Here is a 225,184-nt window from a genome sequence, read left to right as displayed (position 1 = left end):
CGCTACTCCGAGGATCACAAGTTCGCGCTTGAGCTGCGCCTGAGCCTGGTGATGCTGTTCGGACTGTCAGCGCTGGCCGTCGCCACCCACGTCTCGATCATGCTGGCCGGGTTCGCCCTCGGCCTGGTGGTGTCGGCTATCGGTGAGCCGCGGCGGCTGGCCAGGCAGTTGTTCGGTATCACCGACGGGTTCTTCGGCCCATTGTTCTTCATCTGGCTCGGAGCCTCGCTGCAAGTCCGCGAACTCGCCGACAAGCCCGAATTCATCGTGCTCGGAGTGACTTTGGGGATCGGTGCGGTGCTCGCCCACAGTGCAGGACGGTTGCTGGGCCAGCCTGTGACGCTGGCCGTGTTCTCCGCCGCTCAGCTCGGCGTGCCGGTTGCCGCCGCGACGCTGGGCACCGAGCAGCACCTGATGGCGCCAGGTGAGCCCGCCGCGCTGATGCTCGGCGCGCTGGTCACCATCGCGACCACCTCAGTCACCGGGGTGCTCGCGGCGCGGGTCAACCAGCCTGCACCCGATGTTCATTCGGGCTGACCCCGTAGGACCGTTTGAACGCGCTGCTCAACGCGAACGGCGTGGAGTAGCCGACCTGCCGGGCGACGGCAGCGATCGTGGCCTCGCTGCCGCGCAGCAGGTCGGCCGCCAGCGCCAGGCGCCAACCGGTGAGGAACGCGATCGGCGGTTCACCGACCTGATCGGTGAACCGGCGCGCAAAGACCGCGCGCGAACACCCCACTGCCGTAGCGAGATTGGAGACCGTCCAGGGGTGGGCCGGATTGTTGTAGATCAGCTTGAGGGCAGGCCCGATGACCGGGTCCCGTTCGGCCTGCCACCATGGTGGTGCCTTGTCGTCCCGGTCGAACCAGGTACGCAGGACCGCGATCAGCAGGAGGTCGAGCAACCGATCCAGATAGGCCTCCTGCCCGGACCCGTCGCGGCCGGCCTCGACCGACAGCAGATCGATCAGCGGCGTGTCCCACTCTTCGGCGTGCAGCACCAGCACAGCAGGCAGCGCGTCGAGCAGGCGGGTACTGACCTCGCTGCGACCCTCGTAGGCACAGACGATCGACTCCGCGCCCCCGTCGGCGCTGTTGCCCCAGCTGCGCAGCCCGAGCGACATCTCGAAATGCAGATCCTCGCCCGACAGCGTGGTGCACTGCTGTCCGGGGTTGATGATGACGCTCGGCGGCGTAGCCGGATCGTCGGCGAAGACGTAGTTCTCGGTGCCGCGGGTCACCGCCACGTCGCCCGGCCCGAGCCGGAAGATGCCGCTGTGCTCGCCGACGATGACGGCCTCGCCGCGCGTCTGGCAGATCAGGGCCAGCGGCGCTTCGTCGCGGATGGCGAGTGACCAGGGCGGCTCCATGCGGAGCCGCAACACGAATGCGCCCCGCGCGCGCACGCCGTCGAGCAGTCCGACCAGGGCGTCCACCTCGGTAGGGTAACGCTCATCCCGGCTTGCGCGCTTCGATCAGATGCCGGGATGAGTGCGCGACGAAGGATCCGTCGGTCGCGATCTGCCGGTGCAGTGCGGCGAGTTCGTCGCGATAGGCCGCGACGGTGAAGCCGGGCACGATCCAGATGACCTTGCGCAGGAAGTACACGACCGCGCCGACGTCGAAGAACTCCATCCGCAGCCGCTCGGCACGCAGGCCGACGATGTCGAGGCCGGCCCTCTGCGCCGCGGCACACTCGATGTCGGGATCTCGGGCCAGCCGGGCCTGTGGCTGCGGGCCGAGGAAGAACTCGGTGAGCTCGAAAACGCTTGCCGGTCCGACATGTTGAGCGAAGTAGGTGCCGCCGGGACACAGCACGCGCGCGATTTCGTCCCACCACACGGAGGCCGGGTGCCGGCTGAGAACCAGTTCGAACGCCGCGTCGGCGAACGGCAACGGCGGCTCATCGGGATCGGCGACCACGACAACCCCACGGGGTCCCAGCAGCCGGGTCGCCCGGTCGAGGTTGGGCGGCCAGGACTCGGTGGCTGCCATGGTCGGCGGGAACACCGTCGCTCCGGCGAGCACTTCGCCACCGCCGGTCTGGATGTCGAGCGCTGACGATGCCGCGGCCAGCCGTTCGCTCATCAGTCGTTGAAACCCCCAAGACGGTCGGGCTTCGGTGGCCCGTCCGTCCAGCCATGAGAAGTCCCAGCCGTCCACCGATGCCGCGTCGGCCTCGGTGATCAGCTCGTCGAATTCGCGGGTCATGGTCTCCATCGTCGCAGTGCCGACCGGCGAGACGATCACGTATGGAATCGGGAGTCTCGACCATGGAACGTCTCGGGTCGGCGCCGTTGACTGAAGCCATGACCATCAGCCCCGTCGCCGTCCTCACCGCAGCCGCCGCCCTAGGCAGTGCCGCGAGCGGTGGAATCTTCTACGCCTTCTCGACATTCGTGATGCGTGGCCTCGACCGGACCGGTCCCGTCGCCGCGATCACCGCGATGCGCGGGATGAACTCAGCGGCCAACACCAACGCGCCGTTCCTGCTGTTCCTGCTCGGCTCTGCGCTGCTCTCGGTGGCCCTCGGCGTGGTCGCACTGACGCAGATCGGCCGGCCGGGCAGTTGGTTCCTGCTGGCCGGCGCGATCTTCGGAGTCCTCGGGTTCCTCGTCACGATGCTGTTCAACGTGCCGCTCAACAACCACATCGATCAGGTCGATCTCACCGATGCAGCGGCCGAATGGCAGGCCTACCTGACCACCTGGACCGCGTGGAACCACGTGCGCGCCGCCTCCGGGTTCATCAGCGCGGTCCTGCTGGTGATCGGGCTGCGTTACCGCTGAGGCCCGGTGTGCGGCCGAGTGGCCAGTTGACACACGCGTTTTCGCGGATCATGTGTCATAACTGGCCACTGGGCGTCAAATCAGCTGAGCCGGCTTGCGGAACGCGTAGGCGACGATCCCGGCCGCGGCCAGCGCGAGTATCGCCGCGATGACCGCTGTCGGTGCGATCCCGGAATCAAACGCGGTGCGGGCCGAGTCGAGCAGTTGCGCCGCCGTGTTCGCCGGCAGGTCGGCGGCCACGGAGGTGGCGCCGCCGATGCTCTCCCCGGCGTCGGCCGCCTGTGTCGGGCTCAAGCCGGCCGGCAGGGCAATGTTGTTGCGGTAGAACGCCGTGAAGATCGTGCCGAGTGTGGCGGTGCCGATCACTGCGCCCAGCTCGTAGGCGGTCTCCGAGACAGCCGACGCCGCACCGGCTTTGGCGGCCGGTACCGAGGCGACGATGGTGTCGTTCGACACCGTCTGGGAGACGCCGACGCCGAGCTCGAGCACGATGAACGACACGATCACCGCGACCACCGACAGGTCGTGGCGGAACAGCAGGATCATGATGAACCCGGCCGCGACCAGCACCAGCCCGGCGACCATCAGGGTCTGCGGCGCAAAGCGTTTCGCCAGCTTGACCACGCTGATCCCGGCGACCATCGACACCACCGCGCCCGGCAGGGTCACCAGGCCGGCCGCCAGCGGAGACAGGCCGAGCACCAGCTGCAGGTGCTGCGAGATGAAGAAGATGAAGCCGATCAAGCCCACGATGGACAGGAAGTTCGCCAGGATCGACGAGCTGAACGGTGCGTAGGAGAACAGCCCGATGTCGAGCATCGGGGTGGCGCTGCGCTTCTGTCGAAGGACGAACAGCACGCCCGAGGCGATGCCCACCACGAAGGCCAGCCCGACCAGGACCGACAGCCCGTCGTGGGCAGCGGTCTTGATCGCCCACACGATGGGCAACATGGCGGTGAAGGACAGCGCCACGCTGGTCAGATCCAGCGGGCCCGGATTCGGGTCACGGGATTCCGGTATCAGCTTGGGACCCAGGACGAGCAGCGGCAGCAGGATCGGGACGGCCACCAAAAAGACCGACCCCCAATGGAAATGCTGCAACAGCGCGCCGCCGACGATCGGCCCGAGGGTCGATCCCGCGGTGAAGCACGAGGCCCAGATCGCGATGGCCAGCCGGCGCGCGGAGGCCTCGGTGAAGATGTTGCGGATCAACGACAGCGTCGAGGGCATCAGCATGGCACCGAACACGCCCAGCACGGCGCGGGCCAGCACCAGGTACTGCGCGCTCGGTGCGAAGGCGGCCGCGACCGACACCACCGCGAAACCGGTGGCGCCGATGAGCAGCATTCGACGCCGGCCCAACCGGTCGCCGAGGCTGCCCATGGCGACCAGAAGTGCGGCCAGCACCAGCGAGTAGACGTCGACGATCCAGAGCTGGGTGGATGCGGCGGGCCGGAAATCCTCGGCGATCGCCGGGAGGGCGAACGCCAGCACGGTGTTGTCGACCGCGATCAGGATGACCGGAAGGGCCAGCACGGCGAGTGCGAGCCAGGCGCGTTTGGGCGTCGGTGTCATCGACGGCGAGCCGTCGCGAGGGTCTGACGGCGAGCCGTCGCGAGGGTTTGACGGCGAGCCGTCGAGGCGGGTGGACATGGGGCTTGGCTCCAAGGACTCAAGAAGAGGGGCTCAGCCGCGCGGGAGATCAATGGTGCCCGCGGTCAGGCTGGTCATGATGGCGTCGACGATTTGGTGGCGGGGTGTGCCGTCCTGCTTGGCGGCTTCGTAGCCGGCGTCAAGCAGGGCCCAGAACACTCGCCGGGCCCATCCTGGGGGATATTCGGGCCTGTCGACAGCGGCGCGGTTGAGCACCTCGACGATCGCCTCGTCCCCGGTGTCGAGGTAGGCGGCCAGCTCGGGATCGGCCAGGATCGTCGGCTCGCTGTACACGAAGATCACGATGGGGCCCAGGTCGAGTTGACTTTCCACCACGCGGCGCAGCGCCGCATCTGCCGGACCGTGGGTGGGATCCGCGCGGTCGATTTCGGCGTTGCTGAGCTCGTGGACGTGGCGGGCGAGGGCCCGCAGGAGATCGGTGCGTTCCGGGTAGTACCGGTGCACGGTGCTGCGGCCGACGTCGGCGGCAGCGGCGATATCGGTCAGTGAGGCCGACGGATTGTCGGCCAGGACCGTCATGGCGGCATCGAGAATCGCCTTGCGGGTGCGCTCCCGCGGTCCGCTGTGCGACGACGCCGAACTGGTCATGCATCAAAATGTAGCATGACCGGGCCAAAATGGGACAGTGATGTCCCACACTTCAGCTGGGCAACGTGAACCCGCTGGTCGGAGGCGGTGGAGGGTAGTTCGGATACGGCGGGGGATAACGCGCTGGGAACGCCGGAGCCGGGGCCTGCGGCATGAGCCTGGCCAACGCGCGACGGTGCCGTTCGGCCAGCACCGCGGCCAGCACGTACTCGACCGGCGCGCCCGGCGGCGGCGGGGGTGAGATGCGGGAGGTCACCTCGCCGAAGATCCTCCCGCCCATCTCCTGGCGTATCCGCGGGTCGAGTTGGGCCGAGCGCGACACGAACTGCCTGGCGAGCTCGGCCTGCTCTGGGCCCAGCCCGGACAGTTCCAGCGAGCCGGCCCACCAGGCCAACGCCGGCGGCATGACCGGTGGCGGGTTCAACTTGGGCCCGCGCTCACTGATCACCACGGTCCCGGCGAAGATGTCACCGAGGCGCTTGCCCTTCGCCGACACCAGGCTGCAGATCACCGCAGGCCCGCCGGTGAGCATCCAGATCTCGATGAAGCCCGCCAGCCCGCGGAACAAGGCCTGCCGGAAGCGTTCCGGGCCGCCGTCCTCGGCCACCACCCGGAGACCCAACGCCATCTTGCCCAGCGACCGGCCGCGGGTCGCGGTCTCCATCACCACCGGATAACCCACCAGGGTCAGCACCGTGAAGATGATCAGAATGGCCGCCGTCAGTGCATCGTCGAGCTGGCTCAACGTGATCGACCACAACACCAGACCGGCCACATAGCCGACGGCGATCACCAGAATGTCGATCAACGCGGCCAGCGTGCGCACCGGCAACTGGGCGATCGCCACGTCGAGGACGACGGCGTCCCCGGTCACCACCGGCGCGGGCTGCCAAACCATACCGACACACGCTACCGACTACGCTTTGCCACGTGGATGTCGATGCGTTCGTCGTGGCCCATCGCCCCACCTGGGACCGGTTGGAGCAGTTGGTAAAACGACGCCGACGGTTGACCGGTGCGGAGGTGGACGAGCTCGTCGACCTCTATCAGCGGGTCTCGACGCACCTGTCGATGGTGCGTTCGGCCTCGCAGGATTCCGTTCTGGTCGGCCGGTTGTCTGGGCTGGTGGCCCGGGCACGCGCCGCGGTGACAGGTGCGCACGCTCCGCTCTGGCGCGAGTTCGTCCGGTTCTGGACCGTGTCCTTCCCCGTGGTGGCCTACCGGGCCTGGCGCTGGTGGCTGGGATCGGCGGTGGCGTTCTTCATCGTGACCGTCGCCCTGGCGCTGTGGGTGTCGGGCAACCCGGATGTGCACGCAGCCATCGGAACCCCCAGCGAGATCGACGAATTGGTGAACCACGACTTCGCGTCGTATTACAGCGAGCATCCCGCCGCGTCATTTGCCCTGCAGGTGTGGGTGAACAACTCCTGGGTGGCGGCGCAGTGCATCGCCTTCGCGATCCTGCTCGGCCTGCCCATCCCGTATGTGCTGTTCCAGAACGCGGCGAACCTCGGTGTGATCGCCGGACTGATGTTCAGCGCAGACAAGGGAGATCTCTTCCTCGGCCTGATCACCCCGCACGGACTGCTCGAGTTGACCGCGGTATTCCTGGCCGCCGCGGTGGGGATGCGGCTGGGTTGGACGGTGATCGCTCCCGGCGACCGACCCCGCGCACAGGTGCTGGCCGAACAGGGGCGGGCTGTTGTTGCGGCCGCGATCGGGCTGGCCGTCGTGCTCTTGATATCCGGTCTGATCGAGGCATTGGTGACACCGTCGCCGTTGCCCACCTGGATGCGGATCGGCATCGGTCTGGCCGCCGAACTCGCCTTTCTCGGCTACGTGTTCCATTTCGGCCGCAAGGCCGCCCGGGCGGGCGAGAGTGGAGACCTCGAGGACGCGCCCGACGTGCTGCCCACGGGCTGAACTTTTCCGGCGAGCAGACGCGCAGGGGGCTAGAGCTTGCCCGCAGCCTTCATCGCCAGATAGTGGTCGGCCAGGGCCGGCGCCAGGTCCTCGGGCCGGGCATCGACCACGTCGACCCCGTGGCCGCGCAGCCGCGACGCGATGGCCCGGCGGTCGTTTCGGGCCCGTTCGGCGGCCGCCGCGTCATAGACCTGCGCGGCGTCGGACCGACCCGCCGCCAACTGGTCCACCCGCGGATCGGAAACCGCAGCCAGCAGGACCTGATGTCGCGACGACAGTAGCGGCAGCACCGTCATCAACCCCTCGTCGAGCGCCGAGGCGTTGAGATCCGTCAGCAGCACCACCAGGGCCCGGCCCCGTACCCGCCGCGACACCGCCGAAACCATCGCCGTCGCATCGGATTCCACCAGCGCGGGCTGCAGGGGCGCCATCGCCGCGACCAGCGCGGCCAATAGTTCGGTGCGCGAGGCGCCCCACACCCCGGCACGTGTCACCCGGTCGATGGCCAGGAAGTCGACGTGATCTCCGGCGCGGGCAGCCAGCGCCGCCAGCAGCAGTGCGGCGTCCATCGACCAGTCCAGTCGCGGCCACCCGCCCGGATCCAGCGCGGTCGGGTCCACCCCGACCCGGCCCGCCGAGGTACGGCCGGTGTCGAGCACGATCACCACGCGCCGGTCGCGCTCCGGACGCCAGGTACGCACCACGACGTCGGCGCGCCGGGCAGTGGCGCGCCAGTCGATCGAGCGGACGTCGTCGCCGACCACATACTCACGCAGCGAGTCGAATTCGGTGCCCTGACCGCGGATCAGCACGGGGATCGCACCGTCCAACTGCCGCAGCCTGGCCAGCCGGGACGGAAGATGCTTGCGCGACAGGAACGGCGGCAGGACCCGTACCTGTCCGGGTAGCCGTTGCGAGCGTTGGCGTCCGGCGAGTCCCAGTGGCCCGATCGACCGCACCGTGACCAGCTCGCAGCGCTGGTCGCCGCGGCGCACTGGGTGCAATCGAGTGGCCAGGGAAATCGTTTGTCCCGCAACGATATTCACCTGGTGGGCGCGCGGTTGTGCCGACGCGCTGGGCGGCCAGGCATCGCGGACGGCGCCGCGGACCGTCCGCCGTCCGGTGTTGTGCACGGTGAGCCCGGCCTCGACGCTCTGGCCCAGCCGTGCGGTGGACTCGCCGCTGCGGGTGACCTGCAGGCTGCCGATGCGACCGGCCAGTGCGACATCTGCGACCACCGCTGCCGCCAGCAACGCCGCCAGTGTAGCGAAAGCCGTTGCCGGCCAAGGGGCCAACGCGATCGGCAGCACGCATACCAGTGCCACCAGACCGGCGCGGCCGGTGAGAACCATCAGCGCGGCACCGGGACGGCGGCCAGGATGCCGTCCAGTACGCCGTCAGAGGTGGCGCCTTCCAACTCGGCCTCGGGACGCAGCGCCACCCGGTGGCGAAGCGTCGAACGGGCCATCGCCTTGACGTCGTCGGGAGTCACGTAGTTCCGGCCGGACAGCCAGGCCCAGGATCGCGACGTGGCCAGCAGCGCGGTCGCGCCGCGCGGTGACACACCGAGCTGCAGGGACGGGGAATGCCGGGTGGCCCCGACGATGTCGACGATGTAACCGAGCACCTCGTCGCCGGCCAGGACCCGACGCACCGCGTCGCGCCCGGCGGCAAGCTCGGCCGCGCCGGCCACCGGCTGGACGGCTGACAGGTCACGCGGGTCGAAGCCCTGCGCATGCCGGCTCAGGATCGCGATCTCCTGATCCCGCGGCGGCAGCGGCACGGTGAGCTTGAGCAGGAAGCGGTCCAACTGAGCCTCGGGCAGCTGATACGTGCCCTCGTACTCGATCGGGTTCTGGGTGGCTGCCACGATGAACGGGTCGGGCAGCGGCCGAGGCATGCCGTCGACGCTGACCTGACGCTCCTCCATGGCTTCCAGAAGGGCCGCCTGGGTTTTCGGTGGCGTCCGGTTGATCTCATCGGCCAGCAGCAGGTTGGTGAACACGGGGCCGGCGCGGAACTCGAACTCGGCGGTGCGCGCGTCGTACACCAGCGAGCCGGTGACGTCGCCGGGCATCAGGTCCGGCGTGAACTGCACGCGCTTGAACTCCAACTGCAGGGCCGCCGCCAGGGTGCGCACCAGCAGGGTCTTGGCCACCCCCGGCACGCCTTCGAGCAGCACGTGCCCGCGACACAGCAGCGCTACCACCAGCCCGCTGATCACCGCATCCTGTCCGACCACCACCTTGGCGATCTCGTTGCGCAGGGCCAGCAGGGCGTCACGGGCCGAATCGGAGCCGGCATTCTCTGGATGGGGCTGAGTCACGACTGCGCGACCTGCCTTTCGATGTCGTCGAGTTGGTGTGCGAGGTGGACGAGTTCGGCGTCGGTCGCAGGCGGTGGGCCGAACAGGATGTGTCCGACCGAGTTCGAGGCGGTGCCGCACCGCGCGGCGACAGCGGCGGCCACCGCCTGTGGTGCCGCCGACGAGTTCAGGCCGAGCCTGGGCAACATCCGGCCCAGTGCGGCCGCGCGCAAGGCGTCGGCGGCCCGGTCGCGAGCCCGGCGGGAGCGGTACAACCGGCCACGCCCCTCGACGGTCTCCGACGCGCGGACCACCACGGGCAGGATTTCGGCGACCAGCGGACCGAGGCGCCGTCCCTGCGCCACCGCGAGCAGGGCCACCACCAGGCACAGCTGCAGGACGATCCACCGGATCTGCGGCGGCATCAGATCCGACAGCGTGCCGTCACCGGTCGACTCGGCCTCGAAATGCTGTGGTGCATACCAGATCACCCGCGGTGCGGCACCGGCCAGATTCATCGCCAGTGCCGCGTTGCCCTGCTTGAGCAGGCGCGCGTTGGTCATGAAGGAGTCGGCGCCGACGACCGTGACGGTGCGCGTCCCGTCGTGGTAGCGGACCAGCGCGCCGTCGTAGCACGACGTCAGCGGCGAACTGTTGGCGGCGACGTAGGTGTCGGTGGTGCCCAGCTGGACGGCACCGGCCCGGTTCGCCTCGGGCAGTTCACAATCCGGCTCGCGGCCGCCGAACTCCGTCGGTTTGCCGAGCCGGACCTGAGGTGCCAGCTTCTCCCGAACGAGTCCGGACGGCGCGACCAACAGGAGGTCGCCGGGGGTATCGGCGAGCCGGTCGACGGTCTTGTCGCCGGACAGATACATCGTCTGAGCCACCACCAGCAGGGTGCCGGGCCGGGCGGCCTGCTGCACCTGGTCGGCATCGGTCGCGGTGATCACCTCGACACCGTGGTCCCGCAGCAGACTGACCAACGCGTGCGTTCCCTCCGGCGACGTCGACTCGGGGTCCAACGCCCCACCCGGGCGCGGTGCGGTCAGATACACCGTCACGACGGAAACCGCGACGATCACGGCGAACCCCAGCAGAACCCAGCGTGCCGTGCGGAAACGGTGTCGGATCGAATCGGCGCTCACGGCACCCCGGCCTCGTCGAGTGCCGCGATCTCCCGGTAGGACGCCTCGGTACCCGGTTGCTCGCCGTAGGTGACGTCGTTGAACGTGTTTGCCGCGCTGAACAGTCCGGCCGAAAGGCCCGGTAGTGCCGCCGCGGCGTCGCGGGCGAGTTCGGTCGCGGTACGGCCCGGGACCGCGTCGAGCACCCCGGTCTCCTCAAGGTGGCGGGCCAGCGCGCGGACCCGGTGACGAATCGCGGCCGACCAATCTCCCTGTGCGGCATATTGTTCAGCGATCGAACGGTGCTGTGCGGCGCTGAGCTCCTGACTGCCGAACAGGGCGTGGTCAGCGCGACGCGCAGTACGCATGGTGCGCCGTGCGATCCGCACCGCTACCACGATGGCCACCACGAGCAGGATGGCCAGCACCGAGATGGTGAACCAGCCACCGGGGATCGTCGAGCCCGCCGCGGTGATCCGGTACAGCAGATCGTTGATCCAGTCGCCGATCTGTTCAGTCGGTGAAGCCCTGGGATAGATCGGTTTGGTCAGCTCGTTCTGCGCGGCGTCGTGCGCAGCGTCACGGTCGATGTCGATGCCCGTCACCTCAGACGTACCGCGGCAGCCATAGTTGGTCGGTAGTTTCCACCGGTGCACCCGCGCCTGTCTGCAGCATCAGGTCGAAAGCCTCGGCGCGGAACCGCCGGTCGGCGTAGAGCAGCACCACCACGCCCGCGCTGAACGGTGCGGTGACGATCTGCCCGATCGCTCCACCGACGGCGGTCAGGATCAGTGCAGGCACCGTGGGGCCCTCGGCGACCATCGTCATGATCTGCCCCGCCACGTTGAACGGCGCACCCACCCCCCAGGCCATCACCGCGGCCACGATGGTGGCCAGCACCCAGATGCCGAACACACGCCAGAAGTCCTTGTTCACCAACGTGAATGACCGCTTGACCGCATCGACGATGCCAAGCTGCTCCAGCACGATCGCCGCGGGGGCGAACAGCAGAACCGTCGACACGTAGAGCACACCGAGCAACGTGAGCAGCACGAGTGGCATACCGACGGCGAACGCGGCCAACCCGCCGCCCAGTGCACCGGCTCCGACGATCACGACCGCGACGATCCCGACGACCACCACCAGGGCAAGGGCCTGCAACACGGTCAACCCGATCAGCGCCGGCAGCCGTCCGCGCAGCCGTCGCCAGGCCTCGCCGATGGTGATGGTGCCGCCGAACACCGAGCGGCCGATCACCACCGTGAGCATGCCGCTGAGCAGAAGCGAGGCCAGAGTCGTGACGACGATGCCGACGAACGCCCCGGTCGCGAACACCGCGATGGTCCCGGATGACGGGGTCTCGCCCTGCAGTGTGGGGTCGAATTCGCCGAGGGCGGACAGCGGCCCGATCTGCAGTGCGAGCGTGACGATCTGCGACGCGAGAACGACCACGGTGGCCAGACCCAGCGTCGCCTTCGGATTGGTGCGGACGTAGGCGAGGGAGCCGTTGAAAATGTCGGTCAGGCTCAACGGGCGAAGCGGGATGGCACTCCCCGCATATGGCCGACCGCTCGTCATCCTCTCACCGTAGTTCCCGTCAGCAACTACGGTGGACCCATGCCGACCGAGATCATCGTGCGTGGGTCTTTTTCCGCGTTTCGGCCGCCGGAACGTGCGACGGTCCATGCCACGCTCGGTTACGAGGGGCCGGCCATCGAACCGGTATACGAGCGCGTGGTCCGCGACCTCGACACGGTGAAATCCTCGATCACCCCGCTGCACAAGCCCGAGGCCGGCCCGGTCACCTGGTGGTCCACCGGCCAGGTCCGCACCTGGGCCAACCGACCCTGGAACAACGAGGGCAAGCAGCTGCCGCTCGTGCACCACGCAAGTGTCGACATCCAGGTCAAGTTCAGCGATTTCACCGCGTTGTCGCGATGGGTCGGCGGTCATGTCACCGAAACCGGCGGCTTTTCGTTGTCGCGGATCGAATGGGCGCTGACCACCGAGCATCGCGACGAGCTGGTCGCCCAGGTCCACACCCAGGCGGTGCAGGACGCCGTCACCCGGGCCCAGCGCTACTCCGATGCCCTGGCACTCGGGCCGGTGCGGCCGGTGGCGATCGGCGACGCCGGGATGGTGTGCCGGCCGCCCGACGATTCGTCGTCCCCGCCGATGATGCGCGCCATGGCAGTGCGCGGCGGCGCGGCGCCCGAAATCGAGTTCGCACCCGCCGATATCGAGGTCTCGGTCGCGGTCGACGCGAAATTCGTGGCGAGCGACGACTGATCGCAGCTAGGTTGGCGCTATGGCCGAGCTCAAGGACAAGCTGCGTGCGGATCTGACCGCCGCGATGAAGTCGCAGGACAAACTGCGCACCGCCACCCTGCGAATGGTGCTGGCCGCCATCCAGAGCGAAGAAGTCTCCGGTAAGCAGGCAAGGGAACTGTCCGACACCGAGGTGATTGCGGTGCTGGCCCGCGAATCGAAGAAGCGTGGCGAGGCGGCCGAGGTCTACACCCAGAACGGGCGCGGCGAATTGGCGGCCAACGAGCACGCCGAGGCCAGGATCATCGACGAGTATCTGCCCACCCCGTTGACCGATGCCGAGTTGGCCGACGTCGCCGACACCGCCATCGCGCAGGTCGCCGAGCAGATCGGGGAACGGCCCGGCATGCGTCAGATGGGCCAGGTGATGAAGGCCGCCACCGCCATTGCCGCGGGCAAGGCCGACGGGGCGCGGTTGTCGGCGGCGGTCAAGGCCCGGCTGTAGCGCTCGCGATGCGTTGAAACCCACGGCGACGGGTATCTCAAGCTCATGCCAACCGGTAAGGGGATCTACGACGAAGAGCACCGCGAGAACAGCGGTGAAGCGACCGACAAGCGTGATCGGGCCAAGAAAGTTCCGGAAGACACCCCGGATGTCGACACCACCGAGAGCACCAGTCAGGAGCCGCCCGACTGAACGCTATTCGGCATCGCGCCCGACGCGGCTGCCGTGGTAGGCGCTGCGCCGGATATCTGCCAGCCACGTGGGCACCAGTCGGACCCCGTCGGCCTCGTGCAGTGCGGGATCGAAGGACACGTCACGACCGTGCGGCAGCTTCTCGCGCAGTGACAGCCGGGCGACGGGCTCGAATTCGCCGGTGGCGGGGGACTGCTCGATGTCGAACTCGACCCCACCGCGTTCCAATTGCTGGTTCACGCTGCCGAGCGAAAGCCCGGCGCCATCGAAGTCGGTGGTCAGGCGGGCTCGCAGCCACCACAGCGCGCCCTCGAATCGCAGCGGCATCACACTCGAGAACGTGATCCCGGCCCAGGAATTGGCCGGCCACAAGACAAATCGATTGCCGGCCAGTGTGGAGGCCAACAGCACATCCCACGGTGTCCCCGACAGCTGCGGTGGCATCCGCCACGCCAGGCCGGCGATGTCCGGCACCGAATCCGGTGTCCCGATCCCTTTCGACAACCTCCCGACCACATCGCACGAGTAGAGCGGCAGGCCTCGGCCGGCGGGTGCGGTGCGCTCCAGATGACCTCGCGCCAGCACACCGTTCGGGTGGAACAGCCGTCGGTGCCGCATCGCGGCACCGAGCTCGACCGGCCAGGACGCAACATCGGAGATCTTCATGCCACCGGTTGCCCGCCGTGCGGCGGTGACAAACGTCGCAGCTAGACCGGAATCCGCCAGAGCGCTTCCTGGCTGACGCTGGCGATCAGTGTGCCGGCGGCGTCGTACAGCGAGCCGCGGGCCAGACCACGGGAATCGTTGTGGTTCGCCGACTGCAACTCATATCGGTGCCAGCCGCGGGGCAGGAACGGGCGATGGAACCAGATCGAGTGGTCCAGGCTGGCGGCGAAGCCGAGATCGGACCGCAGCGGGACCGTCGGCGGGAGCGCTGAGGGGACCGGACCGAGATCCGACATGAAGGTCAGGGTGCAGGCCCGGATCAGCGGATCGTCCTCGATCTCGACCTGGCTGCGGATCCAGAACGGCGACACCGCGAACTCTGAGGTGTCGCTGGGCATGGTGCGTAGGTCGAACTTGTCGCCGAAGTCCATGACGTCGTGCTTTGGGGCGGCCGCGTCGAACTCCAGGGCGGGCACGGCGTCGGGAGACCAATCCAGACCGGGCTCGGGTTGATGGAACGACGCCAGCATCTCCAGGATCACCTTGCCGTCCTGGCTGGCCGTGACGTGCCGGGTCGCGAACGCGCGTCCGTCGCGGGTGCGGTCGACGTGGAACTCGACGTCGGCGTCGTAGCGACCGCCGCGGACGAAGTAGGTGTGCAGCGATTGCGGAAGCTGGCCGCCATCGACCGTGGCCCCCGCCACGCTCAACGATTGGGCGGCGATCAGCCCGCCGAACAGCCGCTCGGTCGCCCCTCTGCGCGGTTCCCGAATGCAGAAGTCATCACCATCGCGATCGAACTGCAACAGTTCGGCGATCCAGCTCAGCGCGGCCATCGGCCGACGCTATCAACTGCTTGGTTGGGACCTTGGTCACACTCGGGCGAAATAGCGCTGGCCGTCAGAGGCCATGCGCCCGAACGCCGCTTTGACCACCGGCGCCAACCCCTTGAACGGGATCGCGAACAACGGCTTCGGCTCGATCGCCACGATCCAGGTGAACTGCGTCTCTCCGTCGCCCGCGGGCTCTACCAGGTAGTCCTCGGCGAACCGGCGCAGCGACGGAATGTTGGCGTGGTCGACGGTGAACGAGTACCGCCGGCCCTCCTCCCACCGGAAGAACGTCTCGTGCACCCGAGCGACCCCGGGTGCCAGCGTGACCTCGCGGGAGGTGCCGACGCCGAACGGCCGCGGCGACAGCCACTCGACCTTGTTGACCGACGGTCCCCAGGCGGCCAGGGACTCATCGGAGACCAGCGACTCCCACACCTTTTCTGGCGGCGCGGCGAACCGCTTCTGATAGGTGAAGATGTGCGGCGCCGTGCTGAAGAAGGCGGCGTCGGCGGGTTCCAGCCTGAACCGGGGCATGGTGCCAGCATGCCGTAGAACGGCACTCCGGGATACTTGGAGCCAAGCGCACGGCGGAGGGGAGATCTATGACGGCGGCGCTCGCTGGCCGCTACGAGCTACGTGGCGTGCTCGGCCGAGGCGGCATGGCCGAGGTGCGCGATGGCTGGGACACCCGGCTGTCGCGTCCGGTCGCGATCAAACTGCTCTACCCGGCCCTGGCCTCCGACGAAGCGACACGTCGGCGGTTCGAGGACGAAGCGCGCGCCGCCGCCGCGCTCAACCACCCCAACATCGTCGCGGTCCACGACAGCGGTGACGACCACGGGACGCCGTTCATCGTGATGGAAAGGCTGCCCGGGCCGACCCTGGCCGAGGAGATCGCGGCCGGACCGCTGTCCGCCGACCGGGTGCGTTGGGTGCTGACCGACCTGCTGGGTGCGCTGACCGCTGCCCACGGCGCGGGCATCCTGCACCGCGACATCAAACCTGGCAACGTCCTGATCACCAGTTCGGGGACCGCCAAGCTTGCCGACTTCGGTATCGCCAAGACCGCCGGAACCGCCCACACCCACGTCGGGACCGTGTTCGGCACGCCGGATTACCTGAGCGCACAACGGATTACGGGCCACCCGGCGACGGTGTCGGATGATCTGTACGCCGTCGGTGTCCTCGGCTACGAGGCGCTGACCGGACGGCGGCCCTTCACTCGGGACCACCCGATCGCCACCATGCGCGCAGTCGTCGACGAAGCTCCGATGCCGATCGGCATGCTGCGCCCCGACGTCGACCCCGCTCTGGTCCACGTGCTGGAGCGCGCGATGGCGCGGGACCCGGCCTATCGCTTCGCCGACGCCGCCGAGATGCGGGCGGCATTGCACGCCGCGCCGACGGCTCCTCCTGCGACCCTGATGCTGCCTTCCCCGCTGCCGGCCCGCCGGTCGCGCGTTCGGATGGTGCTCGCCGGACTGGCCGTGGCGGCGGCCGGCGCCCTCGGGGCCATTCTGTTGATCGCCGATCCGCCGCCGCAGCGCGCGCCGGCCGTGACGCCGGTGACCACCACTGTCGAGCCGACCGTGCCTGCCGCGACGAGCATCCCGACCTTCCGGCCGACGCTCCCGCCTGACGAGGGCGATTGGGGCAACTGGAACGGCCACGGTCAAGACCAGGGCGATGGCAATGGCAATGGGAACGGCAACGGGAACCGCAAGGGCCACGGCAAGAAAGGCCATCCGCATGAGTGACGGCGCCTGACCCGCCTGGCGATCCGTCCGGGGACCGGCCCGAGACTGGGAATAGATGCCGGGGTCGCAACGTTTTCCATTGCATAGAAACTCTATGTTTTCAATGGATTGGTTCGATATGAATAAATTCGGCATCAAACTCTCCACCGCGGTTGGTGGATGCGCGGTTGTTGCACTGAGTGCGTTGGGGGTCGTCGGAGGCCTGCAGAGTCATCCCGTCTCTCTTCTCGGGTCCGAGCCGGCTTCTCCGATGCAGACCGGGGTAACCATCACGCCGTCCAACCCGGCGCAGGCACCCGAGGTCCCCATGGCCACTCCGGGAATCAAGGGACCGGCTCCGCTGCCGCCGGAAGAACAGGGACTACCGGGATAGGCAAGCTTTCGACCGGAAAGACAAAGGCCCAGACCGGATCTCTCTGGTCTGGGCCTTGATCACACGAGTCGGGGTGGCGGGATTCGAACCCACGACCTCTTCGTCCCGAACGAAGCGCGCTACCAAGCTGCGCCACACCCCGTGTGAAGCTCCGACAGCGTATCGCACCGGGTACCTCGGACGCCAAACGGCCACCTCTGCGCCGGTTTCTGCCGCTGGGCGGTGCGCCGGCGCAGATCACAACCTTGGTGTGGAAACCGACCACGGGAAATGACGAAGATCGGCGACGGGAAGCAATGAGGGTGTCGGTGGTGTTCTACCCACTGACGACATCCGAACCGACTGGAGTACTCATGACCGTCCTGGGCGCCACCATTTACCTGGGGTTCTTCGCGCTGGCAGCGTTTTGGCTGTTCCTGACGGCCGAGACGGATCAGGACCAGCTGCCCGAGCGCTCGAACTCCGACAGCACCTCCGCCGAATCCGACAGGTCCAGGCCCTGGGCGCTGAGCCAGTCGGCATCGAAGTAGGTATCCGCGTAGCGGTCACCGCTGTCGGCCAGCAGGGTCACCACCGACCCGCTGCGGCCGTGCGCGATCATCTCCGCCAGCAGCTGGAACGCCCCCCACAGGTTGGTTCCGGTCGACGGGCCGACGCGGCGGCCAAGGACCCGGCTGGCGTGATGCGCCGCGGCCACCGACCCGCAGTCGGGGACGGTGATCATCCGATCCACCACACCCGGCAGGAACGACGGCTCGACTCGCGGCCTGCCGATGCCCTCGATGCGTGACGATGCGCCCGTGACGACGTCGTCGCGGCCCTGCGCGTAGCCGGGGAAGAACGCGGAGTTCTCCGGGTCGACGACACACAACTGCGTGGCATGCCTGCGGTAGCGGATGTAGCGGCCGATGGTCGCACTGGTGCCACCGGTGCCGGCCCCCACCACGATCCACTCCGGAACCGGATGCGGTTCCAGACGCATCTGCTCGTAGATCGACTCGGCGATGTTGTTGTTGCCGCGCCAGTCGGTGGCCCGTTCGGCGTTGGTGAACTGGTCCAGGTAGTGCCCGCCGGTCTCCTCGGCCAACCGCTGCGCCTCGGCATACACCTGCGATGACTCCGCGACGAAATGGCAACGGCCGCCTTGGGCTTCGATGAGCGCGATCTTGGAGCCACTGGTCGAGGCGGGCATCACCGCGATGAACGGCAACCCCAGCAGTGCGGCGAAGTAGGCCTCCGACACCGCTGTCGACCCCGAGGACGCCTCGATGATCGTGGTGCCCTCACCGATCCAGCCGTTGCACAACCCGTAGAGGAACAGGGACCGGGCCAGCCGGTGCTTGAGGCTGCCGGTGATGTGGGTGGACTCGTCCTTGAGATACAACTGCGCGTCGACACCACTGCTCCAGGTCGCCGGCAGCGGATAACGCAACAGATGGGTGTCGGCGCTGCGCTTGGAATCGGCCTCGATCAGCCGCACCGCATTGTCGACCCACCGGCGTGGCCGGGGACGCGACGCGGTGCAGCCCGGTTGGCTCACCGGGCCGAGACGGCCGGGCTGGATTGCCCGGCCCTGATCCCGACGTGGCCGCCGCCGGTCGGCGCTGCGACGAGCGTCAGCAGGGTGGCCTCGGGGCGGCAGCAGAACCGCGCCGGCGCGAACGGCGACGTGCCGATACCCGCGGACACGTGCAGCTGCATGTGGGAACCCCACTTCGAGGCGCCCTTGGCTCGCGACCGGTCCAGTTCGCAGTTGGTCACGATGGCCCCGTAGAACGGTAGGCACAGCTGCCCGCCGTGGGTGTGCCCGGCCAGCACCAGTTGATAGCCGTCGGCGGCGAAGCGGTCCAACACCCGCGGTTCGGGGGAGTGCGTGAGCCCCAAAGTCAGATTCGCCGCGCCGTTGGCTCGGCCGGCGATGGTGTCGTAGCGGTCGCGCTTGAGGTGCGGATCGTCGACGCCGGCCACCGCGATGTGCTGCCCGGCCACCTCGACGTCCCGACGGATGTGGGTCATGTCGAGCCAGCCACGTTCGGTGAACGCTGCCCGCAGGTCCTGCCACGGCAGCGGCTCACCGTGCGTCCGATGATCCGGGTTGGTGAGGTAGTTCAGCGGATTCTTCAGACGCGGCGCGAAATAGTCGTTGCTGCCGAACACGAACAGGCCGGGCGCCGACAGCAGATCGCTCAGTGACTGCACGACGGCGGGCACGGCCTTCGGATGGGCCAGGTTGTCGCCCGTGTTGACCACCAGATCGGGCTCGAGGCGTGCCAGATCACGCAGCCAGGCCTGCTTACGGCGCTGGTTGGGACGCATGTGCAGATCGGACAGGTGAAGCACCCGAAGGGGTGACGAGCCAGGGGCCAGTACCGGCATGGTCGCTTCCCGCAGCACGAACGCATTGCGCTCGATGAGGGTTGCATAGCCGATCCCGGCAACCAGCGAACCGGCGGTGACGGCAGCTGCCTTCTTCACTGACATGCAGGCAAGCCTACTGCGAACCGATGGTCACGGGGGCGGTGGAGGGCCGAGCACCGGGACGGTGATCGGAGGCAACCCCGGGATCTCGACGACCGTCTGGCCGATCTCGGGCGGCGGGCCGCCCGGCAGCGGGAACGGGAACTCGGGCGGCGGTGGGGCCGGCGGGATCCCGTTACTGACCTGGATCGTGATGATCGAGCCCGGAATCGTCTGGCCGCTGGGCGCGGTACCGACGACGGTGCCGGCGCGCGAGCTGCTGTTGACCGAGGCGGAGCCATCGGCCACCTGGAATCCGGATTCCTTGAGCCGCTGGCGCGCGGCCGTCTCATCCAGTCCGGTCACGGTCGGGACCACCGAGCCGGGGCCGCCGTCGACGTAACGCGGATCTGTCGGCGGCAGGGCGACCGGGCCGAAGTTGTTGGCGATCGGCTTCAGCGCCGTGAACCAGGTACGGGCCGGTTCGTTACCGCCGAACAGGTTGCCGTCGCCGCACTGGCGCAGCGGGAACGAGCACAGCTCGCCGGGGCTGGTGGAATCGTCGTAGATGTAGTTGGCCGCGGCGTACTGATTGGTGAAGCCCAGGAAGCCCGACGACCGGTGCGCCTCGGTGGTGCCGGTCTTGCCCGACATCGGCAGGTCCCAGCCGACCGAACCGGCAGACCCGGAGGCGGTGCCGCCGGCCTGGTCGTCCTTGCTCATCGCGTTGGCCAGGGTGTTGGCCAGCCCCTCGGGCACCGCCTGATCGCAGGTCTCGGTCGTCACCGACACCTCCTGGCCGTGGCGATCGAGCACCTGGCCGATCGGATTGGGCGGGCACCAGGTGCCGCCGGAGGCCAGCGTGGCCGCGACATTCGACAATTCGAGTGCGTTGACCTCGATGGGCCCCAGGGTGAACGAGCCGATGTTCTGGCGCTTGACGAAGTCGGCCAGGCTTTCGTTGCTGTCGGGGTCGTAGTCGCGGGCGGTGCCGGGCAGCGCGTAGGACCGCAGCCCCAGCTTGACGGCCATGTCGACCGACCGTTGCACGCCGATCTGCGAGATCAGCTTGGCGAACGCGGTGTTCGGGGAGGTGGCCAGCGCATCGGTGACGCTCATCGAACCTCGGTAGCCGCCGGCGTTCTTCACGCACCAGGTTTCCTTCGGGCAACCCGGGGTGTCACTGCTGCCCAGCCCCTTGGCCTGGAAGAAACCGGGCACCGCCAGTTGGGTGTTGATGCCCATCCCCATGTCCATGGCCGCGGCCGTGGTGAAGATCTTGAAGATCGATCCGGCGCCGTCGCCGACGAGCGAGAACGGCTGCGGCTGCATGGTCTCGCCGGCATCGGTGTTCAGGCCGTAGGTGCGGTTGCTGCCCATCGCCAGCACCGGGTGGGATTCCTTGCCCGGCTTGATCACGCTCATCACGCTGGCGATGCCGGGTGCGTCCGGGCGGGCGATGCTGTCGATCGCCGACTTCACCGAGCCCTGCACATCGGGGTCCAGCGTGGTCTTGATCAGGTAACCGCCCTTGGCCACCTGCTCCTTGGACAGTCCGGCGCGGGCCAGGTACTCCAGCGCGTAATCGCAGAAGAACGCCCGGTCACCGGCTGCGATGCAGCCACGGGGCAGTTCATTGGGCTGCGGCAGGATGCCCAACGGCTGTTGCTTGGCGGCCCGCAGCGCGTCGGCCTCCTGCGGGATGTTGTCGATCATGGTGTCCAGCACCAGGTTCCGTCGGGCCAGGGCGCCGTCGGGGTTGGTGTACGGGTTCAGCGCACTGGTGGACTGCACCATGCCGGCCAACAGCGCGGCCTGCTGCCAGTTCAGCTCGGAGGCGTTGACGCCGAAATAGGTCTGTGCAGCGTCCTGAACACCGAACGCGCCGTTGCCGAACGAGACCAGGTTCAGATAGCGGGTCAGGATCTCGGGCTTGGTGAAGGTCTTGTCCAGCGTGAGGGCCATCCGGATCTCACGCAGTTTGCGGGCCGGTGTGGTCTCGATCGCGGCGCGGCGCTCGGCATCGGTCTGGGCGATGACGAGCAGCTGGTAGTTCTTCACGTACTGCTGCTCGATGGTCGAACCGCCGCGGGTGTCGGAGTCGCCGCGCATGTATCCGGTGAGGCCGGTCAGCGTGCCCTGCCAGTCCACGCCGTTGTGTTCGGCGAACCGCTTGTCCTCGATGGAGACCAGGGCAAGCTTCATGGTGTTGGCGATCTGATCGCTCGGCACCTCGAAGCGTCGCTGTGAATACAGCCACGCGATGGTGTTGCCCTTGGCGTCGACCATGGTCGAGACCTGCGGAACCTCGCCGTCGACCAGGGCGGCCGAGCCGTTGGCCACCACGTCGGAAGCCCGGTTCGACATCAGGCCGAATCCACCCACCAACGGGAACATGAAGGTGGCCGCCAGCACACTCGCGAGCAGGACGCACCAGGCGAGTTTGATGATGGTGACCGCTTGGGGTGGCTGCGCGGGCGGTCGTGTCGGCGGCTCCGGCATGGGTACAGAGTAGCCAGGTCGCCGAGCGGCGCTGCCTGTGAGCGGGCCCCGCGGACATATCGCGCTTGCCTGCAGAAACACCTCGGTGCGCACCGAACCGGGTCAGACGGCACGGCCGTCCCAAAAAAGTGGGCGACAAACTGTTGCGTAAATACCCTCTGACCACCTAGCTTGGACACACAGTGCGATCCAGGTAACACGGGCTGTCGCAATGTGGCGTAGATCGCAATAGCGTTCTACACCGGAAGGTTCAACGCCCGTCATCTGGGGAGATGACAGGAACGAAGGGATCGCTGGTGTCAGGTACAAGAACTGTCGCAGACAAGATGAACGCTTCCGCCCCCGCCACGAATCTGGTCCATCGAGGCGAAGGTGAAGCCCGGATCGCCTGGGTCTCACAGGCGCGATGCCGTCAAGCCGATCCGGACGAGCTGTTCGTCCGCGGTGCCGCGCAACGCAAAGCCGCGGTGATCTGCCGCCACTGCCCGGTGATCCTCGAATGTGGTGCCGATGCACTCGACAACCGTGTGGAGTTCGGCGTCTGGGGCGGGATGACCGAACGTCAGCGTCGTGCCCTGCTCAAGCAGCATCCCGAAGTCATTTCCTGGGCCGAGTTCTTCGCAGCCCAGCGCAAGCACCACCGCAGCGCGGTCTAGCGCCGGTGTCTTCTCGCGGGCTGACCTGGCCCGCGCGCGCCAAAGTCCAGCCGACGGTAGTGTATTCGGTTGTGGCACATGGTAATCAGCGGCAGTGAGTGAGCCTGCCAGCGTTCTTCCGTTGTCGGCGATGGTTTCTGGCGCCGCCGGCATGTTGATGCCGCTACCGACCGCCGAACCCGCCGACGATCCGTTGTTGAATGACGTCGTCCTGCATGAGCCCGGCACCCCGGCGGACTACACCGGCACCATCGTGTTGGTCAGCACCCGCGTAGAGGATCGCTTCGCACTCGGGTCGTTGCTCGACGAGGTGGGAACCGCTGCGGCCATTGTGCTTCCACCCGACGCGGCAACCGACGTATCGATGTTGCCCGTCCACTCCACGAGGTTGTTCCGGCGTTCGCCCTGGGTGGGCTGGAGCGAACTGTTCCGGGTCCTGATCCGGCTGCTCGGTGCGGGCCGCATCGTCAACCCGGCCCCGCAGGTGGACAACCTGCAGGCCCTGGCCCGCTGGATCAGCAGCCAGACCGGCGCCCCGGTGACCATCGAGGATCTGGATTCCCGCGTGCTGGCCTATGCCGTCGTGGGGCCGGATGTCGACCCGATTCGGAACCAGACGATCCTGGGCGGTGCGGTACCCGCCTGGCGGGTCGAACGGCTCATGTCCACCGGATTCCTGCCCGCGGTCTGGCGATCCGATGACGTGGTCGTGCGCAACGCCGAGGATGACGACCCGGCCCGCATGGTGGTGTCGATGAAATCCGGCACCGAAACGCTGGGCACCATCTGGGCGGCGCTGGACGACGCTACCGACCGCGAAGAACTGCGCCAGCTGCTGTTGCAGGTACGCCAGACCGCCGCGGCGATGATGTTGCGGGAAGTTCACCGCGACCAATACGAACGTCGCCTCCAGGAATCGGCCCTGGTCGACCTGCTCTCGCGTGGGGTGGACCCTGGAGTCCCGGCGGCCTTGCTCGGGCTGCAGCCAGACAGCAGACACGCTGTCCTGGCGCTGGGCGCCGACACGTCTGCGTCGCGCGCCCTGATGTTCCATGTCCAGGCGCTCCGCGCCGGCGCCCGCACGGCACGGGTCGGGGACGAACTGCTCATCGTGCTTCCGGTGCTGGACGACGAATCCGCCGAGACGGATCTGGCCGACAGCCTGTCCAGGCACCTGGCCCGGGTTTCGCCTGCCCACGCGGGCGCGGTCGCCGTCGGCCCCGTCGTCGAGGCCATCGCCTACCTGCGCGACTCTGCCATCGTCGCGCGTCAGGTTCTCGACGCTGCCGCGCTCAGAGCCGCACACCCGCCGCAGGTCAGGCAGCCGGTTCTCACGGCTGCCGACGTGCCCGACGCACTGGCCCTGGTGCGGGCGGCCGACCTGCTCGATCCGATGGCCGACGTGATGACAGAACCCCTGTCAGCCCTGCGCCGGCACGACACCGACCACGGCACGGCATTCATCGACACCGTCGCCGCGGTGCTCGACCATCCCGGCAATCTGACCGGAGCCGCCCGCGAATTGGGCATCCACGCCAACTCACTGCGCTACCGGCTGGACCGGATCCGCGTGGTCTCCGATATCGACCTGCAGTCACCGGCGGCCAGGCTCCGCGCGGCCCTGGGCCTGCTGGTGTGGGAACGCCGCGCGGGCCGCTCTCCCGTCGAGATCGACAAGAAACCGGGATCTGGTTAGTGCATTTCGGAGACACCGCCACCCGCGTCGCGGCACTTCCTCTGAATCCGACGAAGATCCGCGCGAAATTCCTCAGCTCGTATGGCTCTCACCACCAACCGCCGCATTCATAGGGTTTATCTGTGATTGATGCACCCCCGCGAACCAGGGATACCCTGCCGACTCCGGACACCCTGCTGCGCCGCCGCGAACAGGTCGTCGGCGATGTTGCCCGGCAGGCGTTCATCGACGACCTGCACCCGCTGTGCGGAGTCGTCGACCTGGACACGCTCGATGAGCTGATGCGGTCGTTGAGCCAGGCTTATCCGGCATCCATGCCGGCACTGCACACCATCGCGGCCAAGGCGATCACGCTGCGTCCGGTGCTCACCCGGTTCGCCCAGGCGGGATTCGGCTGCGAGGTGGCGAGCCCGGGCGAACTCCAACTCGCGCTGGCCGCAGGCTTTCCCGCCGAACACATCGTGTTCGACTCCCCGGCGAAGACCGCGACCGAGATCGAGCAGGCACTGGCGCTCGGGATCTCGTTCAACATCGACAACTTCGAAGAACTGGCGCGGGTGGACCAGTCCGTCGTCCGGGTGGGTGGGCACCGATCGGTCATCGGCATGCGACTGAATCCGCAGACCGGGGCCGGGGCCATCGGCGCCATGAGCACCGCGACGTCGACGTCCAAATTCGGAATCGGTCTGGCCGACCATCGCGAAACTGTCATCGCCGCCTTCGCGGCCCGGCCCTGGCTGACGCAGCTACACGTGCACAGCGGTTCGCAGGGCCTGAGTCTGGAACACGCTGCCGAGGGGGTCCGGCTGATCACCGATCTCGCAGCCGACATCACGGCGCGTACCGGGCATCAGCAGGTTCGCCGCATCGACATCGGTGGCGGGTTGCCGGTCAACTTCAGCTCGGACGACATCGTCCCGACCTTCGCCGATCACCGCGCCGTCCTGGAGCGCATGGTGCCGGAACTCTTCGATGGCACATACGGTTTGGTCACCGAGTTCGGCCGGGCGTTGACGGCCAAGGCGGGCACCATCGTGGCCAGGGTCGAGTACACGAAGGTCACCGGGGGCAGGCAGATCGCCATCACCCATGCCGGTGTGCAGGTGGCGACCCGCACGATTTTCGGGCCGGGGGAATGGCCGTTGCGGATCGAGGTGTACGACGCGCAGGGCCGGCGCCGCGCCGAGCAGTCTCAGCTGCAGGACATCGCAGGTCCGGCGTGCTTCACCGGCGACATGCTGGCCGTCGGCCGAGAACTACCCCTCGTCCACCAAGGGGACCTGGTGGCCGTACCGGACACCGGCGGCTACTACTTCTCAACCCACTTCTCCTACAACGCATTACCGCGGCCCGCGGTCTACGCGGTGGAGACCGACCCGGACGGCGGCCGACGCTGGTCGCTGGTCCGGCGCGCCCAGACGATCGAACAGATCGTGACCGAGGCCGGCGAACCCTCGCTCGTGCCCCTGCCCATCCGCCCCTGCGACTGATTGCGACCGCCACATGCTCGAATCGGAACCCCAGTTGTCCTCCGTCGATGAACCCCGCTCCGGACTGGCCAGATCGCTGAAAACGCGGCACATGACCATGATCGCGATCGGCGGGGCCATCGGTGCGGGGCTGTTCGTCGGTAGCGGCGCAGTCATCAAGACCGCCGGGCCCGCCGCGATCCTGTCCTATGTTCTGGCCGGCGCTCTGGTGCTGTGCACCCTGCGCATGCTGGGCGAGATGGTGGTCGCAAAGCCGAGGACGGGTGCCTTCGCCGACTACGCCAGGATGGGGATCGGCCCGTGGGCCGGCTTCACCCTCGGCTGGTTGTACTGGTACTACTACGTGATCATCATCGCGGTGGAAGCCGTTGCGGGGGCCAAGATCCTGTCAGTCTGGGTCGGCTTGCCACTGTGGATCATGGCCATGCTGCTGATGGCGGTGATGACCGTGACCAACCTGATCTCGGTGCGTTGGTTCGGCGAATTCGAGTTCTGGTTCTCCGGTATCAAGGTCGCCGCCATCGTGTCCTTCATCGTGCTGGGCCTGCTGTGGGTATCGGGAGTGTGGCCGGGCGACACCAGTGGGCTGAGCAATCTGGTGTCCCACGGCGGGTTCGCGCCCAACGGCGTCGGGGCGATCCTGGGCGCTGTCGTGGTGGTGATCTTTGCGTTCGGCGGAGCCGAGATCGTCACCATCGCCGCCGCCGAGAGCGCCGAGCCGGCCAAGTCGGTGGCCAGGGCCACCACCGGGGTCATCTGGCGGATCATCCTGTTCTACGTCGGGTCGATCTTCCTGGTCGTGTGCATCCTGCCGTGGAACGACGCGTCCGTGCTGTCCAGCCCGTACGTGGCCGCCCTGGACAAACTGCAGATTCCCGGCGCCGGCGTGATCATGAACTTCGTCATCCTCACCGCGGTGCTCTCGGTGCTGAACTCGTCGATCTACACGTCCTCGCGCATGCTGCGGGTGCTCGCGTCGCACGGTGACGCACCAGAGTGGTTGGTGCGCACCAACTCCCGCGGTGTTCCGACCAGGGCCGTGCTGGCCAGCACGGTCATCGGCTGGATCTCCGTGGTGCTCGCCTACATCGCCCCCGACTCGCTGTTCCTGTTCCTCGTGAACTCGTGCGGCGTCGTCGCCATCTTCATGTACGTGATGATCGGTCTCTCCGAGCTGCGGGTGCGCCGGGCCATCGAACGTGACGACCCGTCCAAGCTGACGCTGAAGATGTGGTTCTTCCCGTATCTGACCATCGTGGTGATCGCGTGTTTCGTACTGGTCCTGGTTGCCATGCTGTTCGACGTCGATCAGCGCGTCCAACTGTTGGCCAGCGTCCTGAGTCTCGTTGTGGTCGTGGTGGCCTACGTCCTGCGCAAGCGGTTCGGGCGGGTACCCGTCGACGCCGACGTCGCCGAAGTGGCATGAGCGCGTTCTTCTCCCGAGCCTCGTCCTGGCTGGCCGACGCCGCGACCTGGTCGGCCCGCATCACCGACCTGAGCACCGGCCGGACCCTGTGGGAGCACACGCCGGACCGCGTGCTCAAGACGGCCAGTGTGGGGAAGGTCTTCCTACTGGCCGAGGTGGCGCGCCGGTTCGACGACGTGACCCTGGACCCCGGCGAAGTCCTCGCCGCCACCGCTGAGGACCAGGTGGCAGACTCCGGCATCCTCTATCTGTTACGGCAGCAGGACCAACGGATCGATGACCTGTGCCTGCTGATCGGTGCGGTCAGCGACAACATGGCCACCAACATTCTGCTTCGCCGGCTCGGTCTCGACGAGGTGCAACGCGCAACCCGCGACCTCGGGTTCACCGAGAGCGGGTTACGAGACCGGGTGCGGCTGAACAGATCCCAGGACGATCCGCTCACCCTTTCCACGGGGAATGCCGCGGAACTCTGCGAGTTCGTGGCGCGCCTGCAGATGGGTGACATCCACAGCCCGGCGGTGTCCGAGCGGTTGCGGCGCTGGCTCGGCGTCAACACCGATCTGTCCATGGTGGCGCGGGCATTCGGCCTGGACCCGCTGGCACACACCGAGCCCGACGCCGGGTTCGAGCTCTGGAACAAGACCGGGACCATCTCCGACGCGCGGATCGACATCGGATGTGTCGGGAACCCGGACAGCGGATGCCGGGTGGGCTACGCGGTCCTGGCCAATTGGGCCTTGGGTGAAAACCATCGCGATCCGGTGTTGGAAGCGATGGGACTGCTGGGGACCGAGATCCGCCGCTACCTGGAAGGCGCCGATCAGGCGGCGCCGGCCGCCTCCCCGGTGATCTGATCGGCGATCGCGCGCAGCGCGTCGAGATCCGAGACATCGAACGGCAGTGACGGCACCCCGACGATCGCGACATGCGGGTTGGCGCCGGTGAACCGGGACAGCAGCCGGATCTCACGCTTGGCGGTGTGGGCCCGGTCGGCGTGGATCCGCAGCACGGCCTCGGCCAGCGGGTCCGAACCCTCGGCCGCCAACGCGTCGGCGGCTTCCTCTGCCTTGTCGGCATGCAGATCGCACAGCGTGGGGTGGGTGCGGTTGAGGATCAGCCCGGCCAGCGGCATGTGTTCGTTCGACAGCCGGTCGACGAAGAACGAGGCCTCGCGCAGTGCGTCGGGCTCGGCCGCCGACACCACCACAAACTGAGTGCCGCGGCGCTTGAGCAATTCATAGGTCCGGTCGGCCTTCTCGCGGAACCCGCCGAAGGTGGCGTCCAGTGACTGCACGAAACCTGCTGCATCGGAGAGCATTTGCGATCCGAGCACCGTGGACAGGGCCTTCATCGCCAGCCCGACGGCGCCGGTGACCAACCGGCCGATCCCGCGTCCCGGCGCCAGCAGCATCCGCCACAGCCGACTGTCCATGAAGCTGCCCAACCGCTTCGGGGCATCGAGGAAGTCCAGGGCGTTGCGCGACGGCGGGGTGTCCACCACCACCAGATCCCACTTGTCCTCGGCCAGCAGCTGGCCGAGCTTCTCCATGGCCATGTACTCCTGCGTGCCGGCCAGCGAGGTCGCCACGGTTTGGTAGAACTGGTTCTCCAGAATGGAATCGGCACGGTCCGGCCCGGAGTACTGCACCACCATCTCGTCGAACGTGCGGCGCATGTCCAGCATCATCGCGTGCAGCTCCCCGGTGACCTCCGGGGCCAGTGGAACCCGCTGCGGGGTGTTCCCGAGATCCTTGATGCCCAGCGCCTGGGCCAGTCGCTTGGCCGGGTCGATGGTCAGCACCACGACGGTGCGGCCGTACTCGGCGGCCCGCAGTGCCATCGCAGCCGCGGTGGTGGTCTTGCCGACTCCGCCTGCGCCGCAACACACTACGACGCGGTTGGCGGTGTCGGACAGGATGGCGTGCATGTCAAGGGCGGGCGGTTTCGTACTCACTAGCGGACCCCCTGCTGTTCCAGTGCTTCGGCGAGTTCATACAGGCTGCCCAGGTCGACACCATCGGCCAGCGACGGCAGCTCGAGGCGGGGGACGTCGATGGCATCGAGCAGTTCGGCACTCTCGGCGCGTGCCGCGATCCGGGTGGCGTGCTGGATGGACTCGGTCAGCAGGCCCGCGAAATCGTTGTCCGCCAACGTGATTCCAGCCTTATCCAGGCCCGCGCGGACGGCGTCGGCGTCGATGTCACCCTCGGCGGCCTTGGCCAGATCCTCGGTGGGCAGGTAGGCCGGGATGTTGCGGTTGACGATCACGCTGCCGATCGGCAGGCCCATCTCGGTGAGTTCGTCGATGGCTTCCAGCGTTTCCTGGATGGGCAGTGCTTCCAGCAGCGTCACCAGGTGGATCGCGGTCTGCTCGGAGTGCAGCAGCTTGACCACACCGTCGGCCTGCGAGTGCACGGGCCCACCCTTGGCGAGGTCGGAGACCGCCTTGGTGACGTCCAGGAACCGCGGGATGCGGCCGGTGGGAGGGGAATCGACCACCACGGCGTCGTAAACGCCGCGCTTGCCCTTGGCGTCCTTGGGGGTGCGCGTCACGATTTCTTTGATCTTGCCGGTGAGCAGCACGTCACGCAGACCGGGAGCGATCGTGGTCGCGAATTCGATGGCACCGATGCGGCGCATGGCCCGGCCGGCCAGGCCGAGGTTGTAGAACATGTCGAGGTACTCCAGGAACGCGGCCTCGATGTCGATCGCGAGCGCGTTGACCTGTCCGCCGCCATCGGCCGTGGCCACCTTGACTTCCTCGTACGGCAGCGGCGGCACGTCGAACAACTGCGCGATGCCCTGGCGCTCCTCGACCTCCACCAGCAGCACCTTGCGGCCGCCGGCCGCCAGGGCCAGCGCCAGTGCGGCTGCGACGGTGGACTTGCCGGTACCGCCCTTGCCGGAAACGAAATGCAGCCGGGCCTTTGTGAGCCTTGACGGCCAGCCGACGTGTTTGGCGCCGCTCTCTGTGGTTGCCACCAGTGCATGCTAACCAAGCCTGGGTGTCCGACCGATAAGCTCGGGCCATGAGCGAAGGAACTAGGTGGGCGGCGTGAGCGAAGCGACCAAATGGGAATACGCCACGGTGCCGTTGTTGACCCACGCCACGAAACAGATTCTCGATCAGTGGGGACAGGACGGCTGGGAGCTGGTCTCCGTGCTGCCCGGCCCGACGGGCGAGCAGCATGTCGCCTACCTGAAGCGGCCGAAGTGACCAACTCCCAGCGACTGGCCGAGCTCGGCATCGAACTGCCGGACGTCGTCGCCCCGCTGGCCGCGTACGTCCCCGCGGTCCGGACCGGCAACCTCGTCTACACCGCCGGTCAGCTGCCGATCCAGGCCGGCGAGCTGCTGGTCACCGGCAAGGTCGGCGCGGAGATCAGCCCCGAGCAGGGCAACGAGCTGGCCCGGGTCTGCGGCCTCAACGCGCTGGCCGCCGTGCACGCGCTGGTGGGCATCGACTCCGTCGTCCGGATCATCAAGGTGACGGGGTTCGTCGCATCCGCAGCCGGATTCAGCGGACAGCCGGGCGTCGTCAACGGTGCCTCCGAACTGTTCGGCGAGATCTTCGGTGAGGCGGGCGCGCATGCGCGTTCGGCCGTCGGCGTGTCGGAACTGCCGCGCAACGCGCCGGTCGAAGTCGAGATCATCGTCGAAACCGCGTGACCGCGGCGGAGCACCCGGCCTACGGGCTGTTACGGCCGGTGACCGAATCGGCCTCGGTGCTGCTGTGCGACAACCCGGGGCTGATGACCCTGGAGGGCACCAACACGTGGGTGCTGCGCGGCCCGGGCAGTGACGAGATCGTCATCGTCGACCCCGGACCCGACGATGCGGCGCACATCGCCCGCATCGCCGAACTGGGCACCGTCGCGTTGGTGTTGATCAGTCACAAGCACGAGGACCACACCGGCGGCATCGACAAGCTTGTGGACCTGACCGGCGCCACGGTCCGTTCGGTCGGCAGTGGCTTCCTGCGAGGCCTCGGCGGTCCGCTGACCGATGGTGAGGTGATCGACGCGGCCGGGCTGCGGATCAAGGTGATGGCCACCCCCGGCCACACCGTCGACTCATTGTCGTTCGTGCTCGACGACGACAACGGGCAAGGGGCGGTACTGACCGCCGACACCGTGCTGGGCCGCGGCACCACCGTCATCGACACCGAGGACGGCAGCCTGCGTGACTACCTGGAATCCCTGCGACGGCTGCAGGGCCTGGGCGCCCGGACGGTGCTGCCCGGCCACGGACCCGATCTGCCGAATCTGCACGAGGTGACCGCGATGTACCTGGCGCACCGCGACGAGCGGTTGGACCAGGTCCGGGCGGCACTACGGGAACTCGGCGAGGACGCCTCGGTCCGCCAGGTCGTCGAGCACGTCTACACCGACGTCGACCAGAAACTGTGGGACGCCGCCGAGAAGAGCGTGCAGGCCCAGCTGGACTATCTGCGGGCCTGAGCCCGGAAACGCCGAAACGGCATTCCGGCAGCTGGTTACTCGAACAAATGCTGCTGGAATGCCGTTTCGCGGAAAAGGAAAGCTAGCGGGCTCGCCGGGCCAGTCGCTCGCTGTCGCTGATCAGCACGCTCTTGCCCTCCAGGCGGATCCAGCCGCGGTGGGCGAAATCTGCCAGCGCCTTGTTGACCGTCTCGCGGGACGCGCCGACGAGCTGGGCGATCTCTTCCTGCGTGAGGTCGTGCGTGACGCGCAGCGCCCCACCCTCCTGGGTTCCGAACCGCTGAGCCAGCTGCAGCAGCTGCTTGGCCACGCGGCCGGGCACGTCCGTGAAGATCAGGTCGGCGAGGTTGTTGTTGGTGCGGCGCAGACGACGCGCGAGCACCCGCAGCAGCTGCTCGGCGATCTCGGGACGGTCGGCGATCCACGCACGCAGCGCGTCGCGGTCCATCGACACCGCGCGCACCTCGGTGATGGTGGTGGCGCTCGAGGTACGAGGCCCCGGGTCGAAGATCGACAGCTCACCGAACATGTCCGACGGGCCCATGATGGTCAGCAGGTTCTCGCGGCCGTCCGGTGAACGGCGGCCGATCTTCACCTTGCCGGAAATGATGATGTACAGGCGGTCGCCGGGTTCGCCCTCGGCGAAGACGGTATGCCCGCGCGGAAAGTCGACGGGCTGCAACTGCTTCGTCAGCGCCGAAACGGCGGTCGGTTCGACGCCCTGGAAGATTCCGGCCCTGGCCAGGATCTCGTCCACGTTGCCCCTTAAGCTATTGGGTGTGTTGTCCTCTTACTGATATTTCCTGCTCAGTCTAGAGGTACGCGGTTTCGCGACTAGCCCACGCTACACACGATTGACATGTCGAGACGCAGGAAACCCGGTATTTATGGCCTGCGGTTCGTAGTACCGCGTCGGCAAACGTTCACTCTCGACGTCGATGAGGACCGGTTTCACCCGGGGCGCGGGCGCCGCAGACGCGGGCTTTCGTTCCAACCCTGATTCCAGCCGCTCGAGCCCGAACGCCGCCAGCATGAGCAAGCCCGGGATGAGCGCCACCAGCAACCACGACACAAGGCAGTAGTTAACACGGCGTAGGTCTCAGTGGGGTCACGAATCATCACCGGTCCGCGCAGGAAGATGTCCGGCGAGGTCAGTACGCTGATTGACGTGACTGAGGCTGCCGCCCCGACAGGGAAAACGCGCCGGTCCAAGAAGTGGGACAGCGAAACCCACCTGGGCCTGGTTCGTCGGGCTCGACGGATGAACCGTGAACTGGCGCGGGCATTTCCGCATGTCTACTGCGAGCTGGACTTCACCAATCCGCTGGAGCTGGCCGTGGCGACCATCCTGTCGGCGCAGAGCACCGACAAGCGGGTGAACCTGACCACGCCGGCGTTGTTCCTCAAATACCGCACGGCCCTGGACTATGCCCAGGCCGATCGCACCGAGATGGAGGAGCTGATCCGGCCGACCGGCTTCTACCGGAACAAGACCACCTCGCTGATCCGGCTCGGCCAGGAGTTGGTGGCCCGGTTCGACGGCGAGGTACCCGACAACATCGAGGACCTCGTGACGCTGCCCGGGGTGGGGCGCAAGACCGCCAACGTCATCCTGGGTAACGCCTTCGACATCCCCGGGATCACCGTCGACACCCACTTCGGCCGGCTGGTGCGGCGGTGGCGCTGGACCGAGGAAGAGGATCCGGTCAAGGTCGAGTTCGCGATCGGTGAGCTCATCGAACGCAAGGAATGGACCCTGCTGAGCCACCGGGTGATCTTCCATGGCCGCCGGGTCTGCCATGCCCGCAAGCCGGCGTGTGGGGTGTGTGTGCTGGCCAAGGACTGCCCGTCGTTCGGGCTCGGGCCCACCGATCCGCCCACCGCTGCTGCACTGGTCAAAGGTCCCGAGACCGAGCATCTGCTGGCGCTGGCCGGGCTGTGACCGCACCATGAGCAGATCGGCCCGCTGGACCGTGGTGGTCCTCGTGCTGCTGGTGGCGCTGGGTACCGCGTTCTGGATGGAACTGCGCGACGAGCCCGCACCGCAGGCCAAAACGGGGCAACAGTCCACCTCCCGCGATCATCGCGATGCCGACACCCCAGCGGCCCTCGCCGGTCCCCGGGCTCGTGCGCAGTTGCCGCCGTGCCCCGGGCCAGGGCAGGGGCCGGGACCGGAAGCGCTACGTGGGACCACTCTCGAGTGCGTCGGCGACGGGAAGCCCGTGGACGTGGCGCAGGCGCTGGCCGGCCGGACCGTGGTGCTCAACCTCTGGGCGTACTGGTGCGGCCCGTGCGCCGACGAGCTTCCGGCGATGGCCGAATACCAGCGCCGGGTCGGCGACGACGTACTGGTCGTGACCGTGCACCAGGACGAGAACGAGACGGCGGCGCTGGTGCGTCTGGCCGAGCTCGGAGTGCGTCTTCCGACCCTGCAGGACGGCAGACGGCTGGTCGCGGCTGCGTTCAAGGTGCCCAACGTCATGCCTGCGACGGTCGTGCTGCGTGCGGACGGTAGCGTGGCCGGGACCCTACCCCGATCGTTCGTCAGTGCCGACGAGATCGCGGCGGCGGTCGACGAAAAGATCCGCTCTAGCCGATAGGAGCACCCGGGGTGAGATCGACGCGCGACGGGCTGTTCCCGGATGCCGCCCCGCCCTGGCTCAAACCGCTGGTCGACAACCTCGACCGGGTACCGGACGCCTATCGCCGACGGGTTCCCCCGGAAGTGCTGGCGGGCATCGTCGAGGCCAACAATCAGGCCGCCCAGGCCGGCGCCCGGCGCGATGCCGCAGTCCTGGTCCTCTTCTCCGGCCCACCCGAGGGCGCGCCCCCTCACCTTCCCGAGGACGCCGACCTGCTGGTGACGGTCCGCGCCTCGACCCTGCGCCACCACGCAGGCCAGGCTGCGTTTCCCGGCGGCGCCACCGATCCCGGTGACCAAGGCCCGGTGGGTACGGCGTTTCGCGAGGCCTGGGAAGAGACCGGTATCGACACCGACCGGTTGTACCCGCTGGCGACGCTGGAGAGGATGTTCATCCCGCCGTCCGGGTTCCACGTGGTCCCGGTGCTGGCCTACTCGCCCGACCCGGGGCCCGTCGCTGTTGTCAACGAATCCGAGACCGCCGTCGTCGCAAGGGTTCCGGTGCGCGCCTTCACCAACCCCGAGAACCGCCTCATGGTGTACCGGGAGGCCAACACCAGCCGATTCGCCGGCCCGGCGTTCCTCCTCAACGAGATGCTGGTGTGGGGCTTCACCGGCCAGGTCATCTCGGCGATCCTCGACGTCGCAGGCTGGGCCAAACCGTGGAACACCGACGACGTGCGCGGACTCGACGACGCAATGGCCCTCGTCGGGCATGACAACGGTTACGGTGAAGCCCAATGTTGAAGTGGATATAGATGACACCTTCGGTCTGGCTCGATTTCGCCATCCTCGGCATCGGGTTCGTCGCAGCCATATCTGGCTGGCGTTCCGGCGCGCTCGGCTCCCTGCTGTCCTTCATCGGCGTGGTGCTCGGTGCGGTGGCAGGCGTGCTGTTGGCGCCGCACGTGATTCCGCATGTCAGTGGTGACCGCACCAAGCTGTTCGCCACGCTCTTCCTGATCCTCGCGCTCGTGGTGATCGGTGAGATCGCCGGCGTGGTGCTGGGGCGTGCGGTGCGCGGCACCATCCGAAACCCGGTGTTCCGGGTGTTGGACTCGGCGGTCGGGGTGAGCCTGATGCTGGTCGCCGTTCTGGTGGCGTCGTGGCTGCTGGGCAGTCTGCTCACCTCTTCGGACCAGCCGAATCTTGCTGCGGCCGTGAAGAATTCACGGGTACTGACCGAGGTCGACAAGGTGGCGCCGGACTGGCTGCGGTCAGTGCCGAACCGGCTGTCGGCGCTGCTGGACACCTCCGGGCTGCCCGATGTGCTCGAACCGTTCGGGCGGACCCCGATCGTCAACGTCGACGCCCCGGACGCAGCACTGGCGACCGATCCCGTGGTGACGACCTCCCAGCCCAGCGTGGTCAAGATCCGCGGTGTCGCTCCGAGTTGCCAGAAAGTGCTTGAGGGCAGCGGTTTCGTGGTTGCCCCCAACCGGGTCATGTCCAACGCCCATGTGGTCGCCGGTGCGGACAGCGTGACCATCGAGGCGGACGGAAAGACCTACGACGCCGGGGTGGTGTCCTACGACCCCAACGCCGACATCTCCATCCTCGACGTCCCGAACCTGCCGATCACGCCGCTGCAGTTCGCCGAACAACCGGCCCCGAAGGGCACCGACGCTGTGGTGATGGGTTACCCGGGTGGCGGCGACTTCCTGGCCACACCGGCTCGCGTGCGCGAGATCATCGAGCTCAACGGGCCCGACATCTACCGCACCACCACCGTCACCCGCGAGGTCTACACGGTCAGGGGCACGGTGCGGCAAGGAAATTCAGGTGGGCCGATGATCAACCGGTCCGGCAAGGTGCTGGGCGTGGTGTTCGGTGCGGCCGTAGACGACGCCGATACCGGATTCGTGCTGACCGCCAAGGAAGTCGAGCATCAGCTGGCCAAGATCGGCAACACTCAGCGCGTCGCGACCGGAACCTGCATCAATTCCTGATCAGTTGGTGCGCAGCTGGGTCAGGAACCGGCTCAGCTGCGCGTTGACGGACTCCGGCTGTTCCTCGTGGCCGAAATGCCCTGCATCCGTGATGGATACATAACGGCCGTGCGGCGCATATTGCTGGGTTCGGTGCACCGGGTCGGCCAGGACATACGGGTCGGCGTCACCGCGCATGTGCAACACCGGCACGCCGATCGGACGTTTCATCGAGCGCATGAACCGCCGGCCCTCACCGCGCAGTTGGCTGCGCACCGCCCACCGCTGATACTCCAGTGCACAGTGCGCGGCCCCCGGAATCTGGATGGCCTGACGTAGATGGCCCATGGTCTGGGAGAAGTCTTGGCTGGTCTGCCATTTGGTGCCGGCCCGGCTGCGGACCAGGCGCTCCAGCTCCGCACCGTCGTGACGGGTCAGTGTGTGCTCGGGCCAGGCCGGCAACTGGTAGCTCAGCATCGACGGCAACAGCGCGCGGCCCTGGTCGCGCCGGGTCAATGTGGACGTCCGCAACGCCAGCGGGTGCGGTGAGCTGACGAGTGCGATCGCGTTGACCACACGCGGATGTAAGACCGCCGTCGCCCAGCAGACCAGACCGCCATCGGCATGGCCGACCAGCGTCGCGGTCTTGTGCCCCAACGCGCGCACCAGCCCGGCGGTATCTCCGGCCAGGGTCCAGCCGTCGTAGCCGCGCGGTGGTTTGTCACTGTCGCCGTAGCCACGCAGATCGACTGCCACCACCCGCGCGCCGGTCAGCGCAGTGAGTTGATGACGCCAGGACCACCAGAACGAGCCGAACCCGTGCAGGAAGATGACCAGCGGTCGGTCGGTCTCGCCCTCCACGACACGGTCGGGCTGCGAGCTCTCGCCCTCCACCACATGGAAGCGAATCCCATTGGCGTGCACCTGCAGGTGCCGCCACGGCCCCTCGATCCTGGCGATCGACGGAGCAGGTGGAGGCATTACCAGCCTGACGGGTCGGTGGCCGGCTTGGCCGGGACAGCGGGCAGTGCGCCCTTGTCATGGCCGGGCGTGAGAGCCTCGCGGGTCTCCTTGACCGACTCGATCGTCTGCTGCGGACCTCTGATCCGTCGCACCTTCAGGAAGCCGAACAGCGCAAGCGCCCCCGTGGTCAGCACCATCAGGCCGAACACGATCAGGAAGGCCACCCAGCGCCACAGCCAGGTGTCGAGCAACTCGGCCAGGAAGAAGAAGAAAAAGAAGGTCGAGTAGAACAGCACCACCAGCGCGGCGATGAAGAACACGCTGCCGGTCAGGCCCTTCTTCACGTCCCGGGTGATCTCGGCCTTGGCCAACTCCACCTCGGCGCGCAGCAGGGTGGAGACCTGCGCGGTGGCGTCCTTGACGAGGTCACCGATCGAGGGATCCGGCTTGGGGGCATGCGGGTCGACGAGCGGAATCGAGGTCACCGTCGTCGGAACGCCGTCCCTGCGGTCGCCTGTGCTCATGGCGTTCATGTTGCCATGCGACGAAGCCGTTAACGATCCCGGCCGACATCCGCGTCTTAGTAGACTGATCCCATTCTTGAGTTGCGCGGGTCGGGCGCGTCGATCGGAGGACACTTGACGAGCAGACACCGCGTGCAGTTGCTGATTGGCGCACCGCTCATCGCCGCTGTTGCGATGTTGGCCTCGGCCCCGGCTCATGCCGCTCCGCCGGTCGTACTGGGTGGCGGCTCAGGGATCGTCGTCAACGGAGACGCGTTCTGCACGCTGACCACGATCGGGCACGACAACGCAGGCCGGCTCATCGGCTTCACCTCGGCGCACTGTGGCGGGCCGGGTGCAGTGGTGTCGGCTGAGGGGGTGGACAGCGCCGGAGTGGTGGGCAAAATGGTCGCCGGTAACGACCTGCTCGATTACGCGGTGATCGAATTCGATCCCGCGAAAGTCACCCCGACCAGCAACGTCAACGGTTTCCAGATCGATGGGCTCGGACCGGATCCGGCGTTCGGCCAGATCGCCTGCAAACTGGGCCGCACCACCGGGTATTCGTGCGGTGTGACCTGGGGGCCCGGGCAGGACCCAGGCACCATCGTCAACCAGGTGTGCGGTCAGCCGGGCGACTCGGGGGCGCCCGTCACCGTCGACAACAAGCTCGTCGGCATGATTCACGGCGCCTACAGCGAGGAATTGCCGACCTGCGTGGTCAAGTTCGTGCCGCTGCACACGCCGGCGGTGACGATGTCGTTCAACACGCAGTTGGCCGACATCACCGCCAAGAACCGACCGGGGACGGGTTTCGTCCCGATTCCTTGATCCCGAGTGGCCAGTTGCGGCACGCCACCTTCGGAAAGGCGTGCCATAACTGGCCTTTCGACGAGCTGTGCCCTACTTGCCGGCGCGGATCGCCTCGAACACGCTGGGGTCGACCAGCGTCGAAGTGTCACCGAGTTCGCGGCCTTCGGCCACGTCGCGCAGCAGCCGGCGCATGATCTTGCCGCTGCGGGTCTTGGGCAGCTCGGGCACCACGTGGATTTCCCGGGGCTTGGCGATCGGCGAGATCTCGGTGGCCACCTGGGCGCGCAGTTCCTCGATCATGGTGTCGGCCCCGCCGTGTGCGGAGGCCTTGAGGATCACGAACGCGCAGATGGCCTGACCGGTCGTGTCGTCGGATGCGCCGACCACGGCGGCCTCGGCCACCCCGGAATGCCCGACCAGTGCCGACTCCACCTCGGCGGTCGAGATGCGGTGTCCGGAGATGTTCATGACGTCGTCGATGCGGCCCAGCACCCAGATGTTGCCGTCCGCGTCGTAGCGGGCGCCGTCACCGGCGAAGTACCAGCCCTGCTCGGCGAAGCGCGACCAGTAGGTGTCCTTGAATCGCTGCGGGTCGCCCCAGATGCCGCGCAGCATTGACGGCCACGGCTGGTCCAGCACCAGGTAGCCGGTGACATGTTCGGCTTCGTCGGCGCCGGGGACCAGCTCGTTGCCGGCGTCGTCGACGATCTTGGCCGAGATGCCGGGCAGCGGGGTCATGGCCGAGCCGGGCTTGGCCGCGGTGACACCGGGCAGCGGGGAGATCATGATCGCCCCGGTCTCGGTCTGCCACCAGGTGTCGACGATCGGGGTCTTGCCCGCGCCGATGACTTCCCGGTACCAGCGCCAGGCCTCGGGGTTGATCGGCTCGCCCACCGAACCCAGCAGCCGCAGGCTGGTCAGGTTGTGCTCGGCGGGGATCTGGCGGCCCAGCTTCATGAAGGTGCGGATCAGCGTGGGCGCGGTGTAATAGATTGTGACGCCGTACTTTTCGATGATCTCGAAGTGGCGGTGCTCGGTCGGCGAGGTCGGAGTGCCCTCGTAGACCACTTGGGTCGCGCCGTTGGCCAACGGGCCGTAGACGATATAGGTGTGCCCGGTCACCCAGCCGATGTCGGCGGTGCACCAGTACACGTCGGTCTCGGGCTTGAGGTCGAACACGTTGTAGTGGGTGTACGCCGACTGCGTGAGGTAGCCGCCGGAGGTGTGCACGATGCCCTTGGGCTTGCCGGTGGTGCCCGAGGTGTACAGCAGGAACAGCGGCTGCTCGGAGTCGAACGCCTCCGGAGTGTGCTCGGTCGAGGCCGCCTCGACGGTCTCGTGCCACCACAGGTCGCGGCCCTCGGTCCAGTTCACGTCGATGCCGGTGCGGCGGACCACCAGGACGTGCTCGACCGACGGTTGATCCGAGACGGCTTCGTCCACGGCGTCCTTGAGCGAGGCGGCTTTGCCGCGCCGGTACTGGCCGTCGGTGGTGATGACGAGCTTGGCCTCGGCGTCTTCGACGCGGGCCTTGAGTGCCGATGCCGAGAACCCGGCGAACACGACGCTGTGCATGGCGCCCAGGCGCGCGCACGCCAGCATCGCGACGATTGCCTCGGGCACCATCGGCATGTAGATGGCGACCCGGTCGCCTGCGGTCAGGCCGAGTGCGGTCAGCGCATTGGCGGCCTTGCTGACCTCGTCCTTGAGTTGGGCGTAGGTGATGTCGCGGGCGTCGCCGACGGGCTCGCCTTCCCAGTGGATCGCGACCCGGTCGCCGTTGCCTGCCTCGACGTGACGGTCGACGCAGTTGTAGGCCACGTTGAGCTTGCCGCCGACGAACCACTTCGCGAACGGAGCCTCCGACCAGTCCAGCACCTCGCTGAACGGCGTCTGCCAGCTCAGCCGGTCGGCCTGCGCGGCCCAGAAGGCCAGCCGGTCGTTCTCGGCCTCGGCGTACAACTCGCCCGTCGCGTTGGCATTGGCCGCGAAATCGGCAGGCGGCGGATAGGCTGACGGAACTTCGGTCGACGTCGTTGGCGCGTTTGACATGCATGTGAGCCTAGTCACCAAACGTTGCACCGGCGTTGGGACGTCACAAGACGCCGGGCGGGCGGTGGTCGTCATGCGCCCAACGGTCGGCGAGATGGAGTTCAGCGGTCGGCTAGCGTTTCGCGTATGACCGATCCACTCGCACCGCTGATCGACCTGCCCGGTGTTTCTGCGGCCAGCGACGAGGCGCGTGAGGCCCTGGGCCGGGCGCATCGACACAAGTTCAATCTGCGCGGCTGGCCGCAGACGGCAGCCGAGGCCGCCCTGCGTGCAGCGCGGGCCTCCGCGGTGCTCGACGGCGGGGCGCTCCAGCTGTCCGCCGACGGCGAACCCGATCCGGTGACCGCGGGCGCCATCCGCGTCGCCGAAGCGCTGGAAGGTGGCGCCACCTCGCTGGTCGGGGTGTGGCAGCGGGCCCCGATGCAGGCCCTGGCCCGGCTGCACTCCTTGGCCGCGGCCGACCTCACCGACGATGAGCACCTGGGCCGGCCACGCACCGACCCCGATGTAGGTCGCCGCCTTGAGCTGCTGACGGAGATCGTGTCCGGCGGCTCCAAGGTTCCTGCCCCGGTGCTGGCCGCGGTGGCCCACGGCGAACTGCTCAGCTTGGCTCCATTTGGCAGCGCCGACGGGGTCGTGGCCCGCGCGGTGTCGCGCCTGGTGACCATCGCCAGCGGACTCGATCCGCACGGGCTCGGCGTTCCCGAGGTGCACTGGATGCGGAAGACGGGGGAGTACCGGGCTGCTGCACGGGGATTCGCCTCGGGGACCGCCGACGGGCTGACCGCGTGGCTGCTGCTCAGTAGCGAGGCGCTGAAGGGCGGTGCGCGCGAAGCGCTGCAGATTGCCCAGTCGGCGGCCGGCTGAGCCGGCCGCTCAGGGTGCTTCCAGCAAACGAAAGCGGGCGACGGTCCGAAACGATGTTTCGGCTCGTCGCCCGCTAGCACGGATACCGGTTACCAAGCGTGCCAACGTGGGTTGCGTGGGTGGCCTCGGCGTCCTTGCGATGCGCCTCGGCTGCAGCCCTACCCAAAGGGCCGTCGTAGCCGTCCGCTCTTCGCAATCACGCAGGCCCGCAACACTTTTGCCTATTCCGCGGCATGTGCTCCGCGTGGGTGCCGGGACCCGTGCTGGGGAGCCCGGTTCGGGAGATTTAGCCTTCTCTTCCGGCTAAGCCTTGGCCTCATCCAAGCTTCCGTGGTTCCTTTGTACTACGTGACCACGGTCACAGCAAGGGTGAAAGCCACCCGAGTTCTGATCGTTACGCCGTCGTCTCAGCTACTACGTTCGGTAGCTCAGGAAGTGAAGCGGCGCAACAATGAATAGGTCAATGCGCCTGCCGCCAGGGCGCTGATTCCGACGGCCGCAGTGGTGGCGACGGCGGCCGTCGACGGCGCCGGCAGCCGGTCCCGCAGCGACACCGGCTTGGTGAACGTCAGCACCGGCCAGCCGCGCGAAGCGGCCTCCTTGCGCAGTCCCCGGTCGGGGTTGACGGCGGTGGGGTGGCCCACGGATTCCAGCATCGGGATGTCGGTGATCGAGTCCGAGTAGGCGTAGCAGTGATCGAGGACATAGCCCTCGCGTGCGGCCAGGGCGCGGATCGCCTCGACCTTCCCCTCGCCGAAGCAGTAGAACGCGATCTCGCCGGTGTAGCGCCCCTCTTCCACCACCATCCGCGTGGCCATCGCGTGGGTGGCGCCCAGTGCCCTTGCGATCGGCGCGACGATCTCCTCACCCGATGCCGACACCACGACGACGTCACGGCCGCACAGCTTGTGGTCGGCGATCAGCTCGGCGGCCTCGGCGAAGACCAGGGGGTCGACGATGTCGTGCAACGTCTCACCGACGATCGACTTGACCTGCTCGACATCCCAACCGGTGCACATGTTGGTGATGTAGCTGCGCATCCGGTCCATCTGGTCGTGGTCGGCACCCGACATCAGGAACAGAAACTGGGCGTATGTCGACTTGAGAACGGTGCGCCGGTTCAGCAGGCCTTGATTGAAGAAAGGTTTGCTGAAAGCGAGTGTGCTGGACTTGGCGATGACGGTCTTGTCGAGGTCGAAGAAGGCCGCCGTACGTACCGGCCGACCGTTGTGCGGCCCGGATTGCTGTGCGATCAATTCCCCGGCAGCCCGATCGGATGCGGTCACAAGCGTCAGCATAGAGGCACCTGGGGCAGGTATTACGGACGGGAACACAAAATGGCAGTTCAAGACACATTCTTTCGGACGGCGATTCCGGGATCGCCTCGGTAGCCCGCAGCGGTGTCTCTTGCATGTTTTGGCAGTTCCGTGTGTATAGTGAGCATTACTCGGCTTATGCCGAGGGTGTATCAGCCCGACCCCCCGGGGCTGATACACGACGACCTCCGCCTCCTCCCCCCCTGGCGGGGGTCGTCCCTTTTCTGGGGGAAGAATCCTTACCGGCCCTGTCCCGGTGGTTGCGGAACCGTATTTTCAGCGTGTCGCCCGGCGTGTTCTCCGCCCGGGATTGATCCACAGCGCGTAGTTCATCCACAATCCGCGAATTGGTGATGGTGCCGGCCCTGTCGTTGCCCGCAGGGTGGGCACATGGCCATTCCGAGCATCACGATCATCCCGTCCGGCACCGTGCTGGCGCTGATCGGCGATCCGCAGTTGCGTGAGGACGTGTCGCGGGTGGCGGCTGCCGCCGGTGTCGGCCTCGTCGTCGTCGACGACCCCTCCGGGCGCAAGGCGTGGGCGGCGGCCGCCGCCGTGCTGCTCGACGCCGCGGCCGCTCTGAGGTGCGCCACGCGCGGGTTACCGCGCCGCCCCCGGGTGATCCTCGTCGGTCACGTGGAACCGCAGCCGGATGACTGGCAGGCGGCGGTCTCCGTCGGCGCGCAGCATGTGATGACACTGCCCGCCCAGGACGCCGACCTCGTGGCGGTTCTGTCCGAAGCGGACTGTCGCGACGCCGGCGGCCGCGGCCCGGCGGTGGCGGTGGTCAGCGCTCGAGGCGGTGCCGGGGCATCGGTGTTCGCGGTGGCGTTGGCCCAATCGGCGCCGGCTGCGCTGCTGATCGAAGCCGATCCGTGGAGCGGGGGGATCGACCTGGTGGCGGGCAGTGAGGATCTGGCCGGCCTCCGCTGGCCGGACCTGGCCCTGCAGGGTGGCCGGCTGGGATATCCGGCGCTTCGCGACGCGCTGCCGCGGCGGGACGAGGTCAGCGTGCTCTCCAGCGGGCGCTCGGGCGCCGATATCGAGGCCGGGCCGGTGGCGGCTGTCATCGAGGCGGGTTGCCGCGGCGGCGTCACGGTGGTCTGTGACGTGCCCCGGCGCGCCACCGAAGCCGCCGAAACCGCCTTGAATGCAGCCGATCTGGTGGTCCTGGTGGCACCGGCCGACGTGCGGTCGTGTACTGCCGCGACCGCTGCGCGCCCGTGGGTGCTGGCCTGTAACCCCAACGCCGGCGTGGTGGTGCGGGGACCGTCACCGGGCGGGCTGCGGGCGACCGAGGTGGCCCGCATCGTCGACCTGCCGCTGCTGGCGGCGATGCGACCGCAAGCCGGCATCGCCGAGGTGCTGGAGCGCGGCGGACTGAGGGTGCGGCCACGTTCACCGCTGGGTTCAGCCGCGCGTCGGGTGTTGTCGGTCCTGGCCGGGCACCCTGTGCAGGAGTCGGCGTGAGCGCCTCGCTGATCGACCGGGTACGCGAACGGCTGGTGGCCGAAGCCTCTCCGCTCAACCCCGGCGTGGTGGCCGCGGCGATCCGGGCGGAGTCCGGCGGTCTGCTCGGGGACACCGAGGTACTCAGCAATCTGCGGCTGCTGGAGACCGAACTGACCGGTGCCGGCGTTCTGGAACCGTTGCTGTGCGCGCCGACCACCACCGATGTGCTCGTCACCGCCCCCGACGCGGTGTGGGTGGACGACGGCAACGGATTACACCGCAGCACAGTCTGTTTCCCCGACGAGAGCGCGGTCCGGCGGCTGGCGCAGCGGTTGGCGCTGCTGGCCGGTCGCCGCCTCGATGAGGCGCAGCCCTGGGTGGACGGCCAGCTCAACGGCATCGGTCCGTTCACCGTGCGCCTGCACGCGGTGCTGCCCCCGGTCTCGGCTGCGGGAACCTGCCTGTCGCTGCGGGTGTTACGCCCGGCCACCCAGAATCTCGACAGCCTCACCGAATCCGGGGCGATCCCGCAGCAGGCCGCGGACCTGCTGCGCGCGATCATCCGGGCCCGGCTGGCGTTCCTCATCTCCGGGGGCACCGGTTGCGGTAAGACAACGCTGTTGGCCGCCGCGCTCGGTACCGTCCCCGCTCACGAACGCATCGTCTGTGTCGAGGACGCCGCCGAACTCGCCCCGCCGCACCCACATCTGGTCAGGCTGGTGGCTCGGGGCGCCAACGTCGAAGGCGTTGGTGAGGTCACCGTGCGCGACCTGGTCAGGCAGGCGTTGCGGATGCGCCCGGACCGGATCGTCGTCGGTGAGGTTCGCGGGGCCGAAGTGGTGGACCTCCTGGCCGCACTCAACACCGGACATGACGGTGGAGCAGGCACCGTGCATGCCAACAACCCCGCGGAAGTGCCGGCCCGGTTGGAGGCGCTCGGTGCGCTCGGCGGCCTGGACCGTGCCGCGCTGGTCAGCCAGCTGGCGGCAGCCGTGCAGGTGTTGCTTCACGTCGGGCGCGACGGCGCCGGGCGGCGCAGGCTCTCCGAGATCGCGGTGCTGCGCCGCGCGGCCAGGGGTGAGCTCGAGGTCGTGACGGCGTGGGACGCCGACACGGGATTGGGCTGCGGTGCAGAGATTCTCGATACTTTGGTGGACCGGCGGGTATCGCCGTGACGGGGAGTGCACTGGCCTTGGCTGCCGCACTTCTGCTGTGGCCGGTCATGCCCCGGCGCGCTGCGGCGCTGCGGCGGGTGGAGGCTGCTCGCCGGCGTGTTCGGGTGGTGCCCGTCGTGGTGGTCCTGGGAGTTGTTCTGGCCTGGCTGGTTTCGCTGCCGGTCGCGGTGGCCACGGCACTGGTGTCGGGGACGGTCGTCGTACGCCGGCGGCGTCGCCGTGCGCGGCGGCGGCAGCTGGAGGAATCGGCGTCACTGCAGGCCGCCTTGGACGTATTGGTGGGTGAACTGCGTACCGGTGTCCATCCGGTGAGCGCCTTTGGCACTGCGGCCGGCGAGGTGTCCGGGGCGGTACGCGAGGGCATGGGCGCTGTCGCCGCCCGGGCCCGTCTTGGCGCCGATGTCGCGGCCGGTCTGGAAGATGTCGCGTCAACTTCGCAGTTGCCGATGTACTGGCAACGGCTTGCGGTCTGCTGGCGACTGGCTCATGCATACGGCCTGTCGATCGCCACCCTGATGCGCACCGCGCAGCGCGACATCGTCGAGCGCGAACGGTTTTCCTCTCACGTCGAAGCGGCGATGGCCGGCCCACGGGCGACGGCAGCGGTGCTGGCCGGGTTGCCGGTGGCGGGCATTGCACTGGGGCAGTTGATCGGAGCGCAGCCCTTGGTGTTCCTGTGCGGTCCAGGGGTAGGTGGTTGGCTGCTGGTGATCGGCGTACTGCTGGCCTGCGCCGGACTGATGTGGTCGGACCGGATCACCGAAAGGGCACTGGGATGAGTTGGCCAGCAGTGCTTCTCGCTCTGGCACTGCTGGTCGGTGCGGATCCGGCGCGGGTGCGGTCCCGTGCTGCGCCCGCACCGGGGCCGCAGACGGGCCCACGGCGGGTGCACACCGACGATCCGCTCGCTGCGGCCTCGACGTTCGACCTGTTCTCCGCATGTCTGGCCGCCGGGATGGCGGTGTCGACCGCGGCCGCAGCCGCCACCGCGTCGGCGCCACCGTCACTGGCACCGATGTTGCGGCGCGCGGCTGAGCTGCTGGCGCTCGGAGCGGATCCGGCCACGGCCTGGTCCGGTGGCAATGACACAGTGCCGCAAGACAAGAACGCAGACGCCCTGTTGCGGCTGGCCCGCCGCTCGGCGGCATCGGGCAGTGCTCTGGCCGACGGGGTGGCCGAGTTGGCCGCCCAGGCTCGACACGATGCCACTGCCGCGGCCGACGCGGTGGCAGAACGGGCATCGGTACTGGTCGCCGGACCGTTGGGGCTGTGTTACCTGCCGGCGTTCGTGTGCCTCGGAGTGGTTCCTGTGGTCGCCGGCCTGGCCGGTGACGTGCTGGGTTCAGGTTTGTTGTGAGTACACATCGCAGAGGGAGGAAATATCATGGCGGGAAACATGATTCAGCGGGCGAATGCCAGGGCGGCACTGCTGATGCTCGACGAATCAGGGATGAGCACCGTCGAATACGCGATCGGCACGATCGCCGCTGCGGCGTTCGGGGCGATCCTGTACACCGTGGTCACGGGCGATTCGATCGTGAGCGCGCTGACCAACATCATCAGTCGGGCGCTGAACACCAACGTCTAGATGACCGGCTGGATGACCGGGGTGCGGTCACGGTCGAGGCGGCTATTGCCATCGCAGCTCTGGTGGCTGTCCTGGTGTTGTGTGTCGGTGGCCTTGGCGCGATGGGCATGCAGATCCGGTGCATCGACGCAGCGCGCGAAGCCGCCCGCCTGGCGGCCCGGGGTGAGGGCGATACGGCCACGGCGGCCGCTCGGCGTATCGCCCCGTCCGGCGCGGTGGTGCATCTCGCCCGCGACGGCGGTCTGGTGGTCGCCCGGGTCAGCGCCGCGACGGCACTGCCGGGGTTCACGGTGTCCGCCGAGGCGGCCGCGGTGCCCGAACCGGGAATCGGGTGAGCGCGGTTCGGCCACGGTGTTGGCCGCGGCGATGATCGCGATGGTGATCGCGTTCGCGGCCGGTGGTGCCTACCTCGGTGCTGCCGTCACGGCCCGGCACCGGGCCCAGGCCGCAGCGGATCTGGCGGCCTTGGGCGCCGCCGGAGCCGTGGTGTCCGGACCGGACGCGGCGTGCGCGCAGGCCACCCAGATCGCGGTGCGGCTGCGTTCGGACCTGGGCGCCTGCCGGATCGACGGCCTCGACGTGGTGCTCGAGGTATCGGTCCCGGTGCGCCTCGGCCGGTGGGGCGTCGGTCCGGCCCGCGCAGCCGCTCGCGCCGGACCGGTGGACACCGCCGATTAGTCGAGCCGGTCGAGATCCGCCGCGGCGACCTCGTCGTCGGTCGGTAGCCGCAGCGCGATCAGACCGGCGAAGGTGTCGTCGTCGAGTTCGATCCGGTTGATCGTCATGTGCACCGGCTGCCAGCCGCCGTCTTCAGCGCGCATCCGCAGCACCGCGGTGGTGACACCGTCGGTGAAATCCGAGGTCATCCGGGCCATGTGCCGGGCGTCGGCCGGGTGGATGCGGGCGGGCCCGCCGTCGCGGTGACGCCAGTCGAAGAACGGTGCGGGCTCGTCGAGCCACTTCAACAACTTCCAGTCGTCGAGGCCGACCAGGGCCCGGTGCACACCGGGGCAGGCCAGTCCGTTGAGGATGCGCTGCGCCAGGTTGTCGACGGGTGTCACCGGGGAGTCGCGCTCGCTGCGCCAGTTCATCGCCCGGCAGACCATCCGGTCGGCGCCGTCGTCGCGCGGCTCCAGGGTCACCCGGGCCACGAATCCCACCGTGATGGTCTCCCCGCGATGGTCGGTGACATCCCAGGTGGTGCACAAGGTGTTGCCGACCACGGGCTTGACGGTCATGGCCAGCACCTTGGCCTCGCTGCCGTTGAGGTCCCGGGCCGGTAGATCGTCTGCGAACGTCCGGTCGTGGGTGGCTTCGGTTTCGGGGTTCATTCCGCTGTTACGCAGCGATTCAGGGGTATCGGTGGCCACGCCTGCGGTCAGGTCCCAGACCAGCGGGCCGGGAACCGGCCGCTGGGGCGGGTCGACGTCGATCGGCCCGATCCAGACGTGGACGCCGTGGATCTGCCCGTCGGACATCCGCACCACTTCGGTGCGGATTACGCGGTCATTCTTGGGTGTGATGGTGCTGAGGCCCTGGCCGGCCTGGACGGTTTCCCTGATGGCGCTCTGAATTGCCATCAGGTGCGGATTTCGTCGTAGAAACACACTGATCGGGACAAGGTTCTTCGTCTGCAGACCTCGCGCGACCACGGCAGGCTCGCTACCCAGTGTCTCCACGAGCAGCCAGTCGTGGGTCATGCGCGGCATTTTACCGGGGTGTGGGTAGCTGTATTACGCGTGCGACGACGACGTGATCCGCAGGAGAAAACTGCGGATTACGGTCGCAGATACCCGAAGCCGGGTCTGTCGGGTTGCAAACATGAGTGAGTTCACGTAATTTGCCACTGCGCCCGGCCTCCGGGATTGGGAACGGATCGCGTTGTCCGACCGTTCGTCGCACCGTCTGTGTGTTCGGCGTGGCCGAATGCAGCCACGCAGTAGTAGATCCGCGTAGTCGGCCGTCGAGGGGTCGGTCGTCAACGCGGTCGGGGGTCCGCTGAGGACGTACTCAGCGCGCCGAGCACCAGGCGGAGCACTTGTATCGCGCCCGATTTGTCCAGCGGGTCGTTCCCGTTGCCGCATTTCGGTGACTGCACGCACGAGGGGCACCCCTGCGGGCACTCACAAGCCTCGATCGCGTCGGCAGTCGCGCCCCACCACGTACTCAGATTGCGGAATCCGCGGTCGGCGAAACCCGCCCCGCCGGGATAGCCGTCGTAGACGAAGATCGACGGCAAACCGTCGACCGGTCCGACGGCCGTCGAGACTCCGCCGATGTCGCCGCGGTCGCAGCTGGCCACCAGGGGCAGCAGACCGATCGCTGCGTGCTCGGCGGCATGCAGACTTCCCGGCATGGCCAGCAGATCGATGCCGTTGTCCTGTAACGCTTCCGGGGTGATGGTGCACATCACGGCCATGGTGTCCAGGGTGCTCGGCGCCATGTCCAGTTCCACGAAATCGATGACCTCGCCATCGATCCGCCGGCGCAGGTAACCCACCACGGTGTTGGTCACCGACACCGGAACCAGGCCCACGGTGACCGGGCCGAACGTCCTGCGCTCGCCGGGACCGGTGACGGCGATGTCGGTGAGTTCCCTGGCGAACGTGCTGTAGCCCGGATCGGCGGCATGCACGAACGCCACCCCGTCCTCGAAGGACAACGAGTCGACCAGAAAGGTCTCGCCCTGGTGCAGATACACGGCGCCGGGATGCAACGACGACGCCGCCTGCCCGGCGCCGGTGCTGCCCAGCATCCTGCCGGTGTCGACCTCCAGGATCGCGATCTGACCGCCGCTGGAGCCGCGGATGTCCACGGCCGGGTGCGGATCCACACCGGGTGCGGGGAAATAGCCGCTGGGCCGCTTCCGGAGCAGTCCGTCGTCGACCAGGGTTTCGGCCACCGCCTCGGCGTTCCACAACCTGACCTCGGCCGCGGTGAGCGGCAGCTCGGCTGCGGCGCAGAGCAACTGCGGGCCCAGCACGTGTGGATTCGTCGGGTCGATGACCACCCGCTCGATCGGCTTGTCCAGCAGTGCCGCGGGATGGTGCACCAGGTAGGTGTCCAGGGGATCGTCGCGGGCGATCAACACGATCAGCGCGCCCTGTCCGCGCCGGCCGGACCGCCCGGCCTGCTGCCAGAACGAGGTGACGGTGCCGGGAAACCCCGCCATCACCACAGCATCGAGTCCGGCGATGTCGATACCGAGCTCGAGTGCGTTGGTGGTGGCCAGCCCACGCAGCCGGCCGTCGGTCAGGGCGTGCTCCAGTTCGCGGCGGTCCTCGGCGAGAAAACCGGCCCGGTAGGACGCCACCTGATCGGCCAGCTCCGGTGCGGTGTCTTCCAACCGGGCCCGGGTTCCCAGCGCGGTGAGTTCGGCACCGCGCCGGGACCGGACGAAGGTCAACGTGCGTGCGCCCTCGGACATCAGGTCGGCCATGACCCGGGCGGCCTCGGCGCCGGCCGAACGCCGGACCGGCGCGCCGTTCTCGCCGGTGAGATCGTCGAGCAGGGCCGGTTCCCACAACGCGATCGTGCGGGCGCCCTGCGGTGAGCCGTCCTCGGTCACCTCGGCCACCGTCTGCCCGATCAACTCCGCGGCCGTCTCGGCCGGTGACGCCGTGGTGGCACTCGCGAAAATCACCGTCGGTACCGAGCCGTCGGCGGAATATCGCTCGCACAATCGCAACAGGCGCCTCAGTACCATCGCCACGTTGGAACCGAAAATGCCACGGTAGTAATGACATTCGTCGACTACGACGTACTTGAGGTGACGCAGGAACACCGCCCATCGGGCATGGTTGCGCAGCAGCGACAGATGGATCATGTCCGGATTGGAGAAAATCCATCTCGACCGTTCCCGGGCGAACCGACGGACCTCGGTGGCGCTGTCACCGTCATACGGCGCCGGCGCCACGTCCCGCAGAGCGGCGACGGTCTCTGTCAGGTTCTGTGCGGTACGCAGCTGGTCGTGTCCGAGCGCCTTCGTCGGGGACAGGTACAGCACCCGGGTCTGCCGGTCCTCGGCCAACGCCGAGAGGATCGGTAATTGGTAGGCCAGGGACTTACCCGATGCGGTTCCCGTGGACACCACCACATGTCGGCCGGCGCGGGCCAATTCGGCGGCGGCGAGCTGATGCGACCACGGTGCGGTCACGCCGCGGTCCTGCAAAGCCTGAATGACCTCCGGATGGGCCCATTGCGGCCATCGATCTGGTTTGCCGGGCCGCGCCGGTATATCCGCAACATGGCGTAGCGGATCTTCCCCGGAAGGGGTGCCGTCGACAGTGCAAGCCAGCAGCTCACGGCCGAAATCCGCCCCCTGATCCAGCACTGTCCGTCCTCCTACGATCTACCCCGCCGACAACGGCCCGGATTTGTAAACGAATTGTTCACCACGCGCCGCACGACAAGACTGTCGCAGCCGACCCGAACATGGTTGACTGATCACGGTCGCAGCTTCTGTGTTTGTACTCGCACTCGCAGGATCGTCGTTGCGATCGCGGTTCCTGCGAGGGTTGTAGGTCGGGTCAGTTCCGGGCGACTCCACGAAGGATGGCGGTCGGAACGGGCCCGGTGCACCGGAAGTCGGTGGACCGCACCCGGTTGAAAGAGAAGGAAAGAACAAAAGATGCCACAGGGAACTGTGAAGTGGTTCAACGCGGAAAAGGGCTTCGGCTTCATCGCTCCGGAGGACGGCTCTGCCGACGTGTTTGTCCACTACACGGAAATCCAGGGCAGCGGATTCCGCACCCTGGAGGAGAACCAGAAGGTTGAGTTCGAGGTTGGCCAGAGCCCCAAGGGGCCGCAGGCCACGGGTGTTCGGGCCATCTGAGCCAAACAAACCCAAAGAGACACCCCCGTGTGAGTCCAAAATCGGACACCGCGGGGGTGTTCTCGTTTTTGCGGCCTGCGCTGGCCTAGTGTCGGTTTGTGAGCCAGCTGTCCTTCTTCTCGGCTGAGTCGGTGCCGCCTGCGGTGGCCGACCTGACCGGGGTGCTTGCCGGGCCGGGACAGATCGTTCTGGCGAGCAGCGGCGGTCGGCAGGCGGCCCGGATCTCGGTGGTCGTCGCCGAGCTGTGGCGGGCCAAGGGCCTGGCCGAGATGATCACCGAGGTTGGGCTGGTGCCGGAGATCTCCCGGACCGACGAGAACAACCCGCTGGTGCGTACGGCGCTGGATCCGCAGTTGATGCTGATCGCCGGGGAATGGACTAGGGGCGCGGTCAAGACAGTGCCGCCCCGATGGCTGCCCGGTGCCCGCGAGTTGCGGGCCTGGACGCTGGCGGCGGGCACACCCGAGGCCGACGACCGTTACCTGCTGGGGCTGGACCCGCATGCGCCCGATACCCATGCTCCGCTGGCCGCGGCCATGATGCGGGTAGGAATCGCCCCGACTCTGATCGGGACCAGAGGCTCCCATCCGGCCCTGCGGATCAGTGGGCGTCGACGCCTGTCACGCCTGGTGGAGAATGTCGGGGAACCGCCCGGGGAGGCCTCCGCGTTGGCGCAATGGCCACGTATTTAATGGTGCACATGCGGAGAGCCGGTTTGCGTAGGCTCGCGCGTAATGCGAAATTGTCAGTTGCCGGGCGTGGCGCGGCAACTATAGAAGTGGAGCGTAAGCACGTTGGCTGGCGATAGCGGCAGCGGTAGCAAGGGGAATGTCCGGCGACTCGTGATTGTCGAGTCGCCGACCAAGGCGCGCAAGATCGCCGGCTACCTGGGCTCCAATTACGTGGTCGAATCCTCCCGCGGGCACATCCGTGACCTGCCGCGCAATGCCGCTGACGTGCCCGCCAAGTACAAATCCGAGCCGTGGGCGCGCCTCGGGGTCAACGTCGACGACAACTTCGAACCGCTCTACATCGTCAGCCCCGAGAAGAAGAGCACTGTCACCGAGCTCAAAGACCTGCTCAAGGGTGTCGACGAGCTCTACCTCGCAACGGACGGTGACCGCGAGGGTGAGGCGATCGCCTGGCACCTCCTGGAGACGCTGAAGCCCAAGGTGCCGGTCCGGCGGATGGTGTTCCACGAGATCACCGAACCCGCGATCCGGGCCGCCGCGGAAAACCCCCGTGACCTGGACATCGCGCTGGTCGACGCGCAGGAAACCCGCCGCATCCTCGACCGGCTCTACGGCTACGAAGTGTCGCCCGTGCTGTGGAAGAAGGTCGCGCCGAAGCTGTCGGCGGGCCGGGTGCAGTCGGTGGCCACCCGCATCATCGTGCAGCGTGAGCGGGAGCGCATGGCGTTCCGCAGCGCCGGGTACTGGGACGTCAGCGCCGAGTTGGACGCGTCGGTCTCCGACCCGGAGGCCACCCCGCCCAAGTTCACCGCCAAGCTCAACACCGTCGACGGCCGCCGCGTCGCCGCCGGCCGTGATTTCGACTCGCTGGGCCAGTTGAAGAAGCCCGACGAGGTGCTCGTGCTCGACGAAGCGAGCGCCGGGGCCCTGGCCGCCGGTCTGCGCGGCGCCCAGTTGGCCGTCAGCTCCGTCGAGCAGAAGCCGTACACGCGCAAGCCCTACGCGCCGTTCATGACCTCCACGTTGCAGCAGGAGGCCGCCCGCAAGCTGCGGTTCTCCTCGGAGCGGACCATGAGCATCGCGCAGCGGTTGTACGAGAACGGCTACATCACCTACATGCGTACCGACTCGACCACGTTGTCGGAGTCGGCCATCAACGCCGCACGCAATCAGGCGCGGCAGCTCTACGGTGACGAGTACGTGCATCCGTCGCCGCGGCAGTACACCCGCAAGGTCAAGAACGCCCAGGAGGCGCACGAGGCGATCCGCCCAGCCGGTGACGTGTTCCAGACCCCGGGGCAGCTGCACGCGCAGCTGGACACCGACGAGTTCCGGCTCTACGAGCTGATCTGGCAGCGCACCGTGGCCTCCCAGATGGCCGATGCGCGCGGTACGACGCTGTCGCTGCGAATCGCGGGCACTGCCGCCGGCGGTGAGCAGGTTGTCTTCAACGCGTCCGGCCGCACCATCACGTTCGCGGGCTTCCTGAAGGCCTACGTCGAGAGCCTCGACGAGCAGGCCGGCGGTGAGGCCGACGACGCCGAGAGCCGGCTGCCGAACCTGACCCAGGGCCAGCGCGTCGACGCCGCCGATCTGACCGCCGACGGGCACACCACCAGCCCGCCGGCCCGCTACACCGAGGCGTCGCTGATCAAGGCCCTCGAAGAACTCGGTATCGGCCGCCCGTCGACGTACAGCTCGATCATCAAGACCATCCAGGACCGCGGCTACGTGGTCAAAAAGGGCAGTGCGCTGGTCCCGTCGTGGGTCGCCTTTGCCGTCATCGGACTGTTGGAGCAACACTTCGGCCGCCTGGTGGATTACGACTTCACCGCGGCCATGGAAGACGAGCTCGACGAGATCGCCAACGGCCAGGAACAACGCACCAACTGGCTGTCGAACTTCTACTTCGGCGGTGAGCACGGCGTCGAGGGATCCATCGCCCGCGCCGGTGGCCTCAAGCACCTCGTCGGCGGCAACCTCGAAGGCATCGACGCGCGAGAAGTCAACTCCATCAAGCTCTTCGACGACGACGAAGGTCGCGCCGTGGTGGTCCGGGTCGGTCGCAACGGCCCGTACCTGGAGCGGATGATCGCCGACCCGGACAATCCAGGGGAGCTCAAGCCGCAGCGCGCCAACCTCAAGGATGAGCTGACGCCCGACGAGCTGACCCTCGAGTTGGCCGAGAAGGCTTTCGCCACACCGCAAGAGGGCCGCGTGCTGGGTATCGACCCGGTGTCCGGGCACGAGATCGTCGCCAAGGACGGACGATTCGGTCCCTACGTCACCGAGATCCTCCCGGAACCCCCCGAGGATCCGGATGCCGGCACGACGGCCAAGAAGGGCAAGAAGCCGACCGGACCCAAGCCGCGCACCGGATCTCTCTTGCGCACAATGGATCTGGAGACCGTGACGCTGGACGACGCGCTCAAGCTGCTGTCGTTGCCCCGGGTGGTCGGTGTCGACCCGTCGAACAACGAGGAGATCACCGCGCAGAACGGCCGCTACGGTCCGTATCTCAAGCGCGGCACCGACTCTCGTTCGCTGGCCACCGAGGAACAGATGTTCACCATCACCCTCGACGAGGCCCTCAAGATCTACGCCGAGCCGAAACGCCGTGGGCGCCAGGCCGCTGCGGCCCCGCCGCTGCGTGAGCTGGGCACCGACCCGGCCTCGGGTAAGCCGATGGTGATCAAGGACGGGCGGTTCGGTCCGTACGTCACCGACGGTGAGACCAATGCCAGCCTGCGCAAGGGCGACGACGTCGCCTCGATCACCGACGAGCGCGCCTCGGAACTGCTGGCCGATCGTCGGGCCCGTGGTCCGGTGAAGAAGGCCGCGAAGAAGGCTCCGGCGAAGAAGGCTGCCGCCAAGAAAACCGCTGCCAAGAAGGCCCCGGCGAAGAAGGCCGCAGCCAAGAAGGCCTGACCTGCTCGAGCCCCGTGTTGTGCGCCGAGCGGCCAGTTATGTCACGTGCTTCGCGAAAAGGCGTGCAATAACTGGCCATTCGGCGGTGAGGCGCGTCTAGGTCGAGCTCCGCACATCGTCGTCGGTGACATCGCGTTCGGCTTCGCGCTCCAGATCCCGTGGCAGGACCAGGTTCATCGGGCGGGCCAGCTGAGTGGGCACGGTGCGTCCGCGCAGTTCGACGATCTCGCCGACGTCCCAGCTCAGTGCCTCGGCGTCCAGGGCGCCGCTGACCGCGATCGCCGAGGCCAGCACATGGCCCTCTTCCAGCTTGGCGAGCTCGGTGAGGCGGGCGGCCTCGTTCACCGGATCGCCGATCACGGTGTACTCGAACCGGGCCTGAGCACCGATATGGCCGGCGATCGCGCGGCCGGCCGACACCCCGATACCGAACTCGGTGTCGGTGCCCAGCACGCTGAGCAGCTCGTCGTGCAGTTCACGGGAAGCCGCGAGCGCACCGCCGGAGGCGTCGGGATGCTCGATCGGGGCACCGAAGATGGCCAGGGCCGCGTCACCCTGGAACTTGTTGACGAATCCGCCGTGCCGGTTGACCGTGTCGACGATGACCCGGAAGAACTCGTTGAGCAGGTTCACCACGTCGCCGGCCGGGATCGTCGACGCCAGATGCGTCGAACCCACCAGGTCCACGAACAGCACCGCCACATCGCGTTCCTGGCCGCCGAGCTCGGTGCCGCGCTCCAGGGCGCGTCGGGCGACGTCCTCACCCACATAGCGGCCGAACAGGTCACGTAGTCGTTGCCGCTCGGCCAGCTCGCGCACCATGTCGTTGAACCCGGCCTGCAGCAGGCCCAGCTCGCTGGCGTCGTAGATCTGCATGTGCGCGTTGTAGTTACCGCGCTGCACCTCGCCCAACGCCCAGCGCAGCTGGCGCAGCGGGTCGGCGATCGACATCGCCACCAGCACGGTGCCGGACAGCCCGATCACCAGCGCGGCCACGGCCAACAGCAACAGCGGGGTGATCAGCCGGTCCGCCGATGCGGTCAGGATCGAGAACTTGCTGGCCACCAGCGCCAGGACGATGGCAAGGACCGGCACGCCCGTCGACAGCACCCAGGTCAACACCTGGCGCAGGATCACCCCTGGAGCGCGGAAGTTCTCCGGAACCCCGCCGCGCAGCGCGGCCACCGCAACCGGCCGCAGCACCCGCTCGGACTGCAGGTAGCCGATGATCGCCGTGGCCGTCGCGCCGAGTGCGGTGGCGACGAGAACCACGGGGGCCGACTTACTGGCCACCGGCCAGCTGGCCACGATGAACACGATCGAGCCCAGCAGCCAGTTCGTGACGCTGATAAGGGTGCGGTAAAAGGGCATCTTCAGCGCCCGTACGCGGGCCAACTCGGTGATGCCGGGGTCCGACTTCGTCAGCAGGGTGTCGCGGCGCTGCCATCGGATCACCGGGATCAGCAGGCGCAGGGCCAGGTAGGCGCCGACGGTGAACGACACGAACAGATACCCCAGGAAGATCGCCAGGTTGAGCACTGGCAGATCCTGGAGCTGGATGCGGTCCTCGGGAGGCAGACCGAAGCGCAGGAAGCCGAGCACGAACAGCGCGCCGATGATGTCGGCCTGCAGCATGCCCAGCGTGAACACCGGCCACGGGGTACGCGCCACCCATCGGACGAATGCATTGATTCGCCTCATGGGTATTGCCTCCGCGGTCACCCGTTCACCGTATCGGGCCCCAGGGACGTTGAGCGCCTGCTGTGACGTGGTTGTGTCGGCTTGACCACTACTGTTGGGGACGATGAGCGGGGTCTTTTCGCGGCTGGTGGGCCAGCATGCGGTGGAACAGGAGCTGGTGGCGGCCGCGTCGGCGGCCCGAGGTGATTCGCCACACAGTGGCACCACCGTGGGGACCATGACACATGCCTGGCTGATCACCGGCCCGCCCGGATCGGGGCGTTCGGTCGCCGCACTGTGCTTCGCGGCGGCCCTGCAGTGCACGTCAGAGGGGACGCCGGGGTGCGGTGAATGCCGGGCCTGTACGACGACGATGGCCGGGACCCACGCCGATGTGCGCCGCATCGTGCCCGAGGGACTGTCGATTGCGGTCAAGGAGATGCGCGAGATCGTCCAGATCGCCTCGCGTCGGCCCGGGACCGGGCGGTGGCAGGTCGTGGTGATCGAGGATGCCGACCGGCTCACCGAGGGCGCGGCCAACGCGCTGCTCAAGGTGGTGGAGGAGCCACCGGCGTCGACTGTGTTCCTGCTCTGCGCGCCGTCGGTGGACCCCGAGGACATCGCGATCACGCTGCGTTCCCGGTGCCGGCACGTGGCGCTGACCACGCCGTCGGTGGACGCCATCGCCGACGTGCTGATCTCCGGTGACGGGCTGCCCGAGGCGGATGCACGCTGGGCGGCCTCCGTCAGCGGCGGCCATGTGGGGCGGGCCCGGCGGTTGGCGACCGATCCCGAGGCCAGGGACCGCCGGAAACGGGCGCTCGGGCTGGCCCGCGACGCGGCGACGCCGGCGCGGGCGTTCGCGGCGGCCGAGGAGATGGTGGCCGTCGCCGAGTCCGAGGCACTGGCGTTGACCGCGGGGCGCAACGAGACCGAGACCGAGGAGCTCAAGACCGCCCTGGGGGCAGGTGGGACCGGAAAAGGTACCGCCGCCACCACCCGCGGGACTGCCGGTGCGCTCAAAGAGCTGGAGCGACGGCAGAAGTCACGGCAGACCCGAGCCTCCCGCGATGCGCTGGATCGGGCACTGATCGACCTGGCCACCTACTTTCGCGATGCCCTGCTGGTGTCGTCGGGCGCCGGCGGAGTCACGGCGAACCACCCGGACATGGCCGAGAAGGTGGAGGCCATGGCCGCCCACGTGCCACCCGACCGGCTGCTGCGCTGTATTGAGGCGGTGCTGGAATGCCGTGAAGCGCTGGCCGTCAACGTCAAGCCGAAGTTCGCCGTCGACGCCATGGTGGCGACCGTCGGGCAGGCGCTACGTGGGTGAGTTGGGTCCTGGGCAGCGTCTGCCGTAAAGTGGTGCCGCCCGGTTCGCCCGGGTGCGCCACCCTAGCTCAGTCGGTAGAGCAATTCACTCGTAATGAATAGGTCAGGGGTTCGATTCCCCTGGGTGGCTCCACGCGTTTTTTAGTCGGCTCTGGTGGACCGTCCCTTTCTGCTCCGGCAGGCCGACGGCATACTTCACCTGGCTTTTCATCTAGTCGCCGGTCGGCGTTTTCCACACGCGAACGCTGACTATGCTGCGATCTGTTAGGTCGAATTGCTGCGATTTGTTAGATAGATACCCTGCGATTTGTTAGATTCGCTTCGTGGCATATCGACCGAGGTTGGTTGACCAGCTCCTCGACGATCTGTTTCCGTACACCGCCGCCATCGCACTGGAGGGCGCCAAGGGAGTGGGGAAGACGGCCACCGCGGCCCAGCGAGCCACGTCGACCCTGAAACTGGATGAGGATGGCCAGCGATCGGCACTGGCGGCTGACCTCGGACTGATCGATCGGCTGACTCCGCCGATTCTCATCGATGAATGGCAGCTACTCCCGTCGATATGGGACCGAGTCCGCCGTGGCGTCGATCAGTCGCCGGAAGGTGGGAGATTTCTGTTAACGGGATCGGCGCAGTTAGCGGCAGGCACCAGGATCCATTCCGGTGCGGGCCGCATCCTCAGCGTGATCATGCGGCCGATGTCCGTTTCCGAGCGAGGCCTGACCAGCACGGCGGTATCGCTTCGTTCCCTACTGGGCGGCGGCCAGAGGCTGGTTGAAGGGCAGACCGACGTTGCCTTGCCCGATTATGCCGAAGAAATTGTGCGCTCTGGATTCCCGGGGATTCGGGATCTACCTCCGCGGGTCCGGCGTGCGCAGCTCAACGGATACTTGAGCCGAATCGTTGAGCGCGAACTTCCCGAGAACGGGATGGCAGTCCGTCAACCTGCTGCGTTGCGGGCTTGGCTCGCAGCGTACGGGGCGGCAACGTCGACGGATGCGGCTTACAGCGTGATCCTCGATTCCGCTACGCCGGGCGAGTCTGATAAGCCTGCCAGGCAGACCGTCGCCCAATACCGTGAACACCTGCAACGACTGTTCATTCTTGACCCGATCAGTCCATGGATTCCGTCCTTCACCCCGCTCAAGCGGCTGACGAAGACTCCCAAGCATCACCTTGTAGACCCAGCACTTGCGGCAGCGTTGTTCGGCGTCGACGTCGATGCATTGCTCGGTGGGATGACCGCTCCGGGGCCGGCCGGCATGTGGCTCGGAGCGCTGTTCGAATCTCTTGTCGCGCAGTCGATTAGGGTATACGCGGAAGCTGTCGAAGCAACGGTCGGGCACCTTCGCACTCAAAACGGCGACCACGAGATCGATTTGATCGTCGAGGGGCCGGGGATGAGAGTGATCGCGATCGAAGTGAAGCTGGCGCCAACCGTCGACGACAAGGACGTACGCCATCTCAACTGGCTCAAGGGGCAGATCGGTGACCGGTTGGTGGAGCGGATCGTCGTGAACACCGGACAATTCGCGTACCGACGGCCAGATGGCGTGGCGGTGATTCCGTTGGCGCTGCTAGGGCCGTGAGGCGGGGCCTACGCCAGCAGGCCGATGGCCAGAGTCATGCCGATGAACAACGCCAGTTGATACGCGCTGTTGATCACGGTGAGCCGTGCCGGCTTCAACTCGAAAGCGTTGTGCTGCGCCAACGTAGACAGCGACAGCCCGAGCCAGGCCGCAGCTCCGACCGCCAGGGCGAGCCAGAGGGAATCACTGCCGAAGAACCCGAAGGTAATAGAGCAGGCGGCGGTGAGCGCGATCGCCGTCACGAGTAGCGACACCAGTAGAACGACGAAGGGGCGCTTGCCCACTCGCGCCGAGTCCGCCTTGGTCACCCCGGTCAGCTTTCGCCAGGCGCTGCCGACCAGGCCCCAATCGCTGTACCAGACCCACGCGATCGCCATCCCGACCGCGGTGGCCACGACTACCGCCAACCAACTGATGCTCAACGCCATGCGAAATCGCCCCTCCTCGTCCGACATCCCCCCAATGTGATTGATAAAATCAAGTATGGTTGAAAATATCAATCAAACCGGGAAGGTTTCCCGCTCCTACGGGCAGTTCTGCGCTCTCGCTCGGTCGCTGGATGTTGTGGGTGACCGCTGGACGCTGCTGATCGTGCGGGAGTTGCTTCCCGGTGCGATGCGGTACGGCGAGTTGAAGGCCTCGCTCGCAGGGATCGCCACCAACCTCCTGGCGGAGCGGCTTCGCACCATGGAGACGAACGGAATCGTCGAACGACGCCTCGACGACACCGGGGTCGTCTACGGACTCACACCCTGGGGTGCGGCGCTCCGCGAGCCGATGGAGGCGCTCGGAAGGTGGGGCGTTCCGCTGCTGGCGACGGGGCGTGGCGAAGATGAGTTCCGGCCTCGCTGGCTCACGCTCGCTCTGCCTGCCCTGCTTCTCGGCGCCACGGCCACCCCGCCCGTCGAACTCGGGATCGAGACCGACGGCTTTCTGATGACCTTGCGCATCGATGAGACCGGTCCGAGTGCCTTCGTCCCGAAAGATCGGCCCGGTGCGGTCCTCACCGCCTCGCCCGACAGCGTCGTAGGACTTGCGGTCGGAGCGATCACCGTGGACCAGGCCCTCGCCGACGGAGCTTTCCAGGGGGACGTGAAAATGCTGCGTTCGGTGTTCCCGCCGGGCCGATAGGCTCACCGCATGGCACGGATCGTGGTGGGGGCGGCCTTCCTAGCAGTGGTTTCACTGACATCGCCGGTGGCCGGGGCCGATCCGGGGCCGATCCCGGATCTCGGTGGTTACACCGCGGTGGATGTTCACCCCTACAACACGTATTACAACTATCCGACGACGAACGGCGCGCAGTTCGTCACCCCGGGCGGATACCGCTGCCGGATCACCTACACCGGCCGTGCCAATCCACCAATGAAGCAAGCCACCTGCTGGGGTGCGCTGCCCGGTACCACGAGCAACTTCGTCAGCGTTTTCGCGGCCATGCAACTCGATCCGGCAAAATTCTCCACCGGGGATCTGGCCAACATGGAGAAGTACACGGACTACAAAGAGCCGCGTGACCGCACGGTTGACCCCGCTGACTACAAGCTGCTTCCCGCGGGCAGCAAGCTTGTCTACCCCGACACCGGGACGTGCGCCGTCACCGACGTGAGCACGGTGTGCGTGATCGGTGACCACGGCTTCGAGCTGTCGAAGACGGGCAGCCGGGTCTTCTAGCCCTTTGCCAGTGCTTCACGCGCCACGTTGCGGGCGGTATTCGCAGCGGGGAATCCCGCATAACCGCTGGCGTGGTAGATGACTTCGGCGATCTCGTCCTCCGTGAGGCCGTTTCGCAGCCCGATCCTGACGTGCGACTCGAACTCATCGGTGGCCCGCAGGGCGATCAAGATGCCCATGGTGACCAGACTGCGGTCACGCCGGCTCAGGCCCTCGCGACTCCACAACCGGCCGAAGACATTGTCGACGCCGATGCCCATCAGCTCGTCGCCGAAGCTGCCGTCGGGCTCCACAACGTCTGCCGGCAGATGCGGCACCATCTCCTGGAGGACCCGCAGACCCTGTTCGCGTACGTCAGTCATGCCTGCCAGCTTGGCACGCGCTCCGAATCAGTCGTCGACCGATCGCATCACGAGTGTGTTCGATCCGCTGTGGAGATAGGCGGTCGACCGCCAGTCATCGTTGCTGAGTGCGGTATCCAATGCTGGGCCGGTGAGGAAGGGGCCGCCTGGCACATCCTTTTGCAGCTTCTCTGTGAGCTCTGGGGCCTCAGCTGTTGCGGTGGGGACGTACTTCGACCGCAGCGCATCTGCCGTGGCCGGTTCGAGTTCGATGATCGCTTCGATCCAGTAGTCCGATGGCCCGGGAACCGTTGCCCGGCCATCTGGTTGGACACCGAGGGTGCCGCCCATCCAGGTGGCCGAGATGGGGTGGCCGATCGCCGGGAAGCGTTTCGTGAGGGGTTCGAGATCGTGGCGGATCTGGTCGGAAGTTGTGTCGCCGCTAGGAGCGTCACCGGTCGGGTTGCACGCGGAGACAACGAAAGTCAGGCATACGAGGATTGCGGCCACTACTCGTTGTGGCGTCACACTGCAGATCCCTTCTGGGGTCCGATGGAGGTAGCTGGGGATCGCTCGTGTGCGGGCATGCGAGCCTCAGCCACCGGCAGCTTTGATCTCTTCGGGGATGTCGCCGACTGTTTCCGGATAGATGCCGGTCTTGATCCAGGTCCCGTCGGGTTTCCGGTCGACGTGGGCAGTACCGACATCGCTGGAGAGCAACCATAGTTGGTCGCCGGAGGACAGCCAGGTGATGCCGACGCCGTGGCGGCTGCTGTAGGCGTACGAGTCGCGGAACACTTCGGCGCCCGTTGCGTTGTCCCGGATCACTGCCACCCAGGTGTCGACACCGTTCTGATTCGGTCCCATGTCGACCGCCACCGCATATTGCCCGGACGGTGAGTTCTTCGGATGATCGGGCCGCGCGAAGCGGTCGTCATGGCGGGTCGCGCCGCTGCCGAAAAGCCCACAACCAGCGAGCAGGCAGGCGACCAATGCTGAGATGGCTAGTTGGCGGATCACCGTGCCGACCACCTTCTTCGCCGACTGGGCCCCGGTGGCAACCAGACTGTGCAAGGCAGCGGCGCGAAGCAGGTCAGTCTGTCGTGCCGCTCGGTCGGCCAATATCGGTTTGGCCACTGTGGCTTTCGCAAATGCGACCTCGTAGGCATGCGCGCGCTCTGAGGCCGAGTTGATCGAGGCTCGAGTGTCCAGCGGAGCAGCGTTGTCATTGCAGTCTGCTCACAGAACGTCCCCCCAGCAGAATCCCGACAGTCAACCGTCAGTATCTCAGCAGCTGATCTACTTCGGTGCCAGGAATCCCACGGGTCCGGGGGAGATGCAGACCGACAGCGCGGCGGTGTTGGCCTGCACGGAAATGGACTGCCCGGCGCCGGGGAGTCGAACGAACACCCGGTTGAGGCCGGGCCGTACCGGCACCTTCACTTCAGGTCCTTCGGCCAGGGCCATGGTCAGGGAACCGTCGCTGTTGGCCAGGTAGTTGATCTCGGCGGTCCAATCGGCCGGCAGCAGGGGCCCGTCGAGTGGCATGACGACGGGTTCGTCGGGCTGGACCAGGAAGCCGCACTTGGGTGCCGGGCCCTCGACAATGGTGCGTACCCATGTCACTTTCGCGGGCAGCAGCGTTCCGGTCCGGTCGAACATCCGCAGATCGGTTGTCGCTGAGGCGAACTCGGGTCGTGGCGAGGCGAGTGCGAACATGTGGCTGGCCAGGTTCTCCGGAGCGGCGACGCGTTGCAGGATCAGCGGATCGACCTCTTGGTCGAGCAGCGGGGCAGCCGATGAGGTGGACGCCAGCGAAGCGCGCGCATTGTTCAGATAGGCGGGCACGGGGTTGTCTTGCCACACCTTCAAGAAAGTGAAGGTCGAATACAGGCTGCTCGCCACGAAAAGCACAGCGACACTGACACATACGGCTGTGCGCGCCGGTGACGCCGAAAGCACACGAGAGGATTCCCGGTTCGGCGCACAGAATCCCACGGCCGCCAACAGCGCCAGCACCACCACGAGGTCCGGCAGGTAGCGCAGCGTCTGCGCCAACTCCAATGCGGTGAACCGCGACGAGCGCATCAGATAGATCGGGATCTGGCATGCGACGGCGTAACCCAGGGCCACAACCAACACCGGCCAGATGCGGGTCTTGCGCACCAACACCACCGCAAGGGCGACTACGAGCACCACCCAGCCCAGCACCATCACCGAGACGGGCGGGGTGGCCCACGGTGAGGCGGGTGCCCAGCGTTGCCAGGACCACGGCCCGCCCACGATCCCGGGCACGATGCCGTGGGTAAATGAGCGGCTCAGCAGGTCCCACGTCATCCCCACATCGAAGCTCCACCGCTTCTGATCGACGACGACGAGGTAAACCCCGATCCACGCCACGGTCAGGGCCAGGCACCCGACCCACAGCTGAAGACCGCGCCGCCACACGTCGCGCAGGCCGAAGTTCCCCGTGACGTACCCCAAGAGAGCGACGACCGCGAACGCCACGAACGGGATCACCGCGGCCTTCTCGAAGAACAGCAGTCCGCCGAGGAACACCAGAATCCCGGTGACGGCATGGCGGGGATTACCGGTCCGCACGAGCAGCACGGCTTCACCGACCACCCAGGCCAGCGCGGCCTGCATGGGCAGTGTGTTCAGCCCCGCCGCCCACCATGCGAATCCGGGCAACGCCAGCGGCGTGAACAACGCAAAGGTCAGCGGGATGAGCATTACCGGCCGCCAGCCCAGGATCACCCACAGTGCCCGCAGCAATGCCAGCGAGGCCAGCAGCTGCATCACGACCAGGCTCACGGCAGCCAGTACCCAGGAGAACGGCGCGACCCGGGTCACGGCGCCCGACACCAGGAACGCCGCGGGCATGACGTGGCCGTCGTGATCGTCGAAGAGGAAGGACGGCGACAGCAGATTCTGGGTCCCGGCCCGGCCGATCAGGATCAGATCGTCCCAGTAGAAATAGCCCCCGAATGCGAGTATCGCCCGGACCACCAGATGCAGCGCGATCAGCGCAGCGGCGATGCGGGCGACCTTGTTCACTCTTGCCGACTGTACGGACCCAGCGGGGGTACATCTGCCGTCGGTATGGTGAGCCCGTGCGAACACTGGTGACAGGAGCGGCAGGTTTCATCGGATCGACGCTGGTCGACCGACTGCTGGCGGACGGGCACAGCGTCGTCGGGCTCGACGACCTGAGCTCGGGGCGGGCAGAGAACCTGAGCAGTGCCGACAACAGCGACAACTTCGAGTTCGTCAAAGCCGACATCGTCGACGCGGATCTGCTGGGCCTGTTCAAGGACACTCAGCCCGAGGTGATCTTCCACCTGGGCGCCCAGATCTCGGTGAAGCGTTCGGTGGACGATCCCCAGCTGGATTCCACGGTGAATGTGGTGGGCGTGGTGCGGTTGGCCGAGGCGGCCCGGCAGTCCGGGGTGCGCAAGGTGGTGCATACGTCGTCGGGCGGCTCGGTGTACGGCACTCCTCCGTCGTATCCGACGAGCGAGGACACCCCGACGAATCCGGCCTCGCCGTACGCGGCGAGCAAGGTGGCCGGCGAGGTCTACTTCAACATGTTCCGCAATCTGTACAACCTGGACTGCTCACACATCGCCCCGGCCAACGTCTACGGCCCGCGTCAGGACCCGCACGGTGAGGCCGGAGTGGTGGCGATCTTCGCCCAGGCCCTGCTGGCCGGGCGGCCCACCAAGATCTTCGGCGACGGCTCCGACACCCGCGATTACGTGTATGTCGACGACGTGGTCGACGCCTTCGTCAAGGCGTCCGGGGCGGACGGCGGCGGTCAACGGTTCAACGTCGGTACGGGCGTGGAGACCTCGACCCGCGAGATGCACACCGCGATCGCGCTGGCCGTCGGTGCCGCGGACGAACCGGAGATGCACCCGCCGCGGCTCGGTGACCTGCGTCGTTCCCAGCTCGACATCAGCCGGGCCAGGGATGTGCTGGGCTGGCGGCCGCAGGTGGATCTGGCCGCGGGTATCCCCAAGACGGTCGAATACTTCCGGAGTAATTCTCGCTAAAAGATTGTGAGTACTCACTTTCTCGTTTAGCGTTGCGTCATGTCCTACGACGTCATCGTTCGCAACGGCTTGTGGTTCGACGGCACCGGCGCCCCGCCGCAGGTCCGTACGCTGGGGATTCGCGACGGGGTAGTGGGGACGGTGTCCGCCACCCCGCTCGACGAGACCGATTGTCCCGACGTCATCAACGCCGGCGGTAAATGGGTGCTGCCCGGCTTCGTCGACGTGCACACGCACTACGACGCCGAGGTGCTGCTCGATCCGGGTCTGCGGGAATCGGTGCGCCATGGGGTGACCACCGTGCTGCTCGGCATGTGCTCGCTGTCGACGGTGTACGCCGACACCGAGGACGCCGCCGACCTATTCAGTCGCGTCGAGGCGGTTCCGCGTCAGTTCGTGCTGGGTGCGTTGGAGCAGCACAAGACCTGGTCAGGTCCGGCCGAGTATGTGAAGGCCATCGACGAGTTGCCGCTGGGCCCGAATATCGCGTCGCTGCTGGGACATTCGGATCTGCGGGCCTCGGTGCTCGGGCTGGATCGGGCCACCACCCGTGGTGTCACCCCGACCGATGCCGAGCTGGAGACCATGGCGGCCAAGCTCGACGAGGCCCTCGAGGCGGGCATGCTCGGCCTGTCCGGGATGGACGCGGCGATCGACAAGCTCGACGGTGACCGGTTCCGCTCCCGCGCATTGCCGTCGACGTTCGCGACCTGGCGTGAGCGTCGACGCCTGATCAAGGTCCTGCGCAAGCGCGGACGGATGCTGCAGAGCGCGCCGAATGTGGCGAAAGTCCATGAGGCACTGAACTTCTTCCTGGAGAGCAGCGGCCAGTTCGGCCGGCGCCGGGATGTGCGGATGAGCCTGCTGGTGTCCGCCGACGCCAAGTCCTCGCCCGGCGCGGTGCGGGTGCTGGGGCCCGGCGTCCGCCTGCTCAACCGGATCCTGGGCGCCAAGGTGCGGTTCCAGCATCTGCCGGTGCCGTTCGAATTGTATTCGGACGGAATCGATCTGCCGGTGTTCGAGGAATTCGGCGCCGGAACGGCCGCGCTGCATCTCAAAGACCAGTTCGAGCGCAACAAGCTGCTCGCCGACCCCGAATACCGCCGCCGGTTCCGCAAGTCCTTCGACCGGCGTGTGCTCGGACCGACCTTGTGGCACCGCGACTTCCACGACGCCACGATCGTCGAATGCCCCGACCGGTCGCTGATCGGCAAGAGCTTCGGCCAGATCGCCGACGAGCGCGGCATCCACCCGCTCGATGCGTTCCTCGACGTCCTGGTCGACAACGGTGAGCGCAACGTTCGCTGGACGACCATCGTGGCCAACAACCGCCCGAAGTTCCTGGACAAGCTGGCCAAGGAACCGTCGGTGCACATGGGTTTCTCGGATGCCGGTGCGCATCTGCGCAACATGGCGTTCTACAACTACCCGGTGAAGCTGCTCAAGCGGGTACGCGACGCCCACTTGGCGGGCAGGCCGTTCATGACCACCGAGCATGCCGTCCACCGGCTGACCGGCGAGGTGGCCGACTGGTTCGGAGTCCCGGCCGGAACTCTGCGCCAAGGCGACCGGGCCGACTTCGTGGTGATCGACCCGGCCGGCCTCAATGACACGGTCGAGGCGTATCACGAGGAGCCGGTCCCGTTCTACGGCGGGCTGAGCCGCATGGTGAACCGCAGCGACGACGCCGTCATCGCCACCGCCGTCAACGGTGCTGTGGTGTTCCGCAACGGTCAGTTCCGGGACGGCTACGGCGAATCGGTTAAGTCGGGCCGGTATCTGCGGGCCGGTGCCGAGCAACTGGACCGCACGCCCGTATAGAGATGGCCAGAACCCAGCAGCAGCGCCGTGAGGAGACCGTCGCACGGCTACTCGACGCCGCCATCGACACCATCATCGAGGTCGGTTACGCCAAGGCCTCGGCGGCGGTGATCGCCAAGCGGGCCAAGGTTTCCGACGGCGCGCTGTTCCGGCATTTCCCGACGATGAGCGACTTCATGGCGGCCACGGCGCGGGAGGTGGCGCGCCGGCAGGTGGAGTTGGGCAGCAAGCTGGGTGCGGATATCGCCGCCGAGCAGCCGGCGCTGCCGGCGGCGCTGGCGATCCTGCGCGACATCGCCGGCAGTGAAACCAATACCGTGTGGCACGAACTGCTGATGGCGGCGCGCACTGACGAAAAGCTGCGGGGCCCGCTCCAGGCGGTGCTTACCGAGTACATCCACAACATCTACGAAACCGCCAAGCACGGGCCCGGCATGGACCAGATCCCCGAGGATGTCTTCGCCGTACTGCTGACCATCGTGATCAACACGTTCGACGGCGCCGCGATGGTGCGCCGCGTGCTGCCGATGCCGGAACTCGAGGACGCCCGGATCGCCATGTTGGCGGAGTTTGCTCAGTCGCTAACTTCCGGTCAGTTCAGCGGCGTCGCTGCCGTCCCAGAACGGTGAGAGTCCATTCCATGCCTGGGTGTCACTGAAGGACAACAAGATCCGCGCTGCCTCGGTCAATGGATGGTCCTCCCCGACGATGATCGTGCTGTCCTCGACCAGCCGTCGGGCCCGCTGACCGGCCGAAGCGAATTCGTGTCCGGCCCACAGGCACCATGCGAGGTAGTAGCGCCACAGCAACGTCTGGTGTGCATCGTTACCGGCGCCCCGGACGCACTGCGACAACGCCCTTTTCGCCGTCACAACGCATTCGAAGTAGTGTGCTTGCTCGGACTCTTCCTCGTCTGCGGCATCAGCCGCCCTGCTCTCGGCGTCGGGGCAGTGTGGGTCGTCGCTCTGCTCTTGAAGCTCCAGGCTGTAGGCGATATCGCGGGTCGCCTCCAGCAGGTCTTGCCACTCCATGCGTGCTGCGGCCCGCCTGTCCAGAGCCGATAGGGTCAATGGATCCGCATCGCCTCGTCCGCGGGCGAGATCCTCTGCGAGGACCTCCCATTCCGAAATGCGCTCCATCGTGTTGTCAGCTGATTCCGGGATCCACAGCGTTCGGGTATACCGGGCGGTCAACGTGGTGGGATCGTCGTGACCGAGCGCTTTCTCCAGCACCGGGATCAGGTCGTCGAGGTCGGTGAGGGTCTTCGCGGTAACCCCCATCGCCTCACCGTGCCAGCTCACTTGCGCCAGTCGCGCCGCCAACGTTTCGGGGTGGTGCTCACCGAGGAGGCGGACTCGGTGCTGGTGCACTACCAGCGCCTCCATGCTCGCACCGTAGGGATCGCCGAGATCGCGACGAGCCAACGCCGCCCCGTATGCCGCGGCCAGCGTCAGTGGGTGGCGTGCACCGAAAGCGCGAGTGTCGGCACCGCACAGGTGAACCCATCGCAGCAGGCGATCGGCCGGATCTGTTGCGCCGTCGTCGATTGCGGCCAGGGTGTGCCGCGCCCACAACGTATCGCGGTGCTCGGCACCGAGGACGCGCTCCATGGTCGGGAGCAGGTCACGGATGGCTTCGACGGCCCCGGCTTCGCCGAGGTCGTATCGCCAGCTGACCACGAGCCACGCCACAGCGAGCGTGTCCGGATGATCGTTGCCCAGGGTGGTGCGCCGGGCTTCGTGAACCTCGATGGCGCTGCGCAGTGCCCCGCGCAGATCGCCTTCGCTTTGGCGCTCGGCCGCAACAGCCAGCAGTGCATTCAGCGACGCTGGGTCGTCGGTGGTGTCGGATGCCTCGTCACTCATCTTCTGAGGGGGCAGGCACCCGCACGTTCTGCAGCGCTACGGCGCGGGCCAGCCGGGCGTAGCGCAGCTCGAGATCCTTGATGCGCAAATACGTTGACAGCGTGACGAAAACGAACGCGATGATGAGCATGTACTCCATCAGGTCCGTACCGCGGTCCACGCCAAGCCAATTCGCCACCACGGTGGTGTCGTCGGGGCGCAGGATCGCGTAGATGCCGGCTGCCACGAACAACACGAAACCGACCTTCACCCACGCCTTGGACCGTGCGCTGCGCCGTGACCCCAGCAGGTACGCCAACAGCACCAGCACCGCGACGATCAGCAGTGCCTGAATCCAGTTCACCGGGACATCCTCCTGCGTAACAACCCGTCGAAGACGATGTTCACCCCGTTGAGCAGTGGTTGCCCCTTCGACTTCGAGTAGTCGGTGTAGAGGATCTCGACCGGTTCCTCGACTACGCGCCAACGGCTTTCGTAGGCCAGCGAGATGAACTCGCCGGCGTGGCTCATGCCGTTCATCGTGAGGTTGAGTTCGTCGGCGACCAGCTTGTTGAACACCCGCAGTCCGTTGTGCGCGTCGGTGAGCCCGAAGGCGCGGCTCTGTGGGCTCAGGAATGCCGCCGCACGCAGGATGATCCGCTTCAACGGCGGGGTGTGCGTCACCGCATGGGCGTCCGGATTGGCGAACCGGGTGCCCACCACAAGATCGGCGCCGTCGGTGTCGAGCCGGTCGATCATTCGCACCACGTCCTTGACCTGGTGCTGACCATCGGCATCGAACGTGGCGAACACCCGGGCCCCTGGCCGGCTGCGCGCGTATTCGACGCCGGTCTGGATCGCCGCGCCCTGACCGAGGTTCACCGGATGGGGGACGACGTGCGCGCCGGCCCGCACGGCCAGGTCGGCCGTGCCGTCGCGGCTCCCGTCGTCGACACACACCACGTTAGGGAAAACCGAGCGCACGTCCGAGATGACGTCGCCGATGATGCTCGCCTCGTTGAAGGCGGGGATGATGATCCAAATGTCGTGAAAGCGCATGTCGATGGGCACCAAACTACACTCCGGCCTTATGTCGCGGCCGGAGCCGCTCCGTTTCGTGCCAGCGTCGCGCGCGCCAGCGCGCCCAGGTGAACCGCGATGCCCACCAGCGGTCCGCACAGCAGTGCGATGACGGTCCGGGTCTCCAGCCCGACTGGCAGCAGCAGCAGCGCCACGGCCGCGACAGTGGCGATGATCCAGCCCAGTGCGTAGGCCCGGTGCAGGGCGGCTGCGACCGTCGCGGCGCCGGTCAGCGTGAGCATGGCGATGGCGACAGCGGCGGCGGTCAGCCAGGCCAGCAGGGGTCCGCCCGCCCGGTACTCGTCGCCGAATCCCACCCGCAGCAGCCACGGCCCCAGCAGTCCGGCCGCGGTCACACCCACGGCACCCAGCGCGGCCACGGCGGCGGCGGGGGCCAGCAATGCCCGCAGCCGCTTGTCGCGTTGGTCGACGAAGTGCGCGATCAGGTTGCCCTGCATCGCGGTGAGCGGAACCAGCAGCGGTGCGCGTGTCAGCGTCACGGCCAGGATCACCACACCGCCGGCCGCACCCAGGTCACCGGAGGTGGCCTTGAGCAGCACCGGGAATCCCATCACCAGGATCGCGCTGGCGCCGGCCGCAGCGATCGAGTGGGCCGCCCCGCGCAGGAACGTCGCGGGACTGCCCGCGGTGAGCAGGCCGGCGGCCAGGCGCGCCGCCGGTGCCGCGATCAGCATGATCAGCCAGGCCACCGCGCCGGCCACGGTGGCCCACAGGAATCCGGCCAGGCCCCAGCCGAGAACGAACGTGGCGGCCGCGACAGCCACCCGGATTCCCGCGTCGGTGACCATCAGGGCCCCGTACTCGGTCCAGCGGTTCACTCCGGCGAGCATGCCGAGCAGGGTGGCGTGCAGGCAGAATCCGGCCAGTCCGACGCTGAGCAGCACCACACTCAGCGCCCGGGACTCGGCGAATACGTGCGAGCTCCACAGCGGTGAGCTGAGCGCGATCACCATGGCCGCGACGATGCCGACCAGCCCCGCGATCCGCATCGGGTGGGTGCTGGGGCTTCCGGAGAGGTCACGGTGACGTGCAGAGCGGACTTCGCGGGTGGCCTCCTGCAACAGCCCGTTGGCGGCGCCGGTCACCAGGCCGAACGCGCCCCAGAACACACTGAAGATCGAGAAGCCTGCCGGCTCGAGGTCGCGGGCGGCCAGATACAGCACGGCATAGCCGCACAGTGCGCTGATCGCCGTCGCCAGCCCGACGCGGGCGACGCTGCTGCGCGTTATCGGTCCAGTTGCTGGGGCGGCGCCGCCATCGGTCACAGGTCTGGCAGCTCTTTCGAATACAGCCACGCCTGCCACAGCGGCTGCAGCGGCTCGTCGGTGTAGCCGGCGGCCAGCCCGGTGAAATCGTCGGTGAACGCCGTGCTGTGACGGTAGCGGGCTGTCCAATCCCTCAGTAGCGCAAAGAAATTGCGGTCACCGATCAGGGTGCGCAACGCGTGCAGGGTCAGTGCGCCGCGTTTGTAGACCCGGTCGTCGAACATGTCCTCGGGCCCGGGATCGGAAAGCAGCAGATCCTGGGGCTTGTCGCGCAGCCGTTCGTAATAGTGCTCGGCCCACTCCGCGGCGGTATGCCCGCCGCTGTGTTCGGACCACAGCCACTCCGCGTAGCAGGCGAATCCCTCGTGCAGCCAGATGTCGCGCCAGCGTCGCGCCGTCACCGAGTTGCCGAACCACTGGTGGGCCAGTTCGTGGGCGATCAGCCGTTCGGCGCCGCGGTGCCCGTCGCAGTGGTTGGCGCCGAAGATCGAGATGCCCTGGGCCTCCAACGGGATCTCGAGATCGTCCTCGGTGACCACCACGGTGTAGCCGCTGGCCAGCGGATAGGGGCCGAACATCTTGATGAAGAGCTTCATCATCTGCGGCTGGTCTTGGAAGTCGTGCTCGAAATTGCGGCGCAACCGGGCAGGCAGCACTGCGTGCATCGGTACCGGTGTCTTGGTCAGCCGGTGGTTCTCGTACTGGCCGATCTGCAGGGTGATCAGGTAGGTCGATGTGGGTTCGGCCTGCTCGTAGGTCCACACGGTGTGCCCGGCGCGGGCCTTTCGGGAGATCAACTCGCCGTTGGCCAGGGCGTAGTAGGGGCTGTCGGTGCTGATCTGGATCCGGTAGCTGGCCTTCGAACTCGGATGGTCGTCGCACGGGAACCAGGAGGCCGCCCCGTTGGGTTGGCCGGCCACCAGGGCGCCGTTCGACAGTTCCTCGAAACCGACGTCACCCCAGAAGGATTCGATGGGGCGCGGGGTTCCGTTGTAGCGGATGACGACGGTCATCGCGGCGCCGGCCGGCAGTGCCGTGGGCAGCGTGATCGACAGCTTCCCACCCGAACATCGGTACTGGGCGGGGCGGCGGCCGTTCACCGAGACCCGCGACACCGTAAGGGCGTCGGACAGGTCGAGGGTGAAGTTGCGCACCGCGGCCAAGGTCACCGCGGTGATGGTGACGGTCCCGGCCAGCCGGTTGATCGCGACCTTGTATTCCAGGTCGAGTTCGTAGCGCGACACCCGGTACCCGAAGTTGCCGTTGCGCGGCAGATACGGGTCGATCACGGGTTGGGGTACCAACTTCTTTGCGGCTTTCTTCGATCGGGTCACGCGGCCGGGTCTTCTGTCTTCTTCGCAGTCTTGTCCGGGTTTTTGTCGGGGGCCTTGTCGCCCCCGCGTTTCTTACCGAACATGTTCCACGGTGCGATCGGGTTGCCCTGCCAGCGCGTCGACGGTGGTACCTCGTCGCCCCGCATCACCAGCGACCCCGGCCCGACCGTGGCACCGGCGCCCAGGCGGGCCGCGGGCAACGCCACACAGTGCGGTCCCAGCGTCGAACCTTCTTCGAGCACAACGCTGTCCAATCGCATGATGCGATCGTGGAACAGGTGGGTCTGCACCACGCAGCCGCGGTTGACGGTCGACGCCGTCCCCAGCGCCACCAGATCGGCTTCGGGCAGCCAGTAGGTTTCGCACCACACGCCGCGCCCGATCGAGGCGCCCAGTCCGCGCAGCCACAGGTTCATCACCGGGGTGCCGCTGGCGGCCCGGGCGAACCACGGTGCGGCGACGGTTTCGACGAAGGTGTCCGACACCTCGTTGCGCCAGACGAACGACGACCACAAGGGATGCTCGACCGCGCGAATCCGGCCGACCACCAACCACTTTGCGATCACGGCGATGGTCCCGGCCAGCAGGCCGGCGGCGAGCAGGACCAGACCCCCGGTCAGCGCCGTCCACAGGAAACCGAACCGGATCGTCACGGCCTGCATCGCCCCCAGCACCGCGACGCCGATCGCGAAGGTGACGATCACGGGGATCAACCGGCAGGTCTCCACTGCCGAGCGCATGATCTTGAGCCGGGTCGACGGGTGGAACGTGCGGAGCGCGTCGGCGGCGGTGGCGTTGCGGCGCAACCGGACCGGCGGGCTGCCCAGCCACGACGAGCCGGCCTTCGCCTTGTGCGGCGTGGCCGACAGGACGGCCACCAGGCCGTCATTGGGCACCTTGCGGCCCGGCTGCGTGATACCGGAGTTGCCGAGGAAGGCTCGCTTGCCGATCGTCGCCTTTGCGACGTGGATCCAGCCGCCGCCCAGCTCGTAGGACGCCACCATGGTGTCGTCGGCGAGGAACGCGCCGTCCTGCACCTCGGTGAACTTCGGGGTGAACAGGGCGGTCGAGATCTCGGTGTCCTTGCCGACTTTCGCGCCGAGCAGGCGCAGCCACCACGGCGTGAGCAGGCTGGCGTAGATCGGGAAAAGGTAGTTGCGGGCGGCGTCCATCAGGCGTTCGGTGGTCCACAGCTGCCAGCCCACGCGGCTGCGCACGGGATGGTAGCCCTCGGACAGTCGCACCGAGAGGATGCGCACCCCGATCACGGTCAGCGCGGCGTAGGTCAGTAGTGCCACCGCGGCGGCGGCCGGCGTCCATGCCAGTGCGGGCAGCAGCGCGTCGGCCGGTGAGGCGGTGCCGTGTATGCCCCAGACGATCACCGCGAGGCCCGCGGCCAGGGCCAGCAGCGGCAGGCCGGCCAGCAGCAGCGAAGACACCCCGTACACCCCGACCCACAGCGGGGCGCGTCCCGGCCGGTGATCGGGCCACGGGTGGCGGGCCTTGCCCGATTTCACCGCGGGTGAGCCCTTCCAGAACTGCCCGTTCTTGACCTTGCCGGTCACTGCCGAGCCGGGCGCGACATCGGCGTTCTTGCCGATGCTGGCCCCGGGTAACAGCGTGGTGCGGGCGCCGATCGTGGCGTCGTTGCCGATCGTCACGGGCCCGACGTGGAACAGGTCGCCGTCGATCCAGTGCCCGGTGAGGTCCACCTCGGGTTCGACCGAGGCGCGATGACCGATCTTGAGCATGCCGGTGACCGGCGGCGCCGAGTGCATGTCGACGCCCTTGCCGACGGTGTTGCCCAGGGCGCGGGCGTAGTAGACCATCCACGGTGCCCCGGCCAGGTTCTCGGCGCCGCTGGCATCGGCCAGTCGCTCGGCGATCCAGACCCGTAGATGGACCGGGCCGCCGCGGCGGTAGGTGCCGGGCTCAAGCCCGCCGAGCAGCATCCGGGCGAACAGCACCGCGATGCCCATGCGCCCCAGTGGTGTGACGAACAGCAGGAACCCGGCCAGCACCCACCACCAGCTGAGCGGGTGCGCCCACGGCACGATCCCCGAGATGGCGGCGATGTTGTTCAGCAGTGCCAGCCAGACCACCCACTGCATTCCGGTGAGGGTGGCCAACGGCAGCGACAGTGCGACCTGTGCGGCCTGAGTCAGCAGCGGGGTCGGCTTGACCTCGCGGGCTTGGATCGTCGGCGGGGGTTTGAGTTCGTCGAGATAGCCGGCGAGTGAGCCGAGCCGGGGATGGTCGTAGAGGTCGGCGACGGTCACCAGTGGGTAGCGCTGGCGTAGTGCGGCGACCAACTGCGCGGCGGACAGGGAGCCGCCGCCCAGGGCGATGAAGTCGGCCTCCGGTCCTTCGACCGCCGTACCGAGAACGTCGCGCCACAACCCGGCCAGCCAGCCCATGGTGCCGTCGAGTTCGGGGGCGTCCTGATCGGCACCGCCCGGCGGCGGCCACGGCAGTGCATTGCGGTCCACCTTGCCCGACGTGCGGGTCGGGAGTTCGTCGAGCAGCACCAGGCGGGGCACCAGCGCGGCCGGCAGCGACTCGGACAGCGCCACCCGGGCCGCGCCGAGGTCGAAGTCGGGATCGGTACTGGCGATGTAGCCGACGAGCAACGGGGTGCCGCTGGCGGTCTTGCGGACCGCGGCCGCACCGCCGCTCACACCGGGCAGGTGCACCAGCGCGTTGTCGACCTCACCCAGTTCGATGCGGCGGCCGCCGACCTTCACCTGGTCATCGGCCCGGCCCTGGAAGTACAGGCCGTCGTTCTCCAGACGGACCAGGTCGCCACTGCGGTAGGCCCGGTTCCAGCCGAGCGTCGGCATCGGGGCGTACTTTTCGGCGTCCTTCTCCGGATCGAGGTAGCGGGCCAGGCCGACGCCGCCGATCACGAGTTCGCCGACCTCACCGACCGCCACCGGCAAGCTGTCCTTGTCCACCACCGCCAGGTCCCAGCCCGCCAGCGGCAGGCCGATGCTGACCGGTCCCTGGCCGTCGAGTTGCGCGGCGCAGGCCACCACGGTCGCCTCGGTGGGGCCGTAGGTGTTCCACACCTCGCGGCCGTCGACTGCCAAACGGGCGGCCAGCTCAGGTGGGCAGGCCTCGCCACCGAAGATCAACAACCGGACGGCTTCCAGCGCCTCCGCCGGCCACAGCGCCGCCAGCGTCGGCACCGTGGACACCACGGTGATGTCGCGGCTCACCAGCCACGGGCCCAGATCCATGCCGCTGCGCACCAACGACCGCGGGGCGGGCACGAGGCAGGCGCCGTGCCGCCAGGCCAGCCACATCTCCTCGCACGAGGCGTCGAAGGCCACCGACAGCCCGGCCAACACCCGATCGCCAGGGCCAATCGGGTTGTCCTGCAGGAACATTCGCGCTTCGGCATCGACGAATGCGGCGGCGCTGCGGTGGGTGACGGCCACACCTTTCGGGGTACCGGTCGAGCCCGAGGTGAAGATGATCCAGGCGTCGTCGCGCCCGAGTGGCTCGGCGGCGCGCCAGCCGCGCGACGATCCAGGCCCGCGGACCAGGCCGGCCTCGGTGATCACCCCGACCACGTTGGCCTCGCCGAACACCAGCTCGGCCCGTTCGTCGGGGTCGTCGGCGTCCACCGGGACGTAGGCGGCACCGCAGGCCAGCACCGACAGGATTGCCACATACAGCGCATAGCTGCCCGAGGGCATCCGGATTCCGAGCTTGTCGCCGCGGCCGATACCGCGTGCCGCCAACCAGGCCACGCTGTCGGCGACATCGGCGATGAGCTCGGAGTAGGTGAGTTGTACGGAACCGTCATCGAGGGCCGGCGCGTCGGGAAAACGCCTGGCGGTGTCGTTGAGGATGTCGACGAGTGTGCGTGGCTCGGGGGCCAGTGGGGATAGCACGTACTGCGGTGGAATCTCGTGTGCACTGGCGGCAGCTGTCACGAGTACAAACTACTAAGCCCGCGTCGAGACGGCTCGCCGGTCGGTGCGGCGTGCCGGTTCGATTTCGATTCGTGGGGTCCGTCAGGCAGACTGGTCGGCGGAGGGGAGTATTCCTTCGCTGCGATGTCGTCATCACGTCGGTCGTCAAATGATCGATCGGTGTCGCGGGCCGGTGCGGGTAGCCGGTGGAAGAGACCTCCGGCGTTTTGACGACCGGAGGATTCTCGATGCAGGTAACTCAGCTGGAATGGATCATCACCCTGGCGGTGACGATCGCCGTTCTGCTGTTCGATGTCGTCGTGATCGGGCGACGCCCCCACGAACCCACCACGCGGGAGACCGCGACGTACCTGTCGATCTACATCGGCATGGCGGTGGCGTTCGGTGTGTGGGTCTGGTACTTCCACGGCCACCAGTTCGGGCTGGAGTTCTTCGCCGGGTGGCTCACCGAATACAGCCTGTCGGTCGACAACCTGTTCATCTTCTTGATCATCATGGCCAGCTTCAAGGTGCCGAGGATCTACCAGCAGCAGGCCCTGCTGGTCGGCATCATCCTGGCGCTGATCTTCCGCGGCATCTTCATCGCGCTCGGCGCGGTCGCGATCAACGAGTTCTCCTGGGTGTTCTACATCTTCGGCGCGTTCCTGGTGTACACCGCGATCAACCTGGTCCGGGACACCGACCACGACGACGACGGCGACAACGGGGTGGTGCGGTTCGCCCGCAAGCACCTGCGTACCACGGACCAGTGGGACGGCTTGAAGTTGTGGGTGCACGACAATGGCAAGCGGCTGATGACGCCGATGTTCCTCGTGATCGTCGCTCTGGGCACCACCGATCTGCTGTTCGCGCTGGACTCGATCCCGGCGATCTACGGCCTCACCCAGGAGCCCTACCTGGTGTTCACGGCCAACGTGTTCGCCCTGATGGGACTGCGGCAGCTGTACTTCCTGCTCGGTGACCTGCTCAAGCGGCTCGTCTACCTGTCGCAGGGACTGGCGTTCATCCTGGCCTTCATCGGCGTCAAGCTGGTGCTGCACGCGCTGCACGAGAACGAGCTGCCGTTCATCAACGGCGGCGAGCCGGTGCACGTCCCGGAGATCCCGACGCTGGCCAGCCTCGGTGTGATCATCGTGACGCTGGCCATCACCACCGCCGCCAGTCTGTACAAGACTCGGGTGCGTGACGCGCGGTAGTCCCTTGGATTCCGGCTGAACGTAACTCTGTGCAGGTGCGTTATTTGCACTTAGCGTGGCCGGGGTGCGGATATTCGTGGCGGATGCCGAGGCGTGGACCGAACTGACCGACGGTGGGGCGCCGACGGCGCGGATCTCCGCGCCCGACCTGGCGCAGGCGCGCCGGATCCGGTCCGGTCTCAAGTCGGAGGACGAGGACGTCTCGGTGATCCTCGACGTCACGGTCGCGGTGGCCGGAGAGTTCAGCTCCGCCTACCGCTCGGCGCACAGATGGCATGAGCCGGCCGGTCCCGAGGCGCAGGTGCGCTACATCGGGACAGTTGACGGCCTGGCCGGCCTGATCGCGGACATCGAGGCGGCCGAGGTGGCCGACGGGGTCACCCTGATCGCGGCCGGGTCCGATCAGGATCCGCGGGTGCTGGGCGATGACGTGCTGCGCCGGCTGGAGCTGCGCTCGCAGGCGCGAGCCTCCTGATCTCGAGCCCGCAATCGGTCGACTGCCGGGGAATTGACGCGTACGTCTAGGTATTCTCAACAACGTCGTCACTAAAGCAGAGGTCAGCGCGACCGGGTGGCCTCAGTGAGTGAAGGACGTGATCCCATGCGCGCGGAGCAGACCTACCCCTCAGCCACACTCGCCGGTCCCGCTCCAGGGCGGCGATTGTCGCTGTTGCTGGTCGAGGACGACCGGGGCGATGCGTTGTTGGTCGAAGAGCAGATCGCCGACGTGGCCGGCACCGCCGACATCGACCTGGCTTGGGTGCAGTCCATGTCGGCTGCGGAGCGGTCATTGATCGAGTCCCGCCCCGACTGTGTGCTGCTCGACCTGAACCTTCCCGACGCGGACGGCATCGATGCGCTGCACCGGTTGGGCAAGCTTGATCCGGCGATCCCGATCATCGTGCTCACCGGCCTGAACGACGAACACTTCGGCGTCTCGGCGGTCGCTTCGGGAGCGCAGGACTATCTCGTGAAAGGCCGTGTCGACCCGGAGATGCTGCGGCGGGCCGTCGTGTACTCCATCGAGCGCAAACGCGCCGAGTTGACCGCGGTGGACCTGCACGCGAGCCGACTGCGGGAACGGGAGAACGCGCGCCTGGAGCGTGGCCTGTTGCCGTCGCCACTGCTGTTGGAAGAACCGGGTGTCGAGGTCGTCACGCACTCGCTGCCGAGCCGTCGCGACGCCTTGCTGGGTGGTGATTTCTACGACATCGTCCAAACGCCGGACCGGACGGTGCACGTGATGATGGGCGATGTCGCCGGCCATGGACCGGATGAGGCCGCATTGGGGGTGGCGCTGCGCATCGGTTGGCGTGCACTGACATTCGCGGGCCTCCGGGGAAACGAGCGGATGCGTCAACTGGACCGCGTGCTCACCACCGAGCGTCCAGGTCCGGGGATCTTCGCAACGTTGCTCAGCGTGGCGCTCGATCCCGACAGCGGGGAATACGACGTGGTCCGTGCCGGTCACCCCGGCCTGCTCGCGCATGGTCCCGACGCCGTGCAGTGGATCGAACCGGAGGCGGGTTCGGCGCTGGGTCTCGGCGCAAGGGAGTGGCCCGTCAACCGACTGGCACTGCCAGAAGAGCACGGTCTGCTACTGCTCACCGACGGATTGTTCGAGGGACACGCTGGCCCCGGCGGCGCCCGTCTGGGCGAAGAAGGATTGCTCGAGTTGGCCAATTCGCTTGCGGCGCTACCCGGGCGCGACTTCGTCGGTGCACTGGTCGCCGAGGTCGAATCCCGCGCGCGGCCGCACGGCGGTCTCAGCGATGACATCGCGATGATCAGAGTGGAGCGTTCGTCGGTATGAAGCTCACGGTGCAAGGTTGGCAGAACCTGCTGGTGTCGGTGATGTGTGTGATCGTCCTGACCGGTGCGATCGCAGGCATCGCGCTGGTCTCCCGAACCGACGCCGTGTCGCGAGAGCTCATCGACAACATTCAGCCCGCCCGGGTTGCGGCGTATCAACTGCAGGCGGCGCTGCGGGATCAGGAGACGGCTGTGCGTGGATACGCCATTGCCGCGGACCCTCGGTTCCTCGATCCCTACGGCGACGGACAGGGTGCGGAATCGGCTGCGGCAGCGGATATCCGCGGTTACCTGGCCGACCACGACGGCCTGCTGGCCGATCTCGCTTCGATCGAGACTGCGGCGGCGGCCTGGCGGGCCAACTATGCAGAGCCGCTCATCGCCGGCGTCCAGGTGGGTCGGCCCGCGGTTGTCGACCCCCGCACCGCAGATCGCGGCAGGGCTGCATTCGACGGACTGCGCGAACTTTTCGACGTGCAGAACGCCAACCTCAGTCAGGCCAGGCAGGCCAGCGTCGACGAGCTGGACCACGTCCGGACCTGGCGCAACGGCGTGGTGATAGCGATGATCGCGGCGTTCTTCACCATGGCGGTGTTGTTGACGGTGCTGGTGCGCAGTGCGGTCACGCGACCGCTTGCGGCGCTGGCAGCCTCGTGTCGGCGGATCACCGAGGGCAACTTCGCGCAACGCATCGTCCCGCAGGGCCCCAAGGACATTCGGGCGATCGCCGTCGATGTCGAGGACATGCGGCAGCGGGTCGTCGAAGAACTCGACGCGTCGCAGTCCGCCAAGGATGCCCTCGATCAGCAGGCAGATGAACTGCGCCGGTCCAATGCCGAACTGGAGCAGTTCGCGTACGTGGCATCGCATGATCTCCAGGAGCCGTTGCGCAAGGTTGCCTCGTTCTGTCAGCTGCTGGAGAAGCGCTACGGCGACAAACTGGACGAGCGGGGGGCCGAGTACATCGGCTTCGCCGTCGACGGGGCCAAGCGCATGCAGGTACTGATCAACGATCTGCTGACGTTCTCGCGGGTGGGCCGGCTCAACGCCACTCATGCCGAGGTGAACCTCGACGACGCACTCGACAGCGCGCTGAAGAACCTGGCCACCTCCGTCGGGGAGTCGGGTGCCGAGATCGAGCGACCGGACGAGCCGTTACCGCAGATAGACGGTGATCCCACACTCATGACCATGCTGTGGCAGAACCTGATCGGAAACGCGGTGAAGTTCCGTTGCGAGGGGGTGGTGCCCCGGATCGTCATCGACTGTCGGCCGGGTACCGGTGAACTGGCCGAGAACTGGGTATTCAGTGTTTCGGACAATGGAATCGGCATCGGCGAGGAGTTCGTGGACAAGGTGTTCGTCATATTCCAACGCCTGCACGGACGTGACGCCTTCAGCGGCACCGGTATCGGGCTCGCGTTGTGCAAGAAGATCGTCGAGCACCACGGCGGATCCATCTGGATCGACACGTCGTACTCGCCCGGAACCCGGTTCATGTTCACCCTGCCCGTCACGCCCACGACCGTGCCCGACGTCGTGCCGGAAGCCCAGTTGGAAGGAAGTCCCAAGTGACCTCATCCGTCAACCGAGCCATTGACATCCTGTTGGTCGAAGACGATCCCGGTGACGAGCTCATCACCCGGGAAGCCTTCGAGCACAACAAGATCAAGAACAACCTGCACGTTGCCCGCGACGGCGAGGAAGGCCTGGACTTTCTGTATCGGCGCGGCGCCTTCGAAGGTGCGCCGCGCCCGGATCTGATCCTGCTCGACCTGAACCTGCCGAAGTACGACGGCAGACAGTTGTTGGAGAAGATCAAGTCGGACGTCGAACTCTGCCACATCCCGATCGTGGTGCTGACCACGTCGTCAGCCGAGGAGGACATCCTCCGCAGCTACAAGCTGCACGCCAACGCCTACGTCACCAAGCCCGTCGACCTGGACCAGTTCATGAGTGCGGTCCGTCAGATCGACGAGTTCTTCGTTCAGGTGGTGCGGCTTCCGCAGTTCTGATCGATCTGATCCCACTGCAGGCGGACTTCGGTGCCTTCGTGGTTCGTGTCGATGACGGCTCGATCTGTGAGCGCGCGCATCAACGGGATACCGCGACCGCGGGCCGGGTTCTTGTGGTCTGTCTCGGCGATCCGCCACACGCCCTCATCGGCGACGGTGACGGTGAGTACCGCCTTGTCCCCGTCGTAATCGGCCCGGACGTGCATCAACCCGGGCGCCGAGGCATCGACATACGCGAATTCCGCGGCGTTGGCCAGCGCCTCGTTCACGGCCAGGACCACATCGCTGGCCTTGGTGGGATCGAGCATGAGATGCGTGCTCAGCCAACTGGAGAACTCGCGGCGTATCAGCGCCGCATCTTCCGGTGCGGCCCTGACATCCTTCGTGAACTGAGCTGACTGGCCTGCTTCTGTCATGTCGACCTGCTGGCTACCCCGTTGTGGCCGGTGTTATGTCTTCAATGCGGCCAGTGCCTCGTCGAGCGTCGCATACAGATCGACGACCTCGGCGATTCCGACCAGTTTGAGCGGCCGGCTCGTGGCCGGTCCGTCGGCGACGACGGAGAACCGCGCGGTGTCGCCCAGCTGTTCCCTGGCGGCCACCAGCACGCCCATCCCGGCAGATGCCAGGAATTCCACGGCGCTCATGTCGACAACGATGGCCGAGGGTGAGCTCTTGGCGGCAGAGGTGATCGCCTCTTCGAGTTTGGGTGCGGTGAGCATGTCGACAGTTCCGGCCACTGCCACCACAGTCACCTCACCGACACGGCTCTCCTCCACCGAGCAGCCTGCCGGGTCCGGTTGGCTGGTCATCTGGTCACCCTCCGACGTATCTCTTGCATCCATGGCGACGGCATCCAAGGAGGCGTCGCCAAATACTAACGGTGTAGTCGGACCTTCATGCCAGGGCCTCGTAGAACAGGGTGAGATAGCGCGCGGTACGGGGCGATCCTTCGACGCCCGCACCCATCCTGTTCATCACATAGGCGAACGTGGCGCGGTGATCGGGATTGCAGGTCTCCCACGAACCGCCCCAGCCGCCCCAAAAGCAGATCTTGCCGTCCGGGACATAGGGCACGGTCTGTGTCTGCGGCAGGCCGAAGCCGAGGCCCCAGCGCAGCGGGTGGCCGAGCAGCACCAGGTCGGGGCTCTCGAGTTGCAGCTCGAAGATCGACTCGACCGTCTCGGGCCGGAGCAGCTTGACCCCGTCGACCGTGCCGCCCAGCGAGATCGCCGACAGGATCCGGGCCAGCGACCGGGCGTTGCCGTGTCCGTTACCCGCGCCGATGTCGGCGGCGCGCCAGTCCGCGGTGTTCGCGATCTCCGGTGACGGCGTACCCGCGAACGTCTTGAGCGCGATCTCCGATATCTGGTCGAGCGGAATATCGAGGGGTTCGTCTGCCGCGATGATGTCAGCGACGCGGTGATGGTCTTCGGGACGCGCGCCGATCTGGAAGTCGGCGCCCAACGGTGCCGCGATCTCGTCACGGACGAACTCTTTGAGCGACTTACCGGTCACCCGGCGCAGCACCTCGCCGATCAGGTGGCCGTGGGTCAGCGCGTGGTATCCCGACGCGGTGCCCGGCTCCCACCACGGTGCCTGCGCGGCCAGCGCGGCCGTGGACTTCTCCCAGTCATAGCTGTCCTCGATCGCGAACGGCTGGTCCCAGCCGGCCAAACCTGAGCTGTGGGTCAGGAGGTGTCGAAACTCGATGTCCTGCTTGCCGTTTGCGGCGAATTCCGGCCAGTACTCGGCCACCGGTGTGTCGGCGGTGATCAGCCCGCGGTCGATCATCATGAGCCCGGACAGTGCGGTCACCGTCTTGGTGGACGAGAAGACGTTGACGATGGTGTCGGACTCCCACGTGCGGGTCCGGGCGGCGTCGGCGTACCCGCCCCACATGTCGACGACGAGTTCACCGTCGATGTCGATCGCGATGGCCGCCCCGATCTCCTCTCCACTGGTCAGCCCGTCTGCCAACGCATCGCGGATCGAAGAGAAGCGGGCATCGCAGTGGCCGTGTACGAGGTCGTCCATCGCGACATCATCGCCGGGCCAAGCCCATCACGGGCGCGATTCACCGAACGGGCGTGACCAGCTGCCCTGACTCCAGAAACCGGTCCAGATTGGTGATCTCGGCGGCGTGTTCGGCCAGAAATGCCTGCCGCTGGTCCCCGTCGGGCAGGGCATGGCGGTCCTCGGTCGGTGCAGGCCTGGCAGTGAAATCGCCCCGGTTTACCAGTTGTAGTAGCCGCCCTCGGGACCGAGCATGCGTTCCAGCCGGGCCCGGTTGATGCGGGCCAACTCGTTGCGGACCACCTTGCGTTCGGTGTCGCGGTCGTTGTGCAGCCGGTCGATGATCCCGGCCATGGCCCGGTGCGCGCAGCCGGCGCCCGATGTCGCGGCCGGGGCCGCTCCGTCTTCGACGAACATCACGAAGCCGAACCCGAACCGCTCGGCGTAGTGCTGGACCTCGGCGTTGAGCTGTGCCATCACCGCGGGATCGTCGTCCCACACCGAGCACTGTTCGCACACCGACTTCGGGCTGCGGGGACGCCGCCCGATGTGTGGATAGGCCTGCAGTACCCGGTCGATGGAATCCTCGCCGAGACTGAACAGCAGAGCATCGGCCTGCCGGAACAGTGCGGCATGGTCGGCGAACGGACGCCCACCGGCAAGATCGGTCGCCAGCACCACGCTGTAACAGCACTCGTACACGGCGTGCACTGCACGGCGCGTCGGCAACGCGTTGTACGCCTCAAGTCCCAGGCCCTGATGCATCAACACCTGGTCAAGCATGAGCGGCGCAGAGCACAGGGGGGTTACCCCGTGTTACAGCGAGGCTAAATCAGTGGGCTGCTCAGTGACCTTCGGTCTTGAACCGCTCGACCGAACGCTGCAACTCGGCCTCGGCCTCTTCGCGGCCCACCCAGTCGGCGGTCTTGACGAACTTGCCCGGCTCCAGGTCCTTGTAGTGCACGAAGAAGTGCTTGATCGCGTCGAGTTCGAACTGCGGCACGTCGCCGAGGTCCTGGATGTGGTCCCAGCGCGGGTCTCCGGCAGGCACGCACAGCAACTTGTCGTCGCCGCCGGCCTCGTCGGTCATCTTGAACATCGCCACCGGGCGGGCCTCGACGGTGCAGCCGGGGAACACCGACTCGGGCAGCAGCACCAGCGCATCCAGCGGATCGCCGTCCTCGCCGAGGGTGTCTTCGAAGAACCCGTAGTCGGCGGGGTAGCCGAATGCGGTGTAGAGGTAGCGGTCGAGCTTGACCCGGCCGGTTTCGTGGTCAACCTCGTACTTGTTGCGCGAACCCTTCGGGATCTCGATGACGACGTCGAACTTCACCGTCGCGGCTCCTTCGCATCTGCGGTCAGTCTTGGGTCGTCGGGCGACGACGCGGGTCAACCCTAATCGAGCGATAGTCTGGCCTAAACGGGTGGCTCGTTCCCACCACCGGCAGAGCAGGAGAAATATGCGGCCCACTCGGTGGCGGCAGTCCACCCATGTGGCGGTTGGCGTCGTGGTCTTGATGCTGGTCGCCGGTGTCGTCGCGCTTGCTGCCGTGCTCACCGGGCACCGTTCCAGTGATGCCGCGGCGGCCACACCTGCACCTCCGCCTGCGACTGCGAGCCCGGGGATCGTCCCGGTGGACATGTCGGCGCCGAGCCCGACCGTGAGCGGCCTGGCCGCCGCGCTGGCCCCGGCTCTGGCCAATCCCGATCTCGGTCTGGTGACCGGCCGGATCACCGACGCCGAGACCGGCGCCGAACTGTGGGAGCAGAATTCCGGGGTGCCGATGCAGCCGGCGTCGGTCAACAAGGTGCTGACCACAGCCGCAGCTCTGCTCACTCTGGACCGCAACGCCCGGCTGGCCACGACGGTACTGGCCGTCGACTCGCAACCCGGTCTGGTGGTGCTCAAGGGCGGCGGGGACACCACGCTCTCGGCGGCGCCGGACGACACCGATACCTGGTACAAGGGCGCGGCCCGCATCAGCGACCTCGCCGAGCAGGTGCGCGGCAGCGGGATCACGGTCACCGCGGTGCGGGTGGACACCAGCGACTACAGCGGCCCGACGATGGCACCGGGCTGGGATCCCGCCGACATCGAGGGCGGTGACATCGCACCGATGGAGCCGGTGATGCTCGACGGCGGACGCATCCAGCCGACGACGGTGGAATCCAGGCGTTCGACCACACCGGCACTCGACGCGGGCCGGGCCCTGGCCACCGCCCTGCGGGTGGACCCCGCGACGGTGACGGTGCTGCCCGCAGAGGTCTCGGGTGGCAGGCAGATCGCCGCGGTGCAGTCCGCGCCACTGATCGAGCGCCTGCGCCAGATGATGAACGAGTCCGACAACGTGATGGCCGAGTCGATCGCCCGCGAGGTCGCCGCACAACTGCACCGGCCGCAGAGTTTCGACGGTGGTGTCGACGCGGTGACGAGCCAACTCGAAGGCGTTGGCATCGACATGTCGGCCGCCAAGCTGGTCGATTCCAGCGGCCTGTCGACCGATGACCGGCTGACCGCCCGGATCCTCGACGAGGTGGTCAACCTCGCGGCGGGCAACACCGAACCGGCCATGCGGCCGCTGGTAGATCTGCTGCCCATCGCCGGGGGCAGCGGCACGCTGTCCAACCGCTACCTCGACACCGCTTCCGGCCGTGACGCCGCGGGCTGGCTGCGAGCCAAGACCGGATCGCTGACCGGGACCAACGCGCTGGCCGGCATCGTCACCGACGACAACGGCCGGGTGCTGACGTTCGCGCTGATCTCCAACAACGCCGGGCCCACCGGACGCACCGCGATCGACGAGCTGGCTGCCGTGCTGCGGTCGTGCGGATGTGGCACGTGAGCGACCGGGTCGCCGTGACCGCGGGCCGCGCGGTCGACTGGGACTTCGCCGCGACAGTCGGGGCGAAGCTGGCCCGGCCGGCCCCGGCAGCCACGGACTACACCCGCAACCAGGTGATCGAGCAGCTCTCGGAGAGTTCGAAGGCCGCCGAGCTGCCGGTGCGCGAGGTGACGGGTCTGATCGAGGGCGCGGAGGTGCCCGAGGCCCGGGTGGTGGACCGTCCCGAGTGGATCCGGGCGGCCACCCGTTCGATGCGGGTGATGACCACCGGGATCCAACCGGGCGACGAAACTGACGAGCACAAGCCGGGATTCATCACCGGGCGGGTGACCGGGGCGCAGACCGGTGCGGTGCTGGCATTCATCTCCTCGGGCATCCTGGGCCAGTACGACCCGTTCGGCCCCGAGGGCGGCGAGCTGTTGCTGGTGTATCCGAACGTCATCGCGGTGGAACGTCAATTACGGGTCACCCCAGCCGATTTCCGGTTGTGGGTGTGCCTGCACGAGGTCACCCACCGGGTCCAGTTCCGCGCCAACCCCTGGCTGGCCGACCACATGTCACAGGCCCTGGCGGTGCTGACCCAGGATGCCGGCGAGGACGTCACCGAGATGGTGGGACGGCTCGCGGAGTTTGTCCGGAACCAGCGCAATGGTCAAGCGCCGGACCCGAATTCGACCGGTGTGCTGGGCCTCATGCGTGCCGTGCAGGCCGAGCCTCAGCGCCGGGCACTGGATCAGCTGCTGGTGCTGGGCACGCTGCTGGAGGGGCACGCCGATCACGTGATGGATGCCGTCGGCCCGGCGGTGGTGCCCACGGTCTCGACGATCCGGCGTCGCTTCGACGAACGCAGGCAGCGTAAGCAGCCGCCGCTGCAGCGTCTCGTGCGCGCGCTTTTGGGCTTTGACGCCAAGATCAGCCAGTACACGCGGGGTAAGGCCTTCGTCGACCATGTGGTCACGACGGTCGGGATGGCCCGGTTCAACACGATCTGGTCGAACCCCGACACCCTGCCGCTGCCCGACGAGATCGACGAACCGCAGCGATGGATCGATCGGGTGCTGTAGCCGCACTGCGGCGGGCGGTGGCCGCCGCCGGCGAGCGGATCGACGGCGCGAGCTGGTGTGTGGCACTGTCCGGAGGCTCGGATTCCCTGGCGCTGACCGCGGTGGCCGCGGAGTTGCGGCCCACCACTGCGCTGATCGTCGACCACCGGTTGCAAGCCGGATCCGATGCTGTCGCCGACACCGCCCGCCGACAGGCGCTGAAACTGGGTTGTGTTGGGGCGCAGGTGCTTTCGGTCGACGTCGGCCGTGTCGGCGGCCCGGAGGCCGCTGCCCGTCAGGCACGCTATGCGGCCCTGGAAACCGCGCGGGACAACGCACCGGTACTCCTCGGGCACACCCTCGACGATCAGGCCGAGACGGTGCTGCTCGGGCTCGGCCGCGGATCGGGAGCGCGCTCGATCGCCGGTATGCGCCCGCACGACCCGCCGTGGCACCGGCCGCTGCTGGGGGTGCGGCGGGAACTGACCCGTACGGCGTGCGACGAACTCGGCGTCACCCCGTGGCAGGACCCGCACAATGCCGACCGGCGGTTCACCCGGGTGCGGTTGCGGCACGAGGTGCTGCCGCTGCTGGAGGACGTGCTCGGCGGTGGAGTGGCCGAAGCCCTGGCCCGCACCGCCACGGCGCTGCGGGAAGACACCGAGACGCTCGACGCGCTGGCCGGCGACGCGCTGGCGGCGACACGAACGGAGGCAGGCGGTCTGGACACGGCCCGGTTGTCGGCGTTGCCCGACGCGCTCCGGCGCCGGGTGATCCGGGCCTGGTTGCTGGCCGGTGGCGCGTGTGATCTGACCGACACCCAGATCCGCGCGGTGGACCGACTGGTGGCGGCCTGGCGTGGGCAGGGCGGGGTGGCCGTCGGTTCCGGGCTGCGCAAACAGCGGTTGTTCGCGGCGCGGCGGGCCGGCGTGCTGGTGATGCACACCGAACCCGTCTAGCGATCCGCGTTGGAATGCGGCCCCTTCACGTGGCACGCTGTTGCAGTGGCTGTCGACTCTGCCGAGCTGTATGCGGGAGACATCAAATCGGTGCTGTTGTCCGAGGAGCAGATCCGGACGCGCACCGTCGAACTCGCCGAGATGATCGCCGAGCAGTACCGCGACAATTTGGGCAACGACGACCTGCTGTTGGTCACCGTGCTCAAGGGCGCGGTCATGTTCGTCACCGATCTGGCCCGGACCATCCCGCTGCCGACGCAGCTGGAGTTCATGGCGGTCAGCTCGTACGGATCGTCGACCTCGTCCTCCGGCGTCGTCCGGATCCTCAAGGATCTCGACCGTGACATCAACGACCGCGATGTGCTGATCGTCGAGGACATCATCGACTCAGGTCTGACCCTGTCCTGGTTGCTCCGCAACCTCGCCACCCGTCACCCGCGCTCGCTCCGGGTGTGCACGCTGCTGCGCAAGCCCGAGGCCGTCAAGACCGAACTCGACGTCGCCTACGTGGGCTTCGACATCCCCAACGAGTTCGTCGTCGGCTACGGTCTGGACTTCGCCGAGCGCTACCGCGACCTGCCCTACATCGGCACTCTCGAACCGAAGGTGTACGAAGCGCACTAAGCCGGAGGCTTACAAAAGGCCGGGCTGCAGCGCAGAATTCGGTGCATGGCTGATACCTGCACGGCGCTTCGGATCTGCCCCTTCTGCGAGGCCACCTGTGGCCTCACGCTCACGATCTCCGACGGCCGGGTGACCGGTGCCCGCGGTGACCGCGACGACGTGTTCAGCGCGGGATTCATCTGCCCGAAAGGCGCCAGCTTCGGCGAACTCGACAACGACCCGGACCGATTGACTCACCCGCTGGTCCGCCGTGACGGCGTCCTGACCGAGGCCACCTGGGACGAGGCCTACTCCGTCATCACCGAGCGCCTCGGCGCCGTGATCGCCGAGCACGGCGGCGGCTCGGTCGGGGTATATCTCGGCAATCCGAACGCGCACACCGTCGCCGGCAGCCTGTACGCGCCGCTGATCATCAAGGGCCTCGGCACCCGGCAGGTGTTCAGCGCCAGCACGCTGGATCAGATGCCCAAGCACGTCGCACTCGGTCTGATGTTCGGCAGCCCGGTCGCGTTCACCGTGCCCGATCTCGACCGCACGGACTACCTCGTGATCATCGGCGCGAATCCGATGGTGTCCAACGGCAGCCTGGCCACCGCGGCCGATTTCCCCGGCAAGCTGCGGGCCCTGCGCAAGCGCGGCGGCAAGCTCGTCGTCATCGACCCCGCCCGCACCCAGACGGCCAAACTCGCCGACCGGCATCTCGCCCCGCGGCCCGGCACCGATGCGGCGCTGCTGTTCGCGGTGGTGCACGTGCTGTTCGAGGAGGATCTCGTCGATCTCGGTCGACTCGCCGAGCATGTCACCGGCATCGAGGAGGTCCGCGCGCTGGCGGACGAGTTCTCGCCCGAGGCCGTGGAGACAGCCTGCGGTGTGGGCGCCGAGGAGATCCGGGATCTGGCCCGCGAACTCGCGGCGGCGCCGACCGCGGCCGTCTACGGCCGGATCGGCACGTCGACGGTCGAGTTCGGGACCATCGGCAGCTGGCTCGTCGACGTCATCAACATCCTCACCGGCAACCTCGACCGCCCGGGCGGCGCGATGTTCGCGCTCGGGGCCGCCGCCCCCGCGCCGCGGCCACCGAAACCGGGCCGCGGTTTCCGGACCGGGCGGTGGGCCAGTCGGGTCTCGGGCTATCCCGAGGCGCTCTCCGAACTGCCCGCCGCCGCACTCGCCGAGGAGATCGACACCGCGGGCGAGGGCCAGATCAAGGCGATGATCACCATCGCAGGCAACCCGGTGCTGTCGGCGCCGGACGGCGACCGCCTCGACAAGGCCCTCGACAGCGTCGACTTCATGCTGAGCGTCGACCCCTACCTCAACGAGACCACGCGCCATGCCGACGTGATCCTGCCGCCGCCTCCGCCGTCGCAGAGCGCCCACTTCGACGTCGCGCTGAACAATCTCGCGGTACGCAACAACGTGCGGTACTCATCGCCGGCGCTGCCGCTCGACGGCCGGCCGGACGAGCCCGAGATCTTGTCTCGGCTCGCCCTCATCCTCTACGGCATCGGCGCCGACGGTGATCCCGCCCTCGTCGACGCCCAGGTGATCGCGACGACCCTGGCGAAAGAGGTCGCCAACCCCGATTCGCCCGTGGCGGGGCGCGATGTCGCCGAGCTCACCGCCATGCTGTACGAGGGGCCCGGCTACGAACGGCGCCTGGACATGATGCTGCGGATCGGGCCATACGGCGACGCCTTCGGCGCCAAGCCCGACGGGCTCACCATGGAGCGGTTGAAGGCCAACCCACACGGCATCGACCTGGGGCCGCTGCGACCGCGGATTTCCGAGATCCTCCGAACCCCAAGTGGGCGGATCGAACTCGCGCCCGAACCGATCGTCACCGACGTGGCCCGCCTGCGCGACGCCCTCGCCCGCTCCGCCGGCGGTTTCCTGCTGATCGGCCGACGCCACCTGCGGTCCAACAACAGCTGGATGCACAACCTCCCGGCGCTGTCGGGTGGCTCCAACCGGTGCACGCTGCAGATCCACCCCGACGACGCGGCCGATCTGGGGCTCACCGACATCGCCGTGATCAAGGGCCCTGGCGGTGAGCTGCTGGCCCCGATCGAGGTGGACGACGGCATGCGGCGCGGCGTGGTCTCGCTACCGCACGGCTGGGGCCACGACCGCAGTGGCACCGGGCAGCGGCTCGCGGCCAGTCATCCCGGGGCCAACGTCAATCAGCTCAACGACGGCACCCATCTCGATCCGCTGTCGGGCACTGCGGTGCTCAACGGGATTCCGGTCGACATCGCGCCGGCGGGCTGAGCTCCTTTGCGCCGAAACGGCATTCCAGCAGGCTCCTACTCGCACTTTCGCTGCTGGAATGCCGTTTCGGCGGGAACTAGGTCAGCTCCCAGATCACCGTCACCGAGAAGTTCACCGTCTGCTGACCGGGTTCCAGCGGAACCGCTTCCATCGCCGCGCGCGGCATCGGAGTGGGCGTGGGCGGGGTGGAGCCGCCGGACTGCTCGGATATCGAGATCACCTTGCCGAGGTGCATTCCGGACAACCCGGCGTACTGATCGGCGCGGTTCTTGGCGTCGTCGAATGCCCGGGCGCGGGCGTCGCGCACGAGATCCGAGTCGTCCTCGATCGAGTAGTCGACCGAGTTGATGCGGGTGGCGTCGCCGCCGGTGCCGGCGATCAAAGCCAAGGTCTGCGAAGCCTTGGCGGTGTCGCGGATCTTGACCTTGATCGCATTGCTGGCCTGGTAACCCGAGATCTTGCTGTCGGTGAACTGCGGCTGCACGCTGACCTGAGTGGTGCTGATGTCCTTGCGGTCGATGCCCGATCCGACCAGCGCGTCGATCACGGCCTGCTGGCGTTGGCTGGACTGGTTGAGCGCGCCTGACACGTCCGGGGCGGTGAACTCCATCGCCACGTCGGCCGTCAGGGTGTCCGGAACGCCCTGCACCTGACCGGATCCGACGACGGTCACCTGCCTGGCGCCGTCCGGCGCGCCCCCGGCGGGGCCTGAGGTCGTATCGCACGCGCTGGCGCTGACGGCGATCAATCCCGCCGCGGCAACGCCGAGGACCCGTAATTTCGCATTTCCGGCGATCGGCATGACCAAAACCCTACCGGGACGTCACGGCGTGACCAGGACTTTGCAGTGCCGCTCCGGCGAGGCGAGTTCGTCGAATGCGGTTGCGACGCCGTCGAGGCCGACGGTCCCGGTGATCATCGGTGCGACGTCGATCTCGCCCTCGGCGATGGCGCGCAGCGAGTTCGCGAACTCGGCCGGGTCGTAGCCGAACACGAACTGGATGTTGATCTGTTTGGTGATCGCGTAGAAGGGGTGCACGGTGTCGGGCTGCATGCAGACCCCGGCCACCACCAACCGGACGCCCGCGGGTGCGCGACGCAGCACGTCGTCGATGATTCCGGGGGCGCCGACCGCCTCGAACACCACTGCGGGCCGGCACTGATGAAACGGTGAATCCGAGGCCGGATCCAGCGTGGTGTGGGCGCCCATGGTGGCGGCGAGTTCGCGCCGGCCGGGGGAGAAGTCAGACGCCACAATGGTTTCCACGCCCCGGAGTTTCAAGGCGGCGATGATCGCGATGCCGACGGGGCCGCAGCCGACGACGAGTGCCGCCTCGCCCGGTTCGATGCGTGACGCGTTGACCGCATGCAGGCCGACCGCCATCGGTTCGGTGAGCGCGGCGTGCGCGGCGCTCAGACCGTTGGGCACTGGCAGCAGCAGAGGCGCCGACAGCAGCATCTTCTCGGCATAGCCGCCGACGGTGGTGTTGCTGTACACGATCGGTGAGATCCCGGCAGCAGAGATCAGCACCGGCACCGAGGTCACCAGCGTCCCGCTGGCAGGGGCGTCGGCTCCCGGGCCCGCGTCGAGGATCTCGGCACTGAACTCGTGGCCCATGTAGACATCGCCGGCCAGGTCGATGTCCATGTCGGGCATCCCCTCCAGGTCGGCGCTCGCAGCCAGCATGTCGGCGCCGTGGGTGGCGAAATGCAGGTCGGATCCGCAGATCCCGCAGGCCTTCACCTCGACCAGTACCTGCCCCGGGCCGGGCACCGGATCGGGTACGTCGTCGCGGACGATCATCCGCCCGTCACGTAGGACCGCGGCGCGCATCAGTTCTTCTCCTCGGAAGTGTGTTCGGTGATCGCGTTGACGATCGCCTGCCCGGCGCGGCCCAGCAGTTGATCCCGCATGCCCTTGGCCCAGTCATGCGACGCCCGTGCCGCCGTGAGTTGGCCTTTGAAGTGCGGGATCACCTCGCGGGCGAACAGTTCGTAGGAGTGGAACGTCGCCGCCGGCGGTGCCCAGTCGTGGCCGAGGAGCAAGAGGGTGCCGAACCCGCCGGAACGGTCCAGCAGGTCCTGGATGTAGGCGATCGCGTCGGCCGTGGTGCCGATGCAGCAATTGCCGCCTGCCGCATAGTTTTCCACGAACTCGTATGGGGAGCGCGTTCCCTCGACTTTCTCGGACAGCGGCACGAAACCGGCTGCGCCGAAGTAGTTGGCGAAATCCTGCAGGCCGTATGTGCAGTCCTCGATGGCCTGCTCGCGGGTATCGGCGAGATGGATGATGCCGAGCACCCGCCAGTCGGCCCGGTCTGGCTCGGGCCGACCAGATTTGGCGGCCTGATCGCGCACCGTGTCCCAGGTGGTCTCGATGGCCGCGTAGCCGCCGGGCACCGACATCGACAAGGACAGCAGTGACGTGCCCAAGGCGCCGGCCAGTCGTGGTCCGGACGGGGAAACCATTGCCGCGGTGGAGATCTCGGGATACGGCCAGGTGTAGGGACGGATGTGCAGCGCGGCGTCCCGCAGGGTGAACCAGTCGGTCTTGCGGTCGATCCGCTCGTCGGGCGCGGCGCGGAACAACGCCAGGATCGCCTCCAGGGATTCCTGCATCATCGGCCGCTGATCCACCGGGTCGATGCCCATCATGTAGGCATCCGACGGCAGCGCACCCGGTCCGGTTCCGAACATCACCCGGCCGCGGGTGAGGTGGTCGAGCAACACCCAACGGTCGGCCACCATGAGCGGGTGGTGATACGGCAGTGAGACCACGCCGGTGCCCAGCCGGATGTGCTTGGTCCGCTCGGCCGCGGCGGCGATGAACACCTCGGGGCAGGCGATGAGTTCGTAACCGCCGGAATGATGTTCGCCGAACCAGGCCTCGTCATAGCCGAGCCGGTCCAGCGCCTGGACCCGGTCCATGTCGTATTGCAGTGCGGTGGTGGGGGATTGGCCGACTGGGTGAAACGGCGTGATGAAGACGCCGAAGTTCAGCGGGCTCACTTGAGACCTCCCAGGAAATCGAGCAGTATCTCGTTCACCTCGTCGCTCCGTTCCTGCTGCAGCCAGTGCCCGGCACCGTCGATCAACACCTCGCGATAGTCGCCGGTCACCACGTCCCGCACGCGGTCGCGCGGGGTGAAGCTCAACACCGGATCGGCGGTGCCGGCCAGGAACAGGGTCGGCACGGTGATGGTCGACGCGGGCGTGGTCTCGGTCAGCTCCCAGTTCCGGTCGAAGTTGCGGTACCAGTTCAGCGGGCCAGTGAACCCGGTCTCGGTGAACGCCTGCACGTAGCGCTCGAACTCGTCGGCGCTGATCCAGTCCGGCAGCGGGGGCAGGGGCTGGTCGGCCAGGGTTTCGAGCGGTTCGCCGATACCTTGCATCGCCAGCGAGCGACGCAGGGAGTGCCGCGGGTCGGCACCGAGCTGCTCGTCCGCCACCCCGGGCTCCTGGAAGTGCAGGATGTAGAAGTAGTTGTCGCCGACGATCTTGCGCCAGATCTGCGTCGGCGGAGCCGGAGCCCGCGGGACCGGGGGCACACTCAGTGCGGCCACCGCGGTGACCCGGTCCGGGAAGAACAACGGAAAATTGGTGGCGACGGGCGAGCCCCAGTCATGGCCGATCAGCACTGCCTGCTCGGCGCCGACATCATCCAGCAACCCCGCGATGTCGGCGGTCAGCTCGGTGATGTTGTAGGCGTCGATCTCGTCGGGCCGGGACGAGCCACCGTAACCGCGCTGGTCGGGGGCCAGAACGTGATAGCCGGCCGCCGCCAGCACCGGGATCTGATGGCGCCACGAATAGGCCAGTTCGGGAAATCCGTGGGCCAGCACCACCACCGGATTTCCGCGTTCACCCGCCTCGGTCACCTTCAACGTCACGCCATTGGTATCGACTAACCGCTCGGTCGGTGTGAGCACGATCTCACCCAAGCACAGTGGTCCGCCGTCGGCTAGATACCGTCGGGAACTGCCGGACGTTGGTCTAGCGGTAGCCTTGAATGTCTCAACTGCGCACGTTGGAAGGACCGGGCCGAACTCGGCTGAGTGATCGATGAACCGCAAAAATGTGATCCGTACGCTGACCGTGATCGCGGTCGTGCTGTTGCTGGGCTGGTCGTTTTTCTATTTCAGCGACGACACCCGTGGCTACAAACCCGTCGACACCTCGGTGGCGGTGGCCCAGATCGGTGCCGACAACGTCAAGAACGCCCAGATCGACGATCGCGAGCAACAGCTGCGGCTCGACCTGAAGAGCGGCAAAGAAGAGACCGAGAACAGCGACAAGGTCATCACGAAGTACCCGACCGGCTATGCGGTGAAGCTCGTCGACCAACTCGATGCCAAGAACGTCAAGTTCGGCACCACCGTCAACCAGGGCAGCTTCCTCGGCTCGATGCTGATCTACATGCTGCCGCTGCTGTTGCTGGTCGGCCTGTTCGTGATGTTCTCCCGGATGCAGGGCGGCGGCGGCCGGATGGGCTTCGGCTTCGGCAAGTCGAAGGCCAAGCAACTCGGCAAGGACATGCCCAAGACCACGTTCGCCGACGTCGCCGGTGTCGACGAAGCGGTCGAAGAGCTCTACGAGATCAAAGACTTCCTGCAGAACCCGTCTCGCTATCAGGCGCTGGGCGCCAAGATCCCCAAGGGCGTGCTGCTCTACGGTCCGCCCGGAACCGGTAAGACCCTGCTGGCCCGCGCCGTCGCCGGCGAGGCCGGGGTGCCGTTCTTCACGATCTCCGGATCGGACTTCGTCGAGATGTTCGTCGGCGTCGGCGCCTCCCGCGTCCGCGACATGTTCGAGCAGGCCAAGGCCAACAGCCCGTGCATCATCTTCGTCGACGAGATCGACGCCGTCGGCCGCCAGCGCGGCGCAGGCATGGGCGGCGGCCACGACGAGCGTGAGCAGACGCTGAACCAGTTGCTGGTCGAGATGGACGGCTTCGGCGACCGCCAGGGCGTCATCCTGATCGCGGCCACCAACCGGCCCGACATCCTGGACCCGGCCCTGCTGCGCCCGGGCCGGTTCGACCGCCAGATCCCGGTGTCCAACCCCGACCTGGCCGGCCGTCGCGCGGTGCTCAAGGTGCACTCGGCGGGCAAGCCGATCGCCCCCGACGCCGACCTGGACGGGCTGGCCAAGCGGACCGTCGGCATGTCCGGCGCGGATCTGGCCAACGTGATCAACGAGTCCGCGCTGCTGACCGCCCGCGAGAACGGCACCGTCATCACCAGTGCGGCGCTGGAAGAAGCCGTGGACCGCGTCGTGGGCGGCCCGCGCCGCAAGGGCCGCATCATCAGCGAGCAGGAAAAGAAGATCACGGCCTACCACGAGGGCGGGCACACCCTGGCCGCGTGGGCGATGCCCGACATCGAGCCGATCTACAAGGTCACCATCCTGGCCCGCGGACGCACCGGCGGCCACGCCGTCGCGGTGCCCGAGGACGACAAGGGTCTGATGACCCGCTCGGAGATGATCGCCCGCCTGGTGTTCGCCATGGGTGGTCGCGCCGCCGAGGAACTCGTCTTCCGCGAGCCCACCACGGGTGCGGTGTCGGATATCGAGCAGGCCACCAAGATCGCCCGCGCGATGGTCACCGAGTACGGCATGAGCTCCAAGCTGGGCGCGGTGCGCTACGGCACCGAGCACGGAGACCCGTTCCTGGGCCGCACCATGGGCACCCAGGCTGACTTCGGTCACGAGGTGGCCCGCGACATCGACGACGAGGTGCGCAAGCTCATCGAGGCCGCGCACACCGAGGCGTGGGAGATCCTCACCGAGTACCGCGACGTGCTCGACACGTTGGCCGGCGAACTCCTGGAGAAGGAGACACTGCACCGCGCCGAGCTCGAGGCCATCTTCGGCGACGTGAAGAAGCGCCCCCGGCTGACCATGTTCGACGACTTCGGTGGCCGGGTGCCGTCGGACAAGCCGCCGATCAAGACCCCGGGTGAGATCGCCATCGAGCGCGGCGAGCCGTGGCCACCACCGGTGCCCGAGCCTGCGTTCAAGGCGGCCATCGCCGCCACCCGTGAGGCCGAGCGGGCCAAGGAGACCAACGGCGCCGGGGCCAACGGTGCCCCGCCGAACGGCGCGAACCAGAACGGTTCCACGCAACCCGATTACGGTGCACCAGCCGGCTGGCACGCCCCTGGCTGGCCGCCCCCGCCGTCGCAGCCTGGATACCAGCCGCCGCAGCAACAACAGCAACAGCCGGGCTACTGGTACCCGCCGCCGCATCCGTCGGGATGGCAGCAGCCCCATCCGTACCCGTATCAGCCTTATCCTCATCCCGGCCAGCCTGCTCCCAACGAGGAGGCGGGTCAGGATGGCGGTCATGAGCGGGCCGACCGGTCCAACCCGCCGGCCCACGGCTGATCCGAGAACGGAGGCTTCGATGTCGCAGTCGTTGCGCGAGCATCACAACAACACCGATACGGCGACGCGGGTGTTCGATCAACCGCGCGCCGAGGCGGCTGTACGTGAGCTGCTGATCGCCATCGGTGAGGACCCGGATCGTCAGGGTCTGCTGGATACCCCGGCCCGCGTGGCGCGTGCGTACAAAGAGCTGATGGCCGGGCTTTACACCGACCCGGACGCGGTGCTCAACACCACCTTCGACGAGGAGCACGACGAGCTCGTGCTGGTCAAGCAGATCCCGCTGTACTCCACGTGTGAGCATCACCTGGTGTCGTTCCACGGGGTGGCACACGTCGGGTACATCCCCGGGGTGGACGGCCGGGTGACCGGACTGTCGAAGATCGCGCGTCTGGTCGACCTGTACTCCAAGCGTCCGCAGGTGCAGGAGCGCCTGACCGCTCAGATCGCCGATGCGCTGATGCGCAAGCTCGATCCGCGCGGAGCCATCGTGGTGATCGAGGCCGAGCACCTCTGCATGGCCATGCGCGGGGTGCGCAAGCCGGGCGCGGTCACCACCACGTCGGCGGTACGGGGACAGTTCAAGACCGACAAGGCTTCTCGGGCCGAGGCGCTGGAACTGATCCTTCGGAAGTGAACCCACCCGAGCCGATGGACCTTCGCGGGCAGCGCGTGCAGGTCATGGGGGTGGTGAATGTCACCGACGATTCTTTCTCCGACGGTGGCAGGTTCATCGACCGCGACCGCGCGGTCGAACACGGACTGGCGCTGGCCGCGGCCGGGGCGGCGATCATCGACGTAGGTGGGGAATCGACCCGGCCCGGTGCGGTGCGCATCGACCCTGCGGTGGAGGCGTCCAGGGTGGCCCCCGTGATCGAAGCGCTTGCCTCCCAAGGCATCACGGTCAGCATCGACACCATGCACGCCGATGTGGCGAGGGTGGCGCTGGAACACGGCGCGCACATCGTGAACGACGTGTCCGGCGGCCTGGCCGACCCGAACATGGCGCCACTGCTCGCCGAGGCGAAGGTGCCGTGGATCCTGATGCACTGGCGTTCGGTCGGTGCCGAGCAGCCGCACCGTGCTCCGGCCTACGGAGATGTGGTGGCCGAGGTTCGGGCCGAACTGCTGTCCGCGGTCGACGCCGCGGTCGCGGCGGGCGTTGCCCCGGAGCGGTTGATCATCGACCCTGGGCTGGGATTCGCCAAGACCGCGCAGCACAATTGGGCCCTGTTGCATGCCTTGCCCGAATTCATCGCGACCGGGATCCCCGTCTTGGTCGGTGCGTCACGCAAACGCTTCCTCGGCGCCCTACTGTCCGGACCGGACGGAACCCTGCGGCCACCGGACGGTAGGGAGACCGCCACCGCGGCGATCTCGTTGCTGGCGGCCCAGCACGGAGCCTGGGGTGTTCGGGTGCACGATGTGGTGGCTTCCGTCGACGCGCTCGCCGTACTGGAAGCCTGGGAATCTGGAGGTCAGGTTGGCTGATCGGATTGAGTTGCGCGGCTTACGGGTTCGCGGCAACCACGGTGTGTTCGACCATGAACGCCGCGACGGCCAGGAGTTCGTCGTCGACATCACGGCATGGGTGGACCTGCGCCGGGCGGCGGCCACCGACGATCTCGCCGACACGCTCGATTACGGCGCACTGGCCCAGCTGGCCGCCGACATCGTCGCGGGCCCGCCGCGGAACCTGATCGAGACGGTCTCGGCCGAGATCGCCGACGCCGTCATGGCCGACGAGCGTCTGCACGCGGTCGAGGTTGTCGTGCACAAGCCGAGTGCCCCGATTCCGCTGACCTTCGACGATGTGGCGGTGGTGGCCCGCCGGTCGCGCCGTGGGGCTACCCAATGACATCCACCGTCCTTTCGATCGGGTCGAACATCGGCGACCGGCTGGCCCGATTGCAGTCAGTGGTCGACGGACTGGGGAACGCCGTTCGCGCCGTGTCGCCGGTGTTCGAGACCGACGCCTGGGGCGGAGTCGAACAGAGTCCCTTCCTGAATGCGGTACTGCTCGCCGATGACCCGGGCCTCGATTGCCACGACTGGCTGCGGCGCGGCCAGCGGCTCGAGGACGAGGCCGACCGGGTCCGGGAACAGAAGTGGGGTCCGCGCACCCTCGACGTGGACCTGGTCACCTGCCATGACGGTGACGTGGAGGTGCTGTCCCGCGACGAGGACCTGACGTTGCCGCACCCGCTGGCTCACCTGCGCGCCTTTGTCCTGATCCCGTGGCTGGCGGTGGATCCGGATGCCACGTTGACCGTCGTCGGCCGGTCCCGGCGGGTCGCACACCTGCTCGAGGAGATCGACCCCGCCGAACGCGCCGGGGTCAGGCCCACCGATCTGGCGCTGGACTTTCACACCGAACCGGCGGCCGACTGATGGGTCCGACCCGCAAGCGCGACCTGGCCGGCGCGGTGGCGGTCGTCGCCATCGTCGGTTACGTGCTGGTCGGAGTGCTCTACCGGTGGTTCCCGCCGCTCACGATCTGGACCGGGCTCTCCCTACTGGCGGTCGCTATCGCCGAGGCGGGCTGGGCGTTCTATGTGCGGGCCAGGATCAACGACGGACAGATCGGGGTCGGGGCGGGCCGGTTGCACCCGCTCACCGTCGCCCGGTCCGTTGTCATCGCCAAGGCCTCGGCCTGGGTCGGTGCCATCGTGGCGGGCTGGTGGATCGGGGTGCTGGTGTACCTGTTGCCGCGGCGCGGCGATCTGAGGGTGGCCGGCGAGGACACTCCCGGCGCGGTGGTGGCCGCGGTCAGTGCCGTGGCGCTGATCGTCGCGGCGGTGTGGCTGCAGCATTGCTGCAAGTCCCCGGAGGAACCGCCGGACAACGGCGATACCGCCACCGAGTGAACGATTTCGGCCAGGTAGTTGGCCGAATCGCCGCAGCGGTCCCCGGGCTAGATGACCCCTGACGGGTACAGTCGGCGCATGACCGTTCTGCCCCGCGGCGGCCGGCCACGGCGCGGCGGCCGAAGGCCAGGTTGGCTGCTCTTAACGGTATTGCTGGTGCTCGCCATTCTGGCCAGTTCCGCATTGGTGTTCACCGATCGCGTCGAGTTGCTGAAGCTCGCCGTCATCCTGGCCCTGTGGGCTGCCGTCGTGGCGGCCTTCGTCTCCGTCATCTACCGGCGCCAGAGTGACCTGGACCAGGCCAAGGCCCGTGATCTGAAGTTCGTCTACGACCTGCAGCTGGACCGCGAGATCTCGGCGCGGCGCGAGTACGAGCTGACCGTCGAGACCCAGTTGCGCCGGGAGCTGGCCTCCGAGCTGCGTGCCCAGGCCGCCGACGAAGTGGCCGCACTGCGCTCCGAGCTGGCCGCACTGCGGGCGAACCTCGAGATCCTGTTCGACACCGAGCTGGTGGACCGGCCGGCCATCGAGACCGACAAGAGCGCGGTGCGGACCGCGGGCCGGGTCACCGCCAGTCGCCTGGACATACCGGCGGTCGAGGTCACCGACATTCGCATGTCGCGCACGCAGGAAAGCCCGATCATCGATGTCCCGGCCGAACCGCATCCACCGGAGAGCGACTGGGGGACCTCGGGCGGGGTGCATCGGCTGCCGTCGCGGCCGACGCCTGCCGGTGAACCTGCCCGCCGTCGCCGGCGTCAGCCGGAACCGGCTCGTCAGCAAGAAACCCCGCGTCAGCCGGAACCCCCGCGACAGCCGGAACCCCCGCGACAGGAACCTCAGCCTCAGCCGCGGCCAGAACCGCAACCGGTGTCCCGGCCGGAACCCCGGCCGGAGCCCCAGCCGCGGCCGGAGGCGAAACCTCAGCCGGCCGCCCGCAGGCTGTCTGAGCCACCTTCGACCTGGGCGCCGCCTCCACCTCCGCCGACGATGCCGCCGATGCAGCCGTCACCCACCATCGAAGCGCCGGAACCCGAGCCCCCGAGCACGCCGGAACCGGCTGCCGAACCTGCCGCCACGGGCTGGCAACCGGCACCCGCCGAGGGGCAGTGGATTCCCGCGGGCGCGCCGGGCAGCAACTGGGCTGCGCCGGTGGCACAGAACGGCGCCGCACCTGAGTACGTCGGCCGGCGTCGCGCCCCCGAATCGAGCCCGGTGTCGGCTCCCGCTCCCACGGCCGAACCAGCGCAGGCCCCCGAACCGGCCCCCGAACCCGAACCGGCTCCGGCGCCCGCGATGTCGCCGGGCCAGGCCCCCGAACCGCCTCGGGGCCGTCATTCAGCCGGAGTCGATCCCGGTCGACCCGCGGCGGCTCAGCCGTCGCCGGCCTTGGTCACCGAGTCCTCGCAACCACCCGAGCCGCCGCGTCGGGCGTCGCGGCACCGCAGCGACGACGAGCCTGAGCCGCCGAACGGGCATCATGCCGACGGGCAGTCGGTGAACGACCTGCTGGCACGGTTTCAGGCAGGTCGCCCCGAAGGCGGGCGTCGCAGGCGCCGCGAGGAGTGAGCTAGTCTCGTGACGACCGTCCGGTACCCGCAACGCGGGACTGGAACGTAGAACTATTTCAACCTGTGAGGTCGTCTGCGATGCAGCAGCCCCCTGCGAACGGGTGGTCCCCGCCTGAGGGATTGCGTCCGGCCAGGCTCAGCGTCGGCGTCATTTCCGCTGGTCGGGTGGGCACAGCGCTGGGCTATGCGCTGGAACGCGTCGAACACGTGGTGGTGGCGTGCAGCGCGATATCCGAGGCGTCGCGGCTGCGCGCGCAGCGCCGGCTGCCCGAAACCTCCGTCCTGCCTGTTCCCGAGGTGGCCCAGCGGGCCGAACTGCTGCTGTTGACGGTCCCCGACTCTGAGCTGCCGTCTCTGGTGTCGGGTCTGGCCGCCACCGGTGCGGTACGGCCCGGCACGATCGTGGTGCACACCTCCGGTGCGAACGGGGTCACGGTGCTGGCCCCGTTGACCGAGCAGGGATGCATCCCGCTGGCCATCCATCCGGCGATGACCTTCACCGGCTCGGACGAGGACATCGCACGGCTGCCCGACACCTGCTTCGGGATCACCGCCGCCGATGAGGTGGGCTACGCGATCGGCCAGTCGCTGGTGCTCGAAATCGGTGGTGAGCCGTTCCGGGTGCCCGAGCACGCCAGAACGCAGTACCACGCGGCACTGGCGCATGCCAGCAACCACCTGGTCACGCTGGTGCTCGATGCGGTCGACGCCCTGCGGGCCGCGTTGCGCGGGCAGGAGCTGCTCGGTCAGGAACTCGTCGACGATGCCCCCGGTGGCCTGGCCGAACGTGTGGTGGGCCCGCTGGCCCGGGCCGCGCTGGACAACGCGATGCAACGCGGCCAGGCCGCGTTGACCGGACCCGTGGCACGCGGGGATGCCGCTGCGGTGACCGCACATCTGGAGGCGCTGCGCGCACTGGATCCTCAACTGGCCCAGGCATATCGGGCCGACTCACTGCGTACGGCCCAGCGTGCCCAGGCGCCTGCGGGCGTGCTCGCAGCTCTCCGGGAGACGAGCCCGGAAACAGGTCCCGAAAACCGCCCTGAAACGAGTCACAGATGACCCCCAGCACCACGCCCAAGTTCGTCGCCGGCGAGCTGAACGTCTATTCGGCACCCGCCGACGTCGCAGCCGTCACCCGAGCCCTGCGCACCAGCGGGCGCCGGGTCACCCTCGTGCCCACCATGGGTGCATTACACGAAGGTCACCTGACTTTGATCCGGGCGGCCAAGCGCGTGCCCGGCGCGGTCGTCGTCGTGTCGATCTTCGTCAACCCGCTGCAGTTCGGGCCGGGCGAGGACCTCGACGCCTATCCGCGGACCCTCGATGAGGACCTGGCCGCGCTGCGTGCCGAAGGCGTCGAGATCGCTTTCACCCCAACGGGTTCGGACATGTATCCCAACGGTCCCCGCACCAGTGTGCAGCCCGGGGCGGCCGGCGATGAACTCGAAGGCGCGTCGCGCCAGGGGCACTTCGCCGGTGTGCTGACGGTCGTGCTCAAGCTGCTGCAGATCGTCCGGCCGGACCGGGCCTTCTTCGGCGAAAAGGACTACCAGCAACTGGCATTGATCCGGCAGATGGTCACCGATCTCAACGTCGACGTACAGATCGTCGGGGTGCCCATCGTCCGGGAATCCGACGGACTGGCGATGTCGTCGCGCAACCGGTACCTCGATGCCGACGAGCGGGAACAGGCCGGTGCGTTGTCGGCGGCCCTGCTGGCCGGCAAGTATGCGGCGGCGGGCGGGGCATCGGCGGCGGTCGATGCGGCGCGGGCGGTCCTCGACGAGGTGCCCGCCATCGACGTCGACTACCTGGAGGTGCGTGACCCGATGCTGGGCCCCGCGCCGAGTGAAGGCCAGGCCCGGCTGCTGGTGGCCGCCCGACTGGGCCGAACTCGACTGCTGGACAACATCTCTGTCGACATCGGAGCGTCGGCGGGAATCGACGGACATCCTCGCGTCGGCGACGGCGAGAGTCACGAACTGCCCTGGAGGAACTGATGCAGCGCACCATGCTGAAATCGAAGATTCACCGCGCCACGGTGACGCAGGCCGACCTGCACTACGTCGGCTCGGTGACCATCGACGCCGACCTGATGGAGGCGGCCGACCTGCTCGAAGGCGAGCAGGTGACGATCGTCGACATCGACAACGGTGCCCGCCTGGTCACGTACGCCATCACCGGCGAGCGTGGCACCGGGGTGATCGGGATCAACGGTGCCGCAGCGCATCTCATCCACCCGGGCGATCTGGTCATCCTGATCGCCTACGGCGTGATGGAGGATGCCGAGGCCCGCGCCTATCGGCCGCGGATCGTGTTCGTCGACGCCGACAACAAGCAGGTCGACCTCGGTGAGCACGGCCACGATCCGGCCTACGTTCCCGAGGACGTGTCCGAACTGATGTCGCCGCGCTGATGCTGCTCGCCATCGATGTCCGCAACACCCACACCATCGTCGGGCTGATCTCCGGTTCAGGGGATCACGCGAAAGTGGTGCAGCAGTGGCGGATCCGGACCGAGTCCGAGGTGACTGCCGACGAGTTGGCGCTCACCCTCGACGGCCTGATCGGTGACGACTCCGAGCATCTGACCGGGGCCGCCGGACTGTCGACGGTGCCGTCGGTGCTGCATGAGGTGCGCCTGATGCTCGAGCAGTATTGGCCGACGGTGCCGCACGTGCTGATCGAACCCGGTGTGCGGACGGGTATCCCGCTGTTGGTCGACAACCCCAAGGAAGTCGGCGCGGACCGGATCGTGAACTGCCTTGCCGCCTATCACAAGTACGGCACGGCGGCGATCATCGTCGATTTCGGCTCGTCGATCTGTGTCGACGTGGTGTCGGCCAAGGGAGAGTTCCTGGGTGGGGCGATCGCGCCCGGTGTTCAGGTGTCCTCCGATGCGGCCGCGGCCCGCTCGGCGGCACTGCGGCGGGTCGAGCTGACCCGTCCGCGTTCGGTGATCGGCAAGAACACTGTCGAGTGCATGCAGGCCGGCGCGGTTTTCGGGTTCGCCGGACTGGTCGACGGGCTGGTCCACCGGATCCGCGAGGATGTCGACGGATTCGCCGGCGACGACGTCGCGGTGGTGGCCACCGGCTACACCGCGCCGCTGGTGCTGCCGGACCTGCGCACAGTCGAGCACTACGACCGCCACCTCACACTCGACGGCCTGCGGTTGGTGTTCGAGCGCAACCGCGACAGCCAGCGCGGCCGGCTCAAGCCCGCCAGGTGAGCAGAACCAATTCGCCTTTGTTGTGAGGTTGTGCACACCGGGGCGGCAGTCTGTCCCCGTCAGAGTGCGGATAGCCCCTGCCGGCTCGTCGGCGTGCAATTGTGCGTTCGCGTGTTCATTTAAGCTGGCATTTTGTGAGCCCAGCCGATCGCGACGACGCGTCCCAGTCCCAGGCCGACCTTCCCGAGCAGTTCCGGATTCGTCAGGCCAAGCGGGAACGGCTGCTGGCCGAGGGGCGCGAACCCTATCCGGTGACCGTTCCGCGTACCCACACTCTTGCTGAACTGCGCAGCGCCTATCCGGACCTGACCGCCGACACCCAGACCGGCGTGACGGTCGGTGTCTCGGGCCGGGTGGTGTTCGCGCGCAATTCCGGAAAGTTGTGCTTCGCGACGCTGCAGGAGGGTGACGGTACGCAGCTGCAGGCGATGATCAGCCTGGCCCAGGTGGGCCAGGAGTCACTGGATGCCTGGAAGGCCGATGTGGACCTCGGCGACATCGTGTTCGTTCACGGCGAGGTGATCAGCTCGAAGCGCGGCGAACTCTCGGTGCTGGCCGACTCGTGGCAGATCGCGGCCAAGGCCCTGCGCCCCCTGCCCGTTGCTCATAAAGAGATGAGCGAAGAAGCGCGGGTCCGTCAGCGCTATGTCGATCTGATCGTGCGTCCCGAGGCGCGCAGCATCGCGCGTCAGCGGGTGGCGGTGGTGCGGGCAGTGCGGTCGGCACTGGAACGCCGGGACTTCCTTGAGGTCGAGACGCCCATGCTGCAGACGCTGGCCGGCGGGGCGGCGGCCCGCCCGTTCATTACGCACTCGAATGCGCTCGATGTGGATCTGTACCTGCGTATCGCGCCGGAACTGTTCCTCAAGCGGTGCATCGTCGGCGGATTTGACCGGGTTTTCGAGTTGAATCGGAACTTCCGTAACGAAGGTGTTGATTCCACGCACTCGCCGGAATTCTCGATGTTGGAGACATATCAGGCCTACGGTGACTACAACGATTCCGCAGTAGTCACCCGGGAACTTATTCAAGAAGTTGCCGACGAGGCGATCGGAACCCGTCAAGTGCCATTGCCTGATGGCACTATCTACGATCTGGACGGGCAATGGGACACGTTGGAAATGTATCCTTCGTTGTCCGAGGCTCTGGGTGAGGAGATCACACCGGAGACTTCAGTGGAGTACTTGTGGTCTATTGCCGACCGGCTCGAGGTGGAGATTCCGCGTGACCGCGGCTACGGACACGGGAAATTGGTCGAGGAACTCTGGGAACACACCGTCGGTGAGAAGCTGTGGGCCCCGACGTTCGTCCGCGACTTCCCGGTCGAGACTTCGCCGTTGACCCGCGCCCACCGCAGCATTCCCGGGGTGACCGAGAAATGGGACCTGTACATACGGCGTTTCGAGCTCGCTACCGGATATTCCGAACTCATCGACCCGGTAATCCAGCGGGAACGATTCGAGGCCCAGGCGCGTGCGGCCGCCGCCGGTGATGATGAAGCAATGGTTCTCGACGACGATTTCCTTGCCGCATTGGAGTACGCGATGCCGCCGACCACGGGTACCGGAATGGGTATCGATCGCTTGTTGATGGCGTTGACGGGGTTGTCTATTCGAGAGACGGTTTTGTTCCCGATTGTTCGTCGTCACAGTAACTGAGTCACACAACTGAACTGCCCTGACCGACCCGTTGTTGGAAATGTGCGTGTTTTGTGGCACATTGGGGCGCGGGTGCAGGATACTCAGGCGTAAGTCACCAATGCGTAGGCAGAAGGGTTCGGTGCGGGGTAATGGCTAAGAAAGTGACCGTCACGTTGGTCGACGATTTCGACGGCGAAGCCACCGCCGATGAGACGGTCGAATTCGGGCTCGACGGTGTCACCTACGAGATCGACCTTTCCTCGAAAAACGCGACCAAGCTCCGAAACGATCTGAAGCAGTGGGTGGAGGCCGGCCGCCGGGTCGGCGGGCGTCGGCGTGGACGGGCGGCAGGCCCGGCCCGTGGCCGCGGTGCCATCGATCGCGAGCAGAGCGCCGCCATCCGCGAATGGGCCCGTCGGAACGGCCACAACGTATCGACGCGCGGCCGCATCCCCGCCGATGTCATCGACGCATTCCACGCCGCAACATAGACGACCGCAACGTAACCGATAGTTGCCAGCTCCGGACCGGTGAGAATTCCCGGTCCGGAGTTTTTCGCTAGTGGCGAACCCGAATCAGGCGGTTTGCGGAAACGAATCGTCTACCGGCAGCGTTGCTCATCTGCAGCACTCGATGTGGACAGCTTGTCCTGGGTCCAACCTCCGCACCCGGGACGGCCGCCCATTAGAGTGGACGGTAGGTACTACGTGCGGGCTACGAGAAAACCGATATAACGAAGCCGTACGCGGGTATCGCTACGCGATGGAGAGCAGGTAACCACCGATGTTTGAGAGATTTACCGACCGTGCCCGCAGGGTCGTCGTCCTGGCGCAAGAAGAAGCCCGGATGCTCAACCACAACTACATCGGGACCGAGCACATCCTGTTGGGTCTTATTCACGAGGGCGAGGGCGTAGCCGCCAAGTCGCTGGAGTCGTTGGGCATCTCGCTGGAAGGCGTGCGCAGCCAGGTCGAGGAGATCATCGGCCAGGGGCAGCAGGCACCGTCCGGTCACATCCCCTTCACGCCGCGCGCCAAGAAGGTGCTCGAGCTGTCCCTGCGTGAGGCGCTGCAGCTCGGCCACAACTACATCGGTACCGAGCACATTCTGCTCGGCCTGATCCGTGAGGGCGAGGGCGTCGCCGCGCAGGTGTTGGTCAAGCTCGGCGCCGAGCTGACGCGCGTGCGCCAGCAAGTCATCCAGCTGCTGAGCGGCTACCAGGGCAAGGAAGCCGCCGAGGCCGGTACCGGTGGCCGTGGTGGCGAGTCGGGCAACCCGTCGACCTCTCTGGTCCTCGATCAGTTCGGCCGCAACCTCACCGCCGCCGCGATGGAGGGCAAGCTCGATCCGGTCATCGGCCGTGAGAAGGAAATCGAGCGGGTCATGCAGGTGCTGAGCCGCCGCACCAAGAACAACCCGGTGCTGATCGGCGAGCCCGGCGTCGGCAAGACCGCCGTCGTCGAGGGCCTGGCACAGGCCATCGTGCACGGCGAGGTCCCCGAGACGCTCAAGGACAAGCAGCTCTACACCCTCGACCTGGGGTCGCTGGTGGCCGGCAGCCGCTACCGCGGTGACTTCGAAGAGCGCCTGAAGAAGGTGCTCAAGGAGATCAACACCCGCGGCGACATCATCCTGTTCATCGACGAGCTGCACACGCTCGTCGGTGCGGGTGCCGCCGAGGGCGCGATCGACGCGGCCTCGATCCTGAAGCCGAAGCTGGCCCGTGGCGAGCTGCAGACCATCGGTGCCACCACCCTCGACGAGTACCGCAAGTACATCGAGAAGGACGCCGCCCTGGAGCGCCGGTTCCAGCCGGTCCAGGTGGGTGAGCCGACGGTCGAGCACACCATCGAGATCCTCAAGGGTCTGCGTGACCGCTACGAGGCGCACCACCGCGTCTCGATCACCGACGGTGCGCTGGTGGCCGCGGCCACCCTGGCCGACCGCTACATCAACGACCGGTTCCTGCCGGACAAGGCCATCGACTTGATCGACGAGGCCGGCGCCCGGATGCGTATCCGCCGGATGACCGCTCCGCCAGACCTGCGCGAGTTCGACGAGAAGATCGCCGACGCCCGCCGGGAGAAGGAGTCCGCGATCGACGCGCAGGACTTCGAGAAGGCCGCGAGCCTGCGCGATCGGGAGAAGACCCTGGTCGCTCAGCGCGGTGAGCGTGAGAAGCAGTGGCGCTCAGGCGATCTCGACGTTGTCGCCGAGGTCGATGACGAGCAGATCGCCGAGGTGCTCGGCAACTGGACCGGCATCCCCGTGTTCAAGCTGACCGAGGCCGAGACCACGCGCCTGCTGCGCATGGAGGACGAGCTGCACAAGCGGATCATCGGCCAGGAAGACGCCGTCAAGGCTGTCTCCAAGGCGATCCGCCGTACCCGTGCCGGTCTGAAGGACCCGAAGCGCCCGTCCGGTTCGTTCATCTTCGCCGGCCCGTCCGGTGTCGGTAAGACCGAGCTGTCCAAGGCGCTGGCCAACTTCCTGTTCGGCGACGACGACGCGCTCATCCAGATCGACATGGGTGAGTTCCACGACCGCTTCACCGCGTCGCGGCTGTTCGGTGCCCCTCCGGGCTACGTCGGCTACGAAGAGGGCGGCCAGCTCACCGAGAAGGTGCGCCGTAAGCCGTTCTCGGTCGTGCTGTTCGACGAGATCGAGAAGGCCCACCAGGAGATCTACAACAGCCTGTTGCAGGTTCTGGAAGACGGCCGTCTCACCGACGGTCAGGGCCGCACGGTCGACTTCAAGAACACGGTGCTGATCTTCACCTCCAACCTGGGAACCTCCGACATCAGCAAGGCTGTCGGGCTGGGCTTCTCCCAAGGCGGCGGGGAGAACAACTACGAGCGGATGAAGCAGAAGGTCAACGACGAGCTCAAGAAGCACTTCCGGCCTGAGTTCCTCAACCGCATCGATGACATCATCGTGTTCCACCAGCTGACGCAGGACGAGATCATCCAGATGGTCGACCTGATGATCGGCCGGGTCGGAAACCAGCTCAAGGCCAAGGACATGGCCATGGAGCTGACCGACAAGGCCAAGGCCCTGCTGGCCAAGCGCGGTTTCGATCCGGTGCTCGGTGCCCGCCCGCTGCGGCGCACCATCCAGCGCGAGATCGAGGACCAGCTCTCCGAGAAGATCCTGTTCGACGAGCTCGGCCCCGGCCAGTTGGTGACGGTCGATGTCGAGGGCTGGGACGGCGAAGGTGCCGGGGAGGACGCGAAGTTCACGTTCTCCGGTGCGCCCAAGGCAGCCGGCTCCGACGGCCCGGATCTGGCCAAGGCCGCAGCGACGGCCGAATAGTCGCCTCCGGCGACGAAGCGCAACAAGGTCCAAGACGAAGAATGCCCCCGCCGCAATTGGCGGGGGCATTTTTCATGCCGATTTCATACCTGCCGTAGGGAGAACTCCTGCGCGGTAGTTAGGATGCTGCTGTAATCGACAGGCAAAGGAACTTGGTGAGAATCCAAGACGGCCGCGCCACTGTAAAAGTCAGACCCTGACCTGTCATGACACGGACTGGGACGCGAATTCCCGGAAAGGCACGTAGATGACTTCCACTGACGCACGCAAGGTCCATGCCCGGCCGATCGACCTGTCGGCGACCAAGGCGGTGCTCTGGCTGACCCTGTCGGCGTTCGTCGCCCTGCTGGCCCTCTACTTCGTCGGCATGGATCAGGGTGCGACGTCCGTGTTCGGCAACAACACCTACGTGCACGAGTTCGTGCACGATGCCCGCCACCTGCTCGGTTTCCCCTGCCACTGACGCAGCGGAGATACCGGACAAATGGAAAGACAACTCATCGGGCGCGGCATCCTGGCCGGCGCCCTAGCAGGCGTGCTCGCCTTCCTCTGGGCCAAGCTGCTGATCGAACCGGTCATCGGCCGAGCCATCGACTTCGAGAACGGTGTCGGCGCGGCACATGAGGCCGCCGAACAAGCACACGGTGCGGGCGGGCATTCCCACGGCGGCGAAGGCGCCGAGGTGTTCACCCGCGGCGTGCAGTCGAACATCGGGATGGGTCTTGGTGTTCTGATCTTCAGCGTCGCGATGGGCGCGCTGCTGGCCGTCGTGTTCTGCGTCGTGTATGGCCGGATCAACCTCTCGGCGCGGGCAGTGGCGGCGTTGACCGCCGGCGGCATGCTGGTCTCGCTGTGGATCGTCCCCGCGCTCAAGTACCCGCCCAACCCGCCGGCGGTGAGCCTCGACGAGACGATCAAGCAGCGGACCCTCCTGTACGTGCTGTTGGTCGTGCTCTCGGCGGCGCTGTTCGTGGGCTCGATCCTGCTGACGCGTCGGCTCACGCCGAAGCTGGGGGTGTGGAATGCCAGCCTGGTCGGCGTCGCCGACTACGTGGTGTCGATGGCCGTGGTGTTCCTGATCCTGCCGGGCATCCATGAGACGCCGTCGACGTTCCCCGCCGATGACCTCTACGAGTTCCGGCTGTATTCGCTGGGCACCCAGGTGGTGATCTGGGTGACGATCGGACTGGTGTTCGGTGCCCTGGCAGCGAAGGTGCTGGACGAGAAGAAGCAGTCCGTCAGCGCGTGACTTTCGGTGATTCTCGATGAGTGAGGTCGTCCGGCTGTCGTTGGTGTCGCATGCGATGACCGACGCCATGGCGGCCGGACGATTCCCCAACGACGAACCGCTGAACCAGTTGGGCCATCGGCAGGCCGATGCGACCGTCGACCTCGGTGTCGTCGACGCGGCCTACTGCGCGCCGGAGAAACGGGCCCGGCAGACCGCGGAACTCCTCGGTCTGCCGGCGGCGGTCGAACCCCAGTTGGCCGATCTGGACTTCGGGAGTTGGCGCGGGACCGTTCTGAGCGGTGTCCAGCCTGCGGACCTGGCGGTCTGGCTGACCGACCCGACTCGGGCACCACACGGCGGCGAGTCGGTGGTCGGTCTCGTCCAACGGGTGCACGGCTGGATGGACAGCCTGGCCTCGGCGCGGGGACGGCTGGTGGCCGTCACCCACCCCGCGGTGATCCGCGCGGCCATCCTGGTTGCATTGGATGCACCACCGAAATCGTTCTGGCGCATCGACATCGCGCCGATGAGCCGCACCGTCATGAATTTCCGCGGCCAGGCCTGGACGCTGCGCAACACCGGATGACCGGGCTGCGCAGTAATCCGGTTGCCGGTCAGGTCACTGGGGGTCGAAACTGTCGATGCGCCATTGTCCGTCGACCTTCTTCATGCCCACCCGCACCGCGCTCTGACTGGTGGAGGGGTCCGGGTTGTCCGCGCTGGTGGTGACTTGATTGACGAACACCAAAGCTGCTGCCGTGTCGGGGTTGTCGATGGAGATGACGCCGGACTGCACAACGGTTGCCGTGGTGTTGACGTGCTTCTGCTGCGCGGCGGGGATGACGGACGTTTCCGTGAAGTTCTTGTAGTAGTCGGCGAAGTCGCCGGTGGTGACGGCGAGAGCCGCGGCCACGTCCTGCTCGACGGTGTCGGAGGAGTAGGACAGGATCTTCGTGGTGCTGGTCGCCGCGGCGTCGGTGACGGCCTGTCGTAGATCGGCCTGATCCGCGAGCGCAACCGGTGCCGGGCGACTCTTCACGATCAGCTGAATACCGCCGAACACAGCGAGCGCCGCGATACCAACGGCCAACGCGGCGTTGATGATCCACAGAGCAGTCTGGCGGCCGGTCACGATGCGAACTCGACATTCGAGGCCTTGAAGGCACCGTCGACTTTCTCGACGGTGACGATCAGCCGCCAATTTCGGGGAGCCTGGTCGCCCCCGGAGTCGTTCTTGGGCTGAGCCGTCGCCGCGATGAGAACAACGGCGCCTTCGTCGTGGTAGTCGATGGACTTGAGTGCCACCGACTTGGTGCTCGCAGTCGTCGTCACGCCGGTGGCTTTCAACGTCTGGACGAAAGTGTCACGCGTTTTCGCGAACTGGTCGTGGAACTTTCCGGTCGCGTTGTCCAGGATCCAGCCGACGTCGGCCTCACTTGTCTGCGCACTGATGGACATCATCCGTTCGGTGAACCCCTGGGCGAAGTCGGCATACGGCTTCCACTGCGTCGAGGCAGCAGCCTGAGGTGTGGGACGCGACCATTGCCAGGCGGTGAATCCGCCCGCGCCGGCGAGCAACACGAGAAGCACCAGCATGACCGCCACCGCTGCAGCTGTCCCGCGAGGTGATGCCGCCGGGGCGCCGAACCCTGTTGGGATTCCGGTGGGGACGGCGAAGTGTGTCGGTGCCGCAGCCTGCGACGCGACCGCCGCCGGCATCGTCATCTGATGATGGATCGACTCCGGCGCAGCGAATGCGGCACCGGTGAGTGCCTGCGCAAAATCTGAGCACTTCGGATAGCGGTCGGCGGGGGACTTGGCCAACGCTCGCGCGAAAACGGGGTCCAGTCGGGCCAGCTCCGGCCGGAACTGGGACAAGGGAGGCGGTGCCGCGCTGAGGTGTTTGCCGATCACCACCGCAGGATTGGTGTCGACGAACGGCGGTGCGCCCGCCAAGAGGTGAAACACCGTGGCCGCCAGGGCATATTGGTCGGTCCGGCCGTCGAGCTGCGCGCCCAGCAACTGCTCGGGGGCGGCGTAGGCCACGGTGCCCACCGTGGTGTTGGTTGCGGTCAGTCCGCTGATGTCCCCGGTGCGGCGGGCGATGCCGAAATCGGCGAGCAGGATGCGTTGATCGGCGTGGTCGCTCTCACCGAGCAGAATGTTGGCGGGCTTGACGTCGCGGTGCAACATCCCGTGGCCGTGCGCGTAGTCCAAGGCTGAGGCGACCGCGGTGGCGATCGCCGTCACCTGGACCAGCGGCAGACCCCTGGGATGCGCCCGCGCCAGATTCGCGGCATCCTGGCCGCGAACGTAATCCATCGAGATCCACAGTTGGCCGTCGGCCTCGCCGCGGTCGTGCAGGGCAACGATGTTGGGATGCCACAAGCTCGAAGCCAGTTCGGCTTCTCGGGTGAACCGGTCGCGGTAGCCGGGATCTTGGGAGGCGCTGGCCGGGAGAATCTTCAGGGCCTCGTGGCGCGGCAGGCGCGGGTGCTCGACCAGATAAACCTCGCCCATCCCGCCCGAGCCCAGCGGCTGCACCACTGTGAACCCCGCGAAATTCGACCCCGTCTGCAGCGGCATGCAGCGGATCGTACCGAGCTAGCCCACGGGCGCCATGGCGAATGCCCGCTTGGCAATCTGCAACAACCAGCCCGCTGCCGTCGGGCTACGGAACTTCGGCCAGTTCAGCTGAAAACTGAACACCCACGGCTGCCCGGTGTAGTCGACTGCGTACCAGCTGAACGTCAGATCGCCGGGCAGGTTGCCGCCCTTGGCGCCGATGTACTTCCACTTGTCGGGATCCGGATCGATTCCGGGTAGGGCGGAGAGGATGTCCTTCACCGGCGCGGCTGCACCGTAGGCCGAGGCCTGCAGCGCAGCATGTACCCGGCAGATGTCGGCCGCACTGGCGAACCACTCCAGCCCGTCGTTGGATGCGGGAGTGTGGGTGCGGTACGGATCCGGTTCGTAGGGACGGGCATTGGTCTGCTGGAGCAGCGCGACCCGATCGGCGGGAGAGGCGGTCTTCCACTGGTCGCGGAGATTCGGTTCGCCCCAACCGACCGAGAACACCTCGTGCATGGTCGGGAACGGGGTCATGCTGGCCGGATCGTGGTGTCCCGCGGTCACCAGGGCGCGTTCCACCGCGGCCGGGCCCATCCGGCCGATCAGCAGATCGGTGGCCATGTTGTCGCTGGCCGAGATCATCTGTTGGGCGGCCGTCCGCACCGTGATCTGAGCGCCGGGGGGAAGTTTGTCCAGCCCGGCTGAGCCGAGCTTCTTGCCTTCCTTGGTGATCGTGAGGTGATCGTCCCAACTGAGCGTGCCGGCCTTGACTGCGTCCGAAACCGCAAGCAGTACATACAGTTTGAAGATCGAAGCCAGGGGTAGTGACATGTCGGTGTTGGTGCCGGCGACCTGCTCGCACTTCCCGTTGTTCACTTTGGACACCCGGTAGGAGTAACGCGCGCCGGACTTGGTCAGCTCGGTGTCGATGTCGGACCACTGTTCGATCTTCGGCGGCACCAGGGTGACGTCGAAGCGGTCGACCAGGCCGGCGTCGTTGGTCCGCAGTGCGATGTCCTGGGCCACGTTGTAGGACGTCAGCACATGCAACGTCGCCTGTGTGGCACCGATGTCCACCGAGGTGACCTTGAACGGTCGATCCCACCAGATCGAGTCCATCTTGGTGCCCACCAGATCGACCTTTTCGGGGGCGGCCAGCGTGCGCACGCCGATGGGGCCGATCGGCCAGTCGGAGTTGAGCATGTCCATGGTCTGCTTGGCCCGCAGGCCAGGCGGCGTGATGGTGTCGATGTGCGCGCCGTAGGACACTTCTGCCGCAGGCGCGACGTTGGGCGAACAGCCACAAGCCAGGGCCGCGGCGACCGCCGTGATGGCCGTCAGGCCAACCGTGCGGCGCAGCGTCCGGCCGCGGCTACGCCTGGGCAGCGGGCCCTGCAACGTCCAGCACAACCTCGAACTCCAGCAGTGACGCGCCGGTCGCGACCGGGTTGGCGTGCTCGCCCTTGTGTGCCTCGGCGGCGCGGCCCGTGGCCCATGCCTGGAAGGCTTCCTCGGTCTCCCACTGCGTCACCACGAAGTAGCGGTCTTCGCCCTTGACCGGACGCAGCAGTTGGAAGCCCAGGAATCCGGGCTCGTTGTCGACGGAGTGTGCGCGATTGGCGAAGCGCTTCTCCAGTTCGGGGCCGGCGTTGGGCGGGACCTCGATGGCGTTGATCTTCACGACGGGCATGGTGTTCAGGCTACCGTGGCTGCCCGGCAAGATAACGGGATGGTCACAGATCTACTCACCCACCGAGGAGGGCGCGGCGAGCCCATCGTGCTGGTACACGGCCTGATGGGCCGCGGCAGCACCTGGTCACGCCAATTGCCGTGGTTGACCGGGTTGGGTGAGGTCTACACGTACGACGCTCCGTGGCACCGCGGGCGCGATGTGGTCGATCCTCATCCGATCAGCACCGAGCGTTTCGTCGCGGATCTCGGTGATGCCGTGGCGGTCCTCGGGCGGCCGGTGATGATGGTGGGGCACTCCATGGGCGCGTTGCATTCGTGGTGTCTGGCCGCGGCCCGGCCGGAACTGGTCAAGGCAGTGGTGGTCGAGGACATGGCCCCCGATTTCCGTGGCCGCACCACCGGGCCGTGGGAGCCGTGGGTGCATGCGCTCCCGGTCGAGTTCGCCTCGGCGCAAGAGGTTTACGACGAGTTCGGACCCGTCGCAGGTCAGTACTTTCTCGAGGCTTTCGACCGGACGGCCACCGGCTGGCGGCTGCACGGGTACCCGCAGTGGTGGCTGGACATCGCCGCCCAGTGGGGAACGCGGGACTACTGGCAGCAGTGGCGGGAAGTAAAGGTGCCGACGTTGCTGATGGAGGCGGAGAATTCGGTGGCGCCGCCGGGGCAGATGCGTCAGATGGCCGAAACCGGCCAGGGCGCAAGGTATCTGTACGTTCCCGGCGCGGGTCATCTGATCCATGACGATGCACCCGAGGTGTACCGAGACGCCGTGACCGGCTTCCTAACGACGCTCGCCTAGGGCCCCAGCGCTCGGCCACGACGGCTGGTGCTCGAAGCGGCTGCGGATCGCATCGAGGTCGTGGCCCGCGCGGTAGGTCTCGTAGTCGGGCTGGTTGAGGTCGAACAGATCCAGGCGGAAGCGCAGGACATTGCTGCGCCGTGCCGCCCAGCTCACCGCGGCGGCGACCGCGAAGGGTGAGATCAGGATGATCAGGGCAAGTGCAACAGTCATGGCAGTAATTGTTGTGAGGAATATATACCGCCAACAGTGGCAGCGCTGACACCTTACGATAAAATGCTGCCATGCTGAGAAGCGTCTCCACGCTGGTGCTCGACGGCCTGGCGGTATTCGAGTTCGGGGTCATCTGCGAGGTCTTCGGGATCGATCGGTCCGGCGACGGGGTGCCGAACTTCGACTTCAAGGTGTGCGGGCCCGAGGCGGGCAAGCCGCTACGGACATCCGTCGGCGCCACGCTGACGCCGGAATACGGCCTGGAGGCACTTCAAGGTGCCGACCTGGTTGCGATCCCCGCGATCGGCGGCTCGGATTACCTGCCCGAGGCGCTGGAGGCCGTGCGTGCCGCGGCCGACGCGGGATCGATCATCCTGACCGTGTGCTCGGGTGCTTTCCTGGCCGGCGCCGCGGGCCTGCTGGACGGCAGGCCGTGCACCACGCACTGGATGCACGCCGATGAGCTGGCGCGCAGGTATCCGACCGCGCGGGTGGATCGCAACGTGCTGTTCGTCGACGACGGCAATCTGATCACCAGCGCGGGGACCGCAGCGGGTATCGATGCCTGTCTGCATCTTGTTCGCCGCGAGCTCGGTAGTGAGGTGACCAACAAGATCGCCCGGCGCATGGTCGTGCCGCCGCAGCGCGATGGCGGGCAGCGCCAGTTCATCGATCAGCCGATTCCGGTGAGGTGTTCGGAAAGCTTTGCACCGCACCTGGATTGGATCATGGGTAATCTGGACAAGCCGCATACCGTGACGACGCTGGCCAGACGGTCCGCGATGTCCACCCGCACCTTCGCCCGCAGGTTCGTCGAGGAGACCGGCACCACGCCGATGCAGTGGATCACCGATCAGCGGGTGCTGTACGCGCGGCGGCTGCTCGAAGAGTCCGATCTGGATATCGACAGGATCGCCGGGCAGGCCGGGTTCGGCACCGCGACGTTGCTGCGCCATCACTTCCGTCGGGTGATCGGGGTGACACCGTCCGACTATCGACGCCAATTCTCCTGCAGTGCAGACGAAGACGCCGTCACGGCGTGAGGTATCAGCCGTCGGGCTGGCACGACACGTTGACGTAGACGGTCGTGTGCTGGGACGGGTCGATCCGGTATCCGTTGTCGTCGATGTTGGAGTCGGCCAGTCCGTGCACCCCGGTGACCCGGCAGTTCGACAGGCCCGTGTTGGCGTTGGAGTTCACCTGCACGTGATAGCCCCGGCTCTCCAGATCGCGCACGGTGTCGGAAGCCGAACCCGTGCCCGACGGTGCGGCGGTGGCCGGTGCCGCCAGGCCGAGGGCGAGGCCCATGGCCGTACACGCAAACATCGCTGAGATTTTGCTTGACATAGATCCGTTCTATGTGAAGCGAAGCCCCAATGGTGTGCTGCGGCAGGTATTCATGCTGACCTCATGTATTTCCACCTTCGCCGGCGAGAGCGAAGAGCCCGTCGTCGGTCTGCTCCACCAGACCGTCCACCAGCAATGAGTCCAGTGCGCGGTCTCGTTGGGCGGTGTCGGTGAGCCAGGCCACGTCGAGTTGAGCCCGGGTCACCGGAGAACTGCTGGCGCGCAAGACATCCAGCAGCTTGCCGCGCACCTGGCGGTCGGTTCCGGCGTAACGCTGCACGCGCTTGGTGACTGTTCCGGCCGGGTAACCCGCAGCGCGCCAACGACATCGGCTCAACGGACAGCCGCCGCATTGCGGCGCGCGTGCGGTGCACACCACCGCGCCCAATTCCATCAGGGCGGCCGAGAAGACCGGCGCTGTCTCGTCGGGCGGCAGCAGTGCGGCCACGTCGTCCAGGTCGCGGGCTCGAGCGGGTGCGTCCGCCTGACCGTGGAGCACCCGGGTGACCACCCGGCGCACATTGGTGTCGACCACCGGGACGCCGGCCGAATACGCGAAGCAGGCGACGGCGCGGGCCGTATAGGCGCCGACGCCGGGCAGGGTCAGCAGCGTCTCGACGTCGCTGGGTACCTCGTCGTCGTATTCGCCCGCGATCACCACCGCACACTCGTGCAGACGCTTGGCCCGCCGCGGATAACCCAGCTTGCCCCAGGCGCGCAGCACCTCGGCCGACCCGGCGGCTGCGGTGGCCGACGGCGTGGGCCACCGTTCGATCCAGGCCAGCCAGATGGGCTCTACCCGCGACACCGGCGTCTGCTGCAGCATGAATTCACTGACCAAGATCTGCCAGGCGGTGACACCCGGCCGGCGCCAGGGAAGGTCACGCTGGGCGGATTCATACCAACCTACTAATTCGCCCGGGTCGATGCTCATCGGCGGCTCATGCAGAATGACTGATATGCCCAACTCGAACCCTGTGTCCGCATGGAAAGCACTCAAGGACGGTAACGCCCGCTTCGTCGCCGGCGAACCGCAGCATCCCAGCCAGGACATCGCGCGCCGGGCCAGCCTGGCTCACGGGCAGAAGCCGACTGCCGTCGTGTTCGGCTGTGGTGACAGCCGCGTCGCCGCTGAGCTGCTGTTCGACCAGGGCCTGGGCGACATGTTCGTGGTGCGTACCGCGGGCCACGTGCTGGACAACGCGGTGCTGGGTTCGATCGAATACGCGGTGTCGATCCTGAACGTGCCGCTGATCGTGGTCCTTGGGCACGACAGCTGCGGCGCGGTGAAGGCTGCCATCAACGCCCTCGACGAGGGGCAGGTGCCCGGCGGTTACGTGCGCGACATCGTCGAGCGCGTGACCCCGTCGATCCTGATGGGCCGCCATTCCGGTCTGACCCGCGTCGACGAGTTCGAGGCCTTCCACGTCAAGGAGACGGTCAACCAGCTGCAGATGCGGTCGGCCGCGATCTCCAACGGTCTCGCCGCGGGCACCCAGGCCATTGTCGGCGCGACGTACCACCTGTCCGACGGACACGTGGAACTGCGCAGCCATCTGGGCAACATCGGCGAAGCCTGAGAATTTCGCTGGCGCCCCGACACGCCGGGGCGCCTCGGGCAACTGGGTATGACCTGGGCTTACCGTGAAAGCCGTGTTGGATCTCGAACCTCATGGGCCACTGCCCTCGCAGATTTACTGGCGGCGCCGGGCGCTGGCCATCGGAATCGCGGTAGTCGTCGTGGGGATCATCGCCGCGATCGTCGCGGTGATCGTGACCAGCAGCTCCGGAGCCGAGACCAAGTCTGCCGACGAACCCACTGCCGCCGCTGCTCCGCCCACGCCGCTGCCGGGCGAGAATCCCGAGGTCAAGACCCCGGTGGTGCCTCCGGCTCAGCATGCGCCGCCGCCGACCGTCACACCAACGGCCGCCGTCACGCCGCCACCCTTGCTCAAGGAGGGCGACGACTGCCCGGATTCCACACTGGCGGTCAAGGGCATCACGAGCCAGCCCCAGTACGTCGTGGGCGAGCAGCCGAAGTTCACCATGGTCGTCACCAACATCGGCCTGGTGGCCTGCAAGCGTGACGTCGGTGCCGCGGTGCTGGCCGCCTACGTGTACGCGCTGGACAACAACCGGCTCTGGTCCAACCTGGACTGCGCTCCGTCCAACGAGACGCTGGTGAAGACGTTCAACCCGGGGGAGCAGGTGACCACCGAGGTCACCTGGACGGGTATGGGATCGGCGCCGCAGTGCCCGATGCCGCGTCAGCCGATCGGACCGGGCACCTACAACCTGATGGTGCAGCTGGGCAATCTCAGATCGGCTCCGGTGCCGTTCATCCTGGCCCAACCCAATCCGCAGCTGCCCGGGCCGCCCGCCGAGGGCGTACCGCCGGCTGACCCGGCCGCACCGGGTAACTGACTCAGGCCAGCCGGTCGGCGATCGTCGACTCGGCCAGCAGCGACAGACCCTCGCGGATGTGCCGCGCCCACATCGACCCGATGCCGTCCACCGACTGAAGGTCGTCGGCACTGGCTGCCAGCAGTCCTTGCAGTGAGCCGAACGAGCGGACGAGCAGATCGACGTGGGCGAACTGCAGTCGCGGGATGCCGGCCATCGCGCGGTAGCCGCGCGAGCTCATCGCCGAGTCCTGTGCCTCAGAGGTCGACGGGTACCCGAAAACCCTTGCCAGCGTAGTGAAGTCGAGCAGCTCACTGTCGGTCAGCGCGTCGAGCTCATCGAGGGTCGCGCCCACTTGCGCGGCCGTCGGCGGGTCCGGCAGAGCGTGGTAGTCCCGCACGATCAGCTCGCGTGCGGCCTCGTTGTCGCCGACGAGTTCGTCGAGCTGCAGTTTGAGCTGGCGCCCGTCGGTGCCGAGTTCGACGACGTCGGCGTCGATCTCCAGGCTGATCCGGCGCACCATCTCCAGCCGCTGCACCACGGTCATGACGTCACGCAGTGTCACGAAGTCCTCGATCTCGGCGGTGGACAGCTGCTTGCTGACCTCGTCGAGCCGACCCTTGTAGCGCTCCAGTGTGTTGATGGTCTGGTTGGCCCGCGACAGGATCGTCGCGGAGTCGGGCACCACATGGCGCTCGCCGGCGACATACACCGTCACGATGCTCATCGAATGGCTCACCGAGATCACCGGATATCCGGTCTGGATCGCGGTGCGCTCGGCCGAGCGGTGCCGGGTACCGGATTCGTCGGTGGGGATCGACGGGTCCGGCACCAGCTGCACGTTGGCCCGCACGATGCGGCCCCCGTCGCTAGACAGCACCACCGCGCCGTCCATCTTGGACAACTCGCGCAGGCGGGTAGGTGCGTAGCGCACGTCCAGGGCGAACCCGCCGTCGCAGATGGCCTCCACGCTGTCGTCGTAGCCGAGCACGATCAGCGCGCCCGTCTTGCCGCGCAGGATGCGTTCCAGCCCGTCGCGCAGCGGCGTTCCGGGCGCCAGCCGGCCGAGGGTTTCCCGTAGCGTCGGCCGCGCCAGATGCACGACGGTGCGGCTGGTGCGAGCACCGGAGTTCACGGCCATCAATTCTCCTAGGGTCGGCCGCTATTGTCCGCGATGTTCCTGATTGCTGGCAATTGCGATCTCCCTGAGTGCCCGCAGGGCTGCCCCGATGTGGTCGACGGTGATGACGCGCAGTCCAGCGGGTGCGCTGGTGACCCCGGGCGGGACGACGGCAATCGTGAAACCCAGCCGGGCGGCCTCGGCCAGTCTGCGGTCCATGCCGGTGACCCGGCGCAGATCGCCGACGAGTCCGACCTCGCCGATCACCACCGCATTCATCGGCAGTGCGATGTCGAGATAGGCCGAGGTGATGGCCAATGCCACGGCCAGGTCCGAGGACGGATCGGTCAGCCGCATGCCGCCGACGGTGGACACGTACAGGTCGTGGCCGCCGATCGGCAGCGCGCAGCGGGTCTGGAGCACCGCGCTGATCATCGCGGCGCGGGCGGAGTCGATACCGCTGACCGCGCGCCGCGGCGGGCCCACCGGTTGTACGGCCAGCGCCTGCACCTCACCGATCATCGGGCGCTTGCCGTCCAGGGTGACGGTGACGGCGGTGCCGGGAACTGCCGCCGGGCGTTGGTCGAGGAACAGCCCGGACGGATCGCTGACACACTCGATTCCGTTGTCGTGCATCTGAAAACAGCCGACCTCGTCGGCGGCGCCGAACCGGTTCTTGACCCCACGAACCATGCGCAGGTTCGACGTGTGATCACCTTCGAAATGCAGTACCACGTCGACCAGATGCTCAAGGGAACGCGGGCCTGCGATGGCGCCGTCCTTGGTCACGTGCCCGACCAGGATCATGGCCACCGCCGGGTCTCCGACCGCGGTTTTGGCGTAGCCGGTCAGCGCTGTGGTCACCGCTCGCACCTGGGTCACCCCACCGGTCACGCCGTCGGCTTCGGTGGTGGACATGGTCTGCACCGAATCGACGATCACCAGGCTGGGCTTGACCTCATCGATGTGGCCGAGCGCGATCTGGAGGTCGGATTCGCCTGCGAGATAGACGTTGTCGTGGGTGCAGCCGGTGCGTTCGGCGCGCAGCCGGATCTGGCCCGCGGATTCCTCGCCGGACAGGTAGAGGGCGCGGCGGCCGGTGTGGGCCCAGCGGTTGGCCACCTCGAGGAGGAGTGTGGACTTGCCGACACCGGGTTCCCCGGCCAGCAACGTGACCGAACCGGCCACCAGGCCGCCGCCGAGAACCCGGTCCAGTTCGGTGACTCCGGTCGCGTAATGCCGGGTGATACCGGGGTCGATCGACGTGATCGGAACCGCGGGCGACGTCGGTGCCACCGAACGGCGGACAGAGCTGCCCACCGACGCGAGTGTCGCTACTTCGTCGACCGTTCCCCACGTGCCGCAATTAGCGCAGCGCCCCACCCATTTGGGCGTGGCGTGCTGACATTCCGAGCAGCGGTATTGCGAACGTATTTTCGAAGCGGCCACGCCGTGACAGTAACGGCAACCCCCGACATCAGCGGTTAGGCACGCGCCGATCGGGGGCCCGCGGTCAGCGGTGTGTCAGGTCAGTGATGCCCGCCGGCTTCGGCGCCGCCGGCGGCGGCTTCGCTCGGCTCTTCGCCGGCCGTGTTGCGCCGCGGTGCTTCGCCCGCCGAGATCGGCACGGCGACAGTGGTCTCGCCGTTCTCGAACTTGAAGGTGAAGTCGTAGAGCAGACCGTTGGTGACCGGCTTGGTCAGCGTGACCTTGGCGGTGACGGCGTCGGCGGCCTCGGTCTTCTCCAGCGGCTTGGTCTGGCCGTCGGGCTCGCCCACCACCAGGACGCCGCCTGCCGGGATGGTCTGATCCCCGGTCAGTGCCACGTCGCCGACGGGGGACTTGATCGAGACGAGCTTGTTGGCCTGCTCGTTAGATCCGTTGGCTGCGACGAACAGCAGCTCGGCCTCCGAGCCGGCCTCGACGTAGTCCTTCTGCTGCGGCGCGCGCAGGTGCACGTTGCGCAGCGCGATCGCGCCGGACTGTGCGTTGACGCCGTTGACGGCGGGCTCCTGGGTGGCCGTCTGGGAGACCTGGCCGGCGCTGCACCCGGTGAGAACGGCTGCGGTCAGGCCACATGCGGCCAGACCGGCCGAGGCACGCATTGCGAAGCGGTTCACTCAAGCCTCCTGAGCTGGGTCGGCGTACTTCGACTATGCACAGTAGTAGGTGGCATCGGCGGGCGGAATGCGAGGGCTTGGCAGACGCCCCGGAACGGGGTCCGGCCACGGCCGTCCCGGGCGCGCAACGCCTTTGCGCGGGCAGCCGTTTCAGGTGCTCGGCAGGCCAGGTGGTTGCACGCTTTCGTCACCATGTCAACCCCTGTTCTTCACCTGCATGGCCCCTGACCTGCATAGTTGGTGCGCGTGTGATCTGGGCCCGTGTTAGGATGGACTAGCGAAAGGGGCTCGAATCAGATGATTTTTAAGGTCGGAGACACCGTCGTCTATCCACACCACGGTGCTGCGTTGATCGAGGCGATCGAAACCCGGACTATCAAAGGCGAGCAGAAGGAATATCTCGTCCTGAAGGTTTCCCAAGGGGATCTGACCGTTCGAGTACCCGCAGACAACGCTGAGTATGTCGGTGTCCGCGACGTCGTGGGCCAGGAAGGTCTCGACAAGGTTTTCCAGGTGTTGCGGGCTCCGCACACCGAAGAGCCGACCAACTGGTCGCGCCGCTACAAGGCCAATCTCGAGAAGCTGGCCTCCGGTGACGTGAACAAGGTTGCCGAGGTTGTCCGGGATCTGTGGCGTCGCGATCAGGAACGCGGTCTTTCCGCGGGTGAGAAGCGAATGCTGGCCAAGGCCCGGCAGATTCTGGTCGGTGAGCTCGCGCTGGCCGAGAACACGGATGACGCCAAGGCGGAGACCATCCTCGACGAGGTTCTGGCCGCCGCGTCCTGACGCGTGGTGGCAACAACTGTCGCGGTCGTCCCGGCCGCCGGCTCAGGTGAGCGGCTAGGCGCGGGCAGACCCAAAGCGTTCGTCAAACTGGGGGACAGACCCCTGTTGGAGCACGCCCTCGATGGGCTGTTGGCCTCAGGGGTGATCGACAAGGTCGTGGTCGCGGTTCCGCCCGCGCTCACGGATGAGGCCACCTTGGTTTTCGGGGGGCGTGCGCACATCGTGGCCGGGGGAGCCGATCGCACCGAATCGGTGGGACTGGCCTTAGATGCGGTAGCAGCCGCAGGCGAACCGGATTTCGTCCTCGTGCACGACGCCGCCCGGGCGTTGACTCCCCCTTCGCTCGTCGCCCGGATCGTCGCGGCACTGGCCGACGGCCACGCCGCCGTCGTTCCCGGTCTTCCGTTGGCCGACACCATCAAGGCCGTCGACGCCAACGGCACGGTGCTGGGTACGCCCGAGCGGGCCGGTCTGCGGGCCGTGCAGACCCCGCAGGGCTTCCGCGCCGATGTGTTGCGCCGGGCCTATCAACGTGCCGGTGCCGGTGTGGTCACCGATGACGCCTCGCTCGTCGAGCAGATCGGTACACCCGTGCAGATTGTCGAGGGCGATCCGATGGCCTTCAAGATCACGACTCCGCTGGATCTGCTGCTCGCCGAGGCCGTCATGGCGCGTGGGGCATGTTGATCCCCAGAGTCGGGCTGGGAACCGACGTTCACCCGATCGAGCCGGGCCGGCCGTGCTGGCTGCTGTGCCTGGAATTCGAAGGCGCCGACGGCTGCGCCGGCCATTCCGACGGCGACGTCGCCGCGCACGCGTTGTGTGACGCGCTGCTCAGTGCGGCGGGCCTCGGCGACCTCGGAGGGGTCTTCGGAACCGACCGGCCGGAATGGCGCGGAGTCACCGGCGCCGCCATGCTGCGCCACGTGCGCGGGCTGGTGCAGGAAGCGGGCTTCACGGTCGGCAACGCCACGGTGCAGGTCATCGGCAACCGGCCCAAGATCGGGCCGCGCCGTGAGGAGGCCCAGGAGCTGCTCTCCGGTCTGATCGGGGCTCCGGTGTCGGTCTCGGCGACCACGACCGACGGGCTCGGTCTGACCGGTCGGGGTGAAGGTTTGGCCGCGATAGCCAGCGCTTTGGTGGTTCCGGCGGAATAGGCCGGTAAGCTGGCACGTCGTGACCGATCGCGCTCAAGCTGTCGGGTCGGCAACAGAGACCGGCCTGCGGCTGTACGACACCATGGCGGGTGCCGTACGGGATTTCGTACCGCTGCGGCCGGGGCACGCTTCGATCTACCTGTGCGGTGCCACCGTTCAGGGCTTACCGCACATCGGTCATGTCCGTAGCGGAGTTGCGTTCGATGTGCTGCGCCGCTGGCTGACCGCCAATGGATACGACGTTGCGTTCATCCGCAACGTCACCGACATCGACGACAAGATCCTCAACAAGGCGGCCGATGCCGGCCGGCCGTGGTGGGAGTGGGCCGCGACCTACGAGCGGGCGTTCAGCGCCGCGTATGACGCGCTGGGTGTGCTTCCGCCGTCGGCTGAGCCGCGGGCCACCGGCCACATCACCCAGATGGTCGAGCTCATCGACCGGCTGATCGAGAAGGGGCACGCGTACGCCCAGGGCGGCGACGTGTACTTCGACGTCCAGAGCCAGTCCGACTACGGTGCGCTGTCCGGTCACCGGATCGACGATGTGCACCAGGGTGAGGGTGTGGCCACGGGCAAACGCGATCAGCGCGACTTCACGCTGTGGAAGGGCGCCAAGCCGGGCGAGCCGTCGTGGCCGACGCCCTGGGGCCGGGGACGTCCCGGCTGGCACACCGAGTGCGTCGCGATGTGCGAGGCCTACCTGGGCGAGGAATTCGACATCCATGCCGGCGGCATGGACCTGATCTTCCCGCACCACGAGAACGAGATCGCCCAGGCTCGGGCCGCGGGTGACGGCTTCGCCCGGTACTGGCTGCACAACGGCTGGGTCACCATGGGCGGCGAGAAGATGAGCAAGTCGCTGGGCAACGTGCTTTCGATTCCTGCTGTGCTGCAACGGGTTCGGGCTGCCGAGCTGCGCTACTACCTGGGTAGCGCCCATTATCGGTCCATGCTGGAGTTCTCCGAGAACGCGCTGCAGGACGCGGTGAAGGCCTACAGCGGCATCGAGGACTTCCTGCACCGGGTGCGCAACCGGGTCGGCGCGGTGGCCGTCGGCGACTGGACGCCGAAGTTCGCGGCCGCACTGAACGACGACCTCGCGGTGCCGATCGCACTGGCCGAGGTGCATGCCGCGCGGGCCGAGGGCAACCGCGCGCTGGATGCCGGTGATCACGACGGCGCGATGGCGCAGGCCACCTCGATCCGCGCGATGATGGGGATTCTCGGCTGCGATCCGCTCGACGAGCGTTGGGAATCCCGCGACGAGACGTCGGCGGCGCTGGCTGCGGTGGACGAGCTGGTGCAGTGGGCGCTGGCCGGTCGGGCCGAGGCCAGGGCCAATCGGGACTGGGCCGCGGCCGACGCCATCCGGGATCGACTCAAGGCGGCAGGTATCGAGGTCACCGACACTGCCGATGGTCCACAGTGGGCACTGGTGGACGGGAACGGAGCGTAGATGGCCGGGAATTCGCAGCGGCGCGGCGCAGTGCGCAAGCCGGGCACCAAGAAGGGGCCGACCGTCGGGTCCGGCGGCGTGCGTCGCCGCGGGCTCGAAGGCCGTGGCGCCACGCCGCGGGCCGATCAGCGCCCGCACCATCCGGCTGCCAAGAAGGCCGCCAAGGCGGCGCGTCAGGCACAGGGGCGGCACAAGAAGACCGACGACACCGAGTTGGTGCTCGGCCGCAACCCGGTGGTGGAGTGCCTGCGGGCCAAGGTCCCGGCCACCGCGCTGTACGTGGCGTTGGGCACCGAGGCCGACGAGCGTCTCACCGAATCGGTGCAGATCGCCGCGGACCGCGGTATCTCGATCCTCGAGGTGCAGCGCCACGATCTGGACCGGATGAGCTCCAACGGACTGCACCAGGGCCTGGCCCTGCAGGTGCCGCCGTACAACTACGCCCACCCCGACGATCTGCTGAAGGCGGCCCGGGACTCCGGGGAGCCCGCGCTGATGGTGGCACTGGACAACATTTCCGATCCCCGCAACCTGGGCGCCATCGTGCGTTCGGTGGCGGCGTTCGGTGGACAAGGCGTGGTGATCCCGCAGCGGCGGTCGGCTTCGGTGACCGCGGTGGCGTGGCGCACCAGTGCCGGGGCCGCGGCCCGTACTCCGGTGGCGCGGGCGACGAATCTGACTCGCACACTGAAGAGTTACGCCGACGCCGGTCTTCAGGTCGTGGGCCTCGATGCCGGCGGCGACACCACGCTGGACGAACTCGAGGGCACCGGGCCGATGGTCGTGGTGGTCGGCTCGGAGGGCAAGGGTCTGTCCCGGCTGGTCCGCGAGAACTGCGATGCGGTGGTGTCGATCCCGATGGCGGGGCCCACGGAGTCGCTGAACGCGTCGGTGGCGGCCGGTGTGGTGCTGGCCGAGATCGCCCGTCAGCGCCGAAGCCTCTGATTTGACGTTCATTCTGCGGCTACGGCGCAGAAGTGCGAGTGTGGTCAGCCCTGACCGCAGAGTCAACGCCGGACTAACCCCCGAGGACCCGCAGGCTGATCCACAGCGCGCACACACTGGCGATCAGGGTGAGCGGCACCGTGGCCAGCCCGACCCGGCTGAACTCGGTGAACCGAGCCGGCAGTCGTTCGCGATGAACCACATTGCGCCACAACAGGTTTGACAGCGATCCGACGTAGGTCAGGTTGGGGCCGATGTTGACCCCGATCAGCACGGCCAACACGGCGCCCGGACCGGCGCCGGCCACCAGTGGAATCAGTACCAGCACCGCGGGCAGATTGTTGACCAGATTGGCCAGCACGGCCGCCACTGCCGCAAGGCCCAACAGCGCGGGTAACGAGTCGCCGACGGGAAGCACCCCACGCATCCACTCGCCCAGTCCGTTGTGCACGACTGCGTCGACCACGACACCCAGGCACAGCACGAATGCCAGGAACGGCACATTGACGGCGCGCACGATCCCGCCGATGGTGCTGCGACGCTGGGCAAGACTGCGCACGCCGAGCACCACCGCCCCGGCCAGCGCCGCCCAGGCCGGGGACACATCGAAGATCGACGTGACGACGAAGCCCGCCAGCGTCAAACCCAGCACCACGAGCACGAACACCGGAATCTCGGGCGGCGGGGGAGTCACCTCGGCTGCCGGACGGCTCAGTTCGTGGCGGAAAAGCACACGGAGCACGACGAACTCGACGGCGACAGCAGCCAGCCAGGGCAGCGCCATCACCGCACTGAACTCGGTGAAGGACAGTCCAGCCACGGCGAAGGCCAACAGGTTGGTCAGATTCGACACCGGAAACAGCAGCGACGCGGAGTTGGCCAGGTGCGCACTGGCATATGCGTGCGGCCGGGGCGGTATCGCGAGCGTGCGGGCGGTGGCCAGGACCACCGGTGTCAACAGCACCACGGTCGCATCCAGGCTCAGCACCGCCGTCGTCGTCGCCCCGATCAGGAACACCCGGGTCAGCAGCCGCCGGGAATCACCCCGGCTGGCCCGGGCCATCAACGTGCCCGCGGCGTGGAACAGGCCCTCGTCGTCACACAGGTGCGCCAGCACCAGTACGGCTGCGAGGAATCCGACCACGGGCAGCAGGCGATTCGCCTCGGCCAGGGCGTCGGGCCCCGAGATCACCCCGAACGCGATCAGCAGCCCCGCAGCCGGGATCGCCACGACGGCCTCGGGCCATCCTTCCGGCCGTGCCAGCGCGAACGCCAGCACAACCGCCAGGGCGATGAGCGCGAGGATCAACTGAGCCAGGGATCGGAGCGGTCCCACACCGTGGGTAGGTGCAGGCGCACTCCGTCCTGTTCGGCGAGCCGGGTCAGCACCCGCACCGACACATCGAGGTCGTCGCCCGCGTACGGCAGCGCGCGCAGCGGCTCGTGCAGCGGGCGGAAGAAATCGTCCCAGTGGATCAGCACCACCCGCCGCGCCCCGACCGCGCGCACGGTTTCGGCCCAGTAGGTCTCGAAATACTGTTCGGACTGCAGCCCCAGCTGGCCGATCCCGAGGTAGACCACCTCGGCGCGTTGCCCCGCCAGGGCGCCAGGCACCGCCCCCGCGCTGCCGACGATCAGCAGCCGGCGGTCGCTGGGCCGATGGTGCACCAGGGTGGACCAGGCTTCTCCGCACTTGTAGGCCGCGACCTTGACCGGCGGGACGACCGGTTCGGTGATGATGCCGGGGAATCGGTCCGGTGGGCAGTGTTCGGACTCGAAGAGCGTCACGTCATACGAGCCGAGGGTGACGGCTTCGCCCGGCGTGACGGTCACGATCCGATCGGGGTCCAGGCCGCCCCCGACGCCGACCTGGGCGGTGGAGCTGCCGCCCACCAACCTGGCTCCGGTCCGCTCGGCGACGACGGCCGAGTCCATGGCGTGGTCGAAGTGGCTGTGTACCGGCAGCACCGCTTCGAGCCTGTCGACGCCGAGGCGGGCTAGGCTGCCGTCGATGCGGGGCAGTGACGGCGCCAGCTTGCGCAGGACCACGCGCGGCAGTGTGGGCCGCGAGAAGAAGCCGTCGGTCAGTACTGCCGACGTGCCGTCGTCCACGAGGAGCGTGCTGACCCCCGCCCAGGTGACGGTGACCGGGGATTGCGGGGTGGCCGACGGTGCGTCGAAATACCGTGCATAGGGGGCCAGGTGGGGCCTGCCGGGCTTCAGCCGCATGGCCCCACCCTATGGGCTAGACGTGTCCGTAACGCCGCCGGAACTTCTCCACCTGCCCGGCCGAGTCGATGTGCCGGGCCGAGCCGGTCCAGAACGGGTGCGAATCGCTGGTGACGTCGACGACGATCAGCGGGTAGGTCCGGACGCCGCCCGGGGTGGGCCACTCGATCGTGCGTTCACTGGTGGCCGTCGACCGGGTCAGGAACTGGCTGCCGGTGGCGGCGTCCTGGAACACCACGGGGTGGTAGTCGGGGTGGATGTCGGCCTTCATTGGGATTCCCCTTCTGTGTGGACGGATGCTGCGGGTTCGTCGATTCCGGGCTGACAGGGTTCTTCGTGCCAGTCCCCGAACGGGTCGGGGTAATCGGCCCATTCCTCGGGTCGCGCCAACTCGTCGTCGGTGAGCAGCGCACCGTGCAGCGCCTCGATGACGTCGCCGGGCCGCGCGCCGCAGGCCAGGACGGTCAGCGAAATGTGGCGGTCACCGAACTGGTGGTGCCAGTCGATGGCGGCCATCGCCAGGCGTTCCGGGTCGGTGTAGGCCAGCTCGGTGGAATCCATTGCCGCGAGCCATTTTCCGGCGTTGCTGAAGTGCATTCCACCGCCTGCGGATTCGATCCACATGACGTCGGCCGGCCGATTGGCGAGCCAAGCCCGGCCGCGGGTGCGCACCACGCCCTCGAGCAGGAGGTCGACAGCGTCGTGCAGGCGCATCGGGTGAAACGGTCGGCGGGCGGCGAATTCGACGATGATGACCTCGTCGTCGGGTTCCAGCGGTGGTTCACCGGCCAGAAGCGGATCGTGCGGTGTCGGGGTGCGCCCGCGGGGGCTGTTCGGCTCCAGATGAGCCAGGCCGAGCTCCACCTGGTCGGGGCCCACGGTGATGCGGGCGCGGGGCGCGAGCCGGCGGAGCACCGACAGGGTGGTGGCCTCGGGCTCGTCGAGCACCAGCATGTCGGCGAACTCGGCCTGGCCGACGACCACCTGGGCGACGGTGCGTCCGTCGGGCAGTTCCTCGTCGCCGATGGACTGCTGCAGCCACACCGTGGCGTCCAGGCACGCGATCACCGCGCCGATGGTGACGTCGCGAGAGGCGGGTCCGTCGATGTAGCCGGGCCCGACGTGGACCCGGATGGTGTTGATGGCCCAGCACACGGGCTCGGCCTCCAGCCAGGGCATCAACTGCACGACGATGCGCTCCACGTCGCCACGCCGGTGCAGGCGCCGTAACAGGATCAGCAGGTCGTCGCGGACTGTGCAGGACACGCAACCGTGGGCGAGCTCGAGGGCGAGTTCGGATGTGCCGCTGCCGTCGGACACGGTCCGCAGCACCACATGGCCGTCAAAGGTGTGGCGCACGAGCACGGTTCCCGGCCTGCGGCCCAGTTCTTCTGCTACGCCGTCGCTGTCACCTTGACCGGCGATCAGCACCACAGGGGTTCGCACCGTACCTCCCGACACAGTTGTTGTTGAAAACGATTATCATTATCGTGAGGCTACCCCATCCGAAGGAGACCGATGTCTGCCCACTGCCAAGTCACCGGGCGCTCGCCCGGGTTCGGCAACACGGTGTCGCACTCGCACAAGCGCAGTCGCCGCCGCTGGAACCCCAATATCCAGACCAAGACGTACTACCTGCCGACCGAAGGGCGCAGGATCCGACTTCGCGTCAGCGCCAAGGGAATCAAGGTGATCGACCGCGACGGCATCGAGGCCGTGGTGGCCCGGTTGCGTAGCGCAGGGGAGAAGATCTGATGGCCAGCACCGATATTCGGCCGATCGTGAAGCTGAAGTCGACCGCGGGGACCGGGTACACCTACGTCACCCGCAAGAACCGCCGCAACGACCCGGACCGGATCGTGCTGCGCAAGTACGACCCGGTCATCCGCCGCCACGTCGAATTCCGTGAGGAGCGCTGATGGCCAAGCGATCCAAGATCGTCAAGAACGAGCAGCGCCGGAAGCTCGTGGAGCGCTACGCCGAACGGCGGGCCGAGCTCAAAGAGGCCATCCGCAATCCGGAGAGCACGCGTGAGCAGAAGGCCGCGGCGGTGTCGGCGCTGCAACGGTTGCCGCGCGATTCCAGCCCGGTCCGATTGCGCAACCGGGACGCGGTCGACGGGCGACCACGTGGGCATCTGCGCAAGTTCGGCCTGTCGCGGGTCCGGGTGCGCGAACTGGCGCACCGCGGTGAACTGCCCGGCGTACGGAAGTCGAGTTGGTGATGGCGGCGAATTCCCGGAAGCACAACAAGAAGCGACCCCCGGCCACCGATCTCAAGAAGCCGAGGCGCAATCAGCTGAAGGCCCTCGGGGTGACCGAGGTCGACTACAAGGACGTCCACCTGCTGCGCACGTTCATCAGCGAGCGGGGCAAGATCCGGTCCCGGCGCATCACCGGGCTCACCCCGCAGCAACAGCGCCAGGTCGCCACGGCGATCAAGAACGCCAGGGAGATGGCGCTGCTGCCAGTCGTCGGGCCGGCCTGACCTACCATCGACGGCGATAGGGCGACTGCGGATCGTGGAAGCCGGTGTGAATCCGGCGCGGTCCCGCCACTGTGATCGATCGACCAGTTCTTGCTGGTCGTCGAGAGCCAGATACACACCGCAGTCGCCACCTCGCACGCACTGGGGCGGATCTCCCCGGAGAGGATGGGTACGCCCATGGCTGCTCGTTGGCTGACCGCCGGACTGGCATCGGTGCTACTGGTATCGGGGTGCGCCTCGACCGCGGCGCCCGACACCGCAGGCGGCGCCCCACCGGGATTCCCGGTGACCGTGGACAATTGCGGCGTCAGCTCGACCTATGAGCGTCCGCCTACTCGCGCAGTCGCGCTCAACCAGCACGCGATCGAGGTGCTGTTGGCGCTGGGCCTGGAGAATTCCATGGCCGGCACGTCCTATCTCGACGATCGGATCCTGCCCGAGTACCAGGCCGCCTACGACAGTATTCCGGTACTGGCCAAGGAGTACCCGTCCTACGAGTCGTTGCTGGCCACCGAACCCGATTTCGTCTACGGCGGCTGGGACAGCGCGTTCGACGAGAAGGAGGGCCGCGGTCGGCAGCGGCTGACCGATGCCGGGGTCCACACCTACCTCAACATCGAGGATTGCCGGGACGAGCCCGTGACGATGTCGGCCGTGGACGACGAAATCCGGACTATCGGAGACATTTTCGGTGTCCCCGACCGCGCCGAGCAGCAGCTCGAGAAGCTCCACGGCGAGTTGGCGCAGTCCGAGGCGAAACTACGCGGGACCCAGCCGATACGCGTCGCTGTCTATGACAGTGGCGAGGCGACGGTGTTCACCTCGGGCGGCAAAGGCATCGGCAACCTGATGATCGAAGAGGCCGGCGGAGCCAACGTGTTCGCCGATGTGCCCAAGGTTTGGGCTGACGTGTCGTTCGAGCAGTTCGCCGAGCGCGCACCCGAGGTCATCGTGATCTACGACTACGGTGATCGGCCGGTCGAGGACAAGAAGCGATTCCTCACCGAGCATCCTCTGCTGCAGCATGTTCCGGCTGTCGAGCAGCAGAGGTTCGCCGTGCTTCCGCTGTCATCGGTGGTCGTCGGCGTGCGGGTGGGCCGGGCGGTGGAGTCGCTGGCGCGACAGCTGCACCCGGACCGGTTTGCGTGATTCCCTACCGGCTGGTCCTCGCCGGGTTGGCGGGGCTGCTGCTGACGACGATGACCGCCGGGGTCGCCGTCGGTTCGGTCTCGATCCCGCCGGGGCAGGTGTGGGCCATCGTGTTGCACTCCGTGCATCCGGGCCTCGTCGAGCAGAGTTGGCCTGCGGTCCGGGAATCCATCGTGCTCGACGCCCGGCTGCCGCGCGTCGTGCTGGGGGCGGTGGTCGGTGCCGGCCTGGCGGCGTGCGGGATGGCGTTGCAGGCCGTGGTGCGCAACCCGCTTGCCGATCCGATGCTGCTGGGTGTCTCCTCGGGAGCATCGGTCGGCGCCGTCGCAATGCTCGTGTTCGGTGCGGGCGCGCTGCAGGCGCTGACCTTGCCACTGGCGGCCTTCCTCGGGGCCTTCCTCGCACTCGTTGCGGTGTACGCCCTGGCTCGTTCGGGTGGGCGGATGACGACCGTGCGGTTGGTTTTGGCCGGCGTGGCGGTGGCCGAAGTGCTGTCCGCGCTGGCCAGCCTGATGATCGTGACTTCTGACGATCCGCACAAGACACAGTCGGCGGTGCGGTGGATGCTCGGCGGCCTGGGCGGGACCACCTGGCGCATGGTCTGGGTGCCCGCGCTGGCGGTGTTCCTCGGCGTATTGGTGCTCTTGGCCTTCACCCGATCGCTGAACCTGCTCTACACCGGTGAGGAGGCGGCTGCCTCGCTGGGGCTCGATGTCCACCGGTTCCGGGCCGGGATGTTCGTCGTCGTGGCGCTGATGGTCGGCGCCATGGTCGCGGTCAGCGGCACGATCGGATTCGTCGGGCTGATCATGCCGCATGTGGTGCGGCTGCTGGTCGGGGCCGACCACCGCAAGGCGCTGCCGGCTGCCGCATTGCTGGGGGCGGCATTCCTGGTGTCGTGCGACATCGTGGCCAGGACCGTGGCCACCCCGGAGGAACTGCCCGTCGGGATCCTGACCGCACTGGTCGGCGGGCCGTTCTTCCTGTGGCTGATGCGACGAAAGGCCGGGGTGTGACGGTAGAGGTGGTGTTCGACGCGGTGTCGGTGTCGATGCGCGGCAAGCCGGTGGTCACCGATGTCTCGCTGGCGGTGGCCGCAGGTGAGGTGCTGGCCGTGGTCGGACCGAACGGGGCGGGCAAGACGACGTTGCTGCGCACGCTGTACCGGGCTCTGCGGCCGAGTGCCGGACGGGTGCTGGTCGACGGCACCGACGTGTGGAAGCTTCCGGGCAAGCAGGCCGCGCGCCGGGTGGCGGCGGTATTACAGGAAGCCACCGGCGATTTCGAACTCACCGTGTACGACATGGTCGCGATGGGCCGCACACCGTACAAGCGGTCCTTCGCGGCCGACAGCCGTGAGGACCGCGAGATCATCGGCGGGGCGATGGCGGCACTGGACATCGCGGACCTGAGCAGCGCCGATTACGGTCGGCTTTCCGGCGGGCAGAAGCAACGGGTGCTCATCGCTCGCGCGCTGGCCCAGCGCACCGACGTCATCGTGCTCGACGAACCCACGAACCACCTCGATCTGCGTCATCAGCACGAGGCCCTGCGCCTGCTGCGGGACACGGGAGCGACGGTGATCGCCGCACTGCACGACCTGAATCTTGCTGCCGCGTATTGCGATCGGATCTGTGTGCTCGACGGCGGAGAAGTGGTGACGATCGGGACCCCGGTGGAGGTCCTCACCGTGGATTTGCTTGCCGACGTGTACGGGGTCGCCGCCCGCATCACTGTCGACGCAGGCAGGCCTCAGGTCGGCGTTGTGCCCAAGGTGGTGGCGACATCGTGAACATCGGTACCCAACTCGGCGAAATCGCCTCGCTCGGAGGGTTCTTCGCGATCACCGTCGGTGGCGACCCGGCCGGCTGGGTTCCGGTGCAACGCTGCTATGACGACGGCTGCGCGGACCTCGTCGCCAAGACCACGGCCGGATACCGCACGACGGATCTGCGTATCGGTGCCTCCCTGGTTCAGTTCAGCCACGCATCGCGGTTGTGGTCACCGCTGCTGGCCGGTGCGCTGCAGTACGGAGTGCTGCCCGAGCTGACCGATCTGCAGCGTCGTTCCACCAGTACCGAGCTCCGGCTGCCGATGGCCGTGGGCACACCCGTCGACGGCGCACTGCCACAGCAGCTGTACCGGCTGGTGATCACCGAGCACCTGGAGCCGCTGGCCGCCGGGCTCAAGGTCAAGATGGCGTCGGGGCTGCTCTACGGCAATGCCGCTGCCGCTCTGGTGGCGGCCGCACATGAGCTGGCCGGGGCCCGACCGGATTTACGTGACGACGTGCGGGACGTCACCGAATCATTGTTGACCACGGGAGAATTGGTCGGGGCGGGCGACCTGACCGGGCTGACATTCCGCCGCCGCAGCTGCTGCCTCTATTACCGGGTGCCCGGCGGTTCCAACTGCGGGGACTGTGCACTGACGAGACCGCGCGGTCAGGCGTAGGGCCGTGCCGGCGGCTCGGTACGGACCGCGCTCAGGGCAGTCATCGTCGGAATACTGCCTCGGCTCGAATCGCTTTGTCCCGCGGGGATCGTGCCCTCGACTTTGATCCAGGTGTTCTCCGGATACTCGGCCAACTGAGCGGCAGCCGGCCCGGACAGGTGGATGCGGGCCAGCTGAGCGTCTGCGGCACAACAGATGATCACCACTCGGGCCAGATCTGCGCGCTCACCGTCACGCATCGTGAAACCGGAGACGGTCACGGTTCGGCCATCGAGGGTGCCTGCACTGTCTTGAGCCACTCGCGTCAGCACGTCGGGCAGCGAGATTTCCGGTGCCCGGCCGTCGGGAAGGGGAGGGAAAGCGCGCCTCAGCACATCGGTGGAGACTTCGGACACCGACGCGGCCTGCGGGCGGATCGCCGGTGGCACGACGAATGCCAGCAGCGCGATCGGGATCAGCAGCAGCCAGGCCGTACCCCGTCGGTGGGAATGGTCGTGATGCGCGGGTTCCTCGTCGCGACCGTGCCGGATATCGGCCACGATCGATGCCAGGGCCAGCACGATCAGCAGCACGGAGGTGGCGGCCAGGTAGGGAAGCAGCGACGGTTTCACGTACCGGGTGAAGGCGCCGGTGAGTGTGATGATCGCCGTGCTGACGCCGATCAGCAGCAGCAAGGCGTTCTCGGTTTCCCGGCTCACTGCGGTCCCACGATCAGCAGTCCGACACCGGTCGCGACGAGCGTGGCGACCAGGAACGTCACGGGCGTGAAGCGAATCGCGAAGGCCCGGCCGAACATTCCGGCCTGCATCGCGAACAGCTTGATATCGACGGCGGGCCCGACCACCAGGAACACCAGTCGCGGCAGCAGCGGCAGCATGGTCAGGCTGGCCGCGACGAAGGCGTCGGCCTCCGAACACAACGCCAGCACCACGGCGAGCAGGGCCATGGTGATGACGCCCAGGATCATCTGGCCGGCCAGATGCTCGTACACCCAGGTCGGCACGAGTACGTGCAGGGCCGCTGCGGCGGCCGCCCCGACAACCAGGTACGAGCATGCCGACAGGAAATCGTGTCGGGCGGCTTCGGTGAACAGCAGCCACTTCGAGCCGTCGCTGTGGTGAGGTCGCGGCAGTCTGCGGGTGATCCATTCCGGGCGGCCGAACCGGGCCCATGCGACTCCCATGATCAGCGCGGTACACAGCGAGGCCACGCACCTGGCGACAACCATCTGTGGATGACCGGGAAACGCGACGGCGGTTGCCACCAGCACGACTGGATTGATGGCCGGTGCCGCGAGCATGAACGTCAGCGCCGCCGCGCCCACCGCGCCGCCCGTGTCATCTCCGAAAAGTCGGCGTGCCACCGGAACCGACCCGCATTCGCACCCAGGTAGCGCCGCGCCACCGATACCCGCGGCCAGGATTGCCGTGCCGGTGCGTCGCGGAAGCCACCGGGCCAACCGGTCGGGTGTCGCGAAGACCGCGATCAGGCCGCTGATCACCACCCCGAGCGCCAGAAACGGCAACGCCTGGACGAACACGCCGCAGAACACCGTGGCCGCAGTCGCCACGTCGGGGGTGCCGTCGACGAAACTGCGCATGGCGTTGCCTGCCAGGGCCAACGCGATGATCCCGAACACCAGCACCTGCATGGATGTCGGTCGCCAGCGCAAGGCTGCCGATGTCATGGCCACGGCGGACATGATGCCAGCCCCAGGTGGGAACCAGCTGGGCGGGATGCAAATGACTATCATTTTCATCGGGTGGGGCTAGGCTGGGCAGATGGTGTGGCATGGCTTGCTTGCGAAGGCAGCGACAACGGTCGTCACCGGCGCGGTCGGGGTGGCGGCATACGACGGCTTACGTAAGGCCGTGGCCAAGGCGCCGATTCGGGAAGCGGCGGTGACGACGACCGCGTGGGCGTTGCGCGGTGCCCGCAAAGCCGAAGAAGGCGCCGAGTCGGCCCGCCTGAAAGTCGCCGATGTGATGGCGGAGGCGCGCGAACGGATCGGCGAGGAAGTACCGCCTCCCGCCGTCGCCGATGCCGGGCATTCGCACGACCACTGAGTGCCGTGGCCACTCTCGAGGTCGTATCCGACGCCGCAGGCCGGATGCGCGTGCACGCGCCCTGGTTCCGGGGTGACTCGCTTCGCGCCGTCGCGATAGAGGATGCCGTCGATCAGGTGCCAGGTGTGCGGGCCGTTCATGCCTACCCACGGACTGCTTCTGTCGTGGTGTGGTACTCGCCGAAGCGTTGTGACCGCAGCGCGGTCATGACCGCGATGTCGACGGCGGGTGAGGTTGCCCGGCATCTGGTTCCAGTTCGGACACCCCGATCGGCTGACATCCATAACGGCGACATCGTCCGAATGACATTGGGCGCGTTGGCCTTGGCGCTGCTGGGAGTGCGGCGATACATATTTGCCAGGCCGCCGTTGCTCGGGCCGACGAGTCGGATGTTTGCAACCGGAGCGACGATCGTGACGGGTTACCCCTTCTTGCGGGGCGCGTTGCGGACGCTGGCCGGAAACCGCAGTGCGGGCACCGACGTTCTCGTCTCGGCTGCCACCGTGGCCAGTCTGGTGCTGCGGGAAAACGTCGTAGCGCTGACCGTCCTGTGGCTGCTCAACATCGGTGAGTATCTGCAGGATCTCACTCTGCGCCGCACCCGCCGGGCAATCGCCAATCTGCTGCAGGGCACACAGGACACGGTGTGGTTGCGGCTGGCCGACGGCACCGAGGTCGAGGTGCCCATCGACGGGGTGCGGGTCGGTGACGAGGTGGTGGTCCACGAGCAGGTCGCCATCGCCGTCGACGGTGTGGTGAGCGAAGGCGAGGCCATCGTCGACCAGTCGGCGATCACCGGCGAGCACCTGCCGGTGGCGGTGACCACCGGGAGTCAGGTCTACGCGGGTTCGGTGGTGGTCCGCGGGAGGTTGGTCATCACTGCCGAAGCAGTCGGCCGCCACACCACGATCGGGCGCATCATCAGCCGGGTCGAGGAAGCGCAGCAGCACCGGGCGCCCATTCAGACTGTCGGTGAGAACTTTTCGCGACGGTTTGTGCCTGCCTCCTTCGTGTTGTCGGCGCTGACCCTGGTGATCACCAGGGATGTGCGTCGCGCGATGACGATGCTGCTGGTGGCCTGCCCCTGTGCGGTGGGTCTGGCGACACCGACGGCGATCAGCGCCGCGATCGGTAACGGGGCCCGGCGCGGCATTCTCATCAAGGGTGGCTCACATCTCGAGGAGGCCGGCCGGGTCGATGCGATGGTGTTCGACAAGACGGGCACGCTGACCATCGGACGCCCGATTGTCACCAATGTGGTTGCCTTCCATAAAGACTGGGAGCCCGAGCAAGTTCTGGCCTATGCGGCGAGTTCGGAGATCCACGCGCGGCATCCGTTGGCCGACGCCGTGCTGAGGTCTACGAAGGAACGCCACATCGAGATACCCCCGCACCAGGAGTGCGAGGTCCTTGTCGGACTCGGCATGCGGACCAGGGCCGATGGGCGAACGTTGCTGCTCGGCAGTCCGTCGCTGCTGGCTCAGGAGAAGGTCAGGGTGACCAAGCGGGCTTCGGAATGGGTGGGCAAACTTCGCCGGAGTGCCGAGACCCCGCTGCTGCTGGCTGTCGACGGAAAACTCGTCGGCCTGATCGGATTGCGGGACGAGATCCGGCCCGAGGCTGCCGAGGTTCTGCGGGAGCTGAGGGCGACCGGTATCCGCCGTATGGTGATGCTGACCGGCGACCATCCCGACGCCGCGGCGGCCGTCGCCGACGAACTCGGTATCACCGAATGGCGCGCCGAGGTGATGCCCGAAGACAAACTCGCGGTCGTGCGTGAACTCCACGCCGAGGGGCATACCGTGGCGGTGATCGGCGACGGGGTCAATGATGCACCCGCACTCGCCGCGGCCGACATCGGTATCGCGATGGGCCTCGGTGGCACCGATGTGGCGGTCGAGACCGCCGACGTGGCACTGGCCAGTGATGATCTGCGCCGGCTGATCGATGTTCGCGCCCTCGGCGGTCGGGCGGTGGACGTGATCCAGCAGAACTATGCGATGTCGATCGCCGTGAATGCAATCGGGCTACTCATCGGGGCGGGTGGCGCGCTGTCGCCGGTTCTTGCCGCGGTCCTGCACAACGCATCGTCGGTGGCCGTGGTGGCCAACAGTGCCCGGCTGATCCGGTATGAGCTCGGCCAGCAGCCGCGTCAAGGTAGCTCAGTTGCGAGCACTCACCCGGACGAGGCGCCGATCAGCTCGTAGGCGCTCCGGCAAGTTCGTGCGGTCCCAACGCCCCGCCGCGATCCAGTCGCACGCATCCCGCGCGTCGGCTTCGTTGCCGATCGGCCCGACCCAGATCGCAGCCGCGCTGGGAACCCGTTCTGCCGAACAGGGTTGCAGTACGAGCACCGGGCTGAGATCGGCACTTCTGGCGGCGCAGGTGAACGTGCCCAGCAGGCATTGGGTGCTCAGCAACACTCCGTGTGGGCAGCCTCGTACGACGTTCCGCAACATGCGGAACAGTGGCGATTGCGGATCGGACGACGAGCAGCGCATGCAGACGGCGACGGTGAACGGTTCGCAGGTGTAGACCTGCCACGACATGCGGACACCTTTCCATGGCGGCCCGGTCAGGCCCGTGTTGTTGAAAATCATTTTCAACTTGACGATTCCACGCTACAGTGCGGACCACGGCTTGTCGAAAATCATTTTCAATAAGTCGTGGGTGGGTGGCACACTTCCGAAGGGATCGCAATGGGGAATGGCTGTTCCGGCTCTGCGCCGAAACCAGTTGCCACACGGAGGATCTCATTTGCTTTCGACGCCACGTCGCCCTCGCGACGCCATTTCGTCGCCGGCGACATCGCACTGAGTCATCTGGTCGCGCTCCTGTCTGGATTCTTCCCGTCGGGAGAGGAGTTCTTCATCCACTCCGTCCGCAGCTACCGCGACCAGATCGACGACCCGTGGCTCAAAGCCCAGGTCGCCGGTTTCATCGGTCAAGAGATGACGCATGGGTTGCAGCATCGTGCGTTGAACGTGGAACTGATCAGAATGGGCTACTGGGCCACCGGCGGTATTGACCGGCTCGGCGCCAAGCTGGTCAAAAGTTTTGAGCGGCAGCATGACCGGTTGCCGAGCGTCATTGTGAGATTCGCGTTGGCTGCTACGGCCGCTGTCGAGCACCTGACCGCGGTGCTGGGCGCTCAGGTGTTGGATACGCCCTGGATTCAGCGGCAGCTGACCGATCCCGAGGTTCGGGCCATGCTGAATTGGCACGCGATCGAGGAGATGGAGCACAAAGCCGTGGCGTTCGACGTGTACCGGCACGTCGGTGGGACCGAGCGAATGCGCCGGGCAGCCATGGCCACCGTGCTGTTTCTGTTCCTCACCAGAGCCGTCGTGCTGCTCTTGTCCGTGGGCTCCGACAGCTGGGCCTGGCGCCATCCTGCCCGGACCCTCCAAAGCCTTGCCGCGTTACCGCGCTCACCGCTGTTCTCCGGAGTGCTGCCGCAGATTCGGCGGTACTTCACAGCAGGGTTCCATCCCGACGACATCGATGACAGTGAGCTACTCGATCGCTGGCGCGACCGCTACTTCGGCGGCGACGGTGCCCTGCTGGATCATCTGCGGTAGCGCCGGACAATGGCGCGGCGTCGTCAAGGAAGTTCCACTTTGCTTGCGAGCCAACGTCCGTCGATCTTCTTCATGGTCATCCGGATCCTGCTGCGGTCCAGTCGCGGTTGGGGGCTGGCGGAGTTGCTCACCGATTGGTCGACGAAAAGCAGGACCTCGACGGTGTCGGGCGTGGCCGACTTGACGGCCGATTCCAGCACCATGCCGTGTGCCACGGCGTTGTGCTCGGTGAGCAACCTGCGCAGCTGTTCGCTGGACTTCGCGTACTGGTCCTTGAATTCACCGGTCGAGCCGTCAGCTGCCGACCTGAAGTTCTCGTCGAGGCGGGCGCCGTCGATGTTGGTCAGCACGCCGACGAATCGCTGCGCTGCTCCCAGGCCCTCGTGTGCGGCGATGGCGTTGTCCCGCTGCTGCTTCCACTGCCACCCGACGAACGTGGATCCACCGAGGATTGCGATGGCGACCAGGCCGGTGAGTGCCCTGCGCACCGGGCGTGTCGAGCTGCGCGCATCCGGCGCGATGTCTACGTCGGTCTGTTCGGTCATTTGCTCTCCTGTCCCGGTCTAGAGAAGCTCGACCTTGGCGGCGAGCCAACGTCCATCGATGTTCTTCATGGTGAGCTTCATCCGGCTGCGGTCGATTCGGGCATCGGGCAGGGCTGCGTTGGTCACCGTCTGGTCGACCATCAGTAGGACGATGACTTCGTCGGTGGACTTGGACTTGATCGCCGAATCCACCACGGTCCCATGCGCCGTCGCCTTGTTGTCGATGAGAAGCCGTCGCAGCTGAACGCTCGACTGTGTGTACATGTCCTTGAACTCGCCGGTGGCGCCGTCGAGGATGTCGGTGAAGTTCGTGTCGACCCGGTTGCTGTCGATGCTTGTCAGCGTTTCGGCATAGGCCGTCGCCGCCGCCAGTGCCTGGTGGCCCGCCGCGTCGACCTTCCGGTGCTGCCACACCTGGGAGCCCAGCAGTGCCGAGGCCGCTGTGGCGACGACGAGGACGGCCGCGCCTGCGGCGACCGACAGTCGGCCGAGTCGGCTCGTTCCCGGGCCGTCGTCACCGACCGGGGCGATGGTGTCGTCGTCGATCGTTGCCGTCACGGTGTGTTCCTCGTCGAATCTCGGTTCCGGGCAGGCTTTTACCGCACCCGTGTGGCGGACGCCACATTTCGGCAACCCCGGTGAAATCGGCGTTGACAGGGGCTGGCGCCCACCCTACGTTATGTCGATAACGATAACCATTTTCATTAGAGGCCGGCAGTCGAGGCTACGAGGAGGGGTTGGGATGGCCGCTGGAATGCCCATCGGGACGGCCGGTGTCGCCGCGGACACTCGTCAACCGCGACCGAAAGACGGCGAACATCAGCCGGGCTGGTTCGTCAGCCGCCGAGTCGACATCTACTTCGTCTTCGGGCTGGGTGCACTGCTGTCGGCGATCCTGTTCGCAGCGGAGAGTCACAAGGGCGTATTTCTGGTTGGGGCGGTGGCATTTTCGCTCCTGTCAGACCTGCCGCACGTGCTGACCACGACGGTGCGGGTGTGGCTCGATCCCCGGGAGCGATCGCGGTACCGCGTGCACTACCTGCTGAGCTTCGCCGTCGTCGCGACGATCGTCGGAGTGCTCTGGTTCGGTGGCTGGCTGGTGCCGTTGTTGGCAATCTGGGCGTACTGGCAGGTCTTTCACGTCCTCAAGCAGCACTTCGGGATCATGAACATCTACGCATCGAAGAACGGGTACAAGGGACCGCGAAACCGGCTGAAGTACGCGCTGTATGCGACCTGCCTGGCGCCGGTGCTCTACCGGGCGAGCCACGGGCTGCACTTCTCGGAGTACGAGGTGTTCGGCCACAAGTTGCCGTTTTCGAACCTGAGTGTGCCGGTGCCGCCGATTCCCAATGCGCTCATCGTGATCGCTTACGCGGTCGCCGCGGTACTGCTCGCCTTGGCGGTCGCCGAGCAGGTCAGGCTGCGCCGCGACGGGCAGACGACGCTGCCTCCCATGGCGGTGGCCACATTCATCATCGCCGCGCTGTCCTACAACCTGTCCTACCTGCTGGTGTCGGATCTGTTCGCCCTCATCCTGATCGCCACCACCACCCACAGCCTGCAGTACCACCTGATCAACTGGACGCGGAACAACACCCGCTTCGCGGCCTCGCAGGATCCGCGCGAGAAGAAGCTGCTGCTGGCCCGGCTGTCGACGCGTAAGGCACTTCCGCTCTACGTGGCGGGTCTGGCATTGCTGGGCATCCTCGCCGGACAGCTGGACACCGTCATCTTCGCCGTCCCGCTGATGTTCGTGCTGCATCACTTCTACATGGACGGCGCGCTCTGGAAGAGCAAGGGCAATCCGGAACTGGCGTACGACCTGGGAATCGTTCGTGCCAAGTGACCTGAAGACATCGTTGGACGTCCGTGAGGTCACCTCGCCCGCGGACGCCAGACGGTTCGTGGACCTTCCGTGGCACCTCTATCGCGGCGACGCCCGGTGGCGGCCGATGCTGCGCCGGGTCATGCGGACGAAGATGAACGCCACGAAGAACGCGCTGCACCGGGAGGTCGAGCTCGCCAACTTCGTTGCTTACCAGGGCGAAAAGCCGGTCGGTCGTATCTCGGCCAGCATCGACTCCGAGTACGTCAAGCGGTACGGCGACTGTGGGTTCTTCGGGCATTTCGAGAGCACGGCCGATGACGATGTGGCCGGCGCGCTGCTGGAAACCGCGGAGAACTGGGTGCGTCGCCGTGGCATGGACAAGATGATCGGACCCTACAGCTATTCGACGCGGGAGGAGGTGGGGCTGCTCGCCGAGGGCTACGACACCCCGCCAACCCTCATGCAGCCCTACAACCCGCAGCATTATCTGGGACTCGTCGAGTCTGCCGGGTACCAAAAGAAATTCGACAGCGCCTGCTACCGATGGGACACCGGGGCCGGCAGCGCAGTCCAACATCGACTGGTCCGGCGTGCCGACGCGGTGATGGATGCGCAGGGCGCCACCGTGCGGTCCGTTCGGATGGGGGACTTCGACAACGAACTGGAGACTCTCCGGGTCCTGTACAACGATTCCTTCGCTCGCCATCCAGAGAACGTCCCGCTGAGCAAAGCGGTGTTCGCCGGGATGGCCTCCGAGATGCGGCCGTTGATCGACCCCCGTCTCGTCCGGATCGTCGAGGCCGCCGGGACACCGGTCGGTTTCTTGTTGATGCTGCCCGATGTCAACGAGATCGCCGGACAATCCGGCCGACTCACCCCGTCGATGTTGCTGCGCATCGCGGCCAAGCGCGGGGGACGGATCCGCGGCGTCGACACTGCGGTCGTGGTCCTCATCGGTGCGGCGGAAACCCAGTTCGGGGCCGGTATCGGCCGGATCCTGGCGGGCGAGATCGTCCGTGCCAGCACCAGTGGCGGCTATTCGTCCGTGGCGACCACCTGGGTGCACGAGGACAACGTGTGGTCGAATTCCCTGGCCTCGCAGATGAAGACCGAGCCGGACAAACGGCACCGCGTCTACCAGAAGGCGCTGTGATGGCCGGCCGAATCCTGGTCACGGGAGGCGCCGGGTATCTGGGTAGTGCGCTGGTCGCCGAGCTGGTTGGCAATGGTGAGGCGGTCACCGTGATGACCGGACCCGACGACCTTGCGGCCCAACCGGAGGGTTTGGGCCGTGATGTCGAGGTGGTCCGGGCCGATGTCACCGACGAGTCCAGCGTCGACGTAGCCATGCGGGGCATCTCGCAGGTGTACCACCTCGCCGGTATCGCATCGCCGAATTCCCGTCTGGCCCATGCAGTCTGGAACGCCAACGTGCTGGGTACCTATCATGTGGCGCAGAGTGCACTCCGCAACGGAGTCCAGCGCGTCGTACATGTGTCGTCGACCGCGGCCATCGGCTATCCACCCGATGACGTGGTGGCCGATGAGCAGTTCGATGTCCGGGACTCTGTGCTCGACAACGTCTATGCCGCCACCAAACGTACCGGCGAGCGCGTGATGCTCGATTTCGTCGGACGTGGGCTCGACGCCGTGGTGGTCAATCCCGCAGCGGTTTTCGCGCCGGCATCCGGTCCGGCACGATCGTGGCAGGGGCTGTTGATGGCGGCGCGACGCGGTCTGCTGCGCGGAGTGCCGCCGGGCGGGACTGCCGTCTGCTCGGCCCGCGACTTCGTCATCGGAGCCACCGCCGCCATGGTGAAGGGCGCCTCCGGTGAGCGGTACATCCTGTCCAGTGCAAACCTGACCTACCGACGGATCGCGGAGTTGCTGGTCGAAGCCGTTGGGCGAAACCATCGCGTTCGTACCCTGCCCATGGGGCTGCTCCGAGCCGCCGGAGCCGGAAATCGCGTCGTGCGCGACTTGGCCGGCACTGCACGTCACGACGATGCGCTGGTGCCCGAGAACGTCGAGTTGATGGCCCGTCACGTGTACTACACCTCCGGCAAGGCCGAGCGTGAGCTCGGCACTCCGCGAGTGTCCACGTCTGAATTGATCACGGAGTTCACCCGATGACCAGTGATATCCGCCAGACGCCCGTCGGGACGGGTTCCAGGGATGCGCTCGGCATTTCGATGGCAGAGGCTCGGTCGTTGGTGGCCGATCTGGCCGCCCGCCGGCAGTGGATCTACTGGGTTGACCTCTCCGTGTGCGTTCTGGTCGGCTACACCGCATTCTTCATGTGTCCCGCTGACCGACTGGCCTCACCGGTGGCCATCGCTTGCATGGCGATCGCCGCACTGGCGTTCTACCGCGCTGTGTTGTTCGTCCACGAAATCGTCCATGCGCCCGAGGAACTGCGCTGGTTCTCGGTGGCATGGCACATGGTGTGCGGAATTCCCTTGCTGGTACCGCAATTCACCTACGAGTTCCACCAGGATCATCACGGGTCCCGTACTTACGGCACCGCCGAAGATGGTGAGTACGTACCGTATGCGGTCGAGCCGCGTTGGCGGGTGATCGCGCTGCCGTTCACGGCTCTGCTCGGCCCGCTGGTGTTCGTGCTGAGGTTTCTCGTGTTGGCGCCGCTGAGCTGGTTGGTCCCCGGCATCCGCTCCTACGTCCTGAGCCGGGCCTCGGCGCTGATGATCGACGCCGATTTCGTCCGCAAACTGCCCGAGGGCCGGACGCCGCGCTCCTGGCTGGCGCAGGAAGTCGCCTGCTTCACCTACCTCGCCGTGATGCTGGCGCTGCTGGTGGGCGGGATGTACTCACCCAACCGTCTCCTCGAGGCCTACTTGATCGTGGCGGCGGTGCTGTTCGTCAACTGGGTACGGGTGCTGGCGGCACATCGCTACGAGAGCCGCAACGAGCGGATGACGTTTCCCGAACAGATCCTCGATTCCATCGACCATCCGTCGATGCCGATCGTCGGCGAGCTGTGGGCGCCGCTGGGGCTGCGGTTTCATGCCGTGCACCACCTCTTCCCGAAGCTGCCCTATCACCAGCTCGGGAAGGCGCGACGCCGACTGGTCGAGGCGATCCCGCGCGACGGTGGTTTCTGGCAGACCGAGGACCGGTCACTCACCGCATCCCTGAGACGGCTTCTCGCGCATCCACGTACGAAATCGTCACGGCCGGCCGAGGGGGCGTTGTGATGCGGGAGTCGGGTGCGGCGACCTACTCGCGGCGGCTGCCGATCCGGCCGGTCGAAGCGGCCGGATCTCGTCTGCGTGACGCCGACGGCCGCTGGTACGTCGACTGCCTGGCCGCGGCCGGGGCGATGTCGCTTGGCTGGAATCATCCCGTGGTCCGGGAGGCCGTGGCCAAGACCCTCGAATCGGGAGAACCGTGGCAGTCGCTCGACTTTCACACCCCGACCCGGGAGCGATTCGTCGAGGATCTGCTGTCCATCCTGCCGCCCGGACTCGCGCGTGACGGCCGGGTGCACCTGTGCTCGCCGAGCGGAGCCAGCGCGGTGGAGGCAGCGCTGATGCTCTCCGAGATCGCCACGGGCGGACGCGAACACATCGGCGTGCAAGGCGGCTTCCACGGTTGCACCCGGGCTGCGCGGTCGGCCAGCTCGGGCGGCGGATTGCGCAGCCAACCTGTGGTGCTGGCTCCGCGGGCCACCTTCCTGCCGTATCCGCAGGACTACCGGTGCCCGTTCGGCGTCGGTGGGGACGATGGCGTCGAACTCGCGGTGACGGCCGTCGAGAACCTGACCCGGCCCCACTCCGGTGTCACCGCGCCGGCCTCTGTCCTCGCGGAGTTCGTGCTGGGCGAGGGTGGCGTGATCCCCGCGCCATACCGATGGGGTAAGGCGTTGCGGGACACGGCAAGCCGACTGGACGTTCCGCTGATCGCCGACGAGGTGCAGGCGGGGATGTTCCGGACCGGGCCGGCCTGGGCTTTTCAACGCTGCGACATCGAACCGGACATGATGGTGATCTCGAAAGGGCTCGGTTCCGGACTGCCCATCGCGGTGCTGGTGATCCGGGAACGCTATGACGTGTGGGAGTCCGGGGCTTTCACCGGTACGTTCCGCGGCAACGCGATGGCGTTCGCCGCAGCCAGCGCGGTGATCCGGTTCGCTGTCGAGACCCACTTGTCCGGCCGTGTGCAGGCGATGGGCGCTGCCTTCCTCGAAGGGTTGAAATCGGTTGCAGCGCAATCCGAGATCGTAGGCGACGTGCGGGGCGTCGGCCTGATGCTGGCGGCCGAGATCGTCGACCCGATGCTTCCGCGGGAACACGGTGCTGCGGCACCGGACCCGGAACTGGCCCGACAGATACAACTGGCCTGCCTGGAGCACGGCCTGATCGTGGAAACCGGTGGACAGTACGGGAATGTGGTGCGCTTCCTGCCGCCGCTGACCATCGACGAAGCCGACATGTCGGACGCGCTCAATGCATTTGACTCCGCAGTGCGGCTCGTCCAGCGGCAGCGGCCGGCCGACAACATCTTGATGGGGGCCCAGTGACCACCGATCCGAGCCCGTTCGCGGATGACTTTCTCACCCCCGACGGACTGAGCGCGTATCGCGAAGCGCTGACCCTGGCCGCCATCTGGACCGGGACCGAGCTGCGTGATCCAGAGCGGCCGGGGCTGGTGACCGGTTATGCCGAGGTAGGCAGAACTGTCGACGAGTTCAGTCTCGACAATCCGGCGGGAATCGGGCTGTCACGCGCGCTGGGTGAGGCAGCAGGCTTGCTGTCCGGCCGGTCCGCCGTCGTTACCCATCCTGGCTATCTGGCACATCTGCACTGCCCACCGACGCTGTCGTCGCTGGCCGCCGAGATTCTGGTCAGCGCCTTCAACCAGTCGCTGGACTCCTTCGATCAGGCACCCGCGGCCACCGCTGTCGAACAGAAGGTCATCCGTGACCTGTGCGCCACGCTCGGCTACGACGACGGTGCCGACGGCACGTTCACGAGCGGGGGGACCCAGTCCAACCTGCAGGCACTGCTGATGGCCCGAGACGTGTTCACCCGCGACCGGTTCGGATCCGATCTGTCCTCGGGCCTACCGGTCGAGGCGCGCTCCTGGCGCGTGTTGTGCACCCCTCAGACGCACTTTTCGGTGCGGCAGGCACTGCGAATCCTCGGACTGTCGGGAGCTGTCGTCGAGGTACCGACCGACGCGGACGGACGGATGCGCGTCGACGGACTCGTCGACTGCATCGACCGGGCGAATACGGCAGGCACGCCGATCATCGCGCTGGTACTCACAGCCGGCACAACGGACTTCGGTGCGATCGACCCACTGCCGGAGGCGATCGCCGTTGCGCGCGAGCATCGCATCTGGACCCATGTCGACGCCTGCGCGGGTGGTTGCCTGGCGTTCAGCGACACTCATCGTCACCTGCTCCGCGGGATCGAGATGGCCGATTCCGTTGCCGTCGACTTCCACAAGCTGTTGTTCCAGGCCATCAGCTGCAGCGCGCTGTTGGTACGCCGGAGCGACTCCTTCGACATCTTGGCCGATCACGCCGATTACCTGAATCCACTGCAGGATTCGGCTGAAGATGTGGTCAATCTGGTCGGCAAGTCGCTTCAGACGACCCGCCGATTCGACGCGCTGAAGGTGTTCGTGACCTTGCGGGCCCTCGGCAGGCAACGGCTCGGCGAGATGATCGATGCCACCTGCGCGGCAGCGGCTGCGGCCGCAGGCGCGGTGCCGGACCACCCACGGCTGGACCTGGTGGCCCCGGTCGCGACGAACACCGTCGTGGTGCGCTGGCAGCATCCCGACCTGTCCGACGTCGAATGTGACGACGTGAACCAGGAGATCCGGATCGCCCTGGCCGAGTCTGGCCGTGCGGTGATCGGCCGCTCCACCGCGGGTGGCACCCAGGCGCTCAAGCTGACTTTCGTCAACCCCCTCGTCGGTCAACAGACGGCCGCCGACGTGATAGCTGCCATCGCCATGGAGGGCGACCGCATCTTGCGATCCCGCAGAAGGGAATTCACCAACGCATGACTACGAGTCTGCTTCGCGTCGACCGGGTACGTCCGGGCGACGCGAGATTCAACTGGGCGAAGAGCGTGGAATATCGCATCTTCGGGCTGGAGAACGACTACGCGAGCGAGTCGGACATCGAGGCCGGCGAGATGGTGCACTACCGGCCGTGGGAGCGGTCGTCGGAGATCTTCGTGGGGTTCAGCGAGGACGCCGGGAACGAACCGGTCGCAGTGCTGCGGGGGCTGCGGGTGGATGCCGCACTCGGATTGGACAGCTTCAGCACGCTGCGCGACGGTCGCAACATCCTGTACCCGCAGTGGAATTCGTTCTTCGAAGACATCGCACCCGAACGGATCGCCGAGTTGGCCACCCAGGGAGTACGCAAGAAGCACCGAAGGGTCGGCATGATCGAGCAGATCTGGCAGGCGTTCTTCGGCGGACTGGCAGCCGACGGTGTCGACTACGTCACGGTGGCGCTCGTGGTGCCGCTGTTCGAGTGGTACAGCCAGCTGTTGCCGACACGCATCCACCAGATCGGCGAGATCATGCCCGACTACATCGGAGCCGACAGCGTTCCGGCCGTCGTCGACATCAGCGGTTCGTTCGTCGCGGATGCCGCCAGAGACCTTTCCCCGTCAAGCAATTAGAGGAACCGACATGCGATCCATTCACACGCAAGAACACGTCTTCCGCAAGGTCAGCGAGATCGACTGCCCCGTGGATCAGGTGTGGGAGCGCGTCACCACCCAGGAGGGCATCAACGATGAGATGGGCCCCTATCTCAAGATGACGATGCCGCGTCAGTTCAGGGGGCGCTCGATCGCCGACGTCACGCCGGGCACCCGTATCGGCAAGAGCTTTCTGCTGCTGTTCGGCATCGTGCCGTTCGGGTTCGACGACATCACGATCGCCAGGATCGATTCGGGCCGGATGTTCCGTGAAGAGTCGATCATGACCGGGATGCGCATCTGGGTGCATCACCGGACCCTCGAGCCCGCGGGGAACAAGACGATCGTCACCGACGAGATCACTCTCGCGCCGCAGGCCCCGATGGGTCTGATCCCGGGTTGGGGCAAGGTGATGAGCCGGGTGCTGTCTGCGTTCTTCGGCCACCGGCATCGCAGGTTGAACCGGACGCTCGCCGGGGCGGGCGCAGCCCGGTGAACAGATTCGTGACGGCTGCCGGTGCCTGTGTGCTCGGGTCCGGCCTGTTGGCCGGGTGTGCCTCGGTGAACGAAGAGGCCGGGCGGCCCGTTGGCCACGCCTACGCCTTGCTGAAGTATCCCGATGCCGCGGGCGAACCGGCCGCCGAACCGCGCCCCGATTCGCCCTTCGGGACCTATCCACTGGAGATTTCGGGTTCGGTGACCTACCTCGACGAGACCACGTCGCTGCCCACCTCCGGGGTGCTGACCATCGGTCCCGGCCCGCGACGCGACGAGTTGCAGGTCGAGCAGTACTACACCGGCGACCGGTTCCCGTACGAGACCGGGATGGTGTCGAAGGCTGCCAACGGAGCCGGCACGCTCGACGCGATCACGATCGTCAACCCGCTCGATTCCCGCGTCTCGCTGCAATGCGCGGTGGACGGTGGAATCGACCTGGGAGACGCCGGTGAACCCCGTGAGCTCACCGGCTCGTGCGGTGGCGGCGCCACGGTTACCGGCAGCGTGCGTTCGGAGGGAACCCGGAAAGCCACCTGGCGTGGCAAGCCTGTCGAACTGGTCCGGACCGTGGTCGATCTCAACGTGACAGGTGTGAGCACCGGGACCATCCATCAGGTCAACGAGACGCCCAAGGGCGGCAGCTTTCCGCTCTACACCGCCCTCGACGTGGACCTCACCGCGCAGGGGATCCACCTGACCGAAGAGCTGGAACGCCACGTCCTTCCCAGAGTCGGAGATTGAACGACCCATGCCTGAAGACAACCAAGACGATTCGTCGCCGGCGTTGCTCGCCGACGACGTCACCAAGTCGTATCCGGGTGCCGCGACCAGTGCGGTCGCCGGGCTCAGTCTGACCGTGCCCCGCGGGGTGGTCTACTGCCTGCTCGGACGGAACGGCGCGGGCAAGACCACGACCATCCGCATGGCCACGACGCTGCTCGCACCGACGAGCGGCCGGCTGGAGGTGCTGGGTATCCCGGTGGCCGACACCGATGCGCTCCGGCCGCTGATCGGCGTGGCACTGCAGGAGGTGGCGCTCGACCTCTGGATGTCGCCGGTCGAGCAGATCCGGATGAGCCTGGCGATGGCCGGCTGGCCGAAAGGCCAACGGCAGCAACGGGAAGATGAGCTGGTCGAGCAATTCGGCCTCGGCAAGTACCTCACCCGCAAGGTCGGCGCCCTGTCGGGTGGTATGCGCCGCCGGGTCGACGTGGCACTGGCAGTGGCACACGACCCGAAGATGCTGTTCCTCGACGAGCCGTCCAGCGGCCTCGACATCGAGGGCAAGCAAGAGGTGTGGAACGCCATCCGATCCCTGCGCTCGCAAGGCCGCACGGTCGTGCTGACCACCCACGACATGGACGAGGCGGTCTCACTGGCCGACGAAGTCGGAATCATCAAGGACGGCACATTGGTCGCATCCGGATCGACCCAGGAATTCACCAGAAGCCACGGATTCGTCGCGGCCATCTCGTCGGAGGCGGCGATACCCGAGGACTCGGTGCGGGCATTGGCCGCCACCGGCTATGCGGTCGAACGCACCACGGACACCGGGCTGACGACCGCACTCGACTCGGCGTCGGCTTCGGCGCTCGGCAAGCTCAGCGCCGCATTGGAACGAATCGGACTGGGCGAGGCCGACATCGAAGTGCGGTCGACCTCGCTGCGCGACGCGTTTCTGGAGGCCACCCGATGAAATCGTTGTCCAACACGCTGCGACTGTTCCGCCGCTATGTCGTGGTGGGCCTGCGGCAGCCGGTCTTCGGGTTCATCTTCCCGATCGTCTTTCCGGTGGTCCTGGTGATCTTCGTGCGCTCGATGTTCCAGCGGGTCGCCGATCTGCCCGGGTTTCCGCTGTCGTCCTACACCGCCTACATCGCGCCCGGCCTCATCATGCTGATCCCGATGCTCGGGGCGGGCTACGGCGCGGGCACCCTGATCGACGAAATTCGGTCCGGTTTCACCGATCGACTCCGTCTCTACGGAGTGTCGACCGGCCAGATCATGGCGGCCAAGTTCGGTTTCGAGATGTTCCGGATCCTGCCCGCGGCGGTCATCGTGATCACCCTGCTGGCCCTGCTCGATGCCCCGCTGCGGGCCGGGATCCTCACCGGCGCACTGCTTGTCGTGCTGATGTTCCTGTGGTCGGCGGCCTACAGCTCGTTGTTCTACCTGGTGGCGCTGCGCACACTCAACCCGCAGGCGCCGGTGGCGATGCTGCCGCTGGCGCTGCCGGTGTTGTTCATCAGCCAGGCCCTCATGCCCTCGGTGTTCCTGTCGGACTGGCTGCGGTTCAGTATCAACCTCAACCCGTTCTCCCACATTGTGGCGGCCGCGTCGACCATCATGTACGGCGAGTTCGATGTCGGCACCGTCGTCACGGGATGCCTTGTCGCCGTTGGCATGTTCGCCCTCCTTCAAATACCCATTCACATGGTGATTCGCCGCAAGATCGGAAAGTAAGGTAGCCAGGCCGTGTCAGAAGTACGCGAATTCCTCATCGAGTTCATCACCGACGAACTCGAACTGCCCGCCGAAGAAGTCAACGATTTCTCCGAGCTCGTCGGAGATCTCGGGTTCGACTCGTTGTCCTTCGCACTCGGGGTTTTCGAGATCAAGAACCGATTCGGTGTCGTGCTCGACAAGGACGATGTGTTCGAGTGCAAGACCGTCGGCGCCCTCGTCGAGCTGGTGGAGAACCGCAGGCTCGCCGGCTCCGGTGCGATGAGCGCGGCGGGCAACCCGCCGGGACAGCCGTGAACTCCGTCCTGTCCAGACTGCAGATCGGGGCCGCGGTCACTTCCCGGGGCCTCACCACGGCACCGGTCGACGCCGACGGACGATCTCGGCTCGACCAGCTGACGACGGCAACCTGGGCGCAGGTGCATCAGACCGGCTGCAACATCGCCGGAGGGCTGCAGCGCGCCGGGGTGCTCCCCGGGGACGCCGTGGCCGTATTGGCCGGCGCGCCAGGCGAGATCGCCCCGCTGGTGCAGGGCATCTGGATGTCCGGTGCTGCCGTGACGATGCTGCATCATCCGACCCACCGCACCGAGATCGCGGAGTGGGCGGCCGACTTGAAGCCGACGCTGTCGGCGATCGGCGCCTCCACCGTGGTGGTCGGCAGCCCGTTCCTTTCGGCCGCCCAGGCGCTGTCCGCCGCCGGGGTGCGTACTGTGTTGCTGCCCGATGTGCTCGACGGACCCCCGGGGCGCATCGAGGACTCGGACGAGGATGCGATCGCCTTCCAGCAGTTGACCTCCGGATCGACCGGCCGTCCCAAGGCCGTCGCCATCAGCTACCGCAACATCGAGGCCAACCTGGTCGGGATGGCCGCAGCTTCAGCCGCCGACGCCGAAGCCGATGTCGTGGTGAGCTGGCTGCCGCTCTTTCACGACATGGGAATGATGGGCTTTCTGATCACACCGATGTGTCTGGGCATCGACACCGTCAAGGTCACCCCGGTCGACTTTCTCGGCGATCCGCTGCTGTGGGCCGAGCTGATCACCAGGTATGGCGGGACCATGACGGCCGCACCCAATTTCGCCTACTCCGTGCTCGCCCGGCGGCTCGGGAAGGCTGCCGACGGTGCTTACGATCTGTCGACGTTGCGGTTTGCGCTCAGTGGCGCCGAGGCAATCGATGTGGCGACCCTCGACCGGTTGACCACCGCTGCGGCCCGCTTCGGCTTGCGCGAGCACGCCATCGTGCCGGCCTATGGGATGGCCGAGGCGACGCTGGGGGTGTCGTTCGTCCGCCCGGGCGACGAGTACCGGGTTTGCGGGCAACGGGTGGCGCTCGGACCGCCGCTGCCGGGCTGTGAGATCCGCGTGGTGGGTGAGGACGGTTCGGTGGTGGAATCGCCTGCGATCGGCGAATTGGAGATCCGCGGCGACAATGTGACCCGCGGATACCGCACCGCCGACGGCATCGAGGCCGCCACCGATTCCCACGGATGGTTCCGCACCGGGGACATCGGTTACGTGACCGATGACGGACAACCGGTGATCTGCGGCCGCAAGAAGGACATTTTGATCATCTCCGGCCGCAACGTCCATCCCGAGGACATCGAACGAAGCGTGGCCGGGGTGCGCGGGGTGCGCTCGGGAGGCGTTGCCGCGGTCCGACTTTCCACCGCGGCGGCCGGTGAGGGCTTCTCGATGGTGGCCGAGTCGGCCCTGCACTCCGACAGCGCCGAGACCGCGCGGATCCGTGGCGAGATCGCCGATCGGATCTATCGGCAACTCGGGATCAGCCCGCGGGAAGTGCACGTCGTCCCGACCGGGTGGCTGCCGAAGACGTCGTCGGGCAAGTTGCGTCGGTTGGAGACCACTGCGCGGCTGGCCAGATGACAGTGCGGGACACCAGTTCCCGTGTTGTCCAGGTGGGTGCGGGGTACCTGCGGCGTCATCCGGTAGCCGCGATGGCCACCGTCGGCGAGCAGGTGGTACTCGGGTTGGTGACGATCCGGTTCTGCGTCACCGACCTGGTGACCGGGCGATTTCAGTGGGCCGAGTTCGTTCGGCAGGCGGCGTTCATGGCCGGCGCAGCCGTCATGCCGACGATCCTGGTGGCGCTGCCGATCGGGGTCACCTTGTCAATCCAGTTCGCGCTGTTGGCAGGTCAGGTCGGCGCGACCTCGCTCGCCGGCGCGGCCAGCGGACTGGCCGTCGTTCGGCAGGCCGCCTCGTTGGTCGCCGCGCTGCTGCTGGCAGCGGCGGTGGGGGCCGCGATGACAGCGGATCTGGGTTGCCGGACCATGCGCGAGGAGACGGCCGCGATGGAGGTGATGGGCGTTTCCGTGGTCCGCAGGCTGGTCGTGCCCCGCTTCGCAGCCGCGATCGTGATCGGCGTCGCGCTGACCGGGGTGGTGTGCTTCGTCGGCTTTCTGTCGAGCTACCTGTTCAACGTCTACGTACAGGGCGGTGCACCAGGCAGTTTCATCGCCACGTTCGCGTCGTTCGCCACCACGGGAGACATGCTGCTCGCGTTGTTCAAGTCGGCGGTGTACGGCGCGATCGTCGCGGTGGTGTCCTGCCAGAAGGGGCTCGCCGCCAGTCAGGGCCCGGCCGGCGTGGCCAACGCCGTCAACGCGGCCGTCGTGGAATCGGTTCTGGTGTTGATGACGGTCAACGTCGCGGTGAGCCAGCTCTACACCATGCTCTTCCCACGGACGGGATTGTGAGATGACCCAGCCCGTGATGACGAGGCCGGTGGCGCGGTTCGGCCACTTCGTCGCGTTCTCCGCCCACGCTCTCAATGGCGCGCCGCTGGCTCTGCGCCGGTATCGGCGCGAGTTTCTCCGGTTGGTCTCCGACGTCACCTGGGGCAACGGTTCCATCGTGGTGGGCGGCGGCACCGCCGGAGTGATCCTCGTCCTCGGCATCACCACCGGGGCCCTGATCGCGGTCGAGGGGTACGACTTTCTGAACCTGCTCGGACTCGGTCCGGCGACCGGGATCATCTCGTCGCTGGTCACGACCAGGGAACTAGCCCCGATCATGGCGGCCCTGGCGTTCGCGGTTCAGGCGGGCTGCAGGTTCACCACACAGATCGGCTCGATGCGGATCTCCGAAGAGATCGACGCGATGAACTCGCTTGCGATCAGGCCGATCCCGTACCTCGTCACCACCCGGCTGCTGGCGTCGGTGGTCGCGATCATTCCGCTGTACGCGGCGTGCCTGGGTATCTGCTACCTGTCGTGCCAGATCATGGTGGGCCTCATCAGCGGCGGATCGCTCGGACCCTACCTGCACTACTTCACCTTGCTGATCAGCGGACCCGACATCGTGTACTCCGTCGTGAAGGCTGTTGTGTTCGTCTGGATCGCGGCAACGGTGCAGTGCTACTACGGCTTCTGTGCCGGCGGCGGCCCAGAGGGGGTCGGTATCGCGGCTGGGCATGCCATGCGGGCGAGCATCACGGTGGTGATCATCGTCAACATGCTGCTGACGATGGCGCTGTGGAGCGTGAATTCCGGTGCAAGGCTGGGTGGTTGACCGTGGCGATCATGGTGGATCTGGACGGAAACCACCTCACCGGCAGGCAGTTGATCCGGCGTGGCACGGCGGCGCTCGTCGTCGTCGGGGTGGTGGCGTCGGTGTTGCTGGTGAAATCGACCGGGCTGTTCGACCGCAACGTGCACGTGGTGGCTGAACTGCGTCACATCGGCGACGGCCTGCCGGCCCGAGCGGATGTGAAGTTCCGCGGCGTCCTCGTGGGGGCAGTGGAAAGCGTCACGCCCGGGACCGGCGAACGGCCCAACCAAGTTTTCATCCGGCTGGATCCGACCTATGCGCAGGGCATTCCGGCCGGCGTGGCGGCGCGGGTGGTGCCGAGCAACGCCTTCGCCGTGTCGTCACTGCAGCTGGTCGAGACGGCGAGCGGCGCGTCGGGACCGATCCACGATGGCGGGCAGATCGCCGAGGACACCGCGCTGCCGACAGTGCTGTTCCAGACCACCATCACCAAACTGCACGACATCCTTGCGGCAGCGGGGCGCGGACGTGAGGACCACACCATCGGTGTTCTCGCCGCTGTGGGGGCGGCCACCAACAACCGCCGTGGCGAACTGCTGACATCGGCTGCCGAACTCAATCGTCTGATCGACGAGCTGAATGCCGTCGTCGCCACAGATGAAGGGCCGTCGACGATTTCGGCGCTGTCCGCCGCGGCTCGCGGTCTGTCGGCAACGGCTCCCGACCTCGTCGAGGCGCTGCACGAGGCGGTCGGGCCGATGCAGACCCTCGTCGAGCAACGCCGTAGTCTCAAAGATTTCCTGGCGGCGGCTGCGCACACCACCGATACCACCGTGAAGTCACTGGACAATCAGACCGACCGGCTGGTCCACATCACCACCGATTTGACGCCGGTGCTCGGTGTTCTGGCGCAGAATGCCCAGCATTTCGTGCCGATCAGTCAGCGGATGACCAGGTTCTCCGACACTTTCTTTGCGGAGGTCTGGGATTCCGAACTCGACACCGCCCGTGGACGGGTGAACCTGTCATTCACGCCGTCCTACACCTATACCCGCGCCGACTGTCCGCGATACGGAGCGTTGGTGGGGCCGAGCTGCCTCACCGCCCCCGAGGTGCCCGTGCGCGCCGATCTCCCCGAAGTCCTGCTGCCGCAGAATTATCGGCCGCCACCGGATCTGGCGCCGCCGCCGGGCACCGCCATCGGGGAGAACGGCAACCTGGTCGCGGTGGGACCACCGCTGTTGGCCCCACAGGCACCGCCGGTGGATCCATTTCCGCCTCTCCCTCCGGGTATCTCTCCGGCACCGCCGGTGCCCGGTAGTGCGGCACCCGCCTCGTTCGGCGGCAACGTCGGCCCGGTCGGCAGCGGTCTCGAGCGCGACCGGTTGGGCGAGATCACCGGCGAGCCCGCCACGGTGGCCACGCAACTCATCCTCGGTCCCCTCGCGCGGGGAACGGTCGTCACGCGAACCCAGACCGCAGCCGAACCCAAGCCGTAGGAGAACATTCGATGTCCAGTTTTGCCTTGAGCGGCGAGTCGGTACGACGCCGTGGGCCGCTGCTGGGGCTGTGCCTGTTCCTGGTGGTGGCCACCGTGTTGACGTGGCTGGTCTATGTCACGCTGCGGCGCGACGTCAGCGGACCGGCCTCGTCCTACTCGGCGGTGTTCACCGACGTCTTCGGATTGCGTGAGGGCGACGACGTGCGCGTGGCCGGTGTCCGGGTCGGCCGCGTACAGGCGATCGAGTTGCAGGGAACCCTGGCGAAGGTGTCGTTCATCGTGCAGGACGGCCACGGGCTCACCACAGGTACCGTCGCATCGGTCAACTACCAGAACATCGTCGGGCAGCGGTATCTCGCGTTGGACCGCGGTCGTGAAGGTCCGGTCATCGGGCTCCCGGGCGGAGCGGTGATCGGGGTCGATCGCACCGAGCCGTCCTTCGACATCGGCACCCTGCTCAACGGCTATGAGCCCCTGTTCGCCGTGCTGGACCCCGACCAGGTGAACAACCTGACCAACGCAGTCGTCGGATCGTTGCAGGGAGACACCGCCGCGATTACGCGGTTGGTCGACCAGACATCGGTTCTCACTGAGACTTTCGTAGGCGAAGACCGGGCCCTGGATCGCGTGATCGCCGGGATGGACGGTGTTGTGGGTAATTTGTCCGGTCAGAACGACCAATTCGAACGCACCATCACTGCGGCGCGGAATGCGGTGGCAGCCTTCGACGACCGCCGCGAACCCCTGGTGTCGTCCCTGGGCGCTACGACGGCGGCGGCCGGCAATCTGTCGCGGATCGCGCAAGACGTGCAACCGACCATCCGGGGCATGCTCAACCGCGAGCCCGGCTACACCCGCCACATGCTCGACATCGAACCGCAGATCGCCTACACGGGGCTCAACACGCCGCTGCTGTTGAAGGGACTGTCACGGGTGTTCGGCGAGGGGGCCTACATGAACGCCTATGCGTGTGACGTCAATGCCTACGGATTCTTCCCGGGGCTCAACGACGTCGTGCCGATCATCGTCGATGCTGCGACACCGGGCGGCACCGCCAAGCACACTCCCAAGTGCAGGAGCATGGCCAATGGCTGACCAGGTGTCCAGGAAGGCCTGGCTCGGATTGCTGGCCGTGCTCACGGTGGGGGGCCTGATCGCGGCGATGCTGCTGGTCAAGGAGGCCGGCATCGGGTATCAGCGCTATACAGCGAAATTCCTTCAGGCGGCGGCGTTGCGCCCCGACGACATCGTGGCGGTCGCGGGCATCCCGGTGGGCACAGTCGCCGCCGTGCGCCTCGCCGGGGACCACGTCGAGGCCGAGATCCGCGTCCGCGACGACGTTCCGGTGGGCCGCGACACCCGCGCTGCGATCAAGGTGACCACGCTGTTCGGGTCTCGTTATCTGGACCTGCGGCCGGGTGGGGACGGGGTGCCCGCGGACCGAACCATCGATCTGGCCCACACCGAGGTTCCCTACGATCTACAAGCCGCCCTTGCTGATTCGACCAGAACCTTCGAGCAAGTCGACGCGGATCGCATCGCTGAGTCCCTCGATGTGCTGAGCCGGCAACTGGACGGATTGCCTTCGGTGGTGCCCCAGGCGATGGACAACGTGCGCGCCCTCTCATCGGTGATCGCGCAACGACGCGACCAGCTGGGCAGTCTTCTGACCAACACCGAACACGTCACCAGCATGCTGCGACGGCAGCAGTCCGAGATCGGCAACTTCGTTCGGCAGGGGCAGGAACTGGTGGGCGACTTCGTGGCGCGGTCGGCAGCATTCCACGCCCTGATGCAGTCTCTTCGGTCCGTGTTGAACTCACTGCACACCATTGCCGTGCACGACCGCGCCGCGGTCGACGATGTGCTGTCGACGATGCAACAGCTGAGTGAGAAATTCGCGCAGCAGGATGCCCTTTTCCGAAACCTGTTGCAGATCGCACCGGTTCCGATCCGCCAGATCGCGAATGCCACCGGCTTCGGCAACGCCATCGAGACCAACGCCCCGGCCGGTGCCCTCATCGATTCCTGGATGTGCGCCATCAGCGGCCGGGCCGAACAGTTCGGGATGATCCCATACCTCAAGGACTGCAAATGATCGGCAGACACAAGCGCCTGGTGCAGGCCGCCGCGACGATCACCGTGTTGGTGATCGCCGCCGCAGTGGGCTGGCACCTGTTCGGCCACCGCAACCGCAGCATCACCGTCACCGCGCAGTTCGACAGCGCGGCCGGCCTCTATGTGGGAAACGTGGTGGCGGTACTGGGAATTCCGGTAGGTGAGGTCACCAGGGTGACGCCGAAGGGCAGCTATGCCGAGGTCGCCTTCACCGTCGACGAGACGGTCGCGATACCGGCGGACGTCGAGGCGGTGACCCTGTCCACCTCGATTCTCACCGACCGCCAGATCGAGCTGTCACCCCCGTACCGCGGGGGAACCACGTTGCGCGATGGCGACACCATCGGCTTGCATCGCACGAAGACCCCGGTGGAATTCGACCGGGTGCTCGGGATGCTCGACAAGCTGGCGACATCGTTGCGGGGCGACGGGGCAGGAGGCGGGCCCGTGGCCGACCTGCAGAACGCGGGTGACGGAGTGATCGCCGGGAACGGTGACCAGATCCGCGGGGCCTTGGACGAACTGTCGCGTGCACTGCGGTTGAGTTCCTACGGCGGAACCCGCACCCGCCAACAGGTGACCACCATCATCACCAACCTCAGTTCCCTGCTTGATGCCGCGGCGGGCAACGACGCGAAGCTACGTGAATTCGGTTCCGTGGTACGCCAACTCAGCGAGATCCTGGCAGCGGAAGACTTCGGTTCGGGCACCACCGGCAAGCAACTCAACGATGTCGTCGAGCAGACCGGACAGATCCTGACGGCAAATCGCGACCTGATCAAGCAGGGAATCGCCAATGGCGACACCAGCATGCAGACACTGAATGACCGCCAGCGCGAACTCGCGGAGTTCTTCGACGTGCTTCCCCTGATGGCCGACAACCTCTACAACGCGATCGACCAGCGCAACGGTGCGATCCGCGCCCACTTCCTGGCCGACCGCATGGTGTTCGACGGCCAGATGGCCAAGGAGGTCTGCAACATGATGGGTCTGCGCCAGCTCGGGTGCAGCACCGGCACCCTGCAGGACTACGGCCCCGATTTCGGGCTGACCAACATGCTCGACGGCCTCGCGGCGATGGGGCAGAAATGATTGTGCTACAGGGATATCTGCGCCGAACGCTGGGGCTGCTGTCGGCCGTGCTACTGACCGCGGGGTGCGCCACGAACGGTCTGGCCGACCTGCCATTGCCCGCCCCGGGTCTCGGATCCGGCGGTTACCGGCTGACCGTGGTGTTCACCAACGCGCTCAATCTGCCCGAGCACGCCAAGGTCAAGCTCGCCGGTGCCGACATCGGTCAGGTCGAGGACATGACCGCCCGCGACTTCACCGCGGTGACCACCTTGCGGATCAGCGACGATGTTCAGCTACCGGTGGGCAGCACAGCAGAACTCCGCTCGGCCACACCGCTGGGCGATGTGTTCGTCTCGATAATTCCGCCCCGTACAGCCACGGCCGGGACGAGTCCGCTGCGAGACGGTGATCGCATCGGCCTCGACTCCACCACGGCCGCGGCGACGGTCGAGTCGGTGCTGAGCTCGGCGGCGGTCCTCGTCAACGGGGGTGCCGTCCACAACCTGACCAACATCGTCAACGGCATGGGCAAGGCCGCCGGGCCTGACGGGCGGGCCTTCGGCGACCTGGTGGCCAAGTCGAACCGACTACTCGGCACAGTGAATGCCCGCTCGGCACAACTCGATTCCGCGATGACCGAGACGACACGACTGGCCGAGCTGCTGCAGACCAAGAATCAAGAAGTCAGCGATCTCCTGCAGGCCGCGGCGCCGGCCACCGAGACACTGGCCGACAACACCGGCCAGGTGACCGACCTCGTCCTCACCCTCGGTGACATCTCGCAGAACCTGGCCAAGTTCCCGTCCATCGCGGGAACGGACACCAGCGGCCGCAGCGTGATCGCCGACGCGGACGCGATCGCGCGCGCATTCAACGACGTCGTCGTGGACCCGCAAACCAGCCTGGCCTCACTGAACCGGCTGTACGCGCCGTTCGTCAAGATGACCGCGGGTACGTCGATGGCGGGCGCGGCCGGGATCGACCGGCTCGTCCTCGGATCCATCCCGGACGCCGGGTTCTCGGGGGATCCCGGATTCCACGGACCCAAACGGGCCGATTGGCACCAGCTCGTCGGATCCCTGAAATTCGTGCTCTGGCGGTTGCAGGAGCGGGTGGTCGGTCGAGGACCTCAACCGTGAGCGGAACCCGGCGTAGTGCCTGGGCGGCTCTGACGGCGCTGGCGCTCACGCTCGTCGTGTCGGTCTATTACCTGATGACCGGCGTGCTGCAGGTACGGCCACTGGGCGCGACATACCAGGTGACGGTTCAACTTTCGGAGTCCGGGGGGCTGTTGCCCAACCAGGATGTGACGATGCGCGGAGTGCGGGTGGGGAAGGTCGAGCACCTCGCGTTCACCCCGGACGGTGTCGAGGCGGTCCTGCGCGTTGCCGACGATGTGCAGATACCGGCATCGAGCTCGGTCCGGGTCTCGGCGCTGTCGGCGGCCGGCGAACAGTACGTCGACTTCGCCGCGACATCCGAGGACGGGCCGTATTTGGCAGACGGCGCGGTGATCTCCCGCGCCCGCACCGCCGTGCCGGTCCCGATGGCCGAGCTGCTGGCCCATGCGGACGGGGTTCTGGCGCAGGTGGATCCGCAGAAGCTGGAGCGGGTCAAGGCCGAGCTGAGCGTGAGCGGCGCCGGGCCGGAGAAACTCTCTGCGATCGTCGACGGCGGCATGTTCCTGCTGTCGACGCTGGATTCGGTGCTGCCCGAAACGGTGGACATCATCCGCAGCAGCCGGGTCGTGCTGTCTTCGGCGGTGGATGTCAACAGCGGGATCGCCGCCACGGCAACCAATCTGCGCCACACGATGGCCGGAGTCGCCGGGATGCAGGACGGCTACCGGGAGCTCCTCGGTGGGTCCCCGGCGACGCTGGGCGCGATCGACGGTCTGTTCACCGACAACTCGGACACCATGGTGCAGTTGCTGGGAAATCTGGCCACGGTGGCGCGGCTGTCCTATGTCCGGGTTCCGGCCCTCGATGCGCTCTTCCCCGACTATCGGGGTTCCGCGCTGGAGGCCTTCATCAGCACGATGCACGAACACGGACTGTGGGTGACCGCCGACATCTATCCGCGTTACGCCTGTGATTACGGAACGCCCCGTCGGCCTCCCTCGGCCGCCGACTATCCGGAGCCGAATCTGTACACGTACTGCCACGATGACGACCCGAGCCTGCTGGTTCGCGGTGCGCGTAATGCTCCGCGGCCTGCCGGCGACGACACGGCGGGTCCTCCGGCGGGGGCGGACCTGGCGACCACGGCCGATCCGACGCCGCCGGGCCGCTACACCATCCCGACGCCCTACGGCGGACCCACGCTGCCCATCGAGCCGCCCCGCTGATCGTCCGGGCGGGTCGGCTTGGTCGGTGACGTAACGGGCCACCACTCGGCGATCACGACGATCAACCGCAGGAGCCGGACGAACCAGGTCATTGCGGCGACTTTGAGCTGGTCGCGGACGCGGGAAAACCGGAGCATATGGAAATGGTAATCATTACCAATAGTCAGCGGAGTGTCAGGCTAGGTGAAGGGCGACAGCTGAATCCCGCCGGCGAGCAGATGTTCGCGTACTGCCGTGGCGATATCTACCGCCCCCGGTGAATCGCCATGTACGCAAACCGATTCCACCGTTACCGGGATGACCGATCCGTCCACGGCGGTGGTCTGCCGGGTGGTGACCATGCCCACCACCCGCTCGGCGATCTCCACGGGATCGCGCAGCACGGCTCCAGGGTCGCGGCGTGACACCAGCGTGCCGTCGGGTTGGTAGGCGCGGTCGGCGAACGCCTCGGCAACGGTGCGCAGACCGAGCTTCCCGGCCTCCTCGAAGAACACCGAGCTCGACAGGCCCAGCACCGGCAGGCCGGCGTCGACGCCGTGCACCGCGGCCGCCACCGCGGCGGCCTGCTCCCGGTGACTGACAATGGTGTTGTACAGCGCGCCATGGGGTTTCACGTAGGCGACGGTGGTCCCTGCCGCACGGGCGATGGCCTGCAGTGCGCCGATCTGGTAGATCACCTCGGCGGTCAGATCCTCGGGTGTGACATCGATGAAGCGTCTGCCGAACCCGGCCAGGTCGCGGTAACTGACCTGGGCTCCGACCCGCACGCCTCTGGCCGCGGCCTGACGGCAGGTGCGCAGCAACAGCGCCGGGTCGCCGGCGTGGAAACCGCAGGCCACATTGGCACTGGTGACGACCCCGAGCATGGCTTCGTCGTCGCCGAGTTCCCACGCGCCGAAGCCCTCGCCCAGATCGGCATTGAGGTCGACGGATTCAGCCACGCAACCAGCCTAGGACGACGGTGCGTCCGGCCAGCCGTTCTCCGACACGAATTCGGGAAGCGGGCGCCCGACGGTCCAGTGCTCGATCTCCAGCACCGGCCGGTCCGGGAACTCGGGCACCGGGCCCAGGCACAGGATCGCGACCGGTTCGGCGTCATCGGGCATGCCCATCAGTTCCGCAAGCGGCAGCGGCTGGAAGATCGACACCCACCCCATGCCGAGACCTTCGGCGCGGGCGGCCAGCCACATGTTCTGGATCGCGCACGACACCGACGCCAGGTCCATCTGAGGCAGCGTGCGGCGGCCGAAGATGTGCCGGTCTCGGTTCTCGCCGAGGGCGACGACGAACAGTTCGGCGCAGTCGAGGATGCCCTCTACTTTCAGTGCCAGGAACTCGTCGCCGCGTGAGCCGAGAGCGTCCGCAGTGTTGACCCGTTCCTCGTCGACCAGTGAGTGGATCTTTCTGCGCAAGGCGTCGTCGGTGATCCGGATGAACCGCCAGGGCTGCATCAGACCCACGCTCGGTGCTGCGTGAGCGGCCTGCAACAACCGGCCGAGGACCTCGGGCGCGACGGCGCTGCCGGGTACGAACTGGCGCATGTCGCGCCGTTCGGTGATGGCCCGGTAGACGGCGCGGCGCTCGTCGGGGCTGAAGGCGTGCTCGGACACGAATCGAGCTTAGGCGTGCGGTGGAGAAGGTCGACGACGTCCTCGTCGCCAACGGGGCGCAGGCCGCTCAGTGCGAGTGGGTGACGCTCCAGGCCGGTAGCGGATCGGGATAGCCGACCCAGGCCTGCTGCCCCTCGGCCAGTTCGGCGTCGGTCAGCAGGGCGCCGTCGAGTAGCCGGCGGACCATGTCCCGGTCGAGCTTGATTCCGATGAACACGATCTCCTGACCCGGCGCGATCTCGGTGCCCGACCAGTACTGCGCCGGTTCGATCGCCAGGTTGGGGCCGGCTTGCGACCAGATGGCGGCGATCGTCGGACGGCTCGCGATCCAGCAGAATCCCTTGCTGCGCAAGACCCTTGTCACCTGACTGAGCGCGTCGCCGAGGCGCTGGGGATGAAACGGCCGATCGGAGCGGAAGGTCATCGAGCTGATGCCGTACTCCTCGGTTTCGGGCGTGTGTCCGTCGGCGATCTCCTCATCCCAGCCCGGCGTCTGGGCGGCCGCCTCGGGATCGAACAGCCCGGTGCCGAGTACTTCGCCGATGTCGACGATGCCGTGGTCGGTCCGGATCAGCTTGGCGGTCGGATTGAGTCTGCGCAGCAGCGTGTGGACGGTGTCGAGGATCGCCGGGCTCACCAGGTCGGTTTTGTTGAGCAGGATGACGTCGGCGAACTCCACCTGATCGGTGAGAAGGTCGGAGATGCTGCGGGCATCGCCCTCGCCGGCGGACAGGTCCCGGTCGGCCAGGCCCTCCCCGCGAACGATCTCGGTCAGGAACGTGGACGCGTCGACCACCGTCACCAGGGTGTCCAGCCGGGCGAGTTCGCCGAGTCGGAAGCCATCCTCGAATTCCCAGCTGAAGGTGGCGGCCACGGGCATGGGTTCGGAGATCCCGGTTGATTCGATGACGAGCTGGTCGAAGCGGTTCTGGCGGGCCAGCGCGCCAACCGCCTCGACCAGGTCTTCGCGCAGCGTGCAGCAGATGCAGCCGTTTGTCAGCTCGACGAGCTTCTCTTCGGTGCGGTCGAGGTGTCCCTGTCCGGCGATGAGGGCGGCATCGATGTTGACCTCGCTCATGTCGTTGACGATCACCGCGACGCGTCTGCCCTCACGGTTGGCCAGGATGTGGTTGAGCAGCGTGGTCTTCCCGGCGCCGAGAAAGCCGGACAGGACGGTGACGGGCAGCAGGTCGGACATCGGACTCCTTAATGAAAACGATTTTCAATAAATCATCATCCGGGCGTGCATCGGCTAATGCAAACGGTTATCGTTATCGCCGTGCTCCCGCCCCTGAATCTCCGCGCCGTGGCCGCCGCGTTGTTGCTGGCCACACCGTTCGCCCTCGCCGCCTGCGGCTCAAAAGAAACCCAGCAACCCGAGGCCGGTGGGAACTGCGTGACCACGCCGGTCAACGTGGTCGTCAGCGTCGACCAGTGGGGCGACATCGTGTCCGCCCTGGGGGGCGACTGCGCGAAGGTGACCACCGTGGTGGCCGGCTCGTCCGTCGATCCCCACGACTTCGAACCCGCGCCCGCGGACGCGGCAAAGTTCCAGGGCGCCCAACTGGTCGTCATCAACGGTGGCCACTACGACGAGTGGGCGACCAAGCTCGCCCAGAGCACGGCACCGGATGCCATCGTGCTGCGCGCCGTCGGTGAGTCCGACGATCCCTCGGCCAACCCGCATGCCTGGTACGACCCGGTCGCGGTGACCGGCGTGGCCGATGCGGTGACCGAGGAACTGAGCCAAATGGCTCCGGACGCAAAGGATTACTTCGCGCAGCGCCGCGCCGAGTTCACGACCTCGATGCAGCCCTACCAACAACTGATCACCGACATCAAGACCAAGGCGCCCGGTAAGCGCTATGCCGCCACCGAAACCGTGTTCGACGACATGGCAGCCGCGGTCGGCCTGGTCAATCAGACGCCCGCGGGCTATCAGGCCGCGTCGTCCAACGACACCGAACCGTCACCGGCCGATCTGGACGCGTTCCTGCGACTGCTCGCCGATCACGGCGCCGATGTGCTGATCTACAACACCCAGACCGAGGGCTCGCTGCCCCAGCAGATCCGGGCAGCCGCCGAGAGCGCCGGAATTCCGGTCGTCGATGTCACCGAAACGGTGGCGCCGGGAACGGATTCGTTCGAGGCTTGGCAGGTGAACCAATTGACCGCGCTCGCCAAGGCGCTCGGAGTGCAGGCCTAGTGCCACCCGATACCGCCGACCCTGATACCGCCAACCCGCCCGCGCTGGTCTTCGACGACGTCAGTGCCGTGCGTGGGGGCCGGCTGATCTGGTCGGAGGGCACCTTCGAGATCCCGACCGGTGGCATCGTGGCGCTGATCGGGTCCAACGGATCGGGCAAGTCCACGATGCTGCAGGTCATCCTGGGCCTGTTGCCGGCCGCCTCGGGTTCGGTGCGGGTGCTCGGCGGCGCGCCGGGTGAACACAACGACCTCATCGGTTACGTCCCTCAGGATTACGCGGCAGGCGCGGGGGAGGCCATCCGGGCCCGTGGTGCGGTGACCCTCGGGCTCACCGGCCGGCGTTGGGGTTTCACCCGCACCTCGGCCGCCGACCGCGCCCGGGTCGACGAGGCCCTGGAGTGGGTCGAGGCCACCGGGTTCGCGACCATGCGCCTGTCCGAGCTGTCGGGCGGGCAGCGGCAGCGCATCGCGCTGGCCAACGCCCTTGTCGGACATCCGAAGATGTTGATCCTCGATGAGCCGTTGGCCGCCCTCGACCTGCGCAACCAACACGAGATCGTGCAGTTGCTGGCCAAGCTCAACCAAGACCTCGGTGTGACGATTCTCGTTGTCGCCCATGACCTCAACCCGCTGCTCAGCGTGCTCGACAGCGCGATATATCTGCTCGACGGGCACGCGCACCACGCCGCCATCGACCAGGTGGTGGACGCCGACCTGCTGACCCACCTCTACGGAACGCAGGTGCAGGTGGCCCACACCCCGCTGGGGCAGATGTACATGAGGAGCGTGTGATGTCGGCGGGTCTGCTGGCGCAGGGCACCTTCGCCCAAAGCACTCTGGCACTGGGCTATCAGCACAACTGGTGGCAGATCCTGACGTCGGCGTTCATGCGCAATGCGCTGATCGGCGGCACCTTGGTGGCGTTGGCCGCCGGGCTGATCGGCTATTTCGTGATCGTGCGCAATACCGCGTTCGCTGCCCATGCGCTGGCGCACATCGGTCTGCCGGGTGCCACCGGTGCGGCGTTGCTCGGACTTCCGGTGGGCCTGGGGTTGGGGGCCTTCTGTGTCGGCGGGGCCCTGGTGATCGGGGCGCTGGGCAAGCGGGCCCATGACCGCGAGGTGGCCACCGGCACGGTGCTGGCCCTGGCCACCGGCTTCGGCCTGTTCTTCAATTCGTTGGCCACCAAGAACTCGTCGACGCTGACCAACGTGTTGTTCGGCAATCTGCTGGCCATCACCCACCAGCAGCTGCTGATGTTCACCGCGCTGTTGGTGGTGCTGGCGGCCGCGGTCGTAATCGTTTTCCGCCCACTGCTGTTCGCGTCGGTCAACGCCCAGGTGGCCGAGGCGAAAGGGGTGCCGGTCCGCGCGTTGTCGGTGCTGTTCATGGTTCTGCTCGGCATCGCGGTGACGATGGCCGTGCTGGCCGTCGGCACGCTGCTGCTGTTCGCACTCGTGGTCACTCCGGCGGCGACGGCAATCATGGTGACGGCCCGACCGGTCCTCGCGATGACCATCTCGACCGTGATCAGCGTGGTCTCGGTATGGGCGGGGCTCGCCGTATCGGCAATCTTCAACATGCCGCCGAGCTTCGTCATCGTCACGATCGCGTGTGGCATCTGGCTGGCGGTGTGGACGGTTGATCGGGTGAGGAATTCGTCTATCGGCTAGCCTCAGAAAGCATGCCAAGGAGTCCCCACCCGCCGCGGCGGGCCACTCTGGCTTCGTTGGCCGCCGAACTGAAGGTTTCGCGCACCACGATCTCCAACGCCTACAACCGTCCCGACCAGTTGTCCGCCGAGCTTCGCGATCGGATCTTCGATGCGGCCAAGCGGCTGGGCTATGCCGGACCGGATCCGGTGGCCCGTTCCCTGCGCACCCGTAAGGCCGGGGCGGTGGGGCTGATCATCACCGAGCCGCTCAACTATTCGTTCAGTGATCCCGCTGCGCTCGATTTCGTTGCGGGGCTTGCCGAATCCTGCGAGGCGGCGGGTCAGGGGCTGCTATTGGTGGCCATCGGGCCGAACCGCAGTTTCGAGGATGGCTCGGCGGCGGTGCTCGCGGCGGGCGTCGACGGATTCGTGGTGTACTCGGCCTCCGACGATGATCCGTATCTGCCGGTGGTGCGTCAGCGGCAGTTGCCGGTCGTGGTGGTGGATCAACCCAAGGACGTTCCCGGGGTGTCGCGGGTCAGCATCGACGACCGCGGCGGGATGCGGCGGCTGACCGAGCATGTGCTGGAGCTGGGCCACCAACACATCGGCCTGCTGACCATGCGGCTGGGCCGGGACTGGCCGCACGAGAGCATGAAACCCGCACTGGCAGATCCGGATCGGGTATTGTCCCCGCATTTCCATGTGCAGCGCGAACGGATTCACGGCGTGTACGACGCGATGACGGCTGCCGGCCTGGCGCCGGACACGCTGACGGTGGTGGAGAGCTACGACCATCTACCGACGTCCGGCGGAGCGGCCGCCGAGGCGGCGCTGGACGCCAATCCCCGCATCACCGCGCTGATGTGTACCGCCGACGTACTGGCCTTGTCTGCCATGGATTATCTGCGTTCCCGTGGCATCTACGTGCCGGGGCAGATGACGGTCACGGGATTCGACGGGGTGCCGGAGGCGTTGCGGCGCGGCCTGTCCACGGTGGTGCAGTCCAGTATGGCCAAGGGCCGGCGGGCCGGTGAGTTGCTGCACAATCCGCCGCGGGACGGGCTGCCGGTGATCGACGTGCTCGAGACCGAGGTGGTGCGGGGCCGGACGTCGGGCCCGCCGGCCTAGTCTGCTTCACCCCATTCCGCCGAAACGGCATTCCGGCAGGTGTCCACTCGCACTTCTTCTGCTGGAATGCCATTTCGGCGTCAGCGGCGCGCGTCGAGCAGGTACTTCAGTGCTGCCCCAACATCTTCGGGCTCGTCGACCCGGTAGGTGGCCAAGGTCTCGCCGGGTCCGACCTTGACGCCGACGTCGCCGTCGCACAACCGGCGGAACGCCTTCTCGTCGGTGACGTCGTCGCCGAAGTAGATCACCGTGGACGCCTTGTGCTCGTCGCGCAGGATGTCGATCGCCTCGCCCTTGTCGGTGGTGATCACGGCGAACTCGAGGACGGCCTTGCCCTCGGTCAACTCGGCATCCCAGGCCTTCGACGCCGCATGAGCCTGCAGCAGCGCGGAGTCGGCGTCGGCGGGTTCGGCGTTACGCACATGGAGTGCGACGCTGGCCGGTTTGAGTTCGACGGTCACCCCGGGCCGGCTGGCCGCAATCGCCTGCAGCTCACCGGCGATCGTGTCGAGGAGGGCGCGATCGATGGGGTGGGTGAATCCGGAGTCGAATTCGGCGCCGTGGCTGCCGACCAGGTGCACCGCCGCGGGCATGCCCGACAGGTCCCGCAGCACCTCGAGGGCCCGTCCGGAGATCAGGGCGGTGGAGATGCCGGGAAGTTCGGAGAGGGCGACAAGTGCCTTGGCGGCGTCACGCAGTGGGCGCGCGTCGGCCGGGTTGTTGACGATCGGGGCCAGGGTGCCGTCGAAATCAGAGGTGATCAGGAGCCGGTCGACGCGGGCCGCGGCCGTCAGAGCTTGGGTCAGGTCAGCGGGAAGGCTCACCCGCTAGATCTTAGGTTTGTCCTCGGCGCCGATCAGCAACCGGACAGCCAGGTCGAGTCGCTTGCTGACGTCGGTGGCCGAGGCACGGCGGGTCAGCCAGGCCAGCAGGTTCGACAGCCACACGTCGGAGATGACCCGGGCGATGTGGTACTGGTCCTCGGTCGGCTCGCCGTCGCTCATCGCGCGGGCGAACATCGAGTCCATCAGCTTGCCGACATGGTCGACCTCGCCCGCGGCCGAGGCGTCGGCGAAGACGAAGGCCCGGGTCATGGCCTCGGTGAGCAGCGGGTTGCGCTGCATCGCGCGGTTCAGCTTGCCGACCATGAAGCTCAGCCGCTGGTAGGGGGTGCCGCCGGCCAGTGCGGCACGGTCGGTCTTGGCGTCGATGCGCTCGAACTCCCGGCCGAGGGCCGACACCAGCAGGTGGACCTTGGACGGGAAGTAGCGGTAGAGCGTGCCGACGGCGACATCGGCCCGTTCGGCCACGGCACGCATCTGGACGGCCTCGTAGCCGCCCTTGGAGGCGATGGCCAGGGTCGCATCCAGGATGCGCTTGCGGCGCTCCCGCTGAGCTTCGGAGCCGAGTTCGGATTCGGCGAGGACTGCCACGTTCATAACCTCACGCGGCCGGGTGTCAGACCCGGACGATTCGCTGCCTGTCTTCTGTGGTGCGCTGGACATGCGGTGTGTGGCCCCCTCTCGTCGCGTGCCCCGTCGAAAACGATACGCACGGCGATCTCCTTCTACACACCTCCGCGCCGTTAAACACACGGACGTGTCCTGCTGTGATGCGGGTCGACTTGACGGTCGAACACTGTCACCATTAGAACACGTTCTAGTGAGAAGCACGGACTTCTCGCGCTAGGGGCTAGGAGGTCCACCATGTCCGGCGCGTCTGCCACCATCACCGACGAGCAGTTTGCCGCCCGTGACCTGGTGCGTAGCTGGGCGGCCGCAGCTGCTACAGCTACCGCCGTCCGCGAGGCTGAACATGATGCCGATGCCTGGCGCAGGCCGTTTCAGGGTCTCGCCGAACTAGGGATCTTCAGCGTGGCGGTCCCCGAGGAACAGGGCGGCGCCGGCGGCACGGTCGAGGATCTGTGCGCGATGGTCGACGAAGCCGCGGCCGCACTGGTGCCCGGGCCGGTGGCCACCACGGCCCTGGCGACCCTGGTCGTCACCGACGAGGCTGTGCTGGAGGCCCTGGTATCGGGTGAGCGCACGGCCGGTGCGGCCCTGGATGCGGACCTGACGCTGTCCGGCGACCTCGAAAACGGAACCGTGTCGGGCACCGCCGAGTTTGTCCTCGGCGCGGACGCCGCCGGGGTGTTGCTGCTGCCCGCCGGCGACCGCGTGGTGCTGGTCGACGCGGGTGCTGCCGGTGTGACCGTCGAACTGCTCACCGCCACCGACTTCTCGCTGCCGCTGGCCCGGGTCGTGCTGGACTCGGCGCCCGCGCAGGTGCTCGATGTCTCGCGGCAGCGGTTCTCCGACATCACCGCGGCTGTCCTGGCCGCCGAAGCCGCCGGGTTGGCGCGGTGGACCCTGCAGACCGCCACCGAGTACGCGAAGGTGCGCGAGCAGTTCGGCAAGCCGATCGGCAGCTTCCAAGCCGTCAAGCACATGTGTGCCGAGATGCTGTTGCGCTCGGAGCAGATCTCGGTTTCTGCCGCCGACGCGGCGCGTGCGGTCTCGGAGGCCGATGACTCCCAGCTGTCGATCGCCGCTGCGGTGGCGGCGGCTGCCGGTATCGACGCGGCCGAGGCCAACGCCAAGGACTGCATCCAGGTGCTCGGCGGTATCGGCATCACCTGGGAGCACGAGGCGCATCTGTATCTGCGTCGCGCATATGGGATTTCGCACGCGCTCGGTGGTCGGCGCCGGTGGATCCGCCGGGTCTCGGCACTGACCCAGCAGGGTGTGCGTCGTGAACTCCGGATCGATCTGGAGTCGGTGGCCGGCCTGCGCCCCGAGATCAGCGCCGCGGTGTCCGAGGTGGCCGCGCTGCCGGTGGAAAAGCGTCAGGTGGCCCTGGCCGAGTCCGGCCTGCTCGCCCCGCACTGGCCACGTCCCTACGGCCGCAACGCATCTCCGGCCGAGCAGCTGCTCATCGACCAGGAACTCGCTGCGGCAGAGGTGGAGCGCCCGGATCTGGTGATCGGCTGGTGGGCGGTGCCGACCATCCTGGAGCACGGCAGCCCCGAGCAGATCGACCAGTTCGTGCCGGCCACGCTGCGCGGCGACCTGGCCTGGTGCCAGCTGTTCTCCGAGCCCGGCGCCGGCTCCGACCTGGCCGCACTGCGTATGAAAGCTGTTCGCGCAGAAGGTCCCAACGGTGAGCCGGGCTGGAAGCTGACCGGTCAGAAGGTGTGGACCTCGGCGGCACAGAAAGCGCACTGGGGCGTGTGCCTGGCACGCACTGACGCCGACGCTCCGAAACACAAGGGCATCACCTACTTCCTGATCGACATGAAGTCGCCGGGCATCGTGATCCGCCCGCTGCGCGAGATCACCGGTGACGAGCTGTTCAACGAGGTCTTCTTCGACGACGTGTTCGTGCCGGACGAGATGGTGGTCGGCACCGTCAACGACGGCTGGCGGCTGGCCCGCACCACCCTGGCCAACGAGCGCGTGGCGATGGCCGGCGGCACGGCACTGGGTAATCCGATGGAAGAGCTGCTGCGCACGCTTGGCGCGCAGCCCGACGTGGATCCGGCCGACCTGGACCGCCTCGGCGGGTTGATCCTGACGGCCCAGGTGGGTTCACTGCTGGACCAGCGGATCGCGCAGTTGGCGGTCAGCGGCCAGGACACCGGCGCGCAGGCCAGCGCCCGCAAGCTGATCGGCGTGCGTTACCGGCAGACACTGGCCGAGTTCCGCCTGGAACTGTCCGACGGCGGCGGTGCGGTGCGTAACCGCGAGGTGCACGACTTCCTCAACACGCGCTGCCTGACCATCGCCGGCGGCACCGAGCAGATCCTGCTGACCGTCGCCGGTGAGCGCTTGCTCGGCCTGCCGCGCTAACCCCGCAGGTACCCCGCCAGCATCGTGACGATGCCGTCCTCGAGCTGTTCGGCGTCGGCGGGTTTGTCGCACGCCAACAGCCGGTGTGTGAGCGACTCGACGGTCGCGACCACCATGCGCGCCGCAAACCCGGTGTCGGCCACCGCAACGTCAGAGTGGCTGTCCAGCAAGGCTTTTGCCGTGCCGACGGCATCCTCTTCGGCGCGGTGCAGCCGGTCCAGCAGAGCCGGTGAGCGAGGAGCTTCCTCGAACAGCACGCGGTGCAGACGGGTGTCGTCGCGGTGGTTGTCGATGGTCGCCCGGACGAACAAGCGCAGGAGGTCTTCGAGTGATTCGGGCAGGCCTGAGGCAGTGCGCTCGCGCAGCAGCGCGGTCCCGGTGTCGACGTGTGCGTCGGTGAGCGCCGACAGGATCGCGTCCTTGTTCGGGAAGTACTGATACAGCGAGCCGATCGACAGATCCGCTGCGTCGGCGATGCGGTTGGTGGTGCCCGCGGCATACCCGTACTCGGCGAAAACGCGAGCCGCCGCCTCGAGGATGGCCTGTCGGGTCTCCACGGCGCGCTGCTGTCTGGGCTGCTTACGGGCCCGAAATCGGTCAGTAGGGGTCATTGTCGCCTCCGCACGAAAAGCGAGTAGTCAGGCGTCGTGCTGCTCTCGAAAATTGGTGACATGCAGCGCATCCATGTTGAGACGATTCTTCCCGCCGACACGGAACGAGTGTGGCAGGCCATGCAGCAGGTCCCGACGTTTCTCTATGTCTGCCGTGGCTTGTTCGGCGTGCCCGCTCTGGCCGGACGCACCGAACCGTTCCGGGCCGGGGACCACGGCACCGGATGGCTGTTCGCCTTCCACGTGATCCCCGCCTACCGGCACACCATCGAGGTTCTCGACGTCGACGACATCACCCGCACCATCCGCACCCACGAGTACGGCGGCATGCTGCGGTCCTGGGATCACACCCTGCACGTCGAACCGGTCACCGATCGGTCGTGCCGGTACAGCGACACCGTCGAGATCGACGCCGGTCGAATGACTTCCGTGGTGGTCGCGGTTGCCCGCGGGATCTACGCCTACCGGCACCGCCGGTGGCGCAGGCTCGTGGACAAACACATGGCTGTAGACGACGCCTGAGCGCCAATCCAGAAGGGGCGCGCGGTCAGAACCCGGTCGTGGCGCAGGCGCTCGGCGTGGTGAGGTTCACCCCGCCCCAGGTCACGTGGATGTCCGAGCAGATGATGAAGTTGTCCGCGGTGTTCGGCTGGCCGGTCTGCCACTTGGTGGGTGTCGACACGCCGTCGATGGTGAAGCGTTCGATCGGTCCGCCACCGAAGTACGTCGCCGAGATCTCGACCTTGTTGACCGACCGGTACAACTTCGACAGCACGTTGTCGTGGTTGGAGCCCTTGATCTCCCGGGGCATCCCGGCCGGGGCGCTGTAGGAGGCTTCCTGCCAGGTGTCTTTGTTGGAACTACGCAGGGTGATGGTCTGACGCGCCCACGCGTCGCCGGGGAACCCGATCGGCCCGTCCGGGGTCAGCAGGTTCGCCGACGTCCGGAAGTTGCATGTGGTGCCGGCGCAGTCCGCGCTGACGTGCATCTCGATCGTGCCCTGGGGGCTCGGGATCGAGCTGACGGCCGAATTGGAGGCGGCCGTGGCCGACCCGGGAAACGCCAGCGCAGCCGCGGTCAGCACTGCTGCCGTGCTCGCTGCGGAAAGCCTGTTGATCGTCATCGTCAAGAAAGGTATCCGCTCGTTACTCGTCGTAGGTGACTTCGACCGAATCCGACACCGGTGTGGCCTGGCAACCCAGGATCAGGCCCTCGTCCAGATCGGATGGTTCGAGTACGTCGTTGATCTTCATCTCGACGTCCCCGGACTTCTTGAGCACGGCGCAGGCACCGCAGTGGCCTTCGCGGCAGGAGAACGGTGCGTCCAATCCCTTGTCCAGCAGGACGTCGAGGAGCGTGGCCGACCGTGGCCAACGGACCTCGTGGGTGGTGCCGTCCAGGGTGACGACCGCGGTGGCCGGCTCTTGGTCGCCCTCTTCTTCCTCGATGACGACCGCGGCGAACGGGTCGGAGTCGAGCGACTTGAACACCTCGATGTGGATGCGCTCGTCGGCGGCGCCGGCCTGCTGCAGCGCCTGCTCGGCTGCTGCCATGAACGGTCCGGGCCCGCAGATAAAGGCCTCGCGCGCCGAATACGGGGCGACGAGTGTGGTGAGTGCGGCCGGGCTGGGCAGGCCCTGCACGGTCTCCAGCCAGTGCACGACGGTGAACCGGTCGGGGTACTTGGCCGCCAGTTCGCGGAGGGTGGCACCGAAGATGACGGAGTTCTCGTCGCGGTTGGCATAGACCAGGACGACGTTGCCGGTGCCCTCGGCGAGTGCCGACTTGCAGATCGCCATCATCGGGGTGATGCCGCTGCCCGCGGCCAGCAGCAGGAAGTCGGTGTCGAGATTCTTGGGTACGAAGGTGCCCGACGGGGCCAGCACGTGCATCTTCATGCCGGCATGTGCGTTGTCGCACAGCCAGTTCGAGGCGTAACCGTCGACGGTTCGCTTGACCGTGACGGTCAGCTGGTCGTCCGTCACCGGCGAGCTGGACAGTGAATAACAGCGGGCCACCGAGCCGGTGCGATCGCTCGGCACCCGCAGGGTCAGGAACTGGCCCGGGGCATAGCGCAGCCGGTCGGCGGGAATCTCTGAGCCCTCGGGCACGGAGAACACGAGAGACCGGGCGTCGGCCGTCTCCTCGATGACTGCACTCACCTGCAGTTCGAGCACATGGCTGCCCAGTGGCTCATCAGTCACGGCTGGACCCTCTCTTCACTCATAACTAGAACATGTTACAAAAACGTACTTGCCCTGGTCCAGCCCACCATTGCCAGGCGCTACTCGACACAAATCGTAACGTGTTCTAATCTCAGTCTAAGCGGTCAGCTCGCGCTTATCGCAGTCCGAATCTTGGGAGGCATTTCCGTGACATCCATTGAACAGCGTGACGTGCAGGCAGTGCTGGCCGGCATCGATGAACTGCTGCCGACGCTGCGTGAGCGCGCTCAGGAGACCGAGGATCTGCGCAAGCTGCCCGACGCGAACGTGAAGGCGCTGGAGGACATCGGTTTCTTCAAGCTGCTGCAGCCCGAGCAGTGGGGCGGCCTGCAGTGCGACCCGACCGTGTTCTACGAGGCGGTCCGGCGTCTGGCCAGCGCGTGCGGTTCCACCGGCTGGGTCGCCGGCATCATCGGTGTGCACAACTGGCACCTGGCGCTGTTCGATCAGCAGGCTCAGGAAGACGTCTGGGGCGAGGACACCTCGGTCCGGATCTCCTCGTCCTACGCCCCGATGGGTGCCGGTGTGGTGACCGAGACCGGTGACGGCTACCTCGTCAACGGTGCTTGGAACTGGTCCTCGGGCTGCGATCACGCCAGCTGGGCCTTCCTCGGCGGCCCGGTCATCAAGGACGGCCGGCCGGTCGATTTCGGCAGCTTCCTGATCCCGCGTACCGACTACCAGATCGACGACGTCTGGAACGTCGTCGGCCTGCGCGGTACCGGCAGCAACACCGTCGTGGTCAAGGACGTGTTCGTGCCCAAGCACCGCTTCCTGTCCTACAAGGCGATGAACGACGGCACCGCCGGCGGCTATGAGACCAACACCGCTCCCGTGTACAAGATGCCGTGGGGCACAATCCATCCCACCACCATCTCGGCACCCATCGTCGGTATGGCCTACGGCGCCTACGACGCCCACGTCGAGCACCAGGGCAAGCGCGTCCGCGCCGCCTTCGCCGGTGAGAAGGCCAAGGACGATCCGTTCGCCAAGATCCGCATCGCCGAGGCCGCCAGCGACATCGACGCCGCCTGGCGTCAGCTGTCGGGCAACGTCGCCGACGAGTACGCCCTGCTGGTCGCCGGCGAGGAGATCCCGTTCGAGCTGCGGGCCCGGGCGCGGCGCGATCAGGTGCGTGCCACCGGCCGCGCGATCGCCTCGATCGACCGGCTCTTCGAGGCCTCGGGTGCCACCGCACTGTCCAATGACGCTCCGGTGCAGCGGTTCTGGCGTGACGCGCACGCCGGCCGGGTGCACGCGGCCAACGATCCCGAGCGCGCCTACCTGATCTTCGGCAACAACGAGTTCGGCCTGCCCCCGGCCGACACGATGGTCTGATACATGACTGCCACCCAAGAGATCACCTTCGAATCCACCTCGCGCTACGCCCAGGTCAGAGATGACATGCGGCTGCACTACCACGAGGCGGGTGACCCGAATGCCCAGACCATCGTGCTGTTGCACGGCGGTGGCCCCGGCGCTTCGAGCTGGTCGAACTTCGGCCGCAACATCGCGGTTCTGGCCGAGCACTACCACGTGCTCGCGGTCGATCAGCCGGGTTACGGGCACTCGGACAAGCACACCGAGCACGAGCAGTACAACCGCTACAGCGCCAAGGCGCTGCTGGGCCTGTTCGACCACCTCGGTCTGCAGGGCCGGATCCCGCTGCTGGGCAACTCGCTCGGCGGCGGCACCGCGGTGCGGTTCGCGCTGGACTACCCGGACCGGGCGGGCAAGCTCATCCTGATGGGCCCCGGCGGCCTGAGCGTCAACCTGTTCGCGCCCGATCCGACCGAGGGCGTCAAGGCCCTGGCGAAGTTCAACTTCGAACCGACGCGCGAGAACCTCGAGGCCTTCATCCGGATCATGGTGTTCGACCAGAAGCTGGTCACCCCGGAACTGGTCGACGAGCGGTTCGCGATCGCCAGCACCCCCGAGTCTCTGGCGGCTACCCGTGCGATGGGTAAGTCGTTCGCGGGTGCGGATTTCGAGCTCGGCATGATGTGGCGCGAGGTGTACAAGTTGCGCCAGCCGGTGCTGCTGATCTGGGGCCGCGAGGACCGGGTCAACCCGCTCGACGGCGCGCTGGTCGCGCTCAAGCAGATCCCGCGGGTACAGCTGCACGTCTTCGGGCAGTGTGGACACTGGGCTCAGGTCGAGAAGTTCGACGAGTTCAACAAACTCACCATCGATTTCCTTGGGGGTTAGCAGATGAGCATCAAGGCACTCGGCTACATGCGCATCGAGGCCACCGACGTGGCCGCGTGGCGCCAGTTCGGCGTGAAAGTGCTCGGCATGGTGGAGGGCGAGGGTTCCATCCCGGACGCGCTCTACCTGCGGATGGATGACTTCGCGGCCCGCTTGGTGATCGTGCCGGGCGACCAGGACCGACTGTTGATCTCGGGCTGGGAGGTCGCCGACGCTCCCGCGCTGCAGAGCCTGCGCGAGAGCCTGTCCAAGGCGGGCGTCGACTTCGTCGAGGGCACCAGGGACGAGATCCGCGAGCGCAGGGTCGAAGGGCTCATCCGGTTCTCCGATCCCGCCGGCAACGTCCTCGAGGCGTTCTACGGTGCGCAGTACCTGGGCCGCCGGTTCGTCAGCCCGTACGGCCACAAGTTCGTGACTGCCGAGCAGGGACTCGGGCACGTGGTGCTGACCTGCAACGACGACGCTGCCGCGCAGGCGTTCTACCAGGATGTGCTGGGCTTCAGGCTACGTGACTCGATGCAGCTGCCGCCGCAGCTCGCGGGCCGCCCAGCCGATGGCGACCCGGTGTGGCTGCGCTTCTACGGCTGCAACCCGCGGCACCACGCGCTGGCCTTCATGCCGATGCCCAACCCGACCGGCATCGTGCACTTGATGGTCGAGGTGGAGAACTCCGACGATGTCGGCCTGTGCCTGGACCGCGCCAACCGTCGCAACGTGAAGATGTCGGCGACGCTGGGCCGGCACATCAACGACAAGATGCTGTCCTTCTACATGAAGACCCCCGGTGGGTTCGACATGGAATTCGGTTGCGAGGGACTGGAAGTCGAGGACGAGAGCTGGATCGCCCGCGAGAGCGTGGGGATCAGTCTCTGGGGCCACGACTTCTCTGTCGGATTCAAGTGATGGCACAGGCTCAGCCGCTCGACCCGCGCACGTTCCGAAATGTGCTCGGCCAGTTCTGTACTGGCGTCACGGTCATCACGACACTTCACGATGACGTGCCGATCGGCTTTGCCTGTCAGTCGTTCGCGGCGCTGTCGCTTGATCCGCCCCTGGTGTTGTTCTGTCCCACCAAGCAGTCGCGGGCGTGGCAGGCCATCGAGGCCAGCGGGAAGTTCTGCGTGAACATGCTGCACGAGAAGCAGCAGCATGTGTCCGCGCAGTTCGGCTCCAAGGCTCCGGACAAGTTCGCCGGGATCGACTGGAGCCCTTCGGAACTCGGTTCACCGGTGATCGAAGGCAGCCTCGCGCACATCGACTGCAATGTGCATTCCGTGCACGACGGCGGCGACCATTTCGTGGTGTTCGGTGCGGTGCACTCGTTGTCGGAAGTGCCCAAGCGCAAGCCGCGGCCGTTGCTGTTCTACCGCGGTGAGTACACCGGGATCGAGCCGGACAAGAACACCCCGGCACAGTGGCGTGACGATCTGGACGCGTTCCTGACGGCCACCACCCCTGACACCTGGCTCTGACTTTTCGTCGCTGACACGACTGGGCCCCCTCCCATCGGGAGGGGGCCCAGTTTGTGTTCCTGCTCCACAGGTTCGTCTGGCAAAGAAACGAACGCATGGGGATTCGCGGACGGTCTGCCCCGATGACCAGGAAGGCTCCCAGTATCGGGAAGCCGATCCCATCAATGCGGTCTGAAGCCGTCAAAATACGCCCCGAACAGGAAATCTGCCGGGCCACCGGCCTCCGACCTGGCGATTGCCAAGTACTTGCCTAGGCAAACGGAATTTAGGGCAGGCATACCTATTGATATTTAGGAAAACCTAAGCTAATTTTTGCTCGTTCCTCAGTCAACTATCAGCTTTCAGGAGTTCTTCGTGCCCCTACCCGCCCTTTCGTCCGGTGATACCCCGGCGGCGAGTCGCAAGGACAAGTTCCTTCTCGCCGGCGTCGCCATGGTCAGCGCCAGCGCCATCGCGGTGACCCCGGTTGCCCAGAACACGACGCTCATCCAGCAGGCTCAGAGCTTCGCCTACGACCTGACGGCGTCGACCATGGACGCGACGGCCTCGCCCGTGGACGTCTACGGGACGCTGTTCAGCAACACATTGGGCAACCTCGAGTCTCTGGGTGCCGCCCTGGCTGCCAATCCGGCGCCGTTGCTGAACCAGGTGCTGGAGAACCAGCTGGGCTACGCGGGCAAGTTCGGTGCGGCGTTCGAGGCCATCCCCACCAACCTGAAGAACTGGTATGAGGGCCCCAACGGGCAGGCGCGGTTGGCGCAGGCGCAGGCCGCACTTGAGGCCGGAGACATCGGCGAGGCGTACCGGTGGTTCAACCACTCCATGCTGTACGCGTTCCAGGGCGCCTTCGGTTCGCTGATCGCTCCCGGGTTCATCCTTTCGGGCATCCCGCGCGGCGGGACCGAGTACCTGACCGGGATCCCGGAGCAGATCGCGCAGAACTTCACGAATCTGATCGGTGCGACCTTCACCTCCAGCGTCGTCGTGAGCGCCCTGTTCCAGGGCGCCTTCGCAACGATCAGCGGCCCGACGTTCGAGCTCGCCCGCGTTGCCGAGGCGATCAGCACCAGCGTCGCCGCGGGCGATATGCAGGGGGCCTTCAACGCCGTCGTGAACACGCCGGGCATCCTCGTCAACGCGGCGCTCAACGGATTCAAGTACTCCGACCCCGACCCGGAGACGGGCACCGGGGGCTACACCGAGTGGCCGGCACTGCTCACCTGGGCCGAGCCCGGCGAGCAGGGTGGCGCCCGGATCGTCGCAGGTCTTCTGCAGAACCTGCTGGTGAACATCCCCAAGAGCCTCGCCGATGCCATCGACAACACCCCGGAAACACCTGCTCCCGCGTCGGCTCCGTCATCGGTGCCCGCGAGCATCTCGGCTCAGCTGGTTTCCGCGTTGGCGCCCAAGGCGGCGTTGACCGTGTCGCCCGTCGAGTCGGTGAAGGAAGCGGCTCCGGCCGTCGAGGCTCCGAAGGCTGAAAGCCCGGTCGAGGCTCCGAAGTCCGAGACCGTGGCTGTTGAGGCTCCGAAGGTCGAAACCCCGGTTGTCGAGGCCGTGAAGGTCGAGACGCCGGTCGCCAGTGCCGTTCCTGCGGCCGATGAGGCTGCCGGAGAGTCCGTCGCCACGCCTGCAACCAGCAAGTCGGCCAATGCCGATGCGAAGGCCACGGGCAAGACCAAGATCACGGACCGGATCAGGGCCAAGATCAGCGAGGCCAAGGAAGCCAAGCAGGCCAAGGCCCAGGAGGCCAAGGAATCGAAGGCCACCGCCAAGGAGAGCACCGCCAAGGAAGCCAAGGCCAAGCCCAAGGCGACCAAGGCCGGGGCTGACAAGTCCAAGGGCTCCAGCGACTCCAAGAAGAGCTCGGGCTCTGACTCGTAATAGGTAGCACGACGCGTAGCTGGGCCCCACCCGTGAGGGTGGGGCCCAGTTGCGTTCGGCGCCGACGTCGAATCCAGCGGTCCCTGACCGGTTGATCAACCCGGCTCTTGACGAACATGGTTGTGCCCTGCCAAGGTTTGATCAATCGATCAAACCGATGGGAAGAGGACACACATGAATGGTCGGGTAGAGGGCAAGGTCGCCCTCGTTACCGGTGCGGCGCGCGGGCAGGGACGCAGCCATGCGCTGCGATTGGCGCAAGAGGGCGCAGACATCATCGCGGTCGACGTCTGCGCCCCGGTCACCGATACCAGTGCGATCCCGGCGTCGACCCCGGACGACCTGGCAGAGACGGCGGATCTGATCAAGGGTCTCGACCGTCGCATCGTCACCGCCGAGCTCGATGTGCGTGACTTCGGCGCGCTCAAAGGGGCCGTCGACAGCGGTGTGGAGCAGCTGGGCCGGCTCGACATCGTGGTGGCGAACGCCGGCATCGGCAACGGTGGCGATGTCCTGCACGAGACCAAAGAATCCGACTGGGACGACATGATCGGCGTCAACCTGTCCGGCGTCTGGAAGACCGTGAAAGCCGCAGTGCCGCACATTCTTTCCGGCGGACGTGGCGGTTCGATCATCTTGACCAGCTCGGTCGGCGGGCTCAAGGCCTATCCGCATACCGGCCACTACATCGCGGCCAAGCACGGTGTGATCGGTCTGATGCGCAGCTTCGCGGTGGAACTGGGGCAGCACTCGATCCGGGTCAACTCGGTGTGCCCGACCAACGTGAACACCCCGATGTTCATGAACGAGGGAACGATGAAGCTGTTCCGTCCCGACCTGGAGAACCCGGGCCCGGACGACATGGCCGTGGTCGCCCAGCTCATGCACGTCCTTCCGGTCGGTTGGGTGGAGCCGGTCGACATCAGCAACGCGGTGTTGTTCCTGGCCTCTGACGAAGCCCGCTACATCACCGGCCTGCCGGTGACAGTCGATGCGGGCAGCATGCTCAAGTAGCTGCTCGATCGCTGCCGAACCGGCGCAGGAATCGCTCGACGAAGGCGCGGAACTCGGCGTGGCCCTCGGTCACGCCGACCGCCTCTTCGTTGCACAGGCTGCGGGCGGACTGCGTGAGCAGCATCGACATCACCACGGGCGGAAAGTCCTCCATGTCCACACCGTGTGCGCGCAGCACGCCGGCCATGGCGGTCGCCTCGATGTCGCGGACCCGCTCGGAGTAGGCCTTGAGTTCGACGCCGATCGCCTTGCGGTGATTGGCCAGGGCCATGAACTCGGTGTTGAGCCCGGTCACCCGTGAGTCGGAGTTGATCAGCCACAGCGCCCGCAGCGGATCGTCGGTGGTGATGGCCTCGCGTAGCCGTACCAGGGCCGCGTCGGCGCCGCTGCGCAGTACCGCGATGTACAGGTCATCGAGGGTGTCGAAATAGTAGTAGACCAACGCCGAACGCACGCCCGCCACGGTTGCGATCCGCCGGGTGGTGGCCGCGGCATACCCCTCGTCTCGGATGACCTGGGCGGTTGCCTCGATGAGGCGCTTGCGGGTGCCCGCGTCCTTCTCTTTGGCGGCGCGTGCGGCAGGCATCAGCACGGCCCCCCAAAGTCATTGCCCGACAACACATATTTCTTGCCGGCTTGGAACCTTGACCGCCGAACGTCGGGGGTGGTAAGCATGAGCCATCCTAACGGTTTGATCGACTGATCAAATTCAGAACTGAGGAAACAGATGCCCGAAGACATGAGTACGGCCCGGGTCCAGGTGGACGCCGGCCTGTGCGAAGGCCATGCACTGTGCATCCAACTTGCCCCTGAGGTGTTCGACCTGTCCGACGACGAGGTGGCCGGCGCTGCCCCGGTGAGCGGGCAGTGGGATCAAGGTACCTGGGACAACGTCAAATCTGCCGTCGACGCCTGCCCGCGCCAGGCGATCAGCCTGCTCAACACCAGCACGAAAGGCCAGTGAGCCATGACCGATCTCGCCTCAGTCGACTATTTCGCCGACCCGGCCGTCGCCCAGGACCCGTACGAGTACTACGAATATCTGCGCAGCAACGGGCCGGTGTTTGCCGAACCGCATCACGGTGTCGTGGCGGTGACCGGCTACCAGGAAGTCATGGCGGCCTTCAAGGACCATGCGTCGTTCTCGGCCGTGAACGCGATCGGCGGGCTGTTCCCGCCGCTGCCCTTCGAGCCCGAGGGCGACGACATCAGCGAGCAGATCGAGGCGCACCGCCATCTGTTCCCGATCCATGAGCACATGGTGGTGATGGACCCGCCGCAGCATGAGCGGGCCCGATCGCTGCTGAGCAAACTGCTCACGCCTCGTCGTCTCAAGGAAAACGAGGACTACATGTGGCAGCTGGTCGATCACCAGCTCGACCAGTTCATCGACAACGGCAAGTGCGAGTTCCTGTCGGAGTACGCCAAGCCCTTCGCCACCTCGGCGATCATCGATCTGTTGGGTGTTCCCGAGGAGGACCGCCCGGAATTCCTTGCCGCACTGGGCGCCGAGCGGCCGGAGGGCAATCGGGTCGGCGCGCTGGACGGTGAGCCGGTGGGTCTCGATCCGCTGCAGTACCTTGACGACAAGTTCGCCGGATACCTCGCCGAGCGCCGGCGCGAGCCGCGTGGCGACGTGCTCTCCGGCATGGCCACCGCCACCTATCCCGACGGCTCGACGCCGGAACTGCTGGAGGTTGTCAAGCCGGCCACCTTCCTGTTCGCCGCCGGGCAGGAGACCGTCACCAAGCTGCTCACCGCCGCCGTGCAGACCCTGGGGGACTACCCGGAGTATCAGCGGACACTGCGCGAGAATCCGGACGGTATCCCGACTTTCATCGAGGAAGCGCTGCGGATGCACGCACCGACGAAGGTAGACTTCCGGCTGGTCCGCAAGACCACCACGCTCGGCGGAGTGCATCTGAAGGCCGGCAGCATCGTGATGCTGTGCCTCGGCGCGGCCAACCGCGATCCTCGCAAGTTCGACGATCCTCACGAATTCCGTCCGGACCGGAAGAACGTCCGCGAACACATCGCCTTCGGCCGCGGCATCCACACCTGCGCAGGGGCACCGCTGGCCCGCGTCGAGGGGCAGATCACCGTGCGCCGCTTGTTGGATCGTATGCGGGACATCAGCATTGACGAATCCGTGCACGGCCCGGCCGGGCAGCGGAATTACAACTACGAGCCGACGTTCTTGCTCCGGGGTCTCACCGAACTGAACATCACGTTCACCCCAGTGAAAGGGTGACCGTCCCGCCGCGGTGATCGGCCTTGTCGAGGATGCTCGACGGCACCCGGAACACCCGGCCGGGTGAGGCCGGCCAGGGCAGGGTCTTCCGGCCGATGACCGTGCCGTCCTGGCGCGCAACCACTTTCGGTATGCGCACCAAGGAGTCGGTCCACAACAGCAGGCGCTGCCGCGCTGGGGCGGGGTCGCCGGGCCGCAGCAAGCCCGGTGCCACCCAGCGCAGCGGGGTCGCAGCCTCGATGCGGATCCCGTCGCCGGGCGTGACCGCGCCGCCCAGGTAGCGACGCACCTGGGCGGCCACATGGCGGCCGTCGAGCGCGGCGATGTCGGCGGTGTCCACCGGGTGCAGCAGGTTGCCGATCGCGAACACCCCTTCCCGGCTGGTCCGCAGCGCGGTGTCGACCACGGGCCCCAGGCTTTTCGGGTCGATGTTGAGCCCCGCGGCGCGGGCCAACTCGTGGTCGGGAATCCAGTCACCGGTGAACACCACGGTGTCGCAGGCCACGATGCGGCGTTGCCCGGTGCGGGTGTTCTCGATCTCGACCCCCACGACAACACCCTTTCCGATGATTCGGACCACCCGGGTGGTCGTGGCGACCTCGACGTCCATCAGCGGGGTGCGGCCCGCGAGGTTGAAGACCGCATACGACTCGGGCGACGGGTATTCGCTTGTCATCAGCGCGGTTTCGCAGCCGGCGTGCTTGAGGGTGAGCACCGCCGAGTAGCTGACCAGTTCGGCTCCGACGATGACGGCGCGCTTGCCCACGCTTCGGTGCTGCAGGTGCACGGTGTTCTGCAACTGTCCGGTGGTGTAGATGCCGCCGGGCCGGTCGCCGGGGATCAGCCGCGCCGGGCGGGCCCGCTCGCGAGCACCGGTTGCCAGGACAATCGCGCGGGCGTCGAGTTGTTCGCGCCCGGCGGGCGAGGTGAGCTCCAGGGACCTCTCGCCGGCCCAGCCGGTGACCATGGTGGCCGTGCGAATCTCGGCCCCGGCCGCCGTGGCCTCACGAACCAGGCGGCGGGCGTATGCCGGCCCGCTGATGAAGGTCTTCATATCGCGGATGCCGTAACCCGGGTGGTCACTGTGGCGGGGAATGCCGCCTGCCTCGGACTCACGTTCCAGCACAACCACATTCAGGCCCGGGCTATTCGCCAGCTCAGCCGCGGCGGTCAGACCCGCCGGTCCTCCGCCGATGATCGCGACGTCGTAGGTGCTCACTGTTTGTTCTCCTGAGATTCCCGCTCGAATACCGACTGCACCTCGGCGCCGCAGAAGAATGCCTGGCAGCGACCGTTCATCACGCGGGTGCGGCGGCGCAGGCCTTCCAGGGCTGCGGGTGGGATGACGGAATGGCAGGCGTCGCGCAGTTCGCCCTCGGTGACGCGTTCGCAGAAGCACACGATCCGGCCATAGGCAGGATCGGCGGCGATCTTCTCAGCCTGCTGATAGGGGCGGGGGAACGCCTCGCCGAGGTTGGGCATCTGTGGCGGATCGGGCAGTTCGTCTGCGGGTACCAGCTCTAGGCCGACCGAGACCAGTTGAGCGCGGGCGTGTTCGGCGATGGCCATGCCCGCAGTGAGGCCGGTGGACCGGATGCCGCCGACCAGCAGGTAATGCTGCGCCGGATCCGCCTCGATCAGGTAGTCGCCGTGGTCGATCGCGGCCCGAAGCCCGGCATAGGTCGCGGTGACCTCTTCGTCGAGGAGCCGGGGCATCAACGCGCGGCCCTTTTCCAGGAGGAACTCGAATCCACTCTCCGAGGTCCCGGTGGCAGTGCGGTCGGTGAGGTCCTCCGAGGTGGGGCCGAGCATGACGTTGCCATAGATGGTGGGGCTGACCAGAACTCCCTTGCCGCGTGAGGTCGGCACCGGCAGCACGATCTTGTCGACGAGCGGTCGCGCCAGCTTGTCGTAGACGATCAGCTCGCCGCGGCGCGGGGTCACGGTGAATCGCGAGAAGCCGAACAGGTTGTCGATGACATCGGCTCCCAGGCCGGCCGCGTTGACCACCCACCGTGTGCGCACAGCGCCGGCGGAGGTGTGCAGAGTGGTGACCCCGTCACCAACCTCGACGCGTTCCACGCGGTGATCGGTCAGCAGGGTGGTGCCCCGGTTGACGGCATCGGTGGCCAGCGCGAGGTTCACCGTCCAGGTGCAGATGATGGATTCGTCGGGCACGGTGAGCCCGCCGAGTGCGCCTGGCCCCAGAGCGGGGACCGCGGCGTAGACGGCCGCGGAATCCACGATCTCGCACCGGTGATACCCGTTGGCTGCGGCTTTCTCCTTCAAACCCGGTAGGGCATCGAGCTGTTCGTCGTCCCAGGCCACCAGGATGGCCCCGGTGTGCTCGACGGGGATACCGGTGCGGCTCGCATACTCGGACAGCAGCTCGTAACCGCGGCTGACCATGGTGGATTCCAGCGTTCCGGGTTTGGCGTCGAACCCAGTGTGCAGGATCGCTGTGTTGGCCTTGCTGGTGCCGTCGCCGACATCGTCGCGGGCTTCGAGCAGGGCAACGGACAGCTGGTGTCCCGACAGCTCACGCGCAATGGCCGAGCCGACGATTCCGGCTCCGATGACCACGACGTCGAATACGTCGGGTCCACTCGGGGTGTTCATGAAATCTCCTGGTGGTACGTGGTCTCGGCGAGTTCGCGCCAGGCCGAGCGGAATTCGGCGGCACGTGCCGCGCTCCAGCGGGGCTCGTAAGTCGCCGACGGGGTCCAGTCGGTGACGACGTCGGCCACCGACTTCTCAGGTGCCAGGCTGAGTCGGGCCAGCGCGGCCGCGCCAAGGGCGGTGGCGTGCGCCGAGGGATAGACGTCGACGGGCACCTGCAGGATGTCGGCGCAGACCTGCATCAGCACAGTGGACTGGGTGAGCCCGCCGTCGGCCCGCAGCCGGGTCAGTGGCGGCGCATCGGCATCGATCGCCGCGACCAGCTCGGCGACCTGTGCGGCGATGCCCTGTAGAACCGCCAGCACGATGTGTCCGCGCCCGGTTGACAGGGTCATCCCCGAGATCGTCGCGGTGGCTTGCGATTTCCACCACGGCGCAGCCAGCCCGGCCAGCGCGGGAACGCACAGCACGCCTCCGTTGTCGGATTCTGCGACGGCGTCCATCTCGGCGGCGCCGCTGATCACACCGAGCGAGGTCAGCCATTTGACGGCCGACGCCGCGGTGTAGACCTGGCCGTCGATGCAGAACGAGTCGACGCCACCGACCCGCCAGGCCACCGACGACGTCAGGCCCGTGGTCGAACGCACCGGGGTGGTCCCGGTGTTCGACAGCAGGAAGGCACCCGTACCGAACGTGCATTTGGCCATGCCGGATTCGAGGCACGCCTCGGCCAGCAGTGCGGCCTGCTGGTCCACCACGATCCCACCGACCGGGGTGTCCGAACCGAAAGCCGATGTGGTGCCGACGATCTCGTCATTCGCTGCGATCCGGGGCAGACGTTCGCCGTCCAGGCCGAACAGCGCCAGCAGATCGGGACTCCAGTCCTGAGCACCGAGGTCCACGGCGGCCGAGCGGCTGGCCGTCGTGGCATCGGTGACGAACTCGCCGGTGAGCTGGTGCAGCAGCCAGGTATCCGAGGTCGTCACGACGCCGGTGGACTCGACATTGCGGCGCAGCCAGGCCATCTTCGGTGCCGAGAAGTACGGGTCGAGCACCAATCCGGTTCGCGTGGCGATCATGTCGGCTTGCCCGGCGAGGTCCGCGCACAGGGATTCGGCGCGCCGGTCCTGCCACACGATGGCCGGGCTGAGCGGGCGGCCGGTATCGGGATCCCAGACCAGCACGGTCTCGCCCTGATTCGCCAGAGACACCGCGTGAACTGGCCGGCCGGCCTGCTCGAGGGCGGCGCGACCGGCGCCGAGCACGGACTGCAGCAGTTCAGCCGGATCCTGCTCGACGCCGCCGCCGTCGAGGTAACGCGGGTGTACCGGCACCTCGGCCAAGCCGACCACACCCTGTTCGGGGTCGACGACGATCGCCTTGGTCCCCGAGGTGCCTTGGTCGATGGCCAGAACGGTCATTTCACGGGTTCCTCGACTGCGCCGGCGACCTCGTCCAATTCGGCGTCGATCGAGGCCAGCTCGGGCATCTTGAGACCTTCCTTGCCGCGGGTGACCAGCAGGTACCCGAGGTAGACCGCACCGATCGCGACCATGGCCAGGACGTACAGCCACGGATCTTTGAACGACGCGTCGCGGAACAACGAGAGCTCGAACACCAGCCACACCACAGCCACCACGAGAACCGGAACCTCCCAGCGTCCCAGGCTGAATCCCGCACTCGCGGGCAGCTTCTTGCGGGTCGCGATGTAGAGCGCGATGGTGATGGCGTAGATGGATGCGGGCAGCAGGGTGGCCGCGGAGAACAATTTGAACAAGGCGTCGGTGCTCGTGGAGAAGATGCCGAGGATCACCGCCGAGGTGGCCGCCATGAACACGGTGGCGTTGGCCGGGGTACGGAACCGCGGTGAAACCTTGTGCAGCAGCTGCCAACCCGGGAAGCGCTGATCACGTGACATCGCCCAGACCAGACGCACGCCGCTCATCAGGATCACCAGGCCGCAGGCGAAGATCGCGATCGCCACCAGCACGAGCAGTGCGGTGCCGACGAAGGAGCCGAGGATGTCGCGGATCACGTCGGCGATCGGGGTGCCCGACTGGGCCAGCGTGGTCGGATCGTTGACGGCGGCGGTGACCACCAGCAGGAACAAGAAGCCCAACACGCCTGAGGCCAGCACCGCCTGCCACATGGCGCGTGGCACAACGATTTCGGGCTTCTTGGTTTCTTCGGCCAGATTGGCGGCGGATTCGAAGCCGACGATGGTGAAGGCGCCGAGCAGGAAACCGAGCATCCACGGGCCCACCGAGGTGGCGGTGCCGAAGCTCCAGTACCCCTCGGCGGGGACGTCGCCGCGGGAGAACAGGTTGCCGACGGAGAGCTTGTGTGCGATCACGCCGACGATGAACAGCAGCACCACCAGCGCCACCATGCCGATCAGTTCCGCGGTCACGGCAAAGTTGTTGACCCGCTCGGTCCATTTGGTCGACAGCCCGACCAACAATGCCTGCAGGAACAGGACGGCGGCGGTGATCTCGAACGACGTTATGGGGGTTCCGGTGAAGTCGAATAGTGCGGGTACCACGGTGGCGGCCACGGTGTAATCGACCGCGACCACCACGATCGCCAGGAACGTGAACGAGATCCAGCCGGTGATCCAGCCGAGAATCGGGTTCGCCAGCCGCGACACCCACTGATAGGCGTAGCCGGTCACCGGGATCCGGGCGGCCAGCGAGCCGAGCAGCAGGGCTACCGCGACCTGGCCGACGATCACAATGGGCCAGGTCCAGATCCCCATGGGGCCGGAGCTGTTGAGCACGCTGCCGTAGGTGGTGAAGATGCCGGTGGCGATCGAGACGAAGGCGAAGGCCACAGCGAACGAGGCGAATTTACCGGTGCCGCGTTCCAGTGTCTCGGTGTAGCCGTACGGCGATGTGGAAGAATTTGTCATTGATCGAGCTTTCTGAGGGAAATCGACTGTTTCGCGAAGGAATTGCTCGGTCCGCGGGCGACGCTGCAACGTCGCCCGCACCCGTTTCAGGCGCTTGCCGGCCGCGCCGGCATGACCACACCTCCCGTCTCTTCGAGTGCCGCGGCCACGGCCGGGTCGGTGTTCTGGTCGGTGATCAGTCCGTTGACGGCGCTGAGATCGCACACGCGGTACGGCGCCACCTGCCCGAGCTTGGACGAGTCGGCCAGGATGTAGCTGCGGGCGCTGTTGGCGATGATCGTGCGGCGCACGTCGATCTCGTCGAGATGGAAATCGGTGAGCCCGGCTACCGCGTCCACCCCACCGGACCCGAGCAGGGCGATGTCGGCGTAGACGTCGGTGAAGAAGGACTTCGTGTGGGCATTCGAGCAGGCCAGGTCGCCGGCCCGGACCCGTCCGCCGGCCAGCAGCAGCTCGATTCCCGAGCGGTCGGCGAGTTCCACCGCGACCGGCAGCGACGGGGTGATCACCGTGCCGGTGAACGCGCGCGGGATCGCCTGGGCGACGGCGACGGCTGTGGTCCCGATGTCGATGATCACCGTCTGACCGTTTTCGAGCAGCCCCGCGGCGACCCGGGCCAGCTGGGCCTTGGCTTGGTGGCGAATCGTCGTGCGCTCGGAATATGAGGGCTCGATGGGGCGGTGGTCGGCGACCGCGGCTGCGCCCCCGTGTACCCGGCGCAGTGCCCCGCGTTCTTCGAGAAATGCCAGGTCGCGGCGGACGGTCTCAGCCGAAACCCCGAGGCGGCGGACCAGCTCGTCGGTGCTGATGGCCTGGGCGGTGCCTACCGCCTCGACGATCGCCTCATGGCGCTCAACCGGCAGCACGGTTGACCGTCGATGTGGATTTCTGACCGAACATGACGGTTATTGTGGGGTGTGGTGTGGCCCACGTCAACCGGAGCCGGGAAATCCGTCCACCGTGTGCCCGTACCCGGCCATGATGTCGCGCAGCTGGGTATCGCCGACGCGCGCGATGAACCTCAGCACCGCGGGCCCGTTGCCGTCGTCGATCGTGGGGTCGGCTCCGGCGGCCATCAGCACCGCCACGATGTCGGCCCGTTTCCCGGTCGTATTGCGCACGGCCCGATAGAGCGGCGTGCAACCGTCTTCGGCGACGGCGTTCACGTCCGCGTTTGCCTCGAGCAGGATCCTCACGATGTCGACGCTGTCGCTCTGGGCGGCGAAGTGCAGCGGCGTCATCCCGACGTTTTCGACGGCGTTGACGTCAGCACCCAACGCGAGCAGTCGCGTGGTGTTCTCGATCCGAAACTGGTTGCCGATCCGGAAGTTCTCGGCCGCGAGCTGCGGGTCTTTGAGGGCGGCCGTGTAGTTGAGACCAACCGGGTCGTTGGTGACGGCGTAGTGCAGTGCCGTGCGGCCCGCACGATCGGTACCGACGGGATCATCGCGGGGCACCACTCTGCGGTCGTTTCGGCGGCCAGGAGTGAACCTGAACTTCACCGAAAAACCGTATCAACGCACGGCGATCCGGATGTTCTTTACTTGCTGAAACTCGTTCAGGCCCTCGATGCCGCCGGTCCGCCCCGAGCCGCTCTGCTTGTAACCGCCGTACGGGCCCTGGGGTGAGATGTCGCTGAACTGGTTGATCCACACCGATCCGGATTCCAGCCGGCGGGCCACCCGATGGGCCCGGTTGAGATCGGTCGTCTGGACGAAGGCGTTCAGGCCATAGGGGGTGTCGTTGGCGATCCGCACGGCCTCGTCCTCCTCGCGGAACCGCATCACCGAGACGACGGGTCCGAAGGTCTCCAGTTGCGCGAGTTCCGAGGAGTTGTCCACATCGCCGAACACCGTCGGTTCGACGTAGTAGCCCTCGCTGTCTATCGGCTTGCCGCCCACCAGCAACTCACCCGCACCGCCGGTTACCGCGGTATCGACGGCCGTCAGGATCCGGTCGGCGGCGGCCTGACTGATCACCGGTCCGAACGTGGTCGCGGGGTCCATCGGGTCGCCGATGTTGGCCGTGCCGATGACGCCGAGGAACTTCTCCAGGAACTCGTCGTAGACCGCGTCGTGGACCAGTATCCGGCTCGCGCATGCGCAGCTCTGTCCTGATTGCATGAGCGGGCCCTGGTGGGCCGACAGCGATGCGGCCAGATCGAGGTCGGCATCGGCGAAGATGAGGTTGGCGGATTTTCCGCCCAGTTCGGTGACCACCGGAGTGAGATTGGTTGCGGCGGCCTGCAATACCTTGCGCGCCGTACCACCGCCACCGGTGAAGGCGATCTTGCCGATGCCGGGATGACGTACCAACGCGTCGCCGCCCTCGGCGTCGGCCGGTACGACGGTCACCAGCCCCTCGGGCAGTCCGGCCTCCAGACAGAGCTCGCCGAAGCGCAGTGCCGCGAACGGGGCGAGCTCGGATGGTTTGAGGACGACGGCATTGCCGGCGGCCAGCGCCGGAGCGACGCACGATCCGGTGACGACCAGAGAGCCGTTCCACGGGGTGATGACACCGACGACGCCATAGGGCTCACGCTCGACGAGGTTGATGTCGAACGATCCGTTGACCGGTGTCGTCACCCCGTGCGGCTTGTCGGCATAGCCCGCGAAATGTCGCAGGAACCGCTCCAGAAGCATTGCGGTGCCTGCGAACGAGATCGGCACCCCATAGTCGGCCACGTTGAGCTTCGCGAGCTCGTCGAGGTGGTCGTGCACCACGTCGGCCAGGTCGATCAGCAGGTCGCGGCGCCGGTCGACGGTCAGTGAGACCCATTCCCGCTGTGCCCTTGCCGCGGCCGCTACCGCTTCGTCTATCTCGGCGGTTCCGGCCAGGTCCACGGTTCCGTTCGGCCGGCCGGTCGCCGGGTAGATGTGCTCGAACTTCATGCCTCGGCGTTCTCTTCCTCAAGAACACGTTGCTGCTGATCTCGGATCACCTGGTTGAGGTTCGATGCCTTGGGCCATCCGTAGTAGGCCGCGAAATGCAGTGCCAGTTCGTCCATTTCCTCGAAGGAGACGTCGCGGCTCTTGAGTGCGGCGTAGACGTGGCTGAGGATCGGCAGCGGCGCATCCTGAAAGGCCACGCAGGCCACCGTCACCAGGCGTCGTTCCTTCATGCCGAGTCCGGGCCGCAGCCACATCTCTCCGAAGACGAAGTTGAGGATGCCTGCGCCGGAGTACGGGTTGTCCCGGGTCGGGGCGAACGGGATGCAGTTGATGTCCCGGAAGGACTGCTCGCCGCAGACCAGCCGTTCCTCCGGATCGCTCGGTGTCGGTAGCGGCAGCAGCGGTTCGGGTGCGGGCGGGGTCAGCCCCCGTTCACGGTGGATCCGGTCCCACTGCTCGTCGACCATGATGTTGAACCGCGAGGCCTTGGGCCACCCGGCGTACACCGCGAAATGCAGGACGGTCTCCCGCATCTCGACGATTGACAGGTCACCGCTGTTGAGCGCGGCGTACACGTGGTCGCGCAACGGCCCTTCGGCGTCGGCTGCCGCGACGCACGGCAGCGTGACGAACCGCCGGTCCCGGCGGCTCAGCGCGGTGCGCGGCCACACCTCGGCGAACACGAAGTCGATGAGATTGGCGGTTGCCGGGCTGCTGTCTGACGGAGCCGCGAAAGTCATCACCTCGGCGAACTCGCGCCTGCCCCGCTCGGCCCGGGTATCGGCGGCGGTCATCGGATCGTCGCCCCGGCGTCGACCTTGAACTCCAGTCCGGTGACGTGCCGGGCTTCGTCGGAGATGAGGAACAGCACCGCATTGCTGATGTCGAGTGCGTCGGTCATCTGGATCGGCAGCGCGTTCTGGAAGATCGGCCCAAGGTCTTGACGGGTCTCGTGGATCAGGGTGTGCAGGGTGTCGGGTCGCAGCCCGGTGGCGACGCCGGTCGGATGCACGGTGTTGACCCGGACATTCACCGCGGCAAGCTCATTGGCCAGCGCGCGGCTCATGCCGACCACCCCGTGTTTGGACGCGGTGTAGGGCGTGTGCAGCGGTGATCCCTTGATCCCGGCCACCGAACTGACGTTGATCAGACTGCCGCCGCGTTCCACCAGATGCGGCAGCGCGGCCGAGCAGGTGTTCCAGGTGCCGATCAGGTTGACGTCCACGACGGTGCGCCATTGTTCGGCGGTGGTGGTGTCCCAGGTGCCCGCGGTCAGGACGCCGGCGTTGGCGACCGAGGCGTCCAGGCCGCCCAGCTTCTCGACGCCGTCGGCGACTGCGGCGCTCAATGCCTCGCCGTCGCGCACGTCGGCCACATAGGTCAATGCCTGACGGCCGAATTCGGCGACGAGGCGGGCGGTTTCGTCCAGGTCAGCGCGCGTTGCCAGTGGATACTCCACCTCTGGCAACGACTCACAGATGTCGACGAGGATCACGTCGGCGCCCTCTTCGGCCAGACGTACTGCGTGGCTTCGGCCCATACCGCGTGCTGCGCCGGTGATCAACACGCGCTTGCCGGTGACGCGCCCCATCAGAGCTTGTTCGTGAAGCCGGCGTCGACGGGGAGGGTGACCCCGGTGACGTATTTGGCAGCGTCGGAAACCAGGTAGCTGATCGTCGCGCTGATGTCCTCGGGCTCCAGCAGTGAGACCGGCATCGGGTTCTGCAGGTGCGGACCGCCATCGGGGTAGTTCTCCAGGAACGCCGTCATGGCCGGGTTGACCGCCATCATGGTGTTCACCGCGGTGGGGTGCACGGTGTTGACCCGGATGCTGTGCGGGGCAAGGGCATTGGACAGGGTACGCATCAGTCCGACGATGCCGTGCTTGGATGCCGCATAGCCCAGGCCGCCGCCCTGCATGCCGCCGAAGCCGCGCAGTCCGGCGGTGGAACTGGTGAACACGATCGACCCGCCGCGTCCGCCTGCGATGAGGTGGGGGATGGCGGCCTTGGCGGTGTGGAACGAGCCGACCAGGTTGACGCCGACCGCATCGGACCACATCTCGAGGTCTTCTTCGATGGTCACCTCACGAAACGCGGTCGGGGCGACGCCGGCATTGGCGAGCACGATGTCCAGTCGGCCGAACTGCTCGACCCCCGCATCGAGTGCGCTCTTGACGGCGTGGAAGTCGCGCACGTCGGCGACCGATCCGAGCATCTTGCCGCCGGCTGCTTCGACCAGGGCGATGGTCTCGTCGAGCTCGTCGCGGCCGGCCATCGGGTACGGGTTGGATGCGATGTCCGCGCAGATGTCCACCCCGATGATGGCTGCGCCCTGCTTGGCAAGCGTCACCGCGTGACTGCGCCCCTGGCCTCGGGCTACCCCGGTGATGAAGGCGACTTTTCCGTCCAGATTCCCCATTGATCCTCGCTTCGCTCGAATGGGTGTAACCGTGTTACAGCGGTACGGTAACGTGGTTACTCTCCGGCGGCAAGGGTGTTCTCGAAGTGGCAGATGAGCGTGATCGGATCCTCGACATCGTCGTGGAGATCCTCGAGTCCGAGGGTTATGAGGCCGTGCAACTGCGGGAGGTGGCGCGCCGGGCCAAGACCTCGCTCGCCACGATCTACAAGCGCTACTCCACCCGCGACGAGCTGATCCTGGCCGCGCTCGATTCCTGGATGGCGGAGAACCGGTATTCGGGAGTGGCCGGTCAGACGCGCGCACCGGGGGAATCGCTGTACGAGGCGCTGATGCGGATGTTCCGCACCATCTTCGAACCCTGGGAGAAGCACCCGGACATGCTCAGGGCGTACTCGCGGGCCCGGGCCGCGCCGGGTGGGGATCGTCTGGTGCGCCGCGGCCTCGACGCGGTGGTGCCTGCGGGCCTGTCCATCCTGTCCGGCGTCGACGAGGAGTTCGTGCACGATCTCGACAACATCCTGACGAGCTTGGTGTTCGGATTGGTGGGCCGCTTCACGGCGGGCGAGATTGCCATCGCCGATATCCTGCCCAGCCTCGACCGGACGGTCTTCTGGCTCACCGCGGGGTACGAGTCCGGGCGTTAGCCGATCTGCGCGCCGATGAACTCCACGATCTCCGCGGCCACCTCGCGGTGCACGGACTCGTTCAGAATGTCGTGGCGGCCGCCGTCAAACTCCTTGAACTGCAAGGGTTCTATCTGCTCGGCGTAGGCCTTGACCGCGCCGGCCGGAGCGATGACATCGGCCGAGCCATGCAGGGCCAGGGTTGGCACCGTGAGGCCGGGCAGTTCCGCGCCGAACCGATCCCAGGCCCGGTCCAGCTCGCGGGTGAGCGCGGCGCCGTCGGCGTCGACGAAGGCCAGCGGGTCGTTCTCCAGGCTGTCGAGGTAGAACGGATCGGACGAGAGCCACTTCGGATCCAGGTCCAATGAGGTGTCCGGGTCGACCATTTCGGGGATCGGCACCAGCGGCGCACCGGAGATGATGCCGGCCCGGTAGCGAGTGGGTTCGCCGAGCAGCCGGAACAGCGTGACCACCGAGCCGAACGAATGTCCTTGCGCCACCAGCGGTATGCCCGGGGTGTCGCGTTCGGCGAGGGCGCTCAGAGCGTCGGCCAGCGCCGAACTGTCCTCGATGGTGCCGAAATCCCCTCGGGTGCCCGGGGTCAGTCCGTGGCCGAACTGATCGACCGCCCACAGGTCGATGCCCGCGGCGTTGAGTGCGAAGCCGTAGCGGTGATAGACCCCGGTGTGCTCACCGAACCCGTGCAGAAAGATGACGGCTGCGCGGGGCTGCGGGGTGGCCCAGTGCCGGTAGTAGGCGCGCCCGCGGTCGTGCTCGATGAATGGCATACCTCTCACTGCAGCAAGGTCGAAGCTCGGCCGCAAGGATTTGGCTCAGCGATCAGTCGAACGGTGGTCGCCAGCGCAGTCCGGGGAAGCGTGCGAACGCGCGGTCGGTGGTGATCCAGGTGGCGCCGTTCTCAATGGCCAGCGCGGCGTGATAGGCGTCGGGAACGGCATTCGCCTTTGCGCCGGTATCGGTGCACAGCGAGCCGAAGATGCTCCAATGGCGAGGCCCGGGGCGCAGCGGCACCGCCGACGGTGCGGATCGGATCGCCCGGCAGGCGTCGAACGCCTGAATGGTGGAACTCGGTTCCTGGAATACCCGGTGATTGGTCAGCAGTCGAATCACGCCGGAGAGCACCAGATCGCTGATGCCAACGGGTTCGTCCGCGGTGAGTGCACCCGAAAGCCATGCGGCGTACTGCTCATGGTCGACGCTGTCCTCGCGGATGGCGTAGATCAGGATGTTCACGTCAGGGAGAAGCATTATCGCCCAGTAGTTCGGCGAGGGCTTCTTTGTCGTCGAGGTCCACTCCCGGACGCAGGCCCCCGCTGCCGTGCGTCGGCAACCGAAACTCTGGTGTGCCGGTCTCGCCGGCTACCCGCGTCAGCATCTCCCGTAGCGCATCCTCCACCACCGAGCCGAGGGAGCGTGACGTGCGCGCCGCGACGATCTTTGCCTCGGCCAGCAGGGCGTCGTCGATGTTGACAGTGGTGCGCACACGCACATCATAACATCAGGGCTGTGCATCATGATGCGTCATGTTGAGTCACCGCCGCTTCAAGCGTTGGCCGAGCGTGTGCGCGGCCAGCAGCAACGACTCTCCGAGCGCGGCCTGGCGTCGGGCATCGAAGCGCATCTCCACTCCGGTGAGGCTCAGTGCCCACATCGGCTGACCCAGTTCGTTGAACACTGCCGCGCCGATACCCCAGCTGCCCTCGACGATCAGGCCCGGGTTGACCGAGTACCCGCTGACCCTGGTCTGTTCGATGCGGGCTCGAAGCTGGGCAGGTGAGTGCACCGCGCCCCAATCTCCGGTCAGGTCAACACGATCGAGATATGCCGCGATCTCCGAATCCGGAAGATGCGCCAGCATGACGATCCCGGCCGAGGCAACCCCGAGTGGGAACCGCTTGCCCGGATGCAGCACATGTGAGCGCAGCGGGAAGCTGCCTTCCTCGGCGGACACGCATACCGATTCGTCGCCCCGGCGGGCGGAGAGGAACGCGCTCTCGCCCGTGTCGCGCGCCAGTGTGCGGAGAATGTCGGTGGCCAGCGGTGCCGCGTCGTAGCGGGTGGCGGCCACCGATCCCAGCAGGTAGATCTCCGGCCCCAGGAACCACACACCGGTGTCGGACGCGCGGTCGACGAGGCCTTCGCCGGCCAGCGCGGTGAGCATGCGGTGCGCGGTCGCGCGAGGCGTGTCCGTCGTGCGGGCAAGCGCGGTCGTGGTGAGTCCGTCCGACCGGGCGTCGGCGAGAGCACGCAGGATCGCCGCGGCCCGCGTGATCACCGGAGTACCAGGTCCACCGTCGGTCACAGCCACACTCTAGCGTCCACCCAGTGGACGCCGGTGGCGCATCGTGTCACCTGAGCGGACACAACCCGCCTGGCACACCGCTGGGTCTTGCGTTACCCGGCCCGATGGTGATGTTCTCGCATAGGCAAGTGATCCACTGAACGAACGCGGGAGCATGGAGTATGGCCAGTAAGAAGGTCGCTGACGTCCACGAGGCGGTCGCCGACATCGGCGACGGCGCATCGGTGGCAGTCGGAGGATTCGGGCTTTGCGGGATTCCGGACAGCCTGATTCAGGCCGTGGCCGATTCTGGCGTCGGGAACCTCTCGGTGTTCTCCAACAACTGCGGTGTCGACGGCGTGGGACTCGGCGTCCTGCTCGGCCTGGGGCGTATCCGCCGCGTAACAGCGTCCTACGTCGGGGAGAACAAGGAGTTCGCGCGTCAGTACCTGGCCGGTGAGCTCGAAGTCGAGCTGACGCCCCAGGGCACGCTCGCTGAGCGGTTGCGCGCCGGCGGGGCCGGTATCCCCGCCTTCTACACGCTCGCCGGGGTGGGCACTCTCGTCGCGGACGGTGGGCTGCCGTGGCGCTACGCAGCGGACGGGTCGGTCGCCGTCGCCTCGCCGCCCAAGGAGACCCGGGAATTCGACGGCAGGCGATACGTGATGGAGACCGGCATCCACGCCGATTTCGCACTCGTGCACGCCGCCGTCGGTGACACCCACGGCAACCTGGTTTTCGACAAGACTGCGATGAACTTCAACCCGCTGGTCGCCATGGCCGGCCGGATCACGATCGCCCAGGTCGAAAAACTGGTCGAGCCAGGCGAATTGGATCCTGAGGCGGTCCACCTTCCGGGCGTGTTCGTGCAGCGCATCGTCGAGACGGGACCACAGGAGCAACGTATCGAGAAGCGCACCGTGCGCGAGGAGACAGAGGTGTCCGCATGACGGATTCGGTGATCACCAAAGGTTGGACCCGTGCGCAGATGGCCGCCCGTGCGGCGCGCGAACTGTCCGACGGGCAGTACGTGAACCTCGGAATCGGCCTTCCGACGCTGATCCCCGGTTATCTGGACCCCGATGTCCATGTCACGTTGCACTCGGAGAACGGGATCCTGGGCACCGGCCCCTACCCGACGGCCGATCAGATCGACGCCAACCTCATCAACGCGGGCAAGGAAACGGTCACGGTGCTCCCCGGGGCGGCGTTCTTCGATTCGGCGCTGTCCTTCGGGATGATCCGCGGCGGTCACATCGACGTCGCCGTGCTCGGCGGCATGCAGGTGTCGCGATTCGGGGACCTGGCGAACTGGATGGTCCCGGGGAAGATGGTCAAAGGCATGGGCGGGGCGATGGACCTCGTCCACGGGGCCGGCCGGGTCATCGTCCTGATGGAACATGTCGACAAGTCGGGTCAGCCGAAGATTGTCGAGAGCTGCACCTTGCCATTGACCGGAGAACGCGTGGTCCACCGGATCATCACGGATCTGGCGGTCATCGACGTTTCCGGCGACGGCACGCTGACCCTTGTCGAGGCCGCACCAGACCTCACGTTCGACGAGGTGCAAGCTGCCACGGGCGCGCCGCTGATCCAGGGTTAGCGCAGCGCGGGTTCGGCCCGACCTGCATACTCACACACCATGTGTGCTGCCGATCACAACCCCTTCATAGTCAAAGAGGGTCTCTCGTCGACCACCGGCCTGAAACGTGTCGTCACCGCGTCGATGGCCGGCACGGTCGTCGAGTGGTACGAGTTCTTCCTGTACGGCACTGCCGCGACGCTGGTTTTCAGCAAGGTGTTCTTCGCCCAGTCCGGCAGCGACCTGGATGCGATCCTGGCGGCGTTCGTCACCTACGCGGTCGGGTTCGTGGCGCGGCCGTTGGGTGGCATCGTGTTCGGCCACTTCGGGGACAAGTACGGCCGCAAGAAGTTGCTGCAGTTCTCGCTGCTTCTGGTCGGCGCCGCGACCTTTCTGATGGGTTGTCTGCCGACATACGGGCAGATCGGATATTGGGCGCCCACCCTGCTGGTGGTGCTGCGCTTCCTCCAGGGATTCGCGGTCGGCGGCGAATGGGGTGGGGCGGTGCTGCTGGTGGCCGAGCACAGTCCCGATCGCAGCCGTGGTTTCTGGGCGAGTTGGCCGCAGGCCGGTGTTCCTGTCGGCAACATGCTGGCCACCATCGTGCTGCTGGTGCTGACCAGCACCCTCTCGGACGCGGACTTCCTGTCGTGGGGTTGGCGGGTCGCGTTCTGGCTGTCGGCGGTGGTGGTGCTGATCGGTTACTACATCCGCACGAAGGTCACCGACGCGCCGATCTTCGTTGTGGCACAACAGGAAGCAGAGCAGCGCAAGACATCGTCGTTCAGCGCAGTCGAGGTGCTGCGCCGCTACCCGCGCGGTGTGCTGACCGCGATGGGGCTGCGCTTCGCCGAGAACATCATGTACTACCTGGTCGTCACCTTCTCGATCACGTACCTGAAGGTGCACGCGCACGCCGACACCGGTGCGATCCTGCGCTGGCTGTTGGTCGCCCATGCCGTGCACCTCGTGGCCATCCCGATGGTCGGCGCATTGTCGGACCGCGTCGGCAGGCGCCCGGTGTACCTGATCGGCACCGTCGCCACCGGAACCTGGGGGTTCTTCGCCTTCCCGATGATGGACAGCCAGAACCACCTGGTGATCATGTCGGCCGTCGTCATCGGCCTGCTGTTCCACGCCTTCATGTATGCGCCGCAGCCGGCGATGATGTCCGAGATGTTCCCGACCCGGATGCGTTATTCCGGTGTCTCGCTGGGCTATCAGGTAACCGCGATCGTGGCGGGCTCACTGGCGCCGATCATCGCCGTGCGGTTGTTGAGCGATTTCGGCTCATCGGTGCCGATCGCGATCTATCTGGCCGGCGCCTCGGTCGTCACCCTGGTGGCGGTGTACTTCGCCAGGGAAACCAGGGGTATCGACCTGGCCGACGTGGACCGCGCCGACCTGAATGCCGTCGGCTCTGCGTCCAGGGCGTGAATGTGCGACTGGGCCGCGCCCTCACCGCAGAGTCGAACTAGCCCAACCACGCACCGATGCGGCGCAGGGCCTCTTCGATGTCGCTGGTCGGTCCGGCGAAGGACAGCCGCACATAGGAGCCACCCCGCACGGTGTCGAAGTCGATGCCAGGGGCGATCGCAACGCCGGTGTCGGCCAACAACTTCGAGCACCAGGCCAGTGAGTCGTCGGTGTAATCGCTGACGTCGGCATACACGTAGAAGGCGCCATCGGGCGGGGCCACCCGATCGATACCGATGCTGCGAAGCCCGTCGAGCAGAAGCCTGCGGTTGTCGGCGTAATGCGACAGCAGGCCGTCGGCCTCGGCCAGGGATTCCGGAGCGAACGCGGCCACCGCGGCATGCTGTGCCAGAGCCGGTGGGCAGATGGTGAAGTTGCCGGTGAGGCGGTCGACCGCGCGCTGCAGGCCGGTCGGCACCAGCAGCCAGCCCAGCCGCCAACCGGTCATCGCGAAGTACTTCGAGAAACTGTTGACCACCACGGCATTCCGCGATGTCTGCCAGGCGCAGCTGGTCTCCGGCGCGCCTGGGTAGACCAGACCGTGGTAGACCTCATCGCTGATCAGCCGCACATCTGCGCTGTCGCACCAGCGAGCGATCGCGGCCAATTCCTCGGGCGGAATGACGGTGCCGGTTGGGTTGGCCGGACTGGCGACGATCACGCCGGCCACCGGGGGATCGAGTGCTTCCAACATCGCGACCGTCGGCTGGAACCGGGTCTCCGGCCCGCACGGGATCTCCACCACCTCGCAGCCGAGCGCCGTGAGGATGTTGCGGTAACAGGGGTAGCCCGGGCTGGCGATCGCCACCCGGTCGCCGACGTCGAAGCAAGCCAGGAAGGTCAGCAGAAATCCGCCCGACGACCCGGTGGTGAGAACCACCTCGTCGACACCGACCTCGACGCCGTACCTGAGATACGACGCGGCGATTTGCGCGCGCAGTTCTGGCAGACCGAGCGCGACCGTGTAACCGAGGGAGCCCTGGTTGAGCGCAGCCACGGCGGCATCGCGCACTGCCGTCGGCGCCCCGGCACTGGGCTGTCCGGCGGACAGGTTGACCAGGTCGCCGTGCGTGCGCTGGCGTTCGTCCGCGGCCAGCCACACGTCCATGACGTGAAACGGAGGGATCCCGGCGCGCAGGGAGACGTGGTCGGTCATCGGAGTGAGGTTAACAATGCCGCTCTGATCGCCGAAATGGCATTCCGGCAGAGAAAGTGCGAGTAGCCACCTGCTGGAATGCGGTTTCGGCGAACATCGGACGGGCCTAGAAAACTTGTGTTTCGAGCCGGCGCAGATGCTCCCGCGGCGGACCCAGGAGCTGGGCGCTGCCGTGAGCACGCTTGAAGTACAGCTGGATGTCGCTTTCCCAGGTGATCGCGATACCGCCGTGCAGCTGGATGGCTTCGGCGGTCACTGCGGACAGCGCCTCGCTGGCGAAGTAGCGGGCGAGGGAGGCCGTGGTGGGCGACGGGTCGGCGATGGCGTCGTTGACGACGGCGCGCGCCGAGGACACCTTGACGTACAGGTCGGCCATCCGGTGCTTGAGCGCCTGGAAGCTGCCGATCGCGCGGCCGAACTGCACCCGGTCCTTGGTGTAGGCGACGGTGAGATCCAGGCAGCGCGACGCGGCACCGATCTGTTCGGCGGCCATCAGCAGGGCGGCGGTGTCGGCCAGACCGGGATCGGCACCGAGGACGACGGTGTCGCCCGCGATCACCGCGGACAACCGGCGGGTCAGATCCATGGTGGATTTGGGTGTCGCGGTGAACGTGGTCCAGCGCGTCAGGTTTTCCCCGTCGGTGCCGATGACGACATCGGCTACGTCGCCGTTGATGACGTAGTCGGCGTCGAAGGCCACGGTCCCGATGGACGTGCCCTCGGCAAGACCCTCGAGCGGTTCGTGATCGTCGACCGCCAGTAGCGCGAGCTCCGCCAGCGTGGTGCCCAGCAGCGGGGTCGGCACCAGCGCCTTGCCGAGCTCCTCGAGAACCAGTGCGGCATCGGCGAGTTCGCCTCCGGCGCCGCCGAGTTCCTCAGGAACCACGAGTGCGGCCGCGCCGACCTGCTCGCACAGCAGGCTCCACAGCTTCTCGTCGTAGCCGCGCTCGGATTCCATCGCGGTGCGCACGGCCTCAGGGGAGGCGTGCTTGTCGACCAGCGCGGCGACGGTTTCGCGCAGCAGTTGGCGTTCTTCACTCACGAGAGGACCTCCAGGAGTCGACGACGGTGCAGGGTGGGATCGCCCCAGGCACTCCGCAACGCCTGAACGCGCAGCAGTGACAGGGACAAGTCGTGTTCCTGGGTGAACCCGATGGCGCCGTGGGTCTGCAGCGCCGAGCGGGCGGCCAGCAGGGCGGCGTCGGCGGCGGCCACCTTGGCGGCGCTGATGTCGCGGGCGGTGTCGGGTGACCCCTCTGCCAGCGACAGCGCCGCACCGTAGACGAGCGGGCGGGCCAGCTCGACGGCGATGAGCACGTCGGCCAGCTTGTGCTTGATGGCCTGGTACGAGCCGATGATCCGGCCGAACTGCGCGCGCTGCTTGGCGTATTCGACGGACTGGTCCAGCATGGCCTGGCCGGCGCCCACCAGCTGGGCGGCCGTGGCCAGGACACCGAACTCGTAGGCGCGCGCGGTGTCGGCGGCCTGGGTATCGCCGGATGCGGTGACGTCGAACAGCTTTCGGGCCGGGTCGACGGAATCGTGGCCGGCGCCGGCAGTCGCGTCACCGACCTGACCGTCGGCGGCCAGCAGCGTCAATCCGGCGAAATCGGAGTTGACGGCGCGCGGTGCCTGTGGCGGCATGGCAACCGTGGCGATGAGCTCGCCGGAGGCCAGCGAACCCGAGCGTTCGTCGTTCGCCAGCAGAACCGGTGCAACGGCGATGGACTCGGTCACCGGACCGGGCACTGCCCAGTAGCCCAGCCGCTCCAGGGCGACGACGAGGTCGACCGGATGGGCTTCGATGCCGTCGTACTTCTCGGGCACCAGCAGTGCAGTGACCCCGAGGTCGGTCAGCTGTGCCCACACCTTGCGTCCCGGCCCGGTGTCCCCTTCCCCCCAGGCTCGTACCGCGGCCGGGACATCGGCGGCGCCCAGTGCGGCGTCGATGCTGGCCGCGAAGTCCCGCTGCTGTTCGTCGATCTCGAAGTTCACTTTGGCTTCCCTCCAGATTCGCGCGGTAGGCCAAGCAGTCTTTCCGCAATGATGTTGCGCTGGATCTCGTTGGTGCCGGCGTAGATCGGGCCGCCGAGCGCGAACAGCAGCCCCTCGGTCCAGTGGTCGACCAGCTCGGCGTCGGGTCCCTGCATGTCCAGGGCGGTCTGGTGCAGGGCGACGTCCAGGTCGGACCAGAACACCTTGGTCACCGAGGACTCGGCACCCAGTTCACCGCCGTTGGCCAGCCGGGTCACGGTGCCGAAGGTGTGCAGCCGGTAGGCCTGGGCCTTGATCCAGGCATCGGCAACCCGGTCCGTGAACACCGGGTCAGGATTGGACTTCCATTGCTCGACAAGCCGTTCGGCCGGTGCCATGAAGCGCGCCGGGCTGCGCAGCGACATACCGCGCTCGTTGCTCGATGTGCTCATCGCGGCGCGCCAGCCCTCGTGCACGCCGCCGATCACGTCGTTGTCCGGCACAAACACGTCGTCGAGGAAGATCTCGCCGAAACCGGTGTCCCCGCCCAGCTGGGCGATCGGGCGCACGGTGATGCCCGGCGCCTTGAGGTCGAACATGAAGTAGGTCAGACCCTTGTGGCGCTGGGCCTCCGGGTCGGACCGGAACAGGCCGAAGCCGCGCTCACCGAAGGGTGCGCGTGAGCTCCAGATCTTCTGCCCGTTGAGCTTCCAGCCGCCGTCGACCTTGGTGGCCGTCGAGCGCAACGAGGCCAGGTCGCTTCCTGACTCGGGCTCGGACCAGGCCTGGGCCCAGATCTCCTCGCCGCTGGCCATCTTCGGCAGCACGCGCTGGAGCTGCTCTTCGGTGCCGTGGGCGAACAGCGTCGGCGCCAACATGGCGGTGCCGTTGGCGCTGGCCCGACCGGGCGCTCCGGCGTGGAAGTACTCCTCCTCGAACACCACCCACTGCAGCAGGGTGGCGTCGCGGCCGCCGTACTCCTTGGGCCAGGCGATCACCGACAGTCCGGCGTCGAAAAGCACCTTGTCCCAGCGGCGGTGCTGTTCGAAACCCTCAAGGGTGTCGTACGACTTCGTCGGGAACGAATCCCGATTGGCCGTCAGAAACTCACGGACCTCGGCCCGAAAGGCCTCGGTCTCGTCGTCGAATGTCAGGTCCATTGCACCCCTTCTCGGGTCCCTCTGCTGCGCAGCACCGGTTTGATCACCTTGCCGCCCGGATTTCGCGGCAGCACATCCAGAAACTCAATTGATCGCGGCGCCTTGAAGTTCGCCAGATGCTCACGTGCGTACGCGATCACGGCCGCCTCGTCGAGCGTCACGCCCGGCTTGAGTACCACGAAGGCCTTCCCGACTTCGCCGAGCCGCTCGTCGGGAACACCGATCACCGCCGTCTCGGCGACACCGTCCAACCGGGCCAGCACCTGCTCGATCTCGGCCGGGTAAACGTTGAACCCGCCGCTGATGTACATGTCCTTGAGCCGGTCGGTGATGGTCAGGTTGCCGCGGGCGTCGAGCGTCCCGATGTCGCCGGTGTGCAGCCAGCCCTCGGTGTCGATCGCGGCCGCGGTGGCCTCGGGGTCGTCGAGGTAGCCGAGCATGACGTTGGGTCCGCGCAGCAGTACCTCGCCCGAATCATCGAGGCGCAGTTCGAAATCGGCGATGGGCCGGCCGCAGGTGGTGGCCACGGTGACGGCGTCGTCGTCGGCGCTGCACATGGTGCCGAAGCCGGCCGCCTCGGTCAGGCCGTAGGCGGTCAGCACGATGTCGATGTCGAGCTCTGATTGCATCCGCTCGATCAGCACTACCGGGACGACGGCCGCGCCGGTCACCGAGAAGCGCAGCGAGGACAGGTCGTAGTCCGCGCGGTTGGGCTGGTCCAGCAGGGTCTGGAAGATCGTCGGCGGGCCGGGCAGCACCGTGATGCGCTGTTCGGCAATGGTTTTCAGGACCTGCTCGGGCTTGAACGTGAGCACCGGGTACAGCGTGGCACCCGTCTGCAGACAGGCCAGGATGCCGGCCTTGTAGCCGAAGTTGTGGAAGAAGGGGTTGATGCACAGATAGCGGTCGGTGCTCGTGACCTGGCCGCACTCGGCCCAGGCGGCCGATCCGTCGAGCGACTGACGGTGGGCGCAGCGCACACCCTTGCTGCGTCCGGTGGTGCCGGAGGTGAACAGGATGTCGGACACGTCGTCAGACTGCACCGCAGCCGCACGGGCGTCGACCTTTTCCAGGGCATCCGGTCCGGATCCCCGGGCGACGAACTTGTCCCAGGTTCCGTCCTGTTTTTCGATGGGCACCCGCACGATGTGCCGCAGCGCGGGAAGTGCGTCGCGGTCCAGTTCGGCCGCGCGGTCCGAGCCGAGGAACTCGCCCGAGGCGATCAGCAGCGGGGCCTCGGTGCGGGCCAGGATGTCGGTGGCCTCGCTGGCGGTGTAGCGGGTGTTCAGCGGCACCATCTGCGCACCGGCGTAGTGGGTGGCCAGGCAGGCCACCACCCAGTGCCAGGTGTTGGGAGACCAGATCGCCACCCGGTCGCCGGGTTCGACGCCGAGAGCGATCATCGCCGCAGCGGCTTGGCGTACGTGCGCGCGCAGTTCCGAATAGGTGAGGCTCTTATTGTCGCTGACCAGGGCCTCATGGTCGGAAAACTCCACGGCAACCCGGTCCAGCACCGCTGGAACGGTGCGGCGATCTTGCCCCGCGAGCGGGTGGTGTGCCCTGGCCATCGACTCCCCTAACAAAGCAAGTGCTTGGTAGGTTAGCCTACAGGGGTGATAGAGGTCCAGGAGTTCCGGGCCGAGGTCCGGCAGTGGCTCGCAGACAATCTTGTTGGCGAATTCGCAGCGCTCAAGGGCCTGGGTGGACCGGGGCGTGAACACGAAGCCTTCGAAGAGCGTCGGGCGTGGAATCAGCATCTCGCCGCGGCGGGACTGACCTGCCTCGGCTGGCCGGTGGAGCACGGCGGCCGCGAGTTGTCGGTGGCGCACCGCGTCGCCTTCTATGAGGAGTACGCCCGCGCGAACGCGCCGGACAAGGTCAACCACCTGGGCGAGGAACTGCTCGGGCCGACGCTCATCGAGTACGGCACCCCCGAACAGCAGCAGCGGTTCCTGCCCAAGATCCTCGACGTCACCGAGCTGTGGAGCCAGGGCTACTCCGAGCCCAACGCCGGCAGTGACCTGGCCAATGTGGCGACGACGGCCGAGCTGGTCGGCGACGAATGGGTCATCAACGGCCAGAAGGTATGGACATCACTCGCGCACTGGGCGCAGTGGTGCTTCGTCGTGGCGCGCACGGAGAAGGGCTCCAAGCGGCACGCCGGCCTGTCCTATCTGCTGGTGCCGCTGGATCAGCCCGGCGTCGAGATCCGCCCGATCATCCAGCTGACCGGGGACTCCGAGTTCAACGAGGTGTTCTTCGACGACGCCCGCACCGAGGCCTCGCTGGTCGTCGGTCAGCCCGGTGACGGCTGGCGCGTGGCGATGGGCACGCTGACCTTCGAGCGCGGCGTGTCCACGCTGGGCCAGCAGATCCGCTACGCCCGCGAGCACTCCAACCTCGTCGAGTTGGCCAAGCGCAGCGGCGCGGCCGACGATCCGCTGATCCGCCAGAAGCTGACCGAGTCGTGGACCGGCCTGCAGGCCATGCGGTCTTACGCCCTGGCGACCATGGATGTCGAGCAGCCCGGGCAGGACAATGTGTCGAAGCTGTTGTGGGCCAACTGGCATCGCGAGCTCGGCGAGATCGCCATGGACGTGCAGGGCACGGCCGGGCTGACGTTGCCCGAGGGTGAATTCGACGAGTGGCAGCGGCTGTACCTGTTCTCGCGTTCGGACACCATCTATGGCGGGTCCAACGAGATCCAGCGCAACATCATCGCCGAGCGCGTGCTCGGCCTACCCCGAGAGGCCAAGGGCTGATGGATTTGTCGGTAGCTCCCAAAGAGGTTGAGGGCCACGGCCTGCTGAAGGGCAAGGTCGTCCTGGTGACCGCCGCCGCCGGAACCGGCATCGGCTCGTCCACCGCCCGTCGCGCGCTGCTCGAGGGTGCCGACGTCGTGGTGTCCGACTACCACGAGCGGCGCCTCAACGAGACCCGCGACCAGTTGGCCGAGCTCGGCCTGGGCCGGGTCGAGGCCGTGGTCTGCGACGTGACCTCCACCGAGGCGGTCGACGCGCTGATCGCCCGGTCGGTCGAAAAGATGGGCCGCCTGGACGTTCTGGTGAACAACGCCGGCCTCGGCGGCGAGACCCCGCTGGTCGACATGACCGACGACGAGTGGGACCGGGTCCTGAACGTCACGCTGAACTCGGTGATGCGGGCGACCCGCGCCGCCCTGCTCTACTTCCGTGATGTCGAGCACGGCGGGGTGATCGTGAACAACGCCAGTGTTCTCGGCTGGCGTGCGCAGCACTCGCAGTCGCACTACGCCGCGGCCAAGGCCGGCGTGATGGCGTTGACCCGTTGCAGCGCAATCGAAGCCGTCGAGTACGGGGTGCGAATCAACGCGGTGTCGCCGAGCATCGCGCGGCACAAGTTCCTGGAGAGGTCCGCCGACGCGGCGCTGCTGGACCGGCTGTCCTCGGACGAGGCGTTCGGCCGCGCGGCCGAGCCGTGGGAGATCGCGACCACCATCGCCTACCTGGCCAGCGACTACTCGAGCTACCTGACCGGCGAGGTCATCTCGGTTTCGAGCCAGCGGGCCTAGGTCACACGAGTCACAGGCTCGGGTGGTATGTCTGACATGCCCGCCTACGAGCGACAATTCAGCGACAATCGCCTCACCGGCAACACCCGCCGCGCCTGACGCATTGTCGCTTGTCCCTTTCGGCTGTCCAGCATCATTGGGCACATCGGCCTCAGTGGCCCCGTGCCCGACTATCAGCGACTCTGTCGCTGGTAGTCGGGCAATCTGAAATCTGTTGCCTGCGTGGCTCTTTAGGTGCAAGTGACGCGTGTACTGATCGTGCATGCGGCAGAAGTTTCCGACGGGGCGTATGTGGCGATTGTCGCTCGATTGTCGCTGGCAGGCGGGCACTTCGCCACCTGCCCGGACGCCGACGCCGTTGAGGCTCTGCGACTAGGGTTCGCCCATCCCGCGCTGCGCCAGACCGGTCCGGTCAGCCCAGCCGCGGATGTCGCCCTTGGTGATGGCCAGCGCCAGCAGTTCGGGGAATGCGTCGGGAGTGCAGGCGAACGCCGGGATCTCCATCGCAGCCAGGTCGGCGGCGATCTCCCGGTCGAATGACGGTGCGCCCGAATCAGACAGCGCCAACAACACGACCACTTGGACGCCCGCATCCACGAGCTGTTTGACCCGGGCCAGCATCTCGTCGCGGACGCCACCCTCGTAGAGGTCCGAGATCAGCACGAAGATGCTGTCGGTGGGCCGCGTGATCAAACTCTGGCAGTAGGCGATGGCCCGGTTGATGTCGGTGCCGCCGCCGAGCTGGGTACCGAACAGCACGTCGACGGGATCGTCGAGCAGATCGGTGAGGTCGACGACTTCGGTGTCGAACACCACGAGGGATGTGCGCAATGACCGCATCGACGCGATGACCGCCCCGAAAACTGCTGAATACACGATCGATTCGGCCATCGAACCGGACTGGTCGATGGCCAGCACGATGTCCTTGGTCACCGACCGGCCGGCGCGGCGGAACCCGACTAGCCGTTCGGGGATGATCGTCTTCAGGTCCGGCTGGAAGGTTTTCAGGTTGCGGGCGATGGTGCGATTCCAGTCGATGTCGGAAGCCAGCGGCCGGTTGGTCCGCGCGCTCCGCGACAGCGCCCCGCGCAGTGTGGCCCGGGTACCGTCGGCGATGCGCCGCTCGATGTCCTCGACCACCTTGCGCACCAGTGCCCGGGCCGAGGCCTTCGACTCGTCGGGAATGGCCTCACCCAGCGTGATGAGTGTGGTGGCCAACGACAGATCCGGGACGATGCTGTCCATCATCTCCGGTTCGAGCAGCAGCATGCGCAGATTGAGCCGCTCGATGGCGTCCTGCTGCATCACCTGAACCACCGTGCTGGGGAAGTACTTCCGGATGTCACCCAGCCAGCGCGCCACCTTGGGCGCGGATCCGCCGAGGCCACCCTTGCGGTCGTAGAGCTCCGACAGCGCCTTGTCCATTTCGACGTCACCGGCGTGCAGGCTCGGCAGCGAGTCCGCATCCGACCCCAGCACCAGCCGCCACCGGCGGTCGCGTTCGTCCGGGATGGTGTCGTCAGCCATGGTTGATACCTCTTGCGAAAATGGCGGCCGCCGCGATCACGACAGGGCGGGCGCGGTCGGCATCGATGTCGAATTCGGTATGGGCGGTGGAGCCTGCGGTGGTCACCGCATGCCCGATATTGCGTTTGATGCCGGCGTCGAAGGTGCTGAAGGTGCGACGCACCAGCGGCAGAACATCGGTGAATTCCGTTGCGGTCAAACCGGTCAACCATTCGTCGATCACGGCCAGCAGCTCGGTGTCGTGAACCAGTAGCAGTCCGCTGCCGGACAGGAACCCCTCGATCCAGGCGGACTTCTCGTCGGCCGGGGCGCCGATGCTCAAGGCGCGACGCATGCGTCGGGCTGCTTCGGCGGTGGTGAACACGGCGCCGTCGACACCGATTCGGACGAACCGGCCGACCAGGCTGCCGTGTAGATCGTCGCGATCAGCCAGCCGCGCGATGGTGGTCAGCCATTCGCCGCGTACGTCTGCCTCCAGCAGGTCCACCGTGTCGGTGACTGCGTTGACGTGTGCGAGCATCTCGGCGGCCGCGTCCGGACCGAGCCCGGTCAGCGTCGCGGGAAGGCCGACGTTGACGCGGCGCAGCAGCGACGTGGTGACGGCACCGAGTGCCTCTGCGTCGGTGCGGCGCACATCGCCGTAGCGCAGCGAACGGGCCAGCGCGGGCAAGGCCGCCATGAGTTCGGTGAGGTCCCGGTCGACTGCGGCCTTGTTCTCCAGGATGGCCAGCAGCTGCGGGACAGCCTCGTCGACACCGCCGAGCAGAGCCGCTTCGATCGCCGCGGTGACCTGGCCCAGATGTTTCGCGTTCTCGGCGGTGTCGGCCAGTCGAGCCTTGCAGGCGCGGTAGACGGTGTTTCCCCACACCGACGAAATCACGACCCGCACCGCGAACTCCGGCTGCCACTGCAGCGTCCAGGGTTCTTTGAACGTGCCCTGACCGGTGGCGATCTCGGGCTCGCCCCACGGAATGTCGAGCACGGTAAGCCGGTGCAGCAGATGGGATTTGGCCAGGTCGTTGGGTTTGCGCAGGTCGAGGGTGACCTGTTTGGCACTGGCGTCGGGTTTGAGCCGCAGCGATTTCTGCTGCTTGGTGATGTCGGCGAGCAGCGGCACCATCGGCAGGTGTTCGGGAATGCTGCCTAGCCGTTCGCCGACGACCAGCTCCCGCACGATCAGCCCGAACCGGGTGTCGGAGCCCTCGCACAGTACGGCCTCGGTGGCCTCGTTGACCTCGCTGAGACCGGGATGGGCGCGACCCCGCATGGCGGCCAGCGCGTTGGCCAGCCGCACTCCTTCGATGACGTGGGCCGAGGAGACGAAGATGTCGTGGTCGCGTAATGCCCTGGCTGCCAAGGTGAGCCAGGTTTCCACTGGTCGGTCCCGTTCGAGGAAGGCGTGCTGGTACCAGCCGGGTGACCGGACGCCTGCGCCGTAACCCGAGGCTGCGGCCAGCCGTGAATGCGTCCACGGCACCCACACCGTCGCGGACTTGACCTTGGGCAGCCCGCGCAGCAGTGCCGCGTCGGCGCTCGCGGCAGGCAGTTTTCCGGTCAGCGCCGGTGCGTGCCAGGCTCCGCACACCACGACGACCGTCGCGAATTCCTTCGCGGCCTTGCGGAGCACCTGGCGCATGTGTGCTTCGCGCTGGTGTTCGATCGGGTCATCTTCGTCGGGTTCCAGTTCCCGCACGGTGTGCATGGCCTCGGTGATCGCCTCGAATCCGCTGCCTTCCGTGCGTGATTCGACAACATCATCCCACCAGCGTTCGGGATCGTCGTAGCCCGCGGCGTCGGCGAGCGCCGCGATCGGATCGACCCGGACGTGTGACGTGTTCTCGTACCGTTGGTCGCGCTGGGCCAGCACGGTGGCCGCGGGCAGGTCGCAGAACCGCACCGGCACCTGGTGTCGCGCTGCCCACAACATGGCCTGCCACTCGGGGGAGAAGGAGCCGAACGGCCAGAATGCCGACACCGCGGGATCGTCGACCGCGTAGGCCATGATCGCCACGGGCGGCACCATGTCCGTGTGGTCGACGTCGGTGGTGAGCCGGTCCGCGTCGGCCGGGCCTTCGATCACCACGATGTCCGGCTGGATCCGGTCCAGCTCGGACAGCACGGCACGGGCAGACCCGGGACCGTGGTGCCGAATGCCCAGGACGTGGGTGGTCACGAGTTCAGCACGTCCCGCGATGCCCGGTAGAAGTCGGCCCAGCCGTCGCGCTCGCGCACCACGGCCTCCAGGTACTCCAGCCATACCACCGCATCGTTGACCGGATCCTTCACCACCGCACCGACGATGCCCGCCGCGGTGTCGGCGGGCCGCAGCACGCCGTCGCCGAAGTGCGCTGACATCGCGATGCCCTGGGTCACCACGGAGATCGCCTCGGCGGTGGACAGCGTGCCCGACGGCTGCTTGAGCTTGTTGCGGCCGTCGGCGGTCAATCCGGAGCGCAGTTCGCGGAAAACCGTGACCACCCGACGGATCTCGTCGGCGGATGTCGGTACCTTCGGCAGCTGCAGTGACCCGCTGATGTCGGCCACCCGGCGCGTCACGATCTCCACCTCGTCGTCGAGGCTCGCGGGCAACGGAAGGACCACGGTGTTGAACCGGCGGCGCAGTGCCGAGGACAAGTCGTTGACACCGCGGTCGCGGTCGTTGGCCGTCGCGATCACGTTGAACCCTTGCGTGGCCTGCACCTCGGAGCCGAGTTCGGGGATGGGCAGGGTCTTTTCAGAGAGGACGGTGATCAGGGCATCCTGCACCTCCGACGGGATGCGGGTGAGCTCCTCAAGCCGCGCGATCTTGCCGTCGCGCATCGCGGTCATGATCGGCGAGGGGACCAGCGCCTGCTCCGAGGGCCCTTCGGCGATCAACCGGGCGTAGTTCCAGCCGTATCGCACGGCTTCCTCGACGGTGCCCGCGGTGCCCTGAACCAGCAGCGTCGAATCCCCGGTCACGGCTGCGGCCAGATGCTCCGACACCCACGTCTTGGCCGTGCCCGGCACCCCGAGCAGCAGCAGCGCCCGGTCGGTGGCCAGCGTCGCCACGGCCACCTCGATGATCCGTCGGGGGCCGATGTACTTCGGGGTGATCTCGGTTCCCGCAACGGTTTCCCCGCCCAGCAGGTAGCGGACCACCGCGTGCGGTGACATCGACCAGTTGGGCGGCGCGGGCTTGTCGTCAGCGGCGCGCAGGGCCGTGAGTTCGGCGGCGAACAGTTGCTCGGCATGCGGACGCAGCAGGGTCGCTTCAGTCATGAGAGTTCCTTCGCAAGGTCGGATCGCAGGGTGAGCAGCTCGAAGATCGTGGCGTAGAAATTGTGCAGTTCCTCGTCCCCGGTGAGGTCGGTGAGCCTCGCGAAGCGCGGCAACCAGTCCAGTGGGTACCCGGCGGCGAGATGCGCCGCGGCCTCGCGGCGTTGGCGGGCCGTGCCCCAGCCGGCCCCGGCCAGGGATCCGAACAGGGCTGCGGCAACATCAGGGGCGAACGGTCGCGGCAGGCCCGCCACGATGCGGAGCAGGGGCGCGGACTCAGCGGTGTCGGTGAGCGCGCGGATCATCTCCGCCGAGATCGCCGGGTGTGCGGCGGCGGGGTCGAAGTACGTGGCGTAATCGCCGGGCAGACACTGCTGCAACAGTGGCACTGCCCAGGTGGGATCGTTGCCGCGCAATGCACTGCCGGTCAGCGCGGCCAGTACGGATTGGTGGTCGGCGTCCGAGAGTGCGCGGGCCACCTTCTCCGGTGCCACCGCGCCGAGCACTTCGGCCCAGAAGGCGATCGGGGTACGGGCGACGACGGCTTCCGGCTTGGTGGTGCTCAGCCCGTCGCGGACTGCCGCGGCGTCGGGCCCGGGTAGGTGGTGGACGGCAACTTTCACGCCCAGCAATGTCTTCTTGACCGAGAAGATTTGAGCGGCACGGTCTTTCATGCGATCGAGATAGCGGCTGCGGGACCGGCCGCTCAGCACCGCGATGGCGGCACTGCGCACCGTGACCGCCCGGTCGTCGAGCGCGGCCTCCAGGAACGGCTCGTCGGTCTCATGTTCGGGTGCCGCGAACGCCGCCAACAGGGCCGCCCGGGACTCGGCGTCCTCGCTGGCCCAGTGCTGTGCCACCAGTTCGCGCGCCCGATCGGGGTCGAGCTCGCGCGCGGTCGCCAGCCAGGTCAGGCGCTTGGCGGTGTCACCGTGGGTGTAGTCGGCTTCCTTCGGCCATTCCGCGGACGCGGTGCGCACCACATCGCGAAGCGCGCGGTGGCTGCGGCCGTAGTGTTCCACCGCGTACCACTGACCGCCGCTGCCGATGGCGTCCCAGAGTGCATGCGTCACAACGTCACTCTGCTGCAGCCGTAACAGCCCGGGGATCAGCCGTGGGGGCAGGCGCAGGCCGGCGGCGGCGAGGTCGGCGAGCGCACCATCGAGGATGGGGCGCACGGACAGGGCGCGTTCGATGAGAAAGCCGTGCGTGGCGGTGATCAGCGGCCGGGTTTCCGGTGGGGCTGCGGGCGTCTTCGGTTCGACGTGTTCGGGACGTTGGCCGGCGCGCCGTGCCAGCGCGTAGAGGCCCGCCACCCGCAGTACCGACCCGACCGGATCGGCCGCGTCGTGTACGGCGGCAACGCTGCCGTCCACCGGAGCGTCGAAGATGCCGTCGGGGAAGGGTTTCGAGCCGAAACCCACGGTGGCGGCGGAGATCATCCGCTGATAGTCGCTCACAGCGCGGTCACCGCCGGCCCGGTCAGGCGCGACGGTGGGGCGTCGCTCAGCATCGACAGCGGATCGACACCATCGGTGGTGATCTCGACCAGCAGCGGCCGTGACTGCCCGCCGCTTCCGGCCTGCAGACGTGCCCAGCGGTCGTCGTCGCAGATCGCCGGAAGGGCGTTACCGTCCGCGTCGACCAGATGGCGGCGTTTGGGCCTGCTGTGTTGTACGGCGCGCGCGTTGACGACGGCCGGAAACCGCAGCAGCCACGGATCGACCGCCAGGGCGCGGGCCCGGGCCGCGAGTGCGTCGTCGATAGCGGTGCCGGTCACGTTGAGATGCTCGATGGCGACCGTCGGCACATCGCCGTCGGGGAGCGCGACGCGGAAGCTCGACGGCCCACCGGGATACAGGTGGACGCCGCCGGTGAACTCGCGGCCCGGGGTGAGCCGGTTGTCGAAACTGGCCCCGCTCGGCGCGGTGGACTGCACGTTGACCAACAGCCCGGTGTCCGTGCCGCTCAACCACATCCGTCGGGTGGTGTAGCGCTCTTCTAGGGTTTCTGCGTACCCGAGCACCTGCCAGGTGTCGCTCACCGGATCGGTGGCCAGCACCTCGGCCCGTGCCACCGTGAACCCGATGTGGCGGCGCACCGCTGCGGCGGTCGGGACGGGCAGCGTGTCGATGGTGCGGTAGGCATCGGTCAGCAGCCGCATCAACCCGAGGTCCTCGATGATCTTCCGCGGCCATTCGTCGTGCGTGAGGTGGCCGGGCAGTCTGCGCAGCCAGCCCGCCAGGCCGGGTGCCTTGGCATCGACCATGCGTTTGGCGATCGGCTCGCTCCACCCCGCATACGGATCCACGCTGATCCCGGCAATGCCGTTGCGGACCTGGTCGTCGATCCACCGCCGGAGTTGCTCCAGGCCCTCGGCGACGCTGCGTTCCCGCGCCGCGACGGCCTTCTCGCTGACCTCACGCGGAGCCTTCGGGGGTGCCGGCGAGACGATGGCGTTCGCCGGGGCTTCCGCCGCGGTGTCGACGTTGCCGCCGCACCAGCGCAGCACCAGACCCACCACATGCTTGCAGGGAAACTGCCGCGACGGGCACGAGCACTTGTAAGTCGGGCCCACCAGGTTGACCTGCACGCGGTACGGGGTGCGGCCGCTGCCCTGGAAGTCTCCCCACAACATGGTCTGGGTGGCTCCGGTGTTGGACCAGCCCGCAGCGCCCGCGAGTTTCTGGCCTGCGGCGTAGGCCTTCCCGGCAAACTGGCGCGCATCATCGGTGGACCACACCGTCTGCTGATCCAACCGCCGCCCCTCCAGATGCGTACTGACCCTGAGCCAGCGTAGCCAGCGGGGCGGACAGCGTCTCCACAAGATCTTCACAAACGCTGCCCGTGACCACCACAACCTGCACTTAGAGTCGAATTCGTGAAGCGAATCCTGGTGGTCGACGACGAGCCGACGATCCTGTCCGCGGTGGCCACCCGGCTGCGCGCCGAGGCGTTCGAGGTCGACACGGCGGTCGACGGACCGTCGGCGGTGGCAACCGCAGCGGCGACCCAACCCGATCTCGTGGTGCTCGACGTCATGTTGCCCGGATTCGACGGGCTGGAGGTGTGCCGGCGCATCCAGGCCGAGCGCGTGGTGCCGGTGCTCATGCTGACCGCCCGCAGCGACGAGACCGACATGCTGATCGGTTTGGGCATTGGTGCCGACGACTACCTGACCAAGCCGTTCAGCATGCGCGAACTGGTGGCCAGAGTGAGGGTGCTGTTGCGACGCGTGGAGCGCGCAATTGGTGACCAACCGCTGTCGGTCGGCGACTACCGCATCGACCTGACCGAGCGCCGGGTACATCAGGGCGACCAGGAGATCCACCTGACCCGAACCGAATTCGACCTGCTGGCCTTCCTGGCTGGTCGGCCCCGCGCTGCGGTCCCTCGCGAGACACTGCTGGAACACGTCTGGGGCTGGGCTTCAGAGGTGGAAACCCGGACCGTGGACAGTCACGTCAAGGCATTGCGGCGAAAGCTGGGGTCGGAGCTGATCCGGACCGTGCACGGTGTCGGCTACGCCCTGGAGGTTCCGCGATGAGCGCTTGCGCGAAGAGCCGAGGATTCAGATGAGCGTCATCGCGGAGCTCTGGGACCGGCTACCGAGACCACTGGATCCGTTCGCGTCGTTCAAGGTCAAGACCGGTCTGCTGGTCGGAGGGGCCATCCTGCTGGCCTCGTTCACCTTCTGGATCGGCGCCAGCTGGCAGTTCCGGTACGCATTGCTCGCCGCGCTCGCCACCTCGCTGATCCTGACGCAGTTCCTCGCCCACGGCATGACCTCGCCGCTGCGCCAGATGACGGCGGCGGCGCGCGCCATGGCGCAGGGTGACTACAGCATCCGGGTACGTGCGACCTCGCGTGATGAAATCGGGCAACTGGCAACGGCATTCAACCAGATGGCAGCCGATCTCGGGGCTGCCGACGAGTACCGCAGAGGGCTGATCGGCAACGTTTCCCACGAGCTGCGCACGCCCATCACCGCGTTGCAGGCGGTCTTGGAGAACGTGGTCGACGGCGTCGTCGAACCCGACGCCGAGACCATGCGGATGGCGCTGTCCCAGACCGAGCGCCTCGGCGAGCTGGTGACCAACCTGCTCGACCTCTCGCGGGTCGAAGGCGGGGCAATTCCGTTGCAGATCGGCCGGTTCGACGTCGACGAGTTCCTGCACGAGGCCGTCGAACACGCTTCCATATCGGCTACGGGCGTACCGGTGTCCGTGCGGGTGTCCCCACCGGGCCTGAAGGCCGTGGCAGACCCGGCGCGGCTGCGGCAGGTCGTGGTCAATCTGGTGGACAACGCGATTCGGCACAGCCCGGCCGGTGGGCAGGTGACGGTGCTGGCGACCCGCAGGCTGTCTGGCCTGCGGCTCGAGGTGACCGATCAGGGCCCGGGGATCGCGTCCGCCGAACGGGAGCGGGTCTTCGAGCGGTTCACCCGGGGCGCCACCTCGGACGGCGGAACTGGCCTGGGGCTGGCGATCGCCCGGTGGGCAGTCGAATTGCACGGCGGGGTCATCGAAGTGATGGACACCGAGCCGGGATGTCGGATCAGGGTCAACATCCCTGACTCTGCGATGGGGGAGAGGTCGAGATGACGACAACAGTTTCAGGATTGCCGGTCCTTCCGGGGCCCGCATTGCCACGCCAGGGCGAACCGGGCTGGACGGTGTGGTCCCGTCGGGTGTGGCCCATCGACCCGCTGGCGTCGGCGCCGCGCCGGGTGCTGGTATCCGCGCTGGTTGCCGGGCTGATCGGTACCGCGGTGTGGCGGCTGTCCGTGCTCAGCGTCGGCTACCTGGTGGTCGGACTGCTGGTCTTCGGCCTCGTCTACGGCACCGCGCCGCGCCGCCCGAGTCGGTCCGAGCAGTTCGGCATCGGTTTGACGTTGGCGCTGCTGGCCGTGCCGGCGTTCCTGGCCGCGGGGTGGATGGGCGCGCTGTGTCTGGCGGCGGCCTGGATCATCGGCTGGTGCACGCTGGTCGGCGGCCGGACCTGGTCGGCGGTGTTCACCGGGCCTTTCCTGCCGTGGGTGCTGTTCGGCAGGTTGCGGAGTTGGGTGTACCAGGCGGTGAGGACCGCGCTACCGGCGCGCTCGGGTCTGCCCGGCCCCGGACGCGTCGCGGCGGTGGCCGGAGTCACCGTCGGACTAGTGGTGGTGTTCGGTGCGCTGTTCGCCGCCGCGGACCCCGCCTTCGCGCATCTGGCCGGCAACCTGGTGCCCTCGGTCGTCGGCGTCGATTTCTTCTCGCGGACAGCCGTATTCGGCATCGTGGTGACGTTCGTGCTGGGCGGTGCTTACCTGGTGCGGTTCCCGCCGCGTCTGGATGCGATGGCCCCGGCACCGATGCAGCCGGTGCCGCGGTGGGAGTGGGCGCTGCCGTTGGGGGTGCTCGACACACTGTTCATTGCGTTCGTCGCGGTACAGGCCACCGTGTTGTTCGGTGGGCACACCCATGTGCTGGAGACCGAGGGACTGACCTACGCCGAGTACGCCCGCCAGGGATTCTGGCAGCTGCTGTGGGTGTCTGCGCTGACGCTGCTGGTGCTCAGCGTGGTGATCAGAGTGGCGGGCCGGGCCAGCGCTTCGGACCGCCGCATGTTGCGGATCTTGGTCGGAACCCTGTGTGCGACATCGGTTGTCGTGGTGATATCGGCGATCCACCGGATGTGGCTGTACCAGCAGGCGTACGGCTTCAGCACCGAGAGGCTGCTCGTCATCACCACCGAGGTGTGGCTGGGTGCGGTGTTCGTGCTTGTCGCGGTGGCCGGCATCCGGATGACGGGCAGGTGGCTGCCGCGGGCCGTGCTGGTGGCCGGTGTCCTGGCCCTGCTCGGCCTGGCCACGTTGAACCCGGAACGGTTGATCGCCGACCGCAACATCGACCGCTTCGAGCAGACGGGCGCGCTCGACGCCGAGTATTTGTCCGGGCTGTCCTCTGACATCGATCCGGCACTACACCGCTTGCCTGCATCGGTGCGCGAGTGCGTGACCGCCCGGGTCCACGAGCCCGAGCCCTGGTACACCTTCAACCTGTCGCGCGCCCGGGCCGATCGGCCGACGAGCGAGGACCTTCCCGAGCACTGCTCGGCGTACTGGTCCGATCCGCAGTACCGGTAGCGGGCTGGATACGCCAGGCGAGAGCGAGCCCCGTAGCGCGTAACGCCGGCTGTGTCCTCTGTCCAGTGGGCTCGACAGAGAACACAGCCGGGTTGTCAGCTGTCGCTGCCGGACTTGTTGTTTCCGGATCCGGATCCGGTCTTACCCGTACTCTTGCCGGCCTTCCCTGCAGACTCCTTGCCAGCCTTGCTGACAGGGCCCTTGCCGGCCTTGTCAGTGCCTGACTCGCCGGGAGCTGCCTTGCTGATTCGGTCCTTGAGTCCAGAGACCGACTTCTGGACTCCGTCGCGAATGCCGTTGACACTCTTGTTGACTTGGTCGGTCGCATCCTCCATCGACGTGCGCAACCGCTGACCGGGCCGCAAGGAGGTAGTGGCGGTCTTGCCGGGGGCTGCCTTGTTGCCGGCCGAAAGATCGGTCGCGCCTGTTGAATTGACCTTCGTCGCGGCGGAAGGGGCATCCTCGGCCGTGGTCGCCTCGGTCGTCTCCTGCGCAACGGTGTCGGTTACGGCAGGGGTGGACGCGGATTCGCTGGGTTCGGCCGCTGGCGTGGCTTGGGTCACCGTGGACTGCGTCGCCGAGGCGGGTTCAGTGGGAGCCGGGTCTGCGGCCGGGGATTCGGCCGGTGTTTGTTCGGACTCGAACGGGCGACTGACGCCCGCGGAAGGGTCGACTGGCGTGCCGGCATCAAGCGAAACCATCGTTCCGGCCGCGATACTGGGGTCCGCAACCGAGGTGGCAGCGGCGGCAGGGAGTGGCGGCTCGAGGGCTCCCACTATGGACTGCGGAACCTTGATGAGCAGCTGTGTCAGTAGGCCTCCGTTGATAAATTGACCTGTACTGCCGGTTCTGCGGACCTCGACCAGGCCCCCGGTCGAGTTCAGGAAGTGGTCGACGGCATCGGCGGGAGCGTTGATCACCGCCCCGAGCGCTCCCAGCGCATCGCCGGCCTCCATGGCGTCGACGATCTTCTGGGCGGTGATGCCCGCGGAAACTAGTGGGGACCACGCCAGGTTCAGGGCCGGGTTAACGAGTGAAGAGAGCAGCTGTATTGGCGCAGTGATCGCATACGTGATGTCTCTGATGTCCTGCAGGACCATGGGTGGCACCGTGAGGAAGCCCTTCAGCCCCATTAGAGGGGATGAGATTCCCAGCAACGACATCACCGTGTTCTGGACAGTCTGGATGGCTGCCTGAGGCTGTCCCGATGCGGCCAGTTCTAAAGCTGTCTGCATCCCCGCTGGGAAAGTGACGGTTGCCCAATGCTGCATGCCCTCGGCAACTAGCGGGAGATCGCCGAACAGTTCGTGCCCGTATCCGTCAAGCTTGGCCTGAAACAACTCCAGCATCCCAGGAAGTGACCGTTCTGGCTGCGCCTCGATGTAGTCACCGATCTCGGTGAGATTCGTGGAGGTTGCCTCGAAGACCTGCATCCACCGCGTAAATGGGTCGACGAAAGTGGAAGCGGCAAGTTGCACCGAGGCCGACGAGATTGCAGGCACTTGGACATCGGGTAGTGGTGCTGGGACGGGAGCTATCGCGATGACGCTCGCTCCGGTCAGCGCTATGGCTGCAGATGAGAATGGGCGGAGAGCTGTGTGCATAGGAACCCCTTCGTGGGCGCTAGGTTTCGGCGACCGGGCGAAGGTATCTGGGAGTCAGCTGTGAAAACTTTCACATTCTGCGCAACCTTCGGATTCTTGTAGAAACACGTTCTAGTTTGCGTCTTCGCAAACGCTGGGTCTCATAATCCGCATGCTGCGCCGCCATATCGCGCTGGCCTGAGTCGGCTGCCAATCGCGAGTACCGACGGCGTGGCTTGCTGAGTCACCGACCTAATGGGAATCGAGCAGCGAGCCTTCTGAGGGTGATGGCCCGTCCGGGGGACGCTGGTCACTGAGC

The 225,184-nt window shown here is 67.1% G+C and carries 230 protein-coding genes, 2 tRNA genes and 1 riboswitch (1 of these 233 cut by a window edge); of the genes, 131 read left to right on the top strand and 101 right to left on the bottom strand.

From position 1 onward, the window contains the following. Positions 1–537: the 3' end of a cation:proton antiporter gene (locus tag AC4ELH_RS25830; RefSeq protein WP_498887579.1), read on the top strand. Its footprint begins 624 nt before the window's first position; only the last 537 of its 1,161 coding nucleotides appear in the window; its start codon lies beyond the left edge, outside the window; its stop codon occupies positions 535–537. Here the strand turns inward: AC4ELH_RS25830 and AC4ELH_RS25825 are convergent. Together AC4ELH_RS25825 and AC4ELH_RS25820 are read right to left on the bottom strand one after the other, a co-directional pair. Beyond that, positions 503–1,435 carry an AraC family transcriptional regulator gene (locus AC4ELH_RS25825; RefSeq protein WP_498887577.1) on the bottom strand — a complete coding sequence of 311 codons (933 nt, stop codon included), beginning with the start codon at positions 1,433–1,435 and terminating at the stop codon, positions 503–505. The genes AC4ELH_RS25830 and AC4ELH_RS25825 overlap by 35 nt on opposite strands. Positions 1,436–1,451: 16 nt before the next feature. Further along, a complete protein-coding gene (locus AC4ELH_RS25820; RefSeq protein ID WP_498887575.1) occupies positions 1,452–2,210 on the bottom strand; it encodes a methyltransferase domain-containing protein in 759 nt (252 codons plus the stop codon). Positions 2,211–2,308: 98 nt separating this feature from the next. On the opposite strand from AC4ELH_RS25820, the gene AC4ELH_RS25815 reads away from it, so the two are divergent. Further along, positions 2,309–2,788 (top strand): anthrone oxygenase family protein, encoded by a 480-nt coding sequence (locus tag AC4ELH_RS25815; protein ID WP_498887573.1) that lies wholly within the window; start codon positions 2,309–2,311, stop codon positions 2,786–2,788. Between the two features lie 75 nt (positions 2,789–2,863). Here AC4ELH_RS25815 and lfrA read toward each other — a convergent pair whose 3' ends face one another. Genes lfrA through AC4ELH_RS25800 form a run of 3 tightly spaced genes read right to left on the bottom strand, consistent with a single transcriptional unit; the run spans position 2,864 to position 5,948 of the window. Beyond that, positions 2,864–4,441, bottom strand: coding sequence for an efflux MFS transporter LfrA (gene lfrA, locus AC4ELH_RS25810; protein ID WP_498887571.1), 1,578 nt, complete (start codon positions 4,439–4,441; stop codon positions 2,864–2,866). A gap of 33 nt (positions 4,442–4,474) precedes the next feature. After that, on the bottom strand, positions 4,475–5,050 hold the full coding sequence (locus AC4ELH_RS25805; RefSeq protein ID WP_064888141.1) for a TetR/AcrR family transcriptional regulator: 576 nt from the start codon (positions 5,048–5,050) through the stop codon (positions 4,475–4,477). Positions 5,051–5,102: 52 nt separating this feature from the next. After that, positions 5,103–5,948: an RDD family protein gene (locus AC4ELH_RS25800; RefSeq protein WP_448445304.1), complete on the bottom strand. Its 846-nt coding sequence runs from the start codon at positions 5,946–5,948 to the stop codon at positions 5,103–5,105. A 32-nt stretch (positions 5,949–5,980) separates the two neighbouring features. Between AC4ELH_RS25800 and AC4ELH_RS25795 the strand changes: the two genes are divergently transcribed. Next, complete coding sequence (locus AC4ELH_RS25795) at positions 5,981–6,973, top strand: stage II sporulation protein M (RefSeq protein ID WP_448445306.1); 993 nt, start codon at positions 5,981–5,983, stop codon at positions 6,971–6,973. A gap of 29 nt (positions 6,974–7,002) precedes the next feature. Here the strand turns inward: AC4ELH_RS25795 and AC4ELH_RS25790 are convergent, their stop codons facing one another. Genes AC4ELH_RS25790 through AC4ELH_RS25770 form a run of 5 tightly spaced genes read right to left on the bottom strand, consistent with a single transcriptional unit; the run spans position 7,003 to position 11,980 of the window. After that, on the bottom strand, positions 7,003–8,325 hold the full coding sequence (locus AC4ELH_RS25790; protein ID WP_498887568.1) for a DUF58 domain-containing protein: 1,323 nt from the start codon (positions 8,323–8,325) through the stop codon (positions 7,003–7,005). After that, a complete protein-coding gene (locus tag AC4ELH_RS25785; protein WP_064888134.1) occupies positions 8,325–9,299 on the bottom strand; it encodes an AAA family ATPase in 975 nt (324 codons plus the stop codon). Before AC4ELH_RS25785 ends, AC4ELH_RS25790 begins: the two co-directional genes overlap by 1 nt. Further along, positions 9,296–10,423, bottom strand: a complete 1,128-nt coding sequence (locus AC4ELH_RS25780) for a DUF4350 domain-containing protein (protein WP_448445309.1) — start codon at positions 10,421–10,423, stop codon at positions 9,296–9,298. The genes AC4ELH_RS25785 and AC4ELH_RS25780 overlap by 4 nt, the downstream gene beginning before the upstream one ends. Continuing rightward, positions 10,420–11,007, bottom strand: coding sequence for a DUF4129 domain-containing protein (locus AC4ELH_RS25775; protein ID WP_448445311.1), 588 nt, complete (start codon positions 11,005–11,007; stop codon positions 10,420–10,422). Before AC4ELH_RS25775 ends, AC4ELH_RS25780 begins: the two co-directional genes overlap by 4 nt. Position 11,008: 1 nt before the next feature. Continuing rightward, positions 11,009–11,980, bottom strand: a complete 972-nt coding sequence (locus AC4ELH_RS25770) for a DUF7847 domain-containing protein (RefSeq protein ID WP_448445313.1) — start codon at positions 11,978–11,980, stop codon at positions 11,009–11,011. Positions 11,981–12,019: 39 nt separating this feature from the next. On the opposite strand from AC4ELH_RS25770, the gene AC4ELH_RS25765 reads away from it, so the two are divergent. Genes AC4ELH_RS25765 through AC4ELH_RS25755 form a run of 3 tightly spaced genes read left to right on the top strand, consistent with a single transcriptional unit; the run spans position 12,020 to position 13,367 of the window. Further along, the gene (locus tag AC4ELH_RS25765; RefSeq protein WP_448445314.1) at positions 12,020–12,691 is read left to right on the top strand and encodes an SIMPL domain-containing protein; all 672 of its coding nucleotides are present in this window, start codon (positions 12,020–12,022) and stop codon (positions 12,689–12,691) included. A gap of 19 nt (positions 12,692–12,710) precedes the next feature. Next, positions 12,711–13,175, top strand: a complete 465-nt coding sequence (locus AC4ELH_RS25760) for a GatB/YqeY domain-containing protein (RefSeq protein WP_003883826.1) — start codon at positions 12,711–12,713, stop codon at positions 13,173–13,175. Positions 13,176–13,220: 45 nt separating this feature from the next. Further along, positions 13,221–13,367: a hypothetical protein gene (locus tag AC4ELH_RS25755; protein ID WP_165609148.1), complete on the top strand. Its 147-nt coding sequence runs from the start codon at positions 13,221–13,223 to the stop codon at positions 13,365–13,367. 3 nt (positions 13,368–13,370) lie between these two features. On the opposite strand, the gene AC4ELH_RS25750 is transcribed toward AC4ELH_RS25755, so the two are convergent. Genes AC4ELH_RS25750 through AC4ELH_RS25740 form a run of 3 tightly spaced genes read right to left on the bottom strand, consistent with a single transcriptional unit; the run spans position 13,371 to position 15,400 of the window. After that, positions 13,371–14,033, bottom strand: coding sequence for a phosphodiesterase (locus AC4ELH_RS25750; RefSeq protein WP_448445317.1), 663 nt, complete (start codon positions 14,031–14,033; stop codon positions 13,371–13,373). Between the two features lie 41 nt (positions 14,034–14,074). Further along, the gene (locus tag AC4ELH_RS25745; RefSeq protein WP_463791846.1) at positions 14,075–14,869 is read right to left on the bottom strand and encodes an acyl-CoA thioesterase; all 795 of its coding nucleotides are present in this window, start codon (positions 14,867–14,869) and stop codon (positions 14,075–14,077) included. Positions 14,870–14,905: 36 nt separating this feature from the next. Further along, positions 14,906–15,400 carry an SRPBCC family protein gene (locus AC4ELH_RS25740; RefSeq protein ID WP_064958196.1) on the bottom strand — a complete coding sequence of 165 codons (495 nt, stop codon included), beginning with the start codon at positions 15,398–15,400 and terminating at the stop codon, positions 14,906–14,908. 68 nt (positions 15,401–15,468) lie between these two features. On the opposite strand from AC4ELH_RS25740, the gene AC4ELH_RS25735 reads away from it, so the two are divergent. Continuing rightward, positions 15,469–16,623: a serine/threonine-protein kinase gene (locus tag AC4ELH_RS25735; protein WP_498887563.1), complete on the top strand. Its 1,155-nt coding sequence runs from the start codon at positions 15,469–15,471 to the stop codon at positions 16,621–16,623. A 103-nt stretch (positions 16,624–16,726) separates the two neighbouring features. After that, the gene (locus AC4ELH_RS25730; RefSeq protein WP_498887561.1) at positions 16,727–16,996 is read left to right on the top strand and encodes a hypothetical protein; all 270 of its coding nucleotides are present in this window, start codon (positions 16,727–16,729) and stop codon (positions 16,994–16,996) included. Between the two features lie 68 nt (positions 16,997–17,064). On the opposite strand, the gene AC4ELH_RS25725 is transcribed toward AC4ELH_RS25730, so the two are convergent. From AC4ELH_RS25725 to ponA2, 4 genes are all read right to left on the bottom strand, one after another. Further along, positions 17,065–17,138 (bottom strand) — tRNA-Pro (locus AC4ELH_RS25725). Positions 17,139–17,429: 291 nt separating this feature from the next. After that, a complete protein-coding gene (gene cds1 / locus AC4ELH_RS25720; protein WP_463791843.1) occupies positions 17,430–18,536 on the bottom strand; it encodes an L-cysteine desulfhydrase Cds1 in 1,107 nt (368 codons plus the stop codon). Beyond that, positions 18,533–19,477, bottom strand: coding sequence for a metallophosphoesterase (locus AC4ELH_RS25715; protein WP_064881207.1), 945 nt, complete (start codon positions 19,475–19,477; stop codon positions 18,533–18,535). Before AC4ELH_RS25715 ends, cds1 begins: the two co-directional genes overlap by 4 nt. A gap of 27 nt (positions 19,478–19,504) precedes the next feature. Further along, positions 19,505–21,955, bottom strand: coding sequence for a transglycosylase/D,D-transpeptidase PonA2 (gene ponA2, locus AC4ELH_RS25710; protein ID WP_064881206.1), 2,451 nt, complete (start codon positions 21,953–21,955; stop codon positions 19,505–19,507). 326 nt (positions 21,956–22,281) lie between these two features. Here ponA2 and AC4ELH_RS25705 point away from each other — a divergent pair, with 326 nt between their 5' ends. The 5 genes from AC4ELH_RS25705 to AC4ELH_RS25685 all read left to right on the top strand — a co-directional run bounded on the left by AC4ELH_RS25705 (position 22,282) and on the right by AC4ELH_RS25685 (position 28,080). Then, a complete protein-coding gene (locus AC4ELH_RS25705; RefSeq protein ID WP_019347376.1) occupies positions 22,282–22,611 on the top strand; it encodes a WhiB family transcriptional regulator in 330 nt (109 codons plus the stop codon). 94 nt (positions 22,612–22,705) lie between these two features. After that, positions 22,706–24,307, top strand: coding sequence for a PucR family transcriptional regulator (locus AC4ELH_RS25700; protein WP_498887557.1), 1,602 nt, complete (start codon positions 22,706–22,708; stop codon positions 24,305–24,307). A gap of 122 nt (positions 24,308–24,429) precedes the next feature. Continuing rightward, on the top strand, positions 24,430–25,797 hold the full coding sequence (locus tag AC4ELH_RS25695; RefSeq protein WP_498887555.1) for a type III PLP-dependent enzyme domain-containing protein: 1,368 nt from the start codon (positions 24,430–24,432) through the stop codon (positions 25,795–25,797). A gap of 13 nt (positions 25,798–25,810) precedes the next feature. Further along, a complete protein-coding gene (locus AC4ELH_RS25690) occupies positions 25,811–27,223 on the top strand; it encodes an amino acid permease (protein ID WP_448445332.1) in 1,413 nt (470 codons plus the stop codon). Then, positions 27,220–28,080 (top strand): serine hydrolase, encoded by an 861-nt coding sequence (locus tag AC4ELH_RS25685; protein ID WP_498887553.1) that lies wholly within the window; start codon positions 27,220–27,222, stop codon positions 28,078–28,080. The genes AC4ELH_RS25690 and AC4ELH_RS25685 overlap by 4 nt, the downstream gene beginning before the upstream one ends. Here the strand turns inward: AC4ELH_RS25685 and bagB are convergent. After that, a complete protein-coding gene (bagB, locus tag AC4ELH_RS25680; RefSeq protein WP_448445336.1) occupies positions 28,047–29,180 on the bottom strand; it encodes an ATPase BagB in 1,134 nt (377 codons plus the stop codon). The genes AC4ELH_RS25685 and bagB overlap by 34 nt on opposite strands. Then, positions 29,180–30,211, bottom strand: coding sequence for an ATPase BagA (gene bagA, locus AC4ELH_RS25675; RefSeq protein WP_448445643.1), 1,032 nt, complete (start codon positions 30,209–30,211; stop codon positions 29,180–29,182). Before bagA ends, bagB begins: the two co-directional genes overlap by 1 nt. Positions 30,212–30,281: 70 nt before the next feature. On the opposite strand from bagA, the gene sp36 reads away from it, so the two are divergent. From sp36 to AC4ELH_RS25660, 3 genes are read left to right on the top strand one after another with little or no spacing between them, the layout of a single operon-like run. Then, complete coding sequence (gene sp36, locus AC4ELH_RS25670; protein WP_088305483.1) at positions 30,282–30,443, top strand: Sp36 family protein; 162 nt, start codon at positions 30,282–30,284, stop codon at positions 30,441–30,443. Continuing rightward, a complete protein-coding gene (locus AC4ELH_RS25665; RefSeq protein WP_498887550.1) occupies positions 30,440–30,895 on the top strand; it encodes a RidA family protein in 456 nt (151 codons plus the stop codon). The genes sp36 and AC4ELH_RS25665 overlap by 4 nt, the downstream gene beginning before the upstream one ends. Then, complete coding sequence (locus tag AC4ELH_RS25660) at positions 30,892–31,686, top strand: MBL fold metallo-hydrolase (RefSeq protein WP_448445340.1); 795 nt, start codon at positions 30,892–30,894, stop codon at positions 31,684–31,686. The genes AC4ELH_RS25665 and AC4ELH_RS25660 overlap by 4 nt, the downstream gene beginning before the upstream one ends. An 82-nt stretch (positions 31,687–31,768) precedes the next feature. On the opposite strand, the gene crp is transcribed toward AC4ELH_RS25660, so the two are convergent. Then, complete coding sequence (crp, locus tag AC4ELH_RS25655) at positions 31,769–32,443, bottom strand: cAMP-activated global transcriptional regulator CRP (protein ID WP_003883807.1); 675 nt, start codon at positions 32,441–32,443, stop codon at positions 31,769–31,771. A gap of 504 nt (positions 32,444–32,947) precedes the next feature. Here crp and nth point away from each other — a divergent pair. The 4 genes from nth to marP are packed head-to-tail and all read left to right on the top strand — an operon-like array spanning position 32,948 to position 36,276. Then, positions 32,948–33,628: an endonuclease III gene (gene nth / locus AC4ELH_RS25650; RefSeq protein WP_064881186.1), complete on the top strand. Its 681-nt coding sequence runs from the start codon at positions 32,948–32,950 to the stop codon at positions 33,626–33,628. Between the two features lie 7 nt (positions 33,629–33,635). Then, a complete protein-coding gene (locus tag AC4ELH_RS25645) occupies positions 33,636–34,286 on the top strand; it encodes a TlpA family protein disulfide reductase (RefSeq protein WP_498887547.1) in 651 nt (216 codons plus the stop codon). A gap of 11 nt (positions 34,287–34,297) precedes the next feature. Further along, positions 34,298–35,074 carry an NUDIX hydrolase gene (locus AC4ELH_RS25640; RefSeq protein WP_498887546.1) on the top strand — a complete coding sequence of 259 codons (777 nt, stop codon included), beginning with the start codon at positions 34,298–34,300 and terminating at the stop codon, positions 35,072–35,074. 11 nt (positions 35,075–35,085) lie between these two features. Further along, entirely contained in the window at positions 35,086–36,276 is a 1,191-nt protein-coding gene (gene marP, locus AC4ELH_RS25635) for an acid resistance serine protease MarP (protein WP_064881179.1), read from the top strand. Here the strand turns inward: marP and AC4ELH_RS25630 are convergent, their stop codons facing one another. Next, the gene (locus AC4ELH_RS25630; protein ID WP_448445347.1) at positions 36,277–37,236 is read right to left on the bottom strand and encodes an alpha/beta fold hydrolase; all 960 of its coding nucleotides are present in this window, start codon (positions 37,234–37,236) and stop codon (positions 36,277–36,279) included. After that, positions 37,236–37,742, bottom strand: a complete 507-nt coding sequence (locus tag AC4ELH_RS25625; protein ID WP_064881223.1) for a phage holin family protein — start codon at positions 37,740–37,742, stop codon at positions 37,236–37,238. Before AC4ELH_RS25625 ends, AC4ELH_RS25630 begins: the two co-directional genes overlap by 1 nt. 174 nt (positions 37,743–37,916) lie before the next feature. Between AC4ELH_RS25625 and AC4ELH_RS25620 the strand changes: the two genes are divergently transcribed. After that, positions 37,917–38,552 (top strand): S1 family peptidase, encoded by a 636-nt coding sequence (locus AC4ELH_RS25620; RefSeq protein ID WP_448445645.1) that lies wholly within the window; start codon positions 37,917–37,919, stop codon positions 38,550–38,552. Between the two features lie 72 nt (positions 38,553–38,624). Here the strand turns inward: AC4ELH_RS25620 and acs are convergent, their stop codons facing one another. Then, on the bottom strand, positions 38,625–40,586 hold the full coding sequence (gene acs, locus AC4ELH_RS25615; RefSeq protein ID WP_498887543.1) for an acetate--CoA ligase: 1,962 nt from the start codon (positions 40,584–40,586) through the stop codon (positions 38,625–38,627). A gap of 126 nt (positions 40,587–40,712) precedes the next feature. Between acs and AC4ELH_RS25610 the strand changes: the two genes are divergently transcribed. Continuing rightward, positions 40,713–41,453 carry a Fic family protein gene (locus AC4ELH_RS25610; protein WP_064881173.1) on the top strand — a complete coding sequence of 247 codons (741 nt, stop codon included), beginning with the start codon at positions 40,713–40,715 and terminating at the stop codon, positions 41,451–41,453. Between the two features lie 428 nt (positions 41,454–41,881). Here the strand turns inward: AC4ELH_RS25610 and AC4ELH_RS25605 are convergent, their stop codons facing one another. Then, positions 41,882–42,739 (bottom strand): HAD-IB family hydrolase, encoded by an 858-nt coding sequence (locus AC4ELH_RS25605; RefSeq protein WP_413784902.1) that lies wholly within the window; start codon positions 42,737–42,739, stop codon positions 41,882–41,884. Positions 42,740–43,159: 420 nt separating this feature from the next. Between AC4ELH_RS25605 and ssd the strand changes: the two genes are divergently transcribed. From ssd to AC4ELH_RS25570, 7 genes are read left to right on the top strand one after another with little or no spacing between them, the layout of a single operon-like run. Beyond that, positions 43,160–44,239: a septum site-determining protein Ssd gene (gene ssd, locus AC4ELH_RS25600; RefSeq protein ID WP_498887540.1), complete on the top strand. Its 1,080-nt coding sequence runs from the start codon at positions 43,160–43,162 to the stop codon at positions 44,237–44,239. Continuing rightward, the gene (locus AC4ELH_RS25595) at positions 44,236–45,396 is read left to right on the top strand and encodes a TadA family conjugal transfer-associated ATPase (protein ID WP_498887538.1); all 1,161 of its coding nucleotides are present in this window, start codon (positions 44,236–44,238) and stop codon (positions 45,394–45,396) included. The genes ssd and AC4ELH_RS25595 overlap by 4 nt, the downstream gene beginning before the upstream one ends. Continuing rightward, complete coding sequence (locus AC4ELH_RS25590) at positions 45,393–46,175, top strand: type II secretion system F family protein (protein WP_498887536.1); 783 nt, start codon at positions 45,393–45,395, stop codon at positions 46,173–46,175. Before AC4ELH_RS25595 ends, AC4ELH_RS25590 begins: the two co-directional genes overlap by 4 nt. Beyond that, positions 46,172–46,753 (top strand): type II secretion system F family protein, encoded by a 582-nt coding sequence (locus AC4ELH_RS25585; RefSeq protein ID WP_448445356.1) that lies wholly within the window; start codon positions 46,172–46,174, stop codon positions 46,751–46,753. The genes AC4ELH_RS25590 and AC4ELH_RS25585 overlap by 4 nt, the downstream gene beginning before the upstream one ends. A gap of 27 nt (positions 46,754–46,780) precedes the next feature. Beyond that, positions 46,781–46,984 (top strand): DUF4244 domain-containing protein, encoded by a 204-nt coding sequence (locus AC4ELH_RS25580; protein ID WP_055118101.1) that lies wholly within the window; start codon positions 46,781–46,783, stop codon positions 46,982–46,984. A gap of 8 nt (positions 46,985–46,992) precedes the next feature. Beyond that, positions 46,993–47,319 (top strand): TadE family type IV pilus minor pilin, encoded by a 327-nt coding sequence (locus AC4ELH_RS25575; RefSeq protein ID WP_448445647.1) that lies wholly within the window; start codon positions 46,993–46,995, stop codon positions 47,317–47,319. A gap of 16 nt (positions 47,320–47,335) precedes the next feature. After that, the gene (locus AC4ELH_RS25570) at positions 47,336–47,662 is read left to right on the top strand and encodes an Rv3654c family TadE-like protein (protein WP_448445358.1); all 327 of its coding nucleotides are present in this window, start codon (positions 47,336–47,338) and stop codon (positions 47,660–47,662) included. Here AC4ELH_RS25570 and AC4ELH_RS25565 read toward each other — a convergent pair. Both AC4ELH_RS25565 and AC4ELH_RS25560 read right to left on the bottom strand, forming a co-directional pair. Next, entirely contained in the window at positions 47,659–48,684 is a 1,026-nt protein-coding gene (locus AC4ELH_RS25565) for a PAS domain-containing protein (protein ID WP_448445360.1), read from the bottom strand. The genes AC4ELH_RS25570 and AC4ELH_RS25565 overlap by 4 nt on opposite strands. A 278-nt stretch (positions 48,685–48,962) precedes the next feature. After that, entirely contained in the window at positions 48,963–51,317 is a 2,355-nt protein-coding gene (locus tag AC4ELH_RS25560; RefSeq protein WP_498887533.1) for a DEAD/DEAH box helicase, read from the bottom strand. 297 nt (positions 51,318–51,614) lie between these two features. Between AC4ELH_RS25560 and AC4ELH_RS25555 the strand changes: the two genes are divergently transcribed. From AC4ELH_RS25555 to topA, 3 genes are all read left to right on the top strand, one after another. Further along, complete coding sequence (locus tag AC4ELH_RS25555) at positions 51,615–51,818, top strand: cold-shock protein (protein WP_003882601.1); 204 nt, start codon at positions 51,615–51,617, stop codon at positions 51,816–51,818. A 98-nt stretch (positions 51,819–51,916) separates the two neighbouring features. Then, positions 51,917–52,510 carry a hypothetical protein gene (locus tag AC4ELH_RS25550; RefSeq protein ID WP_448445364.1) on the top strand — a complete coding sequence of 198 codons (594 nt, stop codon included), beginning with the start codon at positions 51,917–51,919 and terminating at the stop codon, positions 52,508–52,510. 102 nt (positions 52,511–52,612) lie between these two features. Beyond that, entirely contained in the window at positions 52,613–55,438 is a 2,826-nt protein-coding gene (gene topA / locus AC4ELH_RS25545) for a type I DNA topoisomerase (protein WP_498887530.1), read from the top strand. 96 nt (positions 55,439–55,534) lie between these two features. Here the strand turns inward: topA and AC4ELH_RS25540 are convergent, their stop codons facing one another. Next, positions 55,535–57,139, bottom strand: a complete 1,605-nt coding sequence (locus tag AC4ELH_RS25540) for an adenylate/guanylate cyclase domain-containing protein (RefSeq protein ID WP_498887528.1) — start codon at positions 57,137–57,139, stop codon at positions 55,535–55,537. A gap of 103 nt (positions 57,140–57,242) precedes the next feature. Here AC4ELH_RS25540 and AC4ELH_RS25535 point away from each other — a divergent pair, with 103 nt between their 5' ends. From AC4ELH_RS25535 to AC4ELH_RS25525, 3 genes are all read left to right on the top strand, one after another. Then, positions 57,243–58,451: a DNA polymerase III subunit delta' gene (locus tag AC4ELH_RS25535; protein WP_064937350.1), complete on the top strand. Its 1,209-nt coding sequence runs from the start codon at positions 57,243–57,245 to the stop codon at positions 58,449–58,451. Positions 58,452–58,507: 56 nt separating this feature from the next. Continuing rightward, positions 58,508–58,583: transfer RNA gene (locus AC4ELH_RS25530), tRNA-Thr, on the top strand. Positions 58,584–58,773: 190 nt separating this feature from the next. Then, complete coding sequence (locus AC4ELH_RS25525; RefSeq protein WP_498887525.1) at positions 58,774–60,039, top strand: ATP-binding protein; 1,266 nt, start codon at positions 58,774–58,776, stop codon at positions 60,037–60,039. 8 nt (positions 60,040–60,047) lie between these two features. On the opposite strand, the gene AC4ELH_RS25520 is transcribed toward AC4ELH_RS25525, so the two are convergent. Continuing rightward, complete coding sequence (locus tag AC4ELH_RS25520) at positions 60,048–60,494, bottom strand: DUF1761 domain-containing protein (protein WP_498887523.1); 447 nt, start codon at positions 60,492–60,494, stop codon at positions 60,048–60,050. Between the two features lie 28 nt (positions 60,495–60,522). Here AC4ELH_RS25520 and AC4ELH_RS25515 point away from each other — a divergent pair, with 28 nt between their 5' ends. Next, on the top strand, positions 60,523–61,170 hold the full coding sequence (locus AC4ELH_RS25515; RefSeq protein WP_498887521.1) for a winged helix-turn-helix transcriptional regulator: 648 nt from the start codon (positions 60,523–60,525) through the stop codon (positions 61,168–61,170). A gap of 9 nt (positions 61,171–61,179) precedes the next feature. Further along, positions 61,180–61,710, top strand: coding sequence for a hypothetical protein (locus AC4ELH_RS25510; protein WP_498887519.1), 531 nt, complete (start codon positions 61,180–61,182; stop codon positions 61,708–61,710). Here the strand turns inward: AC4ELH_RS25510 and AC4ELH_RS25505 are convergent. The 4 genes from AC4ELH_RS25505 to AC4ELH_RS25490 all read right to left on the bottom strand — a co-directional run bounded on the left by AC4ELH_RS25505 (position 61,707) and on the right by AC4ELH_RS25490 (position 65,108). Further along, entirely contained in the window at positions 61,707–62,072 is a 366-nt protein-coding gene (locus AC4ELH_RS25505) for a carboxymuconolactone decarboxylase family protein (protein WP_064883993.1), read from the bottom strand. The genes AC4ELH_RS25510 and AC4ELH_RS25505 overlap by 4 nt on opposite strands. Positions 62,073–62,099: 27 nt before the next feature. Continuing rightward, entirely contained in the window at positions 62,100–62,579 is a 480-nt protein-coding gene (locus tag AC4ELH_RS25500) for a hypothetical protein (RefSeq protein ID WP_064958158.1), read from the bottom strand. A gap of 66 nt (positions 62,580–62,645) precedes the next feature. Then, a complete protein-coding gene (locus AC4ELH_RS25495; RefSeq protein WP_254358693.1) occupies positions 62,646–63,188 on the bottom strand; it encodes a hypothetical protein in 543 nt (180 codons plus the stop codon). Between the two features lie 162 nt (positions 63,189–63,350). Further along, the gene (locus AC4ELH_RS25490; RefSeq protein ID WP_498887516.1) at positions 63,351–65,108 is read right to left on the bottom strand and encodes a hypothetical protein; all 1,758 of its coding nucleotides are present in this window, start codon (positions 65,106–65,108) and stop codon (positions 63,351–63,353) included. A gap of 56 nt (positions 65,109–65,164) precedes the next feature. Here AC4ELH_RS25490 and AC4ELH_RS25485 point away from each other — a divergent pair, with 56 nt between their 5' ends. Genes AC4ELH_RS25485 through AC4ELH_RS25475 form a run of 3 tightly spaced genes read left to right on the top strand, consistent with a single transcriptional unit; the run spans position 65,165 to position 68,556 of the window. After that, positions 65,165–66,106: a GDP-mannose 4,6-dehydratase gene (locus tag AC4ELH_RS25485; protein ID WP_064883989.1), complete on the top strand. Its 942-nt coding sequence runs from the start codon at positions 65,165–65,167 to the stop codon at positions 66,104–66,106. A gap of 39 nt (positions 66,107–66,145) precedes the next feature. After that, complete coding sequence (locus AC4ELH_RS25480) at positions 66,146–67,927, top strand: N-acyl-D-amino-acid deacylase family protein (protein WP_498887514.1); 1,782 nt, start codon at positions 66,146–66,148, stop codon at positions 67,925–67,927. A gap of 2 nt (positions 67,928–67,929) precedes the next feature. Next, the gene (locus tag AC4ELH_RS25475; RefSeq protein ID WP_064883987.1) at positions 67,930–68,556 is read left to right on the top strand and encodes a TetR/AcrR family transcriptional regulator; all 627 of its coding nucleotides are present in this window, start codon (positions 67,930–67,932) and stop codon (positions 68,554–68,556) included. Here the strand turns inward: AC4ELH_RS25475 and AC4ELH_RS25470 are convergent. The 6 genes from AC4ELH_RS25470 to AC4ELH_RS25445 are packed head-to-tail and all read right to left on the bottom strand — an operon-like array spanning position 68,509 to position 77,412. Continuing rightward, positions 68,509–69,792, bottom strand: a complete 1,284-nt coding sequence (locus AC4ELH_RS25470) for a hypothetical protein (protein WP_498887511.1) — start codon at positions 69,790–69,792, stop codon at positions 68,509–68,511. The genes AC4ELH_RS25475 and AC4ELH_RS25470 overlap by 48 nt on opposite strands. After that, the gene (locus AC4ELH_RS25465) at positions 69,785–70,135 is read right to left on the bottom strand and encodes a DUF2304 domain-containing protein (protein ID WP_064958155.1); all 351 of its coding nucleotides are present in this window, start codon (positions 70,133–70,135) and stop codon (positions 69,785–69,787) included. The genes AC4ELH_RS25470 and AC4ELH_RS25465 overlap by 8 nt, the downstream gene beginning before the upstream one ends. Beyond that, positions 70,132–70,830, bottom strand: a complete 699-nt coding sequence (ppgS, locus tag AC4ELH_RS25460) for a polyprenyl-phospho-N-acetylgalactosaminyl synthase PpgS (protein ID WP_448445649.1) — start codon at positions 70,828–70,830, stop codon at positions 70,132–70,134. Before ppgS ends, AC4ELH_RS25465 begins: the two co-directional genes overlap by 4 nt. A gap of 29 nt (positions 70,831–70,859) precedes the next feature. Continuing rightward, a complete protein-coding gene (locus AC4ELH_RS25455) occupies positions 70,860–72,137 on the bottom strand; it encodes a lipopolysaccharide biosynthesis protein (RefSeq protein ID WP_448445392.1) in 1,278 nt (425 codons plus the stop codon). Next, positions 72,134–73,471, bottom strand: a complete 1,338-nt coding sequence (locus tag AC4ELH_RS25450; protein WP_064883981.1) for a M1 family metallopeptidase — start codon at positions 73,469–73,471, stop codon at positions 72,134–72,136. Before AC4ELH_RS25450 ends, AC4ELH_RS25455 begins: the two co-directional genes overlap by 4 nt. Next, the gene (locus AC4ELH_RS25445; protein ID WP_498887508.1) at positions 73,468–77,412 is read right to left on the bottom strand and encodes a Pls/PosA family non-ribosomal peptide synthetase; all 3,945 of its coding nucleotides are present in this window, start codon (positions 77,410–77,412) and stop codon (positions 73,468–73,470) included. Before AC4ELH_RS25445 ends, AC4ELH_RS25450 begins: the two co-directional genes overlap by 4 nt. Before the next feature lie 227 nt (positions 77,413–77,639). On the opposite strand from AC4ELH_RS25445, the gene AC4ELH_RS25440 reads away from it, so the two are divergent. The 5 genes from AC4ELH_RS25440 (at position 77,640) to AC4ELH_RS25420 (ending at position 82,435) form a co-directional block, all read left to right on the top strand. Further along, the gene (locus tag AC4ELH_RS25440) at positions 77,640–78,608 is read left to right on the top strand and encodes a TerC family protein (RefSeq protein ID WP_064884074.1); all 969 of its coding nucleotides are present in this window, start codon (positions 77,640–77,642) and stop codon (positions 78,606–78,608) included. A 55-nt stretch (positions 78,609–78,663) separates the two neighbouring features. Next, a complete protein-coding gene (locus AC4ELH_RS25435; RefSeq protein WP_448445396.1) occupies positions 78,664–79,083 on the top strand; it encodes a hypothetical protein in 420 nt (139 codons plus the stop codon). A 126-nt stretch (positions 79,084–79,209) separates the two neighbouring features. Continuing rightward, positions 79,210–80,421: a PP2C family protein-serine/threonine phosphatase gene (locus tag AC4ELH_RS25430; protein ID WP_448445651.1), complete on the top strand. Its 1,212-nt coding sequence runs from the start codon at positions 79,210–79,212 to the stop codon at positions 80,419–80,421. Beyond that, complete coding sequence (locus AC4ELH_RS25425; protein ID WP_498887505.1) at positions 80,418–81,995, top strand: sensor histidine kinase; 1,578 nt, start codon at positions 80,418–80,420, stop codon at positions 81,993–81,995. The genes AC4ELH_RS25430 and AC4ELH_RS25425 overlap by 4 nt, the downstream gene beginning before the upstream one ends. Then, positions 81,992–82,435, top strand: coding sequence for a response regulator (locus tag AC4ELH_RS25420; RefSeq protein WP_036442566.1), 444 nt, complete (start codon positions 81,992–81,994; stop codon positions 82,433–82,435). Before AC4ELH_RS25425 ends, AC4ELH_RS25420 begins: the two co-directional genes overlap by 4 nt. Here AC4ELH_RS25420 and AC4ELH_RS25415 read toward each other — a convergent pair. The 5 genes from AC4ELH_RS25415 to AC4ELH_RS25395 form a co-directional block, all read right to left on the bottom strand. Further along, positions 82,408–82,851 carry an ATP-binding protein gene (locus tag AC4ELH_RS25415; RefSeq protein WP_064883969.1) on the bottom strand — a complete coding sequence of 148 codons (444 nt, stop codon included), beginning with the start codon at positions 82,849–82,851 and terminating at the stop codon, positions 82,408–82,410. The two genes, AC4ELH_RS25420 and AC4ELH_RS25415, sit on opposite strands and share 28 nt — an antisense overlap. Before the next feature lie 33 nt (positions 82,852–82,884). Then, the gene (locus AC4ELH_RS25410) at positions 82,885–83,247 is read right to left on the bottom strand and encodes an STAS domain-containing protein (RefSeq protein ID WP_064958147.1); all 363 of its coding nucleotides are present in this window, start codon (positions 83,245–83,247) and stop codon (positions 82,885–82,887) included. Positions 83,248–83,332: 85 nt separating this feature from the next. Then, complete coding sequence (locus AC4ELH_RS25405) at positions 83,333–84,472, bottom strand: serine hydrolase domain-containing protein (RefSeq protein WP_498887502.1); 1,140 nt, start codon at positions 84,470–84,472, stop codon at positions 83,333–83,335. Positions 84,473–84,670: 198 nt separating this feature from the next. Continuing rightward, a complete protein-coding gene (locus AC4ELH_RS25400) occupies positions 84,671–85,216 on the bottom strand; it encodes a 2-oxo-4-hydroxy-4-carboxy-5-ureidoimidazoline decarboxylase (RefSeq protein WP_498887622.1) in 546 nt (181 codons plus the stop codon). Between the two features lie 79 nt (positions 85,217–85,295). Continuing rightward, positions 85,296–85,784, bottom strand: a complete 489-nt coding sequence (locus AC4ELH_RS25395; RefSeq protein ID WP_064883966.1) for an inorganic diphosphatase — start codon at positions 85,782–85,784, stop codon at positions 85,296–85,298. Between the two features lie 127 nt (positions 85,785–85,911). Between AC4ELH_RS25395 and dacB the strand changes: the two genes are divergently transcribed. The 5 genes from dacB to AC4ELH_RS25370 are packed head-to-tail and all read left to right on the top strand — an operon-like array spanning position 85,912 to position 92,191. Next, complete coding sequence (dacB, locus tag AC4ELH_RS25390; protein ID WP_064958146.1) at positions 85,912–87,294, top strand: D-alanyl-D-alanine carboxypeptidase/D-alanyl-D-alanine endopeptidase; 1,383 nt, start codon at positions 85,912–85,914, stop codon at positions 87,292–87,294. Then, positions 87,282–88,358, top strand: a complete 1,077-nt coding sequence (locus AC4ELH_RS25385) for a zinc-dependent metalloprotease (protein WP_463791815.1) — start codon at positions 87,282–87,284, stop codon at positions 88,356–88,358. Before dacB ends, AC4ELH_RS25385 begins: the two co-directional genes overlap by 13 nt. Further along, positions 88,337–89,296, top strand: a complete 960-nt coding sequence (gene tilS / locus AC4ELH_RS25380) for a tRNA lysidine(34) synthetase TilS (RefSeq protein WP_498887499.1) — start codon at positions 88,337–88,339, stop codon at positions 89,294–89,296. The genes AC4ELH_RS25385 and tilS overlap by 22 nt, the downstream gene beginning before the upstream one ends. Positions 89,297–89,341: 45 nt before the next feature. Further along, positions 89,342–89,920, top strand: a complete 579-nt coding sequence (gene hpt, locus AC4ELH_RS25375; protein WP_498887497.1) for a hypoxanthine phosphoribosyltransferase — start codon at positions 89,342–89,344, stop codon at positions 89,918–89,920. Positions 89,921–89,965: 45 nt separating this feature from the next. Next, entirely contained in the window at positions 89,966–92,191 is a 2,226-nt protein-coding gene (locus AC4ELH_RS25370; RefSeq protein ID WP_498887495.1) for a molybdopterin oxidoreductase family protein, read from the top strand. Between the two features lie 76 nt (positions 92,192–92,267). On the opposite strand, the gene AC4ELH_RS25365 is transcribed toward AC4ELH_RS25370, so the two are convergent. The 4 genes from AC4ELH_RS25365 to AC4ELH_RS25350 are packed head-to-tail and all read right to left on the bottom strand — an operon-like array spanning position 92,268 to position 96,120. After that, positions 92,268–92,993, bottom strand: a complete 726-nt coding sequence (locus tag AC4ELH_RS25365) for an SIMPL domain-containing protein (protein WP_064883956.1) — start codon at positions 92,991–92,993, stop codon at positions 92,268–92,270. A gap of 21 nt (positions 92,994–93,014) precedes the next feature. Beyond that, positions 93,015–94,025 carry a zinc-binding dehydrogenase gene (locus AC4ELH_RS25360; RefSeq protein WP_498887493.1) on the bottom strand — a complete coding sequence of 337 codons (1,011 nt, stop codon included), beginning with the start codon at positions 94,023–94,025 and terminating at the stop codon, positions 93,015–93,017. Next, positions 94,025–95,200 (bottom strand): LLM class flavin-dependent oxidoreductase, encoded by a 1,176-nt coding sequence (locus tag AC4ELH_RS25355; RefSeq protein ID WP_498887491.1) that lies wholly within the window; start codon positions 95,198–95,200, stop codon positions 94,025–94,027. Before AC4ELH_RS25355 ends, AC4ELH_RS25360 begins: the two co-directional genes overlap by 1 nt. Next, positions 95,197–96,120: an alpha/beta fold hydrolase gene (locus AC4ELH_RS25350; protein WP_498887489.1), complete on the bottom strand. Its 924-nt coding sequence runs from the start codon at positions 96,118–96,120 to the stop codon at positions 95,197–95,199. The genes AC4ELH_RS25355 and AC4ELH_RS25350 overlap by 4 nt, the downstream gene beginning before the upstream one ends. Before the next feature lie 133 nt (positions 96,121–96,253). Here AC4ELH_RS25350 and ftsH point away from each other — a divergent pair, with 133 nt between their 5' ends. The 17 genes from ftsH to AC4ELH_RS25265 all read left to right on the top strand — a co-directional run bounded on the left by ftsH (position 96,254) and on the right by AC4ELH_RS25265 (position 113,019). Continuing rightward, entirely contained in the window at positions 96,254–98,578 is a 2,325-nt protein-coding gene (ftsH, locus tag AC4ELH_RS25345) for an ATP-dependent zinc metalloprotease FtsH (protein WP_448445416.1), read from the top strand. Between the two features lie 19 nt (positions 98,579–98,597). Then, positions 98,598–99,215: a GTP cyclohydrolase I FolE gene (gene folE, locus AC4ELH_RS25340; protein ID WP_044520882.1), complete on the top strand. Its 618-nt coding sequence runs from the start codon at positions 98,598–98,600 to the stop codon at positions 99,213–99,215. Positions 99,216–99,229: 14 nt separating this feature from the next. Further along, a complete protein-coding gene (gene folP, locus AC4ELH_RS25335; RefSeq protein WP_448445654.1) occupies positions 99,230–100,069 on the top strand; it encodes a dihydropteroate synthase in 840 nt (279 codons plus the stop codon). Beyond that, positions 100,062–100,436, top strand: coding sequence for a dihydroneopterin aldolase (gene folB, locus AC4ELH_RS25330; protein ID WP_448445418.1), 375 nt, complete (start codon positions 100,062–100,064; stop codon positions 100,434–100,436). Before folP ends, folB begins: the two co-directional genes overlap by 8 nt. Continuing rightward, entirely contained in the window at positions 100,433–100,969 is a 537-nt protein-coding gene (folK, locus tag AC4ELH_RS25325) for a 2-amino-4-hydroxy-6-hydroxymethyldihydropteridine diphosphokinase (protein ID WP_064958137.1), read from the top strand. Before folB ends, folK begins: the two co-directional genes overlap by 4 nt. Beyond that, positions 100,969–101,445 carry a DUF3180 domain-containing protein gene (locus tag AC4ELH_RS25320; RefSeq protein ID WP_064883945.1) on the top strand — a complete coding sequence of 159 codons (477 nt, stop codon included), beginning with the start codon at positions 100,969–100,971 and terminating at the stop codon, positions 101,443–101,445. The genes folK and AC4ELH_RS25320 overlap by 1 nt, the downstream gene beginning before the upstream one ends. Before the next feature lie 78 nt (positions 101,446–101,523). After that, complete coding sequence (locus AC4ELH_RS25315) at positions 101,524–103,014, top strand: DUF6779 domain-containing protein (RefSeq protein ID WP_498887485.1); 1,491 nt, start codon at positions 101,524–101,526, stop codon at positions 103,012–103,014. 80 nt (positions 103,015–103,094) lie between these two features. Further along, on the top strand, positions 103,095–104,078 hold the full coding sequence (locus tag AC4ELH_RS25310; protein ID WP_498887483.1) for a Rossmann-like and DUF2520 domain-containing protein: 984 nt from the start codon (positions 103,095–103,097) through the stop codon (positions 104,076–104,078). Then, on the top strand, positions 104,075–105,019 hold the full coding sequence (gene panC / locus AC4ELH_RS25305; protein WP_064958134.1) for a pantoate--beta-alanine ligase: 945 nt from the start codon (positions 104,075–104,077) through the stop codon (positions 105,017–105,019). Before AC4ELH_RS25310 ends, panC begins: the two co-directional genes overlap by 4 nt. Then, on the top strand, positions 105,019–105,435 hold the full coding sequence (panD, locus tag AC4ELH_RS25300) for an aspartate 1-decarboxylase (RefSeq protein WP_064883940.1): 417 nt from the start codon (positions 105,019–105,021) through the stop codon (positions 105,433–105,435). Before panC ends, panD begins: the two co-directional genes overlap by 1 nt. Further along, positions 105,435–106,250 carry a type III pantothenate kinase gene (locus tag AC4ELH_RS25295; protein ID WP_064883937.1) on the top strand — a complete coding sequence of 272 codons (816 nt, stop codon included), beginning with the start codon at positions 105,435–105,437 and terminating at the stop codon, positions 106,248–106,250. The genes panD and AC4ELH_RS25295 overlap by 1 nt, the downstream gene beginning before the upstream one ends. 134 nt (positions 106,251–106,384) lie before the next feature. Then, the gene (gene lysS, locus AC4ELH_RS25290) at positions 106,385–107,908 is read left to right on the top strand and encodes a lysine--tRNA ligase (protein WP_463806264.1); all 1,524 of its coding nucleotides are present in this window, start codon (positions 106,385–106,387) and stop codon (positions 107,906–107,908) included. A 131-nt stretch (positions 107,909–108,039) separates the two neighbouring features. Then, positions 108,040–108,381 (top strand): histone-like nucleoid-structuring protein Lsr2, encoded by a 342-nt coding sequence (lsr2, locus tag AC4ELH_RS25285; RefSeq protein WP_036442478.1) that lies wholly within the window; start codon positions 108,040–108,042, stop codon positions 108,379–108,381. Positions 108,382–108,673: 292 nt separating this feature from the next. Continuing rightward, positions 108,674–111,202 carry an ATP-dependent protease ATP-binding subunit ClpC gene (gene clpC1 / locus AC4ELH_RS25280; protein ID WP_498887480.1) on the top strand — a complete coding sequence of 843 codons (2,529 nt, stop codon included), beginning with the start codon at positions 108,674–108,676 and terminating at the stop codon, positions 111,200–111,202. A 247-nt stretch (positions 111,203–111,449) separates the two neighbouring features. Next, entirely contained in the window at positions 111,450–111,665 is a 216-nt protein-coding gene (locus AC4ELH_RS25275; RefSeq protein ID WP_064883931.1) for a CbtB domain-containing protein, read from the top strand. 21 nt (positions 111,666–111,686) lie between these two features. Then, positions 111,687–112,451 (top strand): CbtA family protein, encoded by a 765-nt coding sequence (locus AC4ELH_RS25270; protein ID WP_498887477.1) that lies wholly within the window; start codon positions 111,687–111,689, stop codon positions 112,449–112,451. A 16-nt stretch (positions 112,452–112,467) separates the two neighbouring features. After that, complete coding sequence (locus tag AC4ELH_RS25265; protein ID WP_064883927.1) at positions 112,468–113,019, top strand: histidine phosphatase family protein; 552 nt, start codon at positions 112,468–112,470, stop codon at positions 113,017–113,019. Positions 113,020–113,052: 33 nt separating this feature from the next. On the opposite strand, the gene AC4ELH_RS25260 is transcribed toward AC4ELH_RS25265, so the two are convergent. From AC4ELH_RS25260 to AC4ELH_RS25245, 4 genes are read right to left on the bottom strand one after another with little or no spacing between them, the layout of a single operon-like run. After that, positions 113,053–113,565, bottom strand: a complete 513-nt coding sequence (locus AC4ELH_RS25260; RefSeq protein ID WP_448445430.1) for a hypothetical protein — start codon at positions 113,563–113,565, stop codon at positions 113,053–113,055. Beyond that, entirely contained in the window at positions 113,562–115,019 is a 1,458-nt protein-coding gene (locus AC4ELH_RS25255) for a serine/threonine-protein kinase (RefSeq protein WP_498887474.1), read from the bottom strand. The genes AC4ELH_RS25260 and AC4ELH_RS25255 overlap by 4 nt, the downstream gene beginning before the upstream one ends. Positions 115,020–115,037: 18 nt before the next feature. Continuing rightward, a complete protein-coding gene (locus AC4ELH_RS25250) occupies positions 115,038–116,402 on the bottom strand; it encodes a serine hydrolase (RefSeq protein ID WP_207549087.1) in 1,365 nt (454 codons plus the stop codon). Continuing rightward, positions 116,377–116,694: an antibiotic biosynthesis monooxygenase family protein gene (locus tag AC4ELH_RS25245; RefSeq protein WP_448445434.1), complete on the bottom strand. Its 318-nt coding sequence runs from the start codon at positions 116,692–116,694 to the stop codon at positions 116,377–116,379. Before AC4ELH_RS25245 ends, AC4ELH_RS25250 begins: the two co-directional genes overlap by 26 nt. Before the next feature lie 39 nt (positions 116,695–116,733). Between AC4ELH_RS25245 and AC4ELH_RS25240 the strand changes: the two genes are divergently transcribed. Next, positions 116,734–117,495, top strand: coding sequence for an alpha/beta fold hydrolase (locus AC4ELH_RS25240; protein WP_498887471.1), 762 nt, complete (start codon positions 116,734–116,736; stop codon positions 117,493–117,495). On the opposite strand, the gene AC4ELH_RS25235 is transcribed toward AC4ELH_RS25240, so the two are convergent. After that, the gene (locus AC4ELH_RS25235) at positions 117,478–117,708 is read right to left on the bottom strand and encodes a hypothetical protein (protein WP_064883919.1); all 231 of its coding nucleotides are present in this window, start codon (positions 117,706–117,708) and stop codon (positions 117,478–117,480) included. The genes AC4ELH_RS25240 and AC4ELH_RS25235 overlap by 18 nt on opposite strands. A 71-nt stretch (positions 117,709–117,779) precedes the next feature. Between AC4ELH_RS25235 and AC4ELH_RS25230 the strand changes: the two genes are divergently transcribed. Further along, on the top strand, positions 117,780–118,751 hold the full coding sequence (locus tag AC4ELH_RS25230) for a helix-turn-helix domain-containing protein (protein ID WP_064958127.1): 972 nt from the start codon (positions 117,780–117,782) through the stop codon (positions 118,749–118,751). Positions 118,752–118,755: 4 nt separating this feature from the next. On the opposite strand, the gene AC4ELH_RS25225 is transcribed toward AC4ELH_RS25230, so the two are convergent. Both AC4ELH_RS25225 and AC4ELH_RS25220 read right to left on the bottom strand, forming a co-directional pair. Then, positions 118,756–119,034 carry a hypothetical protein gene (locus AC4ELH_RS25225; RefSeq protein ID WP_498887469.1) on the bottom strand — a complete coding sequence of 93 codons (279 nt, stop codon included), beginning with the start codon at positions 119,032–119,034 and terminating at the stop codon, positions 118,756–118,758. An 82-nt stretch (positions 119,035–119,116) separates the two neighbouring features. Further along, positions 119,117–119,989: an HhH-GPD family protein gene (locus tag AC4ELH_RS25220; RefSeq protein ID WP_448445441.1), complete on the bottom strand. Its 873-nt coding sequence runs from the start codon at positions 119,987–119,989 to the stop codon at positions 119,117–119,119. A 25-nt stretch (positions 119,990–120,014) separates the two neighbouring features. Between AC4ELH_RS25220 and AC4ELH_RS25215 the strand changes: the two genes are divergently transcribed. After that, positions 120,015–120,635 carry a carbonic anhydrase gene (locus tag AC4ELH_RS25215; RefSeq protein WP_064958125.1) on the top strand — a complete coding sequence of 207 codons (621 nt, stop codon included), beginning with the start codon at positions 120,015–120,017 and terminating at the stop codon, positions 120,633–120,635. 73 nt (positions 120,636–120,708) lie between these two features. Continuing rightward, complete coding sequence (locus AC4ELH_RS25210) at positions 120,709–121,479, top strand: hypothetical protein (protein WP_498887466.1); 771 nt, start codon at positions 120,709–120,711, stop codon at positions 121,477–121,479. A 1-nt stretch (position 121,480) separates the two neighbouring features. Here the strand turns inward: AC4ELH_RS25210 and disA are convergent, their stop codons facing one another. The 3 genes from disA to AC4ELH_RS25195 all read right to left on the bottom strand — a co-directional run bounded on the left by disA (position 121,481) and on the right by AC4ELH_RS25195 (position 124,698). Next, entirely contained in the window at positions 121,481–122,560 is a 1,080-nt protein-coding gene (gene disA / locus AC4ELH_RS25205; RefSeq protein WP_498887620.1) for a DNA integrity scanning diadenylate cyclase DisA, read from the bottom strand. Between the two features lie 60 nt (positions 122,561–122,620). Beyond that, positions 122,621–124,027: a DNA repair protein RadA gene (gene radA, locus AC4ELH_RS25200; RefSeq protein WP_498887464.1), complete on the bottom strand. Its 1,407-nt coding sequence runs from the start codon at positions 124,025–124,027 to the stop codon at positions 122,621–122,623. A gap of 80 nt (positions 124,028–124,107) precedes the next feature. Continuing rightward, positions 124,108–124,698, bottom strand: a complete 591-nt coding sequence (locus tag AC4ELH_RS25195; protein WP_064958123.1) for a copper chaperone PCu(A)C domain-containing protein — start codon at positions 124,696–124,698, stop codon at positions 124,108–124,110. 297 nt (positions 124,699–124,995) lie between these two features. On the opposite strand from AC4ELH_RS25195, the gene carD reads away from it, so the two are divergent. Genes carD through rlmB form a run of 5 tightly spaced genes read left to right on the top strand, consistent with a single transcriptional unit; the run spans position 124,996 to position 129,042 of the window. Then, entirely contained in the window at positions 124,996–125,484 is a 489-nt protein-coding gene (gene carD, locus AC4ELH_RS25190; protein WP_003882506.1) for an RNA polymerase-binding transcription factor CarD, read from the top strand. A gap of 3 nt (positions 125,485–125,487) precedes the next feature. Next, positions 125,488–126,171 (top strand): 2-C-methyl-D-erythritol 4-phosphate cytidylyltransferase, encoded by a 684-nt coding sequence (ispD, locus tag AC4ELH_RS25185; protein ID WP_498887461.1) that lies wholly within the window; start codon positions 125,488–125,490, stop codon positions 126,169–126,171. Beyond that, positions 126,165–126,641, top strand: coding sequence for a 2-C-methyl-D-erythritol 2,4-cyclodiphosphate synthase (ispF, locus tag AC4ELH_RS25180; RefSeq protein ID WP_064883903.1), 477 nt, complete (start codon positions 126,165–126,167; stop codon positions 126,639–126,641). The genes ispD and ispF overlap by 7 nt, the downstream gene beginning before the upstream one ends. Positions 126,642–126,660: 19 nt before the next feature. Then, on the top strand, positions 126,661–128,097 hold the full coding sequence (gene cysS, locus AC4ELH_RS25175; protein WP_110777409.1) for a cysteine--tRNA ligase: 1,437 nt from the start codon (positions 126,661–126,663) through the stop codon (positions 128,095–128,097). After that, positions 128,098–129,042 carry a 23S rRNA (guanosine(2251)-2'-O)-methyltransferase RlmB gene (rlmB, locus tag AC4ELH_RS25170; RefSeq protein ID WP_064883901.1) on the top strand — a complete coding sequence of 315 codons (945 nt, stop codon included), beginning with the start codon at positions 128,098–128,100 and terminating at the stop codon, positions 129,040–129,042. Positions 129,043–129,115: 73 nt separating this feature from the next. Here the strand turns inward: rlmB and AC4ELH_RS25165 are convergent, their stop codons facing one another. The 4 genes from AC4ELH_RS25165 to mrf are packed head-to-tail and all read right to left on the bottom strand — an operon-like array spanning position 129,116 to position 132,717. After that, on the bottom strand, positions 129,116–130,351 hold the full coding sequence (locus AC4ELH_RS25165; protein WP_498887618.1) for an SLC13 family permease: 1,236 nt from the start codon (positions 130,349–130,351) through the stop codon (positions 129,116–129,118). Next, entirely contained in the window at positions 130,348–131,271 is a 924-nt protein-coding gene (locus AC4ELH_RS25160) for an MBL fold metallo-hydrolase (protein ID WP_498887458.1), read from the bottom strand. Before AC4ELH_RS25160 ends, AC4ELH_RS25165 begins: the two co-directional genes overlap by 4 nt. Positions 131,272–131,287: 16 nt before the next feature. Continuing rightward, positions 131,288–131,542, bottom strand: a complete 255-nt coding sequence (locus tag AC4ELH_RS25155; RefSeq protein ID WP_498887456.1) for a type B 50S ribosomal protein L31 — start codon at positions 131,540–131,542, stop codon at positions 131,288–131,290. After that, entirely contained in the window at positions 131,539–132,717 is a 1,179-nt protein-coding gene (gene mrf, locus AC4ELH_RS25150) for a ribosome hibernation factor-recruiting GTPase MRF (RefSeq protein WP_448445454.1), read from the bottom strand. Before mrf ends, AC4ELH_RS25155 begins: the two co-directional genes overlap by 4 nt. 72 nt (positions 132,718–132,789) lie before the next feature. Here mrf and rpmB point away from each other — a divergent pair, with 72 nt between their 5' ends. From rpmB to AC4ELH_RS25110, 8 genes are all read left to right on the top strand, one after another. After that, positions 132,790–133,026 carry a 50S ribosomal protein L28 gene (gene rpmB / locus AC4ELH_RS25145; protein ID WP_036442426.1) on the top strand — a complete coding sequence of 79 codons (237 nt, stop codon included), beginning with the start codon at positions 132,790–132,792 and terminating at the stop codon, positions 133,024–133,026. Continuing rightward, positions 133,026–133,190, top strand: a complete 165-nt coding sequence (rpmG, locus tag AC4ELH_RS25140) for a 50S ribosomal protein L33 (RefSeq protein ID WP_036442423.1) — start codon at positions 133,026–133,028, stop codon at positions 133,188–133,190. Before rpmB ends, rpmG begins: the two co-directional genes overlap by 1 nt. Further along, positions 133,190–133,495, top strand: a complete 306-nt coding sequence (gene rpsN, locus AC4ELH_RS25135; RefSeq protein ID WP_055117987.1) for a 30S ribosomal protein S14 — start codon at positions 133,190–133,192, stop codon at positions 133,493–133,495. Before rpmG ends, rpsN begins: the two co-directional genes overlap by 1 nt. Beyond that, positions 133,495–133,758, top strand: a complete 264-nt coding sequence (rpsR, locus tag AC4ELH_RS25130; protein WP_498887452.1) for a 30S ribosomal protein S18 — start codon at positions 133,495–133,497, stop codon at positions 133,756–133,758. The genes rpsN and rpsR overlap by 1 nt, the downstream gene beginning before the upstream one ends. Before the next feature lie 11 nt (positions 133,759–133,769). Beyond that, a riboswitch (cobalamin riboswitch) is annotated at positions 133,770–133,895 on the top strand. Between the two features lie 40 nt (positions 133,896–133,935). Then, positions 133,936–134,907: an ABC transporter substrate-binding protein gene (locus AC4ELH_RS25125; protein ID WP_498887450.1), complete on the top strand. Its 972-nt coding sequence runs from the start codon at positions 133,936–133,938 to the stop codon at positions 134,905–134,907. Then, positions 134,904–135,923 (top strand): FecCD family ABC transporter permease, encoded by a 1,020-nt coding sequence (locus tag AC4ELH_RS25120; protein ID WP_448445459.1) that lies wholly within the window; start codon positions 134,904–134,906, stop codon positions 135,921–135,923. The genes AC4ELH_RS25125 and AC4ELH_RS25120 overlap by 4 nt, the downstream gene beginning before the upstream one ends. Next, positions 135,920–136,699, top strand: a complete 780-nt coding sequence (locus AC4ELH_RS25115) for an ABC transporter ATP-binding protein (protein WP_498887447.1) — start codon at positions 135,920–135,922, stop codon at positions 136,697–136,699. The genes AC4ELH_RS25120 and AC4ELH_RS25115 overlap by 4 nt, the downstream gene beginning before the upstream one ends. Continuing rightward, positions 136,696–137,361 carry a (2Fe-2S)-binding protein gene (locus tag AC4ELH_RS25110; RefSeq protein WP_064958117.1) on the top strand — a complete coding sequence of 222 codons (666 nt, stop codon included), beginning with the start codon at positions 136,696–136,698 and terminating at the stop codon, positions 137,359–137,361. Before AC4ELH_RS25115 ends, AC4ELH_RS25110 begins: the two co-directional genes overlap by 4 nt. Here the strand turns inward: AC4ELH_RS25110 and AC4ELH_RS25105 are convergent. Then, positions 137,352–138,059 (bottom strand): TIGR03943 family putative permease subunit, encoded by a 708-nt coding sequence (locus tag AC4ELH_RS25105; RefSeq protein ID WP_498887445.1) that lies wholly within the window; start codon positions 138,057–138,059, stop codon positions 137,352–137,354. The two genes, AC4ELH_RS25110 and AC4ELH_RS25105, sit on opposite strands and share 10 nt — an antisense overlap. Beyond that, complete coding sequence (locus AC4ELH_RS25100; protein ID WP_498887443.1) at positions 138,056–139,063, bottom strand: permease; 1,008 nt, start codon at positions 139,061–139,063, stop codon at positions 138,056–138,058. Before AC4ELH_RS25100 ends, AC4ELH_RS25105 begins: the two co-directional genes overlap by 4 nt. Positions 139,064–139,142: 79 nt before the next feature. On the opposite strand from AC4ELH_RS25100, the gene AC4ELH_RS25095 reads away from it, so the two are divergent. Both AC4ELH_RS25095 and AC4ELH_RS25090 read left to right on the top strand, forming a co-directional pair. After that, positions 139,143–139,427 (top strand): DUF1490 family protein, encoded by a 285-nt coding sequence (locus AC4ELH_RS25095; RefSeq protein ID WP_064883882.1) that lies wholly within the window; start codon positions 139,143–139,145, stop codon positions 139,425–139,427. Between the two features lie 44 nt (positions 139,428–139,471). Further along, positions 139,472–141,634 carry a heavy metal translocating P-type ATPase gene (locus tag AC4ELH_RS25090; RefSeq protein WP_498887616.1) on the top strand — a complete coding sequence of 721 codons (2,163 nt, stop codon included), beginning with the start codon at positions 139,472–139,474 and terminating at the stop codon, positions 141,632–141,634. On the opposite strand, the gene AC4ELH_RS25085 is transcribed toward AC4ELH_RS25090, so the two are convergent. Then, entirely contained in the window at positions 141,590–141,976 is a 387-nt protein-coding gene (locus AC4ELH_RS25085) for a hypothetical protein (RefSeq protein ID WP_064883878.1), read from the bottom strand. The two genes, AC4ELH_RS25090 and AC4ELH_RS25085, sit on opposite strands and share 45 nt — an antisense overlap. A gap of 150 nt (positions 141,977–142,126) precedes the next feature. On the opposite strand from AC4ELH_RS25085, the gene AC4ELH_RS25080 reads away from it, so the two are divergent. After that, complete coding sequence (locus tag AC4ELH_RS25080; RefSeq protein WP_498887440.1) at positions 142,127–143,008, top strand: metal-dependent hydrolase; 882 nt, start codon at positions 142,127–142,129, stop codon at positions 143,006–143,008. A gap of 23 nt (positions 143,009–143,031) precedes the next feature. Here AC4ELH_RS25080 and AC4ELH_RS25075 read toward each other — a convergent pair whose 3' ends face one another. Both AC4ELH_RS25075 and AC4ELH_RS25070 read right to left on the bottom strand, forming a co-directional pair. Further along, complete coding sequence (locus tag AC4ELH_RS25075; RefSeq protein ID WP_498887438.1) at positions 143,032–143,553, bottom strand: Rv1363c family protein; 522 nt, start codon at positions 143,551–143,553, stop codon at positions 143,032–143,034. A gap of 18 nt (positions 143,554–143,571) precedes the next feature. Then, positions 143,572–144,111 (bottom strand): Rv1363c family protein, encoded by a 540-nt coding sequence (locus AC4ELH_RS25070; RefSeq protein WP_498887436.1) that lies wholly within the window; start codon positions 144,109–144,111, stop codon positions 143,572–143,574. 196 nt (positions 144,112–144,307) lie between these two features. Here AC4ELH_RS25070 and AC4ELH_RS25065 point away from each other — a divergent pair, with 196 nt between their 5' ends. Genes AC4ELH_RS25065 through AC4ELH_RS24965 form a run of 21 tightly spaced genes read left to right on the top strand, consistent with a single transcriptional unit; the run spans position 144,308 to position 165,589 of the window. Further along, positions 144,308–145,402, top strand: a complete 1,095-nt coding sequence (locus AC4ELH_RS25065; RefSeq protein WP_498887614.1) for a hypothetical protein — start codon at positions 144,308–144,310, stop codon at positions 145,400–145,402. A 13-nt stretch (positions 145,403–145,415) separates the two neighbouring features. Further along, a complete protein-coding gene (locus tag AC4ELH_RS25060) occupies positions 145,416–146,537 on the top strand; it encodes an N-acetyltransferase (protein WP_498887613.1) in 1,122 nt (373 codons plus the stop codon). Beyond that, the gene (locus AC4ELH_RS25055) at positions 146,537–147,517 is read left to right on the top strand and encodes an SDR family NAD(P)-dependent oxidoreductase (RefSeq protein WP_498887433.1); all 981 of its coding nucleotides are present in this window, start codon (positions 146,537–146,539) and stop codon (positions 147,515–147,517) included. The genes AC4ELH_RS25060 and AC4ELH_RS25055 overlap by 1 nt, the downstream gene beginning before the upstream one ends. Beyond that, positions 147,514–148,599 carry a fatty acid desaturase family protein gene (locus AC4ELH_RS25050; RefSeq protein WP_498887431.1) on the top strand — a complete coding sequence of 362 codons (1,086 nt, stop codon included), beginning with the start codon at positions 147,514–147,516 and terminating at the stop codon, positions 148,597–148,599. Before AC4ELH_RS25055 ends, AC4ELH_RS25050 begins: the two co-directional genes overlap by 4 nt. Then, positions 148,599–149,924, top strand: a complete 1,326-nt coding sequence (locus tag AC4ELH_RS25045) for an aminotransferase class III-fold pyridoxal phosphate-dependent enzyme (RefSeq protein ID WP_498887429.1) — start codon at positions 148,599–148,601, stop codon at positions 149,922–149,924. The genes AC4ELH_RS25050 and AC4ELH_RS25045 overlap by 1 nt, the downstream gene beginning before the upstream one ends. Beyond that, the gene (locus tag AC4ELH_RS25040; RefSeq protein WP_498887426.1) at positions 149,921–151,423 is read left to right on the top strand and encodes a pyridoxal phosphate-dependent decarboxylase family protein; all 1,503 of its coding nucleotides are present in this window, start codon (positions 149,921–149,923) and stop codon (positions 151,421–151,423) included. The genes AC4ELH_RS25045 and AC4ELH_RS25040 overlap by 4 nt, the downstream gene beginning before the upstream one ends. After that, complete coding sequence (locus AC4ELH_RS25035) at positions 151,420–152,052, top strand: hypothetical protein (RefSeq protein ID WP_064958108.1); 633 nt, start codon at positions 151,420–151,422, stop codon at positions 152,050–152,052. The genes AC4ELH_RS25040 and AC4ELH_RS25035 overlap by 4 nt, the downstream gene beginning before the upstream one ends. A gap of 10 nt (positions 152,053–152,062) precedes the next feature. Continuing rightward, positions 152,063–152,569 (top strand): Rv1443c family protein, encoded by a 507-nt coding sequence (locus AC4ELH_RS25030; RefSeq protein WP_448445484.1) that lies wholly within the window; start codon positions 152,063–152,065, stop codon positions 152,567–152,569. Positions 152,570–152,577: 8 nt separating this feature from the next. Then, positions 152,578–153,312 carry a hypothetical protein gene (locus AC4ELH_RS25025; RefSeq protein ID WP_448445486.1) on the top strand — a complete coding sequence of 245 codons (735 nt, stop codon included), beginning with the start codon at positions 152,578–152,580 and terminating at the stop codon, positions 153,310–153,312. Between the two features lie 7 nt (positions 153,313–153,319). Next, positions 153,320–154,267, top strand: coding sequence for an ABC transporter ATP-binding protein (locus tag AC4ELH_RS25020; RefSeq protein WP_498887423.1), 948 nt, complete (start codon positions 153,320–153,322; stop codon positions 154,265–154,267). After that, positions 154,264–155,034, top strand: a complete 771-nt coding sequence (locus AC4ELH_RS25015) for an ABC transporter permease (RefSeq protein ID WP_064958106.1) — start codon at positions 154,264–154,266, stop codon at positions 155,032–155,034. The genes AC4ELH_RS25020 and AC4ELH_RS25015 overlap by 4 nt, the downstream gene beginning before the upstream one ends. A 12-nt stretch (positions 155,035–155,046) precedes the next feature. Beyond that, a complete protein-coding gene (locus AC4ELH_RS25010; RefSeq protein WP_498887420.1) occupies positions 155,047–155,331 on the top strand; it encodes an acyl carrier protein in 285 nt (94 codons plus the stop codon). Then, the gene (locus AC4ELH_RS25005; protein WP_498887419.1) at positions 155,328–156,923 is read left to right on the top strand and encodes a fatty acyl-AMP ligase; all 1,596 of its coding nucleotides are present in this window, start codon (positions 155,328–155,330) and stop codon (positions 156,921–156,923) included. Before AC4ELH_RS25010 ends, AC4ELH_RS25005 begins: the two co-directional genes overlap by 4 nt. Then, positions 156,920–157,756 (top strand): MlaE family ABC transporter permease, encoded by an 837-nt coding sequence (locus tag AC4ELH_RS25000; RefSeq protein ID WP_498887417.1) that lies wholly within the window; start codon positions 156,920–156,922, stop codon positions 157,754–157,756. Before AC4ELH_RS25005 ends, AC4ELH_RS25000 begins: the two co-directional genes overlap by 4 nt. A 1-nt stretch (position 157,757) precedes the next feature. Then, positions 157,758–158,570: an MlaE family ABC transporter permease gene (locus AC4ELH_RS24995; RefSeq protein WP_498887414.1), complete on the top strand. Its 813-nt coding sequence runs from the start codon at positions 157,758–157,760 to the stop codon at positions 158,568–158,570. Between the two features lie 11 nt (positions 158,571–158,581). Continuing rightward, the gene (locus AC4ELH_RS24990; protein WP_448445664.1) at positions 158,582–160,048 is read left to right on the top strand and encodes an MCE family protein; all 1,467 of its coding nucleotides are present in this window, start codon (positions 158,582–158,584) and stop codon (positions 160,046–160,048) included. 11 nt (positions 160,049–160,059) lie between these two features. After that, positions 160,060–161,145, top strand: coding sequence for an MCE family protein (locus AC4ELH_RS24985; RefSeq protein ID WP_498887412.1), 1,086 nt, complete (start codon positions 160,060–160,062; stop codon positions 161,143–161,145). Next, complete coding sequence (locus tag AC4ELH_RS24980; RefSeq protein ID WP_448445499.1) at positions 161,138–162,148, top strand: MlaD family protein; 1,011 nt, start codon at positions 161,138–161,140, stop codon at positions 162,146–162,148. Before AC4ELH_RS24985 ends, AC4ELH_RS24980 begins: the two co-directional genes overlap by 8 nt. Then, a complete protein-coding gene (locus AC4ELH_RS24975; protein WP_498887410.1) occupies positions 162,145–163,260 on the top strand; it encodes an MCE family protein in 1,116 nt (371 codons plus the stop codon). Before AC4ELH_RS24980 ends, AC4ELH_RS24975 begins: the two co-directional genes overlap by 4 nt. Continuing rightward, on the top strand, positions 163,257–164,381 hold the full coding sequence (locus tag AC4ELH_RS24970) for an MlaD family protein (protein WP_498887408.1): 1,125 nt from the start codon (positions 163,257–163,259) through the stop codon (positions 164,379–164,381). The genes AC4ELH_RS24975 and AC4ELH_RS24970 overlap by 4 nt, the downstream gene beginning before the upstream one ends. Further along, positions 164,378–165,589, top strand: coding sequence for an MlaD family protein (locus tag AC4ELH_RS24965; protein ID WP_064883833.1), 1,212 nt, complete (start codon positions 164,378–164,380; stop codon positions 165,587–165,589). The genes AC4ELH_RS24970 and AC4ELH_RS24965 overlap by 4 nt, the downstream gene beginning before the upstream one ends. Here AC4ELH_RS24965 and AC4ELH_RS24960 read toward each other — a convergent pair. From AC4ELH_RS24960 to AC4ELH_RS24945, 4 genes are all read right to left on the bottom strand, one after another. After that, a complete protein-coding gene (locus AC4ELH_RS24960; RefSeq protein WP_448445507.1) occupies positions 165,550–165,726 on the bottom strand; it encodes a hypothetical protein in 177 nt (58 codons plus the stop codon). The two genes, AC4ELH_RS24965 and AC4ELH_RS24960, sit on opposite strands and share 40 nt — an antisense overlap. 42 nt (positions 165,727–165,768) lie before the next feature. Continuing rightward, a complete protein-coding gene (locus tag AC4ELH_RS24955; protein WP_498887405.1) occupies positions 165,769–166,530 on the bottom strand; it encodes a LamB/YcsF family protein in 762 nt (253 codons plus the stop codon). Positions 166,531–166,539: 9 nt separating this feature from the next. Continuing rightward, a complete protein-coding gene (bluB, locus tag AC4ELH_RS24950) occupies positions 166,540–167,199 on the bottom strand; it encodes a 5,6-dimethylbenzimidazole synthase (RefSeq protein WP_064883829.1) in 660 nt (219 codons plus the stop codon). A 67-nt stretch (positions 167,200–167,266) separates the two neighbouring features. After that, complete coding sequence (locus tag AC4ELH_RS24945) at positions 167,267–168,397, bottom strand: GTP-binding protein (protein ID WP_498887403.1); 1,131 nt, start codon at positions 168,395–168,397, stop codon at positions 167,267–167,269. 57 nt (positions 168,398–168,454) lie between these two features. Here AC4ELH_RS24945 and AC4ELH_RS24940 point away from each other — a divergent pair, with 57 nt between their 5' ends. From AC4ELH_RS24940 to AC4ELH_RS24925, 4 genes are read left to right on the top strand one after another with little or no spacing between them, the layout of a single operon-like run. Then, positions 168,455–169,405, top strand: a complete 951-nt coding sequence (locus AC4ELH_RS24940; RefSeq protein WP_498887401.1) for a metal ABC transporter solute-binding protein, Zn/Mn family — start codon at positions 168,455–168,457, stop codon at positions 169,403–169,405. After that, on the top strand, positions 169,405–170,199 hold the full coding sequence (locus AC4ELH_RS24935) for a metal ABC transporter ATP-binding protein (protein ID WP_064883823.1): 795 nt from the start codon (positions 169,405–169,407) through the stop codon (positions 170,197–170,199). The genes AC4ELH_RS24940 and AC4ELH_RS24935 overlap by 1 nt, the downstream gene beginning before the upstream one ends. Further along, positions 170,199–171,080, top strand: coding sequence for a metal ABC transporter permease (locus AC4ELH_RS24930; RefSeq protein WP_064958096.1), 882 nt, complete (start codon positions 170,199–170,201; stop codon positions 171,078–171,080). Before AC4ELH_RS24935 ends, AC4ELH_RS24930 begins: the two co-directional genes overlap by 1 nt. Positions 171,081–171,091: 11 nt before the next feature. Next, complete coding sequence (locus AC4ELH_RS24925; RefSeq protein WP_064883819.1) at positions 171,092–172,192, top strand: Rv3575c family transcriptional regulator; 1,101 nt, start codon at positions 171,092–171,094, stop codon at positions 172,190–172,192. Positions 172,193–172,272: 80 nt separating this feature from the next. Here the strand turns inward: AC4ELH_RS24925 and otsB are convergent, their stop codons facing one another. Both otsB and kstR read right to left on the bottom strand, forming a co-directional pair. Then, a complete protein-coding gene (gene otsB / locus AC4ELH_RS24920; RefSeq protein WP_498887399.1) occupies positions 172,273–173,016 on the bottom strand; it encodes a trehalose-phosphatase in 744 nt (247 codons plus the stop codon). Between the two features lie 3 nt (positions 173,017–173,019). Beyond that, positions 173,020–173,625, bottom strand: coding sequence for a cholesterol catabolism transcriptional regulator KstR (gene kstR, locus AC4ELH_RS24915; RefSeq protein WP_164480958.1), 606 nt, complete (start codon positions 173,623–173,625; stop codon positions 173,020–173,022). Positions 173,626–173,898: 273 nt separating this feature from the next. On the opposite strand from kstR, the gene AC4ELH_RS24910 reads away from it, so the two are divergent. Next, positions 173,899–176,040 carry an acyl-CoA dehydrogenase family protein gene (locus AC4ELH_RS24910; protein ID WP_498887396.1) on the top strand — a complete coding sequence of 714 codons (2,142 nt, stop codon included), beginning with the start codon at positions 173,899–173,901 and terminating at the stop codon, positions 176,038–176,040. On the opposite strand, the gene AC4ELH_RS24905 is transcribed toward AC4ELH_RS24910, so the two are convergent. Further along, positions 176,037–176,651 (bottom strand): TetR/AcrR family transcriptional regulator, encoded by a 615-nt coding sequence (locus tag AC4ELH_RS24905; protein ID WP_498887394.1) that lies wholly within the window; start codon positions 176,649–176,651, stop codon positions 176,037–176,039. The genes AC4ELH_RS24910 and AC4ELH_RS24905 overlap by 4 nt on opposite strands. A gap of 60 nt (positions 176,652–176,711) precedes the next feature. On the opposite strand from AC4ELH_RS24905, the gene AC4ELH_RS24900 reads away from it, so the two are divergent. Further along, positions 176,712–177,173: an Rv1443c family protein gene (locus AC4ELH_RS24900; protein WP_498887392.1), complete on the top strand. Its 462-nt coding sequence runs from the start codon at positions 176,712–176,714 to the stop codon at positions 177,171–177,173. A 25-nt stretch (positions 177,174–177,198) separates the two neighbouring features. On the opposite strand, the gene AC4ELH_RS24895 is transcribed toward AC4ELH_RS24900, so the two are convergent. Beyond that, positions 177,199–177,768: a hypothetical protein gene (locus AC4ELH_RS24895; RefSeq protein ID WP_498887610.1), complete on the bottom strand. Its 570-nt coding sequence runs from the start codon at positions 177,766–177,768 to the stop codon at positions 177,199–177,201. 28 nt (positions 177,769–177,796) lie between these two features. Then, positions 177,797–178,855 (bottom strand): 2Fe-2S iron-sulfur cluster-binding protein, encoded by a 1,059-nt coding sequence (locus tag AC4ELH_RS24890; RefSeq protein WP_498887390.1) that lies wholly within the window; start codon positions 178,853–178,855, stop codon positions 177,797–177,799. 168 nt (positions 178,856–179,023) lie between these two features. Between AC4ELH_RS24890 and hsaA the strand changes: the two genes are divergently transcribed. From hsaA to AC4ELH_RS24860, 6 genes are all read left to right on the top strand, one after another. After that, positions 179,024–180,214 (top strand): 3-hydroxy-9,10-secoandrosta-1,3,5(10)-triene-9,17-dione monooxygenase oxygenase subunit, encoded by a 1,191-nt coding sequence (gene hsaA / locus AC4ELH_RS24885; RefSeq protein ID WP_064883807.1) that lies wholly within the window; start codon positions 179,024–179,026, stop codon positions 180,212–180,214. A 3-nt stretch (positions 180,215–180,217) separates the two neighbouring features. Then, positions 180,218–181,084: a 4,5:9,10-diseco-3-hydroxy-5,9,17-trioxoandrosta-1(10),2-diene-4-oate hydrolase gene (gene hsaD, locus AC4ELH_RS24880; protein ID WP_055117946.1), complete on the top strand. Its 867-nt coding sequence runs from the start codon at positions 180,218–180,220 to the stop codon at positions 181,082–181,084. Between the two features lie 3 nt (positions 181,085–181,087). After that, the gene (hsaC, locus tag AC4ELH_RS24875) at positions 181,088–181,987 is read left to right on the top strand and encodes an iron-dependent extradiol dioxygenase HsaC (RefSeq protein ID WP_498887387.1); all 900 of its coding nucleotides are present in this window, start codon (positions 181,088–181,090) and stop codon (positions 181,985–181,987) included. Further along, positions 181,987–182,556: a 3-hydroxy-9,10-secoandrosta-1,3,5(10)-triene-9,17-dione monooxygenase reductase subunit gene (gene hsaB, locus AC4ELH_RS24870; RefSeq protein WP_498887385.1), complete on the top strand. Its 570-nt coding sequence runs from the start codon at positions 181,987–181,989 to the stop codon at positions 182,554–182,556. The genes hsaC and hsaB overlap by 1 nt, the downstream gene beginning before the upstream one ends. A gap of 354 nt (positions 182,557–182,910) precedes the next feature. Then, positions 182,911–184,440: a hypothetical protein gene (locus tag AC4ELH_RS24865; protein WP_498887384.1), complete on the top strand. Its 1,530-nt coding sequence runs from the start codon at positions 182,911–182,913 to the stop codon at positions 184,438–184,440. 174 nt (positions 184,441–184,614) lie between these two features. Continuing rightward, positions 184,615–185,454, top strand: coding sequence for a mycofactocin-coupled SDR family oxidoreductase (locus AC4ELH_RS24860; protein WP_448445534.1), 840 nt, complete (start codon positions 184,615–184,617; stop codon positions 185,452–185,454). Here the strand turns inward: AC4ELH_RS24860 and AC4ELH_RS24855 are convergent. Next, positions 185,447–186,040 (bottom strand): TetR/AcrR family transcriptional regulator, encoded by a 594-nt coding sequence (locus AC4ELH_RS24855; RefSeq protein WP_448445536.1) that lies wholly within the window; start codon positions 186,038–186,040, stop codon positions 185,447–185,449. The genes AC4ELH_RS24860 and AC4ELH_RS24855 overlap by 8 nt on opposite strands. Positions 186,041–186,181: 141 nt before the next feature. Here AC4ELH_RS24855 and AC4ELH_RS24850 point away from each other — a divergent pair, with 141 nt between their 5' ends. Further along, positions 186,182–186,418: a ferredoxin gene (locus AC4ELH_RS24850; RefSeq protein WP_236734795.1), complete on the top strand. Its 237-nt coding sequence runs from the start codon at positions 186,182–186,184 to the stop codon at positions 186,416–186,418. Between the two features lie 3 nt (positions 186,419–186,421). Then, entirely contained in the window at positions 186,422–187,705 is a 1,284-nt protein-coding gene (locus AC4ELH_RS24845) for a cytochrome P450 (RefSeq protein ID WP_498887383.1), read from the top strand. On the opposite strand, the gene AC4ELH_RS24840 is transcribed toward AC4ELH_RS24845, so the two are convergent. The 10 genes from AC4ELH_RS24840 to AC4ELH_RS24795 form a co-directional block, all read right to left on the bottom strand. Next, positions 187,686–188,924, bottom strand: a complete 1,239-nt coding sequence (locus AC4ELH_RS24840; protein WP_498887381.1) for an NAD(P)/FAD-dependent oxidoreductase — start codon at positions 188,922–188,924, stop codon at positions 187,686–187,688. The genes AC4ELH_RS24845 and AC4ELH_RS24840 overlap by 20 nt on opposite strands. Next, complete coding sequence (locus tag AC4ELH_RS24835; protein WP_498887379.1) at positions 188,921–190,324, bottom strand: NAD(P)/FAD-dependent oxidoreductase; 1,404 nt, start codon at positions 190,322–190,324, stop codon at positions 188,921–188,923. Before AC4ELH_RS24835 ends, AC4ELH_RS24840 begins: the two co-directional genes overlap by 4 nt. Next, complete coding sequence (locus AC4ELH_RS24830) at positions 190,321–191,745, bottom strand: FGGY family carbohydrate kinase (RefSeq protein ID WP_498887378.1); 1,425 nt, start codon at positions 191,743–191,745, stop codon at positions 190,321–190,323. Before AC4ELH_RS24830 ends, AC4ELH_RS24835 begins: the two co-directional genes overlap by 4 nt. Beyond that, complete coding sequence (locus AC4ELH_RS24825) at positions 191,742–193,232, bottom strand: amino acid permease (protein ID WP_448445546.1); 1,491 nt, start codon at positions 193,230–193,232, stop codon at positions 191,742–191,744. The genes AC4ELH_RS24830 and AC4ELH_RS24825 overlap by 4 nt, the downstream gene beginning before the upstream one ends. 86 nt (positions 193,233–193,318) lie before the next feature. After that, on the bottom strand, positions 193,319–194,098 hold the full coding sequence (locus AC4ELH_RS24820) for a DeoR/GlpR family DNA-binding transcription regulator (RefSeq protein ID WP_448445548.1): 780 nt from the start codon (positions 194,096–194,098) through the stop codon (positions 193,319–193,321). Positions 194,099–194,164: 66 nt separating this feature from the next. Continuing rightward, positions 194,165–194,734, bottom strand: coding sequence for an ankyrin repeat domain-containing protein (locus AC4ELH_RS24815; protein WP_498887375.1), 570 nt, complete (start codon positions 194,732–194,734; stop codon positions 194,165–194,167). Between the two features lie 12 nt (positions 194,735–194,746). Next, positions 194,747–196,123, bottom strand: a complete 1,377-nt coding sequence (locus AC4ELH_RS24810; RefSeq protein WP_498887374.1) for an aldehyde dehydrogenase family protein — start codon at positions 196,121–196,123, stop codon at positions 194,747–194,749. Then, complete coding sequence (locus tag AC4ELH_RS24805; RefSeq protein ID WP_064958082.1) at positions 196,120–196,917, bottom strand: carboxymuconolactone decarboxylase family protein; 798 nt, start codon at positions 196,915–196,917, stop codon at positions 196,120–196,122. Before AC4ELH_RS24805 ends, AC4ELH_RS24810 begins: the two co-directional genes overlap by 4 nt. Next, positions 196,914–197,714 (bottom strand): mycofactocin-coupled SDR family oxidoreductase, encoded by an 801-nt coding sequence (locus tag AC4ELH_RS24800; protein ID WP_498887373.1) that lies wholly within the window; start codon positions 197,712–197,714, stop codon positions 196,914–196,916. Before AC4ELH_RS24800 ends, AC4ELH_RS24805 begins: the two co-directional genes overlap by 4 nt. Next, on the bottom strand, positions 197,714–198,544 hold the full coding sequence (locus AC4ELH_RS24795) for a mycofactocin-coupled SDR family oxidoreductase (protein WP_498887371.1): 831 nt from the start codon (positions 198,542–198,544) through the stop codon (positions 197,714–197,716). Before AC4ELH_RS24795 ends, AC4ELH_RS24800 begins: the two co-directional genes overlap by 1 nt. A gap of 86 nt (positions 198,545–198,630) precedes the next feature. Between AC4ELH_RS24795 and AC4ELH_RS24790 the strand changes: the two genes are divergently transcribed. Then, a complete protein-coding gene (locus tag AC4ELH_RS24790; protein ID WP_498887369.1) occupies positions 198,631–199,191 on the top strand; it encodes a TetR/AcrR family transcriptional regulator in 561 nt (186 codons plus the stop codon). On the opposite strand, the gene AC4ELH_RS24785 is transcribed toward AC4ELH_RS24790, so the two are convergent. The 4 genes from AC4ELH_RS24785 to AC4ELH_RS24770 are packed head-to-tail and all read right to left on the bottom strand — an operon-like array spanning position 199,188 to position 201,493. Further along, positions 199,188–199,958, bottom strand: a complete 771-nt coding sequence (locus tag AC4ELH_RS24785; RefSeq protein ID WP_498887367.1) for an alpha/beta fold hydrolase — start codon at positions 199,956–199,958, stop codon at positions 199,188–199,190. The two genes, AC4ELH_RS24790 and AC4ELH_RS24785, sit on opposite strands and share 4 nt — an antisense overlap. Positions 199,959–200,010: 52 nt before the next feature. Then, positions 200,011–200,439 carry a type II toxin-antitoxin system VapC family toxin gene (locus tag AC4ELH_RS24780; protein ID WP_448445560.1) on the bottom strand — a complete coding sequence of 143 codons (429 nt, stop codon included), beginning with the start codon at positions 200,437–200,439 and terminating at the stop codon, positions 200,011–200,013. Continuing rightward, positions 200,426–200,674 carry a type II toxin-antitoxin system VapB family antitoxin gene (locus AC4ELH_RS24775; protein ID WP_448445562.1) on the bottom strand — a complete coding sequence of 83 codons (249 nt, stop codon included), beginning with the start codon at positions 200,672–200,674 and terminating at the stop codon, positions 200,426–200,428. Before AC4ELH_RS24775 ends, AC4ELH_RS24780 begins: the two co-directional genes overlap by 14 nt. A gap of 48 nt (positions 200,675–200,722) precedes the next feature. Continuing rightward, on the bottom strand, positions 200,723–201,493 hold the full coding sequence (locus AC4ELH_RS24770) for an IclR family transcriptional regulator (protein ID WP_448445564.1): 771 nt from the start codon (positions 201,491–201,493) through the stop codon (positions 200,723–200,725). 161 nt (positions 201,494–201,654) lie between these two features. Between AC4ELH_RS24770 and AC4ELH_RS24765 the strand changes: the two genes are divergently transcribed. From AC4ELH_RS24765 to AC4ELH_RS24755, 3 genes are read left to right on the top strand one after another with little or no spacing between them, the layout of a single operon-like run. After that, entirely contained in the window at positions 201,655–202,422 is a 768-nt protein-coding gene (locus AC4ELH_RS24765; protein ID WP_064937545.1) for a CoA transferase subunit A, read from the top strand. Further along, positions 202,419–203,075: a 3-oxoacid CoA-transferase subunit B gene (locus tag AC4ELH_RS24760; protein WP_055117907.1), complete on the top strand. Its 657-nt coding sequence runs from the start codon at positions 202,419–202,421 to the stop codon at positions 203,073–203,075. The genes AC4ELH_RS24765 and AC4ELH_RS24760 overlap by 4 nt, the downstream gene beginning before the upstream one ends. Before the next feature lie 39 nt (positions 203,076–203,114). After that, a complete protein-coding gene (locus AC4ELH_RS24755; protein WP_498887364.1) occupies positions 203,115–204,491 on the top strand; it encodes an MFS transporter in 1,377 nt (458 codons plus the stop codon). Between the two features lie 37 nt (positions 204,492–204,528). On the opposite strand, the gene AC4ELH_RS24750 is transcribed toward AC4ELH_RS24755, so the two are convergent. From AC4ELH_RS24750 to fadD3, 5 genes are all read right to left on the bottom strand, one after another. Continuing rightward, positions 204,529–205,686 carry a pyridoxal phosphate-dependent aminotransferase gene (locus AC4ELH_RS24750; RefSeq protein WP_498887362.1) on the bottom strand — a complete coding sequence of 386 codons (1,158 nt, stop codon included), beginning with the start codon at positions 205,684–205,686 and terminating at the stop codon, positions 204,529–204,531. 106 nt (positions 205,687–205,792) lie between these two features. Continuing rightward, the gene (gene ipdE2 / locus AC4ELH_RS24745; RefSeq protein WP_498887360.1) at positions 205,793–206,728 is read right to left on the bottom strand and encodes an acyl-CoA dehydrogenase IpdE2; all 936 of its coding nucleotides are present in this window, start codon (positions 206,726–206,728) and stop codon (positions 205,793–205,795) included. Further along, positions 206,725–207,681 carry an acyl-CoA dehydrogenase family protein gene (locus AC4ELH_RS24740; protein WP_498887358.1) on the bottom strand — a complete coding sequence of 319 codons (957 nt, stop codon included), beginning with the start codon at positions 207,679–207,681 and terminating at the stop codon, positions 206,725–206,727. The genes ipdE2 and AC4ELH_RS24740 overlap by 4 nt, the downstream gene beginning before the upstream one ends. Beyond that, on the bottom strand, positions 207,678–208,820 hold the full coding sequence (locus tag AC4ELH_RS24735; RefSeq protein ID WP_448445573.1) for an acyl-CoA dehydrogenase family protein: 1,143 nt from the start codon (positions 208,818–208,820) through the stop codon (positions 207,678–207,680). Before AC4ELH_RS24735 ends, AC4ELH_RS24740 begins: the two co-directional genes overlap by 4 nt. After that, positions 208,811–210,388 carry a 3-((3aS,4S,7aS)-7a-methyl-1,5-dioxo-octahydro-1H-inden-4-yl)propanoate--CoA ligase FadD3 gene (fadD3, locus tag AC4ELH_RS24730; RefSeq protein ID WP_448445575.1) on the bottom strand — a complete coding sequence of 526 codons (1,578 nt, stop codon included), beginning with the start codon at positions 210,386–210,388 and terminating at the stop codon, positions 208,811–208,813. Before fadD3 ends, AC4ELH_RS24735 begins: the two co-directional genes overlap by 10 nt. 45 nt (positions 210,389–210,433) lie before the next feature. On the opposite strand from fadD3, the gene ipdE1 reads away from it, so the two are divergent. Both ipdE1 and ipdF read left to right on the top strand, forming a co-directional pair. Beyond that, on the top strand, positions 210,434–211,582 hold the full coding sequence (ipdE1, locus tag AC4ELH_RS24725) for an acyl-CoA dehydrogenase IpdE1 (RefSeq protein WP_448445577.1): 1,149 nt from the start codon (positions 210,434–210,436) through the stop codon (positions 211,580–211,582). Continuing rightward, positions 211,582–212,370 (top strand): (5R,7aS)-5-hydroxy-7a-methyl-1-oxo-2,3,5,6,7,7a-hexahydro-1H-indene-carboxyl-CoA reductase, encoded by a 789-nt coding sequence (ipdF, locus tag AC4ELH_RS24720; protein ID WP_498887355.1) that lies wholly within the window; start codon positions 211,582–211,584, stop codon positions 212,368–212,370. Before ipdE1 ends, ipdF begins: the two co-directional genes overlap by 1 nt. A 372-nt stretch (positions 212,371–212,742) precedes the next feature. On the opposite strand, the gene AC4ELH_RS24715 is transcribed toward ipdF, so the two are convergent. Genes AC4ELH_RS24715 through AC4ELH_RS24695 form a run of 5 tightly spaced genes read right to left on the bottom strand, consistent with a single transcriptional unit; the run spans position 212,743 to position 219,913 of the window. Beyond that, entirely contained in the window at positions 212,743–213,897 is a 1,155-nt protein-coding gene (locus tag AC4ELH_RS24715; protein WP_498887353.1) for a VWA domain-containing protein, read from the bottom strand. Then, positions 213,890–216,070: a DUF5682 family protein gene (locus AC4ELH_RS24710; RefSeq protein WP_498887351.1), complete on the bottom strand. Its 2,181-nt coding sequence runs from the start codon at positions 216,068–216,070 to the stop codon at positions 213,890–213,892. Before AC4ELH_RS24710 ends, AC4ELH_RS24715 begins: the two co-directional genes overlap by 8 nt. Beyond that, the gene (locus tag AC4ELH_RS24705; RefSeq protein WP_498887349.1) at positions 216,067–217,158 is read right to left on the bottom strand and encodes an ATP-binding protein; all 1,092 of its coding nucleotides are present in this window, start codon (positions 217,156–217,158) and stop codon (positions 216,067–216,069) included. Before AC4ELH_RS24705 ends, AC4ELH_RS24710 begins: the two co-directional genes overlap by 4 nt. Continuing rightward, complete coding sequence (locus AC4ELH_RS24700) at positions 217,155–218,615, bottom strand: DUF5691 domain-containing protein (RefSeq protein WP_498887347.1); 1,461 nt, start codon at positions 218,613–218,615, stop codon at positions 217,155–217,157. Before AC4ELH_RS24700 ends, AC4ELH_RS24705 begins: the two co-directional genes overlap by 4 nt. Continuing rightward, positions 218,612–219,913: an SWIM zinc finger family protein gene (locus AC4ELH_RS24695; RefSeq protein WP_498887345.1), complete on the bottom strand. Its 1,302-nt coding sequence runs from the start codon at positions 219,911–219,913 to the stop codon at positions 218,612–218,614. The genes AC4ELH_RS24700 and AC4ELH_RS24695 overlap by 4 nt, the downstream gene beginning before the upstream one ends. Before the next feature lie 123 nt (positions 219,914–220,036). Here AC4ELH_RS24695 and AC4ELH_RS24690 point away from each other — a divergent pair, with 123 nt between their 5' ends. The 3 genes from AC4ELH_RS24690 to AC4ELH_RS24680 are packed head-to-tail and all read left to right on the top strand — an operon-like array spanning position 220,037 to position 223,282. Then, the gene (locus AC4ELH_RS24690) at positions 220,037–220,702 is read left to right on the top strand and encodes a response regulator transcription factor (RefSeq protein ID WP_448445590.1); all 666 of its coding nucleotides are present in this window, start codon (positions 220,037–220,039) and stop codon (positions 220,700–220,702) included. Positions 220,703–220,739: 37 nt separating this feature from the next. Beyond that, positions 220,740–221,759, top strand: coding sequence for a HAMP domain-containing sensor histidine kinase (locus AC4ELH_RS24685; RefSeq protein ID WP_448445669.1), 1,020 nt, complete (start codon positions 220,740–220,742; stop codon positions 221,757–221,759). After that, positions 221,756–223,282, top strand: coding sequence for a DUF4153 domain-containing protein (locus AC4ELH_RS24680; protein ID WP_498887343.1), 1,527 nt, complete (start codon positions 221,756–221,758; stop codon positions 223,280–223,282). The genes AC4ELH_RS24685 and AC4ELH_RS24680 overlap by 4 nt, the downstream gene beginning before the upstream one ends. A gap of 95 nt (positions 223,283–223,377) precedes the next feature. Here the strand turns inward: AC4ELH_RS24680 and AC4ELH_RS24675 are convergent, their stop codons facing one another. Continuing rightward, positions 223,378–224,631 carry a hypothetical protein gene (locus tag AC4ELH_RS24675; protein WP_498887340.1) on the bottom strand — a complete coding sequence of 418 codons (1,254 nt, stop codon included), beginning with the start codon at positions 224,629–224,631 and terminating at the stop codon, positions 223,378–223,380. Between the last annotated feature and the right edge of the window lie 553 nt (positions 224,632–225,184).

It is taken from the genome of Mycobacterium shunyiense (assembly GCF_058270075.1).
Note: the sequence above shows the minus strand (reverse complement) of the source record. Positions and strands in the feature narration are given on the sequence as shown.

Excerpts from the sequence above, each read along its gene's own strand:
- AC4ELH_RS24750 (WP_498887362.1), bottom strand. The coding sequence starts at position 205,686 with ATGACCGACCACGTCTCCCTGCGCGCCGGGATCCCTCCGTTTCACGTC.
- hsaB (WP_498887385.1), top strand. The coding sequence starts at position 181,987 with ATGGCACAGGCTCAGCCGCTCGACCCGCGCACGTTCCGAAATGTGCTC.
- AC4ELH_RS24905 (WP_498887394.1), bottom strand. The coding sequence starts at position 176,651 with ATGACCCCTACTGACCGATTTCGGGCCCGTAAGCAGCCCAGACAGCAG.
- AC4ELH_RS25215 (WP_064958125.1), top strand. The coding sequence starts at position 120,015 with ATGCCCAACTCGAACCCTGTGTCCGCATGGAAAGCACTCAAGGACGGT.
- AC4ELH_RS25000 (WP_498887417.1), top strand. The coding sequence starts at position 156,920 with ATGACAGTGCGGGACACCAGTTCCCGTGTTGTCCAGGTGGGTGCGGGG.
- AC4ELH_RS25520 (WP_498887523.1), bottom strand. The coding sequence starts at position 60,494 with ATGTCGGACGAGGAGGGGCGATTTCGCATGGCGTTGAGCATCAGTTGG.
- carD (WP_003882506.1), top strand. The coding sequence starts at position 124,996 with ATGATTTTTAAGGTCGGAGACACCGTCGTCTATCCACACCACGGTGCT.
- AC4ELH_RS25705 (WP_019347376.1), top strand. The coding sequence starts at position 22,282 with ATGAACGCTTCCGCCCCCGCCACGAATCTGGTCCATCGAGGCGAAGGT.
- AC4ELH_RS25730 (WP_498887561.1), top strand. The coding sequence starts at position 16,727 with ATGGATTGGTTCGATATGAATAAATTCGGCATCAAACTCTCCACCGCG.
- AC4ELH_RS25745 (WP_463791846.1), bottom strand. The coding sequence starts at position 14,869 with ATGGCCGCGCTGAGCTGGATCGCCGAACTGTTGCAGTTCGATCGCGAT.
- AC4ELH_RS24715 (WP_498887353.1), bottom strand. The coding sequence starts at position 213,897 with ATGGCTGACGACACCATCCCGGACGAACGCGACCGCCGGTGGCGGCTG.
- AC4ELH_RS25750 (WP_448445317.1), bottom strand. The coding sequence starts at position 14,033 with ATGAAGATCTCCGATGTTGCGTCCTGGCCGGTCGAGCTCGGTGCCGCG.
- AC4ELH_RS24980 (WP_448445499.1), top strand. The coding sequence starts at position 161,138 with ATGGCTGACCAGGTGTCCAGGAAGGCCTGGCTCGGATTGCTGGCCGTG.
- AC4ELH_RS25425 (WP_498887505.1), top strand. The coding sequence starts at position 80,418 with ATGAAGCTCACGGTGCAAGGTTGGCAGAACCTGCTGGTGTCGGTGATG.
- AC4ELH_RS24835 (WP_498887379.1), bottom strand. The coding sequence starts at position 190,324 with ATGAACACCCCGAGTGGACCCGACGTATTCGACGTCGTGGTCATCGGA.
- AC4ELH_RS25470 (WP_498887511.1), bottom strand. The coding sequence starts at position 69,792 with ATGAGTGACGAGGCATCCGACACCACCGACGACCCAGCGTCGCTGAAT.
- panD (WP_064883940.1), top strand. The coding sequence starts at position 105,019 with ATGCAGCGCACCATGCTGAAATCGAAGATTCACCGCGCCACGGTGACG.
- AC4ELH_RS25015 (WP_064958106.1), top strand. The coding sequence starts at position 154,264 with ATGAAATCGTTGTCCAACACGCTGCGACTGTTCCGCCGCTATGTCGTG.
- AC4ELH_RS24910 (WP_498887396.1), top strand. The coding sequence starts at position 173,899 with ATGTCCGGCGCGTCTGCCACCATCACCGACGAGCAGTTTGCCGCCCGT.
- AC4ELH_RS25480 (WP_498887514.1), top strand. The coding sequence starts at position 66,146 with ATGTCCTACGACGTCATCGTTCGCAACGGCTTGTGGTTCGACGGCACC.
- AC4ELH_RS24850 (WP_236734795.1), top strand. The coding sequence starts at position 186,182 with ATGCCCGAAGACATGAGTACGGCCCGGGTCCAGGTGGACGCCGGCCTG.
- AC4ELH_RS24945 (WP_498887403.1), bottom strand. The coding sequence starts at position 168,397 with ATGTCCGACCTGCTGCCCGTCACCGTCCTGTCCGGCTTTCTCGGCGCC.
- AC4ELH_RS24900 (WP_498887392.1), top strand. The coding sequence starts at position 176,712 with ATGCAGCGCATCCATGTTGAGACGATTCTTCCCGCCGACACGGAACGA.
- AC4ELH_RS24825 (WP_448445546.1), bottom strand. The coding sequence starts at position 193,232 with ATGACAAATTCTTCCACATCGCCGTACGGCTACACCGAGACACTGGAA.
- AC4ELH_RS25085 (WP_064883878.1), bottom strand. The coding sequence starts at position 141,976 with ATGTCGTGGCAGGTCTACACCTGCGAACCGTTCACCGTCGCCGTCTGC.
- AC4ELH_RS25370 (WP_498887495.1), top strand. The coding sequence starts at position 89,966 with ATGGCTGATACCTGCACGGCGCTTCGGATCTGCCCCTTCTGCGAGGCC.
- lsr2 (WP_036442478.1), top strand. The coding sequence starts at position 108,040 with ATGGCTAAGAAAGTGACCGTCACGTTGGTCGACGATTTCGACGGCGAA.
- tilS (WP_498887499.1), top strand. The coding sequence starts at position 88,337 with ATGGATCGATCGGGTGCTGTAGCCGCACTGCGGCGGGCGGTGGCCGCC.
- AC4ELH_RS25715 (WP_064881207.1), bottom strand. The coding sequence starts at position 19,477 with ATGTCAGTGAAGAAGGCAGCTGCCGTCACCGCCGGTTCGCTGGTTGCC.
- AC4ELH_RS25310 (WP_498887483.1), top strand. The coding sequence starts at position 103,095 with ATGCAGCAGCCCCCTGCGAACGGGTGGTCCCCGCCTGAGGGATTGCGT.
- rpmG (WP_036442423.1), top strand. The coding sequence starts at position 133,026 with ATGGCCAGCACCGATATTCGGCCGATCGTGAAGCTGAAGTCGACCGCG.
- AC4ELH_RS25410 (WP_064958147.1), bottom strand. The coding sequence starts at position 83,247 with ATGACCAGCCAACCGGACCCGGCAGGCTGCTCGGTGGAGGAGAGCCGT.
- AC4ELH_RS25095 (WP_064883882.1), top strand. The coding sequence starts at position 139,143 with ATGGTGTGGCATGGCTTGCTTGCGAAGGCAGCGACAACGGTCGTCACC.
- AC4ELH_RS25055 (WP_498887433.1), top strand. The coding sequence starts at position 146,537 with ATGGCCGGCCGAATCCTGGTCACGGGAGGCGCCGGGTATCTGGGTAGT.
- AC4ELH_RS24785 (WP_498887367.1), bottom strand. The coding sequence starts at position 199,958 with ATGCCATTCATCGAGCACGACCGCGGGCGCGCCTACTACCGGCACTGG.
- AC4ELH_RS25385 (WP_463791815.1), top strand. The coding sequence starts at position 87,282 with ATGTGGCACGTGAGCGACCGGGTCGCCGTGACCGCGGGCCGCGCGGTC.
- AC4ELH_RS25790 (WP_498887568.1), bottom strand. The coding sequence starts at position 8,325 with ATGGTTCTCACCGGCCGCGCCGGTCTGGTGGCACTGGTATGCGTGCTG.
- AC4ELH_RS25360 (WP_498887493.1), bottom strand. The coding sequence starts at position 94,025 with ATGCGCGCCGCGGTCCTACGTGACGGGCGGATGATCGTCCGCGACGAC.
- AC4ELH_RS25505 (WP_064883993.1), bottom strand. The coding sequence starts at position 62,072 with ATGACTGACGTACGCGAACAGGGTCTGCGGGTCCTCCAGGAGATGGTG.
- AC4ELH_RS24925 (WP_064883819.1), top strand. The coding sequence starts at position 171,092 with ATGCCAAGGAGTCCCCACCCGCCGCGGCGGGCCACTCTGGCTTCGTTG.
- AC4ELH_RS24830 (WP_498887378.1), bottom strand. The coding sequence starts at position 191,745 with ATGACCGTTCTGGCCATCGACCAAGGCACCTCGGGGACCAAGGCGATC.
- AC4ELH_RS24765 (WP_064937545.1), top strand. The coding sequence starts at position 201,655 with ATGGCCAGTAAGAAGGTCGCTGACGTCCACGAGGCGGTCGCCGACATC.
- AC4ELH_RS25030 (WP_448445484.1), top strand. The coding sequence starts at position 152,063 with ATGCGATCCATTCACACGCAAGAACACGTCTTCCGCAAGGTCAGCGAG.
- AC4ELH_RS24795 (WP_498887371.1), bottom strand. The coding sequence starts at position 198,544 with ATGGGGAATCTGGACGGAAAAGTCGCCTTCATCACCGGGGTAGCCCGA.
- AC4ELH_RS25160 (WP_498887458.1), bottom strand. The coding sequence starts at position 131,271 with ATGCGGCTGAAGCCCGGCAGGCCCCACCTGGCCCCCTATGCACGGTAT.
- AC4ELH_RS25770 (WP_448445313.1), bottom strand. The coding sequence starts at position 11,980 with ATGACGAGCGGTCGGCCATATGCGGGGAGTGCCATCCCGCTTCGCCCG.
- AC4ELH_RS24780 (WP_448445560.1), bottom strand. The coding sequence starts at position 200,439 with ATGCTTCTCCCTGACGTGAACATCCTGATCTACGCCATCCGCGAGGAC.
- AC4ELH_RS25405 (WP_498887502.1), bottom strand. The coding sequence starts at position 84,472 with ATGGACGACCTCGTACACGGCCACTGCGATGCCCGCTTCTCTTCGATC.
- lfrA (WP_498887571.1), bottom strand. The coding sequence starts at position 4,441 with ATGTCCACCCGCCTCGACGGCTCGCCGTCAAACCCTCGCGACGGCTCG.
- AC4ELH_RS25235 (WP_064883919.1), bottom strand. The coding sequence starts at position 117,708 with ATGACTGTTGCACTTGCCCTGATCATCCTGATCTCACCCTTCGCGGTC.
- folK (WP_064958137.1), top strand. The coding sequence starts at position 100,433 with ATGACATCCACCGTCCTTTCGATCGGGTCGAACATCGGCGACCGGCTG.
- AC4ELH_RS25515 (WP_498887521.1), top strand. The coding sequence starts at position 60,523 with ATGGTTGAAAATATCAATCAAACCGGGAAGGTTTCCCGCTCCTACGGG.
- AC4ELH_RS24800 (WP_498887373.1), bottom strand. The coding sequence starts at position 197,714 with ATGGGGCGCGTCACCGGCAAGCGCGTGTTGATCACCGGCGCAGCACGC.
- ftsH (WP_448445416.1), top strand. The coding sequence starts at position 96,254 with ATGAACCGCAAAAATGTGATCCGTACGCTGACCGTGATCGCGGTCGTG.
- AC4ELH_RS25760 (WP_003883826.1), top strand. The coding sequence starts at position 12,711 with ATGGCCGAGCTCAAGGACAAGCTGCGTGCGGATCTGACCGCCGCGATG.
- AC4ELH_RS24990 (WP_448445664.1), top strand. The coding sequence starts at position 158,582 with ATGGTGGATCTGGACGGAAACCACCTCACCGGCAGGCAGTTGATCCGG.
- AC4ELH_RS25080 (WP_498887440.1), top strand. The coding sequence starts at position 142,127 with ATGGGGAATGGCTGTTCCGGCTCTGCGCCGAAACCAGTTGCCACACGG.
- AC4ELH_RS24855 (WP_448445536.1), bottom strand. The coding sequence starts at position 186,040 with ATGCCTGCCGCACGCGCCGCCAAAGAGAAGGACGCGGGCACCCGCAAG.
- AC4ELH_RS24975 (WP_498887410.1), top strand. The coding sequence starts at position 162,145 with ATGATCGGCAGACACAAGCGCCTGGTGCAGGCCGCCGCGACGATCACC.
- AC4ELH_RS25540 (WP_498887528.1), bottom strand. The coding sequence starts at position 57,139 with ATGAGGCGAATCAATGCATTCGTCCGATGGGTGGCGCGTACCCCGTGG.
- ssd (WP_498887540.1), top strand. The coding sequence starts at position 43,160 with ATGGCCATTCCGAGCATCACGATCATCCCGTCCGGCACCGTGCTGGCG.
- AC4ELH_RS25270 (WP_498887477.1), top strand. The coding sequence starts at position 111,687 with ATGGAAAGACAACTCATCGGGCGCGGCATCCTGGCCGGCGCCCTAGCA.
- AC4ELH_RS25075 (WP_498887438.1), bottom strand. The coding sequence starts at position 143,553 with ATGACCGAACAGACCGACGTAGACATCGCGCCGGATGCGCGCAGCTCG.
- AC4ELH_RS24995 (WP_498887414.1), top strand. The coding sequence starts at position 157,758 with ATGACCCAGCCCGTGATGACGAGGCCGGTGGCGCGGTTCGGCCACTTC.
- AC4ELH_RS25275 (WP_064883931.1), top strand. The coding sequence starts at position 111,450 with ATGACTTCCACTGACGCACGCAAGGTCCATGCCCGGCCGATCGACCTG.
- ipdF (WP_498887355.1), top strand. The coding sequence starts at position 211,582 with ATGGATTTGTCGGTAGCTCCCAAAGAGGTTGAGGGCCACGGCCTGCTG.
- folP (WP_448445654.1), top strand. The coding sequence starts at position 99,230 with ATGGACCTTCGCGGGCAGCGCGTGCAGGTCATGGGGGTGGTGAATGTC.
- AC4ELH_RS25685 (WP_498887553.1), top strand. The coding sequence starts at position 27,220 with ATGAGCGCGTTCTTCTCCCGAGCCTCGTCCTGGCTGGCCGACGCCGCG.
- rpsR (WP_498887452.1), top strand. The coding sequence starts at position 133,495 with ATGGCGGCGAATTCCCGGAAGCACAACAAGAAGCGACCCCCGGCCACC.
- AC4ELH_RS25625 (WP_064881223.1), bottom strand. The coding sequence starts at position 37,742 with ATGAGCACAGGCGACCGCAGGGACGGCGTTCCGACGACGGTGACCTCG.
- AC4ELH_RS25415 (WP_064883969.1), bottom strand. The coding sequence starts at position 82,851 with ATGACAGAAGCAGGCCAGTCAGCTCAGTTCACGAAGGATGTCAGGGCC.
- AC4ELH_RS25365 (WP_064883956.1), bottom strand. The coding sequence starts at position 92,993 with ATGCCGATCGCCGGAAATGCGAAATTACGGGTCCTCGGCGTTGCCGCG.
- marP (WP_064881179.1), top strand. The coding sequence starts at position 35,086 with ATGACACCTTCGGTCTGGCTCGATTTCGCCATCCTCGGCATCGGGTTC.
- AC4ELH_RS25100 (WP_498887443.1), bottom strand. The coding sequence starts at position 139,063 with ATGTCCGCCGTGGCCATGACATCGGCAGCCTTGCGCTGGCGACCGACA.
- clpC1 (WP_498887480.1), top strand. The coding sequence starts at position 108,674 with ATGTTTGAGAGATTTACCGACCGTGCCCGCAGGGTCGTCGTCCTGGCG.
- AC4ELH_RS24705 (WP_498887349.1), bottom strand. The coding sequence starts at position 217,158 with ATGACTGAAGCGACCCTGCTGCGTCCGCATGCCGAGCAACTGTTCGCC.
- AC4ELH_RS25690 (WP_448445332.1), top strand. The coding sequence starts at position 25,811 with ATGCTCGAATCGGAACCCCAGTTGTCCTCCGTCGATGAACCCCGCTCC.
- AC4ELH_RS25610 (WP_064881173.1), top strand. The coding sequence starts at position 40,713 with ATGACCGATCCACTCGCACCGCTGATCGACCTGCCCGGTGTTTCTGCG.
- AC4ELH_RS24845 (WP_498887383.1), top strand. The coding sequence starts at position 186,422 with ATGACCGATCTCGCCTCAGTCGACTATTTCGCCGACCCGGCCGTCGCC.
- AC4ELH_RS25645 (WP_498887547.1), top strand. The coding sequence starts at position 33,636 with ATGAGCAGATCGGCCCGCTGGACCGTGGTGGTCCTCGTGCTGCTGGTG.
- AC4ELH_RS24805 (WP_064958082.1), bottom strand. The coding sequence starts at position 196,917 with ATGACCGCCGCCGATACCCGGGCCGAGCGGGGCAGGCGCGAGTTCGCC.
- AC4ELH_RS25740 (WP_064958196.1), bottom strand. The coding sequence starts at position 15,400 with ATGCCCCGGTTCAGGCTGGAACCCGCCGACGCCGCCTTCTTCAGCACG.
- AC4ELH_RS25630 (WP_448445347.1), bottom strand. The coding sequence starts at position 37,236 with ATGCCTCCACCTGCTCCGTCGATCGCCAGGATCGAGGGGCCGTGGCGG.
- AC4ELH_RS25755 (WP_165609148.1), top strand. The coding sequence starts at position 13,221 with ATGCCAACCGGTAAGGGGATCTACGACGAAGAGCACCGCGAGAACAGC.
- AC4ELH_RS25585 (WP_448445356.1), top strand. The coding sequence starts at position 46,172 with ATGAGTTGGCCAGCAGTGCTTCTCGCTCTGGCACTGCTGGTCGGTGCG.
- AC4ELH_RS25820 (WP_498887575.1), bottom strand. The coding sequence starts at position 2,210 with ATGACCCGCGAATTCGACGAGCTGATCACCGAGGCCGACGCGGCATCG.
- AC4ELH_RS25535 (WP_064937350.1), top strand. The coding sequence starts at position 57,243 with ATGAGCGGGGTCTTTTCGCGGCTGGTGGGCCAGCATGCGGTGGAACAG.
- AC4ELH_RS25430 (WP_448445651.1), top strand. The coding sequence starts at position 79,210 with ATGCGCGCGGAGCAGACCTACCCCTCAGCCACACTCGCCGGTCCCGCT.
- folE (WP_044520882.1), top strand. The coding sequence starts at position 98,598 with ATGTCGCAGTCGTTGCGCGAGCATCACAACAACACCGATACGGCGACG.
- AC4ELH_RS25230 (WP_064958127.1), top strand. The coding sequence starts at position 117,780 with ATGCTGAGAAGCGTCTCCACGCTGGTGCTCGACGGCCTGGCGGTATTC.
- nth (WP_064881186.1), top strand. The coding sequence starts at position 32,948 with ATGAACCGTGAACTGGCGCGGGCATTTCCGCATGTCTACTGCGAGCTG.
- acs (WP_498887543.1), bottom strand. The coding sequence starts at position 40,586 with ATGTCAAACGCGCCAACGACGTCGACCGAAGTTCCGTCAGCCTATCCG.
- AC4ELH_RS25035 (WP_064958108.1), top strand. The coding sequence starts at position 151,420 with ATGACTACGAGTCTGCTTCGCGTCGACCGGGTACGTCCGGGCGACGCG.
- rlmB (WP_064883901.1), top strand. The coding sequence starts at position 128,098 with ATGGCCGGGAATTCGCAGCGGCGCGGCGCAGTGCGCAAGCCGGGCACC.
- AC4ELH_RS25245 (WP_448445434.1), bottom strand. The coding sequence starts at position 116,694 with ATGCCCGTCGTGAAGATCAACGCCATCGAGGTCCCGCCCAACGCCGGC.
- rpsN (WP_055117987.1), top strand. The coding sequence starts at position 133,190 with ATGGCCAAGCGATCCAAGATCGTCAAGAACGAGCAGCGCCGGAAGCTC.
- AC4ELH_RS25735 (WP_498887563.1), top strand. The coding sequence starts at position 15,469 with ATGACGGCGGCGCTCGCTGGCCGCTACGAGCTACGTGGCGTGCTCGGC.
- AC4ELH_RS25240 (WP_498887471.1), top strand. The coding sequence starts at position 116,734 with ATGGTCACAGATCTACTCACCCACCGAGGAGGGCGCGGCGAGCCCATC.
- AC4ELH_RS25155 (WP_498887456.1), bottom strand. The coding sequence starts at position 131,542 with ATGAAGGCCGACATCCACCCCGACTACCACCCCGTGGTGTTCCAGGAC.
- AC4ELH_RS25475 (WP_064883987.1), top strand. The coding sequence starts at position 67,930 with ATGGCCAGAACCCAGCAGCAGCGCCGTGAGGAGACCGTCGCACGGCTA.
- AC4ELH_RS25255 (WP_498887474.1), bottom strand. The coding sequence starts at position 115,019 with ATGCCGCTGCAGACGGGGTCGAATTTCGCGGGGTTCACAGTGGTGCAG.
- ppgS (WP_448445649.1), bottom strand. The coding sequence starts at position 70,830 with ATGCGCTTTCACGACATTTGGATCATCATCCCCGCCTTCAACGAGGCG.
- AC4ELH_RS24860 (WP_448445534.1), top strand. The coding sequence starts at position 184,615 with ATGAATGGTCGGGTAGAGGGCAAGGTCGCCCTCGTTACCGGTGCGGCG.
- AC4ELH_RS24680 (WP_498887343.1), top strand. The coding sequence starts at position 221,756 with ATGACGACAACAGTTTCAGGATTGCCGGTCCTTCCGGGGCCCGCATTG.
- hsaC (WP_498887387.1), top strand. The coding sequence starts at position 181,088 with ATGAGCATCAAGGCACTCGGCTACATGCGCATCGAGGCCACCGACGTG.
- AC4ELH_RS25225 (WP_498887469.1), bottom strand. The coding sequence starts at position 119,034 with ATGTTTGCGTGTACGGCCATGGGCCTCGCCCTCGGCCTGGCGGCACCG.
- AC4ELH_RS25510 (WP_498887519.1), top strand. The coding sequence starts at position 61,180 with ATGGCACGGATCGTGGTGGGGGCGGCCTTCCTAGCAGTGGTTTCACTG.
- AC4ELH_RS24810 (WP_498887374.1), bottom strand. The coding sequence starts at position 196,123 with ATGAAGTTCGAGCACATCTACCCGGCGACCGGCCGGCCGAACGGAACC.
- AC4ELH_RS25400 (WP_498887622.1), bottom strand. The coding sequence starts at position 85,216 with ATGCATCAGGGCCTGGGACTTGAGGCGTACAACGCGTTGCCGACGCGC.
- AC4ELH_RS24970 (WP_498887408.1), top strand. The coding sequence starts at position 163,257 with ATGATTGTGCTACAGGGATATCTGCGCCGAACGCTGGGGCTGCTGTCG.
- AC4ELH_RS25020 (WP_498887423.1), top strand. The coding sequence starts at position 153,320 with ATGCCTGAAGACAACCAAGACGATTCGTCGCCGGCGTTGCTCGCCGAC.
- AC4ELH_RS24735 (WP_448445573.1), bottom strand. The coding sequence starts at position 208,820 with ATGGACCTGACATTCGACGACGAGACCGAGGCCTTTCGGGCCGAGGTC.
- AC4ELH_RS24760 (WP_055117907.1), top strand. The coding sequence starts at position 202,419 with ATGACGGATTCGGTGATCACCAAAGGTTGGACCCGTGCGCAGATGGCC.
- AC4ELH_RS24960 (WP_448445507.1), bottom strand. The coding sequence starts at position 165,726 with ATGCTCCGGTTTTCCCGCGTCCGCGACCAGCTCAAAGTCGCCGCAATG.
- AC4ELH_RS24930 (WP_064958096.1), top strand. The coding sequence starts at position 170,199 with ATGTCGGCGGGTCTGCTGGCGCAGGGCACCTTCGCCCAAAGCACTCTG.
- hsaD (WP_055117946.1), top strand. The coding sequence starts at position 180,218 with ATGACTGCCACCCAAGAGATCACCTTCGAATCCACCTCGCGCTACGCC.
- fadD3 (WP_448445575.1), bottom strand. The coding sequence starts at position 210,388 with ATGGCCAGGGCACACCACCCGCTCGCGGGGCAAGATCGCCGCACCGTT.
- AC4ELH_RS24985 (WP_498887412.1), top strand. The coding sequence starts at position 160,060 with ATGTCCAGTTTTGCCTTGAGCGGCGAGTCGGTACGACGCCGTGGGCCG.
- AC4ELH_RS25220 (WP_448445441.1), bottom strand. The coding sequence starts at position 119,989 with ATGAGCATCGACCCGGGCGAATTAGTAGGTTGGTATGAATCCGCCCAG.
- AC4ELH_RS25065 (WP_498887614.1), top strand. The coding sequence starts at position 144,308 with ATGCCCATCGGGACGGCCGGTGTCGCCGCGGACACTCGTCAACCGCGA.
- ispF (WP_064883903.1), top strand. The coding sequence starts at position 126,165 with ATGTTGATCCCCAGAGTCGGGCTGGGAACCGACGTTCACCCGATCGAG.
- AC4ELH_RS25125 (WP_498887450.1), top strand. The coding sequence starts at position 133,936 with ATGGCTGCTCGTTGGCTGACCGCCGGACTGGCATCGGTGCTACTGGTA.
- AC4ELH_RS25295 (WP_064883937.1), top strand. The coding sequence starts at position 105,435 with ATGCTGCTCGCCATCGATGTCCGCAACACCCACACCATCGTCGGGCTG.
- AC4ELH_RS25265 (WP_064883927.1), top strand. The coding sequence starts at position 112,468 with ATGAGTGAGGTCGTCCGGCTGTCGTTGGTGTCGCATGCGATGACCGAC.
- AC4ELH_RS25800 (WP_448445304.1), bottom strand. The coding sequence starts at position 5,948 with ATGGTTTGGCAGCCCGCGCCGGTGGTGACCGGGGACGCCGTCGTCCTC.
- AC4ELH_RS24755 (WP_498887364.1), top strand. The coding sequence starts at position 203,115 with ATGTGTGCTGCCGATCACAACCCCTTCATAGTCAAAGAGGGTCTCTCG.
- AC4ELH_RS24675 (WP_498887340.1), bottom strand. The coding sequence starts at position 224,631 with ATGCTGGAGTTGTTTCAGGCCAAGCTTGACGGATACGGGCACGAACTG.
- AC4ELH_RS25580 (WP_055118101.1), top strand. The coding sequence starts at position 46,781 with ATGGCGGGAAACATGATTCAGCGGGCGAATGCCAGGGCGGCACTGCTG.
- rpmB (WP_036442426.1), top strand. The coding sequence starts at position 132,790 with ATGTCTGCCCACTGCCAAGTCACCGGGCGCTCGCCCGGGTTCGGCAAC.
- AC4ELH_RS25565 (WP_448445360.1), bottom strand. The coding sequence starts at position 48,684 with ATGACCCACGACTGGCTGCTCGTGGAGACACTGGGTAGCGAGCCTGCC.
- AC4ELH_RS25815 (WP_498887573.1), top strand. The coding sequence starts at position 2,309 with ATGACCATCAGCCCCGTCGCCGTCCTCACCGCAGCCGCCGCCCTAGGC.
- AC4ELH_RS25805 (WP_064888141.1), bottom strand. The coding sequence starts at position 5,050 with ATGACCAGTTCGGCGTCGTCGCACAGCGGACCGCGGGAGCGCACCCGC.
- AC4ELH_RS24940 (WP_498887401.1), top strand. The coding sequence starts at position 168,455 with ATGCAAACGGTTATCGTTATCGCCGTGCTCCCGCCCCTGAATCTCCGC.
- AC4ELH_RS25090 (WP_498887616.1), top strand. The coding sequence starts at position 139,472 with ATGCGCGTGCACGCGCCCTGGTTCCGGGGTGACTCGCTTCGCGCCGTC.
- panC (WP_064958134.1), top strand. The coding sequence starts at position 104,075 with ATGACCCCCAGCACCACGCCCAAGTTCGTCGCCGGCGAGCTGAACGTC.
- AC4ELH_RS25620 (WP_448445645.1), top strand. The coding sequence starts at position 37,917 with ATGTTGGCCTCGGCCCCGGCTCATGCCGCTCCGCCGGTCGTACTGGGT.
- AC4ELH_RS25315 (WP_498887485.1), top strand. The coding sequence starts at position 101,524 with ATGACCGTTCTGCCCCGCGGCGGCCGGCCACGGCGCGGCGGCCGAAGG.
- AC4ELH_RS25045 (WP_498887429.1), top strand. The coding sequence starts at position 148,599 with ATGCGGGAGTCGGGTGCGGCGACCTACTCGCGGCGGCTGCCGATCCGG.
- ponA2 (WP_064881206.1), bottom strand. The coding sequence starts at position 21,955 with ATGCCGGAGCCGCCGACACGACCGCCCGCGCAGCCACCCCAAGCGGTC.
- AC4ELH_RS25050 (WP_498887431.1), top strand. The coding sequence starts at position 147,514 with ATGACCAGTGATATCCGCCAGACGCCCGTCGGGACGGGTTCCAGGGAT.
- dacB (WP_064958146.1), top strand. The coding sequence starts at position 85,912 with ATGCGGCCCACTCGGTGGCGGCAGTCCACCCATGTGGCGGTTGGCGTC.
- AC4ELH_RS25320 (WP_064883945.1), top strand. The coding sequence starts at position 100,969 with ATGGGTCCGACCCGCAAGCGCGACCTGGCCGGCGCGGTGGCGGTCGTC.
- AC4ELH_RS25440 (WP_064884074.1), top strand. The coding sequence starts at position 77,640 with ATGCAGGTAACTCAGCTGGAATGGATCATCACCCTGGCGGTGACGATC.
- AC4ELH_RS25765 (WP_448445314.1), top strand. The coding sequence starts at position 12,020 with ATGCCGACCGAGATCATCGTGCGTGGGTCTTTTTCCGCGTTTCGGCCG.
- AC4ELH_RS25555 (WP_003882601.1), top strand. The coding sequence starts at position 51,615 with ATGCCACAGGGAACTGTGAAGTGGTTCAACGCGGAAAAGGGCTTCGGC.